The sequence below is a fragment of the Haladaptatus caseinilyticus genome (genome assembly GCF_026248685.1).
In the GTDB taxonomy this organism is placed as follows: domain Archaea; phylum Halobacteriota; class Halobacteria; order Halobacteriales; family Haladaptataceae; genus Haladaptatus; species Haladaptatus caseinilyticus.
The window spans coordinates 1-228,561 of sequence record NZ_CP111041.1 but is presented as its reverse complement, the minus strand read 5'-3'; the positions used below and the strand labels follow the sequence as shown (position 1 = coordinate 228,561).

The window sequence follows — 228,561 nt, the reverse complement described above, 5'->3', positions numbered from 1 at the left end:
ATGCTGGTTCAGCGCTCATTATTGACCTTCTCAAGTTCTTCGAGAGCCTCTGTGATAACTATTCGTTGGCTATTCTACATTCTAAATGTTCAAAATAATGTAGTAAGGAGATTGTATTCTTCGATAATGGGCTTAATTACTGTTGAATACTAGGAGTCTCAACCCTCACCAAACGGTGACTAACAAAAATAGACTCACGTAGTTTTTCAAGAATCACGTCAGCTGTGATTGAACAACATATTACTATTGCTTAACGTGTACGCAGTATCCGAAAGCAGCGGGTGCTTTTACATTTCTCATAGCAACCCTCATCACTCTTGCCGGATGTACTGGGAGAAGTCCCTCGAACCCAACACAAACCTCTACCAACTCACCGGCAACTTCCTCAAGCCACGTTTACTTCATCTCCTAGCTCATTTGAGGTCCATTTCATCAATGCGATACGGATATGGACATCGAGATTTGGTTACGGATTCATCGTTAGAGATCCTGTATATGAATACCGTATTTGTATACTGAATGCATATGCACACGCCCTTTCTCACCGCAGAACAAATTCGCGGATCCTCAAAGCGGAACGCACCTAAGCAAACCCCCTAATATACGCATTCCCCGGATTCGGACTCAAAAGTATGAGTAAATTGTCACTCCCCACTGGCTCGACGTCGTCGAGCCCTGCGGTCTGTCTATGATCGCTTTTGAAAAGAGAGAGTGGTACGTTAGTACGCTTTGGAGACGACCGGTGATCCACTACTATCGGAAACGGAAACGGTGTCACCGTCGTTGTTCCAAACCGCACCCGAACGGCCCCAGTAAACATCGCTGCTCGTATCCGACCCACTTCCCGTATGAATCGTAACTGTTTGGCCTAGACTGAGCGTTAGACTGGAGAACGTGTATGTCTTCCCTGATTCGTCCGAGATGGTCCAACCGGTTACGTCAATCGACGCCGAACCGGTGTTCTCGAGAACGACATACTCATCGTTCAGATTGTTGTTATCGTTGCCCGCTGCATCCTCGTGAATCTGTGCGATACTCACTGATTCACCACTACCTCCGGCATTCCGACAACTCCACGCATTCTGTTCGGCGTCCTGGGCCGACGATTCGGCACCGTAATACGAGCTGCTTTTCGAGAACGTTGAATCGTACACACGAGCCTGACCGGTCTGAATAAGCTTGTAGTTGTAGTCCTCGCCACCATAGTAGACGTAGGCAAGAAGACGACCGTAGTCTCCTCGGTGATCCGACTCGGAGTCAAATTTAAGCGTTACTTGTTTGCCTTCAAGATTGTTTTTCATGAACGCTGTTGCCCCCTCGCCTTCCGTACGGAGACAGTCCTTTCCGGCTTGTGTATTGGGTACCTCCTCCCACTCATCGGGAGTATTTTCACCGTACGTTTCAGGGGTATCGACGCCAAGCAATCGAACGGTATCAGTCGTGCCGTTTTCGTATTGCACGTCGAGGGTATCGCCATCAACCACGTTTGTTACCGTCACCTGTTGGCTACCGGTTATTTCGGCAGTAGCTGGTGTAACAACGACTGCAGCTGTTAAACCACAGACCAATACTATCGATACTGTTGCGACAACGATCTTTCCACGTCTGTTTTCGATCTTCACAGAACAGAATTAATCTAATAGCACAAGTAAATTTGTATTGTTTGAATGATGGAATAAATAGGCGAACATATCCTTACAATTTCTATACTGATGTGCCGACGTTCGTCCCCATGGCGAGCTAACCCCCACCTACCGAGCGGTCACCACCGAATACTCTGACGAACGTATCGCTACGAGAATACCGTTGTCAGTCGATTTATCTGCATACTCACTGCTAGCATTGGTGTCTGAAAAATGGTCACTATCACTGGAATTCTCAGTGTCGAAATAGAGATCCCAGCTCGAGCTCAGAGTAATCAACGCCAATTGTCCGGAGTGCATCCCATAGCGTCGCCTGATTGCTCGTCACAACAGGTTTATCGAGATCCTTTTCTAACTGTTCAATGATCTCGAAGGTTCGATAACCCGTACAGCTAATGAATATTCCTTCTGCATCCTCCCGATCCATACTTCGAGCTTGTTGATAAGCCGTTTCTGGGTGATACGCACAAATTTCTTCATCAGTCTGGCAGCTCAACCCGTATATATCGACGACTTCGTATCCCGATTCCTCAAGATAGTCGACTTCCAATTCGTTGAGTTCCTCTATATATGGTGTTGCAACTGAAATTGATTCGATACCGAGCGTGTCTAATGCCCGCTTGATTGACGCTGCAGTCGCAACCGCAGGTACCTCTGCAATGTCTTCGATTCGCTGTTCGATTTCCGTTTCAAATCCCTCGCCCTTGAGAAGACTACCAGTCGTACAGGAGTACGCGATTACATCTACGTTAGTCGTCTCAAGCAATCTTGCGCATCGCTCGACGTCGTGTGACATTCGCTCTAATGTTTCCATATCAGCAACCCCATCCTCAAGCAACATACGGGAAGCATGGACGGAGACACCCTCTGGCGTATGCCGAAAGTATTCCCCCTCACTCGTTCTATCAGACGACGTCACGACGAGTCCGAGCCGATTTCTCCACCCATACATTATTCTACTTGCTCCATGTCCGCTCCTCGCCTTTGGGTGTCTGTACTTCGTCCTGGCCAAAATTCTCGTTTCCACGACGGATTCAAGAGGCGATAGAGCCCAACGGTGAGCAAAGGAATAACAAGTACCGTAGTGAATAAAACAGCCAAAATTGGGTATACTTCACTGACGAGGCTGATAATACCGATTTGGGAGAGCAACATCGCGCTGAGGAGGATTAAAAGACCCATGGTTCCACGTTCCAAGGGAGAAAGACCGTCTCTGGCTGCAAAAAATCGGTAGTCCGACTTTTTTATATTTTCGTCGATACGCTCCGTGATAGAGTGGACGAACCCAACCCCGGTTTCAGTTAACGTCCACCCTATCGCTAGCCCGTAAAGAACTACCACAACAGGTGTGTCAAGCATCGCTAACCACGGCACGGACGCACCCATCACATTGTCATCAGGATAGTATGCTAAAATCGATAAATATGAGAGAACGAGTGGAATCGCGAGCATAACTGCGCTCAATACGCCCGATATAATCGCTTCTGATCGACTCTCCATCCGATCGATCAAGAAGAGCGGTGGAATAAAGCCGATAAGTGAATATCCAGCGTATATCAGAGCGGACTTGATCGCAGCAGTGACATTCGGATCGTCCACATATGCTGTACTCCCACGTTGAAGAACTTCAAGAGCTTGTCCACCGTTATTGACGAGGACATACCCGAACATGGTGAGGTAAACTGCATAAATAAACGTCGTACCATAAACGCTGAATCGTTCAATGGCTTCACGTCCAAAGTAAAGGACAAAGAAGATAAATCCGATAAGAAGGACATTTGCCGTAAACACTGGAACGCCCAGGATCTGATTCATCAGGTTGCCACCAGCAGAGGCGACAACTGCGATGATGACTACAGCTAGAATCACATAGATGGCCTCAAAGATAGGCCATCCGTGCCAAATGAGATTCTTCATTAACGACTTATAGTCATATAGATCAAATTGTCTTGAGAATTCGTAAACAAGGGCACCACAAATCGAGAGGACGGTCACATACGTAAGGATCGAAGCAATCCCGAGCGCTCCATATTGTGCTACGTACTCCACCACTTCTCGACCGGTTGAAAACCCTCCGCCGATGCTTACTGATTGGAAGACGATTGCAGGAACCACGATTCGTCCGATTCGTGATTTCGTGAGTCGTGTAAACACAAAACACAACTCGTTATCATTTGATGTTAAAGTTTTTACGCCGATTTTATGAAAAACATATGGTGTATGGTCGAATTTTGTTTTTCTCTGTCGGACTATTAAATAGGGGGCACATTTATTTCTAGATGTCTATGACGATACAAACACTTCCCCAAACATCTCGATCAAGAAATAACCACATTATTGCGAATTTTCATATGATAGTTTGTCTCTACAAAACTCAACCGACCACTTGTATGTGGCTTACAAAGCCTTTGACGATCATGACTACATCATAACCGACGCCTTCGTTGATGATCGTGGATGTTTAAACCAGTTCGATTATAGCGAACATATTAGTGATGTCCCATGTTATCTTCAAACATGGTAAATCACAACGGAAAATCCACTTCATCGGTATCCACTACGGAAACTTCTTTCACTATAATTGATACGATCCGTGCGCATGACGGTATCCGATTACGTCAATTAACCGATGAGCTCGAGCTTTCGAAAAGTACTATTCACGCACATCTGACCACCCTTAGAGACGCGCGATATGTCGTGAAAGAGGGCGAATTCTATCACTTGGGGCTAAAATTTTTTGAGATGGGCGAGTATGTCATCTCCCGCAAGAAGATTTATGGGATCGCCGAAGACGAAATAAATGCTCTTAATGACCGAACGGATCGGATAGCAGATTTTAGCGTTGAGGAACATGGTAGAGTCGTTTCACTCTATAGCGAACTCTATGATACTCAATCTTCACTGCTCAGTGATCGCCGTACGTTTTACATGCATAACACCGCGTCAGGAAAGGCCATCCTTGCCGAATTTACTAGGTCCCACGTGAAGAAAATAATAGAACAGTGGGGTCTCCCCCGTGAAACCGAGCATTCAATCTCCACCCTGGATGAACTTTTGACAGAACTTGAAGAAACACGTGAGCGAGGATATGCTGTTAACGATGAAGAGGTCGTCACTGGCCTATATTCTGTCGCGAGACCGGTTCACTACCCTGATGGTCGCGTTTGTGGAGCAATAAGCCTAGATAGTCCAAAATATCGCATTAATAAATCTACTCTCGATAATATAGTTTCACATCTTGATCAAACAGTCCAGAGTGTCGAGCGAAACCTGTGAAATATCCGCCGTGGTCATCCAAGGTTTCACACAATTTCCCATGTCATGTACTGGTCGTGACCGTTAGCACATGTGCTGGCTCTCGTTCCGGAATGTGATTGCCGCTCTCTCATTGCTAATTGGTACTGTCAGCGAGAGGTTCGGTGGTATTCGTTATTGTCTATATTACTAGTGATGAGACCCGAGATATACCAGTTGTACCGTCAAGAGAGTCTGTTACGATGAAAGAATAGTCAATCAGGAGTATCCGAGCGCCTCGGCCGCACCAAATAGGCGTTCGACGATGAGAATTGCGAGTAACACAATGACGATATTAATCGTCGACACAGCCGCGATAACTGGACTCGCTCCAAATTGCATCTGCGCAAAGATCCGCACTGGGATTGGAGTCATACCTGCACCCTGCAGAAACACCGCAATCTGGAGGTTTGAATAACTCACGACGAAGGAGAAAATCGCAGCAGTAAGTAAACCGGGCAAGAGGGACGGAAAGGTAATCCGAACGAATGTCTGGATCTCATCCGCCCCGAGATTCATCGCTGCTTCCTCAGTGCTTCGATCGAAATTATTCATTGCTGCGAGGATGCTGCGTGTCGCATACGGTGTTGTATACACCGCCAGCGCCAACGAGAGACCGAAGAGATTCCCGACGAGGCCGAAATGCTGCAGGAAAAGCAACAATGCAAGACCGAGGATAATCTGGGGAATCATCAAGGGAAGGAACGTCGCAGCATCGAGTAAATTCCGGAAACGGAAATCGAATCGACCGATAGCATAGGCAGCGGTCGAACTGAGTAGAATACCGATGATCGTTGCAAGAATCGAATATTGGAAACTTACCAAGAACGACGAGACCCAGGAGTACCGTGAGAAGACGGCTTGATACCACTTTAGCGTCAACCCATCTGGTGGGAAAGCGTACAGATCAGAGGGGTTGAAACTGATGAGAATTGCGAATATGACCGGCAAGAGCAGATAAAGGAAGACGACAGACAGCAAGACCACATAGAGCAACTGTGACAATGAAACGCCACCGATGGTTTTTGAGAGATCGATTTTGTTGAGCACACTTGCTCCACGGAACTTCCGTGACCGGCCTAAATCGCTACTCATGCAGCATCACCGCCGACTTGGATATCCGTTACTCGGGTGTAGAGGTAGACGAGAACGAGCGAGACTGCCAGTAAGATGAACGACATCGCCGAAGCGAGCGGCCAGTTCAGATTGGTCGTTGCAGCGTCGTAAATGAACGGGGCAATCATCGGAACCTTTGGCATCCCGATGAACACTGCTGTTGCGAACGTACCCATCGTCAATACGAACGAAATAAGCGTTGCTCCAATCACACCTGGAAGGGAAAGCGGTAGCGTGACATAAAGGAACGTTTGCAACTGGTTCCCGCCAAGGTTGAACGCTGCCTCGATGAGTTCCTGGTCGATAGTATAGAGAACACTCATCAGAATGAGAATTGCAAACGGCATGAGGACGGATGAAATGGCGATGATGACGCCAGGTTTCGTATTCAAAAGCGTATACTGGAGGCCGAACACACCGAGTATTTGATTGATGATACCGCTGGAGCCCATCAGCGCGAACCATCCGAATGCTCGAACGACGTTCCCGACGAGCATTGGCGCGATTACGAGGAGAACGAGTACCTGCGAGTAGCGCCAATTTGAGAAGACGATAAAATACGCAATCGGATAGCTGACGAGGATGGTAAACACTGTTGAGACGACACTAATCTCCACCGTGACCAGAAGTGCTCGACGATACAGCCCGGAAGAGAGAAACGTTGCATAATTATCGAGCGTGAATCCTGGGACCATTGTCGCGATGGGGTCGTTGTGATAGAAGCTCACAACGAATACATACAGGATTGGGATGAAGAAGAGAAAAAGCATGTACAGGAGATATGGTCCGGCAAGTAGATACCCAGCATATGACTCGTCCTTGTGTCGTTGGATGAATGAGCGGAATTGTTCGTGGAGTATGGGTAGCCGTCTTGTATCGAATCTCCATCGAGTACTGGTATTTGATCGGTCGCTCATGCGACACCCCGTGGAATGATGAACGGCGATTCACGATCGAATCCGAGATTGATCCGCTCACCTGTTGTATGTGTATGCGTTCCTTGCAGGTTTTGCTGTGCTACGTGAAGTCGCTGATCATTCCCGACTTCTATAAAATACTCCATCCGAGAGCCCAGATATGTCGCCTCGAGAACTGTACCGGAGAGTTGGTTCTCTATGGAGCCACCATCTGCAGAGGGTTCGACATGGAACCGCTCAGGTCGAAACAGTAACGTAACTGATTGCCCAGGTTCAATGCTGTTATCATTAGCCTGTCGATCCAAATCCACTCTATCTCCCGTTTCCAATGAAACTGCATAGCCATCAGAATTGACAGCATCGACTGTGCCATCGATAAGATTCGCATTGCCGATGAAATCGGCGACGAATTCATCGTTTGGTGACTGATAAACTTCTTCCGGAGTCCCGATTTGATGGATCTCCCCGTCGTTCATCACCACCATTCTGTCTGAGATGGTTAGTGCTTCCTCCTGGTTGTGCGTAACATACACCATTGATACATCCAGTTCGCGATGTAATCGGAGGATCTCGAGTTGCATCTCTTCTCGCAGCTTTTTGTCGAGGTTCGACAGAGGTTCGTCGAGCAAGAGGACGGACGGTTCAATGACGAGTGCTCGAGCGAGCGCCACTCGTTGCTGTTGCCCGCCGGACAACTCCTTCGGATATCGTCCTCCTAATCCATCAAGGCGTACCATTTGGAGTACTTCACTGACGCGATCGTCTATCTCACTTTGTGGCCGACCCTGCATTTCGAGACCGAATGCGACGTTATCTGAGACGGTCATATGTGGAAAGAGCGCATACTGCTGAAACACCATTCCCGTATCACGATTATACGGCGCCGTTCCGGTCACTGTTTGACCATCGATCTCGATACTGCCTTCGGAAGCAGTCTCGAACCCAGCGATCATCCGAAGCGTCGTCGTCTTCCCACACCCAGATGGCCCAAGTAAGGTCAATAATTCACCATCTTTTATTGATAGATCGATATTTTTGACCGCGGTCACTTCGCGGAAACGTTTCGTGACGCCAGACAGGTTGACAACTGATTGATTCATGCTTATCCGTGTTTATTGATGATATTATTCGCGCGCTCCCGCCAACTAGAGCGGTTTTTCGCAATCCAATCGAGATCAGGCACGTTCAATTTCTCGAGATCCTCTGATTTCACGAGTTTATCCGCAATAGAACTCGAATACTCCATATTCGGATTCGGATTCGTATAGTACATCTCCTCCGCGACGATCTTCGCGGCCTGTTTACGAAGTGTATAATCTATAAACTTCCCTGCCCACTCTACCTTGTTATCCGGAATGTTTTTCGGAATTGCATTTCCGAAATTAGTGGTCATCGCACCGCTTTTCGGGATCAAACTGGTGACTGGCTTGCCCTCGCTTTGCCATTGTGCTGCTCGTGCTGACCAGTAGCGGCCAAGCACGATCTTTTCTTGGGCAAATAGTTTGCCGTACTCTTCGCTTGACGTAATAAACTCAGGGTTCATGTCCTTGACAACTTTTTCATACATTTCGAACGCTTTGTCGATCTCTTTGAATGATTTTCCCTGTGTCTTCGCCAATGAAAACGCAAGCAAGTCGTGAGTGGGATCTTCCGTAAATAACCCTACTTTCCCTTTGTATTTCGGGTCAAGATACGCGTTCCAAGATGTCGGTTTTGAATCTATCTTCTTTTGATTATATAGGAGACCACTTGCAGCGAAAATCTGCATTACCCAGTCATCGCTTTTGAAATTATCCGGGATTTTATCCAGCATTGGAACGAGTTCCGGGTTCAACTTCTTCCAAAGACCTGCATTTGACCCGCGAACGAGACCCGACCCGTCCTGTTGGGAAACGTCGACAGGGGGTTTCTTTTTTTGGGCAATGATCTTATTCAGACGGTCTGTATTATCCCCAAGCACATACTCAGCGTTGATTCCGGTTTCCTTTTTGTAAGGTTTGACCACTGCTTTGATCATTAGGTCTTGCCATGTTCCACCCCACGTACCTAACCGAAGGGCGTTGGGTTTGCCACCATTCCCACCACCACCAAGACAGCCCGCTAATCCTGCTCCACCGACGGTAGCACCGAATGCACCGGCTCTTCGTAGATATTCACGCCGGAGTATGCTTTGTTCATCCATACCAAGGGCACAATCCATACTAATACATATAAATCCAACGGATGGGGAACGGATCTCCTAATTTACTCAGATCAAACGCAACGATTCGTATATCATATAATTATTTATAATAGAAATAAAAGAAAGTCTGTCCTCGGCGGAAATTTCATTACCCATCCTCTATACCTATATGAGGGATGCAAACACTTCACATTCCTACGGATGAATATGACGAACGGCAAGCAAACCTTCTCGAGTGTGCTAATGCAGACGGATACGATGGCGTTGTGCTATTCACAGCGCTCAACATTCACTATATCAGTGGGATGTATCACTTACCCACCGAACGACCCTGTGCGTTGGGTATCTCAGAAAACGGAACCGAAATAGTCGTTCCTCGATTGGAAAAAGAACACGCCGAACGTTCTGATTTCGGTATCGACCAGGTTACTGTTTACTTCGAGTATCCACAGGGCAAACCGATGGAGAAGGTTGCCGAAATGTGTGAGTCGTTGGATATTGCGAACGGTACGATTGCTGTGGATAGCGACGGCAGTCCCGGACGGAACGGCTACATTGGTCCAACGCTCTCCGAACTCGTTGATTCGGATGTAGGTGTCGAGGGATATATTACTGAAATGAGAGAAGTAAAGAGCGAAAACGAGATTGAGCTCATCAGGGAAGCGAGTGTCTGGGCAAATCTCGGTCACCGTCTTTTACAGGATAAAATCGAGGTCGGACGTCGTCCAGTCGTCGTCAGTTCGGAAGTCGAGGCGGAAGGGACGAAACTGATGCTCGATACACTCGGGAGTCGATACGAGATGATGAATTGGCAGAGTCCAATGCAATGCAAATTCACTACGGGTGATATAACGAGCCAACCACATAGCGTCAACCAAACAACCCCAATCGAAGATGGTGATAACATCGTCACTATCGTCAAACCACACGTCGGGGGGTACACGACTGAACTCGAACGAACATTGTTCGTTGGGGAACCGAGTGACGAACAGCGAGACTATTATGAGATAATGAGCGAATCACAGGAAATTGCGATCGACACTATCGAACCTGGTGTCGAGTATGCTGCCGTAGAGGACGCTGTGGTGAGCTACTACGAAGAACAGGGTGTTGCAAATAAGACGCAGCATCATATCGGACACAATATCGGAATGGAGGGACACGAACGTCCCTTCCTTGATGTCGACTACGATGGTGAAATTCGAGTTGGTGAATTGTATACTGTCGAGCCTGGCTTCTACATCGACGGAGTGGGCGGATTCCGCCACTCTGATACGGTCGTCGTGACGGACGATGGTGTCGAGACTCTCACCTATTATCCACGCGATATCGACAGTGTGACGATAACCAATGCGTGAACAAATCCCGAACCCGAGACCCCGATTCGTCGATGACTGACGACCCGCTTCGAGGAATTACCTCAGCAAATTCCACAAGTGTTGTCGTCAAAGATGGAGAACTCGTCTAACTGTTCCTCCGTCATAGGTGAGCGAGTTCACGAGTTGTTTGTGTCAAGACCTCCAGTCCAGTATCGGTTAGAACGACGTCGTCTTCGATGCGAACACCACGATACACTCAACATAGATCCCTGGTTCAATCGTGAACGCGTTCCCCATAGAGAGGATCGATTCATTACCCTCCACTAGATACGGTGGTTCGTGGCCCTCAACCCCGAGCACATGGCAACCCAATGTGAAAAGTGTCTCCATAACCTGTCTCTTCGATCCTCACAGAGCGGCGACGAGCGGAGATCTACTCAATTCAAAGTGGACCTCAAGCCTATCGTACCCTGCAAAACAATACTGCAATCCATACGATCTTCAGCATAAATCTTATACTCCGAGTTGTGTTAGCGTATAACGAGTCCGTGATGAACAATGACTAACGTAAGTACAGATGTTGCAAAATCGATCCTCACTGCTGCTGAAAAGAAAGCGACAGAGATTGAGGTTCCGATGTGTATAGCCGTCTTCGATGAAGGAGCTAATATGGTTGCCTTTCGCCGAATGAATGATGCCCTCCTAGCGAGCATCGATATTGCCCAGAACAAAGCTTACTCAGCGGTGAGTCTGAAAATGCCGACTCATGAACTCGCAGACGCTGGTCAACCAAATGAGTCTCTTTTCGGGATTCATTCGACGAATGATGACCGTATTGTCATCTTCGGGGGTGGATATCCCCTTCGTGTTAATGGCAATGTCGTTGGTGCTGTCGGGGTGAGTGGTGGAGCGGTTGAAGAAGATCGAACCGTTGCTGAAGCCGGTGTCGAAGCATTTGAATCATAGGTTCTCTATTCGGGAATCCGCTTCAACGGAGTCCGTTTTGCTAACCGGGCGCTGTTTGCTCCAAGAAGTCGAGCTTGCACAAGTGTTGGTGAAGACACATCGAATACCGGTTGGTCTTCTGGCATCCGTTCATGCTGAAGAATAGTTCGACTCGGATTTCCGTCCCCAATCGCAATTCCAATGCCTAGTCGAGAATCATCGGCAGCCTCGTGTGCAACCATGAGTAGGTCGTCTCGCTGCATGCTCTCGACGTGCCAGGGAACACCCTCTTCCTCAATACCATATTCCACGAAATCGAGTACGTCGGATCGCTCACTTTGATAGTAGACCTCAATCTGTGGCCGCGGAGATGATGTAGTATTACTCATCTGTCGCCACCTTCTCGGTAATCGATGTCGAAAGCCCATCAGGTAGTTCGAAATCAAGGAAAGAACCGCCATCGATATGCGATAGTACGAGACCGGTGGCAACAGCATTTCTCGGACCCTGTTCTTCTCGGATATTACCACTACCACAAACAATCCCATATTCAGCTAAGGTATTCGAGATCATTTCGGGAATCTCGAAATCGAGTGCCGACCGGCCAACCATTACCACAAACGGTAAATGGCGAATATTTAGCGACGGGGTGATTTGACGAAGCGCCCGTTCACTGTTCGTCACGAACACTTTTTCTTTTGCTTCTCGACGTGTCGACCGGATCTCTTCCAGTGAATGATCCGTATTGATCGGTTCCATCTTATCATCGTTCTTTAGTAGTACGACTTTTCCAAAGAGCTCAGGGTCAACAGCAGTTTCCAGAAAATCAACAGTCCCGTCTTCATGCCTGATACTGAAGAGGGTCTCTACTTTTGCGGCTGGATGCTTCTTTATTTCTTCAGCAGTTTTTCGATCTTCTAACCCGAGTTCCGAATCAATGAGCATAGTGACGAGATCACCTGCCCCAGCGAGATGAATCGATTCGATCTCTTTGTGTTCGTTCATATATGCTGCATCGGTGGACCCTCCTCCGATATCCAGGATTGCGATCGGGAAATCCGTTCCCGGTGTCGTCAGTGATCCAAGTACTGCCATTGATGCCTCTATCCCTTGGATGTGAACGTCAATAGCGATCTCTTGTTCCAGTTCTTCTGCGATCTGTTCCATCGGAAGCCGATTGGTCTTGACCATCGAGGCAAGCGCGACAGCGTTTTCCATCCGATATTCGCCAGCGACTGCTCCCTTTACTGCTTGGGGAACGACCGTGTCCACTGCAAGAATATCACGGATCTGAATCGAGTTTGGGTTCTGATTGGTGATTTCACCCATCTCAGTGCGGGCTCGGTTCAGCATTCCTCCGATATTAGTGCCGGATTCACCAGTGACATCTTTGAGTGGTCGTCGGTTTCTGATCGCTTCTCGAATCGCTTGTGCTCCATCCTCAGTATCGACGGTACTCTTTGACCCGTCTTCACCGGTTACAGTAAGTGATCCTGCTGGGATGCTCCGTTCTTCGACATCCCCTTCTGGTGTTTTGATTACGACGCCAGATTTGTTTCCAACCAGGGCTCGTGCAACTGGAATGATTTTCTGTGTTTCTTCTGCTGTTAACTCGAAGAGAGTCGCAATGCCGTAGGGATTCGAGAGGGTATCGATAGTCTGTCCTGATGAAGCGACTTCGATGGCAGCAGGTTGGCCGAGCGGTACTTCGTCGATTTCAGTCACCTCGTCTACGATCGGGATATCGATCTCACAGCGGTTGGAAACGAGTACGGCGTCATCTTTCTGGAGGATCGCTCCTTGGATGTCGTATCCTTGCTCGGCCCACTCATTGATAATGGCCGCCACATCTGCGAAATCGACCGCACTCGGGACTCGGAAAATGATATCGTCGTCCTTTGAATGAGTTTGTTGTGAGCCCGAAATATCGACAATGGTTCCAGTTCCGATTCCAACACCACCGGGTGTCGATGGATCGTGACCAATCATCGTCGATTCCGTGATAATCGTTTCAGTAATCGTCTCCATAGCAACATCACCGATCACCGGTGCTGCTTCATTCAACAAAAGGAGATCAAGGTCTTTTACCTCTATTCCGGCGTTTTCCACTCCTCGTTCCAATGCTCGTTTGATCCCTGGAATGTTTTCGGTCGTCCCTTTGAGACCGGTCGTCTGAAAGAGACTGCTAGCGACGAACCGCCACGACTCCTGATCATGCCGAATAATTCCGACCTCGGTACTGGAGTTCCCGATGTCGATTCCTGCGATGTATTTCATGTGTAGTATCGTATTTTGTAGTGAAAGGGGGAAACGAACGGCAGCAATCACAACCGTGTAGATTCGTTAGTACAGTCCACGTGTTTCGTAGACTTCCGCAGCTTCTCGAACGAGTTCTGCGTTGATCTGTGCATCATATTTCTCCTCGAGTTCGTCGGCAATCTCCAACAATTTCTCTTTCTCTGCTCCACTTGGCCGAAGTGCGTTATAGATCTCTAATATGCGCTCATCCGGTATCTCAGTCAACTCTGCCGCTCGTTGGAAGTTTTGTTTCATCTGCGAACGACCAGCAGATTCTGCGACTGTCGCTTGCTTTTCGAGTGTTTCTGCGGAAATACGGATGTCTGCTGCGTCGACATCGCCGTCTGCCAAGCTCTCGAGCGTTACATCGGACATCGTTTTTCCGGTCGGCGTTTCGACTTGATCTGGATTCTTTCCGAGGGGATACTCGCTTGGTTCGTCTGTGTTGTTATCGGACATGGATCGTAGTGGTCTTTATTCGAAGTGAGCTTCGAGTTCAACTGGTTCTCGTGACTCGTCGATTGATTTCGACTCTTTGATGTGGAGTACTGCGGCGAGTGCTTGATATTTCGGCCTGGCCATCGGGTCGTTTTCGACCGTAACGGGTGACGGATTCTCTCCTTTTGCGTACTTTGCTGCGTTTTTTCCGATGGCTCTGAATTTCTCGCGATCTAACAATGGCGCCTGCGGGAATAATTCGAGATTACTAAGCGGAAGTAAATCTGCCTGATGAATCAATGCCGTTCCTTTCGACTGGATACCGACACTGATTCCCGATCCGCTCAACTCTGCGCCTCGGTTCCCGAGATTCCCTAGATCTGCAGTATCGATAAACCGAACAAGTCGTGATTTGAGGCCCTCCTCTTCGATTCCAGCCATCGTCTCACGTAGCACATTTGCAAGCGGAATATCCACGATCGTTGAGGTTTGAGTCTCCCCGAAGGCTGGACTGATCGCGATTACGACTTCGTCACTTTCACTTCCCTTTTCGGCAATCCCTTTCTCTTCAAGTTGGAGCTTCCGTCGACTAATTTCGGTTTTAGTACTCATTGTTATAATGATCAGACTTCTTCTGGATCGAACGCATGCCGAATATCTTTGATTTCTTCCCAACGCTCCTCACTCATGCGGTAGCCGGTTCCAGGACCCTGATAGTCATTTCTGTCGTTTACACCGCTAGTTACGTTGAATTCCCCATCGATGACCGCAGATGTATGGAGATAATCTCCGGAGATCCGTTGCTTGAGCATATTTAACATGTTTTCCGCCAAGTCGTCAAAACCATGATCGGCGAGGATTTCTACGATATCTAATCCAGTGATATCTCCTTCCATCAATTCTTCTGCGGCTTTCAGATCCGCAGCTTGGTCTCTGTCCGGCATATCATCACTCCCATCACCATATGTCGCGGCTTCAACTTCTTCGTCGGTGATTTGTGGGAAACCCAGTTCTCGGAATACAACTTGAATTGCCCGTGCGGCAGTATTTCGCACTGCAATTGCATCCTCTTCTGCGATCGGCTTTAGTCCCCCATCGACCTTGAGATCCCGTTGCACAACGTTGTAGTCATCATAGTCGTATGAGTCGAAGTTCGATCCGGCGAACATATCGTCATAGTTCGGCATGGTGCTATATCCAGAGAAGATGAGATCTGTTCCAGCGACCAATTGTGGGAATGTCCGTGCCATCTGGCGTTTGTGCGAATGAGAGAACGTCTGGTCATTTCCTGATGCGACCTCTAAATCTACCATGGTCGTAATCAGATTTTCTGCAAGGACGCCTCGAATCCCCGATGGGACGGCGGATGGGATCGCGATACAGCTAATTCCACCGTTTTGCAATCCTTGGACACCACATCCTTTTGTCACGAGAACACAGCGTGACTCTAGATAGACCATCGATTTTCCTTCCGCCTGTCCCATATTCACTTCTGAACCGGAACCAGACGTAAACCGCATCTTCAATCCACGAGAAGCATACCCCGAGGCGAGAAACGCCTTCGACCATGGCGTGTCATCTCCGTCTTTGAAGACCGATTCCGTCCCGTAGACAGATACTGTTTCAGCGTACGTCGTCAGGCCTTTCATCCCTAATTCCAGTTCGGTCGCCTCCTCGACAGCACACTGGGTGAGTACTCCTCCGCGCCCAGCTTGGCTTCCAAGTTGCTGAGCGAGTGCGTTAAACGGCGCATATCGAGCAACTCCTACCGTGGTTTCGATTTCGTCGAATCCTCGGAGCGCTGCCTCGGCAGCGTCAGCCGCTATTTGTACGGGGTGATCTTTGACACTCGTACAATGGCCTTGGTTGCCTGGCGTCTTTCGAGCACGCATTTTCTGCAATGCCATCATCATCTCCAGTGTGTTCATCTGGTTCACTACTTCAGCCAGTTTTGCTGGAGTCATTGCAGTCGTAAGCTCAATGATGTCTTCACGTGCGATGTTAATATCTACGAGTCGTTGAGCAAACTCAACTGAATCAATAGCGAGTGCTTCCTCGGCTTTCTCCACATTGATGGCGTAGTCCGCAATGAAGAAATCGATAAAATCGAAATCTTCTCGCTGCTTTCCATCCATCTCGACGATCTCTCCCTCTTTGACAGTTACACTAGGGTCAGGATCATTGGGACTATCCATTGCGATGAGCCCCTCCTCTGGCCACTCTTTTGCGAACCCGTCTTGATTCACCGGCTTTTCATCGAGTGATTTGAACCGATTCGATCTTTTGTGTTGCTTTGTGTCCGCATTCTCGACTTCACCCTCCTCTCTCTCACTCATGCTTTGAAACAACATACCATGCGTCTGGAACCCACATAGATTTTTCTTATTTTATCATTAAATAATCCAAGCTTGTTTTCAAAATAACAAGTCGGTTTGAACTATGTTTCCTGATTCTATGGTTATTTCCTTTAGTTGTCTTCAACTACACCTACCGAGATTCTTTCCAAGATACGAAATGTAGCACTCTACAGTCAATAATACCACTGGAAAATCCCCAAGGTAAAAGTATGAACAGATACTAGTATTGCCTATTTAATGCAATACACAACATTTCTAGAGAGCATTCAGGATCAAGCGATACAATTACATTATAGTACTTAGTCGATCTAATTTATAAAATCAATTGTCTACCCTATACTATAAGGACTGAAGTTAATAATAAACACTACTAAGAAAATAGAAAATAATATGGTTCAACTCTACAGTCGAATATTATACTGTGTAGTATTGGAAATAATATACACAAGTCCTGCGCAATTGCTTGTTCTGATAGTTATTGTTTGTGAATGGGGATATTTTATAATTATTTTAGTTAATATTAGATATTAGCTCATTATATCCGACAACCCTGGAGATACCTTCCTAAATACTGGTAAAATTAATGTCCCGGCACTTAGTAGCAAGATAATGAGAGCAATCGGACTCTGATAGAAGATATCAAGCGACCCTCCGGACAGAGAAAGCGAACGCCGGAGGTTCTCTTCGGCAATTGGTGCAAGGATTAGTCCGAGGACCATCGGTGCAAGAGGATACCCACGTAGTCGGAGAACGTACCCAATGGCCCCTGCACCTAGCATTATCCATGCATCGAAGACGTTGCCTCTGAGTGCGATTGCACCGATTACACAGAGTACGAATATTGCTGGCCAAAGCAAGGACTCGCGGATATTAATCAATCGAACCCAGTAATGGGCACCGAGCAACCCGAATAGTAGTATAAAGACATAGATGAGAAGGAAGCCCATGAATATCTCATACAACAGCCCTGTTTGCTCTTGATATAGAGCCGGACCGGGTTGGATGTCATGTACTGCAAGAGCACCGATTAAAATCGCTGAAACGGAATCACCGGGAATTCCAAGCGTGAGAGTCGGAATAAGTGCTCCACCAGTGCTTGCGTTGTTCCCAGACTCAGCTGCGGCAATTCCTCGTACGTTTCCTTTTCCAAATGATGGTGTTGCGTCCTTAATCCATCTCGTTGCCTCGTTATAAGTGATGAAAGCTGCGATATCACCGCCTGCACCTGGGATAGCGCCGATAATAACACCACCAATTCCAGACATTACCGAAACTGGCCCGATGGACTTTAGATCTGAAAGCGATGGAATGATTCCTTCGATTTCTTGATCAACTTTCTTTCCGTCTCTGTCAATCCCTTCAGAGTAGGACTTCAATCCTTCTGCAATCCCAAAGAGCCCAATCATCACAGCGATGAACTGGACTCCAGTAAGCAGCTCTGGAACTCCAAATGTAAATCGCTGGAATCCTGCAATCGGATCGATTCCAACTGTTGCAACGAGCATACCCAATAGACCGGACATCATTCCTTTTGTGAGCGAATCACTGCTCACACTGGCTATAATTGTCAACCCAAAGAACGCCAATGCGAAAAATTCCGGTGACCGAAATCGTAGAGCAGCATTTGCAATAACGGGAGAAAAGAATATCAGACCAAGTACGCTGATTATGCCTCCTACAAACGAGGCAACCGTACTAATCCTGATCGCTCTTCCCGCTTCGCCTTTTTGAGAGAGCGGATAGCCATCAAAGATTGTCGCCGCAGCCGAGGGAGTCCCCGGTGTGCGAATCAAAACTGCAGGGATAGATCCTGAATATACTGCGCCCCCATAGATTCCCAACAACAGCATCATCCCATTTGTCGGATCCATTGTAAACGTGAACGACAGTAGAACTGCAACGGTCATCGTCGCGGTCATCCCAGGAATCGAACCCATGAATATACCAAGGAGTATTCCTGACACCATCAGGAGTAATGTGAACGGGTTCAGAATGGTCGTGAACCCATGGAGAACGTTATCTATCATAGGATCACCCCTATGGGAAGTATGGGAAGTAACCTCGAGAACGGTATAATCCCCTCAGGAAGTCGAACGAGAAAGAACCGGCTGAACAAGTAAAACAACACAACTGGAAGACAGATCGATATCGAAATAATAGTAACTTTCGATCGGACCCCTGAGTAGTAGAGAATGATGGGTAAAAATGCAATCGTCCCCACTAAAAATCCTAAGATTGGCATTAGACCTAAGTAGAGTAAGAGTAGAACGAAGATTAGTACGGCCGCTTTAAAATCAAAATCACTCATCTCAAGTGCTGTATCATCGTCTATCATCAAATCCACTACTGCAAACATTATTATACCAAGTGAGATAATGATAGGGAAGAACCCTGGTCCTACTTGACCGTCACTCGGAAATCGACTAGCAAATAGTATTACTGTTATCGATACAGCTATGAACAGTAACGCGAGCGGATTTGACCTGATTTTCTCTTTGCTGATTACCATGTGAAGTTCACACCCTTTAACTGTAATTTGTGCCTGTCAAGCACACTGAGGCCTTGGATATCAAACATAATTGGTTCTAATGATTTAGTTTGACCGAGGATCTCTGCTAATCATACCTCAGGTACTTTCTTGTTGATCTCTATTATGGCGGTACATAAATATACTGGTATAGAATAACACCCAAAGTTAGCATTGTAATGAGTTTAGATTGCTTCGTCGTATTCTATTCCATGCGTTTTCGGTACCACTATCATACCCTTCTCGCTCTATTACTCTTAATTTTTATTTATTCACATCTATCTCCTTGACGAGCTGACCATAGTATTTGTACTTCTCATCAAGAAATTTCTTTAGTTCGTCCGGTCCACGTTTGACTCTCAAGAAATTGTTATTATCCATGAACTTCTTGAATTTTTTGTCCTCGTATACAGCGTTATACGTATCAACGATTGAATCACGGACATCGTTTGGTAGGTCTTTTGGCCCGAAATGAGCCAACCACGAGCCAATTACGATATCTACACCTTGCTGTTTCATCGTTGGAGTTTGTGGAAGCGACTCAAGCTTCTCATCGTACATCACACCAAGCGCTTCGAGTGGTCCATCTCGAACCTGTGGTGCTACTTCGACAGCGCCAACAGTTGCACAGTCGACTTCTCCATTTAGTGTGGCTGTTATCGCAGGCTTCGCTCCATCATATGGGACGTGTTTAACATCGATTCCTGCTTCATGCACGAATGCAGCACCCGCCATATGCCATGAAGAACCTGTGCCAGAGTTTGCCATCTTTACTTTCCCAGGATTCGATTTCGCAAAGGAGAGAAATTTATCTAAAGAATTGTATTTTGAATTTTCATGTACGACAATGGTTGCTGGCATCTGCGTATATTGCATAATCGGCGTGATGTTATCAGGGGATAAGTCGGCGATTCCCAGATGTTCGTACAAGCAAATCTCTGGTGCTGTACATCCGAGAGTAAGTCCATTTGGTTTCGCGTTCGCTACGGCACTCATCCCAACCGAACCAGATCCGCCGGTTTGATTTTTCACATTCCACGTCGCTTCCGTGTGTTTTTCAGCTGCGTCAGCCACAGCCCGGCTAGTCCGATCCGACCCTCCTCCAGCTGCCCATGGAGCGATAATCTCCACTTGTCCGGATGGCCAATTCTGGCCTCTACTTTTTGATAACTTATCTAAACAGCCAGCAGTACTGATGATTCCGGCTCCACTTGCTGCTTTGATGAAATTGCGCCGTTTAGAGCTAATTTGGTTGCGAGACTCTTCATTTTCTACACGGACGAGTGACTGGTTACCAACCATCTCACTTCCATCGTGTAGAGACTATTATTTAGTTTTTTCTTTGCGAATATTGCAATTTTTTTGAACATATAGTATTGCTATTAAATTATGAATAGTAGTTCAAAAATATATCTGTTGTCTGTTGGCAGGGTCGTTCTTCCTCGATTTCTCAAAGCGATCACGTACTAACTTACAGTCCGATTTGTGAGTTACTGTAGCGAAACAGTAATATGTGGTAGTAAACATCTCTGAATATGGTAATCGTTGCAGCAGTGGATAGATCCGCTCGAGCCGCATATACAGTAGATGAAGCAGCACAATTAGCACGAGCATTCGGTGACTCGCTCCATGTTATTCACGCACTAACCCGGTCGGAATTTGTGGAGTTGGGGAAAACCAATGCTCAAGCCGGCGACCCCCTAGATATGGATCAAATACGCATTGCAGCAGCAGAGATGGCCGAAGAAGCAATATCAAATATAGAAATCCAGTATGAAGCCGTTGGGTTAGTCGGCAACCCAGCGGATAAGATCGTCGAATATGCCGACAACCAAGACGCCCGATATATCGTTGTAAGTCCTCGAAAAAGATCACCCACCGGAAAAGTGGTGTTCGGAAGCTTCGCTCAGTCGGTATTACTAGAGGCCAATTGTCCAGTCGTTACCTGTATAATGGAAAATACAACTACGGCCTAGGATCCCATTCACGCTCTACGAGGAAATCATCGAGTTTCTGTTTCGGGTTTTCAAAGACGTTTGCTCCATGGAATACTAGCACCGTCTCGAAATCATATTGGAGCAAATCGTAAAGGTTGATCTCAGCTGCTTTGTGGTCATCGTTGAATAACGCCGGCGGTGGGAGAAGGTATCCTTCTGGTAGCCCCGCTCGATCTGAACCATCAAGCGAATCTCCAGAGATAAGAATATCCCTATCGGTCAGCAATAGCGCGGATGTAGCTTCCGTATGACCCGGAACTTGGATCACCTGGATATCACTTTCGAGAGTGTCACCGTCTTCAAAGCGTACATCCGGTTCATATTCGATTGCTTCGTAGAGTTTTGATTCGTTATCGGCAGCAACCAATTCCGGGTCAAATTCTTCCATAACGTATGGGAGCCCACCGTGGTGACCGTGATCGCCATGAGTGAGAATCACCCGATCGATCATACCAAACTCCTTTTTGAGTGTCTCAACTAGCTCTTCACCGTTTTCATCGAACGCCGTGTCGATAAGCGTCGTCTTACCTTTTGGAACGTCTTCCAACACATATACACGAACGTGTTCGAACTGGATTTTGTAAATCCCATCAGCTACTGGTTCTGCGATCATTGCGAGTAATTATGACCTACCGTTTCGCATAAAACTAACGGTGGACTACCGCAACTTCGGTTCTAAGAGGTTGTATAGCCATCTAAGACGATTGGAAATTTGACTTTTCCGTATACCACTTCAATATGCTTGAAACAATCGGAGTTCTTAATAGTAGCTATATACGAGTATAGAGTATGAATGATGAAGAAGAAACTCCCGGACAACGGTTAAAAAGTGTAGATCAGGCTTTCCAGATTATCGAATATCTTCGCGAGAATGGACCGGTAACCCTCTCGGAGATTACTGACGATTTAGAACTCCCTATGAGTACCGCACATGTTCATCTCTCTACTCTCGTAGCGAATGAGTATGTGATAAAATCAGAAAGAGAATACCGATGTAGTCTTCGATTCCTCCGAGTTGGTGGTGAGATGCGTGACAAGCTTTCGCTTTTTCAGACTGCAAAAGACGAGGTAGACGACCTTTCTGATACCCTTGGAGAATACGCTAACGTAGGTACCATCGAGAACGGTTATATGGTCCAACTGTATAAATCGCGAAACTCATCGTCTATCGATGATAATGCTCCGCTCGGTTCTCATCTGTATTTACATTCAACGGGCTTGGGTAAGGCAATGCTCTCTCGGCTTTCGCAGGAGAGACTCGATATGATACTCGATCTTCGTGGATTACCTAAATTAACTCCGACGACAATCACAGACCGACAAGCACTCGAGAAAGAATTGGCAGAAATTCGAGATCGTGGATACGCAGTCAACCGCAGTGAGCACTTTACTGGTGTATGCGCAGTAGCTGTTCCAATATTATCGGAGCGCAATGAAGTAATCGGTGCAATAAGTGCTAGCGGACCCATTAGCCGGATGGGAGACACGCGTATTGAAGAGGAAATCGCACCAGCACTCTTCGATAAGCAGAATTTTATCGAATTGAAAATCAAACAATAAAGGATCGATTCCATTTCTGTGCCGCTTATCCATGACAGAACTAATTGTGTAATTTTAGGTCGGAGCTTCTATTACATGACTATGTCTGTAAAGATACGTCATCTGTTCTCAATCTCGACTGTCTACTTCAACAATGATGAAGCACGCTTAGGACGGGATTTTCCTCCTTTCGCCCGATTCCGATTTTGTATTCTTCTGGAACAGCAAAATTGGTTTTCAAGGGAATTACTGGCCAATACCTCCATCGGCAAGTTAGTTTGTCTACTACTGGTGTACCCTCTAAGGCACTCAAATTCAGGGATGTCCCATGTCAGCCGAAATTATAAATAATAGAAGTACGTCGTTGAGAATATCGATGAGTAAGCAAAATGTCCTAGTGACGGGACCGTTCGGAGAGGCTGGAGAAGCAATCCTCACTAATCTCTTTGAAAAGGACCAGTATGAGTTCACGTTCCTCGATCGTAGTGACCACCCAGAGTATGAAACATATGTTGCAGATATCGCGGACTACGACGCAATCCGTCCAGCCTTCGAAGATCAAGATACGGTAATTCACTTAGCAGCACAGTCAGATGCTGGTGCAGACTTCGAAGGAATCGTCGATCCAAATATCATCGGGACATACAACGTCCTCAAAGCGATGAAAGATGCGAATGTGCAGAAACTCATCTTTGCTTCCTCACAACGGGTGATGGGTCTTTACGAGGAAGATCATGCTCCTAAACTCTTCGAAGAGGATTATCCGACTCAATTTGATCCTCTCCGACTCACTCACGAGACGCTTCCGAAACCGGATGGATATTATGGGGCTTCCAAAGTATTCGGTGAGAACATTTGTCGGGTACATGCACGCCGTGAGGGGGCACCAGAGCAGGTGTATTCACTCCGTATTTCAAGTGTACGAACCGAAGAATATGACCATCCTTACGGAGATGCTGAGCGTGGTGTCGATCGCACTGATGAGCATAAATTGACCGATGAAGACGAAGTCTGGGATCAGTCACAAACCGGATCATGGAAACGTAACAGTGATGAATACGAAGAAATGGTAAAACGTCTGAAAGCCTCTTGGACTTCCCAGCGAGACTTTGCACACTTAATCGAGTGCTGCCTCAAGGACGAGACAGTGGTCTACGATACATTCTACGCGGTCAGTAGAAATGCTGCTCGCTGGTTCGACATAGAGCATGCCCAGGCGGTTCTCGGATATGATCCAAAGGATGATGCCTCCGAGTGGAAACATCCTCCCGCGGTCGAACACACTTCCGAGTAGCTTTGATGTCTGTCTCAACAACGCGGAGATCAACAGTTCTGTGTCTTTAGCTATTTTAAAAATTTCGTAGTATATTGAGTCGATCCTCATCTCGAAAAGTTCCCCCAGAAGGTAGAGCTCACAAGAATCGTAGCCAATCATTTATTCTACTTATCTTGCTGACTTGAGGCCTTGTCTTAGAGTTCGGAGATATCGAAAACCGGTTTCGCGGTTTTGCTAGCAAGAAATGCCTCGAATGCTTCTTCAACATCGAAAAGTGAAAATCTATCGTCGATAAACGTCTCCGCATCAACATCACCGGATTGAATAATGCGGAATGCGCGCTCGAAATCATCAAACAGAGCTCCGTAGGTACATTGAATATCGATTTCAGAGCGTACAAGAGGTGTATATGCCATCGTAGTTTCACCGGTTTGACCAACTAAAACGACCTGTCCCCCTTTCCTGACCTCTTCGAAGGCGGTAGTCAGTCCAGAAGGATGACCAGTAGTGTCAAATATGACATCGTATCCAGCACCGTCCGTCTTGTCCCTTCGGACGGCTTCTAAATCATCTTCTCCAGCGTTCATAATTTCGAAGCCGAGTTCCCGAGCGAGAGGTAAGCGATAGTTTGCATCCCGACCAATTCCCGAAATTACAACATCCCCGCCTTGAGCGTCAGCGATCTGGGCGGTTAGCAACCCAATTGGACCTGGGCCTTCAACAAGAACGCGATCACCGGGCTCGACTCTCGAATTCTTAGTAACTGCACGTACAGCGATAGCCGTCGGCTCTGCTATTGCGGCGTGGTTCAATGGAATGTCGCTTGGGACACTGTGAAGGACGTCCTCGGGGACTGCGATATATTTCTCATAGGCTCCATCGTGGTCAATACCCGTAAGTGCTGTATTTTGGCAGATATTTTCCTCGCCAATTTGGCATTGATAGCAGTCTCCGCACGGTCGAATCGGTCTTTCAACCACATGGTCACCGATGTTATAGCTGGAAACATTCGCACCGGTCTCTACAATACATCCTGCATATTCATGCCCAATAACGGTCGGAAGGTCCATCCGCTCGAAAGCAGACTTGAATTTGTAGATACCAGCATCACTTCCGCAGAGACCTGCATACTTGACTTCAACGAGTACTTCATTCTCTGCTGGTGTCGGTTTGGGGCGATCTATGAGTTGCATAGCGCCTTCGTTACGCGCAACTTTGGCTAATCCACGCATGGTCGTTCATCACGTGCCGATGATTATAGTTTTATTGATTAAGTCAGTTATTTTCCTCAAATTACGGTACTATCGATAATAGGCTCAACGTTTAACCTTTGAATGGTACGAATCAAGAGAGTAGACAATATGGTAAACAACAGAACAATCACAAATTTATGTTGTGAAGAACCAGTAGTTTAAAATGACCTGAGAACACGGGTTCTTTCATGCATACGGTAGAGCCGAGTGTAAATAGACCAGAGTCTGAGATCGTTTCAGGATTTGAGAAGGTGCCAAGTTCGATTGTGTCCGACGTAACTGGGAATGTCGGGGTCGCAATGGATTCTGGTATGAAGCCCATCTACAATGGTGCTGAACTAGCTGGAACTGCAATAACTGTAAAGGCCTCACCAGGTGATAACCTAATCATTCACAAAGCGATCACGTTGGCAAAGCCAGGGGATGTTCTCGTAATCGATGCAAATGGGTATCTGGAAACTGGTCACTTAGGGGAACTAATGTGCACATCCTGTAAAGCAAATGACCTTGCCGGTATCGTCATTGATGGTGCCATTCGAGATCGCAAGGAGATCGAAGAAATGGAATTTCCCGTTTATGCCCGAGGTGTTCATCCGCAAGGACCACTCAAGCAGGACCCTGGTTCGATTAATGTCACGATTTCCTGTGGAGGGGTTACTGTTGACCCAGGTGATATCGTAGTGGGAGACGACGAGGGCATAGCAATTGTCCCATCCGAAAATGCCCTGTCGATTCTAGAACGGTCGCATGAGAAAATGGACGCCGAAGATAATATTCGCAAGCGTATTCAGAATGGTGATTATCTCTTTGAGATCAGCGGGTATGACAAACTGTATGAGAACCTTGAGGTGATCGGTCCTGAAGATTCAGCTCAGTAATAATCCTGCTCAACGATAAACCGTAGTTCCTTATTACTACGTAAAATATGACTGAACCATTGCTCTCTTGTTCAAGAGGACGTGTGTTTCCATACCGCTCAGCCATTTCCCTTGATACCTAATACAACGTGGCGTTTTTGCTATGTCGTTTTTTACGTGAGTAAAGGCTGACCCTGCATTACGGACTGTAGTGGGTATTACCTCGATTAGAGCCTTATAGATCCTTCCACAGCTTCCTCGACCTCGAGGTCGCCGATAGTTCCCTCTAGTCTTACGTTTGAAAGCTGATTCGGAATCTACACCACTACTATTGACAATGGCACTTTTTGAATCCACCAGTGCAGTTACAGTAGGGGCCATATTCGATAGCTAAGCTTGTCAGCGCTCGACCTATAGTACCTGCTCATAGTTACCCAGTTGCATCTAAATCTCACTGTCTAAAGACAAGGGTTCGATGACACGCAGATCTTTATCCGCAGCGACTGTCCGAACCACTTCCATGGTTTCTTCGATTTCTCCGCTTGCAGTTGCAAGTTGCAATCGAGCGCTTGAGATGTCCTTCGTACCCTTCGGTGCGGAAAGAGAAAGTTCTGTTACCGATGTGTTGCTTTTCTCCCGAATCTGAGTAAGCGTATCCGAGAGGTCTGTATCAACTAAATGGCCGGATAAAATAACCGTGACAGATGTACTATATCGCTCTGTTCCTGCTTGTACAACTTTGATCCCAACGTCGCGTAGTGAATCTATAATTGCGTCGTAGCGTTCAGCAGTCGCCTCCAGATCTACTTCGATCGGAATATGACCTCGGGGTGTAATGTTTCCACGTTCGTGGAATACCGAGAGCAGATTTCCACCATTATTCGCTATCGGTTCCAGAGCACGTAATAGCTCACCTGGGTCATCAATTAACTCAAGTCGAATTGTGTATGTTTGAACTTCAGTTTGAATGTCAGTCATCTATAACAATCACCAATTCCTGCTGTCTATTCATAGCTCTAATCAGGGGCTTCCGAATATATAAATGCAATCGATGTCGCATCTTTTGTACCAACTTTTAGAGCTCCTCAGACCAACTAACTAATCCAGATAAACTTCGATGTGTATCTCCAACATTTCCCAAAATGGACTTACATTGATTTTCTATTGACCCCTTATCGAGACAGAATGTTTTATACTATCCGAGGTGATGCTCTTTAACATGGATTACGATGATCTCGTCCTCATCGCCGAATTAGATGAATTATCCGACGAGCCAACGGTCCGACCCTATGCTGATGCGATTGCAATTCAAATGTGGAGCAGTGAAAACATTGTTAATCAAATAGAACGATACTCTGGTGAACTGCCGGTTGTTATTATAGCTCACTCCGATAAGAGCAATAATACTTCGTTTTCCGACTCGAACATCGACTCTCTTCAAGCGGTAGTAGAACACGATACCGTTGAAGCAATTTCCATTGACCTAGACAGTATCCAGAAAGAAGTTCGTTTATTCAAATGTCTTGAATCCGCTGATGTGGATGTTATAATATCATATATAAATAATAACAGTACACCAGTCAAGTCTGATCTAATGTCAATTATCGATGGTGCGACAAACTTTGGGGATGTTGTTTACATACAAACTGCAGCAAAGACCACAAATGACACCTCAACTCTTCTCTCAGTAATTAATGAGGCGACAGACCAAGGAATTATCACAGGAGGCGTTGCAACTGGCAAGATAGGGCGTCATACGCGCGCTATTGCGCCATTTTATGGTTCAAAGTTAGCCTTTGCACCTTTATCCCAGTCCAAAAATGACAATTCTCAACATTCATTTGCTATTAAGGAGTTGTCCAATCTTATAAGTGATATTGAATATTCTGATACCACCACTTCGCTTTCTGATTTGATTACTAACCCTCTTATTACTGAATTCAATGAGTGAAATAAATAGTGTGGCCGGATTTCAAGGTGGCTCTCTGTATTTATAAAAATCTCAGAGCAAATAGAGGATTTGTACTATCGTTTCTTGTAGGCTATTTACTATTCTCCACTACTTTTTTTCTCGCATACGAATTTACATCGGATTCTATGTTTGTGTATAAACTATTGCTAGATGATCTCAGTGTATCAATCATAGATCTGAGTTTATAAATAGGAATTTGACCTGGTGCGTATTCACTTTCATCAGATTTTAATGGAGCATATCCAATTTTTGCTCCATACAGCGGTGCAATCGCACGGGTGTGACTACCAATCGTCCCCATCGAGATTCCCGTAGCACGTAGCCCATTTTCGGAGACTGAACTGACAGCCCTAAGCATATTCAGTGAATCAGTGTGGTTATTTGCGTAAGCTGCGACTTTTGCAATATCGCCATATTGCCCACAGGCTTCAAAAATGGCCTTGAGAACATTTAGATCAGGAGTTTCCTCGAACTCATGGAACGAGATTATAATCTCTACATCCCCCTTTTCAAACTCCTCAAGAACCCAACTGGACCCCCGAGCTGTTTCTAATTCTATATCAACCATCTCGACAGCCTCAAATTCGGACGCAGTAAATAGATGGTCGAGTCGTCCTGAATCACTCGCTTTTCCCCCGAACCATTGGGCTCTATTCGTTGCGATTATCGGTAGTTCTCCATCGTACTCAGCAAGTTGAGAAAGAGGATTTTTCGCCTTGTCCATTCTAAACTCGACCACATCCGCTACCTCTCTTACCTGTGTTTCTCGCTGGAGATCATTCGTAGTCGCAGCGAGGGCGAACTGATCTGGTTCCATGTTGGCATGCTACGTGGCTGGCATCATAAAAAGATTCGATTTCGACTGTACTAGCATGACCAAATCAATATTAACATAGCCAGATGTTCATCCGAATTTCAGTTCATATTTACTCTCAGTCATGGATGGAGTTGATGAATACAAGTATTGTAGTGTTCAGTAAGAAGATGACATGGTGTTTGTCGCATGGGTCCTTGCCGATCTGAAGCGTTTGAGCAGTGTGCGTTTTGGCCCTCAGAACCAACCGATTAGCCAAGTATCGGTCGGGATGCCGATTTCCCGTGTGACAACGTGGGTGAGTTTTCGCCATCGTAAGACTAGAAGACGGCTATGGTTTTGCAATTCCCACCACTCTCACGTCGGAGAAACCGCCGGACTGAGTCTGCAATTACCTGATCAGATTCGAGACCGACTATTGAAACCGCGTCAACAAGCTGATGTGCAGTAGGTGTTTTATCAGTGCTTGGTACCCCACTCAAGGCCGCCTCAACGATTGGTGCTTATCAGCGTCGGGAATCGAAATGGAATCACCATTACAGAGAACGGTATTACTTCGATCGAATGTTAACACCTTCGACCATCTCTCTAACTTAGTAGTCCTCTGCCGACTATTTTACCGCTGACTTTTTGTAGTATTATACCGTTTGGATGCTTGTATGGCAGATTTGATTGTCAAAGCGGCAGTGAAAGAACAGCTCGAAGGCCAAAATGTGGCGGGTGACTTCTACGATGCACTCGACGAGGAAGTCGCAGAAGTCCTCGACAACGCCGCCCGGCGAGCTGAAGAAAACGATCGCAAAACCGTCCAAGCGCGCGATTTGTAGCTGCTCATCGCTTCACTGTAGCAGTAACCTGTTTTTTCTCACTACACGGAATACACTTCTCAGTAGCGTACCGCTACTCCGGCCGAATCTATATTGCACACCGAGATTCGGGCTTCTTCTTGCGAATCTCATCGATTTTAAGGAGACGACCCAGAACGTTATACGCCGACCATCTTAGTCATCCAAGTCCGTCCGCGATTTCGCTTGACATGTGGGATACGAACGATTCGATGACCTTGTATACATTTACGCACTAAACATTTTTTACATGACGCTTACATTGGACTGCTGTGGCAAGTTTTAGGACGAAACGAGGGACATGTTTCATCTCCCAAAGCGAATTGTGGATTGAGGAGAGCTATACTAACCAATTGAAACGCTACTACGAGGGAGCGAAAGCTTCGACCCGTGGACTCATACGCATGGGTCTAATGGTCGTCTATCAACAAAGGCAAAGACTGCCTATCCAACACCATTATAAAGGTTACTTTCGAGTGATAACTATGTCTTCAGAAGGAACGTTACAGTCGATACGTCGATGGCTCATGGTTATCGCTTCTCTCCTCTCTTTTCAAATCTATTTTCTGATTAGAAACAGCTATGGCATAGATCACCTGTTAAAGATGATAGCAGCAGTCTGTGGTCTGGGCATTCTTTTCCTCCTCGTGGCACCGTATTGGGAATCAATGCTAGACGAAGAAAGAGAGTAAAGATCCGACGCAAGTTGAACAGACGACACAAGAGTTTGTCTGTGGACCTACACTGAAAGAAGCGGTATCCGCCTTTCTTGTATCCACTGCTCGAGGGAACTCGGTCGTGTTTATATACGAGGAAGATTTCGCAGGCCGGTACTTTCTGCATGAGTCAGTACTGTCGCCTTTGCTTTGAGTTAAGAGAATGCTTTGATTAGTATGAAATACTAACCAGAACAGGTCTTCAGCGTCATCCCCTACAGGGTATCTGAAACCCCTGGGGGAAGTCGTGAGAGACGGTTGGACCTCCAGAATGGTTCACTACCTGGATTTACTCAGTGGATGTCGAAAGATCACGAAGGTGTTCTGCAACTGTTTCCTCATTTACCATCTCGTAGTACTCTGATTCAGTATCGATGGTTGCAACACTGACGTCATTTGCTGAGAGCTCATCATCTTTCACGCTTTCGAGCGCTCGAAGAACTACCCGAACGCCACCATCAAGCGATAGATCGGCCTCATACTGTTCTTCGAGAGTGGCTTGCAGGTCATCACTCTTCGAACCGATTGCAGTTGCCCTCCATTCGGACGTTGTTCCTGCCGGCGTAACTTCGAAGAGTCGCGGTTCACCTTTGTCGATGCCACCAAGAAGAAGCCCGACTCCAAATGGCCGTGTGCCACCTTTCTGCGTATATTCTTGAATATCATCACAAACTGCGGTGGTGAGCGCATCGACACCGACTGGCTCATCATAACGCCATTGCTCAACTTGTGCATGCTGACGTGCTTTGTCGACCAATTGGCGGGCGTCAGCAGCATGGCCCGCAGATGCAACTCCAATGTGTGTGTCGACCTTGTGGAGCTTTTCGACTGACGATGATTCCATCAGCGATGATCGGATGTTGATTTCAGCTGCGAGCACTACACCATCAGTCGTCCGGATGCCGAGACAAGCACTGCCTCGTTTGACCGCTTCGCGAGCGTATTCGACCTGGTAGAGTCGGCCGTCCGGGGAGAATATTGACGTGCCTCGATCGTATGCCTGCTGTTGGTTTTGTCCTTGCATAGTGTTGTATAGAGCGCTCGGCTCTCGTTGTGACCCATTGGGGTGGGCTTTGTAAAGGAGTTTTGTTGACTTGGCGAGAGACGTGACAAAAAATGACATGGTTTCCCCCATATTCTTGACTGTCCGTCGTGCCACCGTTGTGAGGTTCCTGTTACCCGATCGTCGGACGATCGGACGGCAGATCCAATGACCTAATCCGAAGTGAACAACCAGTACAAGTCATTCAAACGGTCCATTACTACACCATATTTCCGGAGTAACTCGGCGATATACTACAGGGAGACGCATTCTCCTTCCACATTCATTTCTGGTTTTTGCAGATCGTCTCATCAGTTCGCTATCAGTGATAGGCTTGTGCTGAGCCGTGGAAGACAGTTAACTGGACTAAACCAAATCCACTTTACAACTCGTTGCAAAAGGAGTGAGTTATAGCGGTTTGGTTGCTGAAGACGTGTAAGTTCATCGGCCTCTACGGACGGCGCAGACCGAGTGCCTCGGGGGTCAAACCCCGAGGCGGTTCACTCTCGAATACAATGACGATAGCAGACAGTGATCTCGTGATCTGACCAAAATAACATCAACCTCTCGACGAAGGCTCATCAGAGCTATCCGTCATTTATGCGTTCCCTCGGGTTGAAAGCGCTTTCATGACTGGTGTGGCAGTGATTCCATGAACGATAATGGAAACCAGGACAATAAATCCTATAAGAGCCCATAGAAGTCGTGAGGCCGGGAATTGTGCTTCATTCAATCCATACGACAGATAGTAGAACGATCCGACACCGCGAATACCGAAGAACGCGATAGTAGCACGCTCGTCGCTCTCGATTGATGCTCCAACGAGGCCCACCGCTCCTGTGACTGGTCGCAGGATGAAGATGATGACTAATCCAACGATGATCATTTCCCATGAGAGTGGATCGAGGAGCCCAGTGACAAGTGTCCCGCCGAAAAGAACGAGCAGGAGAGCCATTGCCAACCGCTCCGTCACTTCTGAAAAATCATGAAGGGCTTGGTTGTATTCATGGGATCGTTCCTGGTGTCTGATCATTAACGCAGCAACAAAGACCGCGATGAAACCATATCCTTGGAAAAACTCCGTCACACCGTACACCAACAGGGTCCCACCAAGTGCTTCAACACCTTCTACTGCCCGAGCAAGTCGGGTAGTAGGTGAAAAGCGGAACAGTAGTTCTGCGAGTACGTATCCAAGGAACAGTCCTAGAAGGGTCCCCACGATGATTTTATATCCAACATACATCAACATCCACTTTCCAAGCCAATCAGTACCGACAATCCCGGACCCAGCGATAAGAATGGCGGCGTATGTAAATGGAAACGCCAATCCGTCATTGAGACCAGCTTCTGATGTGAGAGCAAATCGAACTTCATGTTCGTGTTCTCGGCCGTCGTAATGGTCATCTGCAACATTCTCACCTTCACCTGGGGGTCCAACCTGGATGTCCGAAGCTAGCACGGGGTCTGTCGGTGCGACGATGGCCCCGAGGAGAACGGCGGTCGCAGGAACGATTCCGAGTACCCACCACCCAAGAAACACCGCGCCAGCGATCGTGAGCGGCATCGTCACGGCTAATAATCGCCACGTTGTTGACCAGGTTTGAAATGAAAACGGTCGGTCCAGTTTGAGCCCCGCCCCCATTAAGGAAACAATCACGATGAATTCAGTGACCTTCTCAGCAATGACTCCGTTTGCGATTGGATCAGGGTTTGGAAGACCAAGTGGGAGCGAGAACGCTACAGCTCCGATTACGAGATAGAAGAGAGGAGCTGAAACGGCACGGTCGGCGAGCAACTCTGGCAGAACCGAAGCAGCAAGGATAACGAAGCCAGCTAATGCTACTCCGACAATATAGGTTTCAACCATCACTATTTGATAGCCAGCGCTCCATCAAAACCAATGTGGCAGCCGCTCTTTGCGACCGACAATGGAAAAGTAGTTGTTCGGCCATCCGTCTCAAGATACCAGAGCCCCGAGATTGATGTAAAATAGCCAGTCACATCAGTACAGCTAACTCCAGTTAACAGGTACTTCTCAGTGAAAGTGGCAAAAATACTACGTGAGATACAACGATTAGTCCCATACCTACTGTAAGTGGGTTCATAAGCAAAATAGACTCAAAGGGACGAATTGCTCTCCTACAAAACGTCCGACGACGACTCGGAATTACACCTGGCACCGAAGTCGAAATCCACGAAGAAGACGGGAAAGCGGTCATCGAACCGGAGGACAAACCCGATCAAATCATCGCTGATCTCGAAACGATCATCGAAGATGCCGAGACACACAGAGACTAACCCGAATATGAAAAGCTAGATGTCGAAGCCAAGCACCACATCCACCGTCAAAGCCTATTTGCCCACTCATCACCTAATTTGCTCGGACTATGGCAATCAAGCGGATGGACAACGTCCTCATCGTGGTCGAGGACCTCGAAACCGCGAAAGCGTTCTTCACGGAGCTCGGCATGGAGTTGGAGGAGGAAACACGCGTCGAGGGGGAGTGGGTGAACCGCGTCGTGGGGCTCAAAAACGTCCAAAGCGACATCGCCGTTATGCGGACCCCCGACGGCCACGGCCGCGTCGAGCTCTCGAAGTTTATCAAGCCCAAGGCTACTCGCAACGGATCCGAGGAACCGGCGGTGAACACCCTGGGGATCCGCCGCATCATGTTCGCCGTCGACGACATCGACGAAGTTCTCGACCGTCTCCGCTCCCACGGAGCCGAACTCGTGGGCGACGTCGCCCAGTATGAAGACGTGTACCGCCTCTGCTACGTGCGCGGACCCGAAGGCATCATCGTCGGGTTAGCCGAGGAGCTCAGCTGAGCTTAGCGGGTTACACCACCGTAACCATCAGCCAGGGAGGGTGTGAGAACGGGATGCAAGAACCTGCCGAGATACCTCAATTTAGTGCTTTTACTCACAATAGCATAATTCACGCTGGCGATGATTTGTCTCTGGGCCGAAGGTATATGATCATATGGAATGACTATTGAGGAGGATCCCCATGTCAGGTAAGTTCAAATTAATGGAAATCACTGTTGATGAAATTCACGAGGCAATGGAGGCTGGTGAAGTCACAAGTGAAGAACTCGTCGAACGCTATATTGAGCGGATTGAAGCATACGATTACTCTGGACCTAAACTGAATAGTATCGTCACCATCAATGAGAACGCAGCCAAGCGTGCAGCCGAACTTGACGAGAAACGGGAAACGGACGGTTTTGTCGGCCCACTTCACGGCATTCCTGTTCTTGTCAAAGATCAGGCTGAGACGAAAGGTGTGGTAACAACATTCGGCTCCGAGGCTTGTGCGGAATATATTCCTGAGGCCGACGCAACGATCGTCTCCCGAATCAAGGAAGCCGGGGCTGTGGTCCTAGCGAAGACAAATCTACCAGACTGGGCGTGTGCCTACTTTACGTTCTCTTCGGCGTCGGGACAGACAAAAAATCCATATGATCTGGAGCGTGACCCCGGGGGATCGAGCGGTGGAACAGGGGCGAGCGTGGCCGCTAACCTCGGAGTAGTCGGTATCGGCGAGGACACCGGTGGGTCGATTCGCGTCCCATCCGCAAATTGTAACCTTTACGGGATCCGTCCTACGACTGGCCTCGTAAGTCGCACTGGACTGTCACCGATCGTGCCCCGGCAGGACACCGCTGGCCCAATGGCTCGGACCGTTACCGACATGACCTACTTACTTGACGTACTCGTCGGGTACGACGCAGAGGACCCTTGGTCGGGCGCAACAGCACAGTCCGAGGTCAGCTCGTACACTGATTATCTAAACGAAGACGGTCTAGAAACCAAGCGAATTGGTGTGCTTCGTGATCTCTTCGGTGACGACGACAACCCCGATGGTGCGCCTGTGAACGAGGCTGTCGAAAACGCGATCGAGACGCTATCAGAGGCCGGAGCTAAAATCGTTGATCCTGTCTCTGTCCCCAATATCGAAGAACAGATTACAAAGACCGAGGTCTATGACTACTTTGGGTCGATCTATCTCAACGATTTCATCGCAGAGCGCGATAACATCCCGTACGAGAATACCCAGGATATCCTCGAGGATGGTGCGTACCACGAAAATCTCGGGCTCTTTGAAGCAATCGCGTCAGTGACGGAGGATCCCAAAGACGTACTTGACTTTTGGCGAAATACCCTCGGTCAAGAGACTTTCCGTCGTGATGTCTTAGATACGTTCGCTGCCAACGATCTTGACGCGCTCGTCTTCCCCAACGTTCAGGTGGTGCCGCCATTGGTCTCAGAACTAGGTGAGAAATACACGACGGCAGACTTTCCAGCGAATACGCCCTTAGGTGCGCAGACGCAGTGTCCAGCAGTGTCAGTTCCCGGTGAATTGACCAAGAACAGACTCCCCATTGGTATTGAACTGCTCGGAAAACCATATCACGAACACGAACTCGTCGAGATGGCGTACGCCTACGAGCAGGTCGCGGATACACGCACGCCTCCTGACGTGACACCTCCGCTCTCCAGTGAGTGAAGTCGCTTTAACACATAGCCATCGGAGGACAGCGAAAATTGTAAAAAATAATTGACTATTATACTATTTATTTTTCCGACTCATTGATTTGGGATGCGTAGTCTTCGTAGCAAAGGTAGCCATATGCGGATAATCTGCGATCAGTCCATCTACGTTCAGCTCAAGTGGTTCTTGTGCCTCTCTCCAACTATCGATCGTCCAAACATTCACTTCCCGACCTTCCTTGTGAGCGGTTTCTACGAGATCACGATCAAGAACTCCGGTAGATGGATTTACTGCTTTGGCGTCTACTTCGCGAGCAATCTCCAGATTTTCGTCCTTGTTACTCCCGAAAATCGGCGCCACATCGACGTTGGGGTCTACATCTCGAACTGCTCTGAGCGCGTCCGGATCGAACGAGGACACATAGTACTGCCCTGGGTATCGCGATGCAATGGGTAGTGTCCGTTCGGCAAACTCTTCCCAGGAAAGTGGTCCTGGATCTTTGAATTCGATATTCATCATGACACTCGGTCTAGTTGCAGCAAGTGTCTCAGCAAGCGTTGGAATCGTTTCGCCCGACTCGAGAACTTCTGCTTGCAATACAACGTCAGATGGGGTTTCCCCAACGAGACCTTCTTTATCCGTGAGAGTATCAAGGGCCGCATCGTGAAAAACGACAATTTCTCCATCACTTGTCGCTTCAACATCGATTTCAATCCGGTCCGTTCCTAATCGTGATGCACCCTCGACAGCGGCGATCGTATTTTGCGGAAATACGTCTCTGAATCCGCGATGTGCCGTTATATGGAACTTATCTCGTGCACTTTGGGTGACGTGCTGCTTTTTGCGTGCCGTCCCCGTACCACTCACTAATGAGGCACCGAGTGCCATGCCAATGGTTCCAATAACATTTCGTCGTGATATTCGGTTCACAACACGCCTGTAGTATCGTGTCATCAATTAATTCAAAGTCTAATCGGTAATAAATATTTATATTAATTTTCATACCCGTAATAGAGATATTGTGTTCTAAATTGTCACCACTATTTAATAAGTTATTGTATCTACTAAGTAAGCAAGAGCTTGGTTGTTAGATAACAGTAAAGCCAAGACACACAATCATTATTTTCTTATTGCAAGTCCTTTTTTAGGAAATACATAGTGTTTGCATGGTATTCAAGCTCGTATAGTTATAGGTATTTCCGTGTTATTGAGTATAGTCGCTTAAATTGTGACTGTCATATTCGATTTTCGCGTGTGAGTGCTGAATTGCTGTTACTGATTCTCATTGTACGAAACTTCAAATGGCCCTTCGTTTGAATCCTTCTGTGGGAGAATCGGTCCGATTGCAGCGGATCGTCGGGTGAGTGTTGCAGTCCGAAGGATATACGCAGCAAGCAAGACAAGTGGAACAAATACGAGTGTTGCGAGGAATGATGTCACATATGGGAGGTACATGACGGCAATCGTCCCACCACCAATGTCGCCATAGAGTACCGTGATGAGGACTGCAGCAAGTACTGCTGGGATACCACAGTAAATGGTAAGTTGTGAGAACCGAGTGAGTTCTCGTTGCAGATATACAGTCTTGAAATGCTCCTGTGCGATACGGAATAACTGGAGTAGATCGATTAAATCATCAAAATTCTGTGCCGTTTCTTCCGACAGTGAGGAAGCATCGTTACGGAGATGTTTTGTTGCATAGAGTTGCCATACATCATCGTAATTGACGGCTACAGAAAGTGTATCGAACGCGGTTTCCCCAGTCTGGTCCAATGACTTATCAATTTGTTCTGTGCTTTCAGCAACGCTATTAGCGAACTGGACTGCTCGTGCTCGATATTCCTCGTCATCATGATCACCCAAAGCGGTAGCAAGAGAATTGGCACGGTGTTGAATAGCCGTAGCGAGTAACAGAAGAATTTGAGAGGGCGCTGCCGGAGTCGCCGGTACACCAGCCATCTGTTCGACATCTTGTCGAAAATCAAGTACCCCATCGAGACGGTCACGAAAATCGCCAGCAGGAGAGAACTCTTGTGAGAGAATGAGCTGGTTTACTGAAACAACGAGAGTGACAAGCGAGAAAGTGCCTGCAATCATTCCACTTGCCATTCGTGTAACCGAATTTTCGTTCGTGAATGCGATCACACCGTAATGAGAGAGGAGAAGAAATAACACGAAAATCATCGCTGAGCCACCGACCGTGATGAGTAGTCGGTTCCCCTCGATCAATATCCATTCTAGAACCTGATTTCGGGATTTCGACCGTTGTGCAATATCATTGCTGGGTGACTCTGGCGAGCTATCGTTTTCAGTAGAACTCATGGTGGAGAAATAGACTGACGAGACAAAAGGACATTGGCAAAGAGCATACAAATAAACCTTGGTTGATAATTCCCCTGTATTGAAGATAGTGTATCTATACGAGATGTAATCGCTACTGTTGAAAAGTCATATTGAAATGTATGCCGCTCCTCTATTTGCAGTAGGATGACTGACTCTAAACACAGCAGAGGAGCGAGTCACAGGTGAAAATTAGCTCTCAACAGATCTCTCGGAGATGTTTTCTCTCATCTCTCGGTATTGGAACAACGGTTATTCTTAGTGGCTGTGCCAGCTCGGATGATGATCCCCAGTATTCGCGGACCGTAGTCAACAACAGCACCGGCAAACCGCGAACAGCGAACGAAATGGTAGCAGCAGAAGCCGTCGTACAACAAAACCCGAATGAGGATGCCAGCTCTGTTGATTCACTCAAACTCGACTCTCACGAGTTCGTAATCAAAGATAGCTACAAAGGCCCAACGGTACAGGGTACCGCCATCAATACTGGTAAAAATTCTCTTTCATATGCCGAAGTACGTGTCCGTGTGTACGATGATACAGGTGCGCAGCTTGGACTGTATCTCGATAGTACGAATGACCTTAGTGCGGGGATCACATGGCAGTTTGAGGTTGTTCTTCTCACCTCCGCAAGTAAGATCGCAAGCTACGATATCGCCTTGGTCGGTATTCCAGGGTAGTCTCTTTCCGGTAATGGATGTCGCGGGAGTATTTGTTTGAACTTTATTCCTAGCACTGTCCACCCGCTTTTAGTAACTCATCACACCGTGTTCGGGTTTTCTTCTTACTGCTAAATAGGGTGCTTGTATCCGCAAGCCACAGTTGTATCCAATCCCACTGGCAATTCAGCCTATGCCTGATATCGGCAATCCGATTGGGTTTGATCTCGCCACTGTTCTCACTGGGTCGGGACTCACACTCCTGTTATCTGCAGCGATCGGAGAATATGGTGCGCAGTTTCAGTATAGTGTTTCAGAGCTATATGGGATGGCTGGCGCTGTGTTCGTCGCAGTCGGTGTTATCTTCGGCCTTATTCTTGTTGCAACTGGTAACCGGTGATACCGCTCCTTTCTGAAGTCCACCTTCCCTCGACATCGATACCCCTGGACTCGTCGACGTTACCAACGAGAGCCACGACAATCCCGCTGAGAACCAACTCGTCGTCACCATCGACGATGTGTTTGAGGGGTGGGTCGAGACGGTGTCGAGGGTGGCTGACGTCGCCAGTTCGACGATGTTCTCGTCAGTGATGCCGTCGATGTCGACGACAAGAAAGAGACCGTCGAACGCAGAACCAGGGATATTGGCACGACGGGTGGTCTCCTCTAAGGTCTCTTCAACGAGTTCAGCGGCTCAGGCTGGTTTTGTGACATAAAGAGCAAGACCATCGCCGGAGCGTTTGATCGTATTGGGCATTGGTAGTTAGTATTATATACTAACTGAAAACATCCGCCTCACCTCTTGAGTTTGATTGTATTTCACCCCATATTGGATAGAAACTGACTTCAGTTCGCATATTCCAGTCGCAAATGCAGCCCGTGTACCCCAACAGACGGCATGGGATCTTGCACTCTTCCCAACCCATGCATCCATGCCGTCTTTATCCCAGTGTATCACGGCACTCGACTTAGCGAAAGAGGACGTTTCCTCCAAGGATTTACGAAGTGAGTGTACGAATCGATGAGTACCAATGGTTGGACAGGGAGAATCACCACTCTCACCTCTTGCACAAGACGCCCTTGACGCGCTTTCGACAGCATTGCCGGACGAGGGAGAATTCACTTACGAGCAAGCGTATACTGTTGTAGCTGAGAGAGAAGATCTTGGGCGACCGGGTGCTGAAGATATCATCGAACGACTCAACAACAGGGGACATCTCTATGAAGTTGAGGGGAAGCTTCGACTCACTGATTACGAATCTACGCGGTAACGAGCGTTCCACTACCCAGCGGTCACGAACTAGTATCCATTCGTTGTAATGAGGGATGTGGCGGGGCAATGTTGGACCAAAAGTGATGGCGTCAGGTCCAGAATTTGTCAGAGCGGCCTCGCCACATGTTAGATAATGTCTAGCAGCCTTAAATGCTTTGTGGTAAGCGAAAAACCAAACAGTTCGATAAATCGAATCTGCTGTCTTACCGTCACTGACTGAACACGAACCGCACTACGACTGAACGGCATTTGTTCCGTTGCGTGATTCGGATGCTGGTGCGTTGACGACGTCCTTCGGGAAGTGGCTGATGAGAATGTGTACCAGTATTGGGCACCGAGCGGCGCTATCGAAGTACACCGTCGATATCGATAGAGCGCTAAGGAATTGATTCGAGCGGCGAATGAGTAGGGCGCGACTCGAAGTGTGAGAAGCACTCATCATAGTGAGATGGTTCGGTCAACCCACGCCTGGATAAACCCTACAGCCTCTCGTTCGTACCGGGAAACAGGATCATCCGTCCCGAGCTCGTCGCTTTCAAAGGCATTCATAACCACACACTCGGCCCGTTTGCAGTAGGAAGTGAGTTGTTTGGAGTCGAATGATTTGTGCTGATACGGTATTGTGGCATCATTTACGAATACTACGCGCGGATTTGCAGCCTCGTCAAGAATCCGACTCGCTCGCTTGGCGTTATCCTGGGCCAGTGCGACCATTTTCTCTTCAGTCTTACCTTCCGATCGCGGGGCATTCGCCTCGAGGACACCGTACCATACTCGATCAGGAATCGTCGTGAAGCGATCGAGCCTGCCGCCGAGCATACATTCGTCCCGTTCGACCTCGGGGGCGAACTCTAAGACGACTACGCCCTCAGTACCCTTCCGTTCGATCCAGGCATCGAGCGCTTGGGCAGTGAGACGGGTCTTCCCAGTCTGAGAAGGGCCGACGATTAGAGTCGAACCGGAGAGTGGGAACGGAAGATCAGTCATACGATCGCTGCCTCCTCTCGGGCATATTTCCCCAGGAGAACGATGGTCGCGATCCCGAGGATGATGGCGAACATGAGGACGATACCTGACAACGAATCGATGCCGCCTGCAATCTGTTCGCGAACAAAGTTCACTGCGAGTGCCCCTGAAACGAGAAGTAAGGCGAGTCCCCCACAGTTGGCGAGTGTCGAGTTCGACTCTGGCACTGCCTTGGAGTTCAGAAGGTAGAGAACGATGGCGATGGCGAATGGCGTCCCAACTGTACCAAGCGCAAGGACGAGCACGAGCTGGCCGATAACTTCCCCACCGATGAAGGCGCCGGGAGCAGACAGAAGCGCGAATGCGGCGAGGAGTGTCCGGTACCGCGAGTCTTCGACCGTCGTATTCCAGCCGAGTTTGTCAGCAACGAGAAACGGTGGGACGATCGTGTTCCCACCGAGCGTTGAGACTGCCGCACCACCAAGCCCAAGGAGGAAAAGCCACTTGGCGCTCGATCCGGCAAGCGGGCCAAGAGCCTGTGCAGCGCTGACGGTCGTCAGATTGGGGTCGGTGAGCACACTGGCAGTAACGAGGAAGATCGCAACGCTGTAAACACCAAACGCGACGAGCATCGAAGCGACGATATCGAAGGTTGCGAGGTCGTACTCATGATCGGTCCACCCGCGAGCGTGCATCGTGTAGGAATGCATCGTGATCAGCGTGATGTGAACCGCACCGCCGAGGATACCCGCGGCCACAACTGCACTGCCGGAGGGAAGTGACGGAGAAAGTCCCTGAACGGCACTCCCTGGGTCGATCGAAACAACGGAAAGGGATGCGACGAACGCGAGGACGACCGCAGTAACGAGGATCTTCGCCACAAATTCGATGAAACGATACCCCTGCCCGGCGAGACCGACGGCGAGAACCAGCGCCCAGATACCACCCCATATTCTGGCATCGATTCCCGTTATCGTCGACGAGACTGAAGCGACGGTGTTCATGATCACGAGCTGTGCGACGCCAGCTGCAATCACCACATCGATGACGAGGATCCAGGCCCACCACGTCCCAAGATATTCCTCGACGACGCCCACGATTCCCCGCTCGGTGAGGAGTCCTAATCGCATTGCGAGATATTGCGCTAGTGCACCTGCGACCGCAGAGAGAATCACGACCCAAAGCAGAGCATAGTTGAAGCGTGCACCCGCAGTAAGTAGACTCGCCATCGTCGCCGGCCCTGCGGCGATCGCCCCAGCAACCCACGACGGCCCCATTTCACGGAGGTAGTCGCGGACTGCTCCGCCCCCCGTGGTGGTCACGGCAGTCGGTATTTCATTCATACCTTGGTGATATTACCGGAGAATGAAATACATACCGACTTCACGGCTCAAGCCGGTTGATTGTCCCGAGGAGTCACACCAAGCGGTTCACCCCCATTCTAACTAACAAACCTCACTGGTAATCACGGCCACTTCGTAACAAAACACAAGGAGAACGCTAAGAAGACTTCCCCAGAGAACGACTGCAAAAGCCATCGAACTCATGACTGCCATTACTCACTCACCTCCGCGTCAGTGTCCGTGTCCACCGTCAAACCGCCGTCGGTTGTCGGTTCATCGAATCTGCGAATCTCGTGGGAGAGTCGAGCTAAGTCGAACGCTTCGCTCGAGAATCGTGCGGTAATCAACGCTAGGCCAGTCGAGGTGAGAAACGCGCCGGCGAAGGGAATCAGATACGTCGTGTCGGCGGCCGGGAGAGCATTTCTGAGTAACGAATCCAATGCCTCGTGGAGGCCGAACGGGAAGGGGAAGTAAGCGCTCCCGGCTGCGAGTCCGGCGAGACTACTCAGGAGGGCTCCAGTGCCCGAGAGACGGCCACTAAACAGGCCGTAGACGAGCGGGAAGCCGACGGCGGCACCGAGAAGGTCGGCAACGAAAAAGAGGCGAAGGACACTCTGAGCGCGAAGACTCACCGCGATTGCGGCGACCGCAATGAGTACGGTAAACGCTCGCGCACTGAATCGAAGGGTTCGGTCATCCGGATTTTCGATCAGCCGCGGGAGATCGGCTGTCACGAGGCTCGACAACGCATTGAACAGCGTGTCGGCTGTGCTCATGACCAACACGAGCGCTAGCAGGAGAACGCCGAGGACGACCCATTCTGCGACGGTGTTCTCGAGCAAAATGAAAAAGGCGATTCCAGCGTTATAATTCTCACTCCCGAATTGAGTGACAACATCGGCATTGCCGACTGCGATAACGCCGAGGAACGTGGCCAAGAGGAGAACTAAACCGTTGACGACGGTCGCGGTGCGGAACCCTCCCTCGACCGTGTCGGATCCGTTAGCGGCGTAAATACGCTGCCACCACGTTTGATTGATGAGTTCCGAGCCGAGGATCGCGAAAACCAGCGCAACGCCGAACCTGACCCCTGGAACGAATCCGGGATCAAGGAGCATAGAGTCCGCAGACACGATTCCCTCATAAACGCCGCTGGTTCCGCCGAGCACGAGAACAACCGTAACGATGCTCACGACGAGCAATGGGAGGATCAATAACATTTGTATCGTGTCAGTGACAATGCTCGCTCGGAGGCCACCGTAACCGGTGTACAACAGGACAAATCCGCCGACGAGAAACGCCGTCTGCCATTGAGGAACTCCCGCTACGTGGTAGAGCGCCAGCGAGATCCCGGTCAACTCCGCGGCGAGAAACACGAACATATAGAGGACGCTAACGGCGATCACAAACGCGTACATCATGCCGCCATACCGCACGTAGGCATATTCGGTGAGCGAATGGCCCTCCGGAATCACCTTTCGAATCCGTGGGCCGAGCTTCGAGTACGCGAGCATCGGAATGGCCTCGCCGACTCCGTAGCCCACCACAGCAGCGATTCCGTAGAGGGCGCCAGCCTCTGGGGCCGAGAGGAGAATCCAGACACCCATGACCGAGGCAATGAGCGTGGCCGACGTTTGTCCCTGCTCAGTTGAATCGCGTGCAGTGATGAGATCCTCTACGGACTTAACCCTCCCATGTGAGAACCAAACCCCGATCCCGGTGAAAACTGCGAGTGTCGCGATCGTCAGTCCGAGCGCCACAGCAGAACTCACCATTACTTATCCCCCCCTTCGACGCCCAAGTAGACGCAATCCTGCCTGATCCAGTTCCTGAATAGCTCCTCATTGAAAGTTCCTTCCCTGAACTTTTCGATCATTGGGTGCTCCAAGATAGCGTCCCAAACGGATTCGGCCATTGGTTCGAGGTCGCCTTTAAAGATCATATTCGAGGGTACACACTCGACCCCAATATAACCACACAATATAACTCAGTGGTAAACAGATAGTACGTTCACGAACATAGTGAGCTACACCATGGGTGGAATCTCACCGTCTATTCATTATTGCCCGCGGGAAGGCCACATTCGGTAGAAGAATTGCAGGCAGCGGCCACTTCAGTCTGTGACCACACCCATATTGTATCGTCTGGATGCTTGTATGGCTAAGTTGATTGTCAAAGCAGCAGTGAAGGAATTGCTTGAAGGACACAATGTGTCGAATGACCCCCACGATGCATTCGATAAGGAAGTTGCGACAGTGATCGAAAACACCGCCAGAGGGACTGAAGAAAACGATCGCAAAACCGCCCAGGCGCACGATTTATAGCGATCCACCGCCGCAAGGTAACATCCCCTGTTTTGTCGCTCACAGTACTCACTTCTTCAGAAGTTGACCGCTACTTCGACCGAATTCAGATCATACACCGAGCTTTGGGCTTCTTTGTCGAATCTTGTCGCTGGTTAGGACCCTGTGGCCTCTCGTTGAAGAATCTGACTGAGCGTATCCATGCGGTTCGGATCGTAGTGAGTGAGATCGTAGCGATTGCTATTGTTACGCTCACTGAATACCTCAATGATTTCAAATTCCACGAGTAAGGCAAGCAGATTCCCCACCATTTGCGGTGTCAGATTAGAATCGGAGAGATTTTCGCTCAGTTGTTTGGTAGAGGGATAGTTCCGCGAACAGACTTCCAGTGCCTCACGAATATTCCCGAGGTACGTTTTCAAGAGACCATATTTCGCAGGCGACGTTACCTGCAGGCTCTGTGCTTGCTGTTGGAGTGAGTCTGTCGTACACTTTGTGCAACTCTCTTCAATCATACTATAGTATACATTCCACAGCCATTTAACCAGAGATAAACGGAGAAAAACCGGCATGTAGTTGCATAAATTGGCACAGATGTTCAGCACACACACTCACTTATAGCTAATTTGCACTATACTCAGAGAGGTCGCGGCACCTGAATCGCACACAAGGACAACACCGAAGTTCACTATGCCCATACCAGTCACAGTTTGCTAGCTGGTCACTGTCGCTGTTATCTGAATGGGTTTCAAGTTCAATCCCAATCTGCGTCCCACCCCTCCGGGGGCGAAAAGTCACCTGCGGGACTGCGGCTTGTGGGTATAATTCCTGTGTGATCTCCGGAGAGTGTGCAATTTCTGTCCTAAACGAGGGATCGACTCGAACCCAATTAGGAACACGGGACAAAGATGTATTGCAACGGCTTTGTATGATCGCATCCATTTCTACGACGATTTCCTGAACGTCTACTTCTCAGAGGATGTAGAATGTATCTTCGGTATGGGCGATTATACCGTTGTAATAGAGGGTCACATTCGCGACGCCCCATCTCGAAGAAATGACACGGTCCACCGAAACCAACCCAATTAGTACCACCATGTTCCATCAGAAATATGGTATCTATTTCGTATGGCAGTACCGCTGATAGGTACTTTCAAATACGTTCTAGCATCAATGACTACCTCTAACCTTCTTTGGGATCGGTATCGTATGCGATTGAGACCAATGAACCCAGTGCTAATCGGGTATGGTGAAACGAGCGTCGGAGAGTCACTCGACTATAGATACGAAGAGCTGAACATGTGGGCGACACAGGAAGCCTTGCGTGACGTCGATCTCGAACCAGACGATATTGACGGGCTTATTGCGACTGCACCCTTTCGAACAGAGCGGTTTCCACTCCCTCGGCTGATCGAATATCTTGGAATTGCTCCACTCAATTTTGCAGAACTCACCGGCGTCGGTGGTGCATCCCACGTAAACTCGATCAACCGAGCGGCCAATGCAATTGAAAATGGACAGGCCGAAACGATCCTCATTGTCGCTGCAGATGCTCTTCATTCTGACATCGGACCACGAACAGTTATCGAAGAACTATCCGACAGTGTCAGCGAGTTCGAGGAACCCGCGAACATCGTTCCCTCGCTCTACGCCCATGTCGCAAACTGGCACCTCGATACGTTTGGGACGACACGGAAACAACTCGCCAAAATCGCAGCCATCGCTCATGAGCATGCGTCGTTACAACGGGCGGAACGTGCACACCGACAGGAAGCAAAATCAGCTGATGAGATTCTCGACGCTCCGATGGTTGCAACTCCATTGACCGCAGATCAGTGCGCTCTTATCTCCGATGGCGGAGCGGCATTCATCGTAACCACTGAAGAAAATGCCGCCGAGATCGATCAAGTACCAGTTCGATTGAAAGGGTTCGGTGCACGACATACCCACGACCACATCTCCCAGATGCCATCATTCGAAGAAACGGGAGCGGTAAAAGCAGGACAGCAAGCAATGGCCGAAGCAGCTGTCAGTCATGCTGATATCGACGTTCTTCAAATATACGATTGTTTTACGATTACCGTCCTTCGAATCCTCGAAGACCTCGGCTTCTGTGAACGCGGGAACGGTGGTGACCTCGTTGACAGTGGTGCTCTTCGATTAACTGGAAAATGGCCACTCAACACTCATGGCGGGGCGCTCGCCCAAGCACATCCGGGAATGCCCTGTGGGATCTTTCATATTACCGAAGCAATCCGTCAACTACAAGGACGTGCCGAAGCGGCGCAAGTCGAAGACGCATCGACGGCACTCGTCCATGGAAATGGGGGGATCTTCTCAACGCAAGCAGTAGCGATCCTCGAACGAGGTGAACGTCATGCCGACTAACAAGCCTATTCCGACACCGACGACCGAATACGAACGCCAATACTGGCAGCGTGTAGCTAACGGTGATGTTTGTATTGCCCACTGTCAGGCATGTGACCACGTCTATCATCCTCCACGCCGATACTGTCCAGACTGTTACTCAGACGAATGGGAATTCAAATCGATTGCAGGCACTGGAACGGTGTACGGTTATACAAGTATTCACCGCCCAACCCAGCGATTCGCATCAGACGCCCCAATCGTATCAGCTATCATCACGTTAGACGAAGGTCCACGACTCATGGGACGTGTCGCGTGTGAGTCTGAAGCAATTGCGGCCGGACGCCGGGTCTGTCTTGATACACCGAAACTCTCCTCGGACAATGTTCGTCTCACCTTCAAACTACTACCGAAGTAAATGACTCAGCAAATCAATTTCTGCAAAGTTGTTCAGCGAGTCTGAATCCACGTTCACAGTGACGTCTTTCCGAGAGATCGTGCATCGTGTCCATCGTCCGACGAGCGAGTTCCTGTGAGTATTTCTTGCTCACGCCGGACTCTTTGAGTCGAGTCTACTCGGCAGGGTCTGAGACATCAATATCTGCCCAAGTCTCACCACTTCCTTTCGATCAGAATGAGTAGCGATCGACCTCATCGCGTTCACACTACGCTTTCCCTGCAAGTTTGTCGGGTGTTTCTGAGTTCACGCCGAAACGCCAGATGTTGGTTTCGTTGCGGTGGCGTGGAGTATGCTAGTGGTCTCACGACAGGAGGTCTTGGAATCCTTCGAGTTCAGCCCGTGTCTCGCCGTAATCGGTCGGCCCGCACGAATAGTGTAACGGGTTTTTTATCCGATCTCAGTTCGCATCGAACCCAGCAACGTCATGCCACCGTTCCGCAAGTTCTTCGCGGCAGGGGTCGATGTTCGACTGCGTCGACATCGATCGGATGTCGATACTGTCAGCGGCGACACTGCGCGACGACTCCTTTGAACGCCCGGCCCCCTGCCCAGGATTTATCGGCTGAGCGGTGGGCAAGATGGTTCCACACGCATCTCGCCGGAACCGCAGGCCTTTTGATTGACCCAACAGTTTGACTAACTAGTCAGTCAGTATGAGCTCCGGAGAGTCAACCAGCGACATCGTCGTGGCGACCTACCGCGCACTCTGTAAGCATGGATACGCGGAGGTAACCATGGAGGATATCGCCGCGGAGACGGACAAGAGCAAATCGACCCTTCACTACCATTACGACAGCAAGCACGATCTACTGGTCTCGTTTTTCGACGACCTGCTGGAGAGTTTCACCGAACGGCTCGACGCCGTGGAGGGGGATACCGCACACGACCGCCTGTGGAACCTGATCGACACGGTGCTGTTTCCGCCGGACGACGACGCCCCGGATCGGGGCTTCCAGACGGCCGTGTTGGAACTAAAGGCACAGGGTCCCTACGACGAGGCGTTCCGCCAGCACCTGCAGGCCCATGACCGAACGCTACGGGAACACGTCGAGAACCATCTCGCGGCGGGCGTCGAGAACGGGGAATTCCGGGCCGACCTCGACGTCGAAGCGTCGGCGGATTTCCTCGTGACTGTGTTCAACGGTGCCCACGTCCGTAGCGTCGCGGTCGGGCGCTCTGTTGATGAGGCACGCGAGACCCTCCGGACCCACATCGACTCGATGATCGTCGCCGACGAGGGTGGGCAGTGAGCCTCCGCAACCGCCTGTCGGGTGCCCGCCGGCTGTTCGAGCGGGCGTTCAACCAGGAAGAGCTCGACTTGACGGAGGGCGGCATCGGCAGGCCGCTGTTCGTCCTCGCGATCCCGATCGTCATCACGAACCTGTTCCAGACCGCGTACAACCTCGCGGACACGTTCTGGGTGGGTCGCTACAGCACCGAGGCACTCGCCGCGATCAGCTTCGCGTTCCCGATGGTGTTCCTGCTGATCTCGCTAGGGATGGGGCTCTCGGTCGCGGGCAGCGTGATTATCGCCCAGAACATCGGTGCCGGAGACGAGCGCGAGGCCGACTACGCCGCCTCCCAAACCATCTCCTTCGCGGTCGTCACCTCGATCGTGCTGGGCACCGTCGGCTACTTCGTCGTGGAAACGCTGGTTCAGATCTATGGCGCCTCGCCCGACGTGAAGCCACTGGCGGTCAACTACATGGAGGTAATCTCGCTGGGGCTAGTGTTTATGTTCGGTTTCATCATGTTCATCTCCTTGATGCGCGGGGCGGGAGACACGGTGACGCCGATGATCGTGATGGGGATCTCGGTGGTCATCAACATCGTGCTCGACCCATTCTTCATTTTCGGGTTCCAGAACAACCCCCTGTTCGCGATGGTTGGGATGCCCGGATTACAGGAGCAGCTGTTCACGATGACGGGCTATACCGGCGACGGCCTCCGCGGCGCCGCGGTCGCGACCGTGCTCTCCCGGGCGGTTGCGTTCCTCATCGGCCTGTGGATCATGTACCGGGGCAATCAGGGCGTCCAAATCCGGCTGGGCGACATGGGACCGGATCTCGACTTCGCGCGGCGCATCCTCGATATCGGCGTCCCCGCCTCCGTCGAGGGCGTTGGGCGAGCGCTCTCGGTGAACCTCCTGCTGATCGTCGTCGGCCTGTTCGCCACCCCTGTGGTGTCGGCGTACGGGATCGGCACCCGCGTGCTCTCGGTGGTGTTTATGCCCGCCATCGCGATGGCCCGGGGCGTCGAGACGATGAGCGGCCAGAACATCGGTGCTGACAAGCCCGACCGCGCGGCCGCGACCGCCGCGTTCGCGTCGAAGGCGTCGTTCCTGATCCTCTCGGCGGTGGGCGTGATCGCGTTCGTCTGGGCCGAACCGATCGTCTCGATCTTCGTCGGCGGGGATCAGACCAACGCACAACGGGTGATCGAGGTCGGTGCACAGTTCATGCGGTTCGTCGCCCCTACGTTCGGCTTCATGGGGATCATGCGCGCCTACAACGGCAGCTTCCGCGGTGCCGGTAAGACCACCACGGCCGCGATCATTTCCGTGGGGACGCTGATGGTGTTCCGCCTGCCGATCGCGTGGCTGGGGTCCGAGACGCTCTCGCTGGGCCCGAACGGGCTCTGGCTGTCGTTCGCGCTCTCGAACGTGTTCGGCGCGACGGTCGCCTACCTCTGGTACCAGCGCGGGACGTGGCGGAACGCCAGCCTCGACCGTACCCCCGGTCCGACGCCGAGCGACGACTGACCCATTCGGATTCTTGATCGTCAGTTCCTGCGACGCCAACAGTAGGTCCATCGTCGAGTGACAGCAACAGCATCTCGTTCGCAGTTGGATCGGCCTAGTCAGCGAGGGACCGATTGTGGTCAGTTCCCCGTGTCGGCTGGTCTACCGCCAATCGGTTCGGCCTTGCGTGTCTCCATGCTCGACTAGTTGTTCAACAGTCCCGATAAGCTGCGACATGGTGCTTCCGCGTTTCAGAGAACGTAGAGAACAAACGGTTACATTCCGCTATAGACTGACATCTATTCCGGTCGAATTCAGATCACTCGACGCGCCTCGGGCTTCTTGTTTCAAATCTCGTCGCTCTCATGGAGTCGAGTGAAAACGTTATAGGCCGACCGTCGTGACCATCCAAGTTCTTTCGCGATCTTGCTCGTCATGTAGTATACACGGTCCGAAGGGACTGAGCAGTAGCGAGCAGATATTGATCGTTAGTACAGATGTTTCTCTGCGAAATTGTGGATGAAGGTTCGCGGGCGGAAACCCGCGAGATGACCTCACCAAAACCCAGGTGTACCTAATATCGAGATGAAGAATTATTGGTGTATGGTTTCACGAGAAGAGATTACTTTTTGGGGCTGAGATTCGTGACGTCCATTATCTCACTGAGATAATTGGTCTCGAAATCACGGTCGGCGACTACGAGTTCGTCCCCAGTGGATTTTGCAGTCGCAGCAATAAGCAGGTCGCGTGCAGCCATCCGTTGGCCATCATTCATCAACGTATCTTGCATCCGTGCTGCCTCCAATGCGATTTGCTCGTTCAATTCCAACGCTCGGACGCCACCGAATTGCTGACGCACTTCGACAACATCGGTCTTACCGCTACCAACTGTTCCATATAAAACCTCGAACACACAAAGTGAAGAGGTGAGATATGGTTGACCGCGTTCTTCTACGGCCTCAACTACATCGGGGACACCCTCTAGCATATCGATAATGACGGAACTATCAAGGAATGTCACCGCTTGAAGCTCTCCCGGGATCGTTTCACAGCCTCCCGCGCCCGTTCGGCGTCTTCCTTGTCCCAGGCACCGATATCGATGGGTTTCTCACTCTGTGCAAGGCGTTCAAGGAGCTCATCAAATGTTTCTTCGTCTCTTTTTAGACTCTTCAACATTCGTTTTGTCTCATCAGATACTCTGATCGACGTGCTCATGTGTATACGGACTGCATACAAACGTAATTAGTTTACGCTGACTCCCTGCCTGATGGGTTAGTACAGAACTGTTTGCGTTGCTATCCGAGTTGACCTCCTCCCGCGACTTTAAGCGGGGGAATTCCACAATGGGATTTCAGGCCGAGCGGGGCCCTAAGCAAGCACATGGCCGCCCTCGAAACCGCAACCGAAGAGGGAACGCTCGACGTATTCCCCTCGGAGGACGACAACGATACCGCACCAGACGACTGCGTCTGTGACGGTCTCAGTGGCTTCCCATGCTGGCCGTGCGTGCGAACGGGACGGAAAGAACTACCGAACGAACCACCACTTCAGCTCTTTTATCCATGGTACACTAAGTGACGGTCTCGGATATCACTGACCAGCGAATGCTCACGGAAAGCTTGAACGCTACGACCGACTCGACCGAGCACAATAGCACGCTACGATGGTCGCCGCCGAGCACTTCCCAGAGCTGCCGGTCGAGGCGACCGATTAAGTGGTTTTGTACTGTGTTCAGTAACAGGCAAGCGTCACAAAGTACATCCCTGAACGAACGAAGCGACGATTCTATCCGCGTAAGAGACCAACGAAAGATTGGATGGGAGACACTGGATCTGTGTAGAAACCAAGTGACTATTCGAAGTCTTCGAGAAGAGATTGCGAAAGATACTCAGTGGCACCTTCGACAGCTGCCCTTGGGTCAGTCAGGTCTAACGGTGGAAGAGTCCATACTTCTTGCTTAGTCATTTTCTCGATCATCTTCGGATTCGTCCGTTCGACGACAGTTGTACCGTCATACTCGTTGAGAACGATCCCGAGAATCGGAGTCTGCCGTTGACGGAGCGCCTCAACAGTCAACATCGTATGATTCAGTGTCCCGAGCCCTGATCGAGCAACCACCACCGCGGACAAATCCAAGTCAGCTACAAGGTCGATTACTTCCCGACCGTCAGCTAATGGGACTCGAAGACCACCGATACCTTCGACGACACCGCATTCCGCGTCGGCAATCGCCTGTTCACACTCGTTCAGTATCTTCGCATAGGAGAGGGTCACACCTTCTAGCTCGGCTGCCACTTCGGGAGCGAGAGCCGGTTTCAACCGCCGAAGACAGGCGGCCGCAGCTTCAGTCCCACAGGCCTCAGCAACGAATCCAGCGTCGTCGTCTGGGGGATAGCCAGTTTGGCATGGCTTAATCGCCTTTGCGTCAATACCATCTGTTCGAAGCATCCCCACGAGACCCGCGGTTACGACAGTTTTTCCAACGCCTGTGTCAGTTCCAACGACTACAAAATCATCGGTCATAGCAAATCTAGGTCTCGACCAGCTTTTCGGAAGGCCGTCAGACAGCGGTCAATGTCCTCGTTAGTATGACTTGCCATCGGTGCTACGCGAATCCGACTGGTTCCTTCAGGTACTGTTGGTGGTCGCATCCCTGGAGCAACGACGTTTTGCTCACGCAGACGATCATCCAAAGCCATCGTGTCTTCCCGATTACCAATAATGACCGGTAGGATCTGGGTTTCCCCCCAGACTTCATATCCCATCTCTTCGAGTCCATCGCGTAGCCATTCCACATTCCTCCATAGTTGCGCAGAGCGATCACCGCTGCGAGCGATAGACAACGCTTCGCGTGCCGCCGCTGCAGCCGGAGGTGCAAGCCCTGTCGAGAACACGAACGAACGGGCGGCGTTTAGCAGGTACTCGATTAGATCCTCGGAACCAGCAACATACCCACCCTGACTCGCAAAGGCTTTCGAAAGTGTACCCATCTGGATGTGAATCCGATCTGAGAGCCCTTCGTGTTGGACAATACCGCCACCGTCCTCGTACAGCCCAGTCGCATGTGCTTCGTCAACCATCAGCCATGCGTCGAACTCTTCAACAATAGTGCAGATCTTCCGTAACGGTGCTATGTCACCATCCATGCTAAAGACGGAGTCAGTGACGATTAGCCATGACTCGTCGGAATTTCCCTCGCGTGCTCGCTGCTCGAGTGTCACATGGAGGCTCTCGGGATCGCAGTGGTCGTACACTAATGTCTCCGCATTAGTCAGCCGGCAGCCATCGATGATGCTCGCGTGATTTAGCTCATCAGAAATGATAACATCAGGATTCAGTGCGGAGAGTACACCGACGTTAGTTACATAGCCCGATGAAAACACGAGCGATCGCTCAGTGTTCTTGGTCTCGGCGATGTCGCGTTCAAGGGCACGGTGGATTTGTGTGTCTCCAGTCACGAGCCGGCTCGCGCCTGCACCAGTTCCAATTTCTCGTGCTGCGGTAGCGGCAGCCTGTTGGACTCGTTTGTCAACCGTAAGCCCAAGATAGTTATTCGCCGCAAACACCAATTGATTCTCATCACCATATTCAGGCGGCAATCCCTTCGGATCGGGAGCCATGTGACTGCATGCGGCAACCTGATCAACCGGTGTAAGATTTCGCTTGAGAGTTTGTTGCTCGCGTTCGGCGAGACGTACTGATAGGTCGAATCCCCGTTTGTTATCCCGGTCTGCCTCAGCATTCGAACCCGTCCCGTGGTATGTGTCGCCGTACATTTAGAATCCGGGCATCAAATCTACAGGCCCAAAGACCCCATATTCACCCGCCTGGTTGCGACGAACACCGGTTTTCAAATACCCAAGGGCTGGTCCGTTAACATTCGCCTCCATACTCGTGTTATTGTCGAGCTGGAATGTGTTGGTTCCCGTTTCTCCGTCGAAGGTTTTCCCAGTGACGCGCACAGTTGTCGTTGTGGGTTTTTCATCAGATGTGACGTCAAGAATGCCACTGACAGTCACGTCTTCGGCGTTACAGATACCGGCTCGTTCCAAGAGTATGTCATCGGCGTGCTCCATGTCCTCGAATTCAAGGACGCCATCATGCTCGTCAATGATTGCCTCAATCTCCCCGTCACTCATGTCGCGGGCGTCCTGAATGTTGTACTCCGGCAGATGAGCGATATCTTCGCGAACGGTGCCACGATTGTCCTTATAACCGGATTTGAGACCGACACCCCACCAGATTTCGACCGCCTCGATCTCAACGAATGACTGGGCTGCGATAGCCGCTGCACCAGTAAGGAAACCGGGTGTCGCACCGGCACCACAGACGAACGTGATCCCCTTTTCCTTAAAAGTCTCCATTCGGTCGTCGAGCATGGTGATGACTCGTGAGCGCTTCAGCACGTCGACGAGAACGCCAGAATAGTTGGCCTCCGCAAAACGGTCGGCGACCCGTGGAATGAAGTCGTGTTCGAAGTTCGGAAGTGCGATAAGTACGGCGTCGATCTGTCCGCTCTCTGCAATAATATCGCCAATCGGTGTCTCCGAAGAATCAGCCTGAGAGGACGCAATAACTCCTCCATTTTCTCCAGTTTGCTTGATCCCACCTTTTACAGCCGTCGAACCGCCGTCTGTAGCTATATCACGATTTTCCGGATCGCTCGCGATATTTCCCTCCGTCGCCTTCAGTAATTCATCTACATCGAGCCCGTCGTGGTCGATGGCGACTCCGTGACGGTCACACGCCGCAACGGGTGTTAACGCCTCCTTGTCCTTCGAAACTTCAAGCGTTCGTCGACCGATACCACCTGTCCCGAGTACCGCGAAATTGATTTCGTCCATGCTAGTCGTCTAGTTTTATTTTGTTACTCGCATCTGCTGCCGTTTCGACTGAGGATTGCTCTCTCGTACGTTTCTTGACAGCCTCTATGTCATACTCATTTACTTCTAGGTTGGGTTCCAACCCAGCACGCTCTATCACTTCGATGTCTCCTCCGGGAGACTGGCCAGAAGTCGTGAGGTAATCTCCGGTCAGTATACCGTCGGCACCAGCCTCAAATGGCAAATGTTGTTCGTCTTTGCCGAGATTAACCTCACGACCACCGGTCAGTCGTACTCTGGCTTCAGGGTGGAGAAGCCGGTAGACAGCGATGGTTTTGATAATCTCTTCGGTGGAAATGTCTGCAGAATCTCCGAATTTGTCGCCGAGTGTTGTCCCCTCAACAGGATTGAGGATGTTTACTGGGAGTGAAGACACACCAATACTCTGGAGAGCAATGGCCGCATCCACTCGATCCGTGGGAGCCTCACCCATACCGAGAATAACGCCAGCACACAAGTCCATTCCTGCGTCTTTTGCTATTTCTAGGGTTTTGACTCGATCCTCAAAGGAGTGGCTATCAACGATTTCTGGGAAGAATCGCGGTGAAGTTTCAATATTGTGGTTATAGTGATTAATTCCTTCTTCCGCAAGGATTTGAGCTTCCTCTTCTGTAAGAATTCCAAGTGAAGCGTCGACCTCTACGTCGGTTTCGTCGCGAACCATTCGAATAGCTCGGAGTACCTCTCGCCATTCCTTCGGACGTTGTTCCTTGGAAACACCTTTTTCAGCGACAACAATACCAAACCGTTGGGCGCCATCACGTTCAGCTCGCGTTGCGGCAGCGAGTATTTCTTCCGGATCGAGAAATCCGTATGTGTCGATATCGGTGTCGAAATGGACTGATTGCGCACAGAATCCACAGTCTTCTGCACAGTTGCCCGCTTTTGCATTTACGATCGAGCAGGCATCGACAGTATCGTCGCCGAACTGCGAGCGTACGTAGTCAGCAGCGAATGCGAGCTCCTCAACTGGTTGTGCGATGAGCGCCAATCCATCGCGCCGGTCTAGCTGTTTACCTGTCAACACGCGCTCGACAGCATTATCTACCGTCGCATTCTCAATCTCGTCAACCACGAATCTAACGCCGGTTGACGAGAATAAAAGATTTATGCCATCGATATTACTATTATTGTTCAAGCTTATTTTGTTATGACAACATCTCGGCGATCCCGACTCACCTTCGTATAAATACAAATATAAATACAAATGTTGATTGAGGTATGGTACGATCCAACGTGCATAGTTGGATTTCCAAGACGGACGATACTATGATTTCACCCGTGTAAGACGCGTTCGAGTACCACGGCTGAGAACAGTTTAGTTCGACTGTTCGCCACGAACTCATTCGCGCTTGGCAGTACCACGAGTTCGGCGACGCGGATCACGGGCGGACGTTCACTCGCTGGACCGGCACGCTCGATACCTCGCAGCACTGCGAACGCTTCACCGCACCAAAGTCCTCGACTTTAACTTCTGATATTGTGCTGTGAGAATCATTTCTTAGTTCACTTGAGCATACTATTCAAGCTCTGCTAACGCTGTTTGGATCCGTGTCTCGCCTAAAAGGATTTCGAACGTCTCCCCATATGTACCTTCCATGGAGAGCGCAGTAACGAGTGTCTGTGCAACATCGGCACGCGGAATATCTCCACCTCGCTCAAGATCATCCCCAATTTTGATTTGACCAGTACTCGGCTCATTCGTTAACGGGCCTGGACGAACAATCGTATAGAGTAACTCACTCTCTTGGAATGCTTCGGGGCTCTCTTCGGGTGAGTCGGCATTGATTGAGCTTAGCATCACAAACCGTTCGACATCTTGATTTTCTGCAGCTTCAATCAAATTGAATCCTCCATCTCGATCAACTCCCCACACGTCATCGCCACCAGATCCGGCAGCAAAAATAATTGCATCACATCCTTCAACTGCATGCGACACATCCTGTGTGAGGTCTGCAACGACTGCCTCTGCTCCGAGATCTTCGATATCTTCTACGTGACGATCGTCTCGAACCATTCCTCGAACGGTGTGATCACTCTGCGCCAGTAGATTTGTAATGTGCTGTCCGACTTGACCGTGGGAGCCTGCAACGAGTACATCTATTATTCGTTCGGTATTGAAACGGTTGCCATTCCAAAGACTCTGGTGACCATACGCCTAATCAGGAAAATAGACGTCAGAAAGCTGCATTATCTCTACGCTTCTTCCCAGAAATAGATTAGACTCAATGTTCGCTCAATGGGCGGACACCCTCGACATTCCGTCTATCTTTATCACCTATGAGATGAACTCCTTGATGATTTGGCCTTCACCTCGATGCAGAACGCCACTAGCTGCCGATTGACTGACTCCGAACCTTTCTGCAAGCTCGACGAGCGTACAGCCACGTGGACTGTCGTAATAGCCGCGTTCAACCGCTTCAGTAATGAACTCTCGTTGACGCTCGGTGAGGAGTCCGCTCGCTCCGTATGATTGCGTGAGCGATAGAATCTCATAGGGGATGTCAGCCGCCGATAACTCGGTCGTGTATTCCGACAACTGCTCCTGTGAACCGATTAGTTCACTTGATAACCACCCATCTCGGATAATGATCGGAAATCGTGGAAGGTTCCCCGTCGCAAGCCTTGCCTCATACGTTGACGGCATCGAAAATATCAACTGGATCAATACTATTTCCTCGTCGGAATGGAGAACTTCGGACGAGTACACCTCCGGTGCGTCGTCGAACCGGCGAATGATGGCGTCCCTTTCTGATGTCGTTACTTCTATGATTTCGAGTACGCCGTTGTCTGTAGGATTGCTAGTTAGAATCTTAAACTCGGTGCTCGAAAAATCGGTTGAGACACTAGCCAGGAAATTATCGTCGTCTGCCCCAATCTTGGTTTTCAGGTGTACACGAGGCATACCACGCCAAAGTTGGATGACGAGTGGTTTAACAGACTCGCAGTGACTTAAAAGGGTGAATGTATTCACGCACAAATCCGTGGTCTCGCTTAGCGTAGCAAGTAGTGAATAGCCATGAATATACTTGAAACGGCCATCCCTATTGTGCAAGGACTGCTCGGACTCATCATGGTCGGTGCAGGCAGCGTGAAGATTATCGGCGTTGACATTGTGAAAAAGGATTTTAAGCGGTACGGCTACCCAGAGTGGTTTCGATTCGTTACCGGTGGCATCGAAGTTATTGGCGGTCTCGGGTTGCTCGTCGGTCTTCTATTCGCGCCGATTCTCGCTATTCTTGGTGGGGTCTTAATAGTCGCCACGATGATAGGGGCCATCCTGACGCATTTTTTCCGGGTTGATGATCCACTCTGGAGGTATGTTGGACCTTCAATATACTTCATCGCCGGACTCATCGTCACGATTTTTTCGCTACCTTCATTCTAAGTATTAAAATTACAACAGTAGTCTTCGTCTATTTCCGGACTCAATCGGCCACTCAACGATAGCAGATATCGTAACGGGTATACCCAGCCGAAAAACCAGTACGATCACTCATTCTTCGTCGACTTCCTCACAAACAATTTCACGGAGTTCTACGAGCTTGTCAGGTCGATGCTCGGCAAGTACAGCATTATCTTTCGGAAGTTCCTCGGTAATCCGCTTACTCACCCGATAGACGGCTTGATCGCGCTGTTGGTTTGAGGAGTCGCTTTCGCCGCTAATATGTTCTCGATCGGTCTCCGTCATGATCGCTCGATATCGACTCATTACCTGCGGTTTTGTACCAATATAGTTCAATCTATGCACCTCTGCCTACTTTAATTCCATGCACTAATGCAAAGCCGGTAGCTTTGCTATGCATTAATACATAGTTTAGCGTAGGAAGAACGGTGTCCTCGGGCGTGTGTAGAAACGCACCGGGTGCTCTAACACCCGGCACCGGTTTTCCAAATGCAACTCTGAAAGACTATGAGTACGAAACCGCCTACGCAACACATAATCTGACGAGACGGCACAGAAACGCGCGCAGTGGGAACAGTTCGGCTTCCGCCTCGAAGTCCCCGGACAGGTCGACGTCACCAACGAGAGCCACGAGAACCCCGCTGACCACCAGTATACCGTCTCCATTGACGACGTGACTGAGGAACTAATAGCCTGCACGTGCCCGCACCACGTCTACCGGAACGCCTACTGCAAACATATGGCGGCCATCGAAAACGCAACCAACGACGGGACGCTCAAGGCCTTCCCCTCGGAGGACGAATGCGATGCCGAACCAGACAACTGCGACTGTGACGGTCTCAGTGGCTTCCCATGCTGGCCGTGCATGCGAACGGGACGGAAAGAACTGCCGAACTAACCACCAATCTTGTGATTTGAGGAAGATTCTTGCGCAATATCAGCTACACTCAGAATCCTATTATTGCCCACTCGCCCGTATCGCAATGGTTTGTGGCAAACCAGGGCAATGAATTCGTATGAGATCTATTTGATTCCAAGTAGAGAATACTAGAGTGGTATGTTGCAGTATCGATTCTACTGGACGTCAACCTCTGTTTTATCGATCTGTATGGCATTCTTTGTGTATGCAATTGCTCGTGCCGGTTGATGGGTCAAAACCCAGTATGGATGCTGTTCAGTATGCGACTGAACTGGTACATTGTTATGATGCGCGTCTTGAAGTAGTACATTTCCGGGGTGAAAAATCAGATATTGGCAAAGAAGTTCTAACGAAAGCACGGGAGATACTTGACAAGGAAAATGTCGATGCTGACCTACGAGTAGAAATCAATCCCGAACTTGATTTTCGTCCCGGAAATCGTATCGGGAATCTGATCATCCAGCTCGTAGAGGAAAACGAGTATGACCATGTGATCATGGGTCATCATGGTAAGGGGGCGGTCGACAATGCAATTATAGGGAGTGCAACTAGACGAGTTTCACGAGCGGGAACCGTTCCCGTAACAATTATTCCGTGACGGTTCTATGAAATTTGGCTTGAGAAACCCCATATATTTATAAACTGATATGTGTGCGTTCGATATCGATACCCAGGGACTCATCGACGTGACCAACGAGAACCCCGAAAAACCCGTTAAACACTACACATCGTCACGCTAGATCACGTAACGGACGGCGCGATGGCCTGCACATGCCCGCACCATGTTCACCGGAACGCCTTCTGCAAACACATGACTGTCATCGAGAACGCAACGGACGACAGGACGCTCGACGCCTTCCCAGCAGAGGACAACGAGACCGACACCGAAGACTGCGACTGTGAGGGCCTCGGTGACTTCCCGTGCTGGCCATGCGTGAGGACCAGGCGATAGGAACTGCCGAACTACTCTTCCTAGAATCCCATTTGCCAATAATTGACCTTCACGTGAAGATGTACCCTGACATAATACTTATGGAAAACTAGGGTGACCACGGGCAACATGAACGAAAGTATCCAAACGGGGCCCAAGCAACAATCTCCTCGGAGATGCAGCATTTGTGATCAGATTCGTGACCATTATTTCATTTCTGGAAACGATTCGTTTTGCTTCGACTGTTGCTGTGATCTGATTGTATTATAGGATATATTAAATCTATCATTAAATATATGGGGACTTATATCCACATACTTCGCGAACTCGTAGCCGAAGTGAATGTTTGGAAGGTCTCGAAGCGTGCCCAATGACAGGCGGGCGTCACGAAGTACGACCCGACAACAGAGGCAATCACAATTGCGCTGACCTGGACGGCCTACGAACAGCATAGATGGGAGCAATTCGATTCAATGGTGTGCCACAAACTCATTCACGATTTGACTTAAAACTCCCAGAAAAAACGTATTCCAAACGTTAATGAGAGTAGTATGGTAATAGCTACCGAATGTTAAAGGCAAAGCTCTACTTAGACCTGCAAACGGACTGTATCCTGAGTGAGGTTACTAGTCGCTGGAATACGTCGTTCACCGCAAATCACGAGGAGGTTCTCGACGATGAGTATATTAATTTCGTCATCAATGCTGAGAACAAAGTTGAGGAGTTTATCAACGCATTCGAAAATTCTGAGCAGGTAAAACACGTCAAGCAGATTGACACGACCCATATCAAACTCACCAAGCGTTCCTGTGGGGCTCTTCCCATTATCAGACGGAATCATGGCATGCTCCAATGGTGGGACCGAGTGAGTGGCACACAGCGAGTGTTCAATATCATTGTCTTCCGACGAGAAGACCTCCGAAATATCGTCGGTGAACTCCGTGAGATCGGAACTGTACAACTTACACAGCTCACACCGTATCGCGCCTCGGAAGGGCTCCTCTCGGATAGACAAGCAGAGGTAATCAATACTGCTCTCGACGGTGGGTATTACGAGTGGCCCCGTGAGATGGATGCAGAATCGCTGGCTGCTGAACTAGGAATTAGTCACACTACCTTTCTCGAACATCTCCGAAAAGCAGAGCGGACACTGCTTAGAAACGTTTTGAACCAATGCGTGCAGAGTGAGGAGTTTGGTGGAGACGAGCACCAAGTCAGCCGTGAACCTCCAATAAAGAAAATGAATTAGACTGTGACTTTTAAAGAGCCAACAAGTGAAGGGGAGAGAACCTTCTCTCATCAGGGGTGTCGTATATTAACATGGCTCATGACCCCACAACACGAAGACGGTTTCTCCAACTAGCTGGAACCGGATCGGTCGTCGCCGCTGCAGGATGTACCAGTAGACCGGACGACAGCGAGTCAAAAGGAGGGCAAAATGGAGGGCAGAATGGTGACCAGTCGAAGAAAATCCAGTATCTCTCGGATCGTGGCGATTCGAAAAAAGTTATCGACCAGATAATTTCCGAGTTTGAAAAGAAACACGATTACACGGTCGAAGTCACGTATACGTCCAAGGGGAAATCAACCGACGAGCAGTTACAGAAAATGAAGGCAGCGGGCAATCCCCCGGACGTTGTCTTCGACACGTCGGCAGACGCGTACCGTTACCAGCGTAATGGTAATCTTGCACCGGTCAGTGACGCAGTCCAAGGAACAGGTTTTCCGGATCCTGTTAACATCGATGGAGAGTCGTACTTTGCCGCGACCATGGTCGAACCCCTGATGGGGTGGTACCGTAATGACCTCTATTATGAGAACCCCACGACGTGGGAGAAATGGACATCAGAAGCTAAGCGAGTCTCAGAGCAAGAGAACATCAAAGGATACGTCATACAATCAGGCCAGACAAACAATGCTGACACTCAAATCACCCAATACCACTGGCAGAACGGTGTTAACCTCTACAGCGGATCGTCCGATAATATCAAAGTCACTATCGACAAGGGTGACAACAGAAAGCGCGCCGTCGAGACGTACAGATGGATCAAACAGATGGCTGAGTATTCCCCAAACGGAGCGGGGTGGGAATGGGGCGACGCAATCGCCGCACTCCAACAAGAGAACGCTGCTGCGATCATGAGTGTTGGTGGACTGCCAATCCTCACGATTGCTTCTAATCGACCAGATCTCGTGGAAAAACTGTCTCCAACGCCATTCCCTGCTCCGAGCAGTAAAAAGCAGGATAAGTGGTGGGCGTACATGGAGGGCCACGTCGTTTGGAAGCATGGCAAGGCAACAGAGGGTGCGAAAAAATTCGTGAATTTCTTCAGCAAATCGGACAAGTTTATGGACTTTGTCCTCTCCGCACCGTTGTTCCAGTTCCCGCCGACGAAGAAGATGTTGAACAGTGACGCGGTGAAAAACAACGAGACGATCAAACAACATATGGCCGTACTCGATCTCGTTCGGAACAACTGGGACGCATTTACGTCAATTCTGGCGACGGGCAAGAACGGCCAGCCAAATATCGTCGCTGCTGACGCGTACGGTCAGCAGGTGCTCGGTCAATCGTCCGAACAGATGCTCGTGGGGGGCAAGTCTCCCGAGCAGACCGTCGATTGGGTCGCAAAAAAGCTGCGAGGGCTCCAGGGCTAATCACTGACTCCCATGAGTACGGTAAATTCCCTCAAGTCCTCGTTCACTCACCTTGACGAACGGCAGTTGCTGCTATTGGCGACATTCATCCCATTTGCAGCGTTCTTTACGATCGTCTGGCTTATCCCCATTGGCTATGCCCTTTGGATGAGCCTTCTCCACGATCCGACTGGCGCCGCGATATTCACGGGTCTATGGAACTACGTCGATATCCTAACGAGCAGCGACTTTCCGACTTTCCTGTGGCATAGTATTGTCTATGCCCTCTCGTCTACCGTCCTTAGTTTGCTTGTCGGCCTTGGGCTAGCGCTTGTCGTCAATCAAGAGATCCAAGGTGGAAGTATTCTCCGGACGATGATGATCTTCCCGTATCTTCTGCCAACACTAGTTGTCATTTTCATTTGGAAGTTCATCCTTGACCCGAACGTCGGGGTTCTCAATCAATGGCTCATTCAAGTAGGTTACATTGAGGATCCCATTGCGTTCTTCTCAACCCTCAAATGGGCGATGCCCGCGGTAGTCATCGCCAGTGTGTGGAAATTTGGATCGTTTTCCTTTTTCATTCTCTTAGCACGCTTGCAGGCCATCGACCCGAATCTCTACGAACGGGCTCGGGTTGAGGGCGCCTCGACATGGCAAGCGTTCCGGGACATCACCCTTCCGCACTTGCGTGGGGCCATCCTCATCATCCTTCTCGTACGAGGAATTTGGATGTTCAACAAGTTCGACATTATCTACCTCTCGACGCGAGGGGGTCCGCTGAAAGCGACGACTACCTTACCTATTCGTGTATACGAGCTTGCATTCGAAGCGGTTGACTTCGGTGGCGCGACGGCACTCGCAGGAATCATGTTTTTCCTGCTCGCAGGCGTGGCCGTGGTCTATTTCTCCGTGTTTGAACCCGAAAAGGAGGTGACTCATTGATGTCGTTCGGTGAAGGGGCCGCTGGATCGGTTCTTCCTCAACATATTCAACAGCGAGTAAAACGTATCGCCGTGATTCTCACGGCGTTGCTGGTGGCCGTATTTGTGACTTTTCCAGTCTACATCATGATCGCAATTGCAGTACAATCACCCGCAGCAGTGTTCGAAGGTGGGGCGGTTCACTTGTTGATCGATTCGGTGACGTTCAGAAACTTCCGGATACTATTCGAGGAAACAAACACAGTTCGCTATTTCACAAATAGTATTATCGTCACTGCAAGTTCGACGCTGATGTCCACTGCACTCGCGGTAGCAGCAGGCTATGGCCTCACTCGCTTTGATTTCACCGGAAAGACACTCGCGGCACGGGCAGTGTTGTTCGCATACATGTTTAGCCCGATAGTACTGGCGATACCACTCTACGTCATCTTCTACACGCTCGGGCTACTGAATAGCTACTTCGCGCTCGCGATGGCGTTGACCGGCATTTCTGCACCGTTCACCATCTGGCTCATGTGGCAGTACTTTCAGACGATTCCAATATCGCTAGAAGAGTCCGCATGGATCAAGGGAGCGAGTCGAACGCGTACACTCTGGGATGTCGTTCTTCCAATTGCACGTCCAGGTTACATCTCAGCATCCATCTTCGCGTTTGCGGTTGCATGGAACGACTTCACCATGGCCCGCGTCGTCATGAGCAGCGACAAAATGTACACCATCACGGTCGGAGCGAGCCTGTTCCTTGACCGTGTCACGATCGGCTGGGGAGAGACAATGGCAGTTTCGCTGCTGATTTGTATCCCACCGTTTCTCATTGCCCTGTTTCTGCAGAACTACCTGCTTCAGGGATTCAACGTAGGAGGCCTCGAATAATGGCACGTCCAATTCACCTCGAATCCGTTCACAAGGAGTATCGATCCGCCGGTACCGTCCACGTCGCCGTCGATGATTTATCGCTGTCGATCCCCGAGGGATCGTTCACAACGCTTGTCGGTCCCTCTGGTTGTGGCAAAACGACGACGTTGCGAATGATTGCCGGGTTAGAAACACCCTCGCAAGGCCAGATAGCTTTCGGAGAGCAGGATGTCACCGACCTGTCTCCCCAGGATCGAAATTGTGCGATGGTTTTCCAGTCTATCGCACTGTACCCACATATGTCCGTTCGGCAAAACATCGGCTACGGGTTGAAGGTCCAAGGGGTTCCACAGGAGGAACGCGACTGCCGCATCGATGATGCCGCTGCAGTACTCCAGATCTCCGAGCAGTTAGAGAAAATGCCTGCAGAACTCTCAGGGGGGCAGCAACAACGAGTGGCATTGGGTTCGGCCTTTGTTCAAGACCCAGATATCCTCCTGCTCGATGAACCGATGAGCGATCTCGATGCACAACTGAAAGCCGAGCTTCGAGTTGAGGTTCAGCGGTTGCATCAGGAACTCGATGCGACGATGGTCTATGTAACACACGACCAAACGGAAGCAATGACGATGAGTGACCAGGTCGTCCTTCTCAATAATGGGCAGCTCGAACAGTTTGCCCCTCCTGGCGAGTTATTTGACCGACCCGTCTCGAAGTACGTCAGCCGATTTATCGGAACCCCCTCGACGAACCTGCTCCCCACAACAGTCGTCGAACACGACGGCTCATACGTCCTCGATGGAAACGGGTTCGAGATTTCGGCACCAGTTGATCACTTTGCGAACCACATCGGACAGCCGATTACCCTCGGAATCCGTCCGCAGTACCTTTCCCCCGATGCCGGTGAGCATCAATTCACCGTGATTGTTGACGTTGTGGAGCAACTAGGAACGGAATTCGTCGTTCATGGACACTCAACCGCCGGTAATAATGTCGATGTCGTGTCTTCCACTCTCGGTCACGTCAATCACGGAGACGAAATCGTCGTTGGGTTTGACAAGGATGATTTGTTCGTGTTCGATGACAACGGACAGACAATTTGTCACGGTGGCGAACTTACGAATCACTCCCCGAAACAACAGCAGTAATCACTAATAAAAACAAATATATGACAGACGATTATCAACCTACGACGAACAGTCAATCAGACGACACTGATAAGCAAAACTCATTCAATTCTTATAACGATTGTAACATTCGAACGGATGGTGGTCGAATTTCCTCTGACTTACTTCCCGGTGCGGATGGTCATCCCCTCTCGGATGTTACAGTTCTCGAACTCGGTCATATTATTGCTGGACCGTTCTGTTCAATGTTATTAGCTGATCTGGGTGCAGAAGTCATTAAAGTTGAACACCCCGAGCACGGCGACGCTGTCCGTGATTCGAGTCCAATCGGCAATAGCTCATTCAACTACGTCAATCGAAACAAACTCAGTATCACTATCGATCTTAAATCTGACCAAGGAAATGCTGTATTCCGTGATCTCGTTCGCGAAGCCGATGTTCTCGTCGAAAACTTTGCGGCGGGAACTGCTGATCGTCTTGACGTTGGCTACGACGATCTGAATCGGTTCAACGACGCGTTAGTTTACTGCTCAATAAAAGGGTTTAATCCAGGACCGTACGAGAAATTCCCGGCGCTTGACCCCGTTGCTGAGGCACTTTCTGGAGTGATGAGCGTTACGGGTCAACCCGCTACTCCTCCCGTTCGTTCTGGCACGAGTCTCTCAGATATGGCGGCGTCACTGTATGGTGCGCTCACAATATTGGCAGCAATTCGCCACCGCGATGCTACCGGCGAAGGTCAGCACATAACCGTCCCACTCTTTGAGAGTACTGTTGCACTGATGGGATACTGGCTAGCGTACACCCAAGCGTACGATGACATTCCTGAGCCAATGGGTGCAAGTCATCCTGGATGGGCACCCTACGATGTCTTTCAGTCCAAGGATGACCAATGGGTGTTCATCGGGCCGTCGTCAGAGAAGCAATGGCTTCGCTTCTGTGAGGCACTCGACGTTGATCTGCATACAGACGAACGATTCGATACGCTTCCAAATCGACTCGAAAACCGTGAAGTACTCAACGAGCACGTCCAATCGATTTGTGAAGAGTACACCGCAACGGATCTAGTCGAATGCCTACAAGAGGCTAGTGTTCCGGTGGCACCGGTAAACGATACTGCCGATGTCTCTACTGACCCGCATCTCGAAGCAACCGATGCTCTGAGCGAAGTCCGAGCAACGGAGGGCGACGGTGATCGTATACTGACTCCAAGATTCCCAGCACACACCACTGGATTCGATCGAGTCAAGTCCACCGACCCGCCGGCACTAGGTGAGGATACCGCCGCTGTCCTTGCAGCATGTGGCTATGATACGGAACGAATTGAACGTCTTCAAGAGGAGGGGGTCGTATGAAACTGCTTGATCTTACGCTACGCGAAGGCGAGCAACGGCCCGGTGTTCACTACTCAGTAGATCAGAAGATCTCCGCCGCGCGCGAATTGGATTCGCTCGGCGTGGACTACATACAAATTGGGTTTCCAATTGCAGATAGCCGAACAGCAGCAGTCTGTGATCGCACTGATTTGAACGCCTCCACTACTGGAATCGCCCGTTCAATTCCGAGCGATGTGATGGCTGCAATCGAAGCCGGGGTAGACGTGGTTGATCTATTCGCCCCAACTAGTGACCGCCAACTTGACCACATCCTTGGAATAGATCGAAACGAGTTGTCGGAGAAAGTAATTGAGGCTGCTACCGTCGCCCACGATCACGGTGTCGAAGTACACTTTAGTGCGATGGACGGATTCCGAACAGAGCCCGCCGCTCTTGATGACTTGTTTGATGCCGTTGATGCAGAACTCTATACGATTGCTGATACAGTAGGTAGTCGAACCCCAGCAGATGTCGTTAAACACCTCAAAGCACTCAACACCGAACTCTCCAATATCGGTGCCCATTTCCATGACGATCTCGGTGTTGGGACAGCAAATGCACTTGCGGCTGGTCGTCTTGGCGTCGGTAAAGTGGATCTCTCAGTTGCTGGTCTTGGTGAGCGAGCTGGAAATGCTGCCCTAGAAGAGTTCGTTGCTGCGACTATCGTTGGAGACGAATCAATTGATATCGACGTCACCGAAAACAAGCTACTTCCCGTCACTAAGAGTGTTCTCGCTACCTTGGACGAAGATGTAAAACCCGAAAAATCGCTCCTCGGAAGGGAAGTGTTTTCCCATGAGTCCGGTCTTCACACCGCAGCGATGCTAAACAAACCAAGCACATTCGAGCCGTTCGACCCAGCTCAGTTCGGTGGCAAACGGCAACTTCTCTTCGGTAACGCTACTGGCCGGGGTGCCGCACGACGGCTCTTAGAACGGTGCGATAAACAAGCAACTGAAGGACAAATCGATCGATTATTAGAACTACTTCAAACGGACTCTCAAGAAAAGTTGTCATTTGATGAAGCGATATCCCTTGCAAAAGAGGTTAACTGAGTCATCGCTGTTGGCTCTGTAGAGTTCAAACTATCTCTATTCGTTCGGATTATTGTGAATTGCCCAGCACGTTGGACCTTCTCATCATTACTTCTCAGTTAACCACTCCAATCATGATCGCGTCTTTCCGTCTTACCTGTGCGACTGTATCTAACTGCTGAACTCAAGTTTCTGCCTTCAACACGCACTTTGTATCATCTGTTAAGATTTTCAACAGAGCCATGAATTCGACTCTGATAGACGCTCTCCGAAGACGGTCAATGTCAGTGGCAGCACCCCAGAGCGACTTATAAACGAAATCATTGTTAGCAAGAGAACCCACTATTAATTCAATGAGTAAGCATCTGTGTCATTCGGTCTATTTCTCTACGAACTTCTGAGACACAGGATTCGGTGAACGATGCCAACATATCTTTTCCCTCCTCGACCCGCCCCTCGTCGTAAAGTTCACGCGCTTTCGTTTCTCTATCATTAGCTTGATTTTGAAACTTCTTTTCTAGCTCGTCGAAACGACTTCGAATGATTTTCTGGTTCATTTTGAAATCCCGACCGTATTCATCAGCCTTCGCCGTCTCCAAGAGACGCTTGAATTCCCACCAGTACGATCCGTCTTCGTATTCATCTTTGGTCGCCTCTGTCGGATGTGTAACCTCTCGAGATGCTGTTCCAGCCTTTGAAACGACTGTTGGAACAGTTTCACTCTCGATGTAGAAGGGCACGTACACGCCGATGCATGGGGGTCCTGGTGTCCACCACATTTTCGCAAACCCGTCATTATCGGATGGTAACTCGAAAATAGCTGAACTGACGCTATCACCCCAAGTGAATTCTGCTGGTGATGAGTGCATACAAATCGTTAGGAAATCCGGCAGTGCCGCATTGAATTTCGGGCCCTCAAGAAATGTATCTTCATAATGGTCTCTGAGAATTTGCTGCATTGAATCAATATTGAAATTTCCGTCGCCGGTGAAATTATTGAGTAGATCTTGTGAACGTTTGTATCTGATACGAGATACCTGGAGTGGAGTCGAGTGGTCAGTATACGCATCAGCGAAATCGAACGGTTCTCGATCATGTGGCCACCAGCCCTGTGTTTTAGCATTGGCAACCAAATCATCCGACCCTTTCGTCCATGAATAGCGAATCGATAATTCGTTAGAAATCGATTCTGATCCAGCCGAAATACGCTTCGCTGCCCACCGATAACCGGCCGTTTCCAGGATCCATGCTTCATCTGAGTCTGCAATGAGGTATGAGTTGTCGTATGCTCCGTCCTCGATATCATCACCTGCGACTGCCGAACCGAACTGACCATAGTCTTCGAGTAAATTGCTGATAACTTTGACCGCTTCTTCGGCAGTCGTCGCTCGCTCAAGACCAAGGCGTACATATTCCATCCCTAAAATTCCTTTCTCGGTCGATTTACTCTGCTCAACAGCGTCAAGCGCCTCCTTCCAGGGCTCCGTAAAGACGGCCTCGTTCCCAATGACGACATTATGTTCGTTGACACCAAGCTCATAGCCCCAACACCAGTATGGGGCAGTTCCGAGTGTCGCATAGGTTTTCGACGGTTGTGCAAGTTCACAATTTGCGAGCTTTAGAGTCGCTTCTGAAGACGGTTTCTTTGCATCTCCGTAGATTATCGGCTGACACTCGAACGCGGGTCGATCACTGTTTTTCCCGAAAATCACGTTTTTGGAGCTTGTCACGTCGGATAATACGACAGCGTTATCACAGCTAAACGGTCTGTTTATGGGTTCGGACATGGCTTCCGAGTGAACTATCGGAATCAACGTTTAAATCCCTGTGCTATGGGCACTTTACACATACCCTCGTATCATTCAGACATTTACCTCAGTCGACTTATCTCTGGCAGGAACCAATACACTCTCTGAGATCATCGCCCAGCGAATGCTGTCAGAAAGCACGGATGCGACCGACGATACACCCGAGACCCCGATGGCTATCCTCGACCGAGCACGACAGCACACGGCAGACGTTGCCACCGAACACTTTCCAGAGTTGCCGATTGAGGTGATTGAGTGGACAGTCTCACCGCGCACAATGAACGGCAGAAAAGACGACCTACCACCTCAAATTCGATGAAGACCGACGGGGGACGGTCAACGAGGACCCCAATATACACTCCTGTCTATCGTTAACTTACCCACCAGCCTCATCAGGCTAGAGCACTCACTTTTAAATATGAGTTCAGACCAGCATCACCTACGCGATACAGACACAGAGGAACGGTTCGAGTTCAAGAAAGAACAGCGGGCCGCGGTCAAATCCGATAAGGGACTGACCGAAGAGGTCGTCCGCCTCATCAGCGAGGACAAAGACGAACCCGAATGGATGCTCCAGCGGCGTCTCCGCGCGTTGGAGCACTACCAGAACATGCCCCTGCCGACGGACTGGCCCGGCCAGCCCGATTTGACGCAACTCGATGTCGAAGAGATCATTCCTTATATTCGCCCGGATGTCGACAAGCGCGAGGGTGCAGATAGTTGGGACGACCTCCCGGACGACATCAAGAACACATTCGAGAAACTTGGTATTCCGGAAGCCGAGCGCAAGGCACTTTCGGGTGTCGGTGCCCAGTATGAGTCTGAAGTCGTCTACCAGAACATGCAGGACCAGTGGGAGGAGAAAGGCGTCGTCTTCTGCAACATGGACGAAGCCGTCCAGGAACACGAAGACCTCGTGAAAGAGTACTTCATGACGAAGTGCGTGCCGCCGAGCGACAACAAGTTCGCGGCGCTTCACGGTGCCGTTTGGTCTGGCGGGTCGTTCGTCTACGTCCCCGAGAATGTAACGGTCGAAATGCCCGTGCAGGCGTACTTCAGAATGAATTCAGAAGGGATGGGGCAGTTCGAGCACACGCTCATCATCGCCGAGGAAGGTTCCGAAGTCCACTACATCGAGGGCTGTTCTGCCCCGAAATACGGCAGTCACAACCTCCACTCCGGCGGCGTCGAAGTATTCGTGGATGAGGACGCGCACGTCCAGTATTCAACCGTGCAGAACTGGTCGAAGAACACGTTCAACCTGAACACCAAGCGCGCCATCGTCGAAGCCGGTGGCCGCATGGAATGGGTGTCGGGGAGCATGGGGTCGAAAGCTACCATGCTCTACCCATGTTCCATCCTGAAGGGACGTGGCGCGAGCGCAAATCAGATCTCCATCGCGTTCGCTGGCAAAGGTCAGAACATCGACACCGGCGCGAAGGTGTACCACAACGCGCCGAAAACGAACTCGACCATCGAGTCGAAATCCATCAGCAAGGACGGTGGCCGAACGAACTACCGTGGTCTTGTCCACATCAGCGATGGTGCGGTGGATTCGAGTACGTCGGTCGAATGTGACGCGCTGATGTTCGACAACGAATCCACGTCGGACACCATGCCATACATGGAAATCAACGAAGATCGTGTTGACGTTGCTCACGAGGCAACGGTCGGTAAAATCGGCGACGAGGACGTGTTCTACCTCCAGAGTCGCGGGTTGGACGACGACGACGCGAAACAGATGATCGTGAGTGGCTTCATTGAGCCCATCACGGAAGAGCTCCCGATCGAATACGCGGTCGAACTCAACCGTCTCATCGAACTCGAAATGGAGGGGAGTCTTGGCTGATTCTTTTGAGATAAAGATTAGAGCGAGTCATCATATTGGTCGGCCGGATCCTGCTGGTCATCGACAGCCTGCATAACAAGACCCACGAGAACACCCCAGTCCACCAGTACATAGTCGGCCTCGTCGATGTGACCGACGACGCCTTCTCCTTGAAGGACGACACCGATGCCAAACCTGAAGACTGTAATTGCAACGGTCTCAATGGTTTCGCGTGCTGGCCGTGCGCGCGGACAGGACGAAAGGTACTACCGAACTAACCACCGCTTCAGTCTTTTTTATCCATGGCACGCCAATTGACGTTCTCGGATCTCACCGACCGGAGCACTCGACCGCTGTACAAGGTGCACAGAAATTTCTATTTGGACTGCTCTTTTCCAGCACCCTCCCCGATAATGAGCGTGTTTTGTATTAGATTGGCGTACCCACGTCGCAGGCGCTCAGAAACCGCCTGATGAGAAATGCCGAGATCAGCAGCTAGCTTTTCTGCATTTGCCTCGCGTGGGATATCGAAATAGCCTGCCTCGAACGCGGATATGAGAGTGTCTTGTTGTTCTTCTGTTAGTCCCAACCGACCCTCACGTCCTTCTTCAAACTGATATATGTTTATGATGTTGAATGTTAATCCCTGGGTTTTACAGTACTCAAATGTCCGGGAAAGCGCGTCTCGGTCTGCGAACAAGATCCGAAGATTCCACCCTGCTTGCGAACCGACCGCGGAGAGGATTGTTCCCTGCTCTTCAACGAGAATGTGGATGAGGGCTTCGATTTCAGTAATCCATTCCATTCGATAGAGCCATTCTTCGTCTAAATCAGCAATCAGGTCAAACTGCTCTAGGCTTGGATCGTTTCCAATAACGGTTTCAAATTCGTCACGATCGATTTCATCGCTCTGTACCCAGATGAATGGCATTACCCGATCAGCATCGTGAGCGACAGCTCGTTCGATCTCAAAGTCAATGGATGGGAACTTAGAGACGGTTTGTCGGAGCGCAAACTCATTAATGGGAATCTCAACTTCGACCACTGTCCCCGTCATAGCCATCTCTTCGTCAGCTAAAGGGATAAACTCGGTGAGCATCCAACGACCAGCAACACTGTCATTCGAAATCGATTTTAAACCACGATCGCGCTGACCTGGAGTGCCTACGAACAGCACGGGTGGCAACAATTCAGCTCCACCGTTCGCCACGAACTCATTCGCGCTTGGCAGTACCACGAGTTCGGCGACGCAGCTCACGGCACAACATTCACCTGCTGGACGGACCGCCTTGACACAACCCAATACTGCAAACGCTTCACCACGCTAAACTGGTGGCCTGTCTGTGAGGGCTGCGGTGGTTGGGTTGCCCGGTACCGACGCTCGAAGACAGTTCGCAACTCCAAACAGTACAACAGTAATGAGCGCGTGGGTCAATCCATGTTGAAGAGGACGATAGCCACTGACTGAATTCTCGTTTAAGTAGTTCTCGCGACAAGCAATAGATACGAGGAAGATTTTCGCGTGTTGCAGTGTTCCGAGTGAGTCAGTTCTATCGCTCCTGCTTCACATAAGCCCTGCAGTGGTTAGTTACTCCTACCAACATCTCATCGCTCTATTTTCCACTGTAACACAACCAGAGTAGAAGATACGGTACGAATTATACATGACAACATATCTCGCAGATACAGCAGTCTCCGTCACATGTGACGGGCTGGACAGAGAGAAATAACAAGTACGAACGTCATCGATGAGCCGGCAAACAAGTAAATATCTCACCGCCTGTTCCTCGCCGTGTCTCTGCAGAACTTGGTGGAAGTTCACGCACCTAGAGTGACTTCTCTTCGTCGTCCACGTGTTCTGACCCTCGATCACTGTATCCTTTACGCCCCACTGCATCAGAGCCGATCATGTTGAGGATCATTTGACGGACTTGATCAGCAGAATCAAATGTCTGGCCGTCAGACTCGGTGAGTGGATCAAACACTTCTTGAAGCGTCTTCGTTCCGTTTTGATGATCGATTCCATACTCACCGTATTCATCGATTAGCGTCTCTGCTGATATCGGGTAGTCCAGTTGCTCAAGTTTCTCGTTGAGTTGTCCATAGTCGATTCCCTGCTCTCGATTGTTGTTGCTCATGATACCACAAGGAGATGGCTATGAAAAGAGGTTCTGGCCAGCAAAATACTACATCAGAAATTGAATGAATATCCCATTCCCTCAGACAGAAAAAGAGCTACTTACGAACCGTCGGTCTCATCTTCAGCTTCATCCGAATTGGGGGGAACATCGTCATTTTCTGTCGGTCCAGCAGCCTCAGCTGGTTCTGCTGCTGAGGAAGAATCTGCGGTTTCATCGGTGAGCGACCCTGTTGATGCACTTGCATCCGAAGACGCAGCCGCCGCCTCCTCACTGCTCCCGTTGTGTTCGGGCAAATTCTCGTCTAACTCTTCGGCTTCTTCTGTTGCCTCTGACCTGACATCTTCAATCTCGACGTTCGTGTCTAATTCGTCTTCGTTGATCGCTGCTTCGAGCGTTTGTCGATTCGTAATGGCACTCAATCCGTTCTCTTTCACTTCCGAACGTAGCACTTCGACGTTGATTGCGGATTCGACGTCCTTTCGTTCGGTGCTTGATTTGAGCGCGCGCCGAACCACAACATACCCGACTGCGGTTACACTCCCAGTGAGAATCGCACCAGGAATGCCATAGCGCTTATACCCCGCTTTCAGTGCTTTCTTGCCAACGGTGTAACCCACCTGTTTTCCCAGCGAAGACCCGATCATAACACTTTGATTTTCTCGGCTGGACGGCAAAGTAGCAGGGCTGTATGTGCAAGTCCCTTTTATCCCGGGAGATTCCTCTGTTTCAGCGAACTCTCTCAGAGCATATGCACCTCTCCTTTAGGGCGAATTCCCGCTCGAATTACCCCAAAGGACGAATTAGGAATAGCTCGCGTACCGCGGTTTCACGCGTCGCAATCGTTCAGAGAGCGCTTAATGGCTGACATCGAATTCGTCGGCGAGCTCTTCTGCCGTGATATCGCGTGGGACCGAGTAATACCCGCGATCGGCAGCGTGTTGGAGTGTCTTTTGTTGAGAGTCCGTCAGTCCAAATCAATCACTCCGTTCATCACTGAACTCATGGATATTCTCAATGTCGAAGTCAATCCCATTCTTTTCACAATACTTGATGCTCCGGGTAATTGAATCATGGTCAGCAAATAATAGGCGCAGATGCCACGTGTCCTCTTGGCCGATTGCAGCAAGCACCGTCTTTCTCATCCACTGGATCCGACTTATGTGGCCAATATGATCAACCTATTCGAGTTGATACAGACACTCGGTCTCAAACTCGGCAATAAGTTGAAAGTCAACAACGCTCTCACCACTGCTAAACGCTGCTTCGAGCGTGTCTCGATCACTTGTACCGATACAAATGAACGGTATTAAGCTGTCTCGATTGGTGGCGTCCATCTATTCAACCCCAAAAGTTACTGTCTCAAGCGCGTCAAGCGTATGCTCAAGTGCAAATTGCTTGGCAGGGGGCAGTCACTTCTACAATTGTTCCAGTCATTAAAGCAGGTCTCACTCATGGCCGTATCTCCTTTTCTGAAAATCGCCGAACTAACTAGAAGATTGGGGTTTCACACAAAGAATCTCTAAACTACTCCGACGAGATCATAGCGATCTTGTTGAAAATACGCCCATTATCGGCCAGGGAGTCGATGACCCAACGAAACGGGCGCCCAAATGAATCCCTTGGAAAAGCAACCATGCTGATCAACCGACTTCATCTCTGACCTGCGCGTATGACAGATGAACGAATCCTCAGTTGCGTTGAATGTCTGTGGCAAACGAGTACACGCGAATACTCATCGCATGAAGTCAATCAGCGTGCAATACGGCATTTTCGTGCGACTGGGCATCAAGTAACCTCTCCATCGTGGGGTTTCTATGACGAGACTGATCCGTTTAGGCAGCCAGTAGTGCTCTCTTCATCTTGCTACCTCCGTCGATAGTAATAATTCAAACGTATCGATTACAGAACTGAGCGTGTTTGTCTCCCACAATGAGAGGAAGCGTTGAATGCAGGCAATCGCGTCACCAAACCATGGGTCTTTCGCATGATCACGGCGCGAAATATGCCCGAATCGTGCATCCCGACCACGATCACGTACTCATTCCACTACTAACTGTCACGCTCAGCTCGGCTGAATCTTCAAGCTCCTTGCAACCAACAGAGTTCGGTGGACAGTAGAACTACCATCTGAACACAGCAGTTGGATCACTTCTTCCACATCGTACAAGTAGCCGGATTTTGCCCATGGCCTCTGCTGCAGTGAATAAGACACCGTCGCAACTCGTGTCTAGGTCTATCGATACTAATCAGGTATCGTACTCTCGCAAGCGGTGCGTAAGCTGACCGATATTGATCCAGCCGCGCAGTTTTTGGCTCTCTCGATCGTACTTAATAACATCGTGCTCGGCGAGCAGTGGCAAATGATCGCTCCAGACTGTCTCCGAAATCTCTTCGAAGAGTCGAGTTGATCTGTCCCTCGAGCATTCCTCTAACTCTTGGTATGTGAGGTGTTCGATCAGCGATTCAATTTCGACTGGACCGTCACATACCTGTAAGTACGAAAGAATCACCCGTCGCCGCTGGTTTTCGAGCAATTCAGCGATTTCCGTTTCCGAAAGTCGATCATTGGTTTCTCCGTTAGTGACACTTTTAAGATTTTCAGTCTTTTTTCCAGATATCATATTTTATTTATAAATAACGTGTTATCAATGGGTTGCTTGGCCATTCTTCACATCGGTGCCATTCATGCAGTCTAAACACCCATGAACGCTGTTTTGATTGTTGCCGAAGACACGTGTAAAATCACGAGTCACAAAGCTGCCGCAGTTCTGACAGCGAGTGTCTGCGATCCGTGACTCTGGTTGGCTTGAAATAGTTGTCTTAGACATCATTCACTCCCTCACTGTCTGTTGTTTGCACGCTGTTTAGTGGTCGTACTACACTGCTGGCACTCTGTGACGCGGTAAGGCTCTCGAGAGAACGCTGCATTTGAATTTTCTTCGCTCTCGGTGACAATCTCGATTGCTACGTCATGCGGCGTCATCGCATTGCAGTTCTCGCACCGTTCGCCAGGTTGACTATCAGTAGTTGCTGTAGTAACCATGATTTTTGGTAGTTCTGGAGGGCTGCAACGCATCCCAATCAGTTGCGCTTCAGTACAGAAAGATAAACAAGTTGGAACCGCGTTTACGTATGGGCTTTACATGCAAGCCGTATTAATCCCGGGAGATAATACTATGTTGGTCTCCATGGGGAGATTACTTGAAAATTATAGAGTGAACATCCTTCAATGTTGATGCCCTCGGAATGGCTGACGTCACCAATGATAGTCACGACAAGCCCGCAGACAAACACTACGTGGTCTCCATCAACGATGTAACTGACTCGGATGCTCATGGAAGACCGGCGGAAGTCGTCGTACCTAATCGATATGCCTATCGAACGCACTACCGACGGCGGTCTCCGGGTGACTTACATCGGGACGGAAGCAGCCTTCACCGACGCGCTCTCCGAACAACCTGAGGGTGTCAGAATAGAGGTCGAACGAACCGGCACATACACTCCCGCCCCCCGCCACATCGTTTCTCGTCTGACCGAACGTTAACGGGAGGTGCTCCAGGCGGCGATAACGCTCGGCTATTACCAAGAACCTCGCAAGGTGACCACGACGAAATCGCGGCGGTGGCTGGACCCTCCGAGACGACAGTCGGTGAGCATCTCCGGAAGGTCGAAGCGACCGTGTTCTCCTCGCTCCACCTTGGGCCCGCCGATCACTGAAGTGATTGATTGATCTCCGAGTGGTTTGTGAATATAGTATTGAACATGAAGATAATGATGTTGGCCTATAATAGGTGACAAGAAGTTAGAGCGATTCTTGATCGTTATCGACTTGCTCGGATCCCCGATCACTGTACCCTTCACGACCGACTGCCTCGGAGCCGATCATATTAAGTATCATTTGCCGAACCTCATCAGCAGAATCGAATTCCTGATTCTCCGACTCGACTAATGGGCTAAACACGGCCTTGAGCGTTTCCGTTCCGTTCTGGTGATCGATTTCGTATTCGCCGTATTCATCGACGAGGTCGTCGGCTGACGTCGGATAGTCATGCTGTTTGAGTTCTTCGTCAAGTGGACCGTAATCGATCCCCTGCTCTCGCTCACCACGGGTCATAGTATCCATAGAGAGCGAACCGGAAAAGGGGTTCTGGCTGCAAAAGCAGGTACTGTAGTAACAAAGTTCTCACGAGCGAGTGTGGTGATTCCATACACAGAAATATAATGGACATTTAGACAGAGTGATAGCTCACTTTGAATTCATCGGTGGAGGCTATAACAAGACAGCGCAAGCATGGACTGACTGTCGCTTGGAATCCCGTCATTGCTCAGGCGAGAGGGGAAACCACGATATTTTCTTCATATCACCATACGTAATGTAATAATGGATGCCACCAAACGTATCATTGTACAACCTGTTCAAGTACACGTGAAGCCCAATCAGACTTCGGATACTAACGAATGTCCCCTGTGTGGAACCCCATATGAAAAACGATTCGTCATTGAACAGGGAATACGATGGCGCGATTTCTTTCCCGGAACGGTCTTCGACTTCTTCAAACGCTATCAGCGTCGCTGTACCTCCCAGTACGACGTAGAAGAGGAAATTCAACTACCGGAACAAAAACAGGCGATTTATCTTCACACTGGCAAAAAAAGGTGAAATCAGTCTCGATCGAACGATTCACACTCACGCAAATTAACTACCGTCCGTATTCGTCATGCTTGGTTCTATTCTTGAACCAAGCATGAAAAAATCGGCATTGGGGGAATATCCTTATAATCCCAAATGATAACCGTTCGAAAGACCTACTAATACGGCGATTCCGGAATACGCGGTCACTCTTTCTCGTCCCGCAAACGGGAAGCTGTCTCGAAAATATCCGACATCCACTCGACAAGATCGTTTTCCATCACCTGTTTTTGGAGCACTGCCATTCGTTCTCGCCGCTCTTTCTCATCCATCGTCAGTGCTGTTTCGATGGTGGCCGCAAACTTATCGGTATCGTGCGGGTTGATGGTGACAGCGTCGTCGCCGAGTTCCTCGTAAGCACCTGTCTGATTACTGAGGACAAGAACCCCGGGTTCTGCTGTCTGAGCGGCCACATACTCTTTCGTGACGAGATTCATGCCGTCTCGAAGAGCACTGACGAGCAGTATGTCTCCATGTCGGTAGAGTCCGGCGAGTTCGTCCTCGGTCAACCAATCGTCGATGTAAATAATTGGACGCCAGTCGTCGGTTCTAAATCGATCATTGATCCGTGTAACAGCATCCTCGACGTTTTGCTGGAGATTCTGATAATCGGGTATCCGTGAACGACTCTCATCTGCTTTCTGCACGTACGTGAGATTACCCCGCCACTTCGGTTCGGTCACCCAAAAACGTTCGAGCGCATCGAGTCGTTCGAGAATTCCCTTCGTGTAATCGAGACGATCCACGCCAACAGCAATCTTCGTGTTCGGCGCGATTTCGTACTCGCGTCGAAATCGGTTCCAGAAGGGCTGCCCCTTATTGCTGCTCGCTGTCTGCATTACTTCTGCATCGATTCCCATCGGAAACGCCCGAACTGTCGTCGTGTGATTCCGATATTGAATCTGGCCATCCTCACGATCGACGATTGCCTCATCCAGACACTCTTCAACGCAGTCGAGGAAGTTCTCACAGTAATTCTGGATATGAAATCCAAGCAAGTCGTTGCCCAGAAGGCCATCGAGTAATTCTTGCTGCTGTGGGCACGTCTGGAATGTATTCAACCCGGGCCATGGAATGTGCCAAAAGTGCATGAGAAAGCTATCCGGGATAGCATTACGAATCAATCGTGGAGCCAATGAAAAGTGATAATCCTGAAACCAGATGACTGACTTCGAATCCGCTCGTTCGGTAATAGCGTCAGCAAACTTTTCATTTGCTTGTTGATACCGCGCCCAATTTCGGTTAGCATACTCTGTTTTCCAAATTCCACCATGACAGAGGGGCCACAGTACTCGATTGCTGTATCCGTAGTAGTAGCCCTCGACCTCTTCATCCGGGAGCCACACACGCTTGAGTGTATACGCCTGTTCTTCCGGTGGCACCCGCATCGTTCCGTTGTTGTCAGTAACTGCATCATCCGCTTCTCCGTCTCCCCACGCGATCCATGTGCCATCGGTCTGTTGCATCACTGGATCGAGTCCTGCAGTGAGACCTCCTGCAGGACGATCAACCTTTATACTGCCATCATCGGCATAATAATGCCGATACGGTTGGCGATTTGAGATGAGGACGAAATCCTCTCCTGGTGGTGACATTGACATCTCTGTGCTTTCATCCGTGTCGTTCGACGAGAGTTCTCGCTTCGCTGGGGATGGACACATGATGCTGTTTGATTGTTTTGATGCTGCCGCATAATCCCTTGGGCTGCATATTGCTCTCATTTATCATATTCCGAGCCGGATACCCCGAGGCTGTCGAGAGCCCCTTATGCTTGCTTGCGTATCGTACGATTATTATTTTATCAATTCAATACATGGGTGAATTTTTCGAATGTGAGATATTCGACAATATTCTCAGTCACTCGGGGAAATCTAGAGCACTGTAACCGTTCTGGCACGGACTTTTCTGTTTCGAGAAGAAAAGTTGGCCTATGAAATTACGTGAGCCAACTCAAAGTGACACAGAGCGGATCCGCGAACTCACGGAAAGTACGATGACTGCTTCCTACGCTCTGAGCCCACAACAAATCGACAATCTCGTGGAGGATCAGTTTACCGAAGATCGCATAACAGGGCTTGTCGAAAGTTCCGAGAGCATCGTTCTCGTGCTTGAAGACGAAGACTGGGAGACCATTGTAGGGCTTACCGAGGCACATCTCGACGAAAACACTGGTGAAGTACGTTGGTTGTTCGTGGATCCGGAACATCGCGGGAAAGGAGTCGGAACTCAGTTGTTCGAAGTGATAACCGAAAAGTTACGCGAACACGGGGCAGAGCAAATCAAGGCTGGCACGCTCGATGCGAACAGAGAAGGTGGACAATTTTTCGAACAAGCCAATTTCGAGAAAATGAATGATCGGCACGTAGAGTACGGGGATGAAACCTTCATCGAGAACGTTTACGCGCAAACTCCGGCAGGGACAGACGTTTCAAGTAATTCCGCCTCAAGCGAAGTAGACCCGGCCGAGATGGAACTCCCAGATACTGAAACACACCATGGTGTTACGGCTGCTACGACGAGTGATGACCAAAAAGTGTACATAAACCGAGATGAGGCGGAATCGGGGACGGAAGAGCCATTTTTCGCCACGTACGTAGATGAAGAGTATTCTGAACAGTTCGGATATTATTGCAGCAATTGCGGCTCAATGGATATTGCAACAAACGCGCAGGATCAAATCGAATGTACTCAGTGTGGAAATATCCACTCTGCGAAATCAGCCGAATCGTACGATGACTCTTATCTCTGATATATTGTCATTTTTGTAGCGGTGCAGGGCACTCGAACCTCACCGTTTACTGTAGGATACACTGTCTGTCATCGGTCTCCGTTTTGCTTACGTGCTCAACGAGTACCGGCGCTGCAAACGAAGCCTGAATCAGTCCGTGACGGGAAGTCAGACAGACAGCGGCGGCATTTTCTCTAACAGTATGGCTTCTTGCGTCTCAGATGTATTGTCGCAGCGGTCGTTGCATCGATATCGTTCGTGAGTGTTTGGTGGTCAGTTCCATCCATCAATATCTCAGTCTTGCCCGGCGCGCAGCAAATCCGCTGTTCGCACGAGCAGCGTGATTCGAGAAGTTCACAGTCAGTCCGGAACGCTCAGATGAGGGTCGATAAGCTTTGCAGCACGATGAATATGTGTTCACGTATCCATTGATATTTTGCATTTAAATGGATGTTCGCTTGGTTGGGGTTGATGTCTTGAAAAGTGCTTTAACGCGTGCGTCCATTGAACTATTGTGTAATGAGCGCCACAGATGTCGGATCGACAGATGAACAGAAAGCATATGAGGATATCCTCTCTCAGGAAATCAGTCAGGCCCTCTCAGAACTCAACCGGTCGACTGAGGGGCTCTTCCTGTCAGGACTCTCTGCGGGGCTCGATATTGGCTTTGGTCCGCTGTTAATGGCGGTGATGGCGACGCTACTGACTGGTGCTCTTGGTGAACCAGTTACCGAACTATTGATGGCGAATATCTACGCTATCGGATTTATATTTGTCATCCTCGGCCGATCTGAGTTGTTCACTGAACACACCACGCTCGCCGTACTCCCAGTGCTTGACCAACAAGCTTCGCTATCCCAACTGGGCCGCCTCTGGGGTATCGTCTACGCTGGAAACATCCTTGGTGGCATAATCTTCGCTGGATTTGCAGTGGTTGTCGGCCCAGCAACTGGACTTATTAATTCCGCTGCATTCACCGATATCGCGTCAAGCCTTACCGACCATAGCTTGCTCGTATTGATTGCCAGCGGCGTGTTCGCTGGTTGGCTCATGGGCTTGCTTTCGTGGCTCGTCACCGCCGCACAGGAAACGATCAGTCGGATATTTTTCGTCTGGCTTATTGCTTCCACCATCGGATTTGCCCACCTTCCCCACTGTATTGCCGGAAACGTTGAGGTTCTCTTAGGCTTGTTCGCTAGTTCCAAGATTACGTTTGTGGACTATGGCAGATTCCTTGTGGGCGCGACGGCCGGAAATGTAATTGGCGGTACAGTTTTTGTCGCTCTTCTCAAATATGGTCACGTTGTTCGCGGTGGACAAGAGAGTAGAGGTGAACCTAATGAATCATTCGACGTCAGGTAACAGTCCGAACGGTAAATTTAGTCCTCCTGAAAAAGCTATTTCTGCCACATCATCTTAGAAATGGAAATGACCCATCCCCGCCTCGAGCTGTGAATAGTCCAAGGTGCACACCCATCTACAATCGAACTTTCTCATGAATGAACCGCGCACCCATCCTTCACATCAGTACCATTTATGCTGTCTAAACATTCATGCACGATGTTTTATTTATCACCGAATACGCGTTAGAAATCACGGGTGACGAAGCTCCCGCAGTTCTGCATTGTGTGCCTTCGATTCATAACTTCATTTGCTTCGGCGTGGTCGCTCTTGGCATGAATCATCACCACTCTACATGTTGTTTGCGCGCTGTTTGCTCGTTAAGCCACATTGTTGGCACTCCGTGATACGGTAGGGCTCTCGAGAGAACGCTGCGTTTGAATTTTCTTCGTTCTCAGTAACGATCTCAATCGTCACTTGATGAGGCGTCATCGCATTACAGTTCTCGCACAGTTCGCCGGATTGGCCGTCAGTAGTTGTTGTGGTGACCATGATTTTGTTAGGTCCGGTGGACTGTATTGTATCCCGTTCAGTTGCACTTTGCTACAGTAGAATAGAACAATGGGGAACCCTCTTTACCTACTGTCTTTGAATGCAAGCCATACTAAACCCGGCAGATATCATCGAGATATAGGAGATGCTTGCTAATGCAGCCCGTGAAGCTATTAATCTAAATCTATATTTCAAAACAGAACCTCGGGATAGAAAGTGTGTTCGAGCCGTGTCCCAATGATGAAGGGATCGATGACCCTACCAAGTACTTAGATCGGGTTCATACGCGTTGCCGGTACGCGGGGCACACTATCCGTGTGTTCTCAATACGTATCCATGAACCCACACGACAGCGATCGACCTGGTAGTTCCGATTCTCAAATGATTACCTCGCAGATTAACTATGAACCAACGAACACATCCCAATATGACGATAGCTCATCTTCTTCGAATCTATCCCTAAATACGTTCTTTGGTATCCTGTCTCACTCGTATCGCCGCTTGATTCTTTTATCCCTTTCACAGTCTGAGAACGATCTTGCAACAATAGACGATCTTGTCACTGTCATTTTGGCGCAGAAATCAGAAACCGAAACCAGTATGCAACGGACGCAGGACGATGCTGTGAGAGTTACACTGCAACATAACCATCTCCCAAAACTGGACGATGCCGGAATGATCGATTTTGATGCTCGAAGCGAAACCATCCGATATCGAAGTCATCCCGAAGTGGAAAAGTACCTATCTGTGCTCGATGAAACGATGTAGAACGTCTCATATCGTTTGGTCGGATAAGTCGTTTCATTACTACGTGAGGGTATTACTAAGAGAATAGTGGTTTCATCTCTTGCCAGAGGATGTTTATACCTACATCTTTGAGTATTGTATAGAGTACTCGTGAGGGATACCCTACTAGTCACGAGGACTCTGGGGAGAGGATAGAAATGGGAGAGACAACAACCAACGCACCGAGCAACAAGCAGACGACAGTGACAGACACATCGATAGTAGTGTTGATCCAAGCAGCAATCGCTGCCCGTGACGGTCCCGATTCAAGTGAGTGCCCGCCATTATACGAGGCTATCGATCCAGATGCACTCAACAAGCTGTTTGCTCCACTTCACAGAGAATCCGAACGACACGGGAAAGTGATTTTCGAGTACTGTAACTATCAGGTTACTGTCCACGCTGATCGGACGGTTGAGCTCGAACCAACCGACGCTGAGAGTGGCTAAGACACCGGCAGTTTTCACTCAGAGGCCACGTCTTTGTCGGAATCTGTTTCTGCTACCTCTGGTGTACCGACTCGATTTAGGAACACATAGTCGACCAGATTGCCATGGGCACGCCGCAGTCGTTCAGAGAGCGCTTGATGTGAGACATCAAGTTTTTCAGCCAAGTCATCTGCAGTGGCTTCGCGAGGCACCGAATAATAGCCGTGAGTAGTGGCAAGTTGTAGTGCTCGTTGCTGTGACTTTGTAAGTCCGAATCGGGTCTGAGATTTTCTTGTAAATTCCTGGATATTCTGAATTTCTAATGGAACCCCCTCCTCTTTACAGTATTCAGATGTGCGTCGCACTGCATCATGATCAGCGAACAATAACCGAAGATGCCAAGTGTCGTCTTTACCAGTAGCAGCGAGGACTGCTCCGTTTTCTTCGGCAAGAACCCTAACCAGATGGTTGACCCGATCGTTCCACGTAAGTTGATAGAGAGATTCTGTCTCGAAATCTGCGATTAGGTGAAAGTCAGTAACACTGTCGTCGTCGGTCAACGCGCACTCAAGCGCAAGACTATCGTCTGTATTGAACCATATGAATGGCATCAGGCCATCTCGATCGGTCGTAATTGTCTGTTCGACTTCGATAGTCACAGTTTCGAGCGTGGCCAACGTGTGCTTGAGTGCAAACTCTTCGGCAGCGATACTAACTTCGACGATCGTACCTCCCATATAAGATCCTATCTTGCCTACGACTATCTATCTTATTTATAAGCACATTACATATGCCATGTGTGTTTTCTTCGTTACAGAATGTGATTTTCCGATGGCGTTGTCTTCGCATTCCTTCGATGAGTGTGTATTATAAATCAAAGTTATTTAAAAATTTATAATAATCGGTCGGTTTTATGCTGACAAACGCTCAATTACGGGAGCGAACTATCTGGTTGTGCATTGTCAAGGTGGCTATTCGATTATGACCTTCCACGAGGTGGCGGAAGTGACCACAAGCCAACAAAAAGGCCAAGTGGAGTTCGTGGCCGATATAAAATTCCGCGCGTTAGTTACTCCACCCAAACGGTCTTCTTATTGACGAACTCTTGAATGCCGATCTCAGAGAGTTCACGACCATACCCAGAATCGTTGATGCCACCAAAGGGAACACGTGGATCTGATTTCACAAGTTGATTAACGTATACACAGCCAGCGTCGATTTGGCGTGAAAGTTGTGTCCCATGCTCCCGATCCTCTGTCCAAATACTGGCACCGAGTCCAAATTCAGTGTCATTTGCTTTTTTGATTGCGTCATCCTCATTAGAGACACGATAGATCGCCGCCACAGGGCCAAACAATTCTTCCGTATCTGCTGGGCAACCCTCTGGGATATCTGTAAGTATAGTGGGCGGGTAGAATGCCCCATCCCGGTCAAGTGGTTCTCCTCCAAGATGGAGCGTAGCGCCAGCGTCAATGCTTTCGGTCACTTGCTGGTGGAGTTCTTCCATTAAATCATGCCTTGCTTGTGAACCGATGTCGGTGTCCTCTTTCATCGGATCACCGATGGTCAGTGATTCGAATTCGTCCGTTAGACGAGGTAGGAAGTCGTCGTAGACATCTTCGTGAACAATGAACCGTTTGGCAGCGATACATGATTGACCCCCGTTCTGGTTACGTGCCCATGCACCAGTTTCTGCAGCATTATCTAAATCTGCGTCAGCAAGTACGACGAATGGGCCACTTCCTCCGAGTTCGAGAACGGTTTTCTTGAGATGCTCACCAGCTGTCGATGCGATGGCTCGACCAGCCGGGCCACTTCCGGTAAGGGTCGCGGCTTTCACCCGGTCATCAGCAAGTAGTTCATCAATATACGAAGAGGGAAGAAGTAGGGATTGAAAAACACCTTCAGGATACCCCGCTTCACGGAAAATTTCCTCGATAACCACTGCACATCCTGGTACGTTAGAAGCGTGCTTCAAAATTCCAACATTTCCTGCAGTGAGATATGGGGCCGCAAATCGGAACACCTGCCAAAACGGAAAGTTCCACGGCATAACAGCGAGAACGACACCTAATGGTTCGTACGATGTTTTAACAGTAGAACCAGCAGGACTTGGGTGATACTCATCTTCGAGGTAGGTGTCTGCATGCTCTGCATAATGATTGCAGACCCACTCACACTTCTCGATCTCCGCTTTCGCCTGTGTGATCGGCTTGCCCATCTCTTGAGCCATTAACTCGGCGTACTTCTGTGAGTTCTCTCGGAGGATCTCCGCAACATTCGCGAGGAGTAACTCCCGTTCCCTGAGTGGGCGAGTCCGCCACGAATCAAACGCAGCTGACGCAGTTTCAAGCGCAGCCTTTGCATCAGTAATGTCGTCGTCTTCGTACGTTTTGACCTGTTTTCCGGTTGCTGGATTCACAACATTCATGTTTTCTTTCCGTTGATGACGTCTACAAATATTGTACTCGTATATAGATATAAAACTACCGCCGCGACGTAACCAAAATTGGTTACGATATCACGGTATATTCGAATTTTGAAAGTGGTTTTGTCTATCTAACATCGAATTTCAATTGAATTCTCAGTTCGACGAATCGATGTCTGGTTCCGGCATCGCGATTTAGTGCCTGTATCACAGTAACCAATTACCGACACGTCCACTACAATGGCCAATAACGAACGCAAGCCAACGTGGCCACAGATCCGAGATGCACTTGGAGTTAACGAAGATTGCCTTCTCAGTGCGTGGCTCACGGGCAGTTTTGTGAACCCGACGAAGGAAGTCACACGGGAGAGCGACGTCGATGTTGTCCTTGCATTCGAGAGCTTCGATGCTATGGACGAATTCGAATATGACGGGCGCTATCCGGAGACAATCGAGGTCGGTGGCGTCCCCCGGGAGCTAGATCTCATCATCGGAGGACCTGAGAGTGATTATGATGATGGTGAGAGCGAATTGCTCTATGCGCATCCCAACGACGAATTCGAATAACGTCACTCAATCGAAACCGTAAGCAGATTATATTCTGAGTGACTTCTTTGTTTGGTGTAGTGTCTCCAGTAAATAGCGATCACCTATACAATAAACGACCGCTATTTCGGTTATGTCCAGATCACCCGACGAGCTTCGGTGCAATCCTTCGAAGGGTCGAATCAATAGACTATGACTGTGACGGCCTCGGTGGCTTCCCGTGCTGGCCGTGTGTATCTGCGCGGATCACAAGGGAACGTCAGCCCAATTCGCTCACCTGTCTCATTTATCATTTTGCGGATCACCAAAGGAGTGAACAGCGCTATGCAGAATCCAACCGCTCGCAAAGGCGGTTCCAATCATAACCAACGATGAACCATCATTGAAGAAGAGCCATCCACTCAAACCCAAGAGCACAAGCCCTGGGACAAGACTTTCGAGCACTTTGGGGAAGGCAAAGACACCGATCAGCAGATCGAGTAGCTTCCCGAGAGCGAACACACTTACAACTGGAAGCGTCCGTGTAAGCGGTAATCCGAGGGATAGCGTGATTCCTGTCGTAAGTACCGCAATGAGAAGCCAGCCAAGGAAATCGCGTTGCTCTTGACGTGTAGTTTGTAAGCGCGACTGAAGCAGTGAGGCCTGAGGGCTCATTAAGTCAACTAAATATTCATTTTCTCAGAACTCTAATAAAGGTAGTCCTCTATCTTAGATTCTCCGAGATCTGCCTCAAACACATGGAGAACGTTAAATCCGCAACGACCGTGCAAAATGACGATAGGAGAGGCAGTGCACCGACTAAGAAATGCTATCGTTAGTAGATTATACTAACCACATGCAATCTCAGGGAGTTTTCTCTCACATGCGGGTGCACAAACCGTAACAGAAAGCCTTAGGAGAGATTTGAACTCTCGACCGACTCCTTACAAAGGAGTTGCTCTGCCAGCCTGAGCTACCAAGGCACCTCGACATCAAAACGCATCCAACAAAGGCCTTCTCCTTTCGAGCTTGTAGTAGGGACGATGATAGAGACAACCTGTTGGTAGAACAGATGGCTCGAAACTCTTGATCTCCACCGCCACTGGGAAAGCTCTTTGACCCAATACCAATAAAAGACAGCTTGTGTCCCCCGATAACTCCCCCACCAAGATAGAGAATCTCTCCTTTCTCAATCCGGAGGACATCAAGCTCCAAAATACGCATTTCCTGGAACAGGATGGGATGGAGTATCACGTTGGACAAGGACTTCTTGATCATCGACTTCGACATGATATTTGGGTCGTGAGAAATGGGGATATCAAAAAACTCCTGCAACGATTTCCATACGACGAACCACTCCACGACCAATGCGCTTTGTGGATGCAAGCGTTCGTCGGTAAGCACTTTTTCCCGGATGCAAATCACCGAACGGGTGTCGTTATCCTTCGTGAGATTATGGCCGAAAACGATCTTCCTCCGGGTGACTGGGATCCAGAACGAACTCGGCAAGTGAGAGACGAATCGCACACTGTTCGAGGTGAACTACCAACAATTACTCTTGCAGATATTTATCAGAAAGATCCGCTCTATGACGTCTGGCGGCGCTATTTTGACGATGTGTTAGAATACGCGAAAAAGTAGTTATTCGTCGTCGTCAGCGTCAGCGAGCGCTGCATACAGTGCAGAGTTTTCTCGGACGTCCTTGTTCATCCGACGCTGCGCATCTTCATTCACGGGCATGTGCCGTACTACGAGATAGTGCCATATTAGACTTTGTGGTCTGGGACCTGATGGATCGATCAGCAGTGACTCCACTACATCCGAGCTGATGACTGTTCTCATGAGAAGTACGCTAATTTACTCTCCACCCTCCTGGAATCCACCAAATAACCACCCGTGGACTCACTTTCCCCCGTTCTAACTCACCTCGCTCATGCAACTCCTCGAGCCGCTGATGCACTGGCCGCCGCTCCATCTCCACCGTATCTGCGACCCACCAAGCGGTCACCGCCGGAAACTCGGACTCACGAATCACCCGAAGAATATCGTCATCGCTCGTTTGCTCCGCAAATCGTCCCTGCTCGTCGCGTTCACTCTCCCCCGATACTTCGCAAACGCATCATATCTCGTCCTAACTGCTCGAATCCTTCTGAACCACTATATGGTCACAATCATACTACTAACTCGGGACTAAGGAACCATAACGATTGGGTCATAATCGATTTACGAAGACGCGTTTCCCATCATCCCTCTGCGTAAGCAATTCAGGGGCCCCCGCTCGTTGGAGATAGTCTGTCGCAAACCCCTCCCAGACGTGTTCATGTTCGGCCGCATAGTACGCCCACGGATCGTCAACATCGGGCGGATACGTCTCAACTGAATCTGGTTTTTTTACTTCATTTATTAACTAAATAGAACAAACAATTTATATGTGCATCTGAAACAAAATGCTGTGAATTTCATCATACAGCTTGCTGCTATCGCGACGGGCTTACTCGGACTTGCATATATCATTGCTCCAAGGACAGTCCATCGATATGAACTCAAATTTGCCTCTACTTCGGATGAGCCATCTCAACGAATGATCTGGGTGTATCGATTCCTTGGAATTGGGCTCATTACAATCAGTATCTCCCATATTGTCTAAGAACTATTTCGTGATCGCTTTGTCAGAAACATTAATCACTACCCGCTGATTCTGGCATTGATTTCTGACCACAGCAAGCACCTTCTCAATACGACGCTTTTCAAGGAAGATCATATTGTAATCATCCGCAACCCATGACATTGCTGAGACGGCACAGAACCGCGCACAGACCGAACAAATCTCCTGCGACGCCGATGCCCACAGACTCATCAAAGTCACCAACAAGAGCCACGAGAACCCCGCAAGCCACCAATACGTGGTCTCCATCGACGACGTGACGCACGAACTGATGGCCTGCACCTGTCCGCATCACGTCCATCGGAACGCATTCTGCAAACACATGGCCGCCGTCGAAAACGCAACCGAAGAGGAAACGCTCGATGCCTTCCCGTCCGAGGACGACAACGATGTCGAACCCGACGACTGCGACTGTGATGGCCTCGGTGGCTTCCCGTGCTGGCCGTGCGTGTGAACGGGACGAAAAGAACTACCGAACTAACCTTACTCAACCTCCTTTTTTCGTTTAATGACTTCGGCGGAAGTAACGAAAATACTATGTGAGGCACAATGGTTAAGCTCATTCCCACTGTATGTGGGAACATGAGCAAAGTAGACTCAAAGGGACGAATTGTTCTCCCACAAAACGTCCGCCGACGGCTCGGAATTACACCCGGTACCGAAGTCGAAATCCACGAAGAAGACGGGAAAGCAGTTATCGAACCGGAGGACAAACCCGATCAAATCATCGCTGATCTCGAAACGATCATCGAAGATGCCGCAGCACACAGAGACCAATCCGAATACGACGAGCTAGATGTCGAAGCCAAGCACCACGTCGACACTATTCGACGGCAAGCAAATAGCGAAGAGACGAGCGATGAGTGATGAACCGTATCTATTCGATGTTGGAGTAACTGCCCTCGCACATGCAGGGACGCCAGTCAGCGATGTGGCGCTCACCTACGTCCGACAAGCAATTGCTGGGGAGATACAGGCAATTGTCCCGCATGCATCTCTTATTGGCGCTCATCACATCCTCTCATCTATTTATGGTTTCTCGAACGAGAGAGCCTCTGCGCTCATGCAACGATTCATGGATGCAAAGCGGGTTCATTGGTACGAGGAACTTGCTGAAGACACTGTTCGAGCTGGCTTTGAGTATGCAGGTGAGATGAATATCGATGGCTGGGATGGGTACTATGCACAAGTTGCTATTGAGGAGGGAGCGGAAACAATACTCACCTTAGATGATGACTTCGATCGGCTCGATGAGCTAACCACCGAAGTTATCCTTTCCCCTGAGGAATTTAGAACACTTAACGAGTTTCTGGGCTATTAATTTTTTTACAGTAGCTCAATTTCGATGGTAAGTTTTGCTAGATGAACGTCACCAACGAGAACCACGAGAACCCCGCAGACCACCAGTACATAGTCTCCATCGACGATGTGACCAACGAACTGATGGCCTGCACGTGCCCGCATCACGTCCACCGCAACGCCTTCTGCAAACACATGGCCGCCGTCGAAACCGCGACGGACGACGGGACGCTCAACGCCTTCCCCTCGGAGGACGAAGACGAACCAGACAACTGCGACTGTGACGGCCTCGGTGACTTCCCGTGCTGGCCATGCGTGCAAACAGGACAGAAAGAACTGCCAAACTAACCCCGTTCGGCTTGTCTATTGTTCCAGTCCACGGTTATACTGTCGTTCATCCAAACGTCTATATGCCATCAGTTCTTCTGTATAAACGAGCGCAAAGGTGCTGCGTGGAGCCTGTGTGACCATGCCCCGGAAGCCCGGCGGTGCAAACCAATGGGCGTTGACGACGGACGTGGGCACAGGAAATGCACCTGTTTCTAAATCCCAGAGAGTTGCATTGCCAGTTCTTCATACCCGCTATCGCGCACATACCGGATAATCGGCTGTAACGATTGCTCAAACGAATATGGCTCTCCGCCACCCATGTAGCCTTCAAACCAGCAACAGACACGTTGACTAACGGTATCTGCACGACGCTGTTCAAGCGACTCTGTTGCAACCCGATGTGATGAGTTCACCATCGAATTGTATGCTTTACCCCAGTGGTTGTGATACACCTCTTTCGAAATTGGTGCAGGTGGTTCTACAGTGGCGCAATGACGGGGGTGTTCGATTACATGTGCGAGATGGCTGGCACACAGATCAGCAAGGAGGGCTGTCGGGTAATAGAGTTCTGACTGAATGCAGGTCGCAATCGGTGGTATGCTAGATGAGATCCCGCGAATAGCATTGCCAAATCGATTCGCTTTATCTTCATTGCCGTCGAGGATCACTAATGTCTCTGGTGTTTGCAGTTCTTCGACGAGAATTGCCGATTGGACGGCTTCTACTCGCTCCTGATCTGAACCGTCATGTCCCAGATGAGCTGTTGCCTTCAATCGATGCCCATTAGCAACGATAACGTTTTCAAAAAGGTCGATACTGTCCTCGTGGTTGAGATTGTGGGATTTGTCTCGAAACGGGAAGAAGTTGTGTCCATCAGCAGCGGTATACAGACTATCGAGAACCGCAATTTCGTCCGTTCGTTCTGCATACGCAGCAACTGTGACAGTAACGTTTCCTACGGTACTTGCATCGATCACAATGGATCGCTCGTAGGTCGACTCTTCAGCTCGAAATGGGCGCACAGCTTCGTTGTTTGTTTCCGTTAATCAGCTTTTTAGCCTTCCGTTTTTACTTCGCTGAATGGAGGTACGTATCGCGTTCATACTTCTTCATCTCAACACGGCCTCGTATTTCCCGAAGCTGTCCCAAGAGTACGACCTCACAAAGCTATTCGCGTTTAACTAAATATCGCTTTAGTATTGTTTTCACTCCCACGCTGATCCCATTGCAATTCCCAGAACCAGCCCAATTGCGATCCCCATTGCTATGTCATCCATTGCAACTCCGATACCGGCTCCAAGTGCGATCCCAACTGCGATTCCAGCTCCCATCTTCCTCTCTGATCCATTTTCATCTTGATCTGAAGACATAGGGCTTCAATTTGTCATACCACCTAATAAACAGGCTGTATTCACCGATCTGAGGGTATGCACAAATCCATGAACAACTGATCCGATAACGAGGACACAACCGTCTGCAGCCCTTAAAGCTGACGAGACGGCACAGAAACGCGCACAGGCCGACCAATTCGCCTTCGACGTCAATGCCCCCGGACTCATCGAAGTCACCAACGAGAGCCACGAGAACCCCGCAACCCATCAGTACACCGTCTCCATCGACGACGTGACGCACGAACTGATGGCCTGCATGTGCCCGCATCACGTCCACCGCAATGCCTTCTGCAAACACATGGCCGCCGTCGAAAACGCGACTGACGACGGGACGCTCGACGTTTTCCCCTCCAAGGACGACAACGATACCGAACCAGAGGACTGCGACTGTGACGGTCTCGGGGACTTCCCGTGCTGGCCATGCGTGCGAACGGGACGGAAAGAACTGCCGAACTAATCTAAACCACAGTGGGAATCAATTGATTTCTGCTGACTCGTTCCAGTCGTGAAAATATAACAAGTACAGTCCTGCCGTGAGCACAATTGTTAGTGAAACAACAAGGAGGTTCCCGATTAACCGAAGAACTACAAATAAAATCCAGATAAGAGACATTCCCATCCCCTGTTTTGCACGTTTGGATGTCATTCGTCCAGTACGGTATCCACCATAGCTTACTATGAGTGCTATGAACCATACGATTCCAAGGACAACGAAGAATGAATCTGGGAACGCCATAGTGATTATAATAAGTTGCTGGATTCAGTCGGAATGGCCCTTGGCATCCCAGTGAGTGCATGCCGACTTGCCGAATGTTCTGAATCACCGATTTCCCGGCGGTATAATGATTCAAAATCTGCATCCCTTCGTTCTTCCCCCGCCAATCAACTGTGAACCCACCGAACACGAAGCGTCCCTTGTGCGGTGTATCAGGGACTCCTATTTTGAAATGCTGAGCAGGGCCATGGTACTCGCCCTTGGTGACATCGAACCCCTCGATCGTGTCTACACGCCCGTGCGTGAGGACCGCGTTCTGCCCGATAATTCCGAGGTTACGGAGTCCAACGTGGCGATGGTTCGTATTGAGCTTGTACCGACTGGGTGGGAAGTAGACGAGTGTATCGTTGTCGATCACACGGTCGAGAACATCATCAATCGCTTGCTTCCCCGTGTTGTCTGCACCTTTCTTCGTGATGTTGACTCGGTGCTTGAACTGGTCGGCATAGTTCGTCGGATCGAGTCCCGATGGTGTGCCACCTGTTGAATTCGCACTATTGGTACTGTTCGATCCATTATCTACCGCACCAATTCCACTGCCGTACACACATCCGGACAGTGACGCAAAACCGAGACTAGCGGTTGTCGCGAGAAACGCCCGTCGACTATGCGATTCGTGGTCATCTGTATCAGCGGTTGGTGGTGTCATAGGAGGAATCACTGGCGTTTCGGTGCAGGCGTTGTTTCTAGAATACGTTATTACACAAATCAAGATAAGTTTTACGTACGTAACTGAGTGAATTGAAAGAGGTATTTAAATTTTCAGATGCCTTCGTTAGCATTGTATACTAACAGGATCGTTGAAGAAAGAGTGAGAGGCGGGAAGAGCTCAAAACGCAGGCAGACCGAACGACTAGCTAGCGAGTAGTACCGGGAACGAGATCCAACACTTTCTCTGTCGCGACGTACTCATCGTCCTGCTCTTTGATGTATCCTTCAGCAAGGGCCTCGGCTATTGAATCGTCAATATCGCCGTCAAAGCGACTATGCTGAGTTGCAATCACACCGATGTGGTCGCGATCAATTGTCGGACGGTTCTGTCCGCCCGTGTTATGCTCGATTATCCGAGCGATGATTGCGGCATTCTCGCTCATATCGAGTGGTAGTGTCCGGACGTCGTTAAATCGGTGGGCGATATTGGTTAGTATTTCATACTAACCTGCGAGCAACTAGTCGGAGGCGAACACTCCCGATCAACACCCTTGCCCTTTCGATTGTAGATAGGTCGATATGAGCTCAAAGAAACAAATAAACAGTTAGTCGCAGAACGATCGTCTGATTCACGTTAGAGCTCCTTCTCGATAACGTACCCCCACCTGTTGTACTCTCGGCTTTCGTAGTACTGGTGGATTTCCTCTTTCGCGAGTGGTGACGCCAACGCAACGTATTCACACTCATTCTCGCTCGCCCACTGTTCAACGAATCGGATGAGTTCCGTTCCGTATCCCTCTTCTCTTCGGGATTCGTTGACAACCAGATCGTAGAGCCAGGCATGGCGACTATGATGGAGCATTTCTCGAATTACGACGCCCGCGACCCCGATAAGTTCGTCGTCAACAAAACCACCGAATAAGTGGTACTCTTCCTCACCTGTCCACGCAACAATTTCGTCACGGTCACGATCAGTCCAGAGCTGCTGGAGAAGTAGGGCTGCCTCTCGACGTTCACTCTCCGCTTCTAACACACGAATATCCATATGCATTCATATAGATGGGAACAGGAAAAAGTGAACGGTAGTCAGTATTGATCTCCCTTTTAGAGATGTGTGAATGTTCACTTTTAGATGAGATAATAAAACACGTCTAGTATCCCTAAATCATGTGAAATCCACGTTAGCATTCACAGAGTCTCTATCCCATTCATCGGCGAGGATTCCAAAGTAATAGTAGCTCACATACTCACCATCGGAATAGAATTCGTCGCGCTGAAACCCTTCCTCTGTAAAGCCAAGTGAGTCCCAGATCTGTTTGGAGGCAGCATTCGATTCTTGGACGCGTGCGATGAGTTTGTGGAGACGCAGCTGCTTGAATCCATATTCGACAATGAGTGCCACCGCGTCTGTTCCGTAGCCGTTGCCCCATTCGTCTGGTGTAATCCAGAGGCCGATTTCCCCCTTCCCTCGCTGATAGTCAAGTGAGAACAGCCAGATGAGCCCGATTGGCGTCTCATCGACACAGATGAGAAAGTAGATGCTGTTTTCGCCCTCGGTAATTCGCTCTTCGAGATGCGTCTGTTGTTGCGCGTGATTTGAGGGAGTATATCTTCCAATGTTTTTGCGGATCCGTGGATCATTGAATCCTTCTTGTATAAATGCGAGATCTTCCTCTTCGACTGTACACAGGGTAAGTGAATCGCTGCGGAGATATGCTGGGCCGGGCATCCGTATCACTAGTAATGATGAATCTCGGTAAATACCTCCACTTTATTATTTGATGACTGATAACAGAGACATCATCAATATTTCTTTAAGACCAAAGCAGTGGATTACTGTGTTGATTGCTTGAGTTCCGACAACCAAGTGTACTATGCCCGACCCACTCTGGAGTCAAATCGCAACTAAATTTAGATGGGCCGAGACAGCATTGGTTAGTAGCTCAAACTAGCCTATGGACGACTGATTACCGGCTCTTTCTCTCTGTTCCTCACCACTACAATGGGAGAGAGCACAGGATTACGAGTCGTGCTTTGCATCCCTTGTTCCACGAACAGTTGCCTCGACCACCTCGATACCGGCCTCATGGAGCACATCACCGACGATGACCGTGTCTGCGACACTTGCCATTTCGTAGGCCGAATTATAGTCGTGAATCCCCCCACCATAGAAGAGCTGCGCTGATGAGAGCGCATCTCGTGTGGCAGCGACAACAGCTGGATCACCAAGCATGCCAGAATACTCGAGATAGACGATTTCTTGGCTGAGGACCTGCTCAGCGAGTTCAGCATACGCAACGACGTCATCCGTATCAAGACCACAGTCTGCTTGGGTGAGCGTCGCAACTGATGACGCCGGATTCAGGACGATATAGGCTTCTGGCTGGACGTAGTCCCACTCAGGATCAGATGAGCGAACCCATTCGTGGTGTGCTCCTGTGATCCACAGTGGGTCATCGGCGTTCAGAACGATCGGAAGCAGGTACCCAGAGAGTCCCTCGGTATGAGATGACGACGGACGGTAGGTTGGCTCGACGAAGATGGGAATTTCGGTAGCAGAAAGCGCATCAAGAATCGGTTGAACACGGGCTTCGGTGACGTTCGTGGTGCCACCGATGATGATTGCGTCGGTCCCCGTGTCAGCAATGCTAGCGTAAGTATCCTCATCGTGGAGTGCTTTATCCGGGTCAACCTTCGCAATGTGGTCCCACTGTGCCCACGCAGCCGCCATACCTCAATGTAGTACGGAGATACGCAAACCGCTTTCCGTCTGTTCGTCTCCCACGTGTCACGCTGGCTCTGTCCGGATCCGTTCGACCGATACATCTACGACGAGCTCCGTGAAATCGTCGTCAGCACCGACCAGAAGCGTTGCATCTTCGGCAACCGCAAGCGCCACAGCATATGCATCGCCGAGCGCGATCCCTCCCGCTCCTTTCACTTCAGCTGCCAGTGGCCACGACTCGGAGGGAGCACACAGTGTGACACCGCCGTCCACCAAGTCACGCACGGCCTGTCGGCCGGTCGCCAGTGTCTCTTCTGTTGGCGTTCCCGGTGGGGAGCCAGTTTCAAAGCGGGCGATTTTGTACATCAGTTCGGTCGCCGTGATTTCACTGACCGCTACGGCCTCTTCACCCATGTAGACATCCGTCAGGAGGTCGCGGACAGTCTCCCCACCGGGTTCACCGTAGTAGTACGCAAGGAGAGGTTCCGTATCAAGAACGTAGCGATAGCTCATTCGTCGGTGGTCTCGTCTGTGTCGTCGGTAGCGACGTAGCGCTGATAGTCACGCTGGTCAGCGGTGTCCTCTGCCTGGCGCTCAGCTGCCTGCTCCTCTCGATGGTGCGTAATGACCTCGCCACGCTCGTAGTCTTCCCCCAGTGACCCGAAGCGTTCACTTGGTTTCGGGACTGGCTCGACGACGAGTTCGCCGTCTTCTTCGCGGAAGCGCACACGGCCTGGGATTTCGATGCCGTACTTCTCCCGGAGCGACTTGGGGATCGTCGCCTGGCCTTTGCGGCTGATACGAACGACGTGGTCGCCATTTTCACTCTTACTACTCATAGTTCTTTACTGAGTAGATAGTATGACTTCCAGAATATTAAAACATACGGTGAGAGGGGATTGAGCCCCCCAAGAACCGTCCACTGCCTCATGTTGCACTAAGCGGGTGTGGACACATCTGCTACCGACAGACGGACAGCATCGCTGGTCATTATTAAGGAATTCAAACTAGTCGCGCTTGGAACATAATACGTCTTACAGATGGTAAGATATGGGGACTGAGTGCGCATGTGTCCAATATGGTCGGGAAAACATACACTACGCCGAAATGTTAATACGGTTCCACACTCCAGCGGGCTATGACGGGGGACGAGTCATCTCCCGATGACTAGGAGACACATTTCAGTCGAACCACCGAGGAGAGCGCCGCCGAGCGCGATCTTGATATGGATGTCTCGGAGTCCATCCTCGAATTACAACCCGTCTTCGAGGCGATTGCACATCCACGACGACGCTACCTCGTCTACACACTCGCCGAAGAGACTGAATGGTCGCTTGATGACCTCGCGACTAAACTCGCTGCCTGGGAGACTGATACTGCAGAGACGAACATCGCGACGCTCGCGCGCCAGGAGCTGTATACATCGCTCTATCACTCCCATGTTCCGAAACTCGTGGATTTGGACGTGATCGAGTTCGATGACGAGACCGAGAAGATGCTCGATAACTGATGGCACTGCACAGAGGTTTCGCTACCGCGAGAACGATACCTCCCTAGGACACGTTTACTCGGAGGATGACAGATGACGTCAAGTAATGATCACACCAATGATGGCACCAAACTTGGACAGGACGAAAACGAACTCGACGATCCCGACATGACGTTTGTGACACAGGGTCAGTATGAACGTGAGAGCCACCACGATCTCACCACCGAAATCATCTTCGCGATCGCGGTCGCCGAGGATGTTGCCCCGATCGAGATCAAGGATCCATCCTTATACGAGTGTGTAGATATTGCTGCAATTGAAGACGGTTTCTTCGGCAAGAAAGTCGCCGGGCATACCCTAATGGCAAACCACCTACGGGAATCATGCCTTTTGGTAACACGAGACTCTCCAAACACTATTTGTCATGCGAGAAACGCCAGCTGCACACTGACTCCCATCATACGTGACGACGCTTGACGCTGTGGAATGCGAGTGAAATCGTTCTGTTCACTACAATCGTGTCTGATTCTCAGCCAGAGGTTTATGAATGTGAGTGCTTCGTCGCACTCATGCGCCTCCCACACGGGACCGCCAAAGACATCAGCGAGATTGCGGACGTCCCCCGAACGCGCGTCTATGACGCGGTCGAACAGCTCCAAGCATATGACCTTGTGCATATGCAACACGCCAGCCCTCAGCAGTATCGTGCAGTGCCGATCGACGTCGCGACCCAGATTCTGCAGCACCGCTTCGACGTCCGCATCACCGAACTCTACGACCTCCTCGAGAGCCTTACTCCCGTCGATATCGAACCTCATGACATGCCCACCGTGTGGCCACTCTCCACTGCAAAGACGATCACGACGTGACTGCAGGCCCTCATCACCGATGTCAGCGATGAAGTCGTTCTCGCGATCGGCTCGAATGACGGCCTGACTGACGCGTTAGTGGACGCACTCCACACCGCGAGCGATCGGGGGGTGGCTATTTTCATTGCCGCAACCTCAGAGACAACCCAACAGCGCGCACTGACGGAACTCCCCGACGCAGAGGTGGTTGAATCGTGGCCCGACTGGCTCGACACAAATGACGACAGCGTCCAGCTTGGCCCACTGGTGCTGGTTGATCAGTCGGAGCTGCTCATCAGTGCGGTGAGTCCCCAGAACGGTGCCCATGCGATTTGGGCCACCGGCGTCGATAACCGACTCGTCGCACTCGCGTGCCGGGCACTCGCCGTCAGCACTGCCACAGTCACTGAGCGCGACGACCGGTACTAACTCTCGTCGCAGCTGTGGCCCAAACGGTGGCCATCGACGCTGGTTCACGTCTGCACAATATTAGACAAGCGTGAGCAGGTGGACACCGGTGTGGCGCCTAGTCATCGCACTGAGGGTCGCCGTATATCCGCAACTTGGAACGAACTGCGTGATGCAAGGTGATGGCCCTTCTATGATTACTCCACCCCTTCCTACGATATCCTCCCTACGACAGCGCAAGGTACGGGCCAAGACCGACAAGCAGGACCGCAAGTCCGAGCTTGAGCCGGGAAGGATCGATATGCTGTGCGAAGCGCCAGCCAGCAACCACGCCGATGAGTTCTGGGACGCCTACCAGCACGGCCAGTGGCCACGAAACGGCATCCTGGGCAACGTAGCCGGCGGTGGCCCCGGCCGCGAGGAAAACCGACTGAACCTGTGCGAGAGCCACGGCGAGTAACATCGGAATACCCGCGGCCACTAGCAACGGCACGGCGATGACGGGACCGCCGACGCCCAACAGACCGCCAGGGACGCCCACAGTGAATCCGATGACCGTGATTGCGGCCCATCCCGACCAAGTAGCGGGATTGAGCTTGCGCTGCTCGTCCGTGGTTGTTCGGGCGCGGTACCAGACGACCACGCCGGAAAGCGTGAGGAACACGCCAAGTAGATGACCGAACAGTTGCCCGGAGACCATAGCGTTGAGACGGACACCGACGAGTGCACCAACAATCCCCCCAAGGCTGAGTAGTCCGGCTGCGACGGTTCGCTCGCGGTCGCCGAGTTCGCCAGAACGGAGATAGGTGGCGGTTCCGAGTAGCCCCGTGGCGACGAAGGTCGCGCTGGCTGTACCCGCGATGGTGCCAGGTGGGATATCCAGTAGGGCGTACAGCGCTGCTGTGACGAAAACGCCACCGGGACCGACTGCGGTAATTCCCATTCCACCCGCGAGAGAGACGATAACCAAAACGAACACGGTTGGAAGTGTGAGGCCGGCGATTGCAGCCATATTAGTTCACCCCCTCATCCGGCCAACCCGCCGGTGAAAATCGTCTCGATTACCAGCCCGCCAGCACTGTAGACTGAATAGGCTGCCACCAAGATGAGTGCAGTGTTGAGGATATTAAGCAGCCAACCGTTGGTATGGTCACCCATTACGTCGGGGTCGTTGACTGCCCAAAACAGTAGGGCAACGGTGATGGGTAATCCAATTACGGCGTTGTACGCCGGGAAGAGGATAATCATATCGATGACGCTGAGTCCCAAGTACTGGTGGATGAACGGCGAGAGACTACCGAGTGCGACGCCAGCAACGTAGATGACGAGGAACGTCCGCCGGCTATTGGCGTACTCACCGCCCAGCGTCTCGCGGATCATGTAGGCGGGCGCCCACATGATGGGAATGATACTATTGAAGGCCGCTGCGAGGGTTCCCACGAGGAAGACAACCATCGCCCACTCACCGAGGACAGTGGCCATAGCTTTGCCAGGCGTGAGGAACGTTTCGAGTTGCTCGTAGCCTGCCGGTCGCAGCACCGCGGCCGCAGCGACGACGATGGCAATAGTAGTGATGCCGCCGACTGTGTAGCCGATGGCGAGATCTCGACGCATGTTAGGAACCGCGTCAGCGCCAGACCAGCCTTTCTCTTCGACGAGCTCAGATTCGAGGAAGAAGTTGGGCCACAGCGCCGTGGTTCCAAGAATAGAAATAGCCAGAACCATCCCGTCCAGGCCGCCAAGTACAGGGACGACCCCCGTCGCTGCAGCGACGATATCCGGCGAGGAGACACTGGCGACGAGGACGTAGCTGCCGAGTAGCGCGAACATCATCGCGACCATGATCTTTTCAACCCAGTCGTAGCCGAGGATACCGACGACAATGGCCGCAACGCCGGTCAGATATGCGAAGGGAGCCCAGCCGATCGCTTGGAGGCCGAGAAGCACGACGATTCCCTTCCCGACAGCAGCGGTGAGTTCGAGGGTCCAGGCGACACAGCCGATCGACAAAAGTATCATGAGCACTGTCGAGGCAGTTCGTCCGAGTTTCTCTCTGGCAAAGGTGGCCAAGGATTGCCCGAAGATACCGAGACGAGCGCTCATATCCTGAGCCATGTAGCCAAGCAGAACCGCACCGATGACGGCCCACAGAAGCGAGTAGCCGTAGCGGACGCCGGCGGAACTAGCGATAAAGATCGATCCGGAGCCGAAGTAACTGGCGACCATCACAAATGCCAGCCCGTACTTCCGGAAGAAATCGCTTACCATGTTTTTGACGCTGAATATCGAGCGAAGATTGTCGTATGTGTTGAAGTCAAGACTCATTGTTTTACAGGATAGCTTTGGCTGTTTAGCGATGCACACGTTGGCAGGGGATTCGATAGAGTTCTTTTGAGACGACTACCCCGTCTCACGAGCGTCGTCACTTAGCCGGAATCGGTCGCGCTGGTAATGCTTCGCCGACATCGAACCGCCAAGTACGTCTACTACCTGGTGCACAACGTCCAAGAACTATATCACGAGATAGCTCATCTAGAGGTTTATTTCCTGCGATACCGGGAAAGGAACATTTTCTCACATGAGAGCTGCGTAGAACCGTTCTCGAGAATAAGCTTCAACCAGTGACTGAATACGATGCCACCAACGAAGATAGCCGCATGTTATAGGAGTCAACAGAGTTACAAATATCACAATAGGTGACCTCTTCCAAAAGCTCTCAGGAACGCGATCCTAACCCATGCAACGTGGAACCCTCTGCGCCTTGCTGAAGACTCTGCCGCACAGGTGTTTAGCGTTCTCCTGTCAGAAACAGCGCGCACGATCGATCTCCACTTGCAAGATGAGCCCGTGACTGACTCAGAAATTGCGTTACTAAAGCCTATTCAGTAGAAAATTATATGAAAATAAGAGATGCATCAAAACTCGGGCTTGTGGTGAGAATCTAGTTCGGTTCAGCGGGAAAAAGCGCGGATTGTCGTTTCTTATCTGACCGTCGATGCGACCAGCATACACCGAGACTCCACGCAAGCCGGTTAAAACTCAGTGATTCAATTTTCACAATTTTGAGTGTAGTGGTGATACTCTCAGATTCGGCTGTTCGACAGGTTTAGGTCCATACGAATATTTCGTATATTCGTGAAATTCGTATGAGAGTCACAAACGATACTCCCATCTCCCGGAAACGTCTCCAGACGGTGTTTGAGCAATTGGCACATGACCGCAAGCTCGAGATCCTCAGCCACGCAGCCAAGCACGAGCAGTTCGCCGTCACCACCCTCAAAGACGACCTTGGGCTCCCACATACGACAGCACACGACTATTGTCGCGAGCTGCACCAAGCGGGTCTCCTCCATCGGAAGCAAATGAAGCCTGCGACCTACACTGCCGTTGACTTTGATATTCATCTCTCACTGGACGCCATCGCGACGGCTGTTGAGGCAGAGTCCGAAACGACTGAGTATATGCTCGACACATATGGTGATAGTATCATCGACGAACTCCTTGATGTCTGGGAACGTGTCGAGGATGGTGACCTCACCTATCGCGAGGCAAGTGGTGTACTTGAGATACAGCATGCTGATTTCCTTCGACTGGCAGCTGAACTCGAGTTGTTTACCCGATGAATGTGGTCGTGCTGGACGCAAATGCGGTTGTCATGCATGGGAGAGCGTTTCCAGATCGCGTTCGAACCGCCGTTGAAGAAGGATTAACGCTTGTCCTTCCTCGTTCGGTCAAGCAAGAACTCGTTGATGATGTGCTTGCGGCTGAAAACGCACCAGTCAATCATCATGCCTCTGCACAGGCAATTCAACAATTAGTTGATGACGGATTTCTTGTGCTTCGGATACCGGATTTCGAGACGTACAGTGGCGTAATTGACGAAGCACGTCAGCGCATTGCAGACGACACGCTTCCGGAACATACCGTCAAAGCGGATCAGTACATTCCAGCCCTCGTCTGTGGCCTTGCTACTGACGAGACTGTCCACCTAGCCACTGCCGATACCAAACTCCGTGCGATCGTGCAGGACATCGTGACCCAACATGGGGTAGGAGAGGATGTCATTCTACGAGATCCGTTGACCGTGCTGTAGTTGATAACCCCAATCTAAATTAAGCTGCAGTGAACCCCCTTCAGGGTCAAATCAGTGGAACTCGGCTTGAATTCCTGTAAAATGATTCTAGAGATCTAAAAAGACTAGCCAAGGCTTCCCTCCATTTCGAGTTCGATGAGACGGTTTAGCTCCACCGCGTACTCGATCGGGAGTTCTTCCGTGATGGGTTCGATGAACCCGCTCACAATCATCTGTTTCGCGTCGTCGTCGTCCAATCCGCGACTCTGGAGGTAGAACACGTCCTCGTCACCGATCTTCCCGACCGTTGCCTCGTGAGCGACATCGACGCGGTCTTCGTTGATTTCCATGTACGGCATGGTGTCCGACGTAGATTCGTTGTCGAACATCAGCGCGTCACACTCAACGGACGTGCTCGAATCCACCGCACCATCGCTGATGTGGACAAGACCACGGTAGTTCGTTCGGCCGCCGTCCTTGCTGATGGACTTCGACTCGATTGTCGAGTTCGTTTTCGGCGCGTTGTGGTACACCTTCGCGCCGGTGTCGATGTTCTGACCTTTGCCAGCGAACGCGATGGAGATCTGATTTGCGCTCGCGCCACGTCCCTTCAGGATGGAACACGGGTACAGCATCGTTGCCTTCGATCCCATGCTGCCAGAGATCCATTCCATGCGGCCCCCGGCTTCGACGATGGCACGTTTGGTGTTCAGGTTGAACGTATTCTTCGACCAGTTTTGCACAGTCGAATACTGGACGTGGGCGTCCTCGTCCACGAACACTTCGACGCCGCCGGAGTGGAGGTTGTGACTGCCGTATTTCGGGGCAGAACAGCCTTCGATGTAGTGAACCTCGGAGCCTTCCTCGGCGATGATGAGCGTGTGCTCGAACTGCCCCATCCCTTCGGAATTCATTCGGAAGTACGCCTGCACGGGCATTTCGACCGTTACATTCTCGGGAACATAGACGAACGACCCGCCAGACCAAACGGCCCCGTGGAGTGCCGCGAACTTGTTGTCGCTCGGCGGCACGCACTTCGTCATGAAGTACTCTTTGACGAGGGCTTCGTGCTCCTGGACGGCTTCGTCCATGTTGCAGAAGACGACGCCCTTTTCCTCCCACTGGTCCTGCATGTTCTGGTAGACGACCTCGGACTCGTACTGGGCACCGACGCCGGAGAGCGCTTTGCGCTCGGCTTCCGGAATGCCAAGTTTCTCGAACGTGTCCTTGATGTCGTCCGGGAGGTCGTCCCAGCTGTCCGCGCCTTCACGCTTGTCCACGTCCGGGCGAATATAAGGAATGATCTCTTCGACGTCGAGTTGCGTCAAATCGGGCTGGCCGGGCCAGTCCGTCGGCAGGGGCATATTCTGGTAATGTTCCAGCGCGCGAAGGCGGCGCTGGAGCATCCATTCGGGTTCGTCCTTGTCCTCGCTGATGAGGCGGACGACCTCTTCGGTCAGTCCCTTGTCGGATTTGACCGCGGCTCGCTGTTCTTTCTTGAACTCGAACCGTTCCTCTGTGTCTGTATCGCGCAGGTGATGCTGGTCTGAACTCATATTTAAAAGTGAGTGCTCTAGCCTGATGAGGCTGGTGGGTAAGTTAACGATGGGCAGCGAGTGTGTGCTGGGATCTTCGTTGATTCGTTCCTCGACCATCTCCTTCCCGTCCACGTAATTTGAAATAGAGCGTTCGCAAACCCACTGAAGGTCGCGATCTCCGTTCTTCTCTACGGGAACAACGTCAGCAAGGTACCCGTTCGGTCGACCTGGCGATGCCCGACCCTTACAGAGATATCGTACAGCCGGGCCGAACACCGACGAAGTCAACCTACTTGGTAAGTTGTTGACCCGAGTAGAACGAAAGTAAAGTTGTTTAGAGCGACCACACTAAACCCGATAAATAGTCATCTCGCTGTCTACTCGTATCTAGTACACTACTGCTAATTATCCGATCAATTAGCCAGTACCTTATTGCGGCTCGTAATTCTACCACAGTCGTATGAGTGATAATTGGCCTTCGGTTGAAGACCGAGCAGAAAGTGGCGAACTCGGTGACTTCGAGGAGCCCCTCGAAGAGCAAGACTATCCACTCGCAGAAGATGAGTTGGTTTCCGAATATGGTGAGTATGAGGTCGAATCAGGCGATGGCACACAATCCATCGAAGAAGTATTTAGTTCAGTCGACGAGAAAACGTACAACTCGGCAGATGAAGCCCGAGACGACATACTAAATAAGCTAAACCGACAAGAATAGAAAACTGGTCTCGCAGCATTGTCTATTTTGAGATAATATCTGTAGTAACTGTTTGATACAGTGTTGACCCCGATTGCTCACCCAGTGAATTGATCGGTCTAGGTCTGTTGATGACCTCTCGACGATTCGGCGGTCACGGTCGTTCCTAGCCTATCGAAGGAAAGGCAGATGTTCGAGACGGTATGTGGGAAGTTCGAATACTACGACGACTAGCAAATACCATTTGTTCACCAAGCGAATGCAGTACTTGTCCGAGAGCAAGAGATTGAGTACGTATTTGCCTTGGATAGCGTTTTTAAGCGAGGATTTTCGAACGTCTGCCGGTGGATTGATAATGAATACAGTGATGTGAGAGATTTAGCTCAAGATCGGAGTGCTGAGTTAGCGCTCCGAATACCATGCTTGCTATTGTTGTTCACCATCAAGATGTTCGTACTTATCGACAATGTCTTCTAACTCTGCTATGCGTTGTCGAAAATCGTCGATTTTCTCGTTAAGCGTACTAATTGTCTCCTGAGAACTCCAATTACTTTTCGTGTATTGGCTTCGATAATGTGAACCGCCTGCATCTCGTTCAATTGCTGTAACAGTTTGTTTTGAGAATCAGTCATAGTCTAGTCTTACTGTGGGAAGGAACCATCACAAATCCTTGGGTCAAAATACTTACTGATTTTAATCATGAGAAATCCGATTAGCTCTGACAACCGAGACTGCGACTAAGCTGTACGCTGAGTCGGCAGAACGTTCTCAACAGCTTGGCTTTTTCACAAGATCATCGTTTCCGGTATCTGTCGACCGTGTTCGGACGTATTTTGTCGCTCCGTGAGTCACGCCAACCACTTCGGTAAGGTTTCCTCTGTACTCGACGAGGACTGTATCGCCGTTTTGTTCAACCATCTCGTATACTTGACGTGGTGTTCGAGTCGTTATTCCTCCACCTTCAGTCCGAAACCCGAGTTCCTCGATACAACGGCAATCATCATATTGCGAGTCGTAGTCGAGGGTCACACATTCGACTTTATACTGTGCCATTTCGTAACACCGTTGAGACAGAATAAGGGTCGCGAACAGTAAAAATTGGCTCTTGTGCCCACAGTCAATCTATTGGGTTCAGCGAGGAATTGTTGATTATGATACCTGTTGTTTTCTTCCAGAAACAACCTGTTTTATCACTGGATCACAGTATTACCCCTGCCAAAGAGGACGATGCCCAATGCTGCCTGTTCTAATCATCAGTATAATCGGGTTACTCATAGCGTCGTGGATAATCAATCCACAGTAACCGATCAATCGTTCAACATCGGATATCCACCAAGAATCGAGATGAGCTCGGTCAGAATAGTCCGATCCAGACGGTAGAAAAGCAGATGAAATCCGGTGTGTTTCAGCTGGGTGGGGAGCCGTGTGTTTCTCCCGACTGTCTGTTGGTCACTAGTGGCGATCATTCGAGGCGATTTAACCACCGAAGATGGAGATCAGAAATTGGCGGAATGTATGAACAAAAGACGGATCGAAGACATGAACGATAGATCGATTGATTCGAAAATGAGTCCTTCAAGCCCTATTTTAAGCAATTGTGGACCTTTACAGATCATCGGCCGTGTTGAAACCCTCAGTGGTTAACACAAATAGCGTGCTGAATACAGAGCGCGTATACAGCACAGTGGATTCTCAGATTGAGCTTAATTGTATAGCCAAGTACAGAGCGCACAAATAACACCAGCTACGGCGCGTGACAGTGAAAGAACTGAGTTGTCATCCATCGCTGTGAACGACGGGTGAAATTCGCGATTACTTACGAACGAGGTTCGTCGCGCGCGGTCCCTTAGGGGATGATTCGATGTCGAACTCGACTTCCTGCCCTTCTTCGAGGTCGGGGCCGCCGACGTCCTCCATGTGGAAGAAGACGTCCTCGTCATCGTCGATGTCGTCGTCGTCAGTCGAAATAAAACCGTAACCGCCCGTGTCGTTGAAGAAGTCAACTTTACCGTTTGCCATTACAAACAAACACAGTCCTCACACACGGATAACACTTCCGAGAGTTAAAGTACCACGACTCTCCGCTATAATTGGCACGTAGGTGTAGAGGTCAGCCGATTCACAGAAGAGTGTCGTTCAAGAGTACAGCCCGTCAGGAGGAATCGAAAACGCTGGTCAGGAGCAGGCAACAACTACAGACCACGTAATACTCGGATACGGGTGCGGATTGTTGGACAGAATCACTCGACCGGTTCGACTGTTTCCTCGCCACAGTGGGGGCAGTACTCGTATTCTCCGTCCACGGGGTTATCACAGGACACACAGGCATACTCCGTCTGCCCGTCATCGATAAACGCCCGTTTCGTCTTTTCGAACTTCCTTCCGACGTTACTGAACAGGCTCATTAAGTGAGGTTGGATCGCGACGCGAATAAGCATTGGCTCAAGATTCATTTCTAATCTAATACCGATAACCGGAACGTAGCAGAAAGATCACTACGGTGGATACGCATGGTCCAATTGCTTCGTGAGGGTTCTGGTTAGGGATCAGTATCAGAAACCATCGACAACTCCAGAGAAAACACTGTTCGCTTGGGCTGCCGTGAGTCTGTCAGTTCTCGGAGGCAGGTATTTAGGGTGTGGTCACATGGTGTTATGTGCATCGCCATGAAACTGTGCCACAGCTGTCAGTCGGTCATCGACGAGTACAATTTGGATAAACAACTCGAACCCCTGCGCAACCTCACAGTTGACGACTTTAACGTCTGCGCGGACTGCACGACCATCGTTGCGGATGCGTGCGTGGAGTGCGGCGGTGCGGTGTACGTCCCTCGAAGCGAATTTGTCACCCCCGACTATTGCCCAGCGTGTCGATCCGACCTCATTGACCGCACTGGTCACGACCCTGGCTGGAATTGCAACCCTGTGTCTTCCTGAACGGTATCCTACCTTTCAATCAATATTTCTGCTGGTGTAGACCTCAATAGGTATGTCTACTTAGCGGTTGGTTCAGTGTCGCAGAGACGAAATAAGCGAGATCTCCTGTGATGGATCCATTCTCTGTATCAGCAACAAGTGAACCACAAACTCTGCCATATGCTAGTAAACTATGGTGTGCCTGTATGAGAGTATCGGTAGGGGGTTAACTTCCCTGCTTAACCATGCACACGAAGTTACAGGGTATGAGAGTCCGATTCCACCCCTCTCTTTCAAAACTTAGGACCGGTAGTTCTTCAATTCGAGATCCGTCTGTTGATCAAGTCTGGGCTGTAAAACGGCAGACTCGGTAGAGAAGTGAATTACTGAGTCCCGACACGGAAATTGGAGGAAACAGTGCCATTCGGTGGGTGTAACCCGCCCGAACAGCACCGTTACATTTTGGTTGTGGAGTGTCGTTGCAAGTTCTTCGAGCGAAGCGACTGCATCGGCGTTCATATCCCATTCTACCCGGTAGCGTACGCGGTCGGAACACCGAGCGAGTTGAGAAATCTCTGTTACTGCTCGGTCAGTAGCGAGGCGATCGGCGAGCAGTTCGCGGTCAGGACCGTATGCCCAAAAATGGGGAAGAGTTCAGTAGAGGACTCGCCGAGGGTGGCGAATTCGAGAGATGAATCCGACTCACGGAGGTAGGGACTAATGAGGGCGATTTCCTTGGCGGGGAATGTGAGCCGATACACCAGACGCATTTGCTAACTGTTGACGGGTGCCTCTATGGTCCACTAAGCGGGTGTAAACACACGGGTTCTCGAATCCAGAAATCTAATTACGGGAGAGCCAATCGCACTACAACAATCAATTCTGCTTCTGGGTGGGTTTTATTCCGATCCAATTGAGTGAGGATCAGGAATCAATGTAGCTATGTGACACTCTCGGAGCGGAGTGGTGAAAGGCCTGCACGACAATAAATTGACAAATATCTCGACCGGATCGCCAACGAGAAAGATCAAGACCGAAAGTGTGTAACGAGACATATGGCAGGCACAGACAAGCCGGTTGAATTCAAACGTTTCAGTGCAAAGAAAGCAGAGGCTGCAACTCTTATCGAAGGGTTACCAGGTCACGGTCTCGTGGCCGCCATTACAGCGGCTCACATCACAGACCAGCTTGATCTTACGCACCTTGGATCACTCGACTCTGAGTTGTTCCCACAAGTGGCGTCGTATAGTGATGGTCGTCTGCAGGATGCAATTCGCGTGTATGGAGAGGCAAATCCAGCCGTCATCACCCTCCAAAGTGATGTCGTCCTTCCCCAATCAAGTTACCGCGGGCTTGCTCACTGTTTACAGGACGAATTGGCGACGGAATTTAAGAATGCACTCTTTTTTGTTGGAGCACCAGCCCAGTCGGACGCTGAAATCGGTGACATTCATGGCGTGGCATCAACGGATGAACTTGAAGCGGAACTACAGGACGTCGGTATCCCACTTGCTGCCGGGACAGGCCTTATCGGTGGTGTTACTGGTGCACTCGCGAAAGAGTTCTTTGGGGCCGAAATTCCGACTACGATTCTTATTGTGAAAACAAATCCGTTTTTCCCGGATCCCACTGCCGCACAATCACTGATCGAGAATGCTGTTGAACCGTTAGTCGATTTTGAGATTGAAACGACCGCACTTGCCCAGCAAGCAGAAGCGATTGAAGAAGAACTCGAACAAGTTGCGACACAGTATCAACAGATCATTCAAGAACAACAGGATCCGATGAATTCCCCGATGCCAAACATGTATCAATAAAGTCGAATATGTGATGGGAACAATCTGTTTATAACCATTTCATTTATCATAGGATTTCCCCTTACGACCCCTATCCTGCATGTCCTTGATTCTCACCGCTACTCATCCGGTGTAGCAGCCACCACCTTATTCCGACTCGCGATGCTATCATTGCTGTATGAGTGATGATCGATCTCCTGTGGAGGAGCGAGCAGAAGGCGGTGAACTTGGCGAGTTCGATGAGCGCCTCGAAGAGTTAGACTATCCAGTGACAAGCAATGAATTGACTTCTACCTACGACGATCACGAAGTTGAGTCAATGGGTGGCACACAATCCATCGAAGAAGTGCTGAGTTCAGCCGACGAGAAAACATACGATTCCGCAGATGAAGTCCGAGACGACGTATTAAACCAATTAAACAGAGAAGGATAGGCATCCGGTGAGTATGGTTGTTTGTTTGGAAAGTCACCCACAAGTTCGCACTCATAGTGCGTTAGCGGTACCGAGAGCAGCTCACCGGCACTAGTATACTAAATATTTTCAAATTCGAACAATAATTCGACAGCCATACTGCCGTCTGTTGCACTAAGCAGACGTAGACAGCCGTGATCTCAAGTGACGAACTGCAGCTGAGCACTCCCAGTGCTCCCGACGGAGTGTATCGTCACCATCAGCTCGACAGTAACACCTGACATATGCTAGCATATATCCCCCAAAGACTATTTTCTCACCGTCCATTCGCAGAGGACATGCCCAGTACCCCACAGTCAGAGGTAGACCCGTCTCTTCAAACACCACCACCAGCCACCCAATCGATCACTAGTGCAGTGGTCACGGCAGTAACCGAGGCCCTCGGCACGACACCTGCAACACCCCTGTATGAGGCCATTGATCCAGATGCGCTCGAAAGTCTGTATCAGCATGCTGCGCCAACCGTGCGCTTCGAATATGCCGGCCAGCATGTGACAATCGCTTCTGACCGAACAATCACCGTGTCTGATCAGTGACTATCGTCGGCAAGCGTGTCAAATTTTTGATCTCTACAGCGTGAAAAGCAAACCGGGAGCATACCGAGTGGCAGGCGTTCAATCGTGGAGTCATGATTCGCTGCGTCGTTTTTGTCATCGATTGTCTCGACGCGACGCTGACTCGTATGAGCAGATATCTATTTAAAATATATTGGCACGATCTAGGTATATTTCACCCAACACTTATTCATCTACACCTCCGTAATGACAACTACGGAATCATACATACACACTGTGCGTTTGTGTCCCCGTGTGGGGACCGCTTGAACCGGGGTCACCGGTCGTGCAGGGTTTTCCTACTCTCTTCGTGTGGTCGGCACGCGGAACGCCCTATGAGTATACGTTCCGCAACCACAACCACAAGATCATGAGTCAACAAACAGCTATCGCATCCCTGGATGCTAGCCTCAGCGCGTTAAATCACCCGTACCGCCGCCGTCTCTTACTGGCAGTACAGGATGAAAATCCATACGACTATGCCACACTCACAGAAGCGGACATCGTGCCCGACGGAGGAGAGACAGATGAGCCCGACGCTGTGACAACGCAGCTACACCATCTCCACCTGCCGAAATTAGCCGACCACGGCTATATTGAATGGCAGCCCGACACGGAGACAATTCGGCAGGGATCAAACTTTGAGAAAATTGCCCCACTTCTCACGCTGCTGAGCGACCATGCAGACGAGCTCCCGCACGACTGGCCGTAATCAGTACGCTTCTTCTCGGATGCAAGTAGACGGTGGATGGCAAATGTGCAGAGCAGTTGCGAGTCGTCACGCAGTGGCTGCATCGCTCACCAATCACTCCCGAGATGGGGCTGGGACTGTGTAGCTGCAGACTTTCTGTGATTATTCGTCGGTGAGCGGGTCGAGTCTGACGTCGTGGTCGCTGGTGACGGTGACTTGATACCCACAATACTGAAACCTGACTGTGCCCGCTGTCGAGCGAGACGACCCATCTCGTCGGGGGGCAAACAGCAGGTTGAGGGCTTCTGGGTCGATGACCTCGTAGAGTGGGACAAGGTCCTCCGGGTCGGTATTTTCGTGCTGTAGAATGCGGTTGATGACTGTCGTTTCGATCGGTTCAGTGCCGTTCAGTGGCTGCATCCCTGATGTGGGCTGTGCGTCGGGAATCGGGAAGTCCTCCGGGCCGGTCATGCGTGTGTCTCTCTCGCCAGGATAGTTTGGGAACATTGTATATAGACGCTCTGTATGGAAATTAACTGAGAATTGTACGTTGAAATGAACAAAGAGGATATGGGTAACAAGATAGTTACGCCTGAACTCTGCATCGCCAATTCGACAGTCTCAGCTACTATAGTGGGCGTGCAGAGGGTCAACCAGAGATTTTGGGAAACATCCACTGTTATACACCAAATATTCAATCGAAGTTGCTCACAATAATACGGTGACTCATACACCCACATGTTGCACTAAACAGACCTGGACACGCCTGGTCTCGAGTGAATAATGCACGAATGACTGACTGCCAGTGGTACACGATCTATGAGATCGAGTGCGAGGGACATGCTATCACGCTCACGCAGAAGCCGATGCAGACGGTGTGGACGTGTTAGCTGTTGCTGGCGGCAATGGAACGTGCACGAAGTGATCCAAAGGCTCGTCCAAGCGAGCGGACTTGACGCGGTAACGCTCGGCGTGATTCTGACGGGCACGGAAAAGGTTGCTAGGACGAATCTCGGGATTACGACGGTCGAGCAGGGCTTCGATGTACTCAAATCAGGAGCGAGGCGGTGTATCGACGTCGGCACGTGGGGCGAGTTGAAAGAGCAATTCGGTTCACTCGCATTAGTCATTGCAGGTGTTCAAGAAGTGATGAGATTCGACGGACTCAACATCGAACTCTCGGCAGTCCCGAAAGGCAAAGAGATAACGTGAACCGGAGAGGCCCTGTGTGCGCTCATTGAAAACGTCCGCCGGTTCGTCAATCAAGGAGGACAGGCGAACGTCGAGGGTGGGGCTCTTCGATGTCGTCATTGTCGAGGAGATGTCGACGAGTGACATCGTCGCCGACGCAGCCTCCCACCGACTACTGGGCCAGGACACCGATCACGTTCACCATATGCAGGTAAAGCGATTAGAGATCGATAGCCTCCACGATGAGCCGATTGAATTGAGTCTTGATAGTGAACTGAGCACCCACGAGCATCTCGCATTGCAGATTCGTCCACAGAAACTCACCGTTTGTGCCGGGCCAGAATATGTACCTCGTTCAGTGCCAGAGTAGTTTACAACAGTGCGATAGATTGCAACGTGCTTGGATCCGATAAGGAGTACCGTTATCCAATAACAAAACGACGGCTATCGCGTCATGGTGGAGATGGCCGAACGCGTCCCCGGTGTGAGCTACAAGGAGTCACGAACGTTGTCGGTGGACGATGCGATGGGCGTCGGTGGCCATCACATCGAAATCACGTTCGGGCATCCTGATTTGGCGGGGTGGATGCGCGCCCACGAAGCGAACGCGGGAGGAAACGGAGGCCGCTAATTATAGCGTTGTAATCACGGGGGTTCTGTGAACCCCCTCTCGAACCACACCACCACCCGAGATTCACACCGCCTTGCCGGTGACACACGGTGGTAGTAATGGGTTGGGTACGGTGAAGTGCGTCTATTTCTGCGAAACGGAGGGGGTCGCTCTCGCGATCCCCCTCTATTACAACGGTATAATCGACTACTCCCAATAGCGATAGTCGAGGACGGCGTGAGTGCGTGTCGGAGCCAGCCCGATGGAAAATTACATGTGTTTTGGTCGTTAAGAGCGACCATGGTAGCTAAGAGCGACCGACAGACGGGAAAGTCGATCAAACTGCCGCTTCCAGTCCCGGAGGGCAGACTCTTTCGGCATGCAGCAACCAGCGACATCCTCAATCTTCTCGCCGCAAGCCCACACACTGCGCTCAGTATTCGGGATCTCCGGCGAGTCACAGAGCACAGCGCAAGCAGTGTTACTGATGCCGTTGACTTGCTCGAAGCAACACATCTCGTTACGACCTCGTACGACGGAAACCGGAAACTCGTTCAAATCAATCGTGAACGGCTTTCACATCCGGATGACCCAATCCTCGAGATTCCCCAAGCAGAGTTCCGTGACCCTGTCCGAACGCTTGTCGACCGAGTAACCGAGGAACTTTCCACCGTCCACGGGATCGTCCTATTCGGCAGTGTCGCTCGGGGCAAAGCTGATCGACGGAGTGATATCGACTGCTTCGTTCTCGTTGATGATGAGCAAGCACTCGCCCAACAGACAGCTCACGAAATAGCCTCAGAACTCAGTGACGAGCGCTTTGATGGTGACCGATTTAAATTCCAAGTCCTCGTCGAGTCCACAACCACTGCCCAGCGATATGGAGATCGATTACGCGAAATCTTCACAACTGGACTCACGCTTGTCGATTCCGAGTCACTGCAACAGCTCAAATCGGAGGTACTCACGAATGGACGATAGTTACGTTGAAGACGCCCTCAATACAGCGGAGCAAGCCTTTCAGGATACACGCGGCCAATCGAGTGAAACGGATTTGGATGTGTCTGATGAAGCGCTCGTCCAACTCCGGAAAGCCTGCCGGTTGCTCGAAGCCGCACGAACGCTTCGGTCGCAAAACGGCTACTATACTGTCGTGATCGAAGCATCCTTCGTTGCTATCGAACGGAGTATCCAGTTCTATCTTTTCCATCAAGGACAGGCGGCAGGCGAGGATCTTCGGCACGAACATACAGCAGTGTACCAACGTGGCGCAGAAGTGAACCTCTTCAGCGAGTCATTTGCAGCCCGACTGATACAACTGTGGCAGCAAAATCGAGCAGAGGTTTACTATCGAGAAACGGTTGCCAGTGCAGAACAGGCTGATGCGATGCTTCAATTGGCAGAGGACCTCCATCGATATCTTCGTAAATTTGCATCGTTACGGCACGAATGCGTCTGTTCGGATTACGACGACTGATCACCCACGGACGATCTGTACCGTCGTGACGATGGTAACGATACGTCTCCTCACATCCAAATGGGACCCACCACAAATCAGCGGCATCGTGTCACCAAAAAGTGAAGCAAGCATAACCGTCCTCGAACCCTCTTAATAGTGAGTACACAATGGACATTTCTGAGATAGTTTCAACACAGTTCACCGAGTTCGATATCGGTGCACCCCTTTCGAAGGTCGCTGGTGCGTTCGAGAATCAAGAACTCGACGCCGTCGTCGTTACGGACGGCGAGGAGTATCATGGCGTCGTCAGCCGCCGACAACTGGCCTCGTCGTCCAATCAGCCCTCGGCGAAGGTTGGCTCACGTGTGCAACACGTCCCAACCGTCGACCGAACCGAGAATGTCCGTGAAGTCGCACGACTCATGATCGGGAGTAACGCCAAGACGCTCCCAGTGCTGGACAAAGACCGCGTCGTTGGTGTGGTGACCGCAGATGCCGTCTTGGAGGCCGTGAGCCCGTTTCTCGACGCGGTGACCGTTGACGATGCATACACGACAACGCTGATCAGTGCGACCCCGATGACCACGATGGGGAAAGCCCTCAACACCCTTCGGGAAGCACGTATCGCACACCTTCCAATCATCGACAATGACGAGCTCGTAGGCATATTGAGCTTGTACGATGTCATCGAATTTACGACACGCGGCGGGAACAAGAGCCAGGGTGGCTCGTCAGACGAATTTAGTGGCCGCGGCGGGTTTGGTGAACGGGATGGTACTTCCGACCGGATGCTCGATCTGCCAGTGCGGAACCTGATGTCCGATGTAGCTGCGACGGTTCAGCGAGACACACCGCTCGATGCGGTAGTCGAAACGATGTTCGATCGGGAGATTTCCTCACTTGTCGTCACGGCTAACAAGACGGACGAACCGATCGGAATCATCACAAAGACGGACGTCATCGAGGCACTCACCTGGGAGCAAGAAGAACGACGTCCCGTGCAGGTGTTCGGTCTCGAGTTACTCGATGGGATGGACTACGATGACGTTTCTGCGTTGATCGACAGCGTGACCTCGAAGTATGGTGAGATGAGCGTGATCAAGGCCAGTATCGAACTGCACGAGCACAAAGAAAGGAGCCGAGGAGTGCCACTGGTGTTGGCACGGATTCGACTAGTCACTGACCGTGGTTACTTCACCGCCAAAGGGGAGGGCTACGGCGCTACGCATGCACTTCGTCTCGCCGCGAACGCGGTCGAACGCCAGCTTCTCAAGGGCAAAACCTACGGCCAGTCGAAGAACCATCCGGACACAGAGGAACAAGCGCAACTCTACGGCTGGTGGCTCGGCGGGTAACGGTCTTGACTTTCAGTACACGGGGGCAACCGTTCCGGGGGGTACGATTCGCTTGCTAGCAAGCGGGGCTGAACTTGGTGGCCAGTTCCTCGGAAGGACAGGCGGTGTCGTACTGATTGTCGTCGTTTCTCGTCTTGGTTGTGGCGGTATTGGCTAGGAGGACCATGTCAGCTGTCGATGAACCGACCAATTTCAGGAAACGGAATTAAACCCAGCGCTAACTCTGTGTTTGGCGGATGAACTCGTCAAGCCGTTCTTCGATGAGTGTCGCAACGCGTTCGCTATATTGCCAGAGTGCTGCGTTGAATTTCTCCTCGGTCTCGTCATCGATACCGTCATCTCCCTGAAGGACAGAATCTTGGGTGATTTGCGGGTGATACACGCAGACGATTCCGATCGAACTGTCCGAAGTCGTGGTTCCCGCCGTGTGGATTCCGTACTGATCGGTGCCCCACACGCCATCGCCACCGTTCCGTTCCATTACAGAATCGAGCGCATCAAGCCGTTGTATTTCTTCGGGAGTAAGGAGTGGATCATCGCCTTCGAACAATTCACTGTATGCTCGTATCCGGGCATTGTTCGTCCATTGTTCCAACTGGGAACGCACTCGCAGTACGAGCTGTCTTTCGTCTGGAAATTCGGCCATGCAATCTAGGGGAGTGGCACACCAATCAACGTTTGTATAGCGTTTCTGATGTCTCCGTTTTTCTGGGAAGGCAATACTCAGAGAAAACGCTCCTTGTCGGCGTTTGGAGGGGATGGGTTTTGTCGTTGGAACACCAACTAGTCATATGTCGCATTACGAGGCCGTCTTTGAAATCAAATCAAAATCCGACGCAGAAGCAATCAGGCGCCTTGCGGAACGAATTTATGACGCCTTACGTGAAGAAACACGAGAAATATATGGAGACGAAGACAAGTCGACTGAAATACTCGAAACGTTCGAAGCCATCCGCGACGCAACCAGACATCCTACCCCAGGTACGCTGACTATCCACTACCATCAACACGACGAAACGTTCGAGGACTGAATAGCCATTGTGCTGTTTTCGATCCTAACACCATCACTCATTGATCTGAACGACATCGTTAGAATACCGACTTCTGTTTGCCATCGTGTGGAACGCTACTGTTCGCCAACTTCCCACTGGGTTTCAACGACATATGCCTCTTATGATGGGCTCGGATCCTCTGTAGTCGAAAGATATGCCGTGAGGTCAGTCGTCGTGATAACACCGATGACCGCCTCTCCGTCGACGACTGGGAGATGGTCAAAGCCATGTTCAATCATTATGTCCGCCGCAGTTTGAACCGATTCACTTGCCGTAGTTGTGATGACGTCTGTACTCATAACTGTGGCAACAGTCGCATTCGGATCAGGCGCACCTTCTGCGACAACATGAATGAAATCAGTTGCAGTGATGATTCCTTCGAGATGATCGTCATCACCAACGGCGATTATCGATCCAATCTCGTGTTCGCGCATTGTCTCGCCAGCGTTCTGGAGTGACGTGTCGTTACTTACAGTGTACACCGGTGAAGACATGAGATTCCCGACAAAGACATCGTCCATTTAAGTAAATAGTTTTTCTGCGGGCATAAGAGTTCGCTTCCGGTCACGGGGATGGAATATCTTACATGGAAACGAGGGTATTGTTCCTTCGTTGAAATGCCAAGTGATGAGCAAAAGCTGATCACCAGGATCTTCCGACAAGCGGAGTCGGTGATACCTGGACTACCGGAATGGAGTTGCTCATTGTACTTCTATTCGAAATCGGACGTGCAGGGTGCCAAAGTGAGCTGAACGTCCCAGTAAGCGGGTGATTCGTGACCTTATGGTTTTGGTAAATTCTCCCGAGATAGAGGTAACATAATTCATCGTGCTGGAGCACGTACTAAGATATAAGGATGAGTACTGCCGCTTAAGACTGGAACCAACAGTGGTTGTCCCAACAGAAAGGAACACAAATGACCGATACAATCGATTCCTGGCGGGATGGGAAACCACAACATGAGTTTCAATCGACTCCACTAAACGAACAACAGTTCTATGGTGAACCTCAGCACGAAATGCTCGGTTCAATCGACATCGAACTCCGAGAGTCCGTTACGTATCTCCGCCTCTGGGAATACTACATGAAGAAACAGCGACAGCGAGAAATCAGAACGAAACGTCTGATGCTCTCCCCACGATAGTCAAATAGGATCGTCACCAGAGCGATGGATGCCAAACTGGACTCGGTATACTCCTCTAATTTCTCCACAATAGCCGATTCACGCGACCTATGTCGCGAGAGCATACGTACTATGCTCTGAGAGCAGAACTTCCCCACGAAAGGACAGCTAGTAATCATACAGAGAGCTTAACCGCGTAGCAACAGTATATAAATAAAGATATGTTACGCCCCAGCCGTCGGAATGAGCGCGATATGACGACGGAACGGAGTACAGATGAACGAGAGGGCGTACAAGACTGTCCCGAGTGTGAATCTAACACGCTTCGTACGAGCGCAGATGGCAGTGAAATCGTCTGTGAGAATTGTGGTTTGATTATCGAAGAAAAGTCGATCGACCGGGGGCCAGAGTGGCGAGCATACACACATCGAGAGCAGCAGAACAAGTCCCGAGTCGGTGCACCACTCACCCAAACCATACACGATAAAGGTCTCACCACAACCATCGATTGGAAAAACACGGATGCATCCGGTCACTCGCTCTCTGAGAGGAAACGGATTCAGATGCATCGGCTACGCCAGTGGCAAACTCGGATTCGCACGAAGGACGCGGGCGAGCGCAACCTCCAATTCGCCCTGAGCGAGATTGATCGAATGTCGAGTGCACTCGGTATTCCGCGTTCGGTTCGCGAGATTGCCTGTGTGCTGTATCGCCGTGCCTTAGAAGAAGACCTGATTCAAGGGCGATCGATCGAAGGCGTCGCAACGAGTTGTCTGTATGCGGCGTGTCGCAGCGAGAATATTCCTCGCAGTTTGGAGGAGGTTTCGGGTGTGTCTCGTGTGGGACGAAAGGAGATCGGTCGCTCATATACGTATCTCAGGCGGGAACTTGGACTCGAGATCAAACCAGTTGATCCGAAGCAGTACGTCCCTCGATTTTGTTCAGAACTCGGGAGCAGTGATGCTGTTGAAGCGAAAACGAACGAGATTCTTGATGCCTCGATAGCAAAGGGCCTGCTTTCAGGAAAGTCACCCACAGGATATGCGGCGGCGGCGATTTACGCTGCATCACTGCTATGTAATGAGAAAGAAACACAGGATGCGGTCGCTTCAGTTGCACAGGTAACCGAAGTAACAATTCGCAACCGATATCCCGAACAGATCGATTCGATGGATCTCGAATAACAGATCTATTGTAGTTGGAAGCAATCGCTCACTCCCTTCATGCAGGTTCGAACATGGAAGAGTAGTTCATACTGGTGCACTAATTCCCCAGAAGAAGGCAATTCCAAGGATGGTTACGACGGAAAGAAGCAGCTGAAGCGGTGCACCAACTCTGGCATAATCCGTGAATTTGTACCCTCCAGGGCCATACACAAACAGGTTTGTTTGATAGCCCACAGGTGTAATGAAGGCTGTCGAGGCAGCAAACGTCACTGCCAGCACGAATGCAAACGGGTTGGCACCGATATCCGTGGCCGCTTCGACAGCGACGGGAATCATCAAGACGACGCTCGCATTGTTGCTGATGATACTCGTAATGAGCCCCGTTGCGATGTAGAATACCCACAGAACACCGATAAGTGGGAGAAAATCTGCGGTTGCAGCCACAAGCGAACCGAGGAGGTTTGCTGCACCCGTTTGCTCTAAGGCAACACCAAGTGGAATAACACCCGCTAGTAGGAAGATAACACTCCAATCGACGCCTTCGTATATCTCACCAGGTTTGATCACATCAGTGACTACCATCAACACGACACCCGCAAGTGCTGTTTGGACGATGTTGAATTCGACACCTGCAAACATCTCAACATCGGTTACGTTCGCGAGAGTACTCCATGGCATCCCGACAAGACCGACAACAGCGATGATAATCCCGAGTGCCCACGGGATCTTTTCCGTTCGATAATCCGGCGATTCGGATTCGTGGGCGACGATAAATTCGGGATTGCGACTCAACCGGTCGATACTGTCATTCGGGGCTTGGACAAGAAGTGTATCACCGACCCGCAGTGGGAGATCGTTGAGCCGGCTCCGTATTGTTTTCCCGCCGGATCGGAACGCGAGGACGCTTGCGTCGTATCGCTCACGAAAGGCCGAGGTCGCAATCGTCTCACCGAGTAATGAGGAGCCAGACTGAATGACAATCTCGACGAGTGTCTGTGTTTCTTCCTCTGGCGGGTCGAGTGCCGAATCGGAGTATTGTGTCCCAACAAGGTCGAGACCTTCTTGCTCACGAAGGACATTGAGCGTTCCACGGTCAGTACGAACAGTCAGAATATCTCCCGCACGAATCCGTTTGCTGGCGATACCTTCGAAATACTGTTCATCGTCGCGGGTGAGTTGGACGATATCCGTATCGAATTGTGATTCATCGATCGCGGTTTGAACAGTGTTCCCGACGATAGGGGACTCGTCCCGGACGACGACTTCGAACACATAGCCCTGTAGATCGTATTCCTCAATGTAGTCTTCACGTGCAGGAACGCGTTCCGGGATGAGTTTGTGGCCGATAGTCAGCAAATAGATAGTGCCCGTTAGAAGTACGATGACTCCCAGTCCAGTGAAGGTAAACATCGAGAATGGCTGCCCAATCAACCGTTCAGAAACGCTGGATGCGAGTAAGTTTGTTGAGGTTCCAACGAGAGTGAGCATTCCACCGAACATCGAGGCATACGAGAGAGGAATAAGGAGTTTCGAGGGAGAGGTATTTCCCTCGTGGGCGAGATCGGAGATGACCGGAACGAGGATAGCAACCACTGGAGTGTTGTTAATGAATCCAGAGACAGGACCAGTGACGCCGATAGTTGCAACAAGTTGTTTCAGCTGATCATTGCCTGCAAAGGCGGCCATCTTTTTTCCAATAATCTGAACGAGTCCTGTTTGACTAATCCCTGTCGAGAGGATGAGCATCGCGAGCACGGCGACAGTTGCAGTGCTTGAAAAACCCGAAATCCCTTCAGCGATGGAAACTTGGGTCCAAGGATTCAGGAACATAAGGAGCACCATTATGAGAATCGCAGTGACATCCATCGGCAATAATTCTGTCACGAAAAGAAAGAGTGCTAACGCGACAATCCCGAATACGACAAGCATACCAGTTGTAACAGGTGGAATACCCCCAGCTTGTGCTAGAGACACATGTATAACCACATTGAATATATATCGACATCAGTCATAATACCACTACATATATTTTAGAGAGAGTGAATAGAATTGACAGAGATGTGGTAGCGAGGATGAGAATCATTATCCAACCAGTTCGAATTCTCGTAGCTCACAATGATATCAATGGAATATATATCAGAATATAAAATTTTGTGATTCAACTCAGTGGGTCGTTTCCCGCCAAGAATGTTCCAAATGCCGACCACAGCATTATCTTTCACGTTTACCTAGATACGACATGGCGGACGATAAAAAGAGCCGAAACAAGCAATCTCATGATGAAGAAAACCGCCAACGAGTGTGGGAAGTTGAGCAGGCACACGAACGTATGGACGAAACCAAATCACGTGACGAACAGAACGAAGCAGATGAATCTCGAGACGAGAGAAAAGAAAATTCGGACTCACCCCGCAAATGTCACCGTCGTGAGTGCGACGAACCAGCGAAATTTGTCGCTCTTGAACGCTACCAGGAAGAAACGGATCACGGAAGCGTTGAGGCAGAGGCTAGCCCTTGCCAAAGGCATACTGCTGAAGAACAGTCCCACGAATCTTGATGGCGTCTATGCGGACTATATGTTTCGTGTTGATCCGTTACCAGAGACAATTGATACAGACAGAGCGTGATTTCTTTCTGTACATACAATTTATCACGGGACGATTAAGCGGTAGGTATGTTTGGGTTCATTTATCACGGCGTGTAACTAAATGACGCCAAACTAGACTCGTATACTGCCCTAACTCCTGCTCAATATCTGATTCACGCCACCAAAGCGGCGACAACACACTCGCTGCTGCACGAACCAACAACTCTCGATAAAACCCGACATCATACTCGTCTAACTCCTCACTCGCCAACTGTACCCGCTCCCACGATTTCTTCGAATCATCCACCACCACATACGACACACTCTGACCAGGCGCACGCGCCAACCCCAGATCAGCCGCCCGCTCCAACGCCGCCACACTCCGCGTAGAGTGCGTGTAATCCTCCCGTTTCTTCGAAACCCGATTCCTAATTACCAACTCACTCGGATCGACTGCCGCGCGCTCAAGTCGATCAACCCACGACCGCAATTCCTCACAAACCGCTTCTGGATCACGATACTCATCCACTGCTCGAATCAGCGCCTTCTGCGCATCGTCGAGATACGAGGGCGTGCTTCGCTGGCGACACTCAATGCCCCGATACTTGTATTCATCCTCTCCAGCGACCTTTCCGAAATACTTCGTCAACGCACCAGCATCCGAATCACGTAACGGCACAAACGATATCCAGTCGTAGTGGGCTTCATGTTCGAGCCGAATTGCCACCTGATCGAAAATCTCCGTGACAAGCTCTGAAAGCGACCTCTGTCCCTCGCCTTCGATTGGCGTCACCCACACGCTATCGACGATCCCATGCACAATGCGCCAGCCATGCTCCTCGAGCACAGCCTTGGTCTCCAACAGAATCTCCCTGGCATACGCGTTGATCGCCTCATGGCACTCGATCCGCCCGAATTTCGCATTCGAAAAGCCCTGATAGCCGAAACACGAGACCAAAATCCACTTGATCGCGCTCGATTGACCCTCCAATTCATCACGACGCTCTTCATCCTCAGTTGCTCGAATCTCGGCTTTAATTGCATCCCGAGCCTCGATTAACGGCTCAAGCACGTCAGGAAGATACCCCCGCTCGTCACAAATCGAATACCCGATGCCCGGTACATCCTCTCTCTCGGCATGGCACTCACAGCGAATCTTCTCCGGACTCACATTCCGTGTGACGATGATATTCGGATACAACGAGGAGAAGTCGAGTTCGTGGACGTCCTCGTGTAGCCCGACGTCCGGCGCAAAGGTGAACCCACCTCGGTCGGCGTCGTGCAGCTGGCGCATTGTCTTGAACTTCTCGTGTCGCCACGACCGCCACGGAACAAGCACGTCCCGCTCACGGGCCTCCTGAATCTGAATTCCGGTGAGAATATTTCCGATTGACGACCACGCCAACTCCTGCAGTGGTTTGCCCGACTGTTCGACGAGATACAGACAGCCATCGAGGTTGGTCTGATTCCACATGAACGTATTCGAGCCGTCGATGATCACCCGACCGGGGAGATTGTAGCGTGCTGGTGAGTGGCCGACTTGCCCGTAGCTTTCGTAGGTTGATTCACCCGCCAGCTGCTGCCACCCCGACCGTCGTCCAAGCTGAAACTCTACATCGAGTCGATCAGCTTGCTGGAACAGAACAGGAATGAGGTTGCTGGTATTCAGGAAGAGTACATCCGGGTCAACCGACTCTACTCGATCTGATAGCGTTGCTAACACGTCTTCGCCACTCCCAGTCATCGTCTCGTCGTCGATCGTGAGTTCGGTAACCCGCTCACTCGCGAGTTCTGTCTCCGACACAGCAATCTGTATCTCCGAGAGTTCGTGTTTTGGCAGTGGGTCAATTCCCTCTTCGAGACAGTAGCGGAACTCTCGCGAGAAATCGACGTTGTAGCAGCGATACTCACCGGGTGAACCCCACTTGCTCACCATTCTCGCCACTGAATTGACCGTCTTGAGATCAACAACATCCACCCGAAGCACTTGCTCGGGATCGTGCCGGTAGCTCACACGTTCATCAACAGTAGCAACCCGAACAACGGCAGGATGATCACGGAGTGCAGCACGTGCCGTCGAAAAATCGCCGTCACCATGCACAGAGATGTAAATTGTCGGTGTATACGACTCATCAACCTCGCAACTCACTCCGGAGTCAGTCACCGACCAGGTGAGCACGTCGTCGTCGACGGAGTCGATTTTGTACATCATGACCTCATCCCTGACCGTTCAAATCGTCCTCTAAGTGATCAAGCCGTTCTTCCAAATCGTCGATCTGGATCTGCTGTTCGAGCAACATCGAGATTAGAATCGGCGTTTCAACGAACAGAGGTTTGTGAACAGTGCTAGGATCGGTATGCAGCTGTGCATACTCGAAGAGTCGATCGAAAACCAACTGATCAGTCGGTCGAAGTGCTCGGCGATACTCGTCCCATCCCGTCGTGATTTGGCTAGTTTGCATCGTTGCAAGTAAACACGACCACCAAAATCCTCTTAGGCAAGCCAGGGTCGCTTCCGAATATTCCAATAGATGAAATGTCGATGGAAATCTGTGTGAGTACTGGTCGTGCTGGCCACCAACTATGAAGTAAGACTCGAGGTTCTGCTATCGTCAGTTTGGAGCGAATAAGTACGTCTCTCTCCAGAATGTTCTCACCGAGATGAGCCTCAATCAGATCTCGAAGTATCGGTCGTCAGTGGCCCTGTTGAATCGTTTCCGATTAGATTTTCCGAAAACGCAGTCTCCACCAACGCTCACTCGGAGAAAGGTAAGGAAAGCCGTAGGCAGGGCTCTCACAACCAGCCAGACCGTCAGCGCCGCATGATGGCGTCGGGAAATTGTCTTGACCAGTTGTGAGAGCGCAGTTAGAGCATCGGACGGAGGCATAAAACGCGTTCCGGTAACACAAACGACGATATTGTGAATGGAACGACAGTCGAAAGACTCCATGAAATATGTGTGACCTATATTCTTGATGTGGCCACATTTTGGGAAGCCCGTGAGCGCCTCGACGAACAATCACAATTTGAAAAGTTTAAGGCGGGTTCTCGGGTCTGCTATGACGACGAAACGGTCATCTCGAATCTTTCTCAGACCTGCGGTGTGGTGAGCAATAACCATCACAGTACAATTGAGTTTGTGTTGGATTTTTTCGAGCTGCAACCTGCGTTCGACACCTATTATGGCCGCGAGAAGACGGTTGAGAGTCTCAACTTAAAGAAACCGAATACACACTATCTCGACCGAGCAATCACAGAGCTTGGAGCCGAATCCGCTCTCTACATCAGCGACAGAGAGAGTGATGTAATTGCCGCTCACAGGGCAGGTTTAGATTCAGTTTTTGTCCGCCGACCGCATTGCAGGGATATAACCCTCCCAGTCGCCCCCACCTATGAAACACACAGCCTATATGATGTTGTGGAAATCGTAAGTGGATGATTCACTAAAACTCCTGTATAGAGCGATTCGGCGGATAGAATCGACTTTACTACGTCAATCTCTGGAGTTACCGATAGAAATATGTGCCAAAGAAAACAATTTTATCGGTAATGCGCCCGGCTCGATTTGTGACGTATTGCTTTCTGTATAGCGGGGCTGTCTTGATAGCTCTAGCCCTGGTAGCCACTCAATTTCAATTGAACATAGAAAGTGTTCTTCGTGCTGGTGTCGGACTGACGATCTTATTTACTGGCCTCATCAGGTTGCGGAATCCAGAACAAGAGGAGCGTAAACCTTCGGAATATGGCTCATTAGCCTATGGGATGGCCGCTCTCACGCTCGTAATAACAGCGCTCTTTCTCGTACAACTATCCATCTCGATGTAGTGCTGGACAGTTACCTGACCAAGAGGAGAACACCCGATCGCGAGTGAACAACGGACAAATCATCACTTAGACGGTTTTATACGGAAGCTGATCGCGAAGAAAGGGTCAGGCGCGAGCAATACGAACCGATACAACCCAGGGACGAATTCATGTTTAACGATCTCACTTTTGGTTTCGAGTGCCGAGCGTCTCAGCGTGACGGTTTCGGTGATGGTGTCGCCGAGTGTGAGAGTGGTCAAACATGCAGGAAAGACATCGCTTATAGTCCACATCATCTCGCGCCACCGACCATTTTTCTGCTGTTGAAGCGTCCACGGATTGTCGCAGCCGAGCGAAATCTCGGTCGTACTCTTATTTGTAACGGTAAAATCGAACGTCTCACCATCAGTAACCGGCTTCCAGGGCCCAGTACTGATCTCTTGAGAGATCGCTATGAATCCACTTGCCCTATTCTTCATTTTCATCCGATTGGTAGTACTCCCACGCTTCGTCAGGGATCTTCAACACGGTTTCACAGTAGGGGCACGTAGCCGTCTGTGCATCCGGTGCATCGAATGGTTCTCCACATCGTATACACCTCCACTCAACACACCCTTCGTTTGTCATGGGATGGAACTCTAGTTACTCACGAGGTGTATGTTTGGCGTGTAGTGGGTTACCTTCTGTCGAGGCCATTTGATTTGGATTTCCTCGGGTCTCACTATCAGGGAGCCTGTCAGCTGAGGAACCACCACTATCCGCTATTACAACCTCGAAGGCAAATCCGTATGTAGGAAGATGCACTCCGTGAGGGTTCTGTGTATCTGTTCTATTTCCGCTTACGATTTTACGCGACAATGAACTTGGTCCCACTTGTCCACGAAGAGTGAATAGTTGAGATTCGAGTGATTCACTACTTCCTGTTGCACTAAGCGGGTGTGGAGCGTTTCGTATTGATGGCTAAAAGCAAAGACCATCTACTTCCGGCGTAGGTGAATTATACTTAAGGGGATGTCACTCGTTAGTTGAAGTGTGCCCTGTCCATGGGTGCGAAGCGTACTTCAGCTCGAGCGGACGCGTTGCGGTGCCGGAAGCTCTGGCGGTGGGCTGGCCTCCCACCGAGTGTCACCAACCTTCCCACGAAAGTTCTCATTCGATGCGTCCTGCGGACTCCTACGCTTCTCAATAGTTTTTCACAGTAAATCCATGATCTAACCATATAAAAAGAGCCATCGGATGAAAGAAATTATCAAATATCCATTTTTCTATCGTTGGTACCAAGGAAGTACTGAACCCCAATGACTCAGCGCCCCCTTGGGAGGTAGGAAGTCTGAGTGATAATCAGATGGGGCGCTCTCCCGGGGATGTGCATCTTTGAGATATCGGTGGCATTTGTTTTCTGGGGGTGAGTAGCCCTTGCGAGAGCACGCACAACATCCATGCAGATAGAAAGGGTATGATTAATCATGCTGTATCATCGGCAGAGACGACGGCGTGGTTCGCCAGCACACCAGTCACACGACCCAGACCACGTGTAAAAGCAGCTTGAGGCCCAACACCGCCGCATCATCGAGCTGGAACAGTTGCTATACACATTCCAGACGATATCTGCAAGCAGTAGGACCGTTGAAGAGAGGTGTGCCGAGTGTGCTGATGGTATCCTCTTGTGCGAACACGACCGGCTCCACTGTCCGAGTTGTGGCTATGTGGCGTTCCTCTAACTTAAGAACACACATCTACAGGAACTGGTGATCACCAATGAGATTGTCTCTCCATACTGAGTGGCGGTGACCAAACATTCCTCGGTCGAGTTACGTGGAGTTCGACTTACTAGAGAGTATTGAATCTGTTTAGGTGGAGACTGTACTCCACACTGGTCGCTGTTAGTCGAAGCTCGTGTTTGAGGCGGGCTCTAGTGGGCTGTATCTGTCGAGTCTGAAACCTCATTTCCAGTGCCGAAGACATGATGGACCAGATGGCCATGGGCACGCCGGAGCCGTTCAGAGAGCGCTTGAGGACTAATTCCAAGTTCCTCCGCGAGATCGTCCGCTGAGACCTCGCGTGGCACAGTATAATACCCGCGAGCAGCTGCGAGCTCAAGTGCCGTTTGTTGGCAGTCGGTCAGCCCTATGCGACTCCCATTGTGACCAGTGAAGTCGTGAATATCTGTGACCTCAAAGTCGATGCCGTGTTCCAGACAGTATTCATTGGTGCGAGCGGCCATCTCACGGTCGGCAAACAACAGTCGAAACGTCCAGCTACTATGTCGGCCCGTTGCGCGCAGCACAGTCCCCTCTTGATCAACAAGGATCTGGATTAGATGCTCAATGCGATCAACCCATTCAAGCTGGTAGAGATATTCAGTCTCGAAGTCGGCGATCATGTGGTAGCCAGCAACGCTGTCATCAGCAGCAAATGCCGTTTCAAGTGTGGGGCGATCAGGTGCGTCAACCCACATGAGGGGCATCAGCGACTTCTGATTGGTGGCAACCATCTGTTCCACGTCAAACGTGAGTGTCTCAAGTTCCGCAAGGGTGTGTGCAAGTGCAAACTGTTCGCGAGGAACAGTGACCTCAACGATTGTACCAGACATTAGTGACCTTCCTGGCTAGGGTCTTCATGTCCTTGTTCGATCTGTCTGACGCGAACGAGTATCTCTTCGAGCTGTGGGTGACCCCAATAGCGAATCATTTCACTGCGCCTATCGTAGTCGACAACTCCAGCATCCTGCAACCGCGGAAGGACCATATGATACAGGTGCGTTCGGACAGAGCTTTCTCGACTACTCATTTCGTCCAGTGTGGGTTGGAGATACTCGATCAGGCCATCTAGTGTCCAATTCTCACCACTGGTCTCGAAAGCCAGGTAGTAGAGAGTATATCGCCGATGGTGATCCGCTACAAGAGAATAGATCTCATCGACGGAGAGGCTAGCAGTCACGGGCTTGTCTCGTGCATTGTCGGAGCTGGTTTGGTCGGGGGGATCTGAGGGGTTTGCTGTCATAGGTCCATTAGATCGCCAGTGAGTGAGAATAGTGGGTCTTCACATGAACGGGACTTATTTCTGATTGTCCATCACCGTATGTTTGACCAACGAATACAACCCACGTCTGAGCCGCCGGGCAAACGATTGGCCAGTGATGCCCATTGCCTCGCCTAAGACACCGAGTGAGGTCTCACGGGGCACATTGAAATACCCATCCGTGAACGCGTACTCGATCGCTTCGCGCTGTTTTTCGGTGATATCGTACTGTGCCGTCGCTGGTTTCCCGGGATTCCATACCCGCTGAATCTCGAGCGGAATGTCGTAGTCAGCACAGGCCTGTTGAAAGGACGAGAGATTGCCGCGATTTGGCCCGCGCACCGTAAAGTGCCACGTGTCGGCGGTCCCGGTTGCCTCTTCAACGATGAGATTGTGCTCCCGAAACGCGGTGAGCATATGATCGATATCTCGCGTCCACTCGATCTGGTAGAGCGTCTTTTCTGGCCCCGCATCGAGGGGGGTGAGAGTTGCAACACGCTCATCGGCGCGCACTGATTGTTCGAAGGCGTCTTGGTCGGTGGTTTCAGCCCAAAAGTACGGCACAAGTGTTTGTTCGACTGGGACGAATTGAGTCAGCTCGATGGAGACGTCACTGCCATCGGTGAGGATTTCACCCAGAATGAAACACTCACTGGGCACCGTGAATTCGACGGTCACGACCTCCATTAGTATTCCTCCGATGAGATTGAAACGAGTGAGTGAGAGTGCCGGGTGCGATGTTGGGAGAATCGCAATACGAGCGGTGCAGGCGCTTGGCTTGTGGGTCGGTGTGTCATGGTGGGGTGGCTGCTGGGCAGAACCCATTGGTACTGAATAATGTACCCCGTGTCACGACCACACGAATAAACGGTGTTGCGATAACACACCGTTGGCGTTCATCATCTTCGCCGGCGGCGGAGATGAGCACACATAGTGTACTGGTGCGTTCCGTGCTAACTAGAGCCAGAGCATCCGTATAAGGGTAGCGTCTCACCTCGTCGAATATCGATATGATAGTATCCATTTAGTTTCGAAAAGAACGCTCCCAGCTTGAATTGGTCATCAATCCAACGAAAGGCAGATTCGCTCATTGAAATCCCGCCCACCACCACTACATCAGTGCCACTGGAACAACAGCTACCAACAGAGGTGCTGAGTCATCGATCTAGGAGGAGCACACCGTGTCACTGGAGCAGTGATCGGGAGCGACGTGACGACGGCGTGTATGACTGTGCCTGGATGGGTGTGTGATCCGTCTCTCGATAATGGGCGATGCCAGCATTCGTGACGGCCATGCGTGCGGTTCCATCGGCGGTGGTGGCAGACCACTCACAGACACCACAAACAAGGCGGTATGGATCACTCATGTCGGCTGAACGGTCACTCTCCTGGCGGGCGTGATTTCGACGTGGTGGCCGGCGTAGTCAAACTCCATGTGCGGCGATGCTCGTGCATAGAGGGCATCGAGTGCATCAGGATCAATCGCATCGTACAGTGGCGGCGCGACCATCGATGGATCGCACTCCTCTGCTTCGGCGACGGCTTGAATCACAAGCGTACTAATTGGCGTCTGTGGTGAGCGGGTGGTGCGAGGCGGATCGGTCGGGGGTGTTTGAGCGTTGGTGTCGTCCATTATAATCCTCTGAAGTGGGTTGTCTATCGGTGTGCTACTTGGCGAGCGGGGGACACGGGTCGTGGCCGAGTGTTCTTCAGAGTATTCTATGTATCGTGATGGGGTAAGGGCCACTCTCAGGCTTAATGGGGGTTGTCATGAACCCCCATCATTTATAAGCAAACCTGAATGTCCGATTGGGCACAAACGACCTTCCACCGCTACTGTGTGGCATCCGGAAACAAGACTTCCGCGACAAGGGTAGTAATCCCCCGTCGAAGGCGTTGGGAGGCTGAATTCCCACTGATACTGAGCTCTGCAGCGAGGTCTTCAAGGGTGGCGTCACGCGGAATATTCCAAAACCCGCGCTCATAGGCGGCTGCAATGATTTCATACTGATCATCAGTCAGTTGGCCCCCCTCGTCTGGAAGCGTAGGATTGTATAGCCGACGAAGCTCAATTGCAACGCCGTGTTCACGACATTGGGTTAGAAAGTCGGTGAGTGCCTGTCGGATCGGAAATTGCAGGCGGAACTCCCAGGCATCGACGGTGCCTTCTGCGATGAGTATCTCGGCATCCGTCGCGAGTAAGGGTTGGACGAGATGGTTGACGTCCGGGCTCCATTCGATTTCAAACAGCAGACGACCATCTGCTTCGGTGAGTAACTGGACGTCCTGTGTCAGCGGATCATTTCGGAGTGTGGCTTCGATGGCGTCGCTCTCACCACCTTCAACCCAGAATAAGGGGATGATGCCCGATTGGAGTGGGACGAGGCGTTCGAGTTCGATCTTGATGGCGGGGTATTCGTCGAGCAGGCGGCCGAGGGCGAATTGGTCGGCGGGTACCGTGATATCGGTGATGATCATGGGCGGGTCTCCGTGTTGAGGGCGTAGGAATGAGTCTACTAACTCGGTCAAAGCTAATCCTTTCGCCTGTTATATAAGGGATGGCGGTCGGTACCAATAGATAATGGGACCAGGTTATCGTTTTCAGAGAGGAATCAGAGACCGGCACACCCTCTCTGCGCTCTTCTGGTGAGTGTTTTCATTGTGATCCGAGTCGACAAGCCGAATGGCAAGCACTGGAGCTTCGGCCCGCCGAATGACTTTCTCGGTGACGCTCCGCCGTAGTGCATGCCGAAACCCACTCCGCCCATGGGTCCCCATCACGATCAAATCGACATCCTGCTCGGCGGCATATTGCAGGATCGCTCGCTGTGGTTTCCCCTCTGCGATCGAACCAGCCGTGGTGCGAATATCACGGCGTCCGGCTTGTGCAATAACGTCTTCGACCATTTGTTTGGCTTCGACTTCGAACTCCTCATACATGGCCATCCGTTTTTCATCGGGCTCTGTGCCATCGGTCTCAACCACCGACACAATGTGAAGAGCCATCTCATACTGCTCGGCGAGTTCCAATGCATAGGGGATTGCATTCTGTGCAGTATCGCTGCCATCGATTGGTAACAGAAGTGTGGAGAACATTATATATAGAAAGTACGTGCTTGATTTGGATAATCATATCGCTGTTTTCAGTGAGTACTCCTCTGTCTGCCACGCAGGTCCGTGTCGAGAGAAGAGAGTGTCGACGTCTCTTACTCTCCGCAGAGAAACCTGTTACCACTATCAGGAGCCTCCGCTCACCGAGGGTTGGAGTAAGAGTGAATCAGGAAATGTGGGACAGAATAAGCACAGCAGCGGCGATGGTCTCCCTCACATTTCGTTGGAGAAGTTCGCTTCAGCGAGAAAATCAGGCGAAGTGCTGTCGGTTGCGTGATCGCTGGTAGTAATGATATGTGCTAATATCCCCTCTCTCTACTTGGTAGTTAGACTGGCATGGAGATAACGACGTTGCTTGTCAAGGTAGCGGATTTTACTGATGTCCACTTCTGCTTATACTGCCCACAGGAAGTAAACCACCCAAAAACACCGATTTTCGAAAATCGACCTCGCTGCCGTCGCACGTTCTACTTCGATTATCAAATCAATCATGCACCTTGGAACGGGCCGAAATATCAGAAATAATTTACATTTCCGGATCGTTCTGAGCAGCCAAATTCGATCACCGAAATCAATGCCAATTGGCACTCTAAATATGTCCCGCAAAATTCACGTGATCGACTCAAGGGTGCCCAGGGAGTCTGCTTCTACTTGTGATTTTAAGCAGCTGGGAACAGTATCGGTTCAAAATTGAATATGTCTTAATCCTTCAGCCCCGACAATGATGTCGAATTTGTAGTAAACTGGCAAGATTCTCGTCGCTGTCGGTGTTGTGATGGCGCAGAGAAAACAGGATGAGTGAGGTGTCTCTAAAGATCCTATGGTGGACAGATCAAAAGAACCGATTTCGACACTAGGCAGGCGATCAAGTACACTAGAGATCTGCACGGCGGAACTGCAATAAACCAAGGGCTAACAGGAGAGTCGGCCAGGCAACAAGTACCATGAGCGCAAACCAGCCACTCTGATAGAATGCAGCGCTAGCGGCCTCGCGCATTAACTCGTCACGGCGAGCGCCGTGCGATGGAATGAGGAATCGATTCTTCGCTGTTAAAAACGCTGTGAAGAAATTAATATTCTTTACAAGTGAGAACCAGATTGACGGATCGCCAGCATCTATTCGGGGATTCCAGATCATCCTCGTCAAAGACTGCCAGCCAAACATAACAAACACATACAGCCCAAGACCAGCACCAAGTGCCCACTCGCGTGTCCGTGTAAACGCAGAGATGCCAATAATGATTCCAGTTGTAGTGAGAGCATACACCATACTAAGTAGTGCGAGTGTGACATAGAGGGTTGATGGGAGGTTTCCACTATACCATGTATTTGTAATCGCTGCTGCACAAAGACTCAGAACAAGAATCACGCAAAAAATGATACAACGACCGATAAAAGTACCAATGAATACATCAGCGCGCGAATGAGAGTACGCAAGTAGCAACCGCAGACTTCCTGACTCGCGCCTACCAGCGATTGAGCTGAAGACGAGCACAAGGGCTGCTAATGGAATCAGTACGCGCAAGATCATTGGAGCGAGTAATATCTCGACCTCAGCATACATATGGACGCCTCGTGAGCCTTCATGTCCAACAACTGCCAGGATGAATATAAACAACCCCCCGATACACCGCACCAACTTCGAGTGATAAGCTTCAAGAATCTCTCGCTTTGCAACCATCCACGTGCTCATTGGCGTACCTCTGCCTGATGAGTCAGGCTGTCCTCTGTAGTGGGCGATTCAGTATCAGTGTAGGCACTGAACAGATCTTCCAATGGTGCACGTTCTGTTTCAAATCGATTCACAGTGGCTCCCGCGTCACGAAGGACGTCAAGCACGGTAACCTGAGCGTCGTCGGTACAGGAAACAGCGATCTCATGTCCATTGACGGAAACATGGGACACACCAGAAAGAGACCGGAGAGCATCGAGAGCCTGCGACGTAACGTCGTCTGTGCTCACTCGAAGAATCGACTCACTACCAAGACGATTTCGAAGGTTTTGAGCACTATCCTTAGCCACAAGACGCCCATCATTAAGGATCCCTACGCGGTCACATACCGCTTCGACTTGGTCAAGGATGTGGCTCGAGAAAAAGACCGTTGCGCCACGATTGGCCTCTTCTCGAACAATTTCACGCATTTCCCGGGCACCGTTGGGATCAAGGCCTGAGGACGGTTCATCAAGAATGAGTAACTCTGGCTCACCGACTAATGCCATTGCAAGAAGAAGGCGTTGCGTCATCCCCTTCGAATAGTCGCCGACTTTTCGGTCAGCAGCATCTGTAAGACCAACGCGATTGAGCAGAACCTCGGGGTCATCGTCTGCGTTCTTTGACTCAATAGCAAACCAAAGATGCTGGCGCGCAGTTAAAACATCGAAGAGGTGGACAGCATCCGGGAGAACGCCAGTCCGCTGATGAACTGCTTGACTCTCCTGCTGTGCATCATAGCCAAGCACACGAGCAATCCCATCGGTTGGACGGACATAGTCGAGAATGATGTCGATAGTGGTTGACTTTCCAGCGCCATTGGGCCCTAGAAAGCCAAATATCTCTCCTTCTCTGACAGTAAGATCAATACCGCGAAGGGCAACGAGATCTCCGTAACGCTTGTGAAGGTTCCGAAGTTTGATTGTGGAAGACATCAATATAGTTTTTCAGAAGGTATTAGATAATATTTTCTATATTATAAATATATTTTATTTTCATACATTACCACAAAGCATTTACTGGATTCCGTAAAGACCGTCATCGCGAGGTCGCCTTGACAATACAAGATAACGACGTATGGATCGGAGCCACCATTCTATTTATCCCGCTACTCTCGCACGAGTATTCGGCGACAGGAAAGAATGATAGTGAAGATGCGTTCTTGACTGTAGCCAAGTATTCGTAGAAGACGTTCTGCTGGACGTGGTGAGGGTTGGTGCAGGGATTTAGTTCCTCCACAATCATGTCGTCGATAGAGATTGTATACTGGTGGTCTGTGAGATTCAAGTGCCCTCATTGATATCTGCGATGAGTCCGTACCTACTGCTCAATATAAGATATAGGGCAAAAAGCGGCTTCGAATTCATTAGATAGCGCACCTTTCAGACCTAGCTTTTCATGGATTTGTAGAACCCCCGTTGATATTGAAATACGAAAACACTGATTCCGATAAGAACGACGAGTATCCCGGGAATGAGATAGAAGAAGTTCGGATTGCAGGCTGGTATTATCCGTTCGTGTGGACACAGCATATTCTCTGGCTGAAATGAAAACCAAATCATGACACAACCGCTAATGATACCAAGAACACCAAGTTTCTGTGAGCGAGGAGGTGAATTCATGATGAATTCTGAAACGGGCTACAGTAAATCTCTTGTCCTGACGTGAAAGAGATCGTTCAACCACTACGAACTGCACATAGATCTCTTGGGGGTCCTGGGGTGGGTGCACTTCCACGAATAGGTTTAGGCGGCAGGAAATCGGGGTCATCCTTCATGTCTGTCTTCGTTAGTAGGGGTATTGTCAATTGCATCGAGCAGTCGCAAGCTAGCTCTGGAGCGCATCGAAGAGGGACGTCTCACGGCGCATACCAGACACGTCGCGAGAACACGTCATGAAGAATTGCCAGCTAGATTGAATGTAGATACATCCAAGTTAGTATAATATACTAATCTCCGTGAGTACCTGTATCGATTGAGAACAGGCCAGATGTTGAGCGAACGACGCACAAACCATCATTTAGACGGTTTTATACGGAAGTTGATCGCGAAGAAGGGGTCAGTCGCAAGCAATACGAACCGATACAACCCAGGGACGAATTCGTGTTTAATGATCTCACTTTTGGTTTCGAGTGCCGAGCGTCCCAGCGTGACGGTTTCGGTGATGGAGTCGCCGGGTTTGAGGGTGGTTAAACACGCAAGGAACACATTGCTTGTCGTCCACATCATCTCGCGCCACCGACCATTTTTCTGCTGTTGAAGCGTCCACGGGTTGTGGCAGCCGAGCGAAATCTCGGTCGTACTCGTGTTTGTAACGGTAAACTCGATCGTTTCTCCTGTAGTAACCGGGTTCTCTGGCCCTGAGAGCTGTAGGTGGTCATGCTCGTATGTGATTGGCTCCTCGAGCTCAAGCGTCTCCTCATACTTCTCGGTAAGCGGTTGAGCATTCTTACTGTCCTCATTCTTACTGTCCTCATTCTTACTGTCCTCATTCTTACTGTCCTCATTCTTACTGTCCTCATTCTTACTGTCCTCATTCTTACTGTCCCCAAGTGCTGTACAACCACCAAGCGAGACAGCAGAAATTCCGCACAGGCTGAGAACTGCACGTCGGGACCACTGCTGAGCCATTTCGTTCCCGCCTACTTCACTTCTTGCTATAAGTTTTCTGGAGAGAATGTTGCTCTTCACTAAATTTAGACGATGATCAGCGCACGGATTGATTCAAAAGTGTCGGAGAGATCCATGTCGGTCATCTATTTGTCGAGAGGTATGGAACGGATATTTCACTGTACGCTACAGTTGAACCCCACATTGGCAGCGTTCGTGCCTCATTCGGAAGCCTCCTTGACGCGGAGGGTACCGCCGCAGTCACCACTACTGCACTATTCGGGATGTTTAACGACTTTCGAGTGTCGATAGCGTACGAGTCGTTCGGTACAACCATCTCAGATCAGCCAGTTCGGGGTGAGAACGCGTTGCGCACAGATCGATTCGGGGATCCCGGGGTGATTTCAATTCCGCTGTTGATTTTCATGAGTAGTGGTTTTCACCCTTTGATTGGCCGCTCACAGTTCAACGGCACTCATCGACTCAATTATATTCGATTCCATTCCCGTTCGTATTTTGCTGTTGTAGTTAAAATCGCTCCGAGGGTTGGCCTGCAGCACGTGGGGATTTATGATTGCCTTGATCTCGGGGGATAACTACTTTCATCCTAATCTTGCATCGAAGGCTTTCCGACAGACGGTATCCTGTTTCACGTCCTTATCGACGTTCAACAGTATAGTTTAGTGAACCAGATTCGTTCACCGAAAGGCGGATTATAGAACCATCAGAACCCGCAGATGGATCTACTGTGATTCGAATCGGGTTTCCCGAGTCAACTGTCGCTTTTATATTGTAATTCCCAGATTTTGTGAGCACATTTTTATAGATGTGTTCAGAATCAGGTTCTATTGAAGTGGTTCCGTTTCCATTCGACTCTACCTCTGGGGCTGTTTGAGGTCCATTAAGAATTGAAAATGCGACCAGATGTGGAAGTGAATCATTGTTTTCGACAATGATTGACCCCGACGGAGGGGAAGTCCTTCCAGAGAGAAGCGAACAGCCAGAGATAGTGGCAACGCCAGCAACACCACCAACATGCATGAATGAACGGCGAGAAATTTCCATTGTAGTCAACTCGTTGTAGTATACTTTGGGTGAGTATTTAAAAATAGTCCCATATTCCATTTTGAATTTCAAAATGGGTTTCATGAGCAATTTATCTGCCTGACGTCAGACCATTACTAAACCAAAACTACCCACTACAACCTGCCCACAGATTGATTCGGGGATCCCGGGGGGTTCTACTTCCGCTTATAATTTGAAGACGGTGTACGATTCGACGAACTTTAGCCACAACATAGAGCAGTATATACTCACTTCCTCGCGATTTTTATCTCTCAGTGCTCTATGGCCCATTTATTTCCTTAAAACCAACATCCCAAAAAACTCCTGAGCCAGACGCTTATTCACGGGACGATAGTTTACCTTGCCCACACTCTCATTGCATTGTTTAACGGTGGACGCTGAAATTGTTAGCTATAAAGTCCGCAACATGAGCTGCGAACAGATTGAATTGGAGGTCGGGATGTTGTATTGCCGTTTATGAGGTCAATGTACTGCAATCAATCCATTTCTATCTGATGGTCGAAATGATCGACAGCAATTTATTTAGTTACGATAGATATTTGCACATGATCTGCAATGAAGGTTAACCAGCAAAACGACACCATTGCACGATTAATTGTTGGTTAGTAGACAGCCCGATACCGGAACCAGCCAATCTCCCGTCCTACCGATTTACTGCCGAATTCATCGTTAATAATTCCAGAAATAAGACAGTGAGATGCTACGAACTGTCGTCCACAATGCTCGAGAGCTCGGAATCTATTTGCACCGCATAGGACTAGAACAATCGGACAGCGGCCGCTGATATTTATCAAACTAAACGGGCGATGGGCAATGAATTCGCCATAAGAGCACGTATGAGAAAAATTCGGGAAAATATTGGAGACAGAGAGTCGATCCTCGAGAAATACATCCCCCGAAATCATCCAATATTATAAAAATAATTACCGGCGACCAGTGTATGTATCGCGACCAAGAATCGGAAATAATTATTTTCAAAGACACTTTTATTTTAATAATAATAGTGATAAAATAAATTAACTAACCAACAAACTGAATAGGGTTATATTGTGGTTAAAGTATGAATCAGCATTCAAAATTCGCCGAAATTAGCATTATCTGATTGGAAAGGATCGGGTTGCAATGACCGATTTTAATTCCTGTTCTGGTGTGTCGTAGGCGACGTTCCACTCACCCACACTCATGAGCTACAAATATCAACTAATTCCGAACGTCCAGGTGCGTTTACCATGTTCGGTTCGTTACTATGCAGACGACTCGATGGACAGTATTGATCCGTCCGGTGAAGTTCCGTGCGGAGTACGTGGCTCAACCCGTCAACATAGACACCGTAGTTCACCGTCGTGTGGTCAGATGAAAATCCACTTTCTCAAAAAACGATTCTCAGAGAGTACACCTTCTTGTACAATATTAACCATTTCTTCTAGGATCCTAATCCGGAGTTCCGAAGCACGTTTGAGCAGGGTTCCAATGGAAATCTCCGAGTTTCAGGAGAGTACTTTCTGCCCCTGCTCTGGGAGGTACCGCTTGGGAACGGACTGAGCGATGAAGTACGCTGCATATGCCATGATCGTTTTATCGATAAGGTCAACTATTAATTGCGAGATCAGGGCGCTTACCACGATGTTTAGACCGGATGCGACAAAGAGACTCGTTATTACGCTCATTCCAGCGCCTGTGACACCACCGAACACCATGACCACGACTGGAACCGAAAAGATAACCGAGGTGAGACCGAGAAGAATACCGGGTACGATCACCTTCTTTGCATTGGAGAACCATCCCCGACGGGCCAGATAACCCCCAACGAGTCCCATTGCGACCGGTGTAAGGACGAATGCCATTTGCACCGGATTACCGATCATTCCGCTGATGATGTTGCTCAGACCGCCCGTCAGAGCGGCCGCCCATGGTCCGACGAGAATTGCCAGAAGTACTGTTCCGATGTTGTCGAGGAACAATGGTAATTTGAGCGTATTCGCAATGAAATCACCAGTGGCGTTAAGTCCTATTCCTACTGGAATCAGTACCCATGTCGTCGTCGATGAAAAATCCGAACTGACATGTGTTTTCACTGACCCAAATATTCCACTCTGTTTACTAGTGTTGTCTGCCATCGTCTACCACACCATGTAAAACCTCCCTTCCAGATAATAAAAATACCGGTTAAGATCATGTTCGAATATTCGGAATATTGTGTGCTATCGAATTTGCCTGTCGCAGACCGTTTCCACAACGGGCTCGTGGTATTATCCAATCGAATATTCAGGTGAAACCGCCAAGGAACGGATTGCCGATTTTAGCGGGTTGTGATAAGGGAATCAATTGTCCGAGCCAGACAAGGATCCATCCTGAGCATGTCGGTCAGAATCAATATATCTACGGTGACAACCCTGCCAGAGATCGCTGTCAGGATTAGTGGAGTGACCGGAGGGAGCTCAAAACGGCCGACGCGTAACGCTCCCCGTCAACGCCGAGTGCTACTTCACAGTTTGGCGGTTTCTCATAAACCTCGTGTTCATCGTAAATCGTTGCTCCGTTCGACGGACCGCCCGTCGTATCAATTTCGACGTACGCCGCCTCGAATTCGAGGATATCGTCGATAATGTCCGTGAGAATGACAGCGTCACTCGCGAGGCCTCCGTCGTGACCGAACTTTGTCCGTACTTCCTCGATACTGAACTCCAGGATAGAAGCCGTCGTCGACAAGGGATTCGGTTCTTCCGCAAGCGCTCGAATGTCTTCCGTGTCGACGTATACGTGTTCAGTGACGTCGAGGCCAACGATCTTTGGCTGCGCATCCTGCACGACACGAGCAGCGGCAGGAGCATCGACGTAGAAATTGAACGATGCTTGTGGAGTCACGTTACCCGTCGTCTTCAGTGCGCCTCCCATCAGGTAGATGTCGCCAACCATGTTGGGGAGGTTGGGCTCTTTTGCGATAGCGAGCGCGAGATTCGTTTGTGGGCCGACAGCGGCGATCGTCAATTCGTCACCGTATTCGTGGGCCTGTTCGATGATGAAGTCGACCGCGTGTGTGTCGATCGGTACACCGCTCGGTTCGGGCAGTTCTTTCTGAACACTTTCAGGAAGCCCACCCGGACCGTGGATATGCTCCGCCGTTTCGAGCGAGTCGGCGAACGGTCGGGTCGCACCTTTCGCGACTGGAACGTCAGCACGGTCGACGAACTCCAGCAGGGACAGGGTGTTCCGCGTCGTATTTTCGATGGTCGTGTTACCCATTACGGTCGTCACGCCGACGAGGTCGACGTTGTCAGCACCGAGGGCCATGAACAATGCGATTGCGTCGTCGTTGCCGGGGTCTACGTCAAGTAACAGTTTCGTACTCATGATCGTGATTGGTGAATTATTTATTATTTCGTTATTTTTGTTCGTGAACTATTCTGCTCCGATAGCTTTGAGCAAATCGTCCGTGGAAAGCACGGGGCCGACTCCTAACTCGAGTCCGAGCTCCATTACGGTCGGTGGAAGGACGTTCGAACGGGCGAGCGTCTTCTTGTCGCTGAGTATCGCTCTCGTCTCCCCGTCAGCGATGACCGTCCCTTGGGCGAGAAGGATCGTTCGATCCGCATGTTCTCGAACGAAATCCATGTCGTGCGTGATGACCACCACCAATTTGCCCCGATCGACAAGGGCCTCGACCGCATCGCTTAGACTCTCCTGTCCCGGCGCATCCTGCCCACTCGTGGGTTCATCAAGAACGACTATCGGAGTGTCCATTGCGACGACGGAGGCAGCAGCGACGCGCTTTCGCCACGCGTCACCGAAGTCGTACGGGTTTTCAGTTCGTCGATCCACAAGACCGAACATTTCGAGCGCCCACTCCGTCTTTGTAGCCACTTCTTGCTCGTCGTAGCCCAGGTTTCGCGGTCCGTATTTTACCTCCTCTTCGACCGAACTGTGGAACAGCTGATCGTCCGGATTCTGGAAACTGAGTCCGACATCGTGGGCGAGTTGTGCGACCGAGTGATTGCGGGTATCCTTTCCTCGAATACAAACGGTTCCTTTTGTCGGACTGAGGAGGCCGTTGAGGTGTTTGATGAGAGTCGATTTTCCGGCACCGTTCTGCCCGATCAGGCAGACACAGCCGTGTTCGAGCGACATCGAGACACCCGATAATGCTTCGATCCCGTTTTCGTAGCGATGATGAAGGTCGTCGATATCCACCGTCACGCCACCATCCGGTTGCGCGTCCAACGCTGATATTTCCGGCGTATCTCGATTTTCGGGCTCCTGTGGTGACCGAGTATTTTCGACCGTGCTCGTGGGCGTCGTTGTAGATCGCCGTAGTTCAGCTAAACATTCGTCGCTTGTTATCGGAACCGGTTCGCTCTCTGGGATCAGTCCTGATTCACGGAGACGGTGACCGATATCCACCGGCACGGGAATAGTGATCGGGAAATCGGCTTCGACGGCGCGAGTGAGGACGGTTGGCGGTGTCCCATCGAGCTCGATTTTCCCATTTTCCATGTACACCAGTCGATCCAAGTATGGTACTAGGCGCTCTAACTCCTGACTGACGATAACGACGGTGTACCCTTCATCGTTCATCTTGCTAACGACATCGAACACCTCTTTACTGCCCTCCGGATCGAGCTGTGCAGTGGGTTGTTGGAGGATGAAGATTTCCGGTTTCATGGCGAGAACCGACGCGATCGCCACTCGTTGACATTGGCCTCCTGACAACTGCTGAGGGTGGCGATCGGCGAGGTCTTCGATGCCGATGGTCGCCAGCGCTTCGCGAGCCTGCTCACGCATTTCCTCACGACCGAGGCCGTAACTCTCCAACCCGAAGGCGACCTCCTCGAGAACCGTCGATGTCGCACCGGTCAGTTGGTCGTACGGGTTTTCGAAGACGTAACCGATCTTCGCGGAGAGTTCCCCGATCGAGTGATCGCTAATCACAGCATCGTCGACGGTAACTTCACCGGAAAGCTCACCGTTGTAAAAATGCGGAATCTGGCCGGAAAGGAGACGACAAAGGGTCGCTTTCCCCGATTCACTTGCTCCGGTCACTCCGACGAAGCTTCCGGCATCGATTTCGATCGAAACGTCGTCGACGGCGGCTTCGTCTTCCGGTTGCGTTTGATACCTGAACGAGACGTTCGAGAGACGAAGTTGACTCATGCGATGATCCTCCAAAAGATCGCACCGATCACGGCTACACCCGCGCAATACCGTACTACGCGTTCGGCGACTGGGTCGGAGACTTCATAGAGGAACGTCCGCTTCCCACCTGCCTTAAATCCTCTCGCATTGAGTGCCAGTGCTCGTGTGTTCGCGGCGATGAGCGTGCTAATGAGTAGCGGCGTGAGGAGGGCGACGATCGATTTGAATCTTGATCGGATATTCGCCCTCGTATCGAGGCCGCGTGCTTGCTGGGCTTCCGCGATCGAATGGGCACGATCACGGATTTCGGGGATTATTTGAAGCGAGGCGACGAATACGTACGCCAACTTGTTCGGGACTCCCTTCTCAGTGAGTGCAATGCGAATTCGTTGTGGTTGTGCTGTCGTTGCAAGGAGCAAGAACGACAGTATCAGAACCGAAATTCGAAGGAAGATGAGCCGCGCTGCGACGAACCCTTCCTTCCACACCGTAATTGGACCGACCGTATAGAGTGGAGTTAGTTGATTAGCTGGGTTGAGAATCCCCTGTACGAGAACTAAAAACAGGGCAAACGGAACCGCCACTGTCGCGTATAGCCGGAATATTACCCCGTGTACCCTCGCGATGAATACGAGTCCAGCTAACACGATGCTCAGTACCAATGCAACGCGGTAGTCGGAAACGATGAACACGATCAGTGAGAGGCAAACGGCGAGGACGATCGAAGTCACCGGATTGAGCCTGTGAAGGATGCTTTCCCCTGGTCTGTAAATCGATGAGTTCGTTTCAGCCATCGTCGTAAGCCCTGTGAATGATAATCCACCGTTGGTTATTGTTCCACTTTCCCATACCACACCGTGTCACTACTATGGATATATATCTTGCCCCTGTTGCGGGAAAACATGTAGGGAAAGAAACTCGAAAATGAGCGACGTGACGAACATCAGCCTCTTCCGTCGATACGTTCGACCTCCGGCCGGACGATTTTGATCCACCGCCAGCCGCTCGTAACATGCGTAATACCAACTCTGTCTTCTCTCACCCCGGAAATTCCGGGTGCGACAGCCAAAGGAGGGTTCGTCGTAGGGACAGCCGAAGCGATCGTTTTCCTCGACCGACTGAACAATACTGGTCGAATTAGTGCTTAGCCGTCCGAACAGTAACATATCCGTCGAAATTGAGGATGATCGATTGAGCCATCTCCCCAAAAAGCGCCTTTCCAGTCGGCGAATGACTCCGATTGGTAACGTATATGTGATCACATCCATGACTCTCCGCGACGTTGATGACCTTCGCCGATGGCCGCGTATTCTCGATGTGGTCGCCGATAGCAGTGTAGTTTACGTCGAGCGAGTCGAGCGTTTCACTGGCAATCGCTGTCGCAAACCTGCTGGCGATATCGATCTTCGTATTCGTCCTTTCGTCTCCGGCATCTATATCCAACCACTGATCCATCGCTTCGGTTGTCGCTCGATCGCTACCATCGATCACGAGCGAGAGAACGACGAGTTCGACGCCAGCGGTAGCGGCGATACTACCGGCTTCTTTGAGGAGTTGGATGTCCGTTTCTACCGGTTCGACGACTGTAAGTATTTTATCCATGTGTGTGCTTATGAAGCGGGTTTTGTAAGCCTCGGCTTTTCATAGTAACGTCTCCAGGTTCGAGAGAATATTGTCACGACATTGATCGACATCTACCGCGAGAGCAACGTCACAGTTCGGCGGCTTCTCGAATACTCCGTGTTCGTCGTAAACCGTCGCTCCGTTCGACGGTCCGCCGGTCGTGTCGATCCCGACGTGAGCTTCCTCAAATGTTATGGGGTCGCCAAGTATTCCCGCGAGCACGACAGCATCGCTGGTGATCGATCCACCTTCTGCGACCGTCCCATCCGGCCCCTGCGCTTTATATGCTAATATGTCGGCGATGAGATCGCCGTACGCACCGTTTCCTCTGAAGCGATCGCGCGCTTCGGAGGGGAGATAGGCGGGTTCAGTCACATCGAGGCCCACGATTTTCGGCCACCCGTCCTGTACTACCCGTGCGGCGGCAGCCGCGTCGACGTAGAAATTAAACGATGCTTGTGGCGTCACGTTGCCCGTCGTTTTTAGTGCGCCTCCCATCTGATAGATATCGCCGATCATATTCGGGAGCTCGGGTTCCAGCGCCATCGCTAAGGCGAGATTCGTTTGTGGGCCGACCGCGGCGACCGTCAGATCGTCACCGTGTTTGCGTGCCTGTTCGATGATGAAATCGACCGCGTGTGTATCGACCGAGTCCCCCGATGGGGTCGGTAAGGATTCACGAACGGAGCTTGGCATACCACCGGGACCATGGACGTATTCGGCCATCACGAGGTCGTCGGCAAACGGACGGCCTGCACCTTTCGCAACGGGGATATCGGTGCGGTCGACGAACTCAAGCAGTGAAAGTGCGTTTTTCGTCGTATTTTCGATCGTCGTGTTTCCCATCACTGTCGTGAGACCAACGACTTCAACGTCATCGTTTCCGAGAGCCATCAAGACCGCGAGGGCGTCGTCGATTCCGGGATCGACATCTAGGAGAAGTTTTTCGGACATGGAATCACCGATCCTCGGGTGGTGCGTCCCATTCTTCGCCGTTATCTTTCGGTTCGTATCCGATCACATCGCGAGCGTGTTCGATGTCGAACCAGCGACGGTCATTGTCACTTACACCGTAGAAGACATCGAACTCGACGTCATCATCTTGCAGACAGCAATCGATCTGTTGTGCCAAATCTCGACGCGATTGCCACATCGCTTTCATTCGAGCGACCTGTTCTTCGTACTGCTCGCTCCCGCGCTCCCACTTACCATCATCAACTCCGTGTTCGGCATCGCCGTATGGATGATCGTATGCTTCGTGTCGTACCGAACAGATTCGGAGTGAGTAAAACTGCCGTGGGTTCGCATAGTTTTCGACGTAGTATCGGCCGAGGTCTTCGTCGAACGATTTCGATGAACCGTAGTAAGAATCGGGACGTCGGGGTGAGGTGTGATCGACCGTCAAGTCGAAATCGAGACCGTAGATCTCCGGTTTGAATTCGACCTCATACATACCAACCACGTGGTTGGTCGATCCGAAGATGAATTTTGGAACGTCCGCATCTCGTGCAGCTTCCAGCGTATTGTACATCCCGATTATATTGTTTTCCAGTACCTGATCCCATGTACCGTCAGTTTCAGGATATCCTGCGAGATGAATAACAGCGTCCTGGTCATCGAATGCCGGTCGCATGGATTCGTAATTTGAGACGTCAGCGACGGTGGTTTCATAGCCGTCACGATCAGACCGGTTGAGATACGTGAAGTTGTATCGATCGTCGTCGGCCAGGTGGTCGATGATTGCGGTGCCGACACGGCCGAACGCTCCCGTTAGTAGAACGTTAGTTGTCATGGGCAACGTGTTCATTTGTCACCCCCCATCAAAAGTGTTCAGGTGACGGATGGCAGAATTGTATTATAGGTAGGGCACACACAGCAATGTGAGCCGAAATGCCACCAACGATCACGTACTACGGGCTGTCATCGTTTGCAATCGACTGCGACGACATGCGCATACTTGTCGATCCATGGATAACCGAGCCGGAGTGGTCCGATGCAACCCTGACCGACTTCGACGACGTCGACTACATCCTCGTCACACACGGTGCCTACGACCATTTGGGAGATACCCTTCCCATCGCGGAAGCCTCCGGAGCAAAGGTCTTCACCGAGCCCGCAGTGGCAGACCACTTGATCAGTGAAGGGCTTCCATCCCACCAAGTCGACCGGGTTATTTGGGGAAACGCATTCGAGATAGAATCCGTCGAAATCCGCATTTTGGAAACTCGTCACCTCTCATACTTCGAATCGCAAGGACAGCGAGTGTCAGGGATGCCACTCGGGTTTCACTTCGAATTTTCCGACACGAGTCTCTACTATATGGGGGATACATCACTATTCAGCGATCTCGAACTGTTCGTCGAGTTGAATGAGCCGGATGTCGTAATGCTGCCCGTCGGTGGCGCACCCGGCGACCGAGCGCCGCTCCCGCCTCGCGACGCGGCTGTTGCGGCGAGCTGGATCGATGTCGATGTGGTGATTCCGGTTCACTACGTCCCCGGGAGTGACGAAGTGGACACGTTTATCTCGGAACTCGCCGACAGAACAGGCGATTCCGCTCCGACCGTGGTCGATCTATCCGTTGATACTCAATACGAGCTATAACCAAGTCAAAAATCAGTTTCCTGAACCGCTTAGATCCGGAACTCGTCAAGAGCGTCCCGATCGAGTTCGACTCCGTGACCAGGACGTTGCGGGAGTTGGATCATCCCGTCTTCGGGCTCGATCGGGTATTTTAGAACGTCATCGAAGGCCTTCACGTCCGAGTCTCGATAGAAGTACTCGATCCAAAGACCGTTCTCGATGGCAGCAAGCAACTGAATATGAAGGTCCCAATTGTAGTGCGGTGCGACCGGTATATCGTGGCACGCAGCCATATCAGCGACACGCATCCACTCGGTAACTCCACCGACAACCGTTACATCCGGTTGAATTACTTCGACAGCATCTTCTCGGAGGAGATCGGCGAAACCATAGCGGTTGAATTCCAATTCGCCGCCGGCAACGGCGTAGTCGAGTGACTCGTTGACCTCCCGGTAGAGATCGAGGCTGTCAGGCATCACCGGTTCTTCGATGAAGTATGGATCGTATTCGGCAAACTTGCGGCATGCACGGACTGCTTCCTGTTTGTTCTTCCATTTCCCGTTCGCGTCCATGAGGAGCGTTCGGTTCGGACCGATGGCCTCACGGGCAACTCGGACCCGCTCGACTTCTTCTTCGAGCGATTTCCGACCAACTTTCATTTTAACCACATCATGCCCGCGGTCGACGTAGGTTTCCATCTCCTCACGAAGACCCTCTAGACCCTTATCCTCGCGATAGTATCCACCGCTGGCGTACGCTGGAACTTCATCAGTATGTCCGCCGAGGAGTTTGTAAAGCGGCATTCCGGCCGCTTTCGCTTTGATATCCCAGAGAGCAGTGTCGATACAGGAAATAGCCCTGACCATCACGCCTTTGCGGCCGATCTGAACCGTGCTGTCAAACATTTCGCGCCAGAGGCGCGACGTGTCGCGGGGATCCTCACCCTCTACGATTGGTGCGAGGACGCTTTCGATAGCTTTTGCGACGACGTCTGCACCCCCATATCCGAGGGTGTATCCCAGTCCTTCGGTGCCATCGTCCGTTCGAATATATACGACGGCGTGGTCGCGTTCTTCGACAACGCGGGTTGCGAAGGCGACGGGCTCTTTTAGCGGAATCGATACGGCGAAACTCTCAATTTCGGTAATTTTCATGGGTACGTTGTTTGTTTACTGGTTATTTACGATCGGTTCATCGACGGACAAGCTATTTCGAGTCATCTCACCACGTCCGCAGATACGTTTCCGACGCTCTCTACCTCTGCTCTGACGGTATCTCCCGGTATAATTTGTTTCGCGCCCGGCGTTCCCGTCGAAATCACATCACCGGGTTCAAGCGTCATGATACGGGAGTGGAATGCCACGAGTTTGCGCGGCGACGCCATCATATTCCGAACCCGGTTTTCAGCGGCTACCTTTCCGTTGACGACGGTTTTGACGGAGAGCACGTCAAGTGAACCAACTTCGTCAGTCGTCACCAGAGAAGGACCGAACACGAGGAACGAATCGAAGCTCTTCGCTCGGGTCAAGAAGCGTGGATTTCGCTCCAATATATCCTCCGCTGTCATGTCGATAACGGGGAGGTAGCCAGCAATAACGTCGTCGACATCGCTTTCATCGACATCGGAGCAGGTTCGGCCGATGACCAAAGCGAGTTCGGCTTCCGCAGTCACGCGATCCGAGATATCCCGAGACGGGAGTCGAATCGGCCCACCGGGACCGGTTGCCGTCGTCGACGGTTTCATGAAACTTGCTGGCTCAGTTGGTCGGTCCTCGTTCAGATCCGACGCGTGATCGGCGTAGTTCAGACCGATTCCCCAAAGTTTCCCCAGCCGTTCGAGAGGCATGGCAAACGAAAGGTGATCTGGCGGAACTGGATTCGCAGACGCATCAGTCGGGCTCGGCAGTTCGTTCGCAGCGGCAAGTGGTAGCGCCTCCTCAATGGTAGTAAGTGATGCGTCGACGGACGCGAGCGGGACGAATCCGTTATCGTCGCCGAGCATAGGTTGTCCGTCGACCGTTCTTGCGAGTTGTGTCATGGGTTTTGTTTACAGATTGGAAGCGCCCTGTCCTCCATCGACAGGTATAGCGACGCCGTTGATGAAACTCGATTGCTCTGAGGAAAGGTAGGCGACGACGTCGCCCAGTTCCATTGGGTCACCAATTCGACCGAGGGGATTGATATCACCCTTCCTTTCGAGACCTTCCTCATAGCTTTCGTACTCTCCTCGATCGACACCAGCCTGGATAAGTTCCTGCTGGCGAGCCGTTTCGTGCGGTGCCGGAAGAACTGCGTTTGCCCGGACCTCCGGAGCTAATTCTTTTGAAAGCGTTTTCTCGAGTCCGATAACGCCCATGCGGACAGCGTTCGAAAGAACGAGTGATGGGATCGCCTCCTTGACGCTTCGGGACGTAATGGTAACGATAGTACCACCACCGTTGTCAGATAGATACGGAGCAGCCTCCCGGACGAGTCGAACGACGCTCATCACGAGCAGATCGAACGCGGCATACCAATCTTCGTCGTCCGTCTCCATGAACGAACCGCTCGGTGGGCCGCCGGCGTTGGTCACGAGGTGGTCTATTCCGCCGAACTCGTCGACAGTCCGGGTAACGAGCCGCTCGATATCGTCAGGATCGGTCAAATCACCCCGTACGGTGAGAACCTCACCCTCCGCGACAGACCGGATATCTTCCGCTGCCTCTTCGAGGCGGCCTTCGTCCCGGCCGTTAATGACAACGTTTGCCCCTTCACTCGCAAGCGCTATTGCCGACGATTTTCCGAGGCCACTACTCGATGCAGTAACTAGTGCTGTATTGCCCGCTATTTCATAGTCCATTTTCGACACAGGACTATCTGAGAACGCATGTATAAAAACTTTCGCCGATGAAAGACACGATTTCGTTTACCACTACTAAATACCATGTGCGAGGAAATAACAAGCAAACGATTCTGATCGATTGGTTCGAAATTCACACGTAATTCGGCATATTTCCACGACGCTCTGTCATATTAATGTTCATTTCGATGATCGTCGCTGTATTCACCACCTTCTCCGGAATCTCTTCTCTGAACTGTTCACCCTTCATTCGACTAATCGGGCCAGAAACGCTCACCGCGCCGAGGATGGCCCCTTCGCTGTCGCAGATTGGGGCGCCGACGGCGCGCATTCGTGTGACTTCCTCTTCATCGTTGAATGCGAAGCCTCGTTCACGGATGGCTTCGAGCGCTTCGTCCAGTTCACCCCTATCGGTGATAGTGTGCTTCGTTCGCTCCGGAAGACCGTAGTGATCGATTATCTCCTCTACCCGTTCTTCGGGTAAATGCGCGAGGATAACCTTTCCAGTCGCCGTGTAATGAAGACAATCCGGTTTTTGCAGTTTTGCCTTTTGATACTCACTTCCGACCGCGTTCTTTCCTTGCACTTTATGAAGTTTCTGACTGAGCCCATATTGCTCAGTCGAGAGGTGTGCGTATTCGCCGGTCTGTTCGGCTAAGGCTTCCAATTCCTCTTTCGCGTGCTCGTACAAGACGTTGTTATTTCGGAGATACTCACCGATGACGAGGAATTTGAGGCTCAGAGTGTACTCACTACCTCGATTGATGACGTACTGATGCTCTTGAAGCGTTGCAAGGTGATTGTGCACTGTTCCTTTCGTTACCCCGAGGTACTCCGCAAGCTCGGTCACCGTTCCCCCGTCAAGATGTTCGAGCGCTTCGATTATTCGGATAGTCGTTTCGACCGCCCCAACCGGGTTTTTCGCTTTCTTCATTGGCTGAGGTTGAAAGCCGCATGGTAAAAGATTTTGTTCATCATTACTAAACAGGTTTGCGCCTCCATTATATCGTTCCGTTCTTTGTAGTAGAGGCTCACTAATTAACGAAGACGGATGACGCCAGTGATGGGTAGACGTGAGCAACACAATACGGTTAGAGATGGCTCTCCCCCATAATCGAGTCAGGGTCGACAGGGGTGATCGAATTAAGACTTGTTTGCACTCTATTCTGGCCACCGTAGCAGTACCATCACAATGTCACGTACCGATAAAAACTGGGAAGGGTTGTACGTATTTTTAATTCGATACGATCTCAGCCGCTCGCTCGTTGACTGCATTCACGAGTTCGTCGGGAGTTTCAACGATATCATCGAGAACCCCGAACACCATTGCATTGTACGGTTCGTCCATCGCAAAAACGCGGCGGTCAGTCTTGAGGCCGATGACCGGGATATCGTGTTCGTAGGCGATTGCAGCCTCGATAACGGTTCCCTCTGATGGGACGCGTCCGTCGAGTGTCGCAGTAACGATATCGGCATCGAGGACGCCCTGGCGGTCGATCTCGAATATCTCCTGTAGTACATCCTCGGTCGTTACGTCCTCTTGGTTCATGACCTCTAACTCGCCGATATCGCCGACGTCTCGTTGCGGGAGGAATACTTCGTACCCCTCGGCTTCCAACGCGTTGCACACGCGCTCGTTGAAATCACGCTCGGCTTGGTTAAACAGCGGACCTGCAAAGTAAATTTGCATCAACCCCGACAATGCATGTGAAATAGATAAAAGTTCGTGTCCTCAGTCGTACTGTCTGACCGTGGCCACGAGTTCCTCTGGCGTTTCGACCTTCTCCTCGAACAGTCCGTACAGCATGGCGTTGTACTCCTCACGGAATCCGAAGGTTCGGCGGTCAGTTTTGAGGGCGATGACTGGAATATCGTGGTCGTAGGCGAATGCCATCTCGACACAGACTCCCTCGGATGGGACGCGTCCGTCAAGCGTCGCCGTGACCAGATCAGCATCGAGAACGTTCCGTCGGTCGAGTTCAAAGATTTCCTGCATTGCGTTTCCGGCACCCTTTTCTTCCGAAAGTGTGTCGCTTTCGAGTCCATCTCGCTGGGGTAAGAAGACGTCATGACCGTCATCTTCTAGCATACCACAGACACGCTCGTTGAATTCTAACTCTGCCTGTGTGAACAGAGGTGCCGCGAAGTAGATGTTCAGTGACATCGATTGTGGAATTCGAGAGAATAGTAATAAATATTTGGGGTAGTGAACTGACGCTTAGATACGACGGATGCTCGCTACGCTCGGTCTATACGCGACGGATATCGTTCGTTCGGGTCCGCCCGTTGCGACGCTACACATCTGTTTGTTCGCGAACTGCTTTGAGTAACCCCTTCAGGTAGCCGACGGTGTACGTTCGTCCGCTTACGCTACCGAACTCCCATTCGGTGTCGCCTTCCATAGCCGGTACGTGATCAGGAGTCATGACCCCGGAGAAACCGATATCCTGTAACGTACGCATTACTTCATACTCGTCGAAGTTGCTTGCTTTGTCGTCAATGAACGTCTCGTGGAACGACGGGACGGTTCCAACGACGTCACGGAAATGGACATAAATGATGTTTTCGCCACCGAAGTAGCGAAGCACTTCCGGAATGTTCTCGCCCATTTCAGACCAGCATCCGAGACAAAACTTGAGACCGTGATTGTCACTCGGAACGAGATCAAGCGCCCGTTTGAAGTTCTCGAAATTTCGAAACAGGAGCGGGACCCCGCCAAGGCGTTCTACGGGTGGGTCACTCGGGTGAATACCGAGCTTGACCCCTGCCTCTTCGGCAACCGGAACGACCTCTTCAAGATACGATTCGTACGCATTCCAAATCTCCTCTTCGTCGTATTCACGGTCGTATAGCAGCGTCTCGCTATCGATATCGTCCATAGAGAACGCCGACGCTTCGGCACCACCGCGTATCTTTACGGTTCGAGACGTCCGAACGGCACCATCTGGCGGGTGCCCGCTATATCCGAGAACTGGAACCCCAGCTTCACCCATGTTTCGAATCGTCGTTTTGATTGCTTCCGTTTTTTTCTCCCGATCGCCGTCACCGAGGAGGATTTCGTAGAGAGGAATCGGCATCTTCTCGAATGCAAAGAGACGAAGATCATGGGATTCGACCTTTGCTTGGATCTCCCGTATTTCGTCGATAGTCCACGCCCTCCCCATCGGCATCGCTGATTCGAAGCCTGGATGTCGGTGCGGTGTGAGCAGAACATCATCCACACCAAGCTGTTGCATCAGTCGAAGAACCTCGTCAGTAAGCGGTTGATAAGAGCCCATCGCAACCCGCATCGGGAGTTGGTCGAATCGCTCGCGACCCGTAGCTACACTAGTAGCAGTCTGGTTTGACATCAGTACCTAATTGTGAAGTATGCTATATAATATTACCTCCTACCAAGAACTCGGCGCGGTACGAGATGGCAGTCGTGAGCGACGAAGCAACAAGGGTTTGAGACCTACTGTCTTTTTGTGGTCTTCAACGTCGATTTCACACACAAGGGACGTCGAGAGTGGAATCGATTCACTACCGGCCCAAATAACCACCACGATTCATAACGAGAATATGCTAGTTCCCTGTGAGACTGTTCTCCCCCGATACTGCTTTTTCGATTTGTTTAGCAATAGTAAACATAGGATATATTCATAGCATATTTGGGAGGTATAAATGAGTTTTATACATGGGTGAAGCTAAGCCATCGCTACATTCTCAACCATTAATAATTGTGCTTCCAAAGATGGAGAGAATTATGACGTGGGGTGGAAACGAGTGTTTTAGTAATGCTAAAATCGAGGGGAATCATGAAATTACAGAACTAGTGTTGTAATTCAAATTGGGTTGGTAGATGTTGTCAGTGTTGATGTACTATTCTGAGATGTCGGATTTGAGTGGACGTAGATCTATTGTGCGAAAAACTCGATCAAATTGGAAGTATATATACGGAAATGATATATAACAAAAATATCAGAACTTGTAATATCATGTATAGTTTAGATATAGTGGTGGTAAGGCTAGAATGTTCACAAATTCGATGAGCTGTTTATTTGTCAAATGAAGCTCTCTAAGGGCGCTATCTGACGGTTTTAGTTTCATATCGTCTATTTAAAAGTTGATTTATCATCTAATCTTACCAATGTATTGAAGACTACAGAATGATACTGATAATGATATAATTTTCAAATAGTCACTAATATGTTCTATCTGTTCAAATGTTACTCTTGTGGAGATGAACATATCCAGCTCGGATTCTGGAGGTGTACCGCATAGTTTGACCTGAGGGTCCCAGGGTGGGGTTGCTTTCGCTTAGAAATTTAGGCGGGAGAAGATTCGCTCCATCCAATATAGAGAGTGTAATTGGTTTTATTCTCGTCGAGAGACGCGCTCTCTGCCAGAATCGTCGAAGGCAATTTGTTTAACCAATAGGTTTAATATTGAGTGTGCTGTACGTTCAACCGGATGGTTGAACAACAGCCGAACGACCAGGATCTCGACGCGATTTTCAAGGCAATAGCCCATCCAATTCGCCGAGAGGTCCTCGAACAACTCGCCGATGGCCCCGAAAGCGTCGGCGAGATCGCCGACCCACACGACGTCTCGTTGGCGGCAGTCTCCAAACACCTACACGTGTTGGAAGATGCAGGATTACTCGATATCGAGAAGGACGGCCGGGTTCGACGATGTCACCTCAATGCCGCGCCGCTGAGTGAAGCCTTTGGATGGCTGACCCGGTATCGCGTCCTCTGGGAGGACCGCTTCGACGCGTTGGCCGACCATCTGGAGCAAGAAGACCAATGAGAAACAACACCGATGACGGAAGAGAACCCCGGAATGAGGCAACCACAGATGAAGATCGAAGTATTACCGTCAACCGCGTGATCGAAGCCACACCAGAGAGAGTCTATGAAGCCTTCGTCGATCCTGACGAACTCGCCGCGTGGCTCTCGCCAGAGGGCTTTTCCTGTGAAGTTCACGAGTTCGACGCCACGGAGGGCGGCACTTTCCGCATGTCGTTTACTGCCGACATCGATGAATTGGAACCGTATGCTCACACGTTCCACGGGACATACGAGGAACTATCTCCTGGCCAGCGGATCGTCTACACCGAGGAATTCGAATCCGACGATCCAGGAATGACCGGCGAGATGACGACCACGGTTACCTTCGAGAAGGTCTCCGACGGGACCGAGGTCACAGCTCACCAGGCGGGAATCCCCGAAAACATCCCGCCCCAAGACGCCAACGAAGGATGGAATGACTCTCTCGGAAACCTCGCAGACATCGTTGAGGAGGCGTAGCGCACGGATTGATTCGGGGGTCCTGTTGAACACCCCACTTCCGCTTATAGATTTGAGCAGTCGTAAATTTCTGTTCCCGACGACACAACAAGCACCGCCCCGGCGTTCGGGTCGCAGGCGATACCCGACAGCGTCCGCTCGACTTGATCACGGGTAGGCACGGGTAAGCACGTTAATATCTGATGGTGCATGACTCTAGTGTTCCAGCCGTTCGGACGGCAATAGCCTGACGACCGCCAACCATGTAACCAGCGTCAGCATCATTTCGGCGTAGATTCGCATTTCGTCGGATTCGCCCTCCCGTTTGCATCTTTCGAAAGTGGCCGGACTCAATTTTATACGCAACTAAAAATGTCCCGTCGGCCCAGCCATCGCCGAATAATGGGCGAATGACTGAACGTGGCTTTAATATCAGCCGCTCATCACCTCGGTCGCCGGAATCATGACGATATCCGGGAAGAATATCGTAAGGAGGAGAGCAAGTAATATCGGAACGTAGTATGGGACGATGGCCCGCATCACCTCTTCGAGACTCGCATCGGTCACTTTCTCTAATACGAAGAGGATAACGCCGAACGGCGGTGTCAGGAGACCGAGCATCAACGTCAGGATCATTACGATTCCGAAGTGGATTGGATCGATGTTCGCGATCTTGAGTATTGGGAGGAAGATCGGCACGAGAATCGTTATCGCCGCGATCGTCTCCATGAACGTTCCGACGATCAATAGGACGCCAACCAGGAGTAGCATAACGATTGTGGGGTCGGAGGAGAAACCGGTGATCTGGTTTGCCATAAGTATGGGAAGCCGGAGCTGTAGCGCGACCAGCCCGTACAGCGACGCAATGCCGACAATGAATGTTAATGAGAACGTTTCGACCATACTGTACTGGAGCTCTTCTACCAGTTCGCCGAGCGTGAGTTCGCTGTAGACGAACGCACCTAAGAGAACCGTGTAAACCACGGCAATTGCGCCCGCCTCCGTAGCCGTAAAGAGACCGGTTACGATCCCCCCTACGATCAGTACTGGGGCCAGAAGGGGAAAGACTGCATTCTTGAGACATGACCAGAACTGAGCGAGGCTGAACGAGTCCTCGGTCTCGTACCCTCGCAGGTAGACGAAAACGAACACGAGCATCATGAGGAACAGACCGATGAGAATCCCTGGCACCACGCCGCCCATGAACAGCTGTCCAATAGATTCACCGGCAAGCACGGCATAAATAATTATCGGCACGCTCGGCGGGATGATCGGTCCAATAATCGCGGAGGAGCCGGTTACGCCGAGCGAGATGTCCTTTTCGTACCCTTGATCGCGCATGGCTGCGTACTCCACACGGCCGAGACCGGCCGCGTCGGCCACTGCCAGCCCAGACATCCCCGAGAAGATCATGCTAGCAATGATGTTGACATGGGCGATCCCGCCGCGGAACTGGCCGACCATGGAATTGGCCAGGTCGAAGATGCGCTGAGTCATCCCGATGCGGTTCATCAGCCGTCCCAGGAGTAGGTAGAATGGGATCGCCAGCATCGTGAAACTGTTGAGCCCATAAAGCAGCTGTTGGGCAATGACGCCGTAGTTAATACCGTTGCCGTAGGGGGAGAGCATAACGATGACAACGGTGGATCCCATCGCAATCGCCACGGGAACGCCCAGCGCGTACAGTACGAGAAGTACCCCTAGCAGCAACCCGCTGAGAACGAGCAGTTCATTCATCGATCGTTCCCTCCCCGATTTCCGTCTCCGGCCCGTCTGTGCCGAAACCGGTGGCGATTCGTTTCATGGTAACTCCGAGGTCTACGGCGGCATACAATATCGTCAGTGAGATTCCAATGCTTATGCCGAAGTAGATATAGCCAGACGTGACGAATCCGATTCCCCCGATGGACGTCGACCAAGCGTCGGTGGCCATCACGACCGTCGCTCGAAGAGCGACGCCGAGAAACCCGATGACGATGAGGTCGCTGAAGATACTGAGTAATCTTCCGACGTTGGTGTTCCAATTCTTGATCCGTTCCAGCATGAACCGTATCGAGATGTGTTCGCCATTCCGGATGGCGACGGCCGCTCCGAAGTAGGTCGCGATGATGAACAAGAACTTTGCCGCCGGTTGCGTCCAATGAAGGACCCCAAATGTCGGGATGTTGAACCATCGGACGAAAACCTGCACCGTTGTGAGAACGATCGTGAGAGTGAAAAGGGCTGTAGCTGTGTACAGTACAGCCCTGTCGAAGAGAGTGTCTTTTCTCAGATCGAGTGATTGATCAACTTCCATTGTTAGTTGGTGTGGTCATTTCAGTGTTGGTACGTTGCATAACACTACAAGTTCTGAATCGTCTTCCAGTCGAATTCCCAGGTGTTCTTGAACAACCGGTTGACCGCAGGTTTGGCGGCCGAACGGAACGCCTCGTGATCGACATCCTTCACGACGGTCATCCCGTTCGATTTGAGTTCGTCGATAAGATTCTCTTCGCGATCCATTGCGGTCTGTGATGCCTCCTCAGTCGCTTTTTCTCCGAGTTCGAGAATCATATCCCGATATGTCTGGTCGAGGCCCTGGAAGAATTGTTCATTCATGTACATGTTCCCGTTGGCCACCAGATGTTGGGTGAGACTGAGGTGGCTCTGTACCTCGTTGAGGTTGAACGAGGAAATCTGCGAAGCACCGCCTTCGGAAGCATCGGCCGTCCCCGTTTCGAGAGCGCTGTACAGCTCGTCGAGGGCGATGGGCGTTGGCGACGCTCCGACTTCCTTCCAAGTCGCCACCCATGGATCGAGCTCGGGGAGTCGGAGGTTCAATCCCTTTACGTCCTGCGGACTCTTTATCGGCTTGTTGGACGTGAAGTTCCTGTTCCCGCGATAGATCTGTTGGCCGATGGGGCGCTGATTTCCTTTCTTTTTCAGGGTGTCGTGACCCTTTTGCATCTTATCGCTGTCCAGCACCGAGAGGAGCTGATCGTAGTCCGAGATGACGAACGGACAACCGAAGAACCAGTATGCAGGTGCATACTGGAAGTAGGGGAAACTCCCGGCAGCGTGGGCTTCGACACCACCCTGATTGACGAGCTCGCCGATCTCGTCCTCGGATCCGTATGAACCGCCAGCGCTGATCTCGACCGAAACGTCACCGTCTGACTCGGATTCGATTTTCTTCTTGAAGTTCTTTGTAGCCTTGACCAAGACGTGTTCTGGTTCGAACGTACTAGCGATGGTGAAACTCACGTCAGCGTCACCACCGCCGCTACCGCCTGAGTTATTTCCTTCGGATCCGCCACTGTTGCCCGAACAGCCTGCCATCGAAGCGATAACGCCTGTGCTGAGTCCTTTGACTAATGACCGTCTACTGACACCGGAAGCTCCATTTACCATGGTTCATCACACAGGTTCTGCCTTAATAATAAAAATCTTTTCTCCGAGGAGAATTTCGCCACTGTTCTTGCTGATAGTGCGTTCGACGCCGCTACGCGCGATTCTCGCGGTACCGCCACGCGTCCGAGGCCCATCCGCCGTCGGCCCGGAGCACCTCCCCGGTTACGTAATTATCACCTCGTGCCAGGAAACTCACACAGTTGGCCATCTCCTTGACGGTGCCGTACCGCGCCATCGGCGTCCGCCGACGGATGTCGGTGTCGGTGTACCCTACCGAATCCTGCGTCTGGTCCGTGATGTCCGTCTGGATAAACCCCGGAGCGAGTGCGTTCACGCTGACGCCATCTTCCGCCCACTCCACAGCAAGCGTTCGAGTAAGGTTGATGACGCCTGCCTTCGCCGCACAGTATGGCGCCCGCATGTGGAATCCCATCTCACCCATCATCGACGCGACGTTGACGATCGCCCCGCCGTCGTCCTGGGAGAGCATCTGTCGCCCTGCGGCACGGCAACCGATGAACACGCCAGTCAGGTCTACGTCGATCACCTGCCGCCAATCCTTGACGGTGATCTCCTCCGCTGGGCCGACTGTCGTCATGCCTGCATTGTTCACCATCACGTCCAGCGAGCCGAAGTGGTCGACAGTCGCCTCGACCATCGCTACCACATCATCCTCGTCGCTCACGTCAGCCTGTACTGCAACGGCCTCACCTCCCCGGTCGGTGATCTCGTCGACGATTGACTCCGCTCGGTCCTTCGAAGAGTGGTAGTTGACCACTACTGACGCTCCCTGTTCCGCGAGTTTAGTTGCAATTCCGCTTCCGATACCTCTCGATGCGCCCGTGACGATAGCTGCGTCTCCTGCAAACGTGTCGCTCATTCGTGGTTCATCAAAGGTTTGCACGAGGGCGTATTTCTATTTTTTCCCGGACCTGACTGATCCGCTCACATCCCCTGACCTCACACGCTTTTGCCGCCGGACGAAGAGGAAGGTTTCGGCAGAAATCCGTTCAAAACAAATCTATTTAAGCGTGGTTCTAATTCGTCACGCTATGGTCGACTTAGCGGTAGTCCAACCGCCACAGCCAGACGAGAGATGGCAACTTGCCAAACAGATGGGCATAGAGAACGCCGTTATACACACCTTAGAGATCGGAGACGGCAAGACCTCTTGGTCGTATCACGACCTTCTGCGTCTCAAAAATTGGTGCGAGGACGCAGGGCTAAACATCAGCGTCATTGAGGGGAGCGTTCCACTGACCGACCGCGTCAGGCTTGGACGGGAAGGTCGCGACGAGGATATTGAAGAATTCAAGCAGTTCATCCAGCACTGCGGACAGCTCGATATTCCGGTCGTCTGTTATGACTGGATGATTGGCATCCGCTGGGCGCGCACCGAGACGCACGTCGAGGCTCGCGGCGGCTCGCTGGTGACTGCGTACTCAAACGACCGGATGCATAGGGACGGGGTAGAACCGGCAGTCAATGCCTCGAGCGAAGATATCTGGGATGCGCTGGAATACTTCTTGCAAGAGGTTACGCCAGTCGCAGAGGCGGCGGGGGTGAAGCTCGGTCTCCATCCGGACGACCCGCCACGGGAGTCATTGGGCGGAATTCCTCGAATCGTCAACAGTCCCGAGGCATATCAGCGCGTCCTCGACATCTACGATAGCGAGCACAACGGCATAACGTTCTGCCAAGGCAACTTCGCCGCAATGGGCGTCGACCTCCCGGCGACGATCCGGCGGTTCGGCGATCGCATCAACTTCGTCCACTTCCGGGACGTCGAAGGTGACGCCAACAACTTCGTCGAGACGTGGCACGACGAGGGCCCCCATGACATGCTCGCGGCGATGGAAGCATACCGGGACGCTGTTGCCGACAACGTAGTGATGCGTCCGGATCACGTCCCGACAATGGTCGACGAGGACAACTCTAACCCTGGCTACCATACCAAGGGGCGGCTGTTCGCGGTCGGCTACATGCGAGGTCTGCTGGAACAGACCCAACAATAGATCGACTGACGCATCGTTGGCCTGCCGAATTGGCGCGTAGGCATGCCGTTCTTTCCTCTGATCAACTGTGATGACGGTTCATCGTTCCACCGTATTCGCCTCTCTCGTTCCTATGCCATTAGTCCACGCTCGTCCACCAATTGAGTCACAATTCAACGGTAACCGCTGACGGTACGAACAATATTAAAACATCATTAATTATGAAGGCAGGTGTCCAGTAATATTGGACTCATTTCGAAAGTAATATTGAGGCATTGGTACGTGACAGATACACAATGACAAACAAGCCAAACCGGATCAAGGCGGTCAAAAACGTGTTCGAGATCGTCGAGAACGTGGGGGAACTCGACGGTTGTGGGGTCCGAGAGCTGGCGGACCATATGGACATCCCAAAGAGCACGGCCCATATATATCTCAAGACACTGGAAGATGCCGGATACGCGGTCAAGCAAAACGGGGAGTATCAACTTAGCCTCCGATTCCTAAGGGTAGGAGGGCAGATCCGACATAACAACAACCTATATCAGGTAGGCCGCAATGAAATCGATGATCTGGCACTGGCGACGGGTGAGGTCGCCACCATAGGATGCGAGGAAGACGGCTACCGGGTGATGCTGTATCGAACCGAGCCGACCGGTGCCATCTTCAATAACGCGCCGACTGGTGAGTACACCCGGATGCACTGGACAGCGCTCGGCAAGGCGCTACTGTCTCAGAAGTCAAACGAGGAGATCACTGAGATCGCCGACAGCCATGGGCTCCCACGGGCAACAGAGCACACGATCAGCAACTGTGACGCCCTGCTTGACGAGATCGAGACAATTAGGTCTCAGGGGTACGCCGTCGAGGCCGAGGAGCGCGTCAAAGGTGTCAAATCCGTCGCCATCCTACTCGAGAGTGACTTTGAGACCCCCGATGCTGCCATCTCTGTCGCTGGACCGAAGCACGATTATACCCCCGAACGAATCCAGGAGGAACTGCTTCCGGCGCTCCAAAACACAGCAAATGTGGTCGAACTAAAGTCCAAACACTACTGAATTCCATACCCTTATAGGGTTAATTCGCCGTCGACGTAGTCATCTCGCCGGTGAGGTAGTTCAAGTTCACATACGAGAAATACCGTGAGGCCGCTGACGTCTTCCGCCGTCCCGCAGCGGGCGACGGGACGCTTTTGGCCCGTTCTTCGACTCACGACAGGTCCTCCGGCCAAACATTCTCGTTCAAAGATGTCTTCGTTGTTCTCGGGGCAATCGTCACTACGGATACACCGTCAGAGCCGTAGTCGACCGAAAACTATCGGACCGCTGTATCGAGGCGCACTTTTACCATGCAGGTATCCCGATATCGTCCTCACGTCAGTCTGCCTGCGGAATGATTTTTCGTGTCAAACAGAATCGAGTCGCTAAGCAAACTGTGTCCAGTATCATTGGACAGAACTAGTAGAACGGACAAACCGATCCGATCCTGGCCGCGGAGGCGGACATGAAGGCGCTCGGTACGGGAAATAACTCGTCCCACGAATCCTATGGACGTGCTGGTTCTACAAATCAGAACCTACGGAATACCCGCGGCGAATCACGTTGCCGCATTGCATTCTGTCCATTGGGCGAGGCCACTGGTGGGGGAACACTGAACGACAGGAGACACTCCCAATGACTACTCGCAGTGGTAAGGCCAGAGCATGATCATCACGCCACACAACGCCAGGCCCTCACCGGCTTATGGGGACCGGGTGACAAACATCGTCGTCGGAAACATGTGGCGACTGACCGGCAGGAGGATGTTTGGCTCCAAAACATGGTTCGACTACCATGTGGCATAAGTACGCGAGCGGCCTCATGGCTTGTAAACGCATCCCCCGTTGATCGGACTATAGATGCGGTCGAAAAACATCGGCACAGTGTGTTGCGTTTTCCGCTGACCACCATTGTTGGACACCAGATCGCCTCCGTTCGCGCTTGTTTCGTCCGCCTGTAAGAGTGGATCGTGATGTCCACCCTACACACCGTACTTCAGTGACCCCTCAGCGGAGGTTAGGCGTGTACCATCGGTGCATTACATGGCTAGTCCTGTAATACCTAGGACACAGGCCACTCCCCATTGAAGGAGGTTCAATAAGGAAAAAAATCCGATTAACAATTCTAAACAGATAGTTCTGCGTTAGTATTTTGTACTCATATGGTTTGTTCCTACCAATTTGTCAATAACGAGGTCGACTTTCGAATGCATATCGGTCGTGGACGTCGCGAGGGCTGAATCACGTTATCTTTGTCAGGTCAAGAACGTTAATCGGAGCGTCTTTAGGAAATTTAATAGGTCTCACGCAGGGTGCGGACTTTGAATGAGATAGGTTCTAGTCAGCCGTTCAATACGAATCAAATCGGTCCTTCGTATCTGTGTCTACCACCACGAGCGCGTTACACTCGGTATTCGGTCTAAATAGTTTCCTGCTGAGAGCTGTTCAAGTACGATCTCAATTAACTACTAGTATAGCCAGTAAACTAACCTACGCAGTTACTACGGTGAGAACTATGATTCACATGTTCAATAACGTGGATACCAAATATACATCGAGATTTATACGTTCGTAGTTTTAGGAACGTGGATTAATCGTAATTCCAATCCATTTTAGAAAACATGCGTTGATAGGAATCCATCATGTCGTCTTCGTATCTGTTCCGAGAGGGGATGACCAGCCGTTCTCACTATCACTAGTGGAATTCTATGGCGTGTATTGGCTTTACTACTTGAGTTTTGAAGAAATTGTCGAGTCGCTTCACCAGTTCTGTGGTTCTCTCTTGATATAGGATGGGCAAAACAAATCGACTCAGCACATTTTATCCCCTATATTAGGGGATAAAATCCATATAGAACAGTTGATGAGAGAATTAGAGTTCAAATACGTTGAGTCCAGTTCGTTCATCAAGTTGATGACGTAACGGTGTTTCGCCTTTCTGAACAATGAGTTCGAAGGTACCTGAAACGCGAGCACCACTACAGTGACCACCAATTGATTCGAAATTACGCTTCCCTAATTGAATGTGGGAATGAATTTTGTCCGGACCGATATTTCCAGTGAAGTTGGTTACCTCGAACTCGCCCTTGAACGTCTCTTCGTGGTACTGCTGCCGCTCAACGTCGTAATGTCCGAGTGTTACTTCGTCGACGGCCCCAATTCCCGTAAAAAACGCACTCTCGATTGATTCAGTTTCTCTGAGTTGGCTGAGGGAATCAAGGACTTGGTCACCAGGATCGAGTCGAACAATGAATTGGTTCGCTTCGTCTACATACTCCATGATCTATGCAGCAGTTACGATCGCTTACCACTTAATTTCTTCCGCACTAATCCCCACGAATGATAGATGACTTATGTACGATACTGATTAGCAGAACTCACATCAATATTAGACCACATAGAAACGTACTGTCGGAATTATTTGACCAACAAATCATCGTATATTGGGTTGTATTTGTTGGTTAAAACCACGGCATAGAAACCAATAACAATCAAGTCAAATATTCTGATTTGCAGTCGATATATATTTCTGAAGAGGAAATAAGGCAGATAAACTTACAACAGATATGTAGGAATCCCATGCGCTTAGTATTTATGACGTTGAGGTACCGGAAGCCGTGAGTGAAGACGGATTTAAATGAAAAATAGGCACACGAACGTGGCTAGATCTGTCGTTATGGCTTCGATCAACTAATACAGGAGGCATACCCTCCGCTTCAGCTGACGCTACGATTTCGATCACTGAGCTGTGATCGCTTCTCGTCGATGGAGAGGTTGTCAACAGAGAGGCCGTCCTAACATCGGAGGATTTCGCCATGTATCTGAGCGAGACAGAGTCGATCTGGACGTGTAGAATCAATCGGCGTACGAAACGATTCCCTATTCGATCGAGATTTACTATCGGTCCCATCGCTACTAATAGAGACGCCAAACCGTTTGAAGCGATGAAATCTGCTTCACCGAGGGCGGCAATCCACCCATTTCCACTTCCGCTTAGTGAAATATGCGGAAGTGAAAGGCGAAACACCACCGTCAGCGTAAACGCGGTTTACAACGACTCTACCAGTAGAATTCAGTCTGTTAAGAAAATATAAATTGTATAGTGCGATATCAAATCTGCGCCAGGATAGAAATAGTCACTACGATAGTCTTGGGTCGAATCTCGGTGGGTCGTGGTTCCCCTCGGCGATCAAGCGCCGATATCGAACCCCCGGAAGCGGACCACCGTTACAACTCCCAGGGGCGGTCCCAGCAAGGTTCAAGCGCTCAGTCAGGAAGGATCATTGGAGAGACAATGATCTCTGACACATCAACCCGCAGGCGGACCATTATTACCGCTTTCAGCAAGAAGTCGGTGAGCAGGTATTGTTCAGCAACACGGCGAATACAAAGTAGAACGACCGTACGTGGTAGCCTTTCGAGGACGTCTTCGATGGGAAATCGCACTTGATGTGCTTGTACTCGTTCACGATGTGCTAGCACCGACGTTAGCGTCCACAGAACGTCACGGCCTTTCGACCCGTCTTGGAGATTCGTCACGAAGACGGGAGTTCCCCATCATTCGTCGACGGCACGTCTAAAAATCCATTTGGTATGCGAACCCGCCTCGTGAGCGTGTGGGGGCGGTATATCTTACCGTCAAGACCCGTCTATATGGTTAAGCCACTAGGGAGCGTACGTCGGTTGCACCCGTCTTAGGACGGGTGGGACGGAACGGTCGAACCGAAGATAACGAGGAGGGGCAGACGTCCTCAAGGTAACACATCTTCGGTTGCACATCGTAACGTACTACCTTCAGAAATAGGAGGAAAACAAAACATGAGAAACGTAATCGTTGGCGAGTTTCTAACGCTCGATGGGGTGATGCAGGCACCGGGCGGTCCTGACGAGGACGCCGAAGGTGGGTTCGAACACGGAGGTTGGCAGATGCCGTACATCGACGAGGTCTTTGAAGAGTCCGTCTCCGAAGGGATCGCCACGTCGGACGCTTTCCTGCTCGGACGAAAGACCTACGAGATCTTCGCCGCGTATTGGCCGACAGCGACGAACGATGGGGAATTTGCCGACCTGATGAACGACATCGACAAGTACGTCGCCTCGCGAACCCTGGAAGAGGTGGAGTGGGAGAATTCGACACTACTTGAGGGCGACGCGGCAGAGGCAGTCGCCGAGTTGAAACGACAGCCCGGCGGAGACCTCCGGGTCTTCGGCAGCGGCGAATTCGTCCAGACGCTGATGGAGCACGATCTCGTCGATGAGTACCAACTCATGATCCATCCGTTGATCCTGGGGAGCGGGAAGCGACTCTTCAGGCAGGGGGACGAGCGAATCGATTTGGAACTCCTCGACACGAAAACGACCGGAACGGGCGTCGTGATCCTCAGGTATCGAGTCGACAGATGAGGCTGAACCGTAGAGGCAGAATAGGTGTTCGATTTCCGATCTCTCCTCTATCCGGTTCGCGAAAGACGACCGTCAATGAATCTGGGAATGCAGGCGAGTTGCCGAGGGATCAGGATGATGAGACAAGATCGATGAAAAAACACGTGCTGTTCATCCACGGTGCCGGAGAGGGGGCATACGAGGAAGACGAAAAATTGGCGGTGAGCCTACAGGACAAGCTGGGGGCTGCATACGACGTTCGGTTTCCGAGGATGCCGAACGAAGCTCGTCCTACGTATACGGAGTGGAAACACCAGATCGACGAGGAACTCGCTGCGGTAACTGGCGAGGTGGTTCTCGTCGGGCACTCGTTAGGGGGTTCGGTCCTGTTGAAATACCTCTCCGAAGAGGGGGTGAGATCGACCATCGTTGGTGTTTACCTCATCGCAGCCCCCTACTGGGGTGTGGAGGATTGGCAATCCAGCGAGCTCGAACTACATCGCGACGTTGCATCGGAGCTTGCGAGCGGACTACCCGTGTTCCTGTACCACAGCCGCGATGACGAATGGGTACCATTCTCTCACCTCGAGGTGTACCGAGAACTCCTCCCGCAGGCGACGGTTCGCGAATTCGACGGACGCGGTCATCAGTTCGACAACGATCTATCCAGTGTTGCTCGTGACATCAAACGCTGATTCGGATGAATTGGAAACGCTAGATGAATGAATTCGGGGATCACGGCGATAACCGCCCGATGTCGAGAAAACCAGTCCGATCGATGCTGATTGGGCCGGTCATCTGAATGGCACGAATTTCGCGTACTTCGAAGCTCCCCCTCAGAAAATGCAGCCTCGTCCGGCAGAATCGATTAATACCATAGCCAGCGAAGGTAGACCCCCATGATACTCGATAGCAAAGTCGCCGTGATCTATGGGGCGGGGGGTCACATCGGCAGTGCGGTGGCCCGAGCGTTCGCCCGCGAGGGAGCGCGGGTCTTCCTCGCCGGTCGCACTCAGGCGAATCTCGACGAGGTCGCCGATGACATTCGTTCGAACGATGGCGACGTTGACACCGCTGTCGTCGACGCAACTGACGAGCAGGCCGTCGACGAGTACGTCGATATAGTTGTCGAGGAGGCCGGGCACGTCGATATCTCGTTCAATCTCATCGGGTACGGAGACGTTCAGGAACCATTGCTAGAGATCACCGTGGACGATTTCCTGCAGCCGATAACGACCGCGATGCGAACACAGTTCCTGACCACGAGGGCGGCCGCTCGACACATGATCGAACAGGAGTCGGGAGTAATCTTATTTTTCGGGGGGGATGGCCCGCAGACGTTTCCCGGGTTGGGTGGCTTCAAAACCGCACTCGACGCTATCGAAGGACTCCGCCGGCAGTGGGCCGTCGAGCTCGGGAGGCATGGTATCCGCGTCGTCACGTTGAAAACCGGCGGTATCCCCGAGTCCATCCCCGAGTCGGTCTCAGGTATGGAAGAGATCGCCTCGGAAATCGAAGACGAAACCTTGTTGAAACGGGCTGCAACGCTAGCCGACGTGGGTGATGTCGCCTCCTTCGTGGCCTCAGACCGGGCTCGCTCAATGACTGCCACCGAGGTCAACATTTCCTGTGGTGCCTTAATGGATTAGGTGTCTGGCGAGAATCACGGATGGTAGACAGTATAACGCTGGATCACTCCGCTAGGGTATATTCGGTCGAAACGGTGTCAGCTATCGCGTCGCCGAATTCGCGGGTCCAAGGATGGAACGCGAGGCTACACCTTCGAAGTCACTAGACAACCATTCTGACAACGCGAGCGGAGTCCACCTTCACATTCAACGCTCGACGGCCTGCCCGGACTTGAATAGTTGTCCCCTGGTGCTCGTAACTCCATTCCGTCCCAAGGATCTCCCCATCGTGTAGACGCCCATGATTGAGACTCAAACGTCAGAGCGACCAACAAAATTGATTCCGGAAAAAGCGACGACAAGCGCGGATGGAACTGGGAAGCTACTCGCGCTTCGATTCACTCGGTCGGGGTTGTCGTCCACTGGAAGTGCCAATTTTGCTGCGGAAAACGCCAGTTGGGTCTGGCCGCCCGACGAACGCCTGAACGATGTACATCGCGACGACGAGGGCGAATGCAATCACCTGCACCGTCGATGACGGATAGAGCATAATGACGATACCCATCACGATGAAGGCGAACCGAGCCGGAAGCGTGATCGACGTTTCGAACGAGAACGGGTAGTTGATCCCGTGAATAATCGTGATCGCCCCGATCATCGCGAACGCACCGGACGTGAGCACCTGCCCGTTTAGTTGAGCGGAGACGATTTCGGGATGGTAGACGAACGCGAAGGGAAGGATGAACAGCGGTGCGGATATTTTGATCGCCTCCCAACAACTCTTCCAGAAGTCAGCACCGGCGATCCCGGAGGCCACAGCGACGCAGGTCGCGATCGGCGGCGTGAGTCCCGCGAGAATCGCCGCATAGAATACGAAGAAGTGCCCCGCGAGTTCCGGTAGGAAGAACTGATTGATGAGCGTCGGCGCGATGAGTAGCGCGACGATCGTGTACGACGCCGTCGTGGGCATCCCTAATCCGAGGATAATACAGATGATCATCGCGAGGATGGCTGCAATCCACAGTACGCCGCCCGAGAGATCCATCAGAGTGAGCGAAATCGATGTCGGAACCCCTGTCGCAGTAAGGATGTCCACGACGCCGTTTATCGCACCAAGGATGATCGCAACCGGCGCGAGGACGACCACTCCTTCGCGTGCGCCGTCAAGCGTCTCCCAGATGCTTCGATGGGCGGACGTTCCGACGGACTCCCCGCTCGTTCCGATCGCGGCCTGAATCAAGGGAACCAGCGTGCCGGTAGCGAGCATCGCCGTTGCCGTCCACAGCGCGGCGGTCATCACCGTCACCTGTTCGATCCCCAGCTTGTAGATCAAGATCGCCAGCGGAATGCCGTACTTCAGACTCTCGATGACGAACTCCGACCGATCCATCGGATCCTCGATGAGAGCTTCGGGGTCGGTGTCGTTGAGTTGTGGCACGGAAACGTAGTGTACCGCGATGAAGATCGTCACCACCAACACTGCTGCGGGGATCAAGCCGGCGACGATGACGTCCGCGTATGTGATGCCGGTTATCAGTGATGCCATGATGAATGCGGCAGCCCCCATCACTGGCGGGAGCACTTGACCGGAAGTTGAGGCGACGGCCTCGATCGCACCCGCAGTTTCGGGTTTCATACCGTTCCGCTTCATAAGTGGGATGGTGAACGAGCCAGTCATCCCGGCGTTTGCTGTTTGACTGCCGTTGACCGATCCTACGACGGCCGAGGACAGCACGGCGGTCTGTGCGATTCCCGAATCGATGTACCTAGCCGAACGGAACGCCAGGCGCATGATAAGGTCGAACGCGCCAAACGCCTTCAGGAACCCGGCGTAGAGCAAAAACAGTGCAATCCACGCCGCAACCAACTGTGTCAGGAAGCCAAAAAATCCCCCGACGCTGAGGACGAGAACACGCATGAGCCTGTCCCAACCGATACCGCCGTGTGAGAGCGGGCCGGGTGCGAACATCCCCCAGCGGCCGTAAGCGATCCCCAGAAGGATGATAGACAGGAAGGTCGGGCCGAACGACCGCCAAGTCAGATAGATCACGACGAGCGTGAATACCGCCGCCATGTAGATTTCGTACTGGAGTGCCCTGCCTTGTCTGGTGACGTACAACGCTTGGAACTGCGTCGCGACGTACAGACACGTGATTGCCACGTCGATTGCGGAGAACGTCAACAACAACGCTTCGATCCTGTTACCGGGACCATAGGCTCGTTTGACGTCGGTGGGAAGATAACCCCGACCACCGCCTGCAAGCTCCATCAGTTCGGTGAGGACGAACAGTTCGAGGATGATTCCGAAGAAGATGACGCCGTACTGCGCACGGGGGATGGTCTGATCCCAGGCGTACCAGATGACGAACACCCAGAAGAGGACCGAGATGCCGATCAGTACGTTTCGCATGGACAACAGTTCGGCATCTCCCGGGCGCTCGGTCTCGAACTTCTGACCATCTCCGGGGTCCAAGTCATCCGCCGTTGCCTCGGTCACGACCGGTCACCCCGGTCAATCGGTAGTTCAGTATCGTTTGTCGATTTTTCGTGCATGAGTTGTGTCAGGGTTTGGGTGCTCTGATTGACGTTCAGTTGCTGAATCGTACGGTCGGGAACAGTCTATTCGTTCGTCGAGCCTTCTTTCCAATCATCGTTCCAGACATCGTTGTTCCGCCAGTATTCGGCAACGCCCGGATGAATCTCCAGGTCAGGGATGACGGCGGTAGTCATCGAGTTCATGCCGGAGTGGTCGAGCGCCGTGGGATCAGCCTCGCGAATGGTGTCGTGGTGTTCTGTGGAAAGACGAGCGACCTCTTTTGCCGCATCGGCGGGGACGTCGGGACCGAACGCCCACTGACCGGAGAGAACCCATGCGGTGGTCGTATCCGTGACCTTGGTCACGTCCTGTTCCCACTCGTATGGATAGTCGTCGAACTCGTTCACGATCGCACCTGGCACGTTCTTGATGGCCTGACGGAATTCGTCGTCGACTTCCATCAGGTAGAGGCCGCCGTTGCTGCGGACGTCGACCTCCTGTACCCAGCTCGATAGGTTAACCCCGTTCGCTCCGTAAATGCAGAGCGCATCGGCACGTTTCTCCTCCACGGCGCCGGGAATATCGCTGGTGTCGACGTTGAGGATATCGTTTTGTTTCCAGAGTCCTGCCTCCTTGATCACTTCCTCAGTGAGTAATCGCGTACCGAACCCGGGTTGAATGGGATAGATGGTGTGGCCGCCATCCCGGAGGTCCGCGGTCGACTTGATGCCCGAACCTTCCATCGCAACCCAGTGAATCTCGAGATTCGTAAAGACGAATCCCTGCATCGGGAGGGAATCGATCGATTTGTCCGCAAACGGTCCCTCGTCGTTCATCGCCTTCGAGAGGGAGTTGTTGTCGACGCCGATCGAGCTAAAGTTACCGTTGTCGAACTCGTAGAGGTTGGCCGTCCAGCCATCCGTAACCTGGACGGAGATCGAAACGGAATCACTGTGTTGTTGTGCGGCCCGTGCGAGTGCCTGTGCTGCCTGTTGGGTCGACGACCCGGAACTAGTGCCAGCGATGGTCATTTGATAATTGCCCTCACCGCCGCTTCCGCCGCTGAGGCCGTCGGTACAACCGGCTAAGCTGATCGCTCCCATCGTCGTCGCGCCTTTCAGTATGTTCCGGCGCGATACACTGTCGTCAGACATATACAGACCACAATTATCACTGTTATTAATAAAATTATCGTCGTTCACAAAATTTACAGTAATATGAGCGTCTATAATGATACTCGAGGGAACCGAAGTGGTCGATCGCTCGGGCTACCGGAACTCGAAGTCCGTGCACATCGGGATATGGCCACCCTCATCAAGGGCCTGATCCCTGTACTTTCGGAGGTCGGCACGAAAATCGGGGTGTGCAAGGTCCACGATCCGTTCCATGCGTTCCGTGGGACTCAACCCACGAAGGTCGGCGACGCCGTGTTCCGTAACGACGACGGAGTGATCGTGTTCGGTATGGTCGACATGTGCGACGCTGGGGACGATCCGCGAGATGGACCCGTCTCCAGCGGTCGACGGCAGCGCGATGATCCCAAGGCGGCAGTTACGATTGAAATCACCGCCACCACCGATGCCGTTGATGACGTTCGTCCCGCCGATATGGGTCGCGTTCGCGTTACCGTAGAGATCGATATCGACGGCGCTGTTGACACCCACGACCCCGAATTGGTCGATGAGAGCGGGATTGTTCGACACGTCGGCGGGACGAAGGACGACGTCCTCGGCGTATCGCTCGATATCCTCGAACAGTCGTTGCTGACCTCCGACCGAGAGCGCGAGAGACGTCGCACTCGCCCCTGCCAGCAACCCTTCGTCGATGGCGTCCAGGAGACCGTCTTGGAACACTTCGCCGAAGTACACCACCTCGCGGTCGCCGAAGTCGATCTCGGAGAGTGCACCCATAAGCGCGTTTCCGAGGCTCCCGACCCCGAACTGGAGATTGATGCGGTCCCGTAGCGTCGGATTTCGCTCCAGTTCCGCCTCCAAAAATGACCGGAGGTTGTCCGCGATGACGCCGTCGACGTCAGTCGGTTCCCTGAATGAATACGGGTCGTCGAAACGATCCGTTTCGACGACAGCGACGAGCTTCTCGGCATCGAACGATATCGCTGCGGAACCGATTCGTTCGATCGGTTCGGTGATAGGAATTGGATCGCGGTTCGGAGGAAGATCACGCTGGTAGACGTCGTGGATGTGTTCTAGTTCACGCGGTTGCTCGTGATTTACCTCCACGATGAGGCGGTCGGCAGCAGCGACGAACGACGGCGTGTGTCCGATCGAAGTCGTGGGAATCAACCAGTTCTCACCGACGGCGACGGCTTCGACGATTGCGACGCCAGGATCACCGACATCGCCAAGCCGAACCTCATCGCCGAACCGCGAGATGTGGCGATCGTGGAAAGCTATTTCACCGTCATTGATCGCAGTACGGGAACGTTCGCGAGTCTGAAACGGAAACCGGCGAGCCATCTGGCCTGCCGCAACCAGTGCGTCATCGATTTCGCCGCCGACGCCCCCACCGGAGACGACGGTGAGCGACATGTCGCGATCGTCGTCGGCCAGCGCCTGGGGTACCCGTTTCGGATATCCAACGCCACCGAACCCGCTACTGAGGACGACGTCGGTGGGATCAACGGTGTCAGCGGCCGTCGCCGCATCGGTGGCGGTGAGGCCATCCTGAATGCGGTCGGTCGAGTTACTCATCGGTAGCCTCGGTATCGCCTGGTTGTGTACCGATCCCCTCGGGCCATCCCGGTGGCTGTGCGGCGCTTGGCTGGGCGTACTCTCGTTTCAACACCATCGGGGTCCGCTTCAACGAAAGGACTTTCTCGTTGTCTTGATTGTACGCTCGTAACTCCGTTTCGACGATGCCGACGTGATCGCGACTATCGCTCTCCCGTTTAGAGAGCACTTCACTCTCGGCAAGGATGGTGTCGCCGTGGAAAACGGGTGCATGGTGACGGACGTCGTCGTACCCGAGGTTCGCGGTGGCGTTGACCGAGACATCGATGACACTCATCCCGACCGCCAGTGCGATGACAAACGTTCCGTCGACGAGGCGCTCACCGAATTCCGTTTCGGACGCGTAGGCCTCATTGAAGTGCATCGGGTTGAGGTTCATCGTTACGTTCGTCATCCAAACGTTATCCGTCTCGGTGACGGTCCGCCCGAACGGATGTTTGTACACGTCACCGATCGTGAAGTCCTCGTAGTAGCGGCCCTGCCATCCTTCGACCAATCGATTCTCCGTCGTCTCGTCCGTCGTGTTGTTGTCGTTCATGATATTGCGTCTCTTTGGATCTCTATTACACGTGATTCGTCAGTACGATCGAGGGAGTCCGAGTACGTTCTCCCCTACGTAGTTGAGTGCCAGTTCCTGTGTAAGAGGGACGAGACGGGTGAGTCGCGCCTCGCGAAAGTACCGTTCAACGTCGTATTCGCGGGCCACACCTCGTCCGCCGTGAGCTTGAACGGCGGCGTCCGCCGCCTCGAAGGCAGCTTCGGCGGAGAGATACTTCGCGGTGTTTGCCCGTGAGCCGATCGTTTTTCGATCCGCGTCTTTCGTCCGTGTTGCCGCGTCGAACGTGAACTGCTTTGCAGCTTGGACGCGAGCAAACGCCGCAGCCAATGGATGTTGAATGGCCTGGTTCTTTCCGATAGAACGACCGAACACTTCTCGCTCGTTCGCGTACTCGACAGCCGTTTCGATTGCGAGTTCCCCGAGACCCACCGTCTCGGCGGCGATTACCAATCGCTCCTCGTTGAGGCCATCGAGCACCTGATAGAACCCCTCGTCCTCGACACCGATCAGCTGGTCGGCGGGAATTCGGAGATCGTCGTACGTTACGCGGAAGGAGCTCACCGCCCCGCTCACAGTTTTTTCGATCTCCTCCAATTCGATACTCCCATCCTCGATTCCACGCTCGATATCGACGAGAAACAGCGAGACGCCTTCAGTTTTCTTTCCCGCTTCCTCGTATGGCGTTGTTCGCGCGGCCAATACGAGATAGTCACTGACGTCGATGCGGGAGGTCCAAAGCTTCTCGCCGTTAACTACGTACTCGTCACCGTCGCGATCAGCGCGAGTGGTGATCGCGGTCGACTCCGATCCCGCCTTCGGTTCGGTGAGGCTAAAACACTGGATCCACGCATCACCGCTCGCCACCCGCGAAAGGAGCCCGTCTTTGAGCTTCTCGCTCCCGTATTTTACGAGTGGCGTCGAGTTATAGATAGCGGCGTGAACCGTCTGTGCGCCGCTAAATCCTGCCCCGCTTCTGGCGATTTCGTACATCATCGCTACCGCTTCCTCGGTTCCGTACCCCTTCCCTCCATACGCTTCAGGGAGGAGGATTCCGAGCCACCCTTCCTCGGCAAGGGCGTTGACAAATTCGTGGGGATACTCCCCCTCCGCGTCTCGGTCGCGCCAGTACGTGTCATCGAACTCGCGACACACCGTCCGTATCGCGTCACAAACGGCTTCCTGTGTCGGAGATAGCGCTAACCCGCTATCGATAGGATCTGCCATCATTTATGGTGTATTGGATGAGTGCATTAAACGTATTGGAGCCACGCAATGATTACCGGATAATCCGTTGGATCATTGCGTGCAGAGCAACGCTCGGCACCATGGCTGATCAGTGCGACATTTCATGCAGTGCGAGTAAGTATCGGTTGTAGACACGGAGAACGTTCGAGGAACTATAAAACCGACGCGGGGTTGCTGTGTGATCTGCCTATCGGATGCGCGTTTTCAGCACGATTCAGCTGTCCCTGGCGATCGTCGACGCGACATCCGTTCGTGTGGGGAGCGACGAGAGGACGTCGTACAATCGTTCGGTTTCCGCGTCCGAGATGATCGTTCCGGCACACTCCTCGAACTTGGCTCGAAGTTCGTCATCGGTCAAGGGATCGTCGTGGACTCCCGGTGGATTCTCCCGGGTTCGTTCATACGTATCGTTGGCGGTAGCGATACGCACAGTTGCCTCGTGGGAATCGTACGCTAGATCCTCGTCAACGACGAATTCGACCCGTTCACGCATTTGCTGCACGCGCGAGTCATCGAGAGCGTCGTCCCGGAACGTTGTTAGGTCGATGCTATCCCGAACGATGGCGCTCGCGACCGCGTACTCCATCGAGAACTTCGCTTCGAGACCGGTGTCAGGGTCCGCGTGATGGAGCGCGTCGCCAGCACCCGCCGATGCTGAAACGGTTACGTGTTCGACGGTGGCAGGGTCGATTCCGCCGTCAAGAAGCGTCTGTGCCGCCGCAATGGAGGTGTGCGTAAAATAACAGCAAGGGTATGCCTTGATGTGAATCCCTTCCGACCGTAGCGCCCAGCGATCGCCGACCGAGAACCGATTCCAGTCCGCCGAGCTATACAGATCCCAGAACCCCCGTTCACCGCTTATCGCCGCTTCGTCGGCGGTGAGTCCGTTTGAAGCGAGACGACTCGCAGTGATTCCCGACCGTGAACAGTGGCCGGCATGAAGTGGCTTGGTCATGGATCCGAAGTTCCGTTTGAGCCCCGACGGCATCGAGGCGGCGATATTGAGCGCGTGTTCGACTTCCGGTTCGTCCAGGTCGAGCAAATTGGCCGTCGCGGCGGCCGCGCCGAACGTGCCGAACGTAGCCGTCGCGTGCCAGCCAGCCTCATAATGGTCGGGGGAAATTGGTTGAGCAATGGCACACTCTGCTTCGAAGCCGGCTGCGTACGCCGTAACGAGGTCACGTCCGCTCGCGTCGGTTTCATCAGCGAGCGCAAGCAGGGCGGGAACGAGCGTTACGCTCGGATGCCCGCTCATCGACCATGAGAGATCATCGTAGTCGAGTGCATGACTAGCCGTTCCGACACGCAAGGCCACGGAATCAGGGGAAGCGTCCGATTCGATGCCGAGCAATGTCGCCGCGTCGGCGTTCGCCGGATCGATTCCGGCAGCCTCAGTCGTCACCTTCCCGGCACCTTCGGCCGACCCTGCCAGCGTCACACCGATCGTGTCGATGAACGCTCGCGTAATCGTTGCGATACTCTCCTGCGGAATATCGTCGTACGACAATCCTGCGATGAATTCACCGAGACACGTCTCCGCTAACACCGATTGCATGGTAACTACTGTCCGTCATCATCCTATAAACGTTTGGCAGTCGAAAGTCGATCGTCAGTCGTCCCAACTGATGACCTGCCGTTCCGTACCCGACCCATTCGATACGTTCTTCCACGATACTCCGGTCACGTTCGACGATAAAATCGCGGTGATGTTCGGAATACTCGAACATCGGATTCACGTCGTCTTGAACGGCCGATGAAGAGCATTTCGAAACTGGTTCGAAGAGCAGTATTCGAACTATTCGAATCCGTCGCGTTTCGCTCCGTGTCCTCTCGAGTCCATCGTTCCACGATTCACGTTACAGCGATAGTTCTGTAATGTCAAAGGAGGAAAGACGGGGATTACGCGTGAGCGATGTTGAGTTCGAGTTCGTTCGCGGTTCCGAGTAACAGGTTCGGGAGTTCCTCTTCGAAAAATGGTCCTTTCAAACGGTTCCCCGGACCGGAAACGCTGATCGCACCCAGAATGGTACCGTTTCCGTCCCTGATGACCGTTCCGAGGGCGTGAAGTCCTTTCACGTTCTCCTGTCTATTGATGCTGTATCCTCGTTCCCGAATACGTTCGAACTCCTCGAACAGTACCTCCGGATCGGTTTCCGTGTACTCCGTCGCGGACACCAATCCGTATCGATCGAAGATTCGCTCTACCCGCTCTTTCGGCAGATGTGCAAGGATCGCTTTACCGGCCGAAGTCATGTGTAGCGGAATACGCTTTCCGATTCCAGGATCCGTCAGTACGGCGTTGCTTCCCGTCTCGCGATGGACGTACACCGTCTCGCCGTGTTCTTCGACCAGAAACTGGGCGCGTTCACCCGTCTTCTCTGCCAACTCCCTTACTTTCTCTTCGGCCATGGAATACCCTTTCTTACGGGTTTGACCATGTTCTCCGAACTCGAGAAATCGAAGACTCAGGTGATACCGGTTCTTTTCACAGACGACGTATTTCCGATGGTGAAGCGTCTGAAGGTGACGGTGAACGGTACTCTTTGCCAAGTCGAGTTCGTCGGCGAGCGTCGTCAACGATGCTCCCTCCCGCTCGTGCAGAACTTCGAGTATTTCGAACGCCGTATTCACCGTAGAAACTGGATCGGTCGGTGTGTCTCCGGTTTGCATGCCTATTACTACCATCCAACTCAATCGCATTTAATGTTTCGTATGTTCGAACGAAATTCGACGAGTAACCGATTGGTCCATGCCGCCGATGTCGATAAAACTGCAGTCGCGAGTACATGCACCACCTTCGCTTATCAGGGTGCTCGTTTCGGGGACCGGAGTAAAGCGGGGAATGTTACTTCCCCATCTTGCTACTCAAAAGCCGGTATTCAGATCAGCATGGAGGCGACAGAACCGCACGGCACAAGCAACCGTCAAATTTTCCTGAAGCGAATAACCGAGAAACGCATGGGGACTAATTACAACTGTAGTATTGTAATTCCAGTTAGAACGGACCAGTACCGGAGGAACGTTCGACCATATTTAGGTTCACTTCGATAACGTTCGCTGTCCGCGTCACCAGTTCGGGAATGTGTTTGTGAAATTGGTCGCCACTTAGTCGTGTTTCCGGTGCCGATACGCTCAGCGCACCAAGAACAGACCCATTCCGATCGTGGATTGGTGCTCCGACGGCACGAAGGCCCTCGACCTCCTCTCCGTTATTAACTGCGTACCCCCGCTCTCGAATCTTGTCGAGTGACTCGAACAATGTTTCTCGATCAGTGAGCGTCGAATCGGTCATCTCAGGAAGTCCATATCGGTCGACGACCCATTCCACTCGCTCTTTTGGAAGCGACGCAAGAATAGCCTTCCCTGTTGCCATCGAGTGAAGGTAGTTTGCACGTTGCTTTTTCGCGATTTGGTAGTCGGTTCCGACAGCATGTTCACCACGGATCTTACAGAGATTGATCCCGAGACCGTGTTGTTCCGTCGTCAGATGTGCGTACTCTCCTGTCTCGTCCGCCAACTTCTCGATTTCCGGCTTACCGATTCGAAAGAGAGGACTTTGGTTTCGAACATGTTCCCCCAACAGGAGAAATTGAAGACTGAGTCGATATTCGTTACCGTCTTTCACGACGTATTTTCGTTCCTTCAGCGTATAGAGATGCTTATAGACCGCACTCTTGGAAATATCGAGATGGTCTGCCAATTCCGTGACACCCGCACCGCCGAGAGTTTCGAGTGCATCGATTACATCGAGTGTCGTCGTTACCGTCTTGAGGCTTTGTGTCGATCGGTTGTCGTCGGGTTGGTGCGTCATACACGCATCCAGATTCGCTGAATGCATAGTTGTTTCCATACCATGGAATTCACTAAATTCAAAATAGGTACTGTTGGGCCCTCATGTGGCAAAATAGATCCACATTATTACCATTGTGTGATCGAATTGGCCGATAACGAGACTCTACAGCGATAAGATGATATAATTCGAGTTGTTTCCCATACATAGAATACCGGAATCACATCGATCGCGAGTTCGTGAGCGATATCTACGAAGTTTCGGTGTAAGTAAGCGTGTTAGCCGTTTTCGAGGTGGATAATACAAAACCGGTTACTGACGCAGGTACTGGGGAGATAGTATAACGAGAGACACCGGATACTGAGGGGGTACTATTCGTCCGAGAGGTAGAAGAGGGAGTTTGCGAGTACTTCGGTACAGTTGGCACAATCTTCCCAATCCGTCCATTCGAGTGGATTATGCGAGATTCCGTCCGTGGAAGGTGCGAACAGTAACCCAACGTCAGTGAACGGCTCTAACCGCATCGTGTCGTGAGCCGCGCCGGAATGGAGGTCGGTTGCAGAAATATCGGCTTCAGTTGCGGTCTCGTGAACCGCTCGACGGCACCGTTGACTCATCTCTCTCGGTTTCCGATGTCGAGGCAATGAAAACGACGTTTCGACGCCACGTTCCGCTTCCACGGTTTCTAGACTAGCCTGGACGCGATCTATCAGATCTAGCATCGTCTTATGAGAGATGTCCCTGACGTCCACAGTAAAATCGACTCGTCCGGGGACGACGTTCGGTGCACCTGGCGATACCTCGAACGATCCAACCGTCGCGACGGCCGTTGGTGCGTCTTGCTCGTTGAGTTGAATTGCCGCGGTCTCTATCTCGTTGACGACGGTACTCGCTGCTGCAAGTGCATCGGTTCGGTCGGTCATCAGCGTCGTGCCTGCGTGGTTTGCCTCTCCGGTAACACTAACGGTACAGCGCGCGATACCCGTAATCGCCGTTACGACCCCGACAGAGGTGTTCTCGGCTTCGAGTCGCGTATCCTGCTCAATGTGAAGTTCCAGCCATGAGTCCCACTCTTCCGGATGAATTCGACCCTCACCGAGAAATCCGATGGAATCGAGTGCGGTTTCGAGCGTCGTTCCCTGGTCGTCAGTCAGTGTGTGTGCATCTTCGATAGAGAGCGACTCTGCCGCGACGGCTGATCCCAATGCACCGACACCAAAGCGTTGCCCTTCTTCTTCGGTGAAACAAACCACTTCCATCGGACGACGGACGGCAAGGTTTGCATCCTGCATCGTCCGAACCGCCTCGAGACCGGCATACACACCTAAGGGGCCATCGAAGATACCACCTTCAGGAACGGAGTCGAGGTGGCTACCGGTGGCGACGGCTTTCGAATCGGGATTCGCGGTTTCTGGGACCCATCGACCGACGATATTTCCCACTCCGTCGATACGAACGTCCATCTCCGCCTCACGAAGTCGGCGTACGAAATATTCCCGAGCACGTTTGTCTGCTTCAGTACCCGTCAACACTGTTCGTGCATGTCCGTCATCGACATCAACCGATCCGAACTGTGCGTTCGTCTCCAGGTCACGCTGGAGGCGTTCTGCATCGATCTGCATAGTCCGAGCGACAAAGGGTGTGTATTTGTGTCTTTCCCATGTCGCTCGGATAGGTCGGTTTAGTATATATTGAATAATTGGAATTTTAAAGCAGACAATAGATCGTTTACTATTGTTGGGTGATTTTCATGCTGTTGGGTGGAAAGAAAAGTATAAATAGTGATGGTGAAACCGTGTCTGTAGGAATGCTACGGTCATACATAGCAGGTATTGTCGTTGCATACATCATCGTGATGTTAGGCATCGGCATATACTTCCACAAGAAAGGGATGCAAGACCTCGAAGATTTCTTCCTCGCGGGGAAGGGCGCACCATGGTATCTGGTTGCGTTGTCGTTCTTCGCAACTGCGATCGGTGCGGGCGGAACTATCGGATTGTCGGCATCGACATATGACGGGCAGAGTATCACGGCGTTCTGGAGTTTTGGCATTTCACTTGCGAGTTTCTTCGTCGTGGCGGCCCTCCTCGGACATAAACTCCCAAAGACGTCGAATATTACGATTCCTGCGATGCTGGAGGATCGCTACGACGGAAAGACGCGGTTCATCGCGTTACCGTTCTATATCCTCCGGTTCGTAAGTACGCTTGGAGCACAGTGGTTGGCGGCAGGAACTATCATCAGCTTCCTCCTCGGTGATATCATCACTATCGAGCAGGCAGCCATCCTTGGCGCGATCGTCATCACTGCGTACACCATCCTCGGTGGAATGGCCGCCGTCATGTGGACCGACTTCGTTCAGGGAATCATTCTCTTCGTCGGGCTGTGGGTGCTGGCGATACTCGGTATCTTCGAGTTTGGTGGTGTCTCGGCTATGACTTCCGAAGTGACCCAACGTGCACCACAGGCATTCGACCTCTTCGCGATGAAATGGACGCTCATCGCAGGATACGTTGTAACGCTCGTTCCGAGTATGCTCGTCCGACAGGGATATCTCCAACGAGTGATGTCAGCTCGCAGCCCTCGAGACGGGTTCATTGGTACGACACTCAACGGTATCATCGGATTCGCTTACATACCAGTTCCACTGATCGTCGGTGCAATGGGTATCGTGATGTACCCCTCGATTGCGGACTCACAACTCTTGATGCCGACGATGGCTGTCGATATCCTGCCGACGTGGCTCGCTGGCGTTCTCCTTGCGGCACTCGCGGCTGCAGTCATGAGCAGTGGTGATAGCTTCCTGCTCTCGGGTGCATCGAACTTCGTCGAGGATATCTATATTCGATATATGAACCCGGAGGCTGACAGCGAAAAGCAGCAACAAGCGTCGCGGGTTGCCGTCCTCGGATTGATGGTCTTCTCGCTCGCGCTTGCACTCGTCGTCCCTGGAATCATCGACCTCATCGTCTTCGGTGCGGTCGCACTGACCGGCGGTGTTCTCGTCCCCTGGCTCGCCGCGTTTTACTGGCCACGTGGGACGTCCGACGCCGCCTTCTGGAGCATCGCCCTCGGTGCTGGCCTCACCGTCGCATGGTGGTGGGCAGGATGGTTTTCGGACACTGCCGAGTTCATGGGGTTACATCCAATCTTCGTGGGACTCCCACTGTCAATCGCCCTGTTCTTCGGGATTTCGCTCATGCAGGAGCCCGAGTACGACAGAGTGTTGGCAGCTGCGGAGAAGCACAACCTCGACGACTTGAAGAAGAAGACCCAACAGGCAATGAACGAACGGCCGTCGAATGACGGTGTAGTCTCGGATTCAGACTGATGACCGATTACGACGAAAACGTTCACGAGGATACGAAGGTAGAACGTAACGAATCGATATGGAACGGGTCGGCATCGCTCGTCGAGATTCGGCGAGATCTACACGCACATCCGGAAGCGGGATGGAAAGAGTTCCGAACGACCGCACTCGCCGCGACGGAACTCGATCGCCAGGGTTTCACCATACACCTCGGTGATGCAGCGGTTGCAGTGGACGAACGACTCGGCGTTCCGGATGACCGTGCGATCACAGCCGCACGCCACCGTGCGTACAAAGAAGGGGTCCCCGAAGGGCTGTTGAAGCGAATGGGCGACGTTACTGGACTTGTCGCAGAGCGAACCTACGGAGACGGCACCGGACCGGTGGTAGGCATCCGTATCGACATGGATGCGCTCGAACGAGTGGAAGCACGCGATGAGTCCCATAAACCGTTCCGGGATGGATTCGTCAGTCGCCATCCAGAGGAGATGCACGCGTGCGGGCACGACGGCCACACAGCCATTGGTATCGGCCTCGCGCGTCAGTTAGATGCGTCTGATTTCGATGGAACCCTCAAGCTTTTCTTCCAACCTGCGGAGGAAGGCGGTCGTGGTGCGATTCCGATGAGCAGGAGCGGCCACGTGGACGGTGTCGACTATTTCGCCGCGTTACATCTCGGTCTCGGCAATGAAACCGGGAAAGTGATTGCCGGATACGACCGCCCGCTTTGCAACTGCAAATTCCTCGTTCGATTTACCGGTCAATCCGCACACGCCGGGAATGCACCGCAAACAGGAGCAAACGCATTGCAAGCGGCGACAACCGCTATTCAAAACCTCTATGCCATTCCTCGACACAGCGCCGGAGCGTCTCGGGTAAACGTCGGAAAGGTTTCATCCCCAAACGGACAGAACGTCATTTCCGACCACGCCGAGATGATGATCGAAGTTCGTGGTGAGACGACCGAGATCAACGAATACATGATGGAAAAATCGAATCGAATCGTAACTCACTCAGCAGAAATGCACGGAGTGAGCTATGATATCGAGACATACGGAAAGACAACGACCTTCGAATCCGACGAAGAAATGGTGGCTTCCGTATCCGATTCTGCAGCGATGGTCGATGGAGTGACAGCTGTCTCGACACGCGAACAGTTCGGTGCAAGCGAAGATGCATCGTATCTCATCAAACGTGTTCAGGAGCAGGGTGGAAAGGCGACATACATTGGAATCGGAAGCGACCATCCGGATGGACATCACACGCCGTATTTTGATATCGACGAAACGTCGATTCAAATCGCCGTCGATGTCCTCATAGAAACGGTCGAAACGGTGGGTACCCGATAATTAGCGGCCGAATTGCTCCACAATCTTTTCCGGGTTTTTCGACCGTAGGATCACCACTATTTGGTATCTGCCACGGTATCAAACCCATGCCATCTCGACGACAATCCAACGATTTTGAAGGGAACAAAACTCTAACAGCGGACGATTGGAACTCGTTCTGGATAGGGGATTACGGCCCGATGAATTAACCAACACTACAATATCCAAGCAGGAGAAATTGTATGCTAAAAGGTGCGACGCTAATGGCGGAAAGATCAAACTCGAACACTCCGATTTGCAGCCAATATTCGTTCTGATGAATTCCAAAAGCAGGACGGTGAAACGCTGTAGTTACACATAATGAACAGGACTTTCGTGTGTGACGTGTCGTACAAGCAGAAGCCACTCGAACAGGCGCTACGGACATCAATCGTGCTGAGGAGGCTACGAACGATGGACTCGTTGCCAAGGCTCAGGCGAAAAAGATCCCCAATGACGCCACAGATTGGAACGCGCTGTTCAAAATAGGACCCTCGCGAAAGAACCGATCGCAGCGAAAACCATTAATAAGACCAGTTTTACGAGTTTCGAAGACAAGAAAACTCGTTATCAAACGACGAATACAATGTCACATTTGTAGGTTAAAACAGGGGTGAGCCAGTATCGCATGAAGCCCGGGTTGCTTAGTTCCGCAAAATAACAGCTATGACGGTATCCAACCCCCGATTAGATCGAGTTCATACCATGAAATCAATTCCGGAATGGCGAATGAGGAGGAATTAGATTTCGGTCACACGTTCGTACTCGCTGTCCAGCGCCGCCGCGTCCTCGGGCAGCAGGGCAGCGACGAGGTAGCCCGCGTACTCGCTAAAGTAGTCAACGAGCGTCGCAATCCGATCCGAATCGATCGCTTCGAGCGAGTCCAAGAGGATAAACGGCACACGATCGTAGACGTCGTGAACGAGATAGCCTGCGAGTGCGAACACGAGTCCAGTGACTTCTCGCTCGCTCTCGCTGAGGTGGTCGATCGTATCCTCGTACGTCGACTCCGAGTCGGTCGTACGAATCACATGGAGGTTGAACACACTTTTCGAAACTTTGCGCCGTCCTTCCCGAACCTGCTGTTCCGTGCGCTCGATCCAGATTCGATCGAGGTTCGCATAATCAAGCAACTCCAGCATACTCGCCATGTGGTCGTTGAACTGATCGACTGCGTTGGCCTCGATTTGGTCGATCCGAGTCCGGAGGTCGGTCAGTTCACTTTGAATCTCAGCTCGTTGCTCTTCGAGTTGTTCTTGTTCGACCAGTTTGTCTTCGATGTTCGAGATTTTGGTGTTGACGTCGTCGAGATCGGTTTCGAGCCGTTCCAACTCGAACTCGAGTTGATTCGCTTCGCGGTGGAGATCGAGCACCTCGCTGTAGTCTTCCTGTTCGAGTTCCTCTACTTCCTGTTCGAGGGAGTCGATGTCGTCGGTTACTGCCGCACGTTCATCACGAAGGTCATCGAGTTTCGCGCTTCGATCGTCAAGTTCCGTTTCGAGTTGCTGAAGACGGCGTTCGACACGCTGACGTTCCTCTCGCTTGGCTTCGAGTTCGGACTTCTCTTCTTCGAGTTCCTTCATCTCGGCATTGAGCTCGCTCCGTTCGTCGAGCTTGTCTTGCCGAAGGGATCGAAGCTGTTCGAGCGTCGATTCGATTTTCTGCTTCTCGACTTCGGTTCCGCACGTCCAGCAAACGACCGTTTCCGCATCGGCGACGAGTTGATCCGTGAGCGACCCATCCGATCCCGATTCCGCCGTCGATTGGAGCGCTGCGCGAATATCAGGGCTGGTGCCCTCGAGCATCTCTTCGTTGAACTGGACGATCGTTTGGAGTTCGCTTACGGTCGAATCGAGTTGTCGCTTCCGCTCACGCAGGGTCTGAAACCGCTGTTCGAAGTCAGTGGCTGGGTCAGTCGAAACATCCGGAAGGTTCGCCTGCTCACTTTCGAGTTCGTCGAGTTCGCCCTCTAAGGCTTCGATACTATCCTCTTCAGTTTCGATCTTGAACCGAATATTCTCGAGATGTGATCGGGTCTCCCGCAGCTCTTCTAACTTTTCATTGAGCTCTTGTTTCTCCTTTCGGGTTTCACTGACATCGGAATCAGCATCTTCGAGTTCAGTTTCCTTCGTCTCCAGCGCTGCTCGTTTTTCCTCTATTTCCCCTTCCAGACGGGTTCGCTTTTCTTCGAGTTCGGGGAGCTGTTTGCCGAGAGATTCGAGTTCCTCTAACTCGCTATCGATCTGGCGTTTTTCAGTAGTGAGTTGCTCGATGTCCGCCTGAATCGCATCGGTATCGACGGGACGCATGATCAGATCCCGAAGATCGTCTCCGCGAGCGACTGCACGTCGTGCTTCATTCGATTCGAGCAGGAATGCGAAGAGATCGGCAATCTCGGGATCGTCGAGATATGGCTCACCGCTCGTCACGACGGTTCCGTTTTGCCTGGAAAGGGTTCGTGTATAGGTCTCGTCACCGATGGTGAGTTCGACCGAACCCTCGTCGGCATCACCTTTGAGCGAAGCCCGTTCGCTGCCGAGTGCGGCCATGATAGCCTGGAGAAACGAGGTTCGGTTGGTCGCGTTTCGACCGGTGAGAACCGTTACACCCGGGGAGAATGACACGTCCGTTCGATCGATTCCACCGATGTTATTTACCGATAGCTCGACTGGGAGTCGATTCCGTTGAGCAGATTCCATACAGTCCCTTTTGACTTGGAGCTTATAAATCAAACCCTTTACTATGCACTCGATTATAAGGGCTTTACCGCAACAATCGACCAGACAAACATAAGTAAGGTATTAAATACTACATCAATAGAATGTAAACATCGAATCCAACTACACTACATCGGTCATCGAGTCCGGGTAGGTCATTTTTAAATTACGTCATGCAGTCACAACCACCCATTTCGAGGAGGTCGTCTACCGAGTATGATTGCCCACATTCATTACACACAACGCGGACGTCGTTGATCACATCGAAGTCCGCCAACTCGATTCGATCCGTATCCCGAAGATTGGTGAGCGTCGTTTCTGCGACTGCGACCGTCCGGTTTTGAAGACGTCGAACGGTATCGGCCCCCTTTTCGATCTGTGTCTGGGGATCGTCCTCCTTCGGTTCGTGTGAGACGTCTCGATACTTGGTGAGATACGTATAAATAGCCTGGTGAGATACGAAATCCTTCCTGAGATTTTCCACATCGATTCCGTTACGAGCGAGCGAATTTTCAGTTTCCGTTTTGACCCCGCTACTAACCGTTTCATCGGTGAGGAGTCGGTAGGTGTTTTCGACTTCCCCCTCCAGTGGGGAGGCATTATTTCGGTCTAATTCGGCGGCCAGTACTTCCTGGTTGAAAAAGTCGGCGAGGTCACGAAGACTGTACTGCTCTTCGGCCTCTCCGGTCCAGTACGCTTCGAGCGTCTCACCCATGTCGTTTAGCTCGTACGTCCGAATCACTCGCTCGACTTTGCTCGTTTTCTTTCGTGAATCATTTTTAGACATATCGTATCACTTTTACTCGGTCGTTAGCCCGCATTTATCTGTCGATTGGACGATGTCCATTACGGCTGTAGGTCTGTAATTAGTATAAAAGTGGTGGTTCTTCTCGAATAGAATCATCGTAGCGGATGATCGAGTGTCCATGACTCTCATGTATCGATCGATTTCGCGCGAAACCGGTCGATCGGGGTGCCGAAGGCGGATCATGTGAGGCTGTGAAATAAAGAACGGATATCGCAAACGAATATATTACCATCCGCAGCAAAAATGGACACTCGATGTCTAAAACGACGGAATTATTTCAAGTTAAATAGAGAACGATCGGTTAGGAATAGTTGAGGTTGAGCTCGATCACATTCACGGCACCGCTCAACAATTCCGGGATTGTTTCGTGAAACCGGGTCCCTTTCATGCGGCTGGACGGAGCTGAAATGCTGATAGCCCCTAACGAGTTCCCCTCTGTCGAGGTGATGGGCATCGCAATACAGCGGAGACCCTCCATCCGTTCCTCGTCATCGACCGCGAACCCGTCCTCGCGAATCGTTTCTAGTTCGTCATATAATTCGTTGCGATCGGTTACACACCCTGGTGTCGTCGCCGGCAGTCCGTGCCGATCGAGAATCGCTTCGGTACGCTCTTCGGGCATTGTTGCGAGGATGGCCTTTCCGAGCGCACTGGTGTGAAGGTAGGTACGAACACCGGTGTACGTGTCCAAATCAACGGCCTGGTTTCCATTCGCACGATAGAGGTAGATTCCCATACCATGCTCCTCAGTCAATAAGTTCGCCCGTTCGCCCGTCTCCATTGCGAGCTGCTTTACTTCCGATTCTGCGGTCTCGTATAAGTCCATCTGACTACGGGTGTAGCCACCGATATCCAAGAATTTCAGTCCCAATCGATAGTTCCCATCCTCGCTGACCACGTACCCGTGTTGTTCGAGCGTCGCCAGATGATTGTGAACTGCGCTTTTTCCCATCTTCAACCGATCCGCCAATTCGGTGATCCCACAGCTCCCGTTGTTTTTGAGCGCTTCGACTAGTCGGAGCGTTTTTTCGGTCGTTTGGACCGGGTGTTTCGCTACCTTTTCCATGATTTTACCACCAACGGCAGGTACTAAAGTTTTATTCTGATATAGAGAACAAGTTAGGTAGCAAACGATGGCTACCAATCAGTTGTATGAAACACTGCCGGTAGAAGTGACGATATTTTTACCATCCTATCGTCGTGATCAGCGCTCGATGAAATTTCCGTATCGAAATCCCACGTTGATCGTATTTCGATCATAATCGGGAGTAATCACATCCGGAAAAATTTATACCGTCCCATCGGAATTCATTACTGTGGCACCAGAAATAACGAAAATAGAGAGTACGGAATTCACGTACCCGTTGGAGGATGTTGGCACCGATACGCACGGTTTCAACCTCGTTTACGAACCGGGAGCGACGACCGAACGAAAGTTGTTCGCGATCAAGGTTCACACCGATACCGGAATCACTGGGGAGTATGTGGGAGGTAACTCTCCGGGAGCGGCCCAGTACAACACCGTCGCCGATTATCTCGTCGGTAAGAATCCGCTGAAACGCGAGAAACATTGGAGCGAGGTCAAGCGTGCGCTCAGAAAATACGATCGAATGGGAATCGGTCCGCTCGACATCGCGCTGTGGGATTTTGCAGGTAAATATCACGACGCACCGATTCACGAACTGCTCGGAACGTACCGGGAGCGGATACCATCGTACGCATCCACATATCACGGTGACGAGAATGGTGGACTCGATTCGCCGGCAGCATTCGCTGATTTCGCCGAAGAGTGCCGTGAGCGAGGGTTCCCCGGATACAAGATCCATGGGTGGGGAGGAGGCGATACCGCCCGGGACCTCGACCGCGAAATCGCGGCCGTGCACGCAGTCGGAGAGCGCGTCGGGGATGAGATGGACCTGATGCACGATCCGGCCTGTGAGCTGGAAACCTTCGGCGACGCGCTCAAATTAGGACGTGCACTCGACGAAGAAGGCTTCTTCTGGTACGAAGATCCGTTCCGCGATGGCGGGATCTCCCAACATGCACATCGAAAGCTTCGACAGTCGCTTGACACCCCGATCCTGCAAACCGAACACGTCCGTGGTCTCGAAATGGCCACTGACTTCGTCGCGAACGAAGCAACCGATTTCGTGCGTGCAGACCCCGAGTACGACGGCGGTATTACGGGCGCAATGAAACGTGCAAGGGTGGCGGAAGGGTTTGGGCTCGACGTCGAATTTCACGCACCCGGACCCGCTCAACGGCACTGTATCGCGGCGACACGGAATTCGAACTACTACGAACTCGCGTTGGTCCACCCGAAATGTCAAAACACGCAACCTCCTGTCTATGTAGGAGGCTACTCGGATATGATCGACGCAATCGATAGCGACGGGACGGTTCCGGTACCGAACGAACCGGGTCTCGGTGTCGAGTACGATTGGGACTATATCGAGTCAAATACGACCGGAAGCGTCCACATCTACGAGTAATATCCCGTCGAACCGTTATCTGGCACACGGAGGCACGCTTTGGGGTTTTCGTAGTAGTGCTGTCGGTGAAATTGTTCCCGTATCATGGTTTGAATCGGAGTCCGACCCCCTACATTTGAGTAACCGATCGAAATGGGGTATGGTATAGTCCGTGAGTCCACGAATGACATGGTTATCTCGGAGACGACGGTTCGTGATGCATGTACTGACCAGTCGTTTCCGAAAATGGGAGTCATCGAGCAGTGCTGGAATACGTCGCCGATTCCCGATACTGACGTTCGGGATCACTCGATTGCTGCGGTGGAGACGCTCGACCTGTCCTCGGTGCCTCGAGGTGGAACCGTCGCCGTCAGTGTCGGATCCGCCGATTTCATCCACGCTGATGTCTTGGCAGCCATCGATTCCGGAAAGACGTGTATCAACATGCTCACTGCGACATCTCCACGTTCGATGCGAATACCCGCGGCCGTCGAAAACGACGCCGCGGGGCTACTTGCCTGTCTCTCGACGACCGGTGTCACCCCTCCCGAGCAAGCGCGTGTGATTCGAGCGAAAGACACGAGCCACCTTCGCTATCTCTCGGTCTCCGAACCGCTCGTCGAAGCCGCCCGTACCCGAGACGATCTGCGCGTGGGCCAGGATCCCGTATCCATCTCCTTCACGAACGGTACATTTGATGATATAAACGATGTGAACATCTCTCAATACGACAAGAAATGATTATCACGTTCCGTTCACTGTGTGAATCTATGGCAACAAACGTGGTCGCGGCATTCGAGTCGTCGTTAGGGACTCTCGATGTTCCATGTATGAGTACGACCCCGGACGGATTTATCGAAGCGCTCACTGAGTATATCGAACTGCCTGCCGTGGGCGTTCCATTAGGCATCGAAGGTATTTCGCTCGAAGAAACGGACGCAACGCTTTCTCCATCATCGCAGCAACTCGTAGATGCGAAAACCGGCATTACTCCCGCTGCACTTGGTGTTGCAGCACACGGAAGTCTACTGTTACAGTCCTCCCCCACCGGTACCGAACCGGTCAGCCTCTATCCACCCCGTCACGTCGCCGTGGTTCGTGAAGGGGACATCGTTCCGGATGTTCGCGACGCGCTCGAATGGTTGGATGGCGAATTCACCGACGGTCGACGCTCCGCCGTCTTTGCGACTGGCGTCAGCGCGACCGGTGATATGGGCGCGCTCGTCGAAGGGGTTCACGGGCCAGCCGATGTGCGTGTTATCATCGTGGAGGATCGATAGATGAGCAGCGATACCCGTCGTCGGAAGGCTGCCAAAATCCGCCATCTGCTGGAGACCGAAGGCGAGAGCGTTCACGAGAACACGACTCACTTCAACGAAGAGCGATACGATGCCGTCGAAGAGTTCGACGACTACGAAGCCGTTCGTGCCGAAGCACGTGCGATCAAGGAGGACGCTATCGAGCGGCTTCCCGAACTCGTGGAAACGCTTCGTGATTCCGTCGAAGAAAACGGTGGCACCCTCTACATCGCTGACGACGCCGCGGATGCCAACGCCTATATCGGAGACGTCGTCGATGAAGCCGGTGGAGACACCGTCGTGAAGAGCAAATCGATGACGACGGAGGAAATCGAGGTGAACGAGGCGTTGGAAGCGAACGACGTCGATGTCTGGGAAACGGATCTCGGCGAGTTCGTTCTGCAGGTTGCAGACGAAGCCCCCTCCCACCTCGTCGGGCCATCGCTACATCGGACGACGGACGATGTCGCCGACCTCTTCAACCGATATTTCGATCCCGACGAACCGTTCGAAACGGCGGAACAGCTCACGGAATTCGCGCGCGATTATCTCGGTGACCGGATTCGGGCCGCCGATGTCGGGATGACTGGGGCAAACTTCGTGCTCGCGGATTCGGGGACGATTACGCTCGTTACCAACGAGGGGAATGCACGAAAATGTGCGGTGACCCCTGACACCCATATCGCGGTTACCGGCGTCGAGAAGATACTCCCGTCGCTTTCGGACCTCGGACCGTTTATCGAACTCATCGCACGGTCGGCCACTGGGCAGGATATTTCACAGTACGTATCGCTGTTCAGCCCGCCAACCAATTCCCCCACGCTTGATTTCGAGGATCCCGAAGCACCGGCGTTCGAAACGGATGGTGACCGCTCGTTCCACCTCGTCCTCATCGATAACGGCCGGTTGGCGATGCGGGAGGACGAGCAGCTGCGGGAGACGTTGTACTGCATTCGGTGTGGTGCCTGCGCAAACTCCTGCGCGAACTTCCAGCACGTTGGCGGCCATGCTTTCGGCGGGGAAACCTACACCGGCGGTATCGCCACCGGTTGGGAGACGGGGGTCAACGGTATCGAGAGTGCGGACGAGTTCAACGATCTCTGTACGGGATGTTCGCGCTGTGTGACCGCCTGTCCGGTGAAGATCGATATTCCGTGGATCAACACGGTCGTTCGCGACCGACTCAATCACGACCACGACAGCTCCGAGTTCGATTTTCTGGTCGAAGGATTGACTCCCGATGAGGAGCCAGCGAGGCTGGACCTCCAAAAACGAGCGTTTGGTAACTTCGAAACGATGGCCAAGGTAGGGAGCAAAACGGCGCCCGTTTCGAATTGGATACTCGATTCGTCCCCCATCAGGGATGGTATGGACCGACTCATGGGAATCGACCAGCGTCGCGAACTCCCATCGTTCAGGCGGGAGTCACTCGTCGACTGGTTCGCGGCTCGGGGTGGGAACAAGGTTCGTAGTACCGACCGAACTGCCGTACTCTACCCGGACGTTTATACGAACTACGTCCTCGTAGAGCGCGGGAAAGCTGCCGTCAACGTTCTCGAATCGCTGGGAGTCGAGGTTATCATTCCGGATGTCCCCGGAAGTGGACGAGCACCACTCTCGCAGGGAATGATCGACACCGCCGAATCGAAGGCGAAACAGGTCACAGACCGGCTTCGACGTTATATCGACGCGGGTGCTGACATCGTCGTCATCGAACCGAGCGACCTAGCTATGTTCCGCCGTGATTACGAAAAACTACTCCCTGCTCGCGCGTTCGATATGCTATCGGAAAACAGCTACGAGGTTCTCGAATACGTCTTTGGGCTCTTGGAAAACGGTGCTGAGGCAGACGCACTCTCGAATGCCGACTCGAGACTCGCCTACCACAGTCATTGCCAACAACGGACGTTAGGACTCGATGCATACACCGAGGCTGTCTTCGAACGGCTCGGGTACGATGTCATCACCTCCGATGTCGAATGTTGTGGGATGGCAGGCAGCTTTGGCTACAAATCGGAATATTACGAACTGAGTATGGACGTGGGTTCGACCCTCGGCGACCAGTTCTCCGATGCAACCGACCGGACGATCGTCGCCTCCGGAACCTCGTGCAGCGAGCAACTCACTGATCTCCTGAGTAGCGATGTGAAACACCCAGTCGAAATACTCGCACCCGACGGGCGCTGACGCCTGCCTTTTCCCAGTCATTTCCGGGGTTGACGTGGATAAAGGCGTTACAAAACGTCGAAATATCGTATCGAAAACCGTCGCAACGATACTGCTCGAACAGAGGGGTGTTATCCGTACTTTCTTCTCTCACGGAGTAAAACCTATAGCACGTCCCCGAGAATGAAGAAGGCGTATGTGTGGAACATTTCGCGGGTATCGCCGAGACGATGGCCAGATCGGCGTCCGCAATTACGTCGCCATCATCCCGACGTCGGTAGCCGCCAGTCCGGTTGCCCGTCACATCGCGACCGAATCCGGCGCGTGGGCACGTGCAACGCCCCATCAAATGGGGACGACACAACCCGACCCGGCACGGAGGCAAACCGAGAGCGTCTTGGTTGGCGTCGGTCGAAATCCGAACGTCGGTGCCGCCGTCGTCCTCGAACTCGGTACCGAAGACATCGATGCCGATTCGCTCGCGGATCGAATTGCGACGAGTGGTACGCCGGTCGAGACGCTCTCGATTCGTGACTGTGGAGGGACGAAACGGACACTCGAAGCCGGACGGAATCTCATGGAGAAATTGTACGAAGGGATATCGCAGACACGACGCGAGGATGCAGATCTATCGGAGCTGATTTTTGGCGCGGAATGTGGAGGAAGTGACGCGACGAGCGGTATCGCGGCCAATCCCGCGGTGGGAAACGCCGCAGACCGACTCGTTGCTGCGGGTGGGACGACTTGTTTTAGCGAGACGCCGGAGTTCATCGGTGCAGAACATATCCTGGCAGAAAGGTGTGCTGACGAAAAAACTCGTGAGCGACTTCTCGAACGCGTCGAAGCGCGTGAGGGACAAGCGAAACTGATGGGTGTCGACCTCCGTGGCGCACAACCCACACCCGGCAATCAGGAAGGAGGGTTGACGACAATCGAAGAAAAGAGCCTCGGAGCGATTGCGAAGGGTGGAACGACCCCGATACGGGGCATCGTCGATTACGGGGAAAAATTACCGGCTGGCAGTGGGCTCATCCTCATGGATACGCCCGGATACGACGTCGAGAGCGTCGTCGCAAAGGTCGCTGGCGGAGCGCAGATTATCGCCTTTACGACCGGCCGAGGTTCGACGACAGGGAACCCGATAGCGCCAGTCATCAAGGTCACGGGCAATCCGGGTACGTGGAAAAAGATGCGGAGTAATATGGACGTAAACGCGTCGACGATCGTCCACGGAGAGGATATCGAGGCAGTCGGTCAACGAGTATACAAGACCATCAAAGCGGTCGCAAACGGACAACGAACCGAAGCTGAACGCCGACAGCTTCAGGAGTTTGCGATCAACGAGATCCAGCCGAAGGAGTTGGAGGGAACAGCATGAAAGGCGACGTAATCGAAGATGCGGCGCTGCTCATGGATCGCCGGGACTCAGTTGCGACCGCACTCGAAGACCTCGAGTCCGGACGCGTACTGGAAATTGACGGGCAGAGAATCATACTCGCCGACCGGGTTCCGTTCGGGCATAAATTCGCACTCGATCCGATGGAGAGTGGAGAGGAGGTTTACAAATACGGTGCCGTTATCGGCCGTACAACGACGGACGTTCCCGCTGGTACCTGGGTACATACACACAATTGTGAAAGCACTCGTGGTCGGGGCGACCAGGAGGGGACCGAACGATGAAAGCGTCGCTCCAAGGGTACGAACGTTCGAACGGCGAAGTCGGGATTCGCAACCACGTTCTCGTCGTTCCATCGGTGATCTGTTCCCACCACGTTGCCGACCGAATCGCAGCACGACTTCCATACGCTCGAGCGACCCCACACGACCACGGATGCGCTCAGCTCGGGGCGGATAACGAGCAAACGGCGCGAACACTCGTCGGCATCGGAACCAACCCGAACGTCGCAGGCGTCGTCGTGGTCGGACTCGGCTGTGAAGAGGTACAGAGTACGGAAGTAGCTGCCTCGCTCTCCGAACGTGGCGTACCCGTCAGGGAGGTCTCGATTCAAGACATCGGGAGCACTGAAGCGTGCGTCGAGCAGGGTGTCGAACGAGCTCGGGAGCTGTGGGAAAAAGCGGACATCCGCGAGAAATCCGTCCCGCTTCGGAAGTTGACCGTCGGTGTAATCGCAAGTGACCTCCGCGAGAGCACACGCGAGGTTGCAGCACCCCTCGTCGGCGATGTGATCGATGAATTAACCGAGATGGGAGTTCGAATCGTCACCGCAGGAAACGAACGTCTCGTCGTCCATCCGGCGGCCGCACGCGAACGAACCGTTCCAGACGCGCATTCCGACCTCGAGGCGTTGTTTTCCCGACACCGAGAGGAGCCACCACGAGCGACACAGGTCGGGATGCGTGCTGCAGCGGGGGATTTCGACGAGATAACTCGCGAATGGGGATCGAGTGACATCAACGAAGTGTTGGAGTATGGGTCCGCTGCATCTCTCGATTCCGGCATCGGAATCGTCGATTCACCGTCACGGTTCGAAGAAGCAGCGACTGGACTGGTCGCCGCCGGCGCGAATCTACTCATCCATCTCACGGCGGATGGGATTCCCGCCGGGCATCCGATAGCCCCTGTTATCAAGGTCTCCGGAGAGCACTCCACAGTCACGGCGCTTGCCGATGATATCGATATCGACGCAACAGCGGATACGAAAAGCGACCTATTGACGCGGATTCGAACCGTTGGGGACGGGAATCCCTGTGCGGCGGACAAGCATGGCCTGACGGAGTTTGCGATAACGCGTGTCGGACCCTCGATGTGATCAACGGATGGAATCCGTACACTTTCACCCTATCGACAGCCCCGAGTTGAGCCCCGATGCATCGTACCGGTGTCGTCATAAGCGGTGGTTACAGTGAATAGTAACGACCGACGAACCGTCGCTGTCGCTTCGTTCGCACATGGACTGGTACATACGTACGAACTCACCATTCCGCTTCTCATTCCGATTTGGATGACGACGTTCGCCGTCGATACGGCGATGATCGGATTCGTCGTCACTGTTGGCTACGTCCTGTTCGGCCTCGGGGCGCTTCCGAGCGGTATTCTCGCCGATAACTACGATACACGCATGCTCATCGCGATCAGTGTGCTGGGAATGGGTGTCGGATTCGTCATCATAAGTCTCGCACCGAGTATTTTCATCCTCACGGTCGGTCTGATCGTCTGGGGTGGGTCCGCGAGTATGTATCATCCAACCGGACTCTCACTGATCAGCCGCACCGTCTCGGAACGTGGGCGAGGACTCGCGTTTCACGGTGTGGCAGGTAACGTGGGAACTGCAGTTGGCCCGCTCCTCGTTTCAGTCCTTCTCTTGGAATTGTCGTGGCGATACGCGGCTTCACTCCTCGTCGTTCCGGCGCTCCTCGTCGGTATCGTTACGCTTCTCGTTCCCATCGAGAAACCGGCTCGCGTGAGCAACGGTGGAGTGGCTGTCGATTCACGGGACGGGTTCTCGATCGCCGAGTTCGGTTCGTCATCGAAACGGCTCTTCGCTCGTGGGTTCGCCGTAATATTCCTATTGGTGGTTTTAGAAGGGTTGTTCTACCGAGGGATTCTGACCTTCCTCCCTGACGTCTTCGACACGGTAATCACGTCGAAGTCCGCCATCACACCTGACCTGTTTCGTGGGACGTCCCAATACCTATACAGTGGATTGCTGCTCGTCGGTGTCTTCGGTCAGTACGTCGGCGGGTGGCTCGTCGATCGGGTGAGTCCCATCCGCGGACTCGTTGTGGTTTTTCTCGGATTGGCGGGTGTATCCGCCATGTTCGCAGCGATCACGAACCCGAGTATGTGGAATCTCGTTCCGCTGAGTATACTTCTCGGCGTGTTTCTCTTCGGTGAGCAGCCGCTCATGCAGGCTACGGTCGCGGATTACTCGTCTACCGATACTCGTGGGCTGAGTTACGGATACACGTATGTCGGCGTCTTTGGCGTTGGTGCGTTGGGTGCGACTATCGCCGGATACGTCCTCACGCGAGCGAGCTTTTCGTGGCTCTTCGTCGTACTCGCGATGCTTGCTGTCATCGCCGCAATCGTTTCGGAGGGACTCCGACGGGGGACAACGGAAGTGTAGAAGTTAAATAATATATGCGGTATAAATCATATTGCCAGAAACATTTGCATCACGCACACAACAGAAATGTTTATTAACCATGTATGACTTTATCTGACAAGGTAGTAGAGGTTACAGTATGTGTGCGAAGGTAGAACAAGAACCACCACGGACAGAGCATAGCACGGTCGAAGAAACAGTCTTACCGAGCACGGAAGGGATTTCGTTTCCGGAGCCACCGGCGGAACTCAAATCTGGGTCTCGGAACTGGAAGAAGTTACTCGCATATTTCGGCCCCGGTGCGATCGTCGCATCCGTCACGCTAGGGTCAGGCGAAACCCTGTTCGCTCCCCGTGGTGGTGCTATCTTCGGCTTATCGATAATCTGGGCGTTAGTCTGGGCGGGCCTCGTGAAAGGAATAATGACGTATTCAGGTGTTCGGTATTACACCCTTACAGGTGAGCACGTGATGTCCCGCTGGACGAAACTACCGGGACCACGAGGATGGTTCACCCTCCTGATGGGTGGGATCGCCATCGTCGCCTTCCCATCGTGGGTCGGTGGACTAGCCAAGATGCTCGGGCAAATCACGGCTTGGGTGCTCGGACTTCCGATGAACGATACCATGTTTGCGACGATCGGAACCATCTTGATGGTCGCAACCGCCGGATTGGTTTTCGTGGGCGGGTACGATTACGTCGAGCGGGCACAGATCATCATCGTTGCCTTCCTCTCGGCGACCATAGCCGTTCTCGCCATCGCCGCTCAGCCATCTCTGTTCGGCGTCCTCGGTGGCTTGGTTCCGTCCATGCCTTCCGATTACGCACCGTTCGTTTACGATAAATACCCGACTGTCGCGAGTCGATCCGTCTGGATCGAGGTCGTCACGTACATGGGTGCGGTCGGCGGTGGCATTTACGACTACATCGGCTACGTCGGCTATTCGAAAAAACGTCGCTGGGGCATCCTTCGACGTTCCGATTCCGAAGACGTCTCCGACGTCGTCCGTGAGCTTGCACCCGGAAAGGAGGTGCCACTCGACGTGAGCGAGAGCAACCTGCAACGAGCAAAGTCGTGGTTGAAAGCTCCACAGATCGACGTCCTGATTTCGTTTACAGCGATCACCTTCTTCACGGCCGCCGCGATGGTGCTGGGCGCGCAGAGCCTTCACGAGGCACAGCTGATCCCCTCCGACCTCGACCTCTACACGTTTCAAGCGCAGTGGTTCGCCGCCATACACCCCGGCCTGACGATCCTTTGGAAGATCGGCGTGTTCTTTGCGCTGTTCGGAACGCTTTACGCGACGTGGGAAGGATACACGTGGACGTGGCTAGAAACGGTCAAACCCTTCTCGAAAGCTGCGCGTAGTCTGGAGCGCAAACGAATGGGAACGGCGCGCTTACTAACGATCGCATATGCTGGTGGCTTCGGACTCGTTCTGATGTGGTCGGATCTATCTGCCGTCGCGATCGTCACTCCGGCATCCATACTGGGCGGTGTGTTTGGATGCGGACTCTGGTGTTGGGCGATGCTTTGGGCCGAGCGAACGGCACTCCCGGAAGAACTCCGTGGTGGGTGGAAGCTCACCGTCGGACTCATTATTGCAGGAGCGTTCCTAACCGGTGCAGGAATTATCTCCATCGTCGAATATCTCGGCCTCGCGTCGTTCTAAGCGACCTGCGTCCGTTTTTGTGGGCTGTTATGTGGATAGCTCTGAAATCGCTCGGTCGAGATACCGAAGTGTTTCGTGTGCCCTGTAGAACCGGGAGAAACAGTACAACCCGACGAGCAGACTGATAACCGTCACGAGTACCGTAATCGGTATGAACACACACGCGAGGACGACCGAAACGATACCGAGCACTCCCCAGAGTGCTCGTTTTTTCCGAAACGAAGCGCGAATTTCGGTAAGGATCTCGATTCGTTCGTTCTTCGTGATTGCTCGGTCCTGTGGGATGCCGTATTTTTCCGCCAATCGGTCCCTTTGCTGCTGGTTTTTCCCGCCACCGGCTACGCGCTCGGCCATGGAACGCCGCATGAAGAAGATACCGACGAGTAGTGGCAGGAAACTCTCGATGAAGCCAAGCCGAAGATATACGAGAATGGTGATCGAAAATGAACCGACAGCGAGCGATCCCCAGAGCAGTTCAAAATTACGTCCATCCGATTTTGCGTGAGACATACACACATACACACACCGAACACCAAATTAGTGTTTTGATCGGACAAGTGAAATGTTCGAACCACTACCGTCTGGACGGCAAAAAAGGGATCACAAGCTGAACGAACCGATCACTTCTCGGACTTCGATACTGAACGACACTGTCGTAACGCATCCTTCGAACCGTTCAATAGGTGAACCGAATCGACCCCCGCAACCAAGAAGTCGATATCCCAATTTAGTCTGGTTTCCCGGTCCGATTCGCTGATTGCGAGCGTTCCGACGGAGATGTCGGCGTTTCTCGCTGACTGAACGATTCGATCGACCGCATCCGTAAACGTCGAATCGTTCACGGTCCCGAACGCACCGAGCGAGGCCGACAGATCCGCAGGACCGATGAACAGGCCGTCGATCCCATCGACCGCGGCGATAGCATCGACATTTCGAAGACCGCGCTCCGTTTCGATCTGAACGTATCGGGTAACCTCCTCTCCGGCCGTTTCGACGTACGCATCGAGTTCTAAGCTGTAGTTCGCTGCTCGATGGATTCCGATCCCTCGCCGACCGTTCGGTGGGAAGCGGGTCGCCTCCACGATCGACTCAGCTTCCGAAGCGGTTTCGACCATCGGAACCATGATTCCTGCCGGACCGAGATCGAGAGTTCGTTTCAGGTCAGTGGGATCGCTGCTCGGTACCCGAACCAACGATTCGGTCGACGATGTGGTGTTCTCCACCGCACGCAGAACGTTTTCGAGCGTTTCGAGCGAAATCGGGGTATGCTCGCGGTCGATGACGATGAATTCGTAGTCGAGTAGTGCCATCATTTCGGCGACTTCGGGATGGCCGATCGCCAACCAACTCCCGATAATCGGTTCGTCACTGCTCTGTGCGTTTTTTAATACGTTCTCCATGAATCAAACTAGACCCGGTAGTAAATATCGGTGCCGATTATATTGAGTTCGGGTACGGTGAGCAAAACCGTCTTCGTCGTAATTCATGCCCTGACCTTCGCTATCCACGGACGGAGTATCGGTGCGAGAAGTGAAAACACAGACAGGAGCAAAATCACGACGGTGAGTGGACTATCGATGAAGATGGAAAGCGAACCACCGGAGATGGTGAGGGCTCGTCTCAGATTGGACTCAGCGATCGGTCCAAGAATCAGCCCCAACACCATCGGCGCAAGCGGATACTCCTCGAGGCGCATCAGATAACCAAGTATGCCTGCACCGACCATCACCCAGACGTCGAAGACGTTACCACGAAGGGCGTACGTCCCGACGACGCAGAGAACGAGGATCGCAGGCCACACGTATCGCTGTGGTAAGTCGATAAGACGTGCCCACAGCGGCGCCGCGAGAAGGCCGACGACCAGAATGACGAGATAGACGACGAAAAACCCGACAAAGATGGAGTATACGAGTGGAGCCTCGTTCTCGAAGAGTCCGGGGCCGGGACGGATTCCATGAACCATCAGCGCCCCGATGAGGATCGCAGTGACTGAATCACCGGGAATCCCGAGCGTAAGCGTCGGAATCAACGCGCCGCCGGTGCTTGCGTTGTTGCCGGACTCGGCAGCGGCGATACCTCTGATGTTTCCACGTCCGAACGACGGGGTCGCGGAATCGAACCACCGCTTCGCCTCGTTGTACGTAACGAACGAGGCGATATCGCCACCCGCACCCGGAATCGCCCCGATTATCGAACCGAGAAGGCTCGATCCGACGGAGACGTTCCCGATGGACTTGAGGTCACGGGTGGCAGGGACGAGACGGTCGATTCGCTGTTCGACGTCCTGACTCTCGAGTCCGTGTTGATATCGCTGAATCGCTTCGGCAACACCGAAGAGGCCGATCATGACAGCGATGAACTGAATGCCAGAGCTGAGTGCCGTCATTCCGAACGCGAACCGTGGATAGCCGAGCATCGGATCCAGTCCCACCGTCGCGAGGAGCATCCCCAGCAGTCCGGACAGCAATCCCTTCGTCAGTGAATCACCGCTGACGCTGGCGATGATGGTCAACCCGAAGAAGGCCAACGCGAAATACTCCGGTGAGCCAAATTCGAGGGCGACCTGAGCGATCTGTGGCGAAAAGACGGTAAGAACGACGACGCTGATCGCTCCCCCGATGAAAGAGGCGACGGTGGCGATGCCGATCGCTCGTCCGGCGTCACCTTTCTTCGCGAGGGGAAATCCGTCGAACACGGTCGCAGCGGCACTGGGAGTTCCGGGTGTTCGGATCAGTATCGCGGGGATCGAACCCGCGTACAGCGCACCACCGTAAATTCCGAGAAGCAGCATCATCCCCTCCGTCGGTTGCATGCCGAACGTGAACGAGACCAGGACGGCTACGGTCATCGTCGCTGTCATTCCCGGAATCGACCCCATAACGACCCCGACCAATACGCCCAGGACGATCAGTAGCAAGGCGAACGGCTGAAAAACCAGTCCGATACCTTGCACGAGGTTTCCGACGACGCTCATCTCGTGCTCACCTCGAGAATACCGAGCTGAATCGGCAACAGATCCGTAACGGGGAGGATGGCGCTTTCGGGGAGCGAGACGGTGAGAAATCCGACGAATGTATAATACAGGACGAACGTGAGTCCCACCGAAATGGCCGCAGCAAGCGACGGTTGTCGTACGCCGGAGTACCACATGAAGGCGAACAGAAACACGACCGTATCGAGGAAAAAGCCGAGGATTGGCATCAAGACGATGTATCCCACGAGAAATCCGATGACGCTACCGACCGTCGTGATATCGTCCCTGGTCACGGTGTACACTCGTTGTTCATTCGGTCGTATGAGTTGAACGAGCGCCATTCCTCCGATACCGACGGCGATAACGCGGGGGAAAAATCCCGCACCAGGTGCGGAGGCGTTCGGACTGGCAGGAAACGTACCGCTGACGAAGAAAACCCCAGCACTGAGGAGGATGAGTAATATCGACGAGATGTGCGTTGCGTGACGGATTTTGAAACTCATATGGATCGTGGTATCGCAATCATTGTTCGAGTCAAGTCAGTTGCCGAGGTTCAATCGCTCGATGATGTTGCCGAATCGCTCGTGCTCCTCGTTCATGAACGAGCCGAAGGTTTCCGTATCACGATACACTAGCCCGAACCCGTTCTGTTTCATGAACGATTCGAACGTCTTCGAGTCGTAGACCGATTTATACGTATCGTGAAGCTGTTTGATTCGATCGTCGGGGGTTTCGTTCGGAACGGTCAGCCCCCGCCATGCACCCATGGTAAAATCGTACCCCTGTTCCTTCAATGTCGGTACGTTCGGGAAGATACTGACACGTTCGTTGCCGAACACGGACAATATTTTGAGTGGCCCGTCTTTGACCTGTGATGCTACTTCGGCCGCACTCGCCGTCGTCGCCTCGACTTCCCCGTTCAGCACTGCTTTCGTCGCCGGTGAACCACCGTCGTATCCGGCGTGTTTGACGTCGATACCCGCCTGTTGTGCGAATCCGGCGGCAGAAAGGTGCCAAATGGCACCGGTGCCCGAATTCGAAATTCGAATCTTTCCGGGATTCTTCTTGGCATACTTGACGAACCCATCGAGGGAATCGTACGGCGCTTTTTCCGGGACCGTGAGCGACGCTGGGTCGAAGTTGTACTGCATTACCGGTTTCAGACCGTTCGGTGAGACGTCCGCGATGCCGAGATGCGAGATGGTACAGATCTCGACGGTCGTCACGCCGACGGTGTATCCGTCCGGTTTCGCATTGGCGATTGCGTTGAACCCGACGCTGCCGCTACCACCAGTTTTGTTGGTGACGTAAAAACTCGTGTCCATCTCGTTGCCCGCAAGTTCCGCGAGCTTTCGTCCGGTACGGTCGGTCCCACCCCCAGCGGACCACGGGACGATCATTTCGATTTTCTCGCTTGGGAATTCCTCGCTGTTTCCCCAGGATTGGGTGCAGCCCGCTAATCCTGCCGTGAGGAGACCTAATCCATTTGTTTTGAGGAACTTCCGTCTAGTGACGCGGCTAGTTCTTTCTCCACTCATATCGATTCTATATTAATTAACGTATATATAAATTTTATTTAATAATTATTACACGTGTGGATCGCGTACTGAATACGACGTGCCGAGGTATTTTATCACTACACACCCTACCAGTCGAGCGTATGGAATACCGAAAGTTAGGCTCGACAGGAACGAAGGTTTCCGAACTGTGTTTCGGTACGTGGCGATTCGGGAAGGAAACCGGCGGCGTCCTCGAAACGGATCGAGAGGAAGCACACGACCTCCTCGATGCGGCATGGGAGCACGGAATAAATTTCATCGACAGCGCCAACGTCTACGGAAATCCGAACGGAACGAGCGAAAAATACATCGGCGAGTGGCTTTCGGATCACGACCGTGAGGACTTCGTCCTGACCTCGAAAGTTTACTTCCCGTTCGACGAATCGAATCCGAACGGGTCCGGACTCTCACGGACACACATTCGAAACCAGATTCGAGGGACCTTGGACAGACTGGGAACCGATTACCTCGATCTCTATTACATTCACCGCTGGGACGAGGAGACGCCGATAGAAGAGACGCTCGATACACTGAACGGGCTCGTCGAGGAAGGAAAAGTGAACTACCTCGGCGCATCGTCGATGGCCGCGTGGGAACTCACGAAAGCGCTCTGGAAGTCGGACACGTACCAGTGGGAACGGTTCGACGTTACACAACCCCTCCACCACGCTGGCTACTACGAGGACGTGAAGGACTATCTCGACGTCTGTAGCGATCAAAACATCGCTGTCTGCCCGTACTCTCCGCTTGCAGGTGGTTTCCTGACCGGAAAGTACGAGCGTGCGGACCCAGACGACCCGCAAGCCGTGAAAGGTCCCGACGGTGCCCGTGGGAATTTCGACGACGTCTTCGGCGATTACTATGCTTCGGAGCGAGGATGGAAAGTCCTCGATGCGATACGCGATGTGGCCGACGAGGTGGATGCGACACCCGCTCAAGTGTCGCTTCGATGGCTGATGGATCACGACGATTTCACGTGCGTCCCGATCATCGGCGCGCGAACGACCGAGCAGTTGGACGAGAACGTCGGTGCGTGCGACGTCAATTTGTCCGAAGAACAGTGGAATCGAATCATGGACGCTCGATATCGTGCGGACGATACCCTCTGGGGACACTGACTCTCCGTTCGAGCGGACCGGCCAGTCGCATTTCGGCGGATCGAACTGAGCCCTCCGAATAGGACTCGGGAACACCAATAGTGCCCGGTGACGATGTACTTCGCAAAATCAGGAGAACCGGTTGAATCGGGTGCGTATATCGAACGCACGCCGATATCGGGGGGGCTATTCCGTACTGACGTCGTGTTCGAGGGTTCCGACGCCTTCGATCTCGACTTCGACCCGATCGCCGTCGGAGAGCGGACCGACACCCGCAGGCGTCCCCGTGATGATGACGTCACCCGGTTCGAGCGTGAGATACGCCGTGATCTCCTCGATGATCTCCGGAACGGAGAATATGAACTCCGAGCGGGAAGACCGTTGCTTGATTTCCCCATTCAGTCTCAGTTCGACCATCGCGTCGTCCGGTACCGCTTCCGGTGGGGCAACGACCGGTCCGATGGGCGCGGATCCGTCGAACGCTTTCCCTCGAATCCAGTTTTGTTCGACCATCTGGTCGTCGCGGTTCGAGATATCGTTGACACACGTGTACCCTTCGATGACTGCTTCGGCGTTCTCAGCAGCCACGTTTCGACACTGCTGGCCGATAACAACGCCGAGTTCGGCCTCGAATTCGACTCGTTCCTTGCCAGCAGGGAGCGTAATCGTATCACCGTGTCCGGCCACTGCGTTCGGCGGTTTCAAAAACAACAATGGACGGCTTGGGATTTCCATTCCCGACTCTTCCGCGTGGTCTGCATAGTTGAGTCCGACACAGACGATCTTCGTTGGATCAGTCGGTGGGAGGATGTTTATCTCAGTAGGATCATACGTGTCGTCGGCGAAGGTGATGCCATCGTCCGTCCACAGACCGTCGCGAACATAGCCTGCAGGGTCACGAAATCGTACGTGCGACATGTATTTAGTATTCCGAGCAGCGCTAAAAACTGTTACCGTTGCGGCAGGGTCGCGCACCACTCCGCCTTGCGAACACCGGCAGTCAAAGGGACGGGACGTTTCGTCGTCACCACGAGGTTATCCGGACGTCCTTGAGTGGCGTTTCGAGTGGCAGGTCGACGTGGCTACCGGTATAATGAGAGAGATAGAAGCTGACGATGATTTCGAGGGACCGAGTCGCCTCAACCCCTGGAGAACGGTTTTCCGCGACACCGTTCAACAGGTCGACGATGTGGCTGGCGGCGTTCGGAAACGCCCGTTGATAATCGACGTCCCACGACCAGGCGCCCGACACCCCCGGAACCGGTTCTTCGATGTGGACACCGTCTTCGAGCGTCCAGTATCGCCATTCGCCGTCGTCGTTGTTGAGATACAGTTTTCCATCGGTGCCGATGAATTGGAGACACATCGAAGAGATATCACGGGCAACGGTGCAGTCGATTGTAGCAAACGTGCCATCGTCGAGAAGAACATGCCCACCACCGCCGGAGTCAGTTACGTCCCGTGTTCCACCGAGTGCATCGACGGCGTCGTTCTCCTCGTTGATATAGCCACTGACCCGCGTGGCTTTGGCGTCGAGCAGGTACACCAATAGGTCGAGCAGATGTGTCGAGTTACGCATCAACTCCCGCCGGAAGTCGGCGGAGATCGACTTCGGCTCACCGATGATACCGTCATCGACTGCGCGTCGAAGCTGTCGGACTTTCTCGGTGAACCGGAACGAGTGATTGACGACGAGTTCAGTATCCGTATCGGCACAAACGTTGCTCATCTCTTCGGCCTCGCCGACGCTCGCTGCGATCGGTTTCTCACACCAAATGACAGCGGGATCGGACGCCGAGCGCGCCGTCGATACCACGTGCTCACGATGGAGATACGACGGAGTACAAACGGAAACGACGTCCAAGGCTTCCGATTCGAGCATCGTTTCGTGACCCACGTAACGACACTCCTCCGGAATCCCCCACGCGTCGCCGAATCGCTCGAGTTTCGATTCGTCGATATCCGCAATGGCAACGAGTTCGATTCCCTCGGTCTCCTCATAGCCACCCGCGTGACTGGCTTTGAACTTCTTTCGACCGATATCCGCTTCGTCGTGCATTCCGAGGATTCCCAGCCCAGCGATTCCACCGGTTCCGATAATTCCGGCCCTGTAAACCATATGCTTAGACGTCTCTCCATACACTTGATTAATTCGGTGATCAGATCGCCTGAATTCAGCCATTCGGGAACGAATATCATCATCGGGTGCTATCCCACCGATGGATATACTAGGTACTTCGATTGCCCGTTTTACGCCCACATGACGTAATTTTCAACCATCCATCAGATTGGAAAAGGATGATATGATTTCGTCGAATTCGTAGATGTAGTCACGGGAGGGTACACGCTCACCCAGTGACGGGATAACAATGAACGACGATAGAACTGACGTCCTCGTCTTACGCAGCGATACACATGGATTGCCGGCGGCCGAATATGCTGCCATCCTCGATGACCAACTCCCGAACCGATGCGTTCGATGCGCCAACACACCATCACAAGAGCGCGAATACATACGGGATGCAAAAGTCGTATCCAGCGTGCGTATCGACGAGACCTTGTTAGGGTATGCAGAAAACCTCCGACTGTTCGCGGGCGTCGCGGCAGGATACAATCACCTTCCCCTCGACACCCTCGCCGATATGGACGTCGTCGTGACGAACGCGTCCGGAATCCATGCGCCAAATATCGCGGAGCAGGTCCTTGGGTATATGCTGACCTTTTCGCGCCGACTCAAGACCGGATGGGAGCGTCAACAACGTCACGAGTGGCGCCATTTTCAGGCGGAGGAGCTGAAGGGGAGCACCGTAACCATCGTCGGTCTCGGTGCCATTGGCACTGCCGTCGTCGAGCGACTCTCCGGATTCGGAGTCGATACGATCGGCGTCAGATATACGCCGGAAAAAGGAGGGATAACGGACGAAGTCATCGGATACGAATCCGAAGCGTTTCACGATGCCCTCTCACGAACTGACTATCTGGTTATCGCGGCACCCCTCTCCGAGACGACTACGGGGTTGATTTCCGAGGACGAATTCCGGACACTGCCCCCGAATGCGAAGGTGATCAACGTCGGTCGAGGAAAGATAATCGACACCGACGCGCTCGTCTCTGCGGTCCAACGAAATCGAATCGATGGGGCCGCGCTCGATGTCACGGATCCCGAACCGCTTCCAGAGGATCATCCCCTTTGGCGCATCGAGAACGTCGTTATCACCCCTCACAACGCGGGTCATAGCCCGAACCATTGGAATCGATTAGCCGACATCGTCACACGGAACGTTACCCTACTCATGGACGGTGGCGATATCGACCAGTTAGAGAACGTCGTTCAGTCGTAAACGGGACCAACGGAGGGTCTCCGATACGCTGACCGGAGTTCGAGACACCATTTGACCCGACACGAAGTATTATTACATCCGTTGCGAAATGCATAATTATGTCGGACTTGCGTATTACCGACGTAGAGACGTATATCGTCGCCAATCCATGGAAACCCTGGGTATTCGTTCACGTAAACACGAATAAGGGGATTCAAGGTCTCGCCGAGGCGACGACGCATAGCAAACCGGAGACGGTTGCGGCCGCCATCGAGGAGATGAGTGATTTCTTCATCGGAGAAGATCCATTCGAAACCGAGCGTCTATGGTTGGAGATGTACCGCGACGAGTGGTTCTCGAAAAACGTCGTCAACACGACGGTTATCTCGGCCATCGACATGGCGTGCTGGGACATCAAGGGCAAAATGCTCGACCGACCAGTGTACGAACTGATCGGCGGAAACGTCCATGGTGACGAGATCCGCGCGTATGCCAACGGATGGTATACCGAAACGACAGACGACCCCGAAACGTGGCAGAAAGCGGCAAAGCAGGTCGTCGACGATGGATACGACGCGATGAAGTTCGATCCGTTCGGGAAATCGTGGCAACGAATGGATCGCGAGAAATTCAATCACTCGGTCGATATCGTTCGTGCGGTGCGAGAGGCCGTGGGTCCCGATGTCGACCTTCTCATCGAGGGACACGGTCGATTTACCGCCGGACAAGCGCTCGAAGTCTCGAATGCGCTCTCCGAGTTCCATCCAACGTGGTTCGAGGAGCCTTGCCCACCGGACTCGATCAACAGTCTCGGAAAAGTCGCGGACAAGTCACCGATCCCCATCGCAACCGGCGAGCGACTGGTATCGAAGTACGAGTTCCGCGATCTGCTGGCGAACACGGACGTCGATATCATCCAACCCGACATCATGAACACCGGCGGGATTACCGAAGCGAAGAAGATCGCCGCACAAGCCGAGGCCGAACACGTCAGTTTCGCCCCACACAACCCACAGGGTCCGGTCGCGACAGCGATTTCAGCACACGTGGACGCTGCGGTGCCAAACTTCATGATTCAGGAAATCTTCCAAACGTACGACGTAGAGTGGGTCAATGACCTCCTCGTTGATCCGATCGTCGTCGAGGACGGATATATCGAGATTCCACAGCGTCCCGGTCTCGGAGTCGAACTCGACATCGACGTCGTCGAAGAACACGCATACTCCGATGGAAAAGACGAAGTACACACGATCAATCTCTTCGAGAAGGACTGGGAAACCCGTTCGTTGGTCGACTGAACGACTGTCACCGACACAATCGTTTTTTGAAACACGTTCTGTGTAACCATTCGACCCGGTGTGGTCGCCACCGGTATGGCTCCAACACGGTTCGATATGCTATCGTCGATTGCTCAGCTGGTAGTTGAGGGGATATCGATATCATCGACGAGGCCTTCGAGGTGTTCGGTGAACAGAGCAGCCTCGACGCCGATCGTCAGATATTGGACGCCAGCATCGATCCATTTGTTCGCGATTCGGGTATCGTCCGCGAACGCACCCACGACCGTGTCCGTTTCGACAGCACGCTCACAGACGCGCTCCATGAGTTCTTCGACGCGTTCGTGGGTCACCTCTCCGGGGATTCCAAGGGACTGGGAAAGGTCATACGGACCAAGAAATACGACGTCGATGCCTTCGACGTCGAGAATCTCTTCGATGTTTTCGACTCCCTGCTCTCCTTCGACCTGTATGACCAGTAACCGTTCTTCGTTTTGCTCCTCCGTGTAGGTCTCGCTTCCGGTATACTCACCGGCACGAACGTACTGTGAGAGGCCACGACTTCCGAGCGGATCGAAACGGGCCGCTTCGACGGCCGCCTCGGCGTCCGATTGCGTTTCGATCTGGGGGACCTGTACGCCTGCCGCGCCCAAGTCGAGCGCACGTTGGATTTCAGCTTCCCGGTTCTCACGAACGCGAACGATCGGTGCGAGTTCCTTGTTCTGTGCGGACGAAGTCAGGTTGAGCGTGGTTTCAGCGGTCAGCGGACCGTGTTCTTGATCATAGATTACAAAATCCATGCCCGCAACGCCGATCATCTCCGAAACCATTGCCGAGTCTAGCAACTGAAACGTGCCAACGGCGGTTTCGCCATCGAGCAGTCTGTCTCGAAACGAATTTTCGGACATACACATATACATTTATCCATCCACCATAAATATTTTCTTTATACCGTATTTTGCAAAGAATGTGGACAAAGATGGCCACGTGTATCGGGATTAGTCTACGCGTCGGTTCGTCCTTGATCACGAACTACTCGTTCGGTTATACGGTAACAGTACCGTTCACGAGCCGACCGATATCGTCGATGTCGATCGTTACTCGGTCGCCCTCCGTGAGGGTGAACGACTCCGGGGGGACGAGTGCCGTTCCGGTGAGGAGGACGAGCGTTTCGGGAAGGACGTTGTGTCGATCCAGATAGGATACGAGTTCATCACACGTCGTCGCCATCTGGCTCGTCGAAGTCGATTCCTCGTACACGATTTCGTCGTCACGTTCGATGGTCAACGACATTTCGAGATCGTGGGGATCCTCGATCGACTCCTCCGAAACGACACAGGGACCGATCGAACAACAGCGGTCGTACACTTTTGCCTGTGGGAGATATAGCGGATTTTCTCCTTCGATGTCCCGGCTGGATACGTCGTTACCGATGGTGTACCCGACGGGTTTGCCTCGATGGAGAACGATTCCGAGTTCCGGTTCCGGAACGTCCCAATCCGAGTCACCGCGCACACCGATATCCTCCGATGGACCAACCGTCCGCGACGGTGTCGCCTTGAGAAATAGTTCGGGGCGTTCATTATCGTAAACGTCGATGTACACTTCGGGCTTTCCACTCTCCGCTTTGCGTGCCTCTTCACTGATCTGGTACGTAACACCGGCCGCCCAGACTTCGTCGGCGATGACGGGTCGAAGAAGGTCTTCAGTGGCCGTATCGAGATCTAACCGATCAGCGTCGTCGAGACGTTTGCGTGCAACGGTATCGATCGATTCGTCGTTCGCGTTTGCCGCTCGCGCGAGCGCTTTGAACGAACCTAAGTCAGGTGATGCAGACGTCAGATCGAATGCGGTTCCGTCCTCGTCTTCGACGACGAGGGTATCCGTCGCTGAACGCTCTCCACCGGGGAGTCGGTAATAGCGCATGACACAATAGTTCGTGGATATCGTTAAAAATGTATCGCCATATGATATTAGTATAATTTAAATATCATATACAATAAACTACTAGTCGAAAAGCGTCTCACCGTCGACCATGTGTTGCTCGACTGCGTCAAGATCGAGCGTCAGGCCGAGGCCAGGCTTTTCCGGGATTTCCATCCGACCCTCCCGAATGAGATCATCCTCTTCGACGAGGTCCTCCCACCAGCCGAGTTGGTAGGAGTGGAATTCGACCGCTAAACTGTTCGGTATCGCGGCCGCGACTTGCGCAGAAGCCATCGTGCCGATCGGCGAGGAAACGTTGTGCATCGCGACCGGAACGTAGTACAGGTCCGCGAGGTCGGCAATCTTTCGTGTTTCCCGCATGCCACCGACACGAGGGAGATCCGGCGCGATGATGTCGACTGCCTGAGGTTCGAGCAACGTTCGCTGGCCGTACTTTCGATACACGTTCTCGCCGACACCGATCGGCGTCGTCGTCGATTTCGTGATCTCTTCCTGCACATCGTGGTTTTCCGGCGGAATCGGGTCTTCGAGCCACCACACGTCGTACTCTTCGAGTTCGCGAGCGAGGCGTTTCGCGCTGCCGGCAGTAAACGACCAGTGGCAATCGAAGGCCACATCCGCGCGGTCACCGACCGTTTCACAGACTTGCTTGACGATTTCGACCTTGTGATCGATTTCGGGACCCCGGAGATGGCGGTTCGCACGATCCTTTTCGTGTCCCGACGGAACGTCGAGGTCGAACTTGATCGCGTCGTAACCAAGTTCGGAGACGACTCGCTCGGCCTCCGCCGCATTTGATTCGGGTTCGGATTCGTCGCCTGCGTGGCAGTCACAGTAAATTCGAATCTCGTCACGATATTTCCCGCCGACGAGCTGATAGGCCGGGACTTCGAGGAGCTTGCCGGCAACGTCGTGAAGTGCGATTTCGATACCTGAAATCGCAGATATCGTTTTGCCGGAGATAGAGCCTTCACCGGACATCTTCTGGACGAGATGTTCGTACAGACGGTCGATATCGAGTGGGTTTTCGCCGACTAGGAAGGGTTTCATCCGCTCGATAATTGCCGTGTCGCCGCCGCCCCAATACGCTTCACCGGTTCCGACGACACCGGCGTCGGTATACACGCGTACGAGAATCCAAGGATAGTTTCCGTCGACCATCGTCGTTTGAACGTCGGTGATTTCCGCATCGCGAACACCGCCACGGCGGTTGGAGACGCCCATCGTTTCGGCCGAGAGGTCGCGCATCGTATACTCCGCGTTCGGGTCGCGGAGCTTCGCATAATCAACCATTGCGTCCACACGATTCGAATGTGCTATAGTAAACGTTACGGGATTTGTATTTCAACCAACGCACTTCGATTTACGGTCGTGGTTTCGCCTCCCAGAAAGATACCGTCTCTTCAGGGACGGAGCATGTGCTTCGGGACGCGGGCCGGAGACCGTTCACACCCATATGAGAAATGTCAATCCCTCCACGTACCGTAAGAGTCGTATGGGAGAGCTGAGAACGAACGTACGATGTCGGAAATAAACCAGAACTACGTGAATGGTAACTGGGTCCAATCGGCGACCGACGAGGTTATCGAAGTCGAAAACCCTGCAAATCCCGATGAAGTCGTCGCGAAGTACCAGAGTTCCAGTACGGAGGATGCGACCGATGCCGTCGAAGCCGCTGCTGCTGCGGCAGACGACTGGGCAGCGACCCCTGGCCCGGAACGCGGCCGGATCCTTCGCCAAGCCGGCACTCTGCTTGCCGAACGGAAAGAAGAGCTGACCGATCTCCTCGTCGCGGAGGAGGGCAAAGCGTACGCCGAAGCAAACGGCGAGGTACAGCGTGCGATCGATATCTTCCATTACTTCTCCGGTAAGGCTGCAGACTTGGGCGGAACGGTGAAAGGGCCAAGCGCCGCCAATCAGAACCTGTACACCGTCGAAGAACCGGTCGGCGTCGCTTCACTCATTACGCCGTGGAATTACCCCATCGCCATTCCGGCGTGGAAACTCGCACCGGCCCTCGCCGCTGGCAATGCGGTCGTTCTCAAACCGGCCTCGGCTGCACCCGGTGTCGCGATCGAACTCGCACGAGCGCTCGACGAAGCCGGTCTCCCGGATGGAGTATTGAACGTCGTTACGGGGTCGGGAAGCACGGTTGGCAGTGAGTTCATCGGACACGATGCGGTCGACGCCGTCTCGTTCACCGGCAGTAGCGAAGTCGGTCAGATGGTGTATGACCAGGCGACCGATAGCGGAAAGCGCGTTCAGACGGAACTCGGTGGCAAGAACCCAACGGTCGTGTCGAAGTCGGCGAACGTGGCAGAGGCCGCCGATATCGTTGCGAATGGTGGGTTCGGAACGACCGGTCAATCGTGTACGGCGTGTTCCCGTGCGATCGTCCACGAGGACAAGTACGATGAGTTCGTCGCGGAACTCGTCGACCGGGCAGAATCTATCGACATCGGTCCCGGGTCGGAACACGAAATGGGACCACAGGTCAGTGCTGACGAACTCGAATCGACGCTCGACTACATCGAGATCGCCGAAGAAGAGGGTGCAACGCTCGCGGCAGGTGGAGGCGTCCCCGATGGTTCGGAAGTCGAGTCGGGCTACTTCGTGGAACCGACCGTGTTCACCGATGTCGACTCCGACATGCGTATCGCCCAGGAGGAGGTCTTCGGCCCAGTTATTGCGGTCATCAAAGTGAGCGACTTCGAGGAGGGTGTCGCGGTGGCGAACGACGTCCCATATGGCCTCTCAGCGAGCATCGTCACCGATGATCATACGGAAGCTAATCGCTTCATCGACGAGGTGGAAGCCGGCGTCGTGAAGGTCAACGACAAGACGACCGGTCTCGAGCTTCACGTCCCGTTCGGCGGTTTCAAGCGCTCTTCCAGTGAAACGTGGCGCGAGCAAGGTGATTCGGGGCTGGACTTCTATACGATAGAGAAGACAGTCTACGACAGTTACTGATCGGGCGCATAGCGAGACAGCACTCTCGGCGTCGTCATGAACATCCGACGCCAAATTTTGGGCAGGATTCTATTTTAGAGAACGGAGAAAGGAAAACACGGTACACCCGTCTCAACCGACGTGTCCGTGATCGAGGGTTATTCGGAAGGATAGTTTTCGAGGCGTCGTGCCTGTCTGGTGACGCAAAGGCTCGATGAGACACTATTCTCGCCATCGTTCCGAACGACGAACTGGAAGCAACGGGTGCTCCTTTCCGATTAGTACTCCTACCAACGTGGGTCACGTTTTCGTATAGAGAACTATCGGCGTATTCGTCGTGGGAATTCACGACGTCTAGTATTCGTGGAGCACCGAATAGTACAGTGAGGGGCCTTTGACCCTCTAATCGGCGAAACGTACTTTTCCGACAATCGTACGAAGCGATGTTTCACTCGGTCTGGCGTCGAATATCGCCTCTTTCCTCTGTCTCCCGTATCGAGCGAATACCGATTTTTCGTTGCTACCCGAGAACGTGTTCTATCATACAGAACGGAGAGTGGTCAGATCGTAGATTAATACGAGTAGTAAACGTCGCTTAGACAGAGGACGCCCCCATAGAGAGCGTGAGATTACATAACTACATCTGTAATGGATGGTTCGAGTTCTGTTCTACACCCGTTGAACGTGTAGTCGAACTCTCACCAAAAGCGCCGTGCTGGATCGTGTGGGACAAATCGGAGTTGCTCCTATCGATGTCAATACTTCTGGTGGATTGAAATTCCATGCCGAGACGGACCCACCCATCGGCATCAACGCGTATCGGTAGGCAACATGTGCGAGTCGCTCGGGAGGGAATTTCGCGTCGTTTCCGTCTGGGAAACTGGTCGGAGCAGCATCAGGAACTCAACGCCACCTCGATGCTCTTCGCCGCGCTCACGACGAGTCCGGTAATATCCTCTTCAAGCCGTTTCCCTGAGAGGCTCGCCGTAGAACCACAAACGGTGAGTGCCCCGAGCGGGTAATCTCGCGTATCTCGAATGGGTACCGCGACACAGTTTTGCCCCTCATCGGCGGTGCTTCGTTCGATGACGAAACGGTGATCGCGGATCGTACGAAGCTCGGCGAGAAGCGCCTCGTCCATCCACTCGGCGCTCCTCGCGAGCGCCTCCCGCTCGGCCGCTGGCTTGTAAGCGAGGATGGCTTTTCCCGCAACGTCCGCGGCGAGCGGAGCACGAGTACCCTGCTTACCGTCCTCGGGTGACCCGGCGCGGATGGAGTAGATGTAAACGACATTGTCCGACTCTTCGATCGCCAGCGATACCGTCTCACCGGTCGTCTTGGCGAGGTTGTACATGTACGACTTCGCGATTTCGTAGAGTTCGTTTCGTTCCCGCAACCCGTTTCCCAATTCGAAAAATCGGAAACCAAGCCGGTACGTGTCGTCAGATTTGGTGACGTAGTCGAGGCGTCGAAGCGTGTCGAGATGTTTGTAAACGGAACTCTTCGAGAGGTTCAAATGAGCCGCGAGTTCGGTGACTCCCGCGGAACGAAGCTCCGCCAATCCTTCGATCACCCGGAACGCTTTCGCCGTCGTTCGAACGGGATACTCATCCTGTGTATCCATGACTTTCTACTGTTGCAGGGACCACATAGGTTTTCCCATTTGGAAACACGGTTTGGGTGGTAGAATCGTTGCGAGAGACGTACCCAGCGCTCGACGCATTGTATAGCGAGACTGCCGCGTGCTACGTGCGGTGTTCGTGATAGCTCCATACGCCTTTGCGACACGTACGGATAGCGTTTATGTGGGCGTTTCCGTCTGGGAAACCGACAGGACGATGTCGAAGAGTATCGGGCAGGGTCGAAAATAGGAAGGAACGGAGAATGCGAAGGCAGCCTTTAGTTGGAAGTCGGGAGGTACTCGGCTCGACGCTCGAAGGCGCTCTTTCCGGTTTTTTCGTCGAATAGATGAAGACTGGATTCCTCGAAAGAGACGTTCACTGAGGAACCCGCGGAGGGGCGAACCCCGCTCGGAGTGCGGAGAATGCACTCGGCTTCGCCGATGTGGAGATACACGTAGTTGTCGCTCCCGACCGGTTCGACCACATCGACCGTTGCACGGATGCTATTGCCGTTATCGGTACCCCGTTCGTCGAGGGTGATGTACTCGGGGCGAACCCCGAGTGCCAACGTATCGCCGTCGGCGGCGTCGAGATTTCGGACGAAGGTATCCGAGAGCGGATATTCGAACTCGGAGCCGACCAGCCGTCCGTCGCGGAGTTCGACATCGAAGAAATTCATCGAAGGGCTTCCAATAAAGTCGGCCACAAATCGGTTTACTGGTTGGTGGTACACCTCGTCCGGCGTTCCAACCTGCTGCAAGTTTCCGTTCGCGAGAACGACGATACGGTCGGACATCGTCATGGCCTCCTCTTGGTCATGTGTGACGTATATCGTCGTCGTGTTCAGTTCCTCCTGAATCCGCTGCAGCTCCGTTCGCATGTGGACTTTCAGTTTCGCGTCGAGGTTCGATAACGGTTCGTCCATCAAGAACGCCTCCGGGTCGCGGACGATGGCGCGACCGGTTGCAACGCGCTGTTGTTGTCCACCGGAAAGGTTCCCGGGTCGTTTGTCGAGGAGTTCCTCGATTCCCATCATTTCGGCAGCCGATTCGACACGGCGGTCGATTTCGTCGTCGGAGAGGTCGCTCGTGAGTTTCAACCCGTAGGACATGTTCTTGCGAACGCTCATGTGCGGGTACAGTGCGTAATTCTGAAACACCATCGCAATCCCGCGATTCTGCGGTGGAACGTCGTTTACCACCCGCTCCTGAATGGAGATTTCTCCGTCGGAGATGTCCTCCAATCCGGCGAGCATCCGAAGCAGCGTTGATTTTCCCGACCCCGAGGGGCCAACGATGGAAACGAACTCCCCATCCTCGATATCCAGACTGATTCCGTCGATGGCCACGATAGAGCCGTTGTACTCTTTCCGCACGTCGTTGAAGCTAACGGTACTCATGTGAGTGTATGTCACGTGATGACCGTTGCATATAAAAGTATGTGTTATTTTTCTACTGATATTATAATAACCAGTACTCATTATGGATTCATCAACTAAAAATCATCTTTCTCGTAGTGCGAAGAAAAGGACTGCAGCGATGGTTTGTATCGGCACTGTTATGCGCATATTCTGTCCCATGAATCATTAGGAATATTTATATAGTCGGCTTATTTCTGTAGGTATGGGATGCTAGACAATACCAACGGGACTTCCCGTATCGATAGGCGAAGCTTCGTAACCGCGGCCGGGGCAGCCGGAATCTCCGGATTAGCAGGTTGTAGTGGATTCGGTGGAATCGGCGGTAGTGGCGGTGGCGGCAACGGTAAACAAACCATCAAGTACTGGACCCTGTTCGGCGGCGGCGACGGAAAGGCGATGGAAAAGATGGTCAACAAGTTCAACGAGAGCCACGACAAGATCACCATCAAGCGCCAACGACTGCCCTGGGACCAATACTACGACAAGCTATACACCGCGCTTACCGGCGGAAACGCGCCGGATTTGGCGGTCGTCCACGCATCGCAACTGGCAGTCTATCGGGACGTACTTCAGCCGTTGGGAGACATCGTCAGCGACGAGACCGCCACCGGCTACGTGAACTCCATCTGGAAACAGGTAGAGTTGGGCGGTGACCGACTGTCGCTTCCGCTCGACACACACCCCGTCGGATTCTACTACAACAAATCGATCTTCGAGGAAGCGGGTCTCGACCCCGAAAAACCGCCGACGTCGCCGAAAGCCTTCACCGAGGCCTGTAACACCATCGCCAGTGAGACCGACAAGTTGGCGTTCAGCCCGACGCCGTACGGTCCCGGGGAACTCCTCCGCGTTTACCTCGCGTTCCTTCGCCAGTCGGGTGGCCAGCTGCTCAACGACGACAAGACGCAGGCCGCGTTCAACAACGAGCAAGGCGTCGCCGTCGCGGAGTACTTCTCGAACATGACTGGAAAGTGGAACTGGGACAAACCCCAGATGTCCGATAATCGTTGGGAAAAGGCGTTCTACGCGGGTGACCTCGCCATCATCGCAAACGGGACGTGGTTCTACGGACCCGCCGCGGATCAAGACTTCGAGTTCGGTATGTTCAAGCCGTTCGTCTATCCCGGCGGAAAACAGCAGTACACTTGGGCCGACAGCCACACGCTCGCGATTCCGATGAATCCGAAGCGTAGCGACGCGAAACAGAAGGCGGCCGCGGAGGCCGCACGTTGGCTTACGCAGGAAACGAACGTCTGGGGAACCGAGGCAGGGCATCTCCCAGCGAGCAAGTCCATTCTCGAGTCCAAGACACTCCGACAGTCGAACGTGTGGGACAAGACGCTCTCGACGTTCTCCGAGATGGCCAACAACGATGCCCTCGCGTATGTTCCGCGGACATCGACGGTGGATACGTATCAGGAGCGTATCTCGGACAACCTCGCCCAGATATACAGCCAACAGGTTTCGCCTAAGAAGGGCATTGAACAGGCCGCACAGGGTGTCAACAAAGCGCTGAAGAAAAAGTGAACGATGTCCGTCCCAACCCGTCTCGTTCGCCGCCTCCGGGCGGCGAGGGAGAACAACACCGAGATACGGAATCAGGAGACGCTCGAAGGAATCCTGTTCTCGCTCCCCTACCTGCTGGTGTTTTCGGTCTTCCTCCTGTACCCCCTGCTAAAGGGACTGTACATGAGTTTACACGACTGGAACGCGATTTATCCCTCGCAGTCGGAGTTCGTCTTCCTCGAGAACTATGTCCGAATGATAAACGACCCGATGTTCTGGAACGCGCTCTGGAATACCGTATACTTCGTCGTACTCACCGTCCCGCCACTCGTTATGCTCGGACTGGCGCTCGCGCTCGGCGTCAACCGACAGCTGAAAGGCCGTCGATTCCTTCGGATGGTGTTTTTCAGTCCGTACGTGCTGACGGTCGCCGTCGTCGCGCTCATCTGGATCGAACTGTACGCACCCAGTTACGGCGTGTTCAACTACTACATCATGCAGATAGGTATCGAACCGCCGAACTGGTTGAACTCGGCGACGTTCGGGATGCCCGCCGTCGCGCTGGCGACCATCTGGTGGACCCTCGGGTTCAACTTCGTCATCCTTCTGTCGGCACGGCAGGGGATTCCCGAGCGACTGTACGAGGCTGCGCGACTCGATGGTGCCTACGGATGGCGAGCGTTTCGGGACATCACGTTGCCACAGATGAAGCCGGCGCTAGTGTTCGTCACCGTCGTCCAGTTCATCGCCTCGTTTCAGATATTCGGTCAGGTGTTTATCATGACCGGCGGCGGGCCGGGCAACGCGACGGACACCCTCGTGATGTATCTGTACAAAGCGGCGTTCAACCAGCACGAGTTCGGCTACGCGGCCGCGGTGGGATACTTCCTCTTCGTGGTGCTCATCGCCGTCTCGATGGTGAACTACAAACTGGCGGGTGATTCCGCATGAGCACGCAAGCGACCGACGCGCTACGGAGCCGAATCGAGGATACGTCCATTCGAACGGTCGGGTTGTACGCCGCCCTGTACGGAGTGGCAGCGTTGTTCCTCGTCCCGTACGCGTGGATGATCTCGCTTTCGCTCAAACCACGCTCGGAGATGTTTTCGCGGGTTCCACACTGGATTCCGTCGGAACCGACGCTCCAGTGGTATCAGTACGTCCTCTCGGAGTCGCTCATCCTCCAGTGGACGCTGAATACGCTCCTCATCGCCGGAATTACGACGCTCGTGGTGCTGCTCTTCGATTCGCTTATCGCGTTTTCGCTGACGCGCCTCGACTGGCCCGGCCGGAAGTTCGTGTTGAGCGTCATCATCGCCAGTTTCATGGTACCCGCGTACGTGAACATCGTCCCGCTGTACACGCTCGTGTCCGATCTCGGCCTCATCAGTAGCTACGCGGGTGTCATCCTCCCGCTGACCGCGGGGCCGCTCGGCGTCTTTCTGCTCGTGCAGTTCTTCCGGGATTTCCCTGACGAACTAGAGGAGGCAGCACGCCTCGACGGCTTTTCGACGTTCCGGATATACTCGCGGCTGATGTTGCCGATGATGAAATCACCGCTGACGGCGCTGGCGCTGTTCACCTTCGTTAGCAGTTGGAATCAGTTCCTCTGGCCGCTCATCGTCCTCCAGTCGGAGGGGTCGTACACGCTCCCCATCGGATTGGTGACGCTGTCGAGCAGTCAGGTGTTCCAGCCGGGGTTGATGATGGCGGCGACGCTCATCGCGTCACTGCCCCTATTCGTCGTCTTCCTGTTGCTACAGGATTACCTGATCAACGCCATCCAGATCCAGGGGACGAAGGGATGATGTGCGAGAACCCCGATAACGCCGACGACGAACGACTTCGGACGGCCCTCACCAAGACCGGGCGATTCGTCTACCGTCATCTCACCGCGCTCGTCGGGATAAGCATCGTATGGTTCGTCGCTTCGATACCGCTCGTCACCGTTGGCCCCGCGACACTCGGCGCGTACACAGCGATTCGGTCGCTCCGCCAGTTCGAGTGTATCGACCGTGGTGTCGTCGTCGAACGGGTACGGACGAATGGCATTCACGCGACCTTGCTGAGCGCGCTTCCGATACTCCCCGCCCTAGGAGCGGGGTTGTACGCAACCGCCGCTCTCGATTCGGGGACGACCGCAACGGTGCTCTCGGTCGTCTGTGCCTACGCAGCCCTGTACGCGGTACTCGTACTCGTCCCAGCGTTCGTGTCGCTCTCCGACGGCGCGTCGGTATCCGCGGCACTCCACTTTGGCCGCACGCAGGTCACGGGGCACCCGACGCTCGTTCTCACGACGGGACTGCTGACGTTCGTAGTCTTCGTCGCGACGGCCGCGCTGACCGTCGGCTTTGCCCTATTGTTCCCCGCAGTCGCTTTCTCGTTGCACCAGTTCGTCTTCGACGCCGAACGGGAAGACGGCAGGGCCGACCACGAAGCGACCGACCGACTCCGTAATTCGAATGGCTTTTCGACCGAAATATAAACACAGTGTATGAACGAACGACAATACTTACGAACGCAATCTATCGAAGAAACGTATCGAACCAAACGGTCGCTGAACGGCGCGTGGGAGTTCGCACTCGACCCGGACGACAACGGTCTCGACGACGACTGGTTTGTCTCCGACGCCGATTGGCCGGAGCGGACGACGGTCGAGGTTCCCCACGCGTGGCAGGAGCGCGAAGCGTATCTCGATTACACGGGGGTCGCGTGGTATCGCCGCCGAATCGAGATACCGGAGACCGACGCGGACGAACGAACCGCGCTCTCCTTCGCGGCCGTCGATTACGAGGCGACCGTCTGGGTGAACGGCGAGGAAATCGGGAGCCACCGTGACGGGTATCTCCCGTTCGAGTTCGATATAACGGACGAATCGCACGCGGGCGAAAACTGGGTTGTCGTTCGGGTCTTCGACCCCGACGACATCGAGGAGATCCCCCACGGAAAGCAAGGAAAACCGTGGTATACGCGAGTGAGCGGTATGTGGGGAGACGTGGAGATTCGTACTCGACCGAAAACGCGGACGACGAGCGCGCGCGTCACACCACATCTCGACACCGACACCGCGGAAGTCGAACTAACGGTCGAGACGGCCGACGAGTCGCGCGACCTGTCGGCAGCGGTTGCCGCCACATCCGACGGCGAAACAGTCGCGGAAACAGCGACCGAACTCGGTGATAGCGACCCGACGGTCGAACTCGATATCGAGAATCCACGCTACTGGACACCCGAATCACCACATTGCTACGACCTCACGATATATCTCTGCGCGGACGGTGAAATCGTCGATCGCTACGAGGACTACTTCGGCATGCGAAGCTTCGAGGTGACCGATGACCGGTTCCTTCTCAACGGCGAACCGCTGCGGCTCCGCGGCGCGCTCGATCAGGGATACTACCCCGAAACGCTGTATCGCCCCTTCGAGGAGGGGCTCTTCGAGCGCGAGATTCGAATTGCGAAGGATCTCGGGTTCAACATGCTTCGAAAACACATCAAGCCCGCACATCCCGACTTCGTCGAGGCGGCCGACCGACTCGGTATCCTCGTCTGGGAGGAACCGGCGAACCCCTCGGTGTACACCGAGCGCTCGAAGCGCGAGGTTCGTGACCAAATACGGGCACTCATCGAACGCGACTACAATTCCCCGAGCGTCGTGGCGTGGAGCCTCTACAACGAAGAGTGGGGTATCGGCGGTCACTACGAAGAAGGCGAAGAATCGCTATGGACCGACGAGGAAAAACAGCAGTACCTAGCCGAACTGTACGAGACCGTCCGCGAGTGGGACTCAACGCGGCCTATTTGTGACAACTCGGGGTGGGCGCACGTCGCCACGGACATCAATGACTACCACCGCTACTTCGTCAGTCCGGATCGCACCGACGCGTGGGGTGACGACCTCGACCACATCATCGCGCATCCCGCGGACAACTACGGCGCCACTGAGACCGACCCCGATGAGTCACCCATCGTCATCTCGGAGTTCGGTACGTGGGGTCTCTTCGACGTGGACGCGTTTCGCGACCGATACGGCAGCGAACCGTCGTGGTTCGACCACGACTTCTTCGACGACCCAATCAAGCGGCCGGCTGGCATAGACAGTCGGTTCGAGAATTCGTTTCTCTCGTCCGTGTTCGACGGCTACGAAGACCTCGCGGCCGTTTGGCAGGAACGCGAGTTCGTCTCGATAGCGGACGTTATCGGACAGATGCGCACCCGAGAGGATATCGGCGGCTACGTCATCACCGAGTTCTCGGACATCGAATGGGAGTTCAACGGACTCCTCGACTACTACCGCGAGGAGAAAGCATTCTGCGACGAATTCGCATCGGTGAACGGCCCGATAATGCTCCGGCTCGAACCCCATTCCAGAACCGCATGGAGCGGCGACGAGATACCGATCGACGTGGTCGTCGTCAACGATACCGCCGACCCTATCGAAGCTGACATCTCGTGGGAGGCGTTCAACGCTGCCGGAACGATGACTGCCAGCGTCGATAGTGCAAGCATCGAACGTATTACTGACGCTTTCACCGTCAGCACGTTCGGCATGAGTGACTTCACGGACGAGGTGACCGCGACCCTCAAAACGTCGATCGAGACGGTCACGACGACGGAACGACTTTGGGTTCTCGATAGGACATCGGCCGCGAACGACGGCGTAACGGCGCTCGTTCGTGGTGCGATAAGCCCCAACGTGGCGGCGGCGGACAACGGTATCGCCACGCAGCACGAACTGAACGAGGACATCGACGTCGCCATCGTCACGGAAGTGAACGATTCCGTCCGCGCGTTTGCCGAGGATGGAGGGAACGTTCTTCTCGTCCCCGGTTCGGACGGTACAATGGCCGACGAAAGTCCCTTCGAGTTCCGCGAACTCCCCGTCACCGAGAGCTGGAACCTCGTCTCCTCGTTGTTTTACAGCGACTCCGAGCTAGTGGGTGACATCGTCACTGATCGGCGACTGGGCTGGGCGTTTGACGACCTCTATCCGTACGCGGTCGTGACAGGTATCGAGGAATCCGACGACGTTCACGTCGGCTACATTGAGGGTTGGCTCGTCAACGAGGGAAGTCCGCTTTTGACCCGTCAGTTCGGTGCGGGAACCATCACGGCGTGCACGTTCAGGGTCACGGAGACGTATGGAAACCATCCGACGGCAACGATACTTATGAGTAACGTCATCGAGAAGGTTACAAACGAATGAGAATAGTCGATTACGAGCTGTTCGAAGTACCACCGCGGTGGCTCTTTTTGAAAGTCACCACGAGCAACGGTATCGTCGGCTGGGGCGAACCGGTCGTCGAAGGGCGCGCGAAAACGGTTCGCGCCGCCGTCGAGGAACTGATGGATAACTATCTACTGGGCGAAGACCCGTTGCCCATCGAGAACCACTGGCAGACGATGTACCGCGGCGGTTTCTACCGTGGCGGGCCGATACTCATGAGTGCCATCGCCGGTATCGATCAAGCGCTCTGGGACATCAAGGGAAAGCAGTACGACGCACCGGTGTACGAACTGCTCGGTGGACGGGCGCGCAACCGTATCCGCGTCTACCAGTGGATCGGCGGCGACCGGCCGGCCGACGTCGGCCAAGCTGCGGCGGAGAAAGTCGATGCCGGATTCACCGCACTGAAGATGAACGCGACGTCCGAAATGCGACTGGTCGACACGCCGACGGCGGTCGACGACGCAGTCGAACGACTCGCACAGGTTCGCGACGCCGTGGGAAGCGACGTCGACATCGGGGTCGATTTCCACGGCCGCGTCCCGAAGCCGATGGCCAAACGGTTGGTCGAAGCGCTCGAGCCATACGACCCATTCTTCATCGAAGAGCCGGTTTTACCCGAACACAACGACGCACTCGGCGAGATAGCACAACACACGACGACTCCCATCGCGACGGGCGAGCGGATGTACTCTCGGTGGGATTTCAAAGAGGTGTTCGAGGACGGCACCGTGGACATCATCCAACCCGACTTGAGCCACGCGGGCGGCATCACCGAGGTGAAGAAGATCGCGGCGATGGCCGAGGCGTACGACGTAGCGGTCGCACCACACTGCCCGCTCGGTCCGATCGCGCTCGCTTCCTGCGTGCAGGTCGACGCTTGTTCACCGAACACGCTTATTCAGGAACAGAGTCTCGATATCCACTACAACGAGACCAGCGACGTGCTAGATTATCTCGCCGACCCCGACGTGTTCGACTATCATGAAGGGTACATCGACCTCCCCACAGCGCCCGGTCTTGGGATCAGTATCGACGAGAAGACGGTTCACGAGCGGGCCGAACACGAAGTCGACTGGCACAACCCGGTCTGGCATCGAGACGACGGTTCCGTCGCGGAGTGGTAATAATGACCGGACAACCAATTTCCGGCCGGTTCGACGGCCAGACCGTGGTCATCACCGGTTCGACACGCGGCATCGGCGAAGGTGTGGCACGGCGATTCGCTGCGGAAGGGGCGAACGTCGTCGTCACGGGACGGACTCGTGCCGCCGGCGAGGGAACTGTCGCCGACATTCGTGAGGACGGCGGCGTCGCCGAGTTCGTCCGTGCGGACATGCGTGATCCCGATGATATCGCCGCCCTGTTCGAAGTGACAGACGAGACGTTCGGCGGCGTCGACGTCCTCGTCAACAACGCTGGCGTGGAAACCGAAACGAGCGCGGCCGATGCATCCCTCGACGACTGGTCGTTCGTCCTCGAAACCGACTTTCGGTCGTACTGGCTCTGTGCGAAACACGCGCTCCCGCACATGGACCGTGGAGCCATCGTCAACATTTCCTCGAATCACGCGTTTCAAACCACGCCGGACATCTTCCCGTACAATGCGGTAAAGGCGGGAATCAACGGAATGACCCGCGGGATGGCGCTCGACTTCGGACCGCAGGTTCGCGTCAATACGGTTAACCCCGGCTGGGTCGCCATCGAGAGAACCACCGACGAGATGTCTTCGGAGCGCCGTCGCGAGTTGGAAGCCATTCATCCGGTGGGTCGTCTCGGCAGGCCCGCGGATATCGCGGGTGTCGTCGCGTTTCTGGCGAGCGATGACGCGGCGTTCGTCACCGGCGCGAACATCCTCGCGGACGGTGGTCGAACTGCGGTAATGCAGGACGACATGCTCCCGGATTATCGAGAGCGGCGGAACGAGTGATGGACAGCTGAGGGGGAGGGAGTCCCTCGGCCATCGTACCACCGCAACGGGGTAGCGCAGTAGCGATGACATCGGTTTCCGAATTGTCCAGTCGCAGGTCGACAGTCACCCTCACCTGCTCCCTGGAAGAGCTGTGACGCACCTAACCACCGGTCCAAGAAGTCCATATAGCGGCATGAGGTATATACCATCGAATTCCCCATACGACAATAACTAGATTCTCCGAGATCTTCGACCGCCGCTACAATACGATCAAAAATAGTCCAAATACATAGGCAGACTTGGTAACTCGGTATCTATGCGCTGTCTCGAATAACCGCCTCACGTATTTTTATGTCACTCAGCCACTCACGAAATGCGGAGTTGCGACGGCGGGTAGTGAGCATCGGGAGGGCGGCAGTGATGGCCAACTCCCGCGTCTTTTGAGTGAGTATTCAGATACAAGAAACATATGCAGTATGCGTATTCAATATTCATAAGCAGAATTTCGATATAGAAGAAGTATTCAGGATTCGAATCTGCATCCGGGGAGACGCGATAGTGTATTCTGAAATCAGAGGAGGGTATCCAACATAGAGTCAGCATATGGATACTAGATACGTATACAACATAGAGATACCAGATACGGATGCAGTATTAGACCGGTAAAATCGGGGTCAAACGAGACACCCTTTGAACGCGGCTCGTGAGCCAGCATCAGCAACTAGCAGACATACCACGTATACGTATTCAGCATACATATTCAGGAGATAGATGCAGAATGTACAATCGGGAAGGGGAATCAGATTACGAAGTCAGAATTCGTTTTCCCTGGACAAGAGATACTCTTTTTTCGCCGCCATCGCTTGGTCAACCGTCTCAGGAGCCACCGCTTGCAATCCGACTCGAATGAGATCCCCGATAGTCTGGCTTCGATTCACAGTAGGGTCGTCTTCACGGTCTAACTCCGTGCGAGCGGCAGCCGCAACGTTTGCAAGGTCACCGGATTCCTCGAGTCCGTGAAACAGTGCTGCGAGATTCGTATCTCGAACAGTGATGTTCGAACTGGCATCACCGTCGTCAATTGCTTCGTAGGCTTCCTGGATTGTTTGCGTGAGTTCGACTGCCTCGTCACTCGGTGACGGTTCGGACGTTGAACGCTTCTGGTTCTTACTGCTCTGGAGGAGCTTCTCTGCTTTGTCTTGGCTCATTGGTCTCTGTAAGTCGGTTGAGGAGTTCGGTGGTGTTCTCTCGATACGCATTTAGTACACGCTGACCCGTGTTGTACAGCTCATCTTCAGGGACTGCGAAGAGTGTGCAGCCTTTGTTTTGTTTTTTCGAAATGTCCTGAGAATTCGGAACGGGGACTGGAGCCGCCTGATTTGGATACGCCTCTTTGAGTTCGTCGACGAACTCCTTTGACAAGTTCGTCGAACTCTTCACCATCGTCGGAATGACCATGACGAGTTGCGGATCGATCGGGTGCTCTTCGCGGAGGTCAACGAGATCGTCACGAAGATTATCTAACTGATTACGCTCGAACGCGCCGGGTTTGAGCGGCGCAATGACGTTCCGAGCGGCGAACAGACCGTTCAAAGCGATGTTGTCCTCTTTACCCGGTAGATCGAGCAACACGAAGTCGTACCGATCGCTCAAATCTTGAGTAATGAACTCATTTAGCTTTGAAAACCGTTCCTCTACGGGAACATTAGCAAGGTTGTTATCCGCACCGCCGAGTCCCGGATCCGCGGGGATGAGATCGATGCCCTCCCCAGTATCGTACACCATACGATCTACGACGTCCGGTATGTTCTCTCGAATGAATTCCCAATCTTCGCCGAAAATGGCAGAGATTGGAGCATCGATATCTTCGACCTCGTCGTTCATCCCAAAGTGGGTCGACAAATCGTTTTGTTTCCCGGCCAAGTCGATAAGGAGCACATCGAGGTCGTGCTCCCGTGCAGCTGCAACAGCTACGTGTGCAGACGTCGTTGTTTTTCCAACTCCGCCTTTCTCTACGTAGGTTGCAGCGCGCAGTATCCGGTTACTCGATACAGTGACCATATGCATTTGCCGTATACATATACAACATACAAAAAGGTACGTCAGACAATGAGAAAAGGGAGAAGCCAAACCCTTCAAAGTCCCCCCGTTGCCAGGAGGCTGATCGCAGAAACGTTCCAAGGCAATAGACAAGCACACTTGGAGGTTTTCGAGAGACGTGGTTATTCGACAAACTAATCGAACAGCACCGTCGCCCCTAA

At 52.1% G+C, this 228,561-nt stretch carries 229 protein-coding genes, 1 tRNA gene and 1 pseudogene (1 of these 231 only partly in view); 101 read left to right on the top strand and 130 right to left on the bottom strand.

All coding sequences use genetic code 11. The features are described 5' to 3' along the window. The 4 genes from OOF89_RS21150 to OOF89_RS21135 form a co-directional block, all read right to left on the bottom strand. Positions 1-19, bottom strand: partial view of a PadR family transcriptional regulator gene (locus OOF89_RS21150; protein WP_266082695.1) — the beginning only. It extends 293 nt beyond the left edge of the window; only the first 19 of its 312 coding nucleotides appear in the window; the start codon lies at positions 17-19; its stop codon lies beyond the left edge, outside the window. A 700-nt stretch (positions 20-719) separates the two neighbouring features. After that, positions 720-1,499, bottom strand: coding sequence for a lamin tail domain-containing protein (locus OOF89_RS21145; RefSeq protein WP_266082693.1), 780 nt, complete (start codon positions 1,497-1,499; stop codon positions 720-722). A gap of 379 nt (positions 1,500-1,878) precedes the next feature. After that, positions 1,879-2,484, bottom strand: coding sequence for a maleate cis-trans isomerase family protein (locus OOF89_RS21140; protein ID WP_266082691.1), 606 nt, complete (start codon positions 2,482-2,484; stop codon positions 1,879-1,881). A gap of 110 nt (positions 2,485-2,594) precedes the next feature. Next, entirely contained in the window at positions 2,595-3,758 is a 1,164-nt protein-coding gene (locus tag OOF89_RS21135) for a YkvI family membrane protein (RefSeq protein ID WP_266082689.1), read from the bottom strand. Between the two features lie 402 nt (positions 3,759-4,160). Between OOF89_RS21135 and OOF89_RS21130 the strand changes: the two genes are divergently transcribed. Further along, positions 4,161-4,919 carry an IclR family transcriptional regulator gene (locus OOF89_RS21130; RefSeq protein WP_266082687.1) on the top strand — a complete coding sequence of 253 codons (759 nt, stop codon included), beginning with the start codon at positions 4,161-4,163 and terminating at the stop codon, positions 4,917-4,919. Positions 4,920-5,156: 237 nt separating this feature from the next. Here the strand turns inward: OOF89_RS21130 and OOF89_RS21125 are convergent, their stop codons facing one another. The 4 genes from OOF89_RS21125 to OOF89_RS21110 are packed head-to-tail and all read right to left on the bottom strand — an operon-like array spanning position 5,157 to position 9,152. Continuing rightward, entirely contained in the window at positions 5,157-6,032 is an 876-nt protein-coding gene (locus OOF89_RS21125; protein WP_266082685.1) for an ABC transporter permease, read from the bottom strand. Next, positions 6,029-6,970, bottom strand: coding sequence for an ABC transporter permease (locus tag OOF89_RS21120; protein ID WP_266082682.1), 942 nt, complete (start codon positions 6,968-6,970; stop codon positions 6,029-6,031). The genes OOF89_RS21125 and OOF89_RS21120 overlap by 4 nt, the downstream gene beginning before the upstream one ends. Continuing rightward, positions 6,967-8,070 carry an ABC transporter ATP-binding protein gene (locus tag OOF89_RS21115; RefSeq protein ID WP_266082681.1) on the bottom strand — a complete coding sequence of 368 codons (1,104 nt, stop codon included), beginning with the start codon at positions 8,068-8,070 and terminating at the stop codon, positions 6,967-6,969. The genes OOF89_RS21120 and OOF89_RS21115 overlap by 4 nt, the downstream gene beginning before the upstream one ends. A 2-nt stretch (positions 8,071-8,072) precedes the next feature. Further along, entirely contained in the window at positions 8,073-9,152 is a 1,080-nt protein-coding gene (locus OOF89_RS21110; RefSeq protein ID WP_266082679.1) for an ABC transporter substrate-binding protein, read from the bottom strand. 176 nt (positions 9,153-9,328) lie between these two features. Between OOF89_RS21110 and OOF89_RS21105 the strand changes: the two genes are divergently transcribed. Further along, a complete protein-coding gene (locus tag OOF89_RS21105) occupies positions 9,329-10,510 on the top strand; it encodes a M24 family metallopeptidase (protein WP_266082677.1) in 1,182 nt (393 codons plus the stop codon). A gap of 177 nt (positions 10,511-10,687) precedes the next feature. Here the strand turns inward: OOF89_RS21105 and OOF89_RS24685 are convergent, their stop codons facing one another. Beyond that, positions 10,688-10,861: a M24 family metallopeptidase gene (locus OOF89_RS24685; protein ID WP_407661676.1), complete on the bottom strand. Its 174-nt coding sequence runs from the start codon at positions 10,859-10,861 to the stop codon at positions 10,688-10,690. Between the two features lie 168 nt (positions 10,862-11,029). Here OOF89_RS24685 and OOF89_RS21100 point away from each other — a divergent pair, with 168 nt between their 5' ends. Continuing rightward, entirely contained in the window at positions 11,030-11,437 is a 408-nt protein-coding gene (locus tag OOF89_RS21100) for a GlcG/HbpS family heme-binding protein (RefSeq protein ID WP_266082675.1), read from the top strand. A 5-nt stretch (positions 11,438-11,442) separates the two neighbouring features. Here the strand turns inward: OOF89_RS21100 and OOF89_RS21095 are convergent, their stop codons facing one another. The 8 genes from OOF89_RS21095 to OOF89_RS21060 form a co-directional block, all read right to left on the bottom strand. Further along, positions 11,443-11,805 (bottom strand): glycerol dehydratase reactivase beta/small subunit family protein, encoded by a 363-nt coding sequence (locus OOF89_RS21095; RefSeq protein WP_266082673.1) that lies wholly within the window; start codon positions 11,803-11,805, stop codon positions 11,443-11,445. Next, positions 11,798-13,693, bottom strand: a complete 1,896-nt coding sequence (locus tag OOF89_RS21090; protein ID WP_266082671.1) for a diol dehydratase reactivase subunit alpha — start codon at positions 13,691-13,693, stop codon at positions 11,798-11,800. Before OOF89_RS21090 ends, OOF89_RS21095 begins: the two co-directional genes overlap by 8 nt. A gap of 66 nt (positions 13,694-13,759) precedes the next feature. Continuing rightward, entirely contained in the window at positions 13,760-14,173 is a 414-nt protein-coding gene (locus OOF89_RS21085; protein WP_266082669.1) for a diol dehydratase small subunit, read from the bottom strand. Between the two features lie 15 nt (positions 14,174-14,188). Beyond that, positions 14,189-14,764: a propanediol/glycerol family dehydratase medium subunit gene (locus tag OOF89_RS21080; protein WP_266082667.1), complete on the bottom strand. Its 576-nt coding sequence runs from the start codon at positions 14,762-14,764 to the stop codon at positions 14,189-14,191. A gap of 11 nt (positions 14,765-14,775) precedes the next feature. Next, a complete protein-coding gene (locus tag OOF89_RS21075; protein ID WP_266082665.1) occupies positions 14,776-16,488 on the bottom strand; it encodes a propanediol/glycerol family dehydratase large subunit in 1,713 nt (570 codons plus the stop codon). 548 nt (positions 16,489-17,036) lie between these two features. Then, positions 17,037-18,536 (bottom strand): tripartite tricarboxylate transporter permease, encoded by a 1,500-nt coding sequence (locus OOF89_RS21070; RefSeq protein WP_266082663.1) that lies wholly within the window; start codon positions 18,534-18,536, stop codon positions 17,037-17,039. Continuing rightward, positions 18,533-19,018, bottom strand: a complete 486-nt coding sequence (locus OOF89_RS21065; RefSeq protein ID WP_266082661.1) for a tripartite tricarboxylate transporter TctB family protein — start codon at positions 19,016-19,018, stop codon at positions 18,533-18,535. The genes OOF89_RS21070 and OOF89_RS21065 overlap by 4 nt, the downstream gene beginning before the upstream one ends. A 282-nt stretch (positions 19,019-19,300) precedes the next feature. Beyond that, the gene (locus OOF89_RS21060; protein WP_266082660.1) at positions 19,301-20,338 is read right to left on the bottom strand and encodes a Bug family tripartite tricarboxylate transporter substrate binding protein; all 1,038 of its coding nucleotides are present in this window, start codon (positions 20,336-20,338) and stop codon (positions 19,301-19,303) included. A gap of 233 nt (positions 20,339-20,571) precedes the next feature. Between OOF89_RS21060 and OOF89_RS21055 the strand changes: the two genes are divergently transcribed. After that, positions 20,572-21,012 carry a universal stress protein gene (locus OOF89_RS21055; RefSeq protein ID WP_266082658.1) on the top strand — a complete coding sequence of 147 codons (441 nt, stop codon included), beginning with the start codon at positions 20,572-20,574 and terminating at the stop codon, positions 21,010-21,012. Here the strand turns inward: OOF89_RS21055 and OOF89_RS21050 are convergent. Continuing rightward, a complete protein-coding gene (locus OOF89_RS21050) occupies positions 21,002-21,646 on the bottom strand; it encodes an MBL fold metallo-hydrolase (RefSeq protein WP_266082656.1) in 645 nt (214 codons plus the stop codon). The two genes, OOF89_RS21055 and OOF89_RS21050, sit on opposite strands and share 11 nt — an antisense overlap. A gap of 176 nt (positions 21,647-21,822) precedes the next feature. Here OOF89_RS21050 and OOF89_RS21045 point away from each other — a divergent pair, with 176 nt between their 5' ends. Together OOF89_RS21045 and OOF89_RS21040 are read left to right on the top strand one after the other, a co-directional pair. Further along, a complete protein-coding gene (locus OOF89_RS21045; protein WP_266082654.1) occupies positions 21,823-22,593 on the top strand; it encodes an IclR family transcriptional regulator in 771 nt (256 codons plus the stop codon). 355 nt (positions 22,594-22,948) lie between these two features. After that, positions 22,949-23,866 carry an NAD-dependent epimerase/dehydratase family protein gene (locus tag OOF89_RS21040; RefSeq protein ID WP_266082652.1) on the top strand — a complete coding sequence of 306 codons (918 nt, stop codon included), beginning with the start codon at positions 22,949-22,951 and terminating at the stop codon, positions 23,864-23,866. A 176-nt stretch (positions 23,867-24,042) separates the two neighbouring features. Here the strand turns inward: OOF89_RS21040 and OOF89_RS21035 are convergent, their stop codons facing one another. After that, entirely contained in the window at positions 24,043-25,080 is a 1,038-nt protein-coding gene (locus OOF89_RS21035) for a zinc-dependent alcohol dehydrogenase (RefSeq protein ID WP_266082650.1), read from the bottom strand. A 209-nt stretch (positions 25,081-25,289) separates the two neighbouring features. Here OOF89_RS21035 and OOF89_RS21030 point away from each other — a divergent pair, with 209 nt between their 5' ends. After that, positions 25,290-25,979: a 4-carboxy-4-hydroxy-2-oxoadipate aldolase/oxaloacetate decarboxylase gene (locus tag OOF89_RS21030; protein ID WP_266082648.1), complete on the top strand. Its 690-nt coding sequence runs from the start codon at positions 25,290-25,292 to the stop codon at positions 25,977-25,979. Positions 25,980-26,402: 423 nt separating this feature from the next. Here OOF89_RS21030 and OOF89_RS21025 read toward each other — a convergent pair whose 3' ends face one another. Next, a complete protein-coding gene (locus tag OOF89_RS21025; protein WP_266082646.1) occupies positions 26,403-26,936 on the bottom strand; it encodes an amino acid-binding protein in 534 nt (177 codons plus the stop codon). Between the two features lie 241 nt (positions 26,937-27,177). Here OOF89_RS21025 and OOF89_RS21020 point away from each other — a divergent pair, with 241 nt between their 5' ends. Further along, on the top strand, positions 27,178-27,909 hold the full coding sequence (locus OOF89_RS21020) for a type I 3-dehydroquinate dehydratase (protein WP_266082644.1): 732 nt from the start codon (positions 27,178-27,180) through the stop codon (positions 27,907-27,909). A 91-nt stretch (positions 27,910-28,000) separates the two neighbouring features. Here OOF89_RS21020 and OOF89_RS21015 read toward each other — a convergent pair whose 3' ends face one another. Further along, positions 28,001-28,747, bottom strand: a complete 747-nt coding sequence (locus tag OOF89_RS21015) for a type I 3-dehydroquinate dehydratase (RefSeq protein WP_266082642.1) — start codon at positions 28,745-28,747, stop codon at positions 28,001-28,003. Between the two features lie 656 nt (positions 28,748-29,403). Between OOF89_RS21015 and OOF89_RS21010 the strand changes: the two genes are divergently transcribed. Beyond that, positions 29,404-29,571, top strand: a complete 168-nt coding sequence (locus OOF89_RS21010) for a DUF1931 domain-containing protein (RefSeq protein ID WP_266082640.1) — start codon at positions 29,404-29,406, stop codon at positions 29,569-29,571. Between the two features lie 1,023 nt (positions 29,572-30,594). Here the strand turns inward: OOF89_RS21010 and psmA are convergent. Beyond that, entirely contained in the window at positions 30,595-31,329 is a 735-nt protein-coding gene (psmA, locus tag OOF89_RS21005; protein WP_266082639.1) for an archaeal proteasome endopeptidase complex subunit alpha, read from the bottom strand. 616 nt (positions 31,330-31,945) lie between these two features. Beyond that, positions 31,946-33,217 (bottom strand): cation:proton antiporter, encoded by a 1,272-nt coding sequence (locus tag OOF89_RS21000; protein WP_266082637.1) that lies wholly within the window; start codon positions 33,215-33,217, stop codon positions 31,946-31,948. 203 nt (positions 33,218-33,420) lie between these two features. Between OOF89_RS21000 and OOF89_RS20995 the strand changes: the two genes are divergently transcribed. From OOF89_RS20995 to OOF89_RS20985, 3 genes are all read left to right on the top strand, one after another. Further along, the gene (locus OOF89_RS20995; protein ID WP_328517210.1) at positions 33,421-33,645 is read left to right on the top strand and encodes an AbrB/MazE/SpoVT family DNA-binding domain-containing protein; all 225 of its coding nucleotides are present in this window, start codon (positions 33,421-33,423) and stop codon (positions 33,643-33,645) included. An 89-nt stretch (positions 33,646-33,734) separates the two neighbouring features. Next, positions 33,735-34,175: a VOC family protein gene (locus OOF89_RS20990; protein ID WP_266082635.1), complete on the top strand. Its 441-nt coding sequence runs from the start codon at positions 33,735-33,737 to the stop codon at positions 34,173-34,175. Between the two features lie 181 nt (positions 34,176-34,356). Further along, complete coding sequence (locus tag OOF89_RS20985; RefSeq protein WP_266082633.1) at positions 34,357-35,856, top strand: amidase; 1,500 nt, start codon at positions 34,357-34,359, stop codon at positions 35,854-35,856. Positions 35,857-35,919: 63 nt separating this feature from the next. Here the strand turns inward: OOF89_RS20985 and OOF89_RS20980 are convergent, their stop codons facing one another. Beyond that, complete coding sequence (locus tag OOF89_RS20980) at positions 35,920-36,795, bottom strand: glycerophosphodiester phosphodiesterase (RefSeq protein ID WP_266082631.1); 876 nt, start codon at positions 36,793-36,795, stop codon at positions 35,920-35,922. A gap of 318 nt (positions 36,796-37,113) precedes the next feature. Further along, positions 37,114-38,163 (bottom strand): hypothetical protein, encoded by a 1,050-nt coding sequence (locus tag OOF89_RS20975; RefSeq protein WP_266082629.1) that lies wholly within the window; start codon positions 38,161-38,163, stop codon positions 37,114-37,116. A gap of 365 nt (positions 38,164-38,528) precedes the next feature. Between OOF89_RS20975 and OOF89_RS20970 the strand changes: the two genes are divergently transcribed. The 3 genes from OOF89_RS20970 (at position 38,529) to OOF89_RS20960 (ending at position 40,111) form a co-directional block, all read left to right on the top strand. Next, a complete protein-coding gene (locus OOF89_RS20970) occupies positions 38,529-38,861 on the top strand; it encodes an FxLYD domain-containing protein (RefSeq protein ID WP_266082627.1) in 333 nt (110 codons plus the stop codon). Positions 38,862-39,033: 172 nt separating this feature from the next. Beyond that, positions 39,034-39,240 carry a hypothetical protein gene (locus OOF89_RS20965; RefSeq protein WP_266082625.1) on the top strand — a complete coding sequence of 69 codons (207 nt, stop codon included), beginning with the start codon at positions 39,034-39,036 and terminating at the stop codon, positions 39,238-39,240. A 631-nt stretch (positions 39,241-39,871) separates the two neighbouring features. Next, positions 39,872-40,111 carry a hypothetical protein gene (locus tag OOF89_RS20960; RefSeq protein ID WP_266082623.1) on the top strand — a complete coding sequence of 80 codons (240 nt, stop codon included), beginning with the start codon at positions 39,872-39,874 and terminating at the stop codon, positions 40,109-40,111. Between the two features lie 440 nt (positions 40,112-40,551). Here OOF89_RS20960 and OOF89_RS20955 read toward each other — a convergent pair whose 3' ends face one another. The 4 genes from OOF89_RS20955 to OOF89_RS24680 form a co-directional block, all read right to left on the bottom strand. Further along, entirely contained in the window at positions 40,552-41,100 is a 549-nt protein-coding gene (locus OOF89_RS20955; protein WP_266082622.1) for a P-loop NTPase family protein, read from the bottom strand. Continuing rightward, complete coding sequence (locus OOF89_RS20950; protein WP_407661674.1) at positions 41,097-42,422, bottom strand: divalent metal cation transporter; 1,326 nt, start codon at positions 42,420-42,422, stop codon at positions 41,097-41,099. Before OOF89_RS20950 ends, OOF89_RS20955 begins: the two co-directional genes overlap by 4 nt. Before the next feature lie 212 nt (positions 42,423-42,634). Continuing rightward, positions 42,635-44,197: a sodium:solute symporter family transporter gene (locus tag OOF89_RS20945; RefSeq protein ID WP_266082621.1), complete on the bottom strand. Its 1,563-nt coding sequence runs from the start codon at positions 44,195-44,197 to the stop codon at positions 42,635-42,637. Next, complete coding sequence (locus OOF89_RS24680) at positions 44,197-44,337, bottom strand: thiaminase II/PqqC family protein (protein ID WP_407661673.1); 141 nt, start codon at positions 44,335-44,337, stop codon at positions 44,197-44,199. The genes OOF89_RS20945 and OOF89_RS24680 overlap by 1 nt, the downstream gene beginning before the upstream one ends. Before the next feature lie 241 nt (positions 44,338-44,578). Between OOF89_RS24680 and OOF89_RS20940 the strand changes: the two genes are divergently transcribed. The 3 genes from OOF89_RS20940 to OOF89_RS24675 all read left to right on the top strand — a co-directional run bounded on the left by OOF89_RS20940 (position 44,579) and on the right by OOF89_RS24675 (position 47,510). Beyond that, positions 44,579-44,746: a DUF1931 domain-containing protein gene (locus OOF89_RS20940; protein WP_266082620.1), complete on the top strand. Its 168-nt coding sequence runs from the start codon at positions 44,579-44,581 to the stop codon at positions 44,744-44,746. 1,203 nt (positions 44,747-45,949) lie between these two features. Next, positions 45,950-47,113 (top strand): thiolase family protein, encoded by a 1,164-nt coding sequence (locus OOF89_RS20935; protein ID WP_266082618.1) that lies wholly within the window; start codon positions 45,950-45,952, stop codon positions 47,111-47,113. Beyond that, a complete protein-coding gene (locus OOF89_RS24675; RefSeq protein ID WP_407661672.1) occupies positions 47,103-47,510 on the top strand; it encodes a Zn-ribbon domain-containing OB-fold protein in 408 nt (135 codons plus the stop codon). Before OOF89_RS20935 ends, OOF89_RS24675 begins: the two co-directional genes overlap by 11 nt. 439 nt (positions 47,511-47,949) lie before the next feature. Here the strand turns inward: OOF89_RS24675 and OOF89_RS20930 are convergent, their stop codons facing one another. Beyond that, complete coding sequence (locus tag OOF89_RS20930) at positions 47,950-48,129, bottom strand: hypothetical protein (RefSeq protein WP_266082616.1); 180 nt, start codon at positions 48,127-48,129, stop codon at positions 47,950-47,952. A 76-nt stretch (positions 48,130-48,205) separates the two neighbouring features. On the opposite strand from OOF89_RS20930, the gene OOF89_RS20925 reads away from it, so the two are divergent. Both OOF89_RS20925 and OOF89_RS20920 read left to right on the top strand, forming a co-directional pair. Continuing rightward, the gene (locus OOF89_RS20925; RefSeq protein WP_266082614.1) at positions 48,206-48,802 is read left to right on the top strand and encodes a TetR/AcrR family transcriptional regulator; all 597 of its coding nucleotides are present in this window, start codon (positions 48,206-48,208) and stop codon (positions 48,800-48,802) included. Further along, on the top strand, positions 48,799-50,313 hold the full coding sequence (locus tag OOF89_RS20920) for an MATE family efflux transporter (protein WP_266082612.1): 1,515 nt from the start codon (positions 48,799-48,801) through the stop codon (positions 50,311-50,313). Before OOF89_RS20925 ends, OOF89_RS20920 begins: the two co-directional genes overlap by 4 nt. Before the next feature lie 601 nt (positions 50,314-50,914). On the opposite strand, the gene OOF89_RS20915 is transcribed toward OOF89_RS20920, so the two are convergent. Together OOF89_RS20915 and OOF89_RS20910 are read right to left on the bottom strand one after the other, a co-directional pair. Beyond that, the gene (locus OOF89_RS20915) at positions 50,915-51,313 is read right to left on the bottom strand and encodes a PIN domain-containing protein (protein WP_266082610.1); all 399 of its coding nucleotides are present in this window, start codon (positions 51,311-51,313) and stop codon (positions 50,915-50,917) included. Then, a complete protein-coding gene (locus OOF89_RS20910) occupies positions 51,310-51,507 on the bottom strand; it encodes a DUF7557 family protein (protein ID WP_266082609.1) in 198 nt (65 codons plus the stop codon). Before OOF89_RS20910 ends, OOF89_RS20915 begins: the two co-directional genes overlap by 4 nt. A 165-nt stretch (positions 51,508-51,672) precedes the next feature. On the opposite strand from OOF89_RS20910, the gene OOF89_RS20905 reads away from it, so the two are divergent. Then, positions 51,673-51,870, top strand: coding sequence for a hypothetical protein (locus OOF89_RS20905; RefSeq protein ID WP_266082606.1), 198 nt, complete (start codon positions 51,673-51,675; stop codon positions 51,868-51,870). Positions 51,871-52,143: 273 nt separating this feature from the next. Here the strand turns inward: OOF89_RS20905 and bioD are convergent, their stop codons facing one another. From bioD to OOF89_RS20875, 6 genes are all read right to left on the bottom strand, one after another. Then, positions 52,144-52,815 (bottom strand): dethiobiotin synthase, encoded by a 672-nt coding sequence (gene bioD / locus OOF89_RS20900; RefSeq protein WP_266082604.1) that lies wholly within the window; start codon positions 52,813-52,815, stop codon positions 52,144-52,146. Further along, the gene (locus OOF89_RS20895; RefSeq protein ID WP_266082603.1) at positions 52,812-54,068 is read right to left on the bottom strand and encodes an aminotransferase class I/II-fold pyridoxal phosphate-dependent enzyme; all 1,257 of its coding nucleotides are present in this window, start codon (positions 54,066-54,068) and stop codon (positions 52,812-52,814) included. Before OOF89_RS20895 ends, bioD begins: the two co-directional genes overlap by 4 nt. Next, positions 54,069-55,136, bottom strand: coding sequence for a saccharopine dehydrogenase family protein (locus tag OOF89_RS20890; protein ID WP_266082602.1), 1,068 nt, complete (start codon positions 55,134-55,136; stop codon positions 54,069-54,071). 1 nt (position 55,137) lies between these two features. After that, positions 55,138-56,250 (bottom strand): biotin synthase BioB, encoded by a 1,113-nt coding sequence (bioB, locus tag OOF89_RS20885; protein WP_266082600.1) that lies wholly within the window; start codon positions 56,248-56,250, stop codon positions 55,138-55,140. A 444-nt stretch (positions 56,251-56,694) separates the two neighbouring features. Next, positions 56,695-57,279 (bottom strand): SDR family oxidoreductase, encoded by a 585-nt coding sequence (locus tag OOF89_RS20880; protein WP_266082796.1) that lies wholly within the window; start codon positions 57,277-57,279, stop codon positions 56,695-56,697. A 174-nt stretch (positions 57,280-57,453) separates the two neighbouring features. Continuing rightward, positions 57,454-57,822: a helix-turn-helix domain-containing protein gene (locus OOF89_RS20875; protein WP_266082598.1), complete on the bottom strand. Its 369-nt coding sequence runs from the start codon at positions 57,820-57,822 to the stop codon at positions 57,454-57,456. 372 nt (positions 57,823-58,194) lie between these two features. On the opposite strand from OOF89_RS20875, the gene OOF89_RS20870 reads away from it, so the two are divergent. After that, on the top strand, positions 58,195-58,563 hold the full coding sequence (locus OOF89_RS20870; RefSeq protein WP_266082596.1) for a DoxX family protein: 369 nt from the start codon (positions 58,195-58,197) through the stop codon (positions 58,561-58,563). Positions 58,564-58,671: 108 nt separating this feature from the next. Here the strand turns inward: OOF89_RS20870 and OOF89_RS20865 are convergent, their stop codons facing one another. Continuing rightward, on the bottom strand, positions 58,672-58,887 hold the full coding sequence (locus OOF89_RS20865; RefSeq protein ID WP_266082594.1) for a hypothetical protein: 216 nt from the start codon (positions 58,885-58,887) through the stop codon (positions 58,672-58,674). A gap of 367 nt (positions 58,888-59,254) precedes the next feature. Here OOF89_RS20865 and OOF89_RS20860 point away from each other — a divergent pair, with 367 nt between their 5' ends. The 10 genes from OOF89_RS20860 to OOF89_RS20815 all read left to right on the top strand — a co-directional run bounded on the left by OOF89_RS20860 (position 59,255) and on the right by OOF89_RS20815 (position 68,425). Then, positions 59,255-59,479 carry an SWIM zinc finger family protein gene (locus tag OOF89_RS20860; protein ID WP_266082592.1) on the top strand — a complete coding sequence of 75 codons (225 nt, stop codon included), beginning with the start codon at positions 59,255-59,257 and terminating at the stop codon, positions 59,477-59,479. Positions 59,480-59,705: 226 nt separating this feature from the next. After that, positions 59,706-60,098: a universal stress protein gene (locus tag OOF89_RS20855; RefSeq protein WP_266082590.1), complete on the top strand. Its 393-nt coding sequence runs from the start codon at positions 59,706-59,708 to the stop codon at positions 60,096-60,098. A 213-nt stretch (positions 60,099-60,311) separates the two neighbouring features. Further along, a complete protein-coding gene (locus OOF89_RS20850; protein WP_266082588.1) occupies positions 60,312-60,452 on the top strand; it encodes a hypothetical protein in 141 nt (46 codons plus the stop codon). A gap of 547 nt (positions 60,453-60,999) precedes the next feature. Beyond that, positions 61,000-61,680, top strand: coding sequence for a helix-turn-helix domain-containing protein (locus tag OOF89_RS20845; protein WP_266082586.1), 681 nt, complete (start codon positions 61,000-61,002; stop codon positions 61,678-61,680). Positions 61,681-61,751: 71 nt separating this feature from the next. Next, positions 61,752-63,089, top strand: a complete 1,338-nt coding sequence (locus OOF89_RS20840; protein ID WP_266082584.1) for an ABC transporter substrate-binding protein — start codon at positions 61,752-61,754, stop codon at positions 63,087-63,089. A gap of 12 nt (positions 63,090-63,101) precedes the next feature. Continuing rightward, complete coding sequence (locus tag OOF89_RS20835) at positions 63,102-64,013, top strand: carbohydrate ABC transporter permease (RefSeq protein WP_266082582.1); 912 nt, start codon at positions 63,102-63,104, stop codon at positions 64,011-64,013. Continuing rightward, positions 64,013-64,885, top strand: coding sequence for a carbohydrate ABC transporter permease (locus OOF89_RS20830; RefSeq protein WP_266082580.1), 873 nt, complete (start codon positions 64,013-64,015; stop codon positions 64,883-64,885). Before OOF89_RS20835 ends, OOF89_RS20830 begins: the two co-directional genes overlap by 1 nt. Next, positions 64,885-66,015, top strand: coding sequence for an ABC transporter ATP-binding protein (locus tag OOF89_RS20825; protein ID WP_266082578.1), 1,131 nt, complete (start codon positions 64,885-64,887; stop codon positions 66,013-66,015). Before OOF89_RS20830 ends, OOF89_RS20825 begins: the two co-directional genes overlap by 1 nt. A gap of 20 nt (positions 66,016-66,035) precedes the next feature. Further along, entirely contained in the window at positions 66,036-67,349 is a 1,314-nt protein-coding gene (locus OOF89_RS20820) for a CaiB/BaiF CoA transferase family protein (RefSeq protein ID WP_266082576.1), read from the top strand. Then, positions 67,346-68,425, top strand: coding sequence for a LeuA family protein (locus OOF89_RS20815; RefSeq protein ID WP_266082574.1), 1,080 nt, complete (start codon positions 67,346-67,348; stop codon positions 68,423-68,425). Before OOF89_RS20820 ends, OOF89_RS20815 begins: the two co-directional genes overlap by 4 nt. A 329-nt stretch (positions 68,426-68,754) precedes the next feature. On the opposite strand, the gene OOF89_RS20810 is transcribed toward OOF89_RS20815, so the two are convergent. Continuing rightward, complete coding sequence (locus OOF89_RS20810) at positions 68,755-70,134, bottom strand: C69 family dipeptidase (RefSeq protein ID WP_266082572.1); 1,380 nt, start codon at positions 70,132-70,134, stop codon at positions 68,755-68,757. A 202-nt stretch (positions 70,135-70,336) separates the two neighbouring features. On the opposite strand from OOF89_RS20810, the gene OOF89_RS20805 reads away from it, so the two are divergent. Further along, complete coding sequence (locus tag OOF89_RS20805; RefSeq protein WP_266082570.1) at positions 70,337-70,531, top strand: hypothetical protein; 195 nt, start codon at positions 70,337-70,339, stop codon at positions 70,529-70,531. A 99-nt stretch (positions 70,532-70,630) separates the two neighbouring features. Continuing rightward, complete coding sequence (gene sufB / locus OOF89_RS20800) at positions 70,631-72,061, top strand: Fe-S cluster assembly protein SufB (RefSeq protein ID WP_266082568.1); 1,431 nt, start codon at positions 70,631-70,633, stop codon at positions 72,059-72,061. Between the two features lie 355 nt (positions 72,062-72,416). Here sufB (OOF89_RS20800) and OOF89_RS20795 read toward each other — a convergent pair whose 3' ends face one another. The 7 genes from OOF89_RS20795 to OOF89_RS24830 all read right to left on the bottom strand — a co-directional run bounded on the left by OOF89_RS20795 (position 72,417) and on the right by OOF89_RS24830 (position 77,224). Next, a complete protein-coding gene (locus OOF89_RS20795) occupies positions 72,417-73,298 on the bottom strand; it encodes a helix-turn-helix domain-containing protein (protein ID WP_266082567.1) in 882 nt (293 codons plus the stop codon). 568 nt (positions 73,299-73,866) lie between these two features. Beyond that, on the bottom strand, positions 73,867-74,178 hold the full coding sequence (locus OOF89_RS20790) for a DUF5789 family protein (protein ID WP_266082565.1): 312 nt from the start codon (positions 74,176-74,178) through the stop codon (positions 73,867-73,869). Between the two features lie 101 nt (positions 74,179-74,279). After that, complete coding sequence (locus tag OOF89_RS20785) at positions 74,280-74,798, bottom strand: hypothetical protein (protein ID WP_266082563.1); 519 nt, start codon at positions 74,796-74,798, stop codon at positions 74,280-74,282. A 237-nt stretch (positions 74,799-75,035) separates the two neighbouring features. Beyond that, a complete protein-coding gene (locus tag OOF89_RS20780; protein ID WP_266082794.1) occupies positions 75,036-75,149 on the bottom strand; it encodes a helix-turn-helix domain-containing protein in 114 nt (37 codons plus the stop codon). A 1,278-nt stretch (positions 75,150-76,427) separates the two neighbouring features. Beyond that, positions 76,428-76,802 carry a DUF7344 domain-containing protein gene (locus tag OOF89_RS20775; protein ID WP_266082562.1) on the bottom strand — a complete coding sequence of 125 codons (375 nt, stop codon included), beginning with the start codon at positions 76,800-76,802 and terminating at the stop codon, positions 76,428-76,430. A gap of 24 nt (positions 76,803-76,826) precedes the next feature. Beyond that, a complete protein-coding gene (locus tag OOF89_RS24835; protein WP_456071300.1) occupies positions 76,827-77,009 on the bottom strand; it encodes a DUF7563 family protein in 183 nt (60 codons plus the stop codon). Between the two features lie 11 nt (positions 77,010-77,020). Beyond that, positions 77,021-77,224, bottom strand: coding sequence for a DUF7835 family putative zinc beta-ribbon protein (locus tag OOF89_RS24830; RefSeq protein WP_266082561.1), 204 nt, complete (start codon positions 77,222-77,224; stop codon positions 77,021-77,023). Positions 77,225-77,551: 327 nt separating this feature from the next. Here OOF89_RS24830 and OOF89_RS20765 point away from each other — a divergent pair, with 327 nt between their 5' ends. Continuing rightward, entirely contained in the window at positions 77,552-77,725 is a 174-nt protein-coding gene (locus OOF89_RS20765; protein WP_266082538.1) for a hypothetical protein, read from the top strand. A gap of 258 nt (positions 77,726-77,983) precedes the next feature. Here the strand turns inward: OOF89_RS20765 and OOF89_RS20760 are convergent, their stop codons facing one another. Both OOF89_RS20760 and OOF89_RS20755 read right to left on the bottom strand, forming a co-directional pair. Further along, positions 77,984-78,295, bottom strand: coding sequence for a DUF5789 family protein (locus tag OOF89_RS20760; RefSeq protein WP_266082536.1), 312 nt, complete (start codon positions 78,293-78,295; stop codon positions 77,984-77,986). A 722-nt stretch (positions 78,296-79,017) separates the two neighbouring features. Further along, on the bottom strand, positions 79,018-80,532 hold the full coding sequence (locus OOF89_RS20755; RefSeq protein WP_407661671.1) for an alpha,alpha-trehalose-phosphate synthase (UDP-forming): 1,515 nt from the start codon (positions 80,530-80,532) through the stop codon (positions 79,018-79,020). Positions 80,533-80,801: 269 nt separating this feature from the next. Here OOF89_RS20755 and OOF89_RS20750 point away from each other — a divergent pair, with 269 nt between their 5' ends. Both OOF89_RS20750 and OOF89_RS20745 read left to right on the top strand, forming a co-directional pair. Next, a complete protein-coding gene (locus OOF89_RS20750) occupies positions 80,802-81,620 on the top strand; it encodes a GNAT family N-acetyltransferase (protein WP_266082534.1) in 819 nt (272 codons plus the stop codon). A gap of 498 nt (positions 81,621-82,118) precedes the next feature. After that, complete coding sequence (locus OOF89_RS20745) at positions 82,119-82,961, top strand: formate/nitrite transporter family protein (RefSeq protein ID WP_266082532.1); 843 nt, start codon at positions 82,119-82,121, stop codon at positions 82,959-82,961. 330 nt (positions 82,962-83,291) lie between these two features. Here OOF89_RS20745 and OOF89_RS24825 read toward each other — a convergent pair whose 3' ends face one another. Next, complete coding sequence (locus OOF89_RS24825; protein ID WP_266082530.1) at positions 83,292-83,492, bottom strand: DUF7835 family putative zinc beta-ribbon protein; 201 nt, start codon at positions 83,490-83,492, stop codon at positions 83,292-83,294. Between the two features lie 336 nt (positions 83,493-83,828). Here OOF89_RS24825 and OOF89_RS20735 point away from each other — a divergent pair, with 336 nt between their 5' ends. Both OOF89_RS20735 and OOF89_RS20730 read left to right on the top strand, forming a co-directional pair. Beyond that, positions 83,829-84,260 (top strand): DUF7344 domain-containing protein, encoded by a 432-nt coding sequence (locus OOF89_RS20735; protein ID WP_266082528.1) that lies wholly within the window; start codon positions 83,829-83,831, stop codon positions 84,258-84,260. 176 nt (positions 84,261-84,436) lie between these two features. Beyond that, positions 84,437-84,727: a HalOD1 output domain-containing protein gene (locus OOF89_RS20730; RefSeq protein ID WP_266082526.1), complete on the top strand. Its 291-nt coding sequence runs from the start codon at positions 84,437-84,439 to the stop codon at positions 84,725-84,727. 14 nt (positions 84,728-84,741) lie between these two features. Here OOF89_RS20730 and OOF89_RS20725 read toward each other — a convergent pair whose 3' ends face one another. Together OOF89_RS20725 and OOF89_RS20720 are read right to left on the bottom strand one after the other, a co-directional pair. Then, positions 84,742-85,443: a helix-turn-helix domain-containing protein gene (locus OOF89_RS20725; RefSeq protein WP_266082524.1), complete on the bottom strand. Its 702-nt coding sequence runs from the start codon at positions 85,441-85,443 to the stop codon at positions 84,742-84,744. Positions 85,444-85,775: 332 nt separating this feature from the next. Beyond that, positions 85,776-87,137, bottom strand: a complete 1,362-nt coding sequence (locus OOF89_RS20720) for an NAD-dependent succinate-semialdehyde dehydrogenase (protein WP_266082522.1) — start codon at positions 87,135-87,137, stop codon at positions 85,776-85,778. A 237-nt stretch (positions 87,138-87,374) separates the two neighbouring features. On the opposite strand from OOF89_RS20720, the gene OOF89_RS20715 reads away from it, so the two are divergent. Next, positions 87,375-87,701, top strand: coding sequence for a hypothetical protein (locus OOF89_RS20715; protein WP_266082520.1), 327 nt, complete (start codon positions 87,375-87,377; stop codon positions 87,699-87,701). Between the two features lie 867 nt (positions 87,702-88,568). Here OOF89_RS20715 and OOF89_RS20710 read toward each other — a convergent pair. Then, positions 88,569-88,642 (bottom strand) — tRNA-Thr (locus OOF89_RS20710). Positions 88,643-88,802: 160 nt separating this feature from the next. Between OOF89_RS20710 and OOF89_RS20705 the strand changes: the two genes are divergently transcribed. The 6 genes from OOF89_RS20705 (at position 88,803) to OOF89_RS20680 (ending at position 91,971) form a co-directional block, all read left to right on the top strand. Then, positions 88,803-89,300, top strand: coding sequence for a hypothetical protein (locus OOF89_RS20705; RefSeq protein ID WP_266082518.1), 498 nt, complete (start codon positions 88,803-88,805; stop codon positions 89,298-89,300). Between the two features lie 292 nt (positions 89,301-89,592). Continuing rightward, positions 89,593-89,853 (top strand): hypothetical protein, encoded by a 261-nt coding sequence (locus OOF89_RS20700; RefSeq protein ID WP_266082516.1) that lies wholly within the window; start codon positions 89,593-89,595, stop codon positions 89,851-89,853. 709 nt (positions 89,854-90,562) lie between these two features. Then, complete coding sequence (locus OOF89_RS20695) at positions 90,563-90,778, top strand: SWIM zinc finger family protein (RefSeq protein WP_266082514.1); 216 nt, start codon at positions 90,563-90,565, stop codon at positions 90,776-90,778. 128 nt (positions 90,779-90,906) lie between these two features. Beyond that, positions 90,907-91,191 carry an AbrB/MazE/SpoVT family DNA-binding domain-containing protein gene (locus OOF89_RS20690; RefSeq protein WP_266082512.1) on the top strand — a complete coding sequence of 95 codons (285 nt, stop codon included), beginning with the start codon at positions 90,907-90,909 and terminating at the stop codon, positions 91,189-91,191. Continuing rightward, positions 91,184-91,645, top strand: a complete 462-nt coding sequence (locus OOF89_RS20685) for a type II toxin-antitoxin system VapC family toxin (protein ID WP_266082511.1) — start codon at positions 91,184-91,186, stop codon at positions 91,643-91,645. Before OOF89_RS20690 ends, OOF89_RS20685 begins: the two co-directional genes overlap by 8 nt. 41 nt (positions 91,646-91,686) lie before the next feature. Beyond that, a complete protein-coding gene (locus OOF89_RS20680; RefSeq protein WP_266082509.1) occupies positions 91,687-91,971 on the top strand; it encodes an SWIM zinc finger family protein in 285 nt (94 codons plus the stop codon). 194 nt (positions 91,972-92,165) lie between these two features. On the opposite strand, the gene OOF89_RS20675 is transcribed toward OOF89_RS20680, so the two are convergent. Beyond that, on the bottom strand, positions 92,166-92,930 hold the full coding sequence (locus OOF89_RS20675; RefSeq protein ID WP_266082507.1) for a hypothetical protein: 765 nt from the start codon (positions 92,928-92,930) through the stop codon (positions 92,166-92,168). A 228-nt stretch (positions 92,931-93,158) separates the two neighbouring features. Next, positions 93,159-93,323 (bottom strand): hypothetical protein, encoded by a 165-nt coding sequence (locus OOF89_RS20670; protein ID WP_266082505.1) that lies wholly within the window; start codon positions 93,321-93,323, stop codon positions 93,159-93,161. Positions 93,324-93,591: 268 nt separating this feature from the next. On the opposite strand from OOF89_RS20670, the gene OOF89_RS20665 reads away from it, so the two are divergent. Beyond that, complete coding sequence (locus OOF89_RS20665) at positions 93,592-93,801, top strand: SWIM zinc finger family protein (protein ID WP_266082503.1); 210 nt, start codon at positions 93,592-93,594, stop codon at positions 93,799-93,801. A 505-nt stretch (positions 93,802-94,306) separates the two neighbouring features. After that, complete coding sequence (locus OOF89_RS20660; RefSeq protein WP_266082502.1) at positions 94,307-94,606, top strand: hypothetical protein; 300 nt, start codon at positions 94,307-94,309, stop codon at positions 94,604-94,606. Between the two features lie 370 nt (positions 94,607-94,976). Here OOF89_RS20660 and OOF89_RS20655 read toward each other — a convergent pair whose 3' ends face one another. From OOF89_RS20655 to OOF89_RS20630, 6 genes are all read right to left on the bottom strand, one after another. Beyond that, positions 94,977-95,213, bottom strand: a complete 237-nt coding sequence (locus OOF89_RS20655) for a hypothetical protein (protein ID WP_266082500.1) — start codon at positions 95,211-95,213, stop codon at positions 94,977-94,979. 191 nt (positions 95,214-95,404) lie between these two features. Continuing rightward, positions 95,405-95,815: a GNAT family N-acetyltransferase gene (locus tag OOF89_RS20650; RefSeq protein ID WP_266082498.1), complete on the bottom strand. Its 411-nt coding sequence runs from the start codon at positions 95,813-95,815 to the stop codon at positions 95,405-95,407. A 120-nt stretch (positions 95,816-95,935) separates the two neighbouring features. Next, a complete protein-coding gene (locus tag OOF89_RS20645) occupies positions 95,936-96,499 on the bottom strand; it encodes a GNAT family N-acetyltransferase (RefSeq protein WP_266082496.1) in 564 nt (187 codons plus the stop codon). Between the two features lie 291 nt (positions 96,500-96,790). Beyond that, positions 96,791-97,501 (bottom strand): phosphoglycerol geranylgeranyltransferase, encoded by a 711-nt coding sequence (locus tag OOF89_RS20640; protein WP_266080869.1) that lies wholly within the window; start codon positions 97,499-97,501, stop codon positions 96,791-96,793. Positions 97,502-97,558: 57 nt separating this feature from the next. Next, a complete protein-coding gene (locus OOF89_RS20635; protein ID WP_266080867.1) occupies positions 97,559-98,008 on the bottom strand; it encodes a type II toxin-antitoxin system VapC family toxin in 450 nt (149 codons plus the stop codon). Beyond that, on the bottom strand, positions 98,005-98,334 hold the full coding sequence (locus OOF89_RS20630; RefSeq protein ID WP_069451581.1) for an AbrB/MazE/SpoVT family DNA-binding domain-containing protein: 330 nt from the start codon (positions 98,332-98,334) through the stop codon (positions 98,005-98,007). Before OOF89_RS20630 ends, OOF89_RS20635 begins: the two co-directional genes overlap by 4 nt. A gap of 386 nt (positions 98,335-98,720) precedes the next feature. On the opposite strand from OOF89_RS20630, the gene OOF89_RS20625 reads away from it, so the two are divergent. The 4 genes from OOF89_RS20625 to OOF89_RS20610 all read left to right on the top strand — a co-directional run bounded on the left by OOF89_RS20625 (position 98,721) and on the right by OOF89_RS20610 (position 100,261). Next, positions 98,721-99,005, top strand: coding sequence for a DUF7344 domain-containing protein (locus OOF89_RS20625; protein ID WP_266082494.1), 285 nt, complete (start codon positions 98,721-98,723; stop codon positions 99,003-99,005). Between the two features lie 72 nt (positions 99,006-99,077). Further along, the gene (locus OOF89_RS20620) at positions 99,078-99,461 is read left to right on the top strand and encodes a hypothetical protein (protein WP_266082492.1); all 384 of its coding nucleotides are present in this window, start codon (positions 99,078-99,080) and stop codon (positions 99,459-99,461) included. A gap of 41 nt (positions 99,462-99,502) precedes the next feature. After that, positions 99,503-99,853: a TrmB family transcriptional regulator gene (locus OOF89_RS20615; protein WP_266082490.1), complete on the top strand. Its 351-nt coding sequence runs from the start codon at positions 99,503-99,505 to the stop codon at positions 99,851-99,853. A 111-nt stretch (positions 99,854-99,964) separates the two neighbouring features. Then, complete coding sequence (locus tag OOF89_RS20610) at positions 99,965-100,261, top strand: hypothetical protein (RefSeq protein WP_266082488.1); 297 nt, start codon at positions 99,965-99,967, stop codon at positions 100,259-100,261. Between the two features lie 205 nt (positions 100,262-100,466). On the opposite strand, the gene OOF89_RS20605 is transcribed toward OOF89_RS20610, so the two are convergent. Further along, positions 100,467-101,252, bottom strand: coding sequence for a sulfite exporter TauE/SafE family protein (locus tag OOF89_RS20605; protein WP_266082486.1), 786 nt, complete (start codon positions 101,250-101,252; stop codon positions 100,467-100,469). A 14-nt stretch (positions 101,253-101,266) separates the two neighbouring features. Continuing rightward, positions 101,267-102,565, bottom strand: coding sequence for an NRAMP family divalent metal transporter (locus OOF89_RS20600; RefSeq protein WP_266082484.1), 1,299 nt, complete (start codon positions 102,563-102,565; stop codon positions 101,267-101,269). 821 nt (positions 102,566-103,386) lie between these two features. Between OOF89_RS20600 and OOF89_RS20595 the strand changes: the two genes are divergently transcribed. Together OOF89_RS20595 and OOF89_RS20590 are read left to right on the top strand one after the other, a co-directional pair. After that, positions 103,387-103,863: a helix-turn-helix domain-containing protein gene (locus tag OOF89_RS20595; protein WP_266082482.1), complete on the top strand. Its 477-nt coding sequence runs from the start codon at positions 103,387-103,389 to the stop codon at positions 103,861-103,863. Then, positions 103,860-104,333, top strand: coding sequence for a hypothetical protein (locus tag OOF89_RS20590; RefSeq protein ID WP_266082480.1), 474 nt, complete (start codon positions 103,860-103,862; stop codon positions 104,331-104,333). Before OOF89_RS20595 ends, OOF89_RS20590 begins: the two co-directional genes overlap by 4 nt. Before the next feature lie 104 nt (positions 104,334-104,437). Here the strand turns inward: OOF89_RS20590 and sufB (OOF89_RS20585) are convergent, their stop codons facing one another. Continuing rightward, complete coding sequence (gene sufB, locus OOF89_RS20585) at positions 104,438-105,868, bottom strand: Fe-S cluster assembly protein SufB (protein ID WP_266082478.1); 1,431 nt, start codon at positions 105,866-105,868, stop codon at positions 104,438-104,440. Between the two features lie 442 nt (positions 105,869-106,310). Here sufB (OOF89_RS20585) and OOF89_RS20580 point away from each other — a divergent pair, with 442 nt between their 5' ends. Next, entirely contained in the window at positions 106,311-106,565 is a 255-nt protein-coding gene (locus tag OOF89_RS20580) for a DUF5789 family protein (RefSeq protein ID WP_266082476.1), read from the top strand. Positions 106,566-108,356: 1,791 nt separating this feature from the next. Here OOF89_RS20580 and OOF89_RS20575 read toward each other — a convergent pair. Together OOF89_RS20575 and OOF89_RS20570 are read right to left on the bottom strand one after the other, a co-directional pair. After that, entirely contained in the window at positions 108,357-108,563 is a 207-nt protein-coding gene (locus OOF89_RS20575) for a cold-shock protein (protein ID WP_266082474.1), read from the bottom strand. 221 nt (positions 108,564-108,784) lie between these two features. Then, the gene (locus tag OOF89_RS20570) at positions 108,785-108,949 is read right to left on the bottom strand and encodes a zinc ribbon domain-containing protein (RefSeq protein WP_266082472.1); all 165 of its coding nucleotides are present in this window, start codon (positions 108,947-108,949) and stop codon (positions 108,785-108,787) included. A 261-nt stretch (positions 108,950-109,210) separates the two neighbouring features. Here OOF89_RS20570 and OOF89_RS20565 point away from each other — a divergent pair, with 261 nt between their 5' ends. The 5 genes from OOF89_RS20565 (at position 109,211) to OOF89_RS20545 (ending at position 112,993) form a co-directional block, all read left to right on the top strand. Then, a complete protein-coding gene (locus OOF89_RS20565) occupies positions 109,211-109,480 on the top strand; it encodes a DUF7571 family protein (RefSeq protein WP_266082470.1) in 270 nt (89 codons plus the stop codon). A gap of 1,034 nt (positions 109,481-110,514) precedes the next feature. Continuing rightward, positions 110,515-111,276 (top strand): proteasome assembly chaperone family protein, encoded by a 762-nt coding sequence (locus OOF89_RS20560; protein WP_266082468.1) that lies wholly within the window; start codon positions 110,515-110,517, stop codon positions 111,274-111,276. 157 nt (positions 111,277-111,433) lie between these two features. After that, positions 111,434-111,688 carry a DUF5789 family protein gene (locus OOF89_RS20555; protein WP_266082466.1) on the top strand — a complete coding sequence of 85 codons (255 nt, stop codon included), beginning with the start codon at positions 111,434-111,436 and terminating at the stop codon, positions 111,686-111,688. Between the two features lie 263 nt (positions 111,689-111,951). Beyond that, positions 111,952-112,263: a HalOD1 output domain-containing protein gene (locus OOF89_RS20550; RefSeq protein ID WP_328517209.1), complete on the top strand. Its 312-nt coding sequence runs from the start codon at positions 111,952-111,954 to the stop codon at positions 112,261-112,263. Between the two features lie 388 nt (positions 112,264-112,651). Then, the gene (locus OOF89_RS20545; RefSeq protein WP_266082462.1) at positions 112,652-112,993 is read left to right on the top strand and encodes a DUF7344 domain-containing protein; all 342 of its coding nucleotides are present in this window, start codon (positions 112,652-112,654) and stop codon (positions 112,991-112,993) included. Between the two features lie 141 nt (positions 112,994-113,134). On the opposite strand, the gene OOF89_RS20540 is transcribed toward OOF89_RS20545, so the two are convergent. After that, a complete protein-coding gene (locus tag OOF89_RS20540; RefSeq protein WP_266082460.1) occupies positions 113,135-113,443 on the bottom strand; it encodes a HalOD1 output domain-containing protein in 309 nt (102 codons plus the stop codon). Between the two features lie 441 nt (positions 113,444-113,884). Between OOF89_RS20540 and OOF89_RS20535 the strand changes: the two genes are divergently transcribed. The 6 genes from OOF89_RS20535 to OOF89_RS20510 all read left to right on the top strand — a co-directional run bounded on the left by OOF89_RS20535 (position 113,885) and on the right by OOF89_RS20510 (position 117,587). Next, positions 113,885-114,184 carry a diacylglycerol kinase family protein gene (locus tag OOF89_RS20535; RefSeq protein ID WP_266082458.1) on the top strand — a complete coding sequence of 100 codons (300 nt, stop codon included), beginning with the start codon at positions 113,885-113,887 and terminating at the stop codon, positions 114,182-114,184. 76 nt (positions 114,185-114,260) lie between these two features. Then, positions 114,261-114,533: a diacylglycerol kinase family protein gene (locus OOF89_RS20530; RefSeq protein ID WP_266082456.1), complete on the top strand. Its 273-nt coding sequence runs from the start codon at positions 114,261-114,263 to the stop codon at positions 114,531-114,533. Positions 114,534-114,617: 84 nt separating this feature from the next. Continuing rightward, positions 114,618-114,794, top strand: coding sequence for a hypothetical protein (locus OOF89_RS20525; RefSeq protein ID WP_266082454.1), 177 nt, complete (start codon positions 114,618-114,620; stop codon positions 114,792-114,794). A 279-nt stretch (positions 114,795-115,073) separates the two neighbouring features. Continuing rightward, the gene (locus OOF89_RS20520) at positions 115,074-115,754 is read left to right on the top strand and encodes a nucleotidyltransferase domain-containing protein (RefSeq protein WP_266082452.1); all 681 of its coding nucleotides are present in this window, start codon (positions 115,074-115,076) and stop codon (positions 115,752-115,754) included. Beyond that, positions 115,744-116,250 carry a hypothetical protein gene (locus OOF89_RS20515; protein ID WP_266082450.1) on the top strand — a complete coding sequence of 169 codons (507 nt, stop codon included), beginning with the start codon at positions 115,744-115,746 and terminating at the stop codon, positions 116,248-116,250. The genes OOF89_RS20520 and OOF89_RS20515 overlap by 11 nt, the downstream gene beginning before the upstream one ends. Before the next feature lie 149 nt (positions 116,251-116,399). Beyond that, positions 116,400-117,587 (top strand): CBS domain-containing protein, encoded by a 1,188-nt coding sequence (locus tag OOF89_RS20510; protein ID WP_266082448.1) that lies wholly within the window; start codon positions 116,400-116,402, stop codon positions 117,585-117,587. A 217-nt stretch (positions 117,588-117,804) separates the two neighbouring features. On the opposite strand, the gene OOF89_RS20505 is transcribed toward OOF89_RS20510, so the two are convergent. Further along, positions 117,805-118,233: a DUF7539 family protein gene (locus OOF89_RS20505; protein WP_266082446.1), complete on the bottom strand. Its 429-nt coding sequence runs from the start codon at positions 118,231-118,233 to the stop codon at positions 117,805-117,807. A gap of 145 nt (positions 118,234-118,378) precedes the next feature. On the opposite strand from OOF89_RS20505, the gene OOF89_RS20500 reads away from it, so the two are divergent. After that, a complete protein-coding gene (locus OOF89_RS20500) occupies positions 118,379-118,618 on the top strand; it encodes a hypothetical protein (RefSeq protein WP_266082444.1) in 240 nt (79 codons plus the stop codon). A 140-nt stretch (positions 118,619-118,758) separates the two neighbouring features. Here OOF89_RS20500 and OOF89_RS20495 read toward each other — a convergent pair whose 3' ends face one another. Then, entirely contained in the window at positions 118,759-119,160 is a 402-nt protein-coding gene (locus tag OOF89_RS20495; RefSeq protein ID WP_266082442.1) for a CBS domain-containing protein, read from the bottom strand. Between the two features lie 395 nt (positions 119,161-119,555). Here OOF89_RS20495 and OOF89_RS20490 point away from each other — a divergent pair, with 395 nt between their 5' ends. Both OOF89_RS20490 and OOF89_RS20485 read left to right on the top strand, forming a co-directional pair. Continuing rightward, positions 119,556-119,783 carry a hypothetical protein gene (locus OOF89_RS20490; protein ID WP_266082440.1) on the top strand — a complete coding sequence of 76 codons (228 nt, stop codon included), beginning with the start codon at positions 119,556-119,558 and terminating at the stop codon, positions 119,781-119,783. A gap of 200 nt (positions 119,784-119,983) precedes the next feature. Next, a complete protein-coding gene (locus tag OOF89_RS20485) occupies positions 119,984-120,946 on the top strand; it encodes a transcription initiation factor IIB (RefSeq protein ID WP_266082438.1) in 963 nt (320 codons plus the stop codon). Between the two features lie 66 nt (positions 120,947-121,012). Here OOF89_RS20485 and OOF89_RS20480 read toward each other — a convergent pair whose 3' ends face one another. Continuing rightward, positions 121,013-122,857 (bottom strand): SLC13 family permease, encoded by a 1,845-nt coding sequence (locus OOF89_RS20480; protein ID WP_266082436.1) that lies wholly within the window; start codon positions 122,855-122,857, stop codon positions 121,013-121,015. A gap of 310 nt (positions 122,858-123,167) precedes the next feature. On the opposite strand from OOF89_RS20480, the gene OOF89_RS20475 reads away from it, so the two are divergent. Further along, a complete protein-coding gene (locus tag OOF89_RS20475) occupies positions 123,168-123,485 on the top strand; it encodes a hypothetical protein (RefSeq protein WP_328517208.1) in 318 nt (105 codons plus the stop codon). A gap of 127 nt (positions 123,486-123,612) precedes the next feature. Here the strand turns inward: OOF89_RS20475 and OOF89_RS20470 are convergent, their stop codons facing one another. Together OOF89_RS20470 and OOF89_RS20465 are read right to left on the bottom strand one after the other, a co-directional pair. Beyond that, positions 123,613-125,727, bottom strand: a complete 2,115-nt coding sequence (locus OOF89_RS20470) for a type B DNA-directed DNA polymerase (RefSeq protein ID WP_266082434.1) — start codon at positions 125,725-125,727, stop codon at positions 123,613-123,615. 4 nt (positions 125,728-125,731) lie between these two features. Further along, on the bottom strand, positions 125,732-125,977 hold the full coding sequence (locus tag OOF89_RS20465) for a hypothetical protein (protein WP_266082432.1): 246 nt from the start codon (positions 125,975-125,977) through the stop codon (positions 125,732-125,734). Positions 125,978-126,427: 450 nt separating this feature from the next. On the opposite strand from OOF89_RS20465, the pseudogene OOF89_RS20460 reads away from it, so the two are divergent. Beyond that, positions 126,428-126,955, top strand: a pseudogene (locus OOF89_RS20460) (HAD family hydrolase); the annotation flags it as partial. A gap of 448 nt (positions 126,956-127,403) precedes the next feature. On the opposite strand, the gene OOF89_RS24670 reads toward OOF89_RS20460, so the two are convergent. The 19 genes from OOF89_RS24670 to OOF89_RS20375 all read right to left on the bottom strand — a co-directional run bounded on the left by OOF89_RS24670 (position 127,404) and on the right by OOF89_RS20375 (position 147,403). After that, positions 127,404-127,799: an immunoglobulin-like domain-containing protein gene (locus OOF89_RS24670; protein WP_407661679.1), complete on the bottom strand. Its 396-nt coding sequence runs from the start codon at positions 127,797-127,799 to the stop codon at positions 127,404-127,406. Between the two features lie 1,433 nt (positions 127,800-129,232). Further along, the gene (locus OOF89_RS20455) at positions 129,233-129,913 is read right to left on the bottom strand and encodes a helix-turn-helix domain-containing protein (RefSeq protein WP_266082430.1); all 681 of its coding nucleotides are present in this window, start codon (positions 129,911-129,913) and stop codon (positions 129,233-129,235) included. After that, entirely contained in the window at positions 129,913-130,323 is a 411-nt protein-coding gene (locus tag OOF89_RS24820) for a DUF7344 domain-containing protein (protein ID WP_456071299.1), read from the bottom strand. The genes OOF89_RS20455 and OOF89_RS24820 overlap by 1 nt, the downstream gene beginning before the upstream one ends. Positions 130,324-130,377: 54 nt before the next feature. Beyond that, positions 130,378-131,028 (bottom strand): helix-turn-helix domain-containing protein, encoded by a 651-nt coding sequence (locus tag OOF89_RS20450; protein WP_266082428.1) that lies wholly within the window; start codon positions 131,026-131,028, stop codon positions 130,378-130,380. Between the two features lie 497 nt (positions 131,029-131,525). Then, positions 131,526-131,708, bottom strand: a complete 183-nt coding sequence (locus OOF89_RS20445; RefSeq protein ID WP_266082426.1) for a hypothetical protein — start codon at positions 131,706-131,708, stop codon at positions 131,526-131,528. Further along, positions 131,705-131,974 (bottom strand): HalOD1 output domain-containing protein, encoded by a 270-nt coding sequence (locus OOF89_RS20440; RefSeq protein WP_266082424.1) that lies wholly within the window; start codon positions 131,972-131,974, stop codon positions 131,705-131,707. Before OOF89_RS20440 ends, OOF89_RS20445 begins: the two co-directional genes overlap by 4 nt. A 200-nt stretch (positions 131,975-132,174) precedes the next feature. Further along, the gene (locus OOF89_RS20435; RefSeq protein WP_266082422.1) at positions 132,175-132,819 is read right to left on the bottom strand and encodes a helix-turn-helix domain-containing protein; all 645 of its coding nucleotides are present in this window, start codon (positions 132,817-132,819) and stop codon (positions 132,175-132,177) included. Between the two features lie 123 nt (positions 132,820-132,942). Next, positions 132,943-133,437: a universal stress protein gene (locus OOF89_RS20430; protein WP_266082420.1), complete on the bottom strand. Its 495-nt coding sequence runs from the start codon at positions 133,435-133,437 to the stop codon at positions 132,943-132,945. Positions 133,438-134,326: 889 nt separating this feature from the next. Beyond that, entirely contained in the window at positions 134,327-135,145 is an 819-nt protein-coding gene (locus OOF89_RS20425; protein ID WP_266082419.1) for an ABC transporter permease, read from the bottom strand. After that, complete coding sequence (locus OOF89_RS20420) at positions 135,142-136,098, bottom strand: ABC transporter ATP-binding protein (protein WP_266082417.1); 957 nt, start codon at positions 136,096-136,098, stop codon at positions 135,142-135,144. Before OOF89_RS20420 ends, OOF89_RS20425 begins: the two co-directional genes overlap by 4 nt. Positions 136,099-137,178: 1,080 nt before the next feature. Continuing rightward, positions 137,179-137,853, bottom strand: a complete 675-nt coding sequence (locus tag OOF89_RS20415; protein ID WP_266082415.1) for an immunoglobulin-like domain-containing protein — start codon at positions 137,851-137,853, stop codon at positions 137,179-137,181. Positions 137,854-138,429: 576 nt separating this feature from the next. Next, the gene (locus tag OOF89_RS20410) at positions 138,430-138,837 is read right to left on the bottom strand and encodes a hypothetical protein (RefSeq protein WP_266082413.1); all 408 of its coding nucleotides are present in this window, start codon (positions 138,835-138,837) and stop codon (positions 138,430-138,432) included. Positions 138,838-140,345: 1,508 nt separating this feature from the next. Continuing rightward, positions 140,346-140,975, bottom strand: coding sequence for an ECF transporter S component (locus tag OOF89_RS20405; protein WP_266082411.1), 630 nt, complete (start codon positions 140,973-140,975; stop codon positions 140,346-140,348). A gap of 298 nt (positions 140,976-141,273) precedes the next feature. Further along, entirely contained in the window at positions 141,274-142,209 is a 936-nt protein-coding gene (locus tag OOF89_RS20400; RefSeq protein WP_266082409.1) for a nucleoside hydrolase, read from the bottom strand. 48 nt (positions 142,210-142,257) lie between these two features. Continuing rightward, the gene (locus OOF89_RS20395; RefSeq protein ID WP_266082408.1) at positions 142,258-144,006 is read right to left on the bottom strand and encodes an ABC transporter ATP-binding protein; all 1,749 of its coding nucleotides are present in this window, start codon (positions 144,004-144,006) and stop codon (positions 142,258-142,260) included. Continuing rightward, positions 144,003-144,782: an energy-coupling factor transporter transmembrane component T family protein gene (locus OOF89_RS20390; protein WP_266082406.1), complete on the bottom strand. Its 780-nt coding sequence runs from the start codon at positions 144,780-144,782 to the stop codon at positions 144,003-144,005. The genes OOF89_RS20395 and OOF89_RS20390 overlap by 4 nt, the downstream gene beginning before the upstream one ends. A 343-nt stretch (positions 144,783-145,125) precedes the next feature. Next, on the bottom strand, positions 145,126-145,590 hold the full coding sequence (locus OOF89_RS20385) for a universal stress protein (RefSeq protein WP_266082404.1): 465 nt from the start codon (positions 145,588-145,590) through the stop codon (positions 145,126-145,128). 39 nt (positions 145,591-145,629) lie between these two features. Continuing rightward, the gene (locus OOF89_RS20380) at positions 145,630-146,565 is read right to left on the bottom strand and encodes a nucleoside hydrolase (RefSeq protein WP_266082402.1); all 936 of its coding nucleotides are present in this window, start codon (positions 146,563-146,565) and stop codon (positions 145,630-145,632) included. Between the two features lie 4 nt (positions 146,566-146,569). Then, the gene (locus OOF89_RS20375; RefSeq protein ID WP_266082400.1) at positions 146,570-147,403 is read right to left on the bottom strand and encodes an NAD-dependent epimerase/dehydratase family protein; all 834 of its coding nucleotides are present in this window, start codon (positions 147,401-147,403) and stop codon (positions 146,570-146,572) included. A 98-nt stretch (positions 147,404-147,501) separates the two neighbouring features. On the opposite strand from OOF89_RS20375, the gene OOF89_RS20370 reads away from it, so the two are divergent. Next, entirely contained in the window at positions 147,502-148,215 is a 714-nt protein-coding gene (locus tag OOF89_RS20370) for a metal-dependent hydrolase (RefSeq protein ID WP_266082398.1), read from the top strand. Between the two features lie 29 nt (positions 148,216-148,244). Here OOF89_RS20370 and OOF89_RS20365 read toward each other — a convergent pair whose 3' ends face one another. The 7 genes from OOF89_RS20365 to OOF89_RS20335 form a co-directional block, all read right to left on the bottom strand. Continuing rightward, positions 148,245-149,348, bottom strand: a complete 1,104-nt coding sequence (locus OOF89_RS20365) for a mandelate racemase/muconate lactonizing enzyme family protein (protein ID WP_266082396.1) — start codon at positions 149,346-149,348, stop codon at positions 148,245-148,247. A 62-nt stretch (positions 149,349-149,410) separates the two neighbouring features. Further along, the gene (locus OOF89_RS20360; protein WP_266082394.1) at positions 149,411-150,232 is read right to left on the bottom strand and encodes a fumarylacetoacetate hydrolase family protein; all 822 of its coding nucleotides are present in this window, start codon (positions 150,230-150,232) and stop codon (positions 149,411-149,413) included. A gap of 9 nt (positions 150,233-150,241) precedes the next feature. Continuing rightward, complete coding sequence (locus OOF89_RS20355; protein ID WP_266082790.1) at positions 150,242-151,033, bottom strand: SDR family oxidoreductase; 792 nt, start codon at positions 151,031-151,033, stop codon at positions 150,242-150,244. 133 nt (positions 151,034-151,166) lie between these two features. Continuing rightward, positions 151,167-151,967, bottom strand: coding sequence for an IclR family transcriptional regulator (locus OOF89_RS20350; protein WP_266082392.1), 801 nt, complete (start codon positions 151,965-151,967; stop codon positions 151,167-151,169). Between the two features lie 300 nt (positions 151,968-152,267). Further along, complete coding sequence (locus tag OOF89_RS20345) at positions 152,268-152,723, bottom strand: nucleoside 2-deoxyribosyltransferase (RefSeq protein WP_266082390.1); 456 nt, start codon at positions 152,721-152,723, stop codon at positions 152,268-152,270. 42 nt (positions 152,724-152,765) lie between these two features. Continuing rightward, entirely contained in the window at positions 152,766-153,197 is a 432-nt protein-coding gene (locus OOF89_RS20340) for a nucleoside 2-deoxyribosyltransferase (RefSeq protein ID WP_266082388.1), read from the bottom strand. Positions 153,198-153,327: 130 nt separating this feature from the next. Further along, entirely contained in the window at positions 153,328-154,383 is a 1,056-nt protein-coding gene (locus OOF89_RS20335; protein WP_266082386.1) for a mannonate dehydratase, read from the bottom strand. Positions 154,384-155,485: 1,102 nt separating this feature from the next. On the opposite strand from OOF89_RS20335, the gene OOF89_RS20330 reads away from it, so the two are divergent. Both OOF89_RS20330 and OOF89_RS20325 read left to right on the top strand, forming a co-directional pair. Beyond that, positions 155,486-155,824: an ArsR/SmtB family transcription factor gene (locus tag OOF89_RS20330; RefSeq protein WP_266082384.1), complete on the top strand. Its 339-nt coding sequence runs from the start codon at positions 155,486-155,488 to the stop codon at positions 155,822-155,824. After that, positions 155,821-156,324, top strand: coding sequence for an SRPBCC domain-containing protein (locus tag OOF89_RS20325; RefSeq protein WP_266082382.1), 504 nt, complete (start codon positions 155,821-155,823; stop codon positions 156,322-156,324). The genes OOF89_RS20330 and OOF89_RS20325 overlap by 4 nt, the downstream gene beginning before the upstream one ends. A 44-nt stretch (positions 156,325-156,368) precedes the next feature. On the opposite strand, the gene OOF89_RS24575 is transcribed toward OOF89_RS20325, so the two are convergent. From OOF89_RS24575 to OOF89_RS20305, 5 genes are all read right to left on the bottom strand, one after another. Next, positions 156,369-156,515: a UxaA family hydrolase gene (locus OOF89_RS24575; protein WP_328517207.1), complete on the bottom strand. Its 147-nt coding sequence runs from the start codon at positions 156,513-156,515 to the stop codon at positions 156,369-156,371. A gap of 220 nt (positions 156,516-156,735) precedes the next feature. Continuing rightward, entirely contained in the window at positions 156,736-158,040 is a 1,305-nt protein-coding gene (locus OOF89_RS20320) for a TRAP transporter large permease (protein WP_266082380.1), read from the bottom strand. Next, a complete protein-coding gene (locus tag OOF89_RS20315) occupies positions 158,033-158,599 on the bottom strand; it encodes a TRAP transporter small permease (RefSeq protein ID WP_266082378.1) in 567 nt (188 codons plus the stop codon). Before OOF89_RS20315 ends, OOF89_RS20320 begins: the two co-directional genes overlap by 8 nt. A gap of 44 nt (positions 158,600-158,643) precedes the next feature. Further along, entirely contained in the window at positions 158,644-159,693 is a 1,050-nt protein-coding gene (locus OOF89_RS20310) for a TRAP transporter substrate-binding protein (protein ID WP_266082376.1), read from the bottom strand. Between the two features lie 91 nt (positions 159,694-159,784). After that, a complete protein-coding gene (locus OOF89_RS20305; RefSeq protein WP_266082374.1) occupies positions 159,785-160,573 on the bottom strand; it encodes an SDR family NAD(P)-dependent oxidoreductase in 789 nt (262 codons plus the stop codon). A gap of 172 nt (positions 160,574-160,745) precedes the next feature. On the opposite strand from OOF89_RS20305, the gene OOF89_RS20300 reads away from it, so the two are divergent. Both OOF89_RS20300 and OOF89_RS20295 read left to right on the top strand, forming a co-directional pair. Then, a complete protein-coding gene (locus tag OOF89_RS20300) occupies positions 160,746-161,708 on the top strand; it encodes a mannonate dehydratase (RefSeq protein ID WP_266082372.1) in 963 nt (320 codons plus the stop codon). Between the two features lie 275 nt (positions 161,709-161,983). Then, entirely contained in the window at positions 161,984-162,745 is a 762-nt protein-coding gene (locus tag OOF89_RS20295) for an IclR family transcriptional regulator (protein WP_266082370.1), read from the top strand. 1,851 nt (positions 162,746-164,596) lie between these two features. Here the strand turns inward: OOF89_RS20295 and OOF89_RS20290 are convergent. Further along, entirely contained in the window at positions 164,597-165,004 is a 408-nt protein-coding gene (locus tag OOF89_RS20290) for a PPC domain-containing DNA-binding protein (RefSeq protein ID WP_266082368.1), read from the bottom strand. A gap of 1,538 nt (positions 165,005-166,542) precedes the next feature. On the opposite strand from OOF89_RS20290, the gene OOF89_RS20285 reads away from it, so the two are divergent. The 3 genes from OOF89_RS20285 to OOF89_RS20275 all read left to right on the top strand — a co-directional run bounded on the left by OOF89_RS20285 (position 166,543) and on the right by OOF89_RS20275 (position 168,755). After that, positions 166,543-167,127 (top strand): dihydrofolate reductase family protein, encoded by a 585-nt coding sequence (locus OOF89_RS20285; protein WP_266082366.1) that lies wholly within the window; start codon positions 166,543-166,545, stop codon positions 167,125-167,127. A gap of 131 nt (positions 167,128-167,258) precedes the next feature. Then, positions 167,259-167,801, top strand: coding sequence for an RBBP9/YdeN family alpha/beta hydrolase (locus OOF89_RS20280; RefSeq protein WP_266082364.1), 543 nt, complete (start codon positions 167,259-167,261; stop codon positions 167,799-167,801). A 204-nt stretch (positions 167,802-168,005) separates the two neighbouring features. Beyond that, a complete protein-coding gene (locus OOF89_RS20275) occupies positions 168,006-168,755 on the top strand; it encodes an SDR family NAD(P)-dependent oxidoreductase (protein ID WP_266082362.1) in 750 nt (249 codons plus the stop codon). 361 nt (positions 168,756-169,116) lie between these two features. Here the strand turns inward: OOF89_RS20275 and OOF89_RS20270 are convergent, their stop codons facing one another. The 9 genes from OOF89_RS20270 to OOF89_RS20230 form a co-directional block, all read right to left on the bottom strand. Further along, positions 169,117-171,144: a TRAP transporter permease gene (locus OOF89_RS20270; RefSeq protein ID WP_266082788.1), complete on the bottom strand. Its 2,028-nt coding sequence runs from the start codon at positions 171,142-171,144 to the stop codon at positions 169,117-169,119. 209 nt (positions 171,145-171,353) lie between these two features. Continuing rightward, positions 171,354-172,424 (bottom strand): TAXI family TRAP transporter solute-binding subunit, encoded by a 1,071-nt coding sequence (locus tag OOF89_RS20265; protein WP_407661669.1) that lies wholly within the window; start codon positions 172,422-172,424, stop codon positions 171,354-171,356. Between the two features lie 114 nt (positions 172,425-172,538). After that, positions 172,539-173,981 carry an acetyl-CoA hydrolase/transferase C-terminal domain-containing protein gene (locus tag OOF89_RS20260; RefSeq protein ID WP_266082360.1) on the bottom strand — a complete coding sequence of 481 codons (1,443 nt, stop codon included), beginning with the start codon at positions 173,979-173,981 and terminating at the stop codon, positions 172,539-172,541. Continuing rightward, entirely contained in the window at positions 173,974-174,558 is a 585-nt protein-coding gene (locus OOF89_RS20255) for a MaoC family dehydratase (RefSeq protein ID WP_266082359.1), read from the bottom strand. The genes OOF89_RS20260 and OOF89_RS20255 overlap by 8 nt, the downstream gene beginning before the upstream one ends. Before the next feature lie 39 nt (positions 174,559-174,597). Further along, positions 174,598-175,803 (bottom strand): acyl-CoA dehydrogenase family protein, encoded by a 1,206-nt coding sequence (locus OOF89_RS20250; protein WP_266082357.1) that lies wholly within the window; start codon positions 175,801-175,803, stop codon positions 174,598-174,600. Between the two features lie 235 nt (positions 175,804-176,038). Continuing rightward, a complete protein-coding gene (locus OOF89_RS20245) occupies positions 176,039-177,379 on the bottom strand; it encodes an MmgE/PrpD family protein (RefSeq protein ID WP_266082355.1) in 1,341 nt (446 codons plus the stop codon). 344 nt (positions 177,380-177,723) lie between these two features. Then, positions 177,724-178,494, bottom strand: a complete 771-nt coding sequence (locus OOF89_RS20240) for an IclR family transcriptional regulator (protein WP_266082354.1) — start codon at positions 178,492-178,494, stop codon at positions 177,724-177,726. Positions 178,495-178,819: 325 nt separating this feature from the next. Next, on the bottom strand, positions 178,820-179,635 hold the full coding sequence (locus OOF89_RS20235) for an IclR family transcriptional regulator (RefSeq protein WP_266082352.1): 816 nt from the start codon (positions 179,633-179,635) through the stop codon (positions 178,820-178,822). A gap of 350 nt (positions 179,636-179,985) precedes the next feature. Beyond that, positions 179,986-181,236 (bottom strand): Zn-dependent hydrolase, encoded by a 1,251-nt coding sequence (locus OOF89_RS20230; protein WP_266082350.1) that lies wholly within the window; start codon positions 181,234-181,236, stop codon positions 179,986-179,988. A 185-nt stretch (positions 181,237-181,421) separates the two neighbouring features. Between OOF89_RS20230 and OOF89_RS20225 the strand changes: the two genes are divergently transcribed. Together OOF89_RS20225 and OOF89_RS20220 are read left to right on the top strand one after the other, a co-directional pair. Further along, the gene (locus tag OOF89_RS20225; RefSeq protein ID WP_266082349.1) at positions 181,422-182,945 is read left to right on the top strand and encodes a sodium:solute symporter family protein; all 1,524 of its coding nucleotides are present in this window, start codon (positions 181,422-181,424) and stop codon (positions 182,943-182,945) included. Next, on the top strand, positions 182,945-184,273 hold the full coding sequence (locus tag OOF89_RS20220; protein WP_266082348.1) for an amidohydrolase: 1,329 nt from the start codon (positions 182,945-182,947) through the stop codon (positions 184,271-184,273). The genes OOF89_RS20225 and OOF89_RS20220 overlap by 1 nt, the downstream gene beginning before the upstream one ends. Before the next feature lie 758 nt (positions 184,274-185,031). On the opposite strand, the gene OOF89_RS20215 is transcribed toward OOF89_RS20220, so the two are convergent. From OOF89_RS20215 to OOF89_RS20205, 3 genes are all read right to left on the bottom strand, one after another. After that, positions 185,032-186,990: an archaea-specific SMC-related protein gene (locus tag OOF89_RS20215; RefSeq protein ID WP_266082347.1), complete on the bottom strand. Its 1,959-nt coding sequence runs from the start codon at positions 186,988-186,990 to the stop codon at positions 185,032-185,034. 184 nt (positions 186,991-187,174) lie between these two features. Beyond that, positions 187,175-187,795 (bottom strand): rod-determining factor RdfA, encoded by a 621-nt coding sequence (rdfA, locus tag OOF89_RS20210; protein WP_266082346.1) that lies wholly within the window; start codon positions 187,793-187,795, stop codon positions 187,175-187,177. Between the two features lie 322 nt (positions 187,796-188,117). Continuing rightward, complete coding sequence (locus OOF89_RS20205; protein ID WP_266082345.1) at positions 188,118-188,882, bottom strand: IclR family transcriptional regulator; 765 nt, start codon at positions 188,880-188,882, stop codon at positions 188,118-188,120. 250 nt (positions 188,883-189,132) lie between these two features. On the opposite strand from OOF89_RS20205, the gene OOF89_RS20200 reads away from it, so the two are divergent. The 9 genes from OOF89_RS20200 to OOF89_RS20160 all read left to right on the top strand — a co-directional run bounded on the left by OOF89_RS20200 (position 189,133) and on the right by OOF89_RS20160 (position 199,490). Then, positions 189,133-190,308: a mandelate racemase family protein gene (locus OOF89_RS20200; RefSeq protein ID WP_266082344.1), complete on the top strand. Its 1,176-nt coding sequence runs from the start codon at positions 189,133-189,135 to the stop codon at positions 190,306-190,308. Positions 190,309-190,476: 168 nt separating this feature from the next. Further along, complete coding sequence (locus OOF89_RS20195) at positions 190,477-191,028, top strand: hypothetical protein (protein WP_266082343.1); 552 nt, start codon at positions 190,477-190,479, stop codon at positions 191,026-191,028. A 29-nt stretch (positions 191,029-191,057) separates the two neighbouring features. Next, positions 191,058-191,567 carry an LUD domain-containing protein gene (locus tag OOF89_RS20190; protein WP_266082342.1) on the top strand — a complete coding sequence of 170 codons (510 nt, stop codon included), beginning with the start codon at positions 191,058-191,060 and terminating at the stop codon, positions 191,565-191,567. Further along, the gene (locus OOF89_RS20185) at positions 191,568-193,772 is read left to right on the top strand and encodes an LUD domain-containing protein (RefSeq protein WP_266082341.1); all 2,205 of its coding nucleotides are present in this window, start codon (positions 191,568-191,570) and stop codon (positions 193,770-193,772) included. A 175-nt stretch (positions 193,773-193,947) separates the two neighbouring features. Then, the gene (locus tag OOF89_RS20180) at positions 193,948-195,129 is read left to right on the top strand and encodes a UxaA family hydrolase (RefSeq protein ID WP_266082340.1); all 1,182 of its coding nucleotides are present in this window, start codon (positions 193,948-193,950) and stop codon (positions 195,127-195,129) included. Continuing rightward, complete coding sequence (locus OOF89_RS20175; protein ID WP_266082339.1) at positions 195,126-195,431, top strand: UxaA family hydrolase; 306 nt, start codon at positions 195,126-195,128, stop codon at positions 195,429-195,431. Before OOF89_RS20180 ends, OOF89_RS20175 begins: the two co-directional genes overlap by 4 nt. Then, complete coding sequence (locus tag OOF89_RS20170; RefSeq protein ID WP_266082338.1) at positions 195,428-196,522, top strand: UxaA family hydrolase; 1,095 nt, start codon at positions 195,428-195,430, stop codon at positions 196,520-196,522. The genes OOF89_RS20175 and OOF89_RS20170 overlap by 4 nt, the downstream gene beginning before the upstream one ends. A 93-nt stretch (positions 196,523-196,615) precedes the next feature. Further along, positions 196,616-197,839 (top strand): MFS transporter, encoded by a 1,224-nt coding sequence (locus OOF89_RS20165; protein ID WP_266082336.1) that lies wholly within the window; start codon positions 196,616-196,618, stop codon positions 197,837-197,839. Between the two features lie 118 nt (positions 197,840-197,957). Next, on the top strand, positions 197,958-199,490 hold the full coding sequence (locus OOF89_RS20160; protein ID WP_266082334.1) for an Nramp family divalent metal transporter: 1,533 nt from the start codon (positions 197,958-197,960) through the stop codon (positions 199,488-199,490). A gap of 27 nt (positions 199,491-199,517) precedes the next feature. Here the strand turns inward: OOF89_RS20160 and OOF89_RS20155 are convergent, their stop codons facing one another. From OOF89_RS20155 to OOF89_RS20135, 5 genes are all read right to left on the bottom strand, one after another. Then, a complete protein-coding gene (locus OOF89_RS20155) occupies positions 199,518-200,000 on the bottom strand; it encodes a hypothetical protein (RefSeq protein WP_266082332.1) in 483 nt (160 codons plus the stop codon). A 110-nt stretch (positions 200,001-200,110) separates the two neighbouring features. Continuing rightward, positions 200,111-200,890, bottom strand: coding sequence for an HpcH/HpaI aldolase family protein (locus OOF89_RS20150; protein ID WP_266082330.1), 780 nt, complete (start codon positions 200,888-200,890; stop codon positions 200,111-200,113). Positions 200,891-200,973: 83 nt separating this feature from the next. Next, positions 200,974-202,464: a tripartite tricarboxylate transporter permease gene (locus OOF89_RS20145; protein WP_266082328.1), complete on the bottom strand. Its 1,491-nt coding sequence runs from the start codon at positions 202,462-202,464 to the stop codon at positions 200,974-200,976. Beyond that, entirely contained in the window at positions 202,461-202,967 is a 507-nt protein-coding gene (locus tag OOF89_RS20140; protein ID WP_266082326.1) for a tripartite tricarboxylate transporter TctB family protein, read from the bottom strand. The genes OOF89_RS20145 and OOF89_RS20140 overlap by 4 nt, the downstream gene beginning before the upstream one ends. Positions 202,968-203,003: 36 nt before the next feature. Then, positions 203,004-204,002 (bottom strand): Bug family tripartite tricarboxylate transporter substrate binding protein, encoded by a 999-nt coding sequence (locus tag OOF89_RS20135; RefSeq protein ID WP_266082325.1) that lies wholly within the window; start codon positions 204,000-204,002, stop codon positions 203,004-203,006. Positions 204,003-204,124: 122 nt separating this feature from the next. Between OOF89_RS20135 and OOF89_RS20130 the strand changes: the two genes are divergently transcribed. Next, a complete protein-coding gene (locus OOF89_RS20130; protein ID WP_266082323.1) occupies positions 204,125-205,141 on the top strand; it encodes an aldo/keto reductase in 1,017 nt (338 codons plus the stop codon). Positions 205,142-205,306: 165 nt separating this feature from the next. Here the strand turns inward: OOF89_RS20130 and OOF89_RS20125 are convergent, their stop codons facing one another. Next, a complete protein-coding gene (locus OOF89_RS20125) occupies positions 205,307-206,038 on the bottom strand; it encodes a fumarylacetoacetate hydrolase family protein (protein ID WP_266082321.1) in 732 nt (243 codons plus the stop codon). Positions 206,039-206,144: 106 nt separating this feature from the next. Then, positions 206,145-207,239, bottom strand: a complete 1,095-nt coding sequence (locus OOF89_RS20120; RefSeq protein WP_266082319.1) for a Gfo/Idh/MocA family protein — start codon at positions 207,237-207,239, stop codon at positions 206,145-206,147. 250 nt (positions 207,240-207,489) lie between these two features. On the opposite strand from OOF89_RS20120, the gene OOF89_RS20115 reads away from it, so the two are divergent. Together OOF89_RS20115 and dgoD (OOF89_RS20110) are read left to right on the top strand one after the other, a co-directional pair. Beyond that, positions 207,490-208,461, top strand: a complete 972-nt coding sequence (locus OOF89_RS20115; RefSeq protein ID WP_266082317.1) for a D-2-hydroxyacid dehydrogenase — start codon at positions 207,490-207,492, stop codon at positions 208,459-208,461. A gap of 98 nt (positions 208,462-208,559) precedes the next feature. Continuing rightward, the gene (gene dgoD, locus OOF89_RS20110) at positions 208,560-209,738 is read left to right on the top strand and encodes a galactonate dehydratase (RefSeq protein ID WP_266082315.1); all 1,179 of its coding nucleotides are present in this window, start codon (positions 208,560-208,562) and stop codon (positions 209,736-209,738) included. A 113-nt stretch (positions 209,739-209,851) separates the two neighbouring features. Here dgoD (OOF89_RS20110) and OOF89_RS20105 read toward each other — a convergent pair whose 3' ends face one another. The 3 genes from OOF89_RS20105 to OOF89_RS20095 form a co-directional block, all read right to left on the bottom strand. Continuing rightward, complete coding sequence (locus OOF89_RS20105; protein WP_266082313.1) at positions 209,852-210,625, bottom strand: HpcH/HpaI aldolase family protein; 774 nt, start codon at positions 210,623-210,625, stop codon at positions 209,852-209,854. A 136-nt stretch (positions 210,626-210,761) separates the two neighbouring features. Next, complete coding sequence (locus tag OOF89_RS20100) at positions 210,762-211,643, bottom strand: fumarylacetoacetate hydrolase family protein (RefSeq protein WP_266082311.1); 882 nt, start codon at positions 211,641-211,643, stop codon at positions 210,762-210,764. A gap of 81 nt (positions 211,644-211,724) precedes the next feature. Beyond that, a complete protein-coding gene (locus tag OOF89_RS20095) occupies positions 211,725-212,957 on the bottom strand; it encodes a mandelate racemase/muconate lactonizing enzyme family protein (RefSeq protein WP_266082310.1) in 1,233 nt (410 codons plus the stop codon). Positions 212,958-213,185: 228 nt separating this feature from the next. Here OOF89_RS20095 and xacF point away from each other — a divergent pair, with 228 nt between their 5' ends. After that, the gene (gene xacF / locus OOF89_RS20090) at positions 213,186-214,634 is read left to right on the top strand and encodes a 2,5-dioxovalerate dehydrogenase (protein WP_266082308.1); all 1,449 of its coding nucleotides are present in this window, start codon (positions 213,186-213,188) and stop codon (positions 214,632-214,634) included. Between the two features lie 874 nt (positions 214,635-215,508). On the opposite strand, the gene OOF89_RS20085 is transcribed toward xacF, so the two are convergent. After that, positions 215,509-216,237, bottom strand: a complete 729-nt coding sequence (locus tag OOF89_RS20085; RefSeq protein WP_266082306.1) for an IclR family transcriptional regulator — start codon at positions 216,235-216,237, stop codon at positions 215,509-215,511. A gap of 275 nt (positions 216,238-216,512) precedes the next feature. After that, positions 216,513-217,634 (bottom strand): ABC transporter ATP-binding protein, encoded by a 1,122-nt coding sequence (locus OOF89_RS20080; RefSeq protein WP_266082304.1) that lies wholly within the window; start codon positions 217,632-217,634, stop codon positions 216,513-216,515. 228 nt (positions 217,635-217,862) lie between these two features. Here OOF89_RS20080 and OOF89_RS20075 point away from each other — a divergent pair, with 228 nt between their 5' ends. From OOF89_RS20075 to OOF89_RS20045, 7 genes are read left to right on the top strand one after another with little or no spacing between them, the layout of a single operon-like run. Further along, a complete protein-coding gene (locus OOF89_RS20075; RefSeq protein WP_266082302.1) occupies positions 217,863-219,182 on the top strand; it encodes an ABC transporter substrate-binding protein in 1,320 nt (439 codons plus the stop codon). 3 nt (positions 219,183-219,185) lie between these two features. After that, positions 219,186-220,112 carry a carbohydrate ABC transporter permease gene (locus OOF89_RS20070; protein ID WP_266082287.1) on the top strand — a complete coding sequence of 309 codons (927 nt, stop codon included), beginning with the start codon at positions 219,186-219,188 and terminating at the stop codon, positions 220,110-220,112. Next, complete coding sequence (locus OOF89_RS20065) at positions 220,109-220,969, top strand: carbohydrate ABC transporter permease (RefSeq protein ID WP_266082285.1); 861 nt, start codon at positions 220,109-220,111, stop codon at positions 220,967-220,969. Before OOF89_RS20070 ends, OOF89_RS20065 begins: the two co-directional genes overlap by 4 nt. After that, on the top strand, positions 220,966-221,646 hold the full coding sequence (locus tag OOF89_RS20060) for a hypothetical protein (protein ID WP_266082283.1): 681 nt from the start codon (positions 220,966-220,968) through the stop codon (positions 221,644-221,646). The genes OOF89_RS20065 and OOF89_RS20060 overlap by 4 nt, the downstream gene beginning before the upstream one ends. Positions 221,647-221,655: 9 nt before the next feature. Beyond that, a complete protein-coding gene (locus OOF89_RS20055; protein WP_266082281.1) occupies positions 221,656-224,367 on the top strand; it encodes a glycoside hydrolase family 2 protein in 2,712 nt (903 codons plus the stop codon). After that, positions 224,364-225,515, top strand: coding sequence for a galactonate dehydratase (gene dgoD / locus OOF89_RS20050; protein ID WP_266082279.1), 1,152 nt, complete (start codon positions 224,364-224,366; stop codon positions 225,513-225,515). Before OOF89_RS20055 ends, dgoD (OOF89_RS20050) begins: the two co-directional genes overlap by 4 nt. Before the next feature lie 2 nt (positions 225,516-225,517). Beyond that, a complete protein-coding gene (locus tag OOF89_RS20045; protein WP_266082277.1) occupies positions 225,518-226,318 on the top strand; it encodes an SDR family NAD(P)-dependent oxidoreductase in 801 nt (266 codons plus the stop codon). 794 nt (positions 226,319-227,112) lie between these two features. Here the strand turns inward: OOF89_RS20045 and OOF89_RS20040 are convergent. After that, positions 227,113-227,508 (bottom strand): hypothetical protein, encoded by a 396-nt coding sequence (locus OOF89_RS20040; protein WP_266082275.1) that lies wholly within the window; start codon positions 227,506-227,508, stop codon positions 227,113-227,115. Further along, positions 227,468-228,361 (bottom strand): ParA family protein, encoded by an 894-nt coding sequence (locus OOF89_RS20035; protein ID WP_266082273.1) that lies wholly within the window; start codon positions 228,359-228,361, stop codon positions 227,468-227,470. The genes OOF89_RS20040 and OOF89_RS20035 overlap by 41 nt, the downstream gene beginning before the upstream one ends. Positions 228,362-228,561: the final 200 nt, after the last annotated feature.

What these genes read in the sequence shown, in the direction of transcription:
- OOF89_RS21140 (WP_266082691.1), bottom strand. Translation starts at nt 2,484, where the DNA reads ATGTTGCTTGAGGATGGGGTTGCTGATATGGAAACATTAGAGCGAATG.
- OOF89_RS21130 (WP_266082687.1), top strand. Translation starts at nt 4,161, where the DNA reads ATGGTAAATCACAACGGAAAATCCACTTCATCGGTATCCACTACGGAA.
- OOF89_RS21125 (WP_266082685.1), bottom strand. Translation starts at nt 6,032, where the DNA reads ATGAGTAGCGATTTAGGCCGGTCACGGAAGTTCCGTGGAGCAAGTGTG.
- OOF89_RS21120 (WP_266082682.1), bottom strand. Translation starts at nt 6,970, where the DNA reads ATGAGCGACCGATCAAATACCAGTACTCGATGGAGATTCGATACAAGA.
- OOF89_RS21115 (WP_266082681.1), bottom strand. Translation starts at nt 8,070, where the DNA reads ATGAATCAATCAGTTGTCAACCTGTCTGGCGTCACGAAACGTTTCCGC.
- OOF89_RS21110 (WP_266082679.1), bottom strand. Translation starts at nt 9,152, where the DNA reads ATGGATGAACAAAGCATACTCCGGCGTGAATATCTACGAAGAGCCGGT.
- OOF89_RS21105 (WP_266082677.1), top strand. Translation starts at nt 9,329, where the DNA reads ATGCAAACACTTCACATTCCTACGGATGAATATGACGAACGGCAAGCA.
- OOF89_RS24685 (WP_407661676.1), bottom strand. Translation starts at nt 10,861, where the DNA reads ATGGAGACACTTTTCACATTGGGTTGCCATGTGCTCGGGGTTGAGGGC.
- OOF89_RS21100 (WP_266082675.1), top strand. Translation starts at nt 11,030, where the DNA reads ATGACTAACGTAAGTACAGATGTTGCAAAATCGATCCTCACTGCTGCT.
- OOF89_RS21095 (WP_266082673.1), bottom strand. Translation starts at nt 11,805, where the DNA reads ATGAGTAATACTACATCATCTCCGCGGCCACAGATTGAGGTCTACTAT.
- OOF89_RS21090 (WP_266082671.1), bottom strand. Translation starts at nt 13,693, where the DNA reads ATGAAATACATCGCAGGAATCGACATCGGGAACTCCAGTACCGAGGTC.
- OOF89_RS21085 (WP_266082669.1), bottom strand. Translation starts at nt 14,173, where the DNA reads ATGTCCGATAACAACACAGACGAACCAAGCGAGTATCCCCTCGGAAAG.
- OOF89_RS21080 (WP_266082667.1), bottom strand. Translation starts at nt 14,764, where the DNA reads ATGAGTACTAAAACCGAAATTAGTCGACGGAAGCTCCAACTTGAAGAG.
- OOF89_RS21075 (WP_266082665.1), bottom strand. Translation starts at nt 16,488, where the DNA reads ATGAGTGAGAGAGAGGAGGGTGAAGTCGAGAATGCGGACACAAAGCAA.
- OOF89_RS21070 (WP_266082663.1), bottom strand. Translation starts at nt 18,536, where the DNA reads ATGATAGATAACGTTCTCCATGGGTTCACGACCATTCTGAACCCGTTC.
- OOF89_RS21065 (WP_266082661.1), bottom strand. Translation starts at nt 19,018, where the DNA reads ATGGTAATCAGCAAAGAGAAAATCAGGTCAAATCCGCTCGCGTTACTG.
- OOF89_RS21060 (WP_266082660.1), bottom strand. Translation starts at nt 20,338, where the DNA reads ATGGTTGGTAACCAGTCACTCGTCCGTGTAGAAAATGAAGAGTCTCGC.
- OOF89_RS21055 (WP_266082658.1), top strand. Translation starts at nt 20,572, where the DNA reads ATGGTAATCGTTGCAGCAGTGGATAGATCCGCTCGAGCCGCATATACA.
- OOF89_RS21050 (WP_266082656.1), bottom strand. Translation starts at nt 21,646, where the DNA reads ATGATCGCAGAACCAGTAGCTGATGGGATTTACAAAATCCAGTTCGAA.
- OOF89_RS21045 (WP_266082654.1), top strand. Translation starts at nt 21,823, where the DNA reads ATGAATGATGAAGAAGAAACTCCCGGACAACGGTTAAAAAGTGTAGAT.
- OOF89_RS21040 (WP_266082652.1), top strand. Translation starts at nt 22,949, where the DNA reads ATGAGTAAGCAAAATGTCCTAGTGACGGGACCGTTCGGAGAGGCTGGA.
- OOF89_RS21035 (WP_266082650.1), bottom strand. Translation starts at nt 25,080, where the DNA reads ATGCGTGGATTAGCCAAAGTTGCGCGTAACGAAGGCGCTATGCAACTC.
- OOF89_RS21030 (WP_266082648.1), top strand. Translation starts at nt 25,290, where the DNA reads ATGCATACGGTAGAGCCGAGTGTAAATAGACCAGAGTCTGAGATCGTT.
- OOF89_RS21025 (WP_266082646.1), bottom strand. Translation starts at nt 26,936, where the DNA reads ATGACTGACATTCAAACTGAAGTTCAAACATACACAATTCGACTTGAG.
- OOF89_RS21020 (WP_266082644.1), top strand. Translation starts at nt 27,178, where the DNA reads ATGGATTACGATGATCTCGTCCTCATCGCCGAATTAGATGAATTATCC.
- OOF89_RS21015 (WP_266082642.1), bottom strand. Translation starts at nt 28,747, where the DNA reads ATGGAACCAGATCAGTTCGCCCTCGCTGCGACTACGAATGATCTCCAG.
- OOF89_RS21010 (WP_266082640.1), top strand. Translation starts at nt 29,404, where the DNA reads ATGGCAGATTTGATTGTCAAAGCGGCAGTGAAAGAACAGCTCGAAGGC.
- psmA (WP_266082639.1), bottom strand. Translation starts at nt 31,329, where the DNA reads ATGCAAGGACAAAACCAACAGCAGGCATACGATCGAGGCACGTCAATA.
- OOF89_RS20990 (WP_266082635.1), top strand. Translation starts at nt 33,735, where the DNA reads ATGGCAATCAAGCGGATGGACAACGTCCTCATCGTGGTCGAGGACCTC.
- OOF89_RS20985 (WP_266082633.1), top strand. Translation starts at nt 34,357, where the DNA reads ATGTCAGGTAAGTTCAAATTAATGGAAATCACTGTTGATGAAATTCAC.
- OOF89_RS20980 (WP_266082631.1), bottom strand. Translation starts at nt 36,795, where the DNA reads ATGACACGATACTACAGGCGTGTTGTGAACCGAATATCACGACGAAAT.
- OOF89_RS20975 (WP_266082629.1), bottom strand. Translation starts at nt 38,163, where the DNA reads ATGAGTTCTACTGAAAACGATAGCTCGCCAGAGTCACCCAGCAATGAT.
- OOF89_RS20970 (WP_266082627.1), top strand. Translation starts at nt 38,529, where the DNA reads ATGGTAGCAGCAGAAGCCGTCGTACAACAAAACCCGAATGAGGATGCC.
- OOF89_RS20965 (WP_266082625.1), top strand. Translation starts at nt 39,034, where the DNA reads ATGCCTGATATCGGCAATCCGATTGGGTTTGATCTCGCCACTGTTCTC.
- OOF89_RS20960 (WP_266082623.1), top strand. Translation starts at nt 39,872, where the DNA reads ATGGTTGGACAGGGAGAATCACCACTCTCACCTCTTGCACAAGACGCC.
- OOF89_RS20955 (WP_266082622.1), bottom strand. Translation starts at nt 41,100, where the DNA reads ATGACTGATCTTCCGTTCCCACTCTCCGGTTCGACTCTAATCGTCGGC.
- OOF89_RS20950 (WP_407661674.1), bottom strand. Translation starts at nt 42,422, where the DNA reads ATGAATGAAATACCGACTGCCGTGACCACCACGGGGGGCGGAGCAGTC.
- OOF89_RS20945 (WP_266082621.1), bottom strand. Translation starts at nt 44,197, where the DNA reads ATGGTGAGTTCTGCTGTGGCGCTCGGACTGACGATCGCGACACTCGCA.
- OOF89_RS24680 (WP_407661673.1), bottom strand. Translation starts at nt 44,337, where the DNA reads ATGGCCGAATCCGTTTGGGACGCTATCTTGGAGCACCCAATGATCGAA.
- OOF89_RS20940 (WP_266082620.1), top strand. Translation starts at nt 44,579, where the DNA reads ATGGCTAAGTTGATTGTCAAAGCAGCAGTGAAGGAATTGCTTGAAGGA.
- OOF89_RS20935 (WP_266082618.1), top strand. Translation starts at nt 45,950, where the DNA reads ATGAACCCAGTGCTAATCGGGTATGGTGAAACGAGCGTCGGAGAGTCA.
- OOF89_RS24675 (WP_407661672.1), top strand. Translation starts at nt 47,103, where the DNA reads ATGCCGACTAACAAGCCTATTCCGACACCGACGACCGAATACGAACGC.
- OOF89_RS20925 (WP_266082614.1), top strand. Translation starts at nt 48,206, where the DNA reads ATGAGCTCCGGAGAGTCAACCAGCGACATCGTCGTGGCGACCTACCGC.
- OOF89_RS20910 (WP_266082609.1), bottom strand. Translation starts at nt 51,507, where the DNA reads ATGAGCACGTCGATCAGAGTATCTGATGAGACAAAACGAATGTTGAAG.
- OOF89_RS20905 (WP_266082606.1), top strand. Translation starts at nt 51,673, where the DNA reads ATGGCCGCCCTCGAAACCGCAACCGAAGAGGGAACGCTCGACGTATTC.
- bioD (WP_266082604.1), bottom strand. Translation starts at nt 52,815, where the DNA reads ATGACCGATGATTTTGTAGTCGTTGGAACTGACACAGGCGTTGGAAAA.
- OOF89_RS20895 (WP_266082603.1), bottom strand. Translation starts at nt 54,068, where the DNA reads ATGTACGGCGACACATACCACGGGACGGGTTCGAATGCTGAGGCAGAC.
- OOF89_RS20890 (WP_266082602.1), bottom strand. Translation starts at nt 55,136, where the DNA reads ATGGACGAAATCAATTTCGCGGTACTCGGGACAGGTGGTATCGGTCGA.
- OOF89_RS20875 (WP_266082598.1), bottom strand. Translation starts at nt 57,822, where the DNA reads ATGCCGTCAACGTATGAGGCAAGGCTTGCGACGGGGAACCTTCCACGA.
- OOF89_RS20870 (WP_266082596.1), top strand. Translation starts at nt 58,195, where the DNA reads ATGAATATACTTGAAACGGCCATCCCTATTGTGCAAGGACTGCTCGGA.
- OOF89_RS20865 (WP_266082594.1), bottom strand. Translation starts at nt 58,887, where the DNA reads ATGAGTCGATATCGAGCGATCATGACGGAGACCGATCGAGAACATATT.
- OOF89_RS20855 (WP_266082590.1), top strand. Translation starts at nt 59,706, where the DNA reads ATGCAATTGCTCGTGCCGGTTGATGGGTCAAAACCCAGTATGGATGCT.
- OOF89_RS20850 (WP_266082588.1), top strand. Translation starts at nt 60,312, where the DNA reads ATGACTGTCATCGAGAACGCAACGGACGACAGGACGCTCGACGCCTTC.
- OOF89_RS20845 (WP_266082586.1), top strand. Translation starts at nt 61,000, where the DNA reads ATGTTAAAGGCAAAGCTCTACTTAGACCTGCAAACGGACTGTATCCTG.
- OOF89_RS20840 (WP_266082584.1), top strand. Translation starts at nt 61,752, where the DNA reads ATGGCTCATGACCCCACAACACGAAGACGGTTTCTCCAACTAGCTGGA.
- OOF89_RS20835 (WP_266082582.1), top strand. Translation starts at nt 63,102, where the DNA reads ATGAGTACGGTAAATTCCCTCAAGTCCTCGTTCACTCACCTTGACGAA.
- OOF89_RS20830 (WP_266082580.1), top strand. Translation starts at nt 64,013, where the DNA reads ATGTCGTTCGGTGAAGGGGCCGCTGGATCGGTTCTTCCTCAACATATT.
- OOF89_RS20825 (WP_266082578.1), top strand. Translation starts at nt 64,885, where the DNA reads ATGGCACGTCCAATTCACCTCGAATCCGTTCACAAGGAGTATCGATCC.
- OOF89_RS20820 (WP_266082576.1), top strand. Translation starts at nt 66,036, where the DNA reads ATGACAGACGATTATCAACCTACGACGAACAGTCAATCAGACGACACT.
- OOF89_RS20815 (WP_266082574.1), top strand. Translation starts at nt 67,346, where the DNA reads ATGAAACTGCTTGATCTTACGCTACGCGAAGGCGAGCAACGGCCCGGT.
- OOF89_RS20805 (WP_266082570.1), top strand. Translation starts at nt 70,337, where the DNA reads ATGCTGTCAGAAAGCACGGATGCGACCGACGATACACCCGAGACCCCG.
- sufB (WP_266082568.1), top strand. Translation starts at nt 70,631, where the DNA reads ATGAGTTCAGACCAGCATCACCTACGCGATACAGACACAGAGGAACGG.
- OOF89_RS20790 (WP_266082565.1), bottom strand. Translation starts at nt 74,178, where the DNA reads ATGAGCAACAACAATCGAGAGCAGGGAATCGACTATGGACAACTCAAC.
- OOF89_RS20775 (WP_266082562.1), bottom strand. Translation starts at nt 76,802, where the DNA reads ATGATATCTGGAAAAAAGACTGAAAATCTTAAAAGTGTCACTAACGGA.
- OOF89_RS24835 (WP_456071300.1), bottom strand. Translation starts at nt 77,009, where the DNA reads ATGTCTAAGACAACTATTTCAAGCCAACCAGAGTCACGGATCGCAGAC.
- OOF89_RS24830 (WP_266082561.1), bottom strand. Translation starts at nt 77,224, where the DNA reads ATGGTTACTACAGCAACTACTGATAGTCAACCTGGCGAACGGTGCGAG.
- OOF89_RS20765 (WP_266082538.1), top strand. Translation starts at nt 77,552, where the DNA reads ATGCCTATCGAACGCACTACCGACGGCGGTCTCCGGGTGACTTACATC.
- OOF89_RS20760 (WP_266082536.1), bottom strand. Translation starts at nt 78,295, where the DNA reads ATGACCCGTGGTGAGCGAGAGCAGGGGATCGATTACGGTCCACTTGAC.
- OOF89_RS20755 (WP_407661671.1), bottom strand. Translation starts at nt 80,532, where the DNA reads ATGTGTCCATCCCCAGCGAAGCGAGAACTCTCGTCGAACGACACGGAT.
- OOF89_RS20750 (WP_266082534.1), top strand. Translation starts at nt 80,802, where the DNA reads ATGAAATTACGTGAGCCAACTCAAAGTGACACAGAGCGGATCCGCGAA.
- OOF89_RS20745 (WP_266082532.1), top strand. Translation starts at nt 82,119, where the DNA reads ATGAGCGCCACAGATGTCGGATCGACAGATGAACAGAAAGCATATGAG.
- OOF89_RS24825 (WP_266082530.1), bottom strand. Translation starts at nt 83,492, where the DNA reads ATGGTCACCACAACAACTACTGACGGCCAATCCGGCGAACTGTGCGAG.
- OOF89_RS20735 (WP_266082528.1), top strand. Translation starts at nt 83,829, where the DNA reads ATGAACCCACACGACAGCGATCGACCTGGTAGTTCCGATTCTCAAATG.
- OOF89_RS20730 (WP_266082526.1), top strand. Translation starts at nt 84,437, where the DNA reads ATGGGAGAGACAACAACCAACGCACCGAGCAACAAGCAGACGACAGTG.
- OOF89_RS20725 (WP_266082524.1), bottom strand. Translation starts at nt 85,443, where the DNA reads ATGGGAGGTACGATCGTCGAAGTTAGTATCGCTGCCGAAGAGTTTGCA.
- OOF89_RS20720 (WP_266082522.1), bottom strand. Translation starts at nt 87,137, where the DNA reads ATGAATGTTGTGAATCCAGCAACCGGAAAACAGGTCAAAACGTACGAA.
- OOF89_RS20715 (WP_266082520.1), top strand. Translation starts at nt 87,375, where the DNA reads ATGGCCAATAACGAACGCAAGCCAACGTGGCCACAGATCCGAGATGCA.
- OOF89_RS20700 (WP_266082516.1), top strand. Translation starts at nt 89,593, where the DNA reads ATGCAACTCCTCGAGCCGCTGATGCACTGGCCGCCGCTCCATCTCCAC.
- OOF89_RS20690 (WP_266082512.1), top strand. Translation starts at nt 90,907, where the DNA reads ATGAGCAAAGTAGACTCAAAGGGACGAATTGTTCTCCCACAAAACGTC.
- OOF89_RS20685 (WP_266082511.1), top strand. Translation starts at nt 91,184, where the DNA reads ATGAGTGATGAACCGTATCTATTCGATGTTGGAGTAACTGCCCTCGCA.
- OOF89_RS20680 (WP_266082509.1), top strand. Translation starts at nt 91,687, where the DNA reads ATGAACGTCACCAACGAGAACCACGAGAACCCCGCAGACCACCAGTAC.
- OOF89_RS20670 (WP_266082505.1), bottom strand. Translation starts at nt 93,323, where the DNA reads ATGTCTTCAGATCAAGATGAAAATGGATCAGAGAGGAAGATGGGAGCT.
- OOF89_RS20665 (WP_266082503.1), top strand. Translation starts at nt 93,592, where the DNA reads ATGGCCTGCATGTGCCCGCATCACGTCCACCGCAATGCCTTCTGCAAA.
- OOF89_RS20660 (WP_266082502.1), top strand. Translation starts at nt 94,307, where the DNA reads ATGGTACTCGCCCTTGGTGACATCGAACCCCTCGATCGTGTCTACACG.
- OOF89_RS20655 (WP_266082500.1), bottom strand. Translation starts at nt 95,213, where the DNA reads ATGAGCGAGAATGCCGCAATCATCGCTCGGATAATCGAGCATAACACG.
- OOF89_RS20650 (WP_266082498.1), bottom strand. Translation starts at nt 95,815, where the DNA reads ATGGATATTCGTGTGTTAGAAGCGGAGAGTGAACGTCGAGAGGCAGCC.
- OOF89_RS20645 (WP_266082496.1), bottom strand. Translation starts at nt 96,499, where the DNA reads ATGCCCGGCCCAGCATATCTCCGCAGCGATTCACTTACCCTGTGTACA.
- OOF89_RS20640 (WP_266080869.1), bottom strand. Translation starts at nt 97,501, where the DNA reads ATGGCGGCTGCGTGGGCACAGTGGGACCACATTGCGAAGGTTGACCCG.
- OOF89_RS20635 (WP_266080867.1), bottom strand. Translation starts at nt 98,008, where the DNA reads ATGAGCTATCGCTACGTTCTTGATACGGAACCTCTCCTTGCGTACTAC.
- OOF89_RS20630 (WP_069451581.1), bottom strand. Translation starts at nt 98,334, where the DNA reads ATGAGTAGTAAGAGTGAAAATGGCGACCACGTCGTTCGTATCAGCCGC.
- OOF89_RS20625 (WP_266082494.1), top strand. Translation starts at nt 98,721, where the DNA reads ATGGATGTCTCGGAGTCCATCCTCGAATTACAACCCGTCTTCGAGGCG.
- OOF89_RS20620 (WP_266082492.1), top strand. Translation starts at nt 99,078, where the DNA reads ATGACGTCAAGTAATGATCACACCAATGATGGCACCAAACTTGGACAG.
- OOF89_RS20605 (WP_266082486.1), bottom strand. Translation starts at nt 101,252, where the DNA reads ATGGCTGCAATCGCCGGCCTCACACTTCCAACCGTGTTCGTTTTGGTT.
- OOF89_RS20600 (WP_266082484.1), bottom strand. Translation starts at nt 102,565, where the DNA reads ATGAGTCTTGACTTCAACACATACGACAATCTTCGCTCGATATTCAGC.
- OOF89_RS20595 (WP_266082482.1), top strand. Translation starts at nt 103,387, where the DNA reads ATGAGAGTCACAAACGATACTCCCATCTCCCGGAAACGTCTCCAGACG.
- OOF89_RS20590 (WP_266082480.1), top strand. Translation starts at nt 103,860, where the DNA reads ATGAATGTGGTCGTGCTGGACGCAAATGCGGTTGTCATGCATGGGAGA.
- sufB (WP_266082478.1), bottom strand. Translation starts at nt 105,868, where the DNA reads ATGAGTTCAGACCAGCATCACCTGCGCGATACAGACACAGAGGAACGG.
- OOF89_RS20580 (WP_266082476.1), top strand. Translation starts at nt 106,311, where the DNA reads ATGAGTGATAATTGGCCTTCGGTTGAAGACCGAGCAGAAAGTGGCGAA.
- OOF89_RS20575 (WP_266082474.1), bottom strand. Translation starts at nt 108,563, where the DNA reads ATGGCAAACGGTAAAGTTGACTTCTTCAACGACACGGGCGGTTACGGT.
- OOF89_RS20570 (WP_266082472.1), bottom strand. Translation starts at nt 108,949, where the DNA reads ATGAGCCTGTTCAGTAACGTCGGAAGGAAGTTCGAAAAGACGAAACGG.
- OOF89_RS20565 (WP_266082470.1), top strand. Translation starts at nt 109,211, where the DNA reads ATGAAACTGTGCCACAGCTGTCAGTCGGTCATCGACGAGTACAATTTG.
- OOF89_RS20560 (WP_266082468.1), top strand. Translation starts at nt 110,515, where the DNA reads ATGGCAGGCACAGACAAGCCGGTTGAATTCAAACGTTTCAGTGCAAAG.
- OOF89_RS20555 (WP_266082466.1), top strand. Translation starts at nt 111,434, where the DNA reads ATGAGTGATGATCGATCTCCTGTGGAGGAGCGAGCAGAAGGCGGTGAA.
- OOF89_RS20550 (WP_328517209.1), top strand. Translation starts at nt 111,952, where the DNA reads ATGCTAGCATATATCCCCCAAAGACTATTTTCTCACCGTCCATTCGCA.
- OOF89_RS20545 (WP_266082462.1), top strand. Translation starts at nt 112,652, where the DNA reads ATGAGTCAACAAACAGCTATCGCATCCCTGGATGCTAGCCTCAGCGCG.
- OOF89_RS20540 (WP_266082460.1), bottom strand. Translation starts at nt 113,443, where the DNA reads ATGACCGGCCCGGAGGACTTCCCGATTCCCGACGCACAGCCCACATCA.
- OOF89_RS20525 (WP_266082454.1), top strand. Translation starts at nt 114,618, where the DNA reads ATGGTGGAGATGGCCGAACGCGTCCCCGGTGTGAGCTACAAGGAGTCA.
- OOF89_RS20520 (WP_266082452.1), top strand. Translation starts at nt 115,074, where the DNA reads ATGGTAGCTAAGAGCGACCGACAGACGGGAAAGTCGATCAAACTGCCG.
- OOF89_RS20515 (WP_266082450.1), top strand. Translation starts at nt 115,744, where the DNA reads ATGGACGATAGTTACGTTGAAGACGCCCTCAATACAGCGGAGCAAGCC.
- OOF89_RS20510 (WP_266082448.1), top strand. Translation starts at nt 116,400, where the DNA reads ATGGACATTTCTGAGATAGTTTCAACACAGTTCACCGAGTTCGATATC.
- OOF89_RS20505 (WP_266082446.1), bottom strand. Translation starts at nt 118,233, where the DNA reads ATGGCCGAATTTCCAGACGAAAGACAGCTCGTACTGCGAGTGCGTTCC.
- OOF89_RS20500 (WP_266082444.1), top strand. Translation starts at nt 118,379, where the DNA reads ATGTCGCATTACGAGGCCGTCTTTGAAATCAAATCAAAATCCGACGCA.
- OOF89_RS20495 (WP_266082442.1), bottom strand. Translation starts at nt 119,160, where the DNA reads ATGGACGATGTCTTTGTCGGGAATCTCATGTCTTCACCGGTGTACACT.
- OOF89_RS20490 (WP_266082440.1), top strand. Translation starts at nt 119,556, where the DNA reads ATGACCGATACAATCGATTCCTGGCGGGATGGGAAACCACAACATGAG.
- OOF89_RS20485 (WP_266082438.1), top strand. Translation starts at nt 119,984, where the DNA reads ATGTTACGCCCCAGCCGTCGGAATGAGCGCGATATGACGACGGAACGG.
- OOF89_RS20480 (WP_266082436.1), bottom strand. Translation starts at nt 122,857, where the DNA reads ATGCTTGTCGTATTCGGGATTGTCGCGTTAGCACTCTTTCTTTTCGTG.
- OOF89_RS20475 (WP_328517208.1), top strand. Translation starts at nt 123,168, where the DNA reads ATGGCGGACGATAAAAAGAGCCGAAACAAGCAATCTCATGATGAAGAA.
- OOF89_RS20470 (WP_266082434.1), bottom strand. Translation starts at nt 125,727, where the DNA reads ATGATGTACAAAATCGACTCCGTCGACGACGACGTGCTCACCTGGTCG.
- OOF89_RS20465 (WP_266082432.1), bottom strand. Translation starts at nt 125,977, where the DNA reads ATGCAAACTAGCCAAATCACGACGGGATGGGACGAGTATCGCCGAGCA.
- OOF89_RS24670 (WP_407661679.1), bottom strand. Translation starts at nt 127,799, where the DNA reads ATGAAGAATAGGGCAAGTGGATTCATAGCGATCTCTCAAGAGATCAGT.
- OOF89_RS20455 (WP_266082430.1), bottom strand. Translation starts at nt 129,913, where the DNA reads ATGTCTGGTACAATCGTTGAGGTCACTGTTCCTCGCGAACAGTTTGCA.
- OOF89_RS24820 (WP_456071299.1), bottom strand. Translation starts at nt 130,323, where the DNA reads ATGACAGCAAACCCCTCAGATCCCCCCGACCAAACCAGCTCCGACAAT.
- OOF89_RS20450 (WP_266082428.1), bottom strand. Translation starts at nt 131,028, where the DNA reads ATGGAGGTCGTGACCGTCGAATTCACGGTGCCCAGTGAGTGTTTCATT.
- OOF89_RS20445 (WP_266082426.1), bottom strand. Translation starts at nt 131,708, where the DNA reads ATGAGTGATCCATACCGCCTTGTTTGTGGTGTCTGTGAGTGGTCTGCC.
- OOF89_RS20440 (WP_266082424.1), bottom strand. Translation starts at nt 131,974, where the DNA reads ATGGACGACACCAACGCTCAAACACCCCCGACCGATCCGCCTCGCACC.
- OOF89_RS20435 (WP_266082422.1), bottom strand. Translation starts at nt 132,819, where the DNA reads ATGATCATCACCGATATCACGGTACCCGCCGACCAATTCGCCCTCGGC.
- OOF89_RS20430 (WP_266082420.1), bottom strand. Translation starts at nt 133,437, where the DNA reads ATGTTCTCCACACTTCTGTTACCAATCGATGGCAGCGATACTGCACAG.
- OOF89_RS20425 (WP_266082419.1), bottom strand. Translation starts at nt 135,145, where the DNA reads ATGAGCACGTGGATGGTTGCAAAGCGAGAGATTCTTGAAGCTTATCAC.
- OOF89_RS20420 (WP_266082417.1), bottom strand. Translation starts at nt 136,098, where the DNA reads ATGTCTTCCACAATCAAACTTCGGAACCTTCACAAGCGTTACGGAGAT.
- OOF89_RS20410 (WP_266082413.1), bottom strand. Translation starts at nt 138,837, where the DNA reads ATGGAAATTTCTCGCCGTTCATTCATGCATGTTGGTGGTGTTGCTGGC.
- OOF89_RS20405 (WP_266082411.1), bottom strand. Translation starts at nt 140,975, where the DNA reads ATGGCAGACAACACTAGTAAACAGAGTGGAATATTTGGGTCAGTGAAA.
- OOF89_RS20400 (WP_266082409.1), bottom strand. Translation starts at nt 142,209, where the DNA reads ATGAGTACGAAACTGTTACTTGACGTAGACCCCGGCAACGACGACGCA.
- OOF89_RS20395 (WP_266082408.1), bottom strand. Translation starts at nt 144,006, where the DNA reads ATGAGTCAACTTCGTCTCTCGAACGTCTCGTTCAGGTATCAAACGCAA.
- OOF89_RS20390 (WP_266082406.1), bottom strand. Translation starts at nt 144,782, where the DNA reads ATGGCTGAAACGAACTCATCGATTTACAGACCAGGGGAAAGCATCCTT.
- OOF89_RS20385 (WP_266082404.1), bottom strand. Translation starts at nt 145,590, where the DNA reads ATGGATAAAATACTTACAGTCGTCGAACCGGTAGAAACGGACATCCAA.
- OOF89_RS20380 (WP_266082402.1), bottom strand. Translation starts at nt 146,565, where the DNA reads ATGTCCGAAAAACTTCTCCTAGATGTCGATCCCGGAATCGACGACGCC.
- OOF89_RS20375 (WP_266082400.1), bottom strand. Translation starts at nt 147,403, where the DNA reads ATGACAACTAACGTTCTACTAACGGGAGCGTTCGGCCGTGTCGGCACC.
- OOF89_RS20370 (WP_266082398.1), top strand. Translation starts at nt 147,502, where the DNA reads ATGCCACCAACGATCACGTACTACGGGCTGTCATCGTTTGCAATCGAC.
- OOF89_RS20365 (WP_266082396.1), bottom strand. Translation starts at nt 149,348, where the DNA reads ATGAAAATTACCGAAATTGAGAGTTTCGCCGTATCGATTCCGCTAAAA.
- OOF89_RS20360 (WP_266082394.1), bottom strand. Translation starts at nt 150,232, where the DNA reads ATGACACAACTCGCAAGAACGGTCGACGGACAACCTATGCTCGGCGAC.
- OOF89_RS20355 (WP_266082790.1), bottom strand. Translation starts at nt 151,033, where the DNA reads ATGGACTATGAAATAGCGGGCAATACAGCACTAGTTACTGCATCGAGT.
- OOF89_RS20350 (WP_266082392.1), bottom strand. Translation starts at nt 151,967, where the DNA reads ATGAAGAAAGCGAAAAACCCGGTTGGGGCGGTCGAAACGACTATCCGA.
- OOF89_RS20345 (WP_266082390.1), bottom strand. Translation starts at nt 152,723, where the DNA reads ATGCAAATTTACTTTGCAGGTCCGCTGTTTAACCAAGCCGAGCGTGAT.
- OOF89_RS20340 (WP_266082388.1), bottom strand. Translation starts at nt 153,197, where the DNA reads ATGTCACTGAACATCTACTTCGCGGCACCTCTGTTCACACAGGCAGAG.
- OOF89_RS20335 (WP_266082386.1), bottom strand. Translation starts at nt 154,383, where the DNA reads ATGTCAAACCAGACTGCTACTAGTGTAGCTACGGGTCGCGAGCGATTC.
- OOF89_RS20330 (WP_266082384.1), top strand. Translation starts at nt 155,486, where the DNA reads ATGGTTGAACAACAGCCGAACGACCAGGATCTCGACGCGATTTTCAAG.
- OOF89_RS20325 (WP_266082382.1), top strand. Translation starts at nt 155,821, where the DNA reads ATGAGAAACAACACCGATGACGGAAGAGAACCCCGGAATGAGGCAACC.
- OOF89_RS24575 (WP_328517207.1), bottom strand. Translation starts at nt 156,515, where the DNA reads ATGCACCATCAGATATTAACGTGCTTACCCGTGCCTACCCGTGATCAA.
- OOF89_RS20320 (WP_266082380.1), bottom strand. Translation starts at nt 158,040, where the DNA reads ATGAATGAACTGCTCGTTCTCAGCGGGTTGCTGCTAGGGGTACTTCTC.
- OOF89_RS20315 (WP_266082378.1), bottom strand. Translation starts at nt 158,599, where the DNA reads ATGGAAGTTGATCAATCACTCGATCTGAGAAAAGACACTCTCTTCGAC.
- OOF89_RS20310 (WP_266082376.1), bottom strand. Translation starts at nt 159,693, where the DNA reads ATGGTAAATGGAGCTTCCGGTGTCAGTAGACGGTCATTAGTCAAAGGA.
- OOF89_RS20305 (WP_266082374.1), bottom strand. Translation starts at nt 160,573, where the DNA reads ATGAGCGACACGTTTGCAGGAGACGCAGCTATCGTCACGGGCGCATCG.
- OOF89_RS20300 (WP_266082372.1), top strand. Translation starts at nt 160,746, where the DNA reads ATGGTCGACTTAGCGGTAGTCCAACCGCCACAGCCAGACGAGAGATGG.
- OOF89_RS20295 (WP_266082370.1), top strand. Translation starts at nt 161,984, where the DNA reads ATGACAAACAAGCCAAACCGGATCAAGGCGGTCAAAAACGTGTTCGAG.
- OOF89_RS20290 (WP_266082368.1), bottom strand. Translation starts at nt 165,004, where the DNA reads ATGGAGTATGTAGACGAAGCGAACCAATTCATTGTTCGACTCGATCCT.
- OOF89_RS20285 (WP_266082366.1), top strand. Translation starts at nt 166,543, where the DNA reads ATGAGAAACGTAATCGTTGGCGAGTTTCTAACGCTCGATGGGGTGATG.
- OOF89_RS20280 (WP_266082364.1), top strand. Translation starts at nt 167,259, where the DNA reads ATGAAAAAACACGTGCTGTTCATCCACGGTGCCGGAGAGGGGGCATAC.
- OOF89_RS20275 (WP_266082362.1), top strand. Translation starts at nt 168,006, where the DNA reads ATGATACTCGATAGCAAAGTCGCCGTGATCTATGGGGCGGGGGGTCAC.
- OOF89_RS20270 (WP_266082788.1), bottom strand. Translation starts at nt 171,144, where the DNA reads ATGCGAAACGTACTGATCGGCATCTCGGTCCTCTTCTGGGTGTTCGTC.
- OOF89_RS20265 (WP_407661669.1), bottom strand. Translation starts at nt 172,424, where the DNA reads ATGTCTGACGACAGTGTATCGCGCCGGAACATACTGAAAGGCGCGACG.
- OOF89_RS20260 (WP_266082360.1), bottom strand. Translation starts at nt 173,981, where the DNA reads ATGAGTAACTCGACCGACCGCATTCAGGATGGCCTCACCGCCACCGAT.
- OOF89_RS20255 (WP_266082359.1), bottom strand. Translation starts at nt 174,558, where the DNA reads ATGAACGACAACAACACGACGGACGAGACGACGGAGAATCGATTGGTC.
- OOF89_RS20250 (WP_266082357.1), bottom strand. Translation starts at nt 175,803, where the DNA reads ATGGCAGATCCTATCGATAGCGGGTTAGCGCTATCTCCGACACAGGAA.
- OOF89_RS20245 (WP_266082355.1), bottom strand. Translation starts at nt 177,379, where the DNA reads ATGCAATCGGTGTTAGCGGAGACGTGTCTCGGTGAATTCATCGCAGGA.
- OOF89_RS20240 (WP_266082354.1), bottom strand. Translation starts at nt 178,494, where the DNA reads ATGCAAACCGGAGACACACCGACCGATCCAGTTTCTACGGTGAATACG.
- OOF89_RS20235 (WP_266082352.1), bottom strand. Translation starts at nt 179,635, where the DNA reads ATGACGCACCAACCCGACGACAACCGATCGACACAAAGCCTCAAGACG.
- OOF89_RS20230 (WP_266082350.1), bottom strand. Translation starts at nt 181,236, where the DNA reads ATGCAGATCGATGCAGAACGCCTCCAGCGTGACCTGGAGACGAACGCA.
- OOF89_RS20225 (WP_266082349.1), top strand. Translation starts at nt 181,422, where the DNA reads ATGCTACGGTCATACATAGCAGGTATTGTCGTTGCATACATCATCGTG.
- OOF89_RS20220 (WP_266082348.1), top strand. Translation starts at nt 182,945, where the DNA reads ATGACCGATTACGACGAAAACGTTCACGAGGATACGAAGGTAGAACGT.
- OOF89_RS20215 (WP_266082347.1), bottom strand. Translation starts at nt 186,990, where the DNA reads ATGGAATCTGCTCAACGGAATCGACTCCCAGTCGAGCTATCGGTAAAT.
- rdfA (WP_266082346.1), bottom strand. Translation starts at nt 187,795, where the DNA reads ATGTCTAAAAATGATTCACGAAAGAAAACGAGCAAAGTCGAGCGAGTG.
- OOF89_RS20205 (WP_266082345.1), bottom strand. Translation starts at nt 188,882, where the DNA reads ATGGAAAAGGTAGCGAAACACCCGGTCCAAACGACCGAAAAAACGCTC.
- OOF89_RS20195 (WP_266082343.1), top strand. Translation starts at nt 190,477, where the DNA reads ATGGTTATCTCGGAGACGACGGTTCGTGATGCATGTACTGACCAGTCG.
- OOF89_RS20190 (WP_266082342.1), top strand. Translation starts at nt 191,058, where the DNA reads ATGGCAACAAACGTGGTCGCGGCATTCGAGTCGTCGTTAGGGACTCTC.
- OOF89_RS20185 (WP_266082341.1), top strand. Translation starts at nt 191,568, where the DNA reads ATGAGCAGCGATACCCGTCGTCGGAAGGCTGCCAAAATCCGCCATCTG.
- OOF89_RS20180 (WP_266082340.1), top strand. Translation starts at nt 193,948, where the DNA reads ATGTGTGGAACATTTCGCGGGTATCGCCGAGACGATGGCCAGATCGGC.
- OOF89_RS20175 (WP_266082339.1), top strand. Translation starts at nt 195,126, where the DNA reads ATGAAAGGCGACGTAATCGAAGATGCGGCGCTGCTCATGGATCGCCGG.
- OOF89_RS20170 (WP_266082338.1), top strand. Translation starts at nt 195,428, where the DNA reads ATGAAAGCGTCGCTCCAAGGGTACGAACGTTCGAACGGCGAAGTCGGG.
- OOF89_RS20160 (WP_266082334.1), top strand. Translation starts at nt 197,958, where the DNA reads ATGTGTGCGAAGGTAGAACAAGAACCACCACGGACAGAGCATAGCACG.
- OOF89_RS20155 (WP_266082332.1), bottom strand. Translation starts at nt 200,000, where the DNA reads ATGTCTCACGCAAAATCGGATGGACGTAATTTTGAACTGCTCTGGGGA.
- OOF89_RS20150 (WP_266082330.1), bottom strand. Translation starts at nt 200,890, where the DNA reads ATGGAGAACGTATTAAAAAACGCACAGAGCAGTGACGAACCGATTATC.
- OOF89_RS20145 (WP_266082328.1), bottom strand. Translation starts at nt 202,464, where the DNA reads ATGAGCGTCGTCGGAAACCTCGTGCAAGGTATCGGACTGGTTTTTCAG.
- OOF89_RS20140 (WP_266082326.1), bottom strand. Translation starts at nt 202,967, where the DNA reads ATGAGTTTCAAAATCCGTCACGCAACGCACATCTCGTCGATATTACTC.
- OOF89_RS20135 (WP_266082325.1), bottom strand. Translation starts at nt 204,002, where the DNA reads ATGAGTGGAGAAAGAACTAGCCGCGTCACTAGACGGAAGTTCCTCAAA.
- OOF89_RS20130 (WP_266082323.1), top strand. Translation starts at nt 204,125, where the DNA reads ATGGAATACCGAAAGTTAGGCTCGACAGGAACGAAGGTTTCCGAACTG.
- OOF89_RS20125 (WP_266082321.1), bottom strand. Translation starts at nt 206,038, where the DNA reads ATGTCGCACGTACGATTTCGTGACCCTGCAGGCTATGTTCGCGACGGT.
- OOF89_RS20120 (WP_266082319.1), bottom strand. Translation starts at nt 207,239, where the DNA reads ATGGTTTACAGGGCCGGAATTATCGGAACCGGTGGAATCGCTGGGCTG.
- OOF89_RS20115 (WP_266082317.1), top strand. Translation starts at nt 207,490, where the DNA reads ATGAACGACGATAGAACTGACGTCCTCGTCTTACGCAGCGATACACAT.
- dgoD (WP_266082315.1), top strand. Translation starts at nt 208,560, where the DNA reads ATGTCGGACTTGCGTATTACCGACGTAGAGACGTATATCGTCGCCAAT.
- OOF89_RS20105 (WP_266082313.1), bottom strand. Translation starts at nt 210,625, where the DNA reads ATGTCCGAAAATTCGTTTCGAGACAGACTGCTCGATGGCGAAACCGCC.
- OOF89_RS20100 (WP_266082311.1), bottom strand. Translation starts at nt 211,643, where the DNA reads ATGCGCTATTACCGACTCCCCGGTGGAGAGCGTTCAGCGACGGATACC.
- OOF89_RS20095 (WP_266082310.1), bottom strand. Translation starts at nt 212,957, where the DNA reads ATGGTTGATTATGCGAAGCTCCGCGACCCGAACGCGGAGTATACGATG.
- xacF (WP_266082308.1), top strand. Translation starts at nt 213,186, where the DNA reads ATGTCGGAAATAAACCAGAACTACGTGAATGGTAACTGGGTCCAATCG.
- OOF89_RS20085 (WP_266082306.1), bottom strand. Translation starts at nt 216,237, where the DNA reads ATGGATACACAGGATGAGTATCCCGTTCGAACGACGGCGAAAGCGTTC.
- OOF89_RS20080 (WP_266082304.1), bottom strand. Translation starts at nt 217,634, where the DNA reads ATGAGTACCGTTAGCTTCAACGACGTGCGGAAAGAGTACAACGGCTCT.
- OOF89_RS20075 (WP_266082302.1), top strand. Translation starts at nt 217,863, where the DNA reads ATGCTAGACAATACCAACGGGACTTCCCGTATCGATAGGCGAAGCTTC.
- OOF89_RS20070 (WP_266082287.1), top strand. Translation starts at nt 219,186, where the DNA reads ATGTCCGTCCCAACCCGTCTCGTTCGCCGCCTCCGGGCGGCGAGGGAG.
- OOF89_RS20065 (WP_266082285.1), top strand. Translation starts at nt 220,109, where the DNA reads ATGAGCACGCAAGCGACCGACGCGCTACGGAGCCGAATCGAGGATACG.
- OOF89_RS20060 (WP_266082283.1), top strand. Translation starts at nt 220,966, where the DNA reads ATGATGTGCGAGAACCCCGATAACGCCGACGACGAACGACTTCGGACG.
- OOF89_RS20055 (WP_266082281.1), top strand. Translation starts at nt 221,656, where the DNA reads ATGAACGAACGACAATACTTACGAACGCAATCTATCGAAGAAACGTAT.
- dgoD (WP_266082279.1), top strand. Translation starts at nt 224,364, where the DNA reads ATGAGAATAGTCGATTACGAGCTGTTCGAAGTACCACCGCGGTGGCTC.
- OOF89_RS20045 (WP_266082277.1), top strand. Translation starts at nt 225,518, where the DNA reads ATGACCGGACAACCAATTTCCGGCCGGTTCGACGGCCAGACCGTGGTC.
- OOF89_RS20040 (WP_266082275.1), bottom strand. Translation starts at nt 227,508, where the DNA reads ATGAGCCAAGACAAAGCAGAGAAGCTCCTCCAGAGCAGTAAGAACCAG.
- OOF89_RS20035 (WP_266082273.1), bottom strand. Translation starts at nt 228,361, where the DNA reads ATGGTCACTGTATCGAGTAACCGGATACTGCGCGCTGCAACCTACGTA.